The 177,913-nt window shown below is 65.5% G+C and carries 164 protein-coding genes, 1 tRNA gene and 2 riboswitches; of the genes, 88 read left to right on the top strand and 77 right to left on the bottom strand.

Features of this window, described 5'->3' with window-relative positions; genetic code table 11:
* Positions 1-20: 20 nt before the first annotated feature.
* The 7 genes from AB9K35_RS08625 to glpD all read left to right on the top strand — a co-directional run bounded on the left by AB9K35_RS08625 (position 21) and on the right by glpD (position 6,851).
* On the top strand, positions 21-314 hold the full coding sequence (locus tag AB9K35_RS08625; protein ID WP_369925565.1) for a bacterioferritin-associated ferredoxin: 294 nt from the start codon (positions 21-23) through the stop codon (positions 312-314).
* On the top strand, positions 262-750 hold the full coding sequence (gene bfr / locus AB9K35_RS08630; RefSeq protein ID WP_222455765.1) for a bacterioferritin: 489 nt from the start codon (positions 262-264) through the stop codon (positions 748-750). Before AB9K35_RS08625 ends, bfr begins: the two co-directional genes overlap by 53 nt.
* A 19-nt stretch (positions 751-769) precedes the next feature.
* Entirely contained in the window at positions 770-2,269 is a 1,500-nt protein-coding gene (locus AB9K35_RS08635; RefSeq protein ID WP_369925349.1) for a di-heme oxidoredictase family protein, read from the top strand.
* Positions 2,269-3,276, top strand: a complete 1,008-nt coding sequence (locus AB9K35_RS08640) for an imelysin family protein (protein WP_369925351.1) — start codon at positions 2,269-2,271, stop codon at positions 3,274-3,276. The genes AB9K35_RS08635 and AB9K35_RS08640 overlap by 1 nt, the downstream gene beginning before the upstream one ends.
* Positions 3,276-4,355 (top strand): DUF1513 domain-containing protein, encoded by a 1,080-nt coding sequence (locus AB9K35_RS08645; RefSeq protein WP_369925353.1) that lies wholly within the window; start codon positions 3,276-3,278, stop codon positions 4,353-4,355. The genes AB9K35_RS08640 and AB9K35_RS08645 overlap by 1 nt, the downstream gene beginning before the upstream one ends.
* Positions 4,356-4,495: 140 nt before the next feature.
* Positions 4,496-5,281 (top strand): DeoR/GlpR family DNA-binding transcription regulator, encoded by a 786-nt coding sequence (locus AB9K35_RS08650; RefSeq protein ID WP_222455761.1) that lies wholly within the window; start codon positions 4,496-4,498, stop codon positions 5,279-5,281.
* Positions 5,274-6,851, top strand: a complete 1,578-nt coding sequence (gene glpD / locus AB9K35_RS08655; protein ID WP_369925355.1) for a glycerol-3-phosphate dehydrogenase — start codon at positions 5,274-5,276, stop codon at positions 6,849-6,851. The genes AB9K35_RS08650 and glpD overlap by 8 nt, the downstream gene beginning before the upstream one ends.
* Before the next feature lie 91 nt (positions 6,852-6,942).
* Here glpD and cobO read toward each other — a convergent pair whose 3' ends face one another.
* Positions 6,943-7,578 (bottom strand): cob(I)yrinic acid a,c-diamide adenosyltransferase, encoded by a 636-nt coding sequence (cobO, locus tag AB9K35_RS08660; protein WP_222455759.1) that lies wholly within the window; start codon positions 7,576-7,578, stop codon positions 6,943-6,945.
* A gap of 50 nt (positions 7,579-7,628) precedes the next feature.
* A riboswitch (cobalamin riboswitch) is annotated at positions 7,629-7,836 on the top strand.
* A gap of 95 nt (positions 7,837-7,931) precedes the next feature.
* Here cobO and AB9K35_RS08665 point away from each other — a divergent pair.
* The 7 genes from AB9K35_RS08665 to cobJ all read left to right on the top strand — a co-directional run bounded on the left by AB9K35_RS08665 (position 7,932) and on the right by cobJ (position 16,056).
* Positions 7,932-8,339 carry a DUF1636 family protein gene (locus AB9K35_RS08665; RefSeq protein WP_369925358.1) on the top strand — a complete coding sequence of 136 codons (408 nt, stop codon included), beginning with the start codon at positions 7,932-7,934 and terminating at the stop codon, positions 8,337-8,339.
* Positions 8,340-8,342: 3 nt separating this feature from the next.
* Entirely contained in the window at positions 8,343-9,377 is a 1,035-nt protein-coding gene (gene cobW / locus AB9K35_RS08670; RefSeq protein ID WP_222455757.1) for a cobalamin biosynthesis protein CobW, read from the top strand.
* Positions 9,378-9,538: 161 nt separating this feature from the next.
* Complete coding sequence (cobN, locus tag AB9K35_RS08675; protein ID WP_369925360.1) at positions 9,539-12,784, top strand: cobaltochelatase subunit CobN; 3,246 nt, start codon at positions 9,539-9,541, stop codon at positions 12,782-12,784.
* Positions 12,781-13,944: a precorrin-3B synthase gene (cobG, locus tag AB9K35_RS08680; RefSeq protein WP_369925362.1), complete on the top strand. Its 1,164-nt coding sequence runs from the start codon at positions 12,781-12,783 to the stop codon at positions 13,942-13,944. Before cobN ends, cobG begins: the two co-directional genes overlap by 4 nt.
* 1 nt (position 13,945) lies before the next feature.
* The gene (locus tag AB9K35_RS08685; RefSeq protein WP_369925364.1) at positions 13,946-14,575 is read left to right on the top strand and encodes a precorrin-8X methylmutase; all 630 of its coding nucleotides are present in this window, start codon (positions 13,946-13,948) and stop codon (positions 14,573-14,575) included.
* Positions 14,576-14,578: 3 nt separating this feature from the next.
* Positions 14,579-15,295, top strand: coding sequence for a precorrin-2 C(20)-methyltransferase (locus tag AB9K35_RS08690; RefSeq protein ID WP_369925366.1), 717 nt, complete (start codon positions 14,579-14,581; stop codon positions 15,293-15,295).
* Positions 15,292-16,056, top strand: coding sequence for a precorrin-3B C(17)-methyltransferase (gene cobJ / locus AB9K35_RS08695; RefSeq protein ID WP_369925368.1), 765 nt, complete (start codon positions 15,292-15,294; stop codon positions 16,054-16,056). The genes AB9K35_RS08690 and cobJ overlap by 4 nt, the downstream gene beginning before the upstream one ends.
* Here cobJ and AB9K35_RS08700 read toward each other — a convergent pair.
* Positions 16,038-16,781: a cobalt-precorrin-6A reductase gene (locus AB9K35_RS08700; RefSeq protein WP_369925370.1), complete on the bottom strand. Its 744-nt coding sequence runs from the start codon at positions 16,779-16,781 to the stop codon at positions 16,038-16,040. The genes cobJ and AB9K35_RS08700 overlap by 19 nt on opposite strands.
* Here AB9K35_RS08700 and cbiE point away from each other — a divergent pair.
* The 10 genes from cbiE to cobF all read left to right on the top strand — a co-directional run bounded on the left by cbiE (position 16,780) and on the right by cobF (position 24,233).
* The gene (gene cbiE / locus AB9K35_RS08705; RefSeq protein ID WP_369925373.1) at positions 16,780-17,967 is read left to right on the top strand and encodes a precorrin-6y C5,15-methyltransferase (decarboxylating) subunit CbiE; all 1,188 of its coding nucleotides are present in this window, start codon (positions 16,780-16,782) and stop codon (positions 17,965-17,967) included. The two genes, AB9K35_RS08700 and cbiE, sit on opposite strands and share 2 nt — an antisense overlap.
* The gene (locus AB9K35_RS08710) at positions 17,964-18,341 is read left to right on the top strand and encodes a cobalamin biosynthesis protein (RefSeq protein ID WP_369925375.1); all 378 of its coding nucleotides are present in this window, start codon (positions 17,964-17,966) and stop codon (positions 18,339-18,341) included. The genes cbiE and AB9K35_RS08710 overlap by 4 nt, the downstream gene beginning before the upstream one ends.
* Positions 18,338-19,132 carry a precorrin-4 C(11)-methyltransferase gene (cobM, locus tag AB9K35_RS08715; RefSeq protein WP_369925377.1) on the top strand — a complete coding sequence of 265 codons (795 nt, stop codon included), beginning with the start codon at positions 18,338-18,340 and terminating at the stop codon, positions 19,130-19,132. Before AB9K35_RS08710 ends, cobM begins: the two co-directional genes overlap by 4 nt.
* Positions 19,133-19,246: 114 nt before the next feature.
* The gene (locus tag AB9K35_RS08720) at positions 19,247-20,557 is read left to right on the top strand and encodes a cobyrinate a,c-diamide synthase (RefSeq protein WP_369925379.1); all 1,311 of its coding nucleotides are present in this window, start codon (positions 19,247-19,249) and stop codon (positions 20,555-20,557) included.
* Positions 20,554-21,288: a uroporphyrinogen-III C-methyltransferase gene (cobA, locus tag AB9K35_RS08725; RefSeq protein WP_369925381.1), complete on the top strand. Its 735-nt coding sequence runs from the start codon at positions 20,554-20,556 to the stop codon at positions 21,286-21,288. The genes AB9K35_RS08720 and cobA overlap by 4 nt, the downstream gene beginning before the upstream one ends.
* On the top strand, positions 21,285-21,611 hold the full coding sequence (locus AB9K35_RS08730; protein ID WP_369925382.1) for a DUF1636 family protein: 327 nt from the start codon (positions 21,285-21,287) through the stop codon (positions 21,609-21,611). The genes cobA and AB9K35_RS08730 overlap by 4 nt, the downstream gene beginning before the upstream one ends.
* Positions 21,612-21,705: 94 nt before the next feature.
* A riboswitch (cobalamin riboswitch) is annotated at positions 21,706-21,924 on the top strand.
* A 33-nt stretch (positions 21,925-21,957) separates the two neighbouring features.
* Entirely contained in the window at positions 21,958-22,128 is a 171-nt protein-coding gene (locus AB9K35_RS08735; protein ID WP_222455744.1) for a CbtB domain-containing protein, read from the top strand.
* Between the two features lie 4 nt (positions 22,129-22,132).
* Positions 22,133-22,831: a CbtA family protein gene (locus AB9K35_RS08740; RefSeq protein ID WP_369925385.1), complete on the top strand. Its 699-nt coding sequence runs from the start codon at positions 22,133-22,135 to the stop codon at positions 22,829-22,831.
* 67 nt (positions 22,832-22,898) lie between these two features.
* Complete coding sequence (locus tag AB9K35_RS08745; protein WP_369925386.1) at positions 22,899-23,402, top strand: hypothetical protein; 504 nt, start codon at positions 22,899-22,901, stop codon at positions 23,400-23,402.
* 72 nt (positions 23,403-23,474) lie between these two features.
* Positions 23,475-24,233, top strand: coding sequence for a precorrin-6A synthase (deacetylating) (cobF, locus tag AB9K35_RS08750; protein ID WP_369925567.1), 759 nt, complete (start codon positions 23,475-23,477; stop codon positions 24,231-24,233).
* Positions 24,234-24,317: 84 nt separating this feature from the next.
* Here the strand turns inward: cobF and AB9K35_RS08755 are convergent, their stop codons facing one another.
* The 4 genes from AB9K35_RS08755 to AB9K35_RS08770 form a co-directional block, all read right to left on the bottom strand.
* The gene (locus AB9K35_RS08755; protein WP_369925388.1) at positions 24,318-24,974 is read right to left on the bottom strand and encodes an acyl-homoserine-lactone synthase; all 657 of its coding nucleotides are present in this window, start codon (positions 24,972-24,974) and stop codon (positions 24,318-24,320) included.
* 177 nt (positions 24,975-25,151) lie between these two features.
* Complete coding sequence (locus AB9K35_RS08760) at positions 25,152-26,900, bottom strand: ATP-binding protein (RefSeq protein ID WP_369925390.1); 1,749 nt, start codon at positions 26,898-26,900, stop codon at positions 25,152-25,154.
* Positions 26,901-27,221: 321 nt separating this feature from the next.
* Positions 27,222-28,673, bottom strand: coding sequence for a sensor histidine kinase (locus AB9K35_RS08765; protein ID WP_369925392.1), 1,452 nt, complete (start codon positions 28,671-28,673; stop codon positions 27,222-27,224).
* Positions 28,670-29,407: a response regulator transcription factor gene (locus AB9K35_RS08770; protein WP_222455737.1), complete on the bottom strand. Its 738-nt coding sequence runs from the start codon at positions 29,405-29,407 to the stop codon at positions 28,670-28,672. The genes AB9K35_RS08765 and AB9K35_RS08770 overlap by 4 nt, the downstream gene beginning before the upstream one ends.
* Before the next feature lie 242 nt (positions 29,408-29,649).
* On the opposite strand from AB9K35_RS08770, the gene AB9K35_RS08775 reads away from it, so the two are divergent.
* Genes AB9K35_RS08775 through AB9K35_RS08795 form a run of 5 tightly spaced genes read left to right on the top strand, consistent with a single transcriptional unit; the run spans position 29,650 to position 34,747 of the window.
* A complete protein-coding gene (locus tag AB9K35_RS08775; RefSeq protein WP_369925394.1) occupies positions 29,650-30,894 on the top strand; it encodes an ABC transporter substrate-binding protein in 1,245 nt (414 codons plus the stop codon).
* Positions 30,895-30,951: 57 nt separating this feature from the next.
* Positions 30,952-31,824 carry a carbohydrate ABC transporter permease gene (locus tag AB9K35_RS08780; RefSeq protein WP_222455735.1) on the top strand — a complete coding sequence of 291 codons (873 nt, stop codon included), beginning with the start codon at positions 30,952-30,954 and terminating at the stop codon, positions 31,822-31,824.
* Entirely contained in the window at positions 31,817-32,710 is an 894-nt protein-coding gene (locus tag AB9K35_RS08785) for a carbohydrate ABC transporter permease (RefSeq protein ID WP_222455734.1), read from the top strand. The genes AB9K35_RS08780 and AB9K35_RS08785 overlap by 8 nt, the downstream gene beginning before the upstream one ends.
* 5 nt (positions 32,711-32,715) lie before the next feature.
* Positions 32,716-33,813 (top strand): ABC transporter ATP-binding protein, encoded by a 1,098-nt coding sequence (locus AB9K35_RS08790; protein ID WP_222455733.1) that lies wholly within the window; start codon positions 32,716-32,718, stop codon positions 33,811-33,813.
* 13 nt (positions 33,814-33,826) lie between these two features.
* Complete coding sequence (locus AB9K35_RS08795; protein ID WP_369925397.1) at positions 33,827-34,747, top strand: glucokinase; 921 nt, start codon at positions 33,827-33,829, stop codon at positions 34,745-34,747.
* A gap of 114 nt (positions 34,748-34,861) precedes the next feature.
* On the opposite strand, the gene AB9K35_RS08800 is transcribed toward AB9K35_RS08795, so the two are convergent.
* The 6 genes from AB9K35_RS08800 to AB9K35_RS08825 form a co-directional block, all read right to left on the bottom strand.
* Positions 34,862-35,506, bottom strand: a complete 645-nt coding sequence (locus AB9K35_RS08800) for a DUF3726 domain-containing protein (RefSeq protein ID WP_369925399.1) — start codon at positions 35,504-35,506, stop codon at positions 34,862-34,864.
* Positions 35,503-37,206, bottom strand: a complete 1,704-nt coding sequence (locus AB9K35_RS08805) for a hypothetical protein (RefSeq protein ID WP_369925401.1) — start codon at positions 37,204-37,206, stop codon at positions 35,503-35,505. Before AB9K35_RS08805 ends, AB9K35_RS08800 begins: the two co-directional genes overlap by 4 nt.
* Before the next feature lie 71 nt (positions 37,207-37,277).
* Positions 37,278-38,837: a BCCT family transporter gene (locus tag AB9K35_RS08810; protein ID WP_369925403.1), complete on the bottom strand. Its 1,560-nt coding sequence runs from the start codon at positions 38,835-38,837 to the stop codon at positions 37,278-37,280.
* 48 nt (positions 38,838-38,885) lie between these two features.
* Positions 38,886-39,893 (bottom strand): membrane dipeptidase, encoded by a 1,008-nt coding sequence (locus AB9K35_RS08815; RefSeq protein WP_369925404.1) that lies wholly within the window; start codon positions 39,891-39,893, stop codon positions 38,886-38,888.
* Positions 39,890-41,359, bottom strand: coding sequence for an aldehyde dehydrogenase family protein (locus AB9K35_RS08820; RefSeq protein WP_222455727.1), 1,470 nt, complete (start codon positions 41,357-41,359; stop codon positions 39,890-39,892). Before AB9K35_RS08820 ends, AB9K35_RS08815 begins: the two co-directional genes overlap by 4 nt.
* A gap of 112 nt (positions 41,360-41,471) precedes the next feature.
* On the bottom strand, positions 41,472-42,356 hold the full coding sequence (locus AB9K35_RS08825; protein WP_369925406.1) for a LysR family transcriptional regulator: 885 nt from the start codon (positions 42,354-42,356) through the stop codon (positions 41,472-41,474).
* A gap of 100 nt (positions 42,357-42,456) precedes the next feature.
* Between AB9K35_RS08825 and AB9K35_RS08830 the strand changes: the two genes are divergently transcribed.
* Positions 42,457-42,813: a RidA family protein gene (locus AB9K35_RS08830; protein ID WP_369925407.1), complete on the top strand. Its 357-nt coding sequence runs from the start codon at positions 42,457-42,459 to the stop codon at positions 42,811-42,813.
* 339 nt (positions 42,814-43,152) lie between these two features.
* Here AB9K35_RS08830 and AB9K35_RS08835 read toward each other — a convergent pair.
* Positions 43,153-43,242, bottom strand: a tRNA-Ser gene (locus AB9K35_RS08835).
* 300 nt (positions 43,243-43,542) lie between these two features.
* Between AB9K35_RS08835 and AB9K35_RS08840 the strand changes: the two genes are divergently transcribed.
* From AB9K35_RS08840 to AB9K35_RS08875, 8 genes are all read left to right on the top strand, one after another.
* Complete coding sequence (locus AB9K35_RS08840) at positions 43,543-44,448, top strand: SPOR domain-containing protein (protein WP_369925409.1); 906 nt, start codon at positions 43,543-43,545, stop codon at positions 44,446-44,448.
* Positions 44,449-44,455: 7 nt separating this feature from the next.
* Positions 44,456-45,646: a D-alanyl-D-alanine carboxypeptidase family protein gene (locus tag AB9K35_RS08845; RefSeq protein ID WP_369925568.1), complete on the top strand. Its 1,191-nt coding sequence runs from the start codon at positions 44,456-44,458 to the stop codon at positions 45,644-45,646.
* A complete protein-coding gene (gene tmk / locus AB9K35_RS08850; protein WP_369925411.1) occupies positions 45,643-46,281 on the top strand; it encodes a dTMP kinase in 639 nt (212 codons plus the stop codon). Before AB9K35_RS08845 ends, tmk begins: the two co-directional genes overlap by 4 nt.
* Positions 46,278-47,396: a DNA polymerase III subunit delta' gene (locus AB9K35_RS08855; RefSeq protein WP_369925413.1), complete on the top strand. Its 1,119-nt coding sequence runs from the start codon at positions 46,278-46,280 to the stop codon at positions 47,394-47,396. The genes tmk and AB9K35_RS08855 overlap by 4 nt, the downstream gene beginning before the upstream one ends.
* A gap of 41 nt (positions 47,397-47,437) precedes the next feature.
* Complete coding sequence (locus tag AB9K35_RS08860) at positions 47,438-48,247, top strand: TatD family hydrolase (RefSeq protein WP_222455125.1); 810 nt, start codon at positions 47,438-47,440, stop codon at positions 48,245-48,247.
* Positions 48,247-49,044 carry an MBL fold metallo-hydrolase gene (locus tag AB9K35_RS08865; protein WP_369925415.1) on the top strand — a complete coding sequence of 266 codons (798 nt, stop codon included), beginning with the start codon at positions 48,247-48,249 and terminating at the stop codon, positions 49,042-49,044. The genes AB9K35_RS08860 and AB9K35_RS08865 overlap by 1 nt, the downstream gene beginning before the upstream one ends.
* Before the next feature lie 85 nt (positions 49,045-49,129).
* Positions 49,130-50,062, top strand: a complete 933-nt coding sequence (locus AB9K35_RS08870) for an AEC family transporter (RefSeq protein WP_369925417.1) — start codon at positions 49,130-49,132, stop codon at positions 50,060-50,062.
* An 88-nt stretch (positions 50,063-50,150) separates the two neighbouring features.
* Positions 50,151-51,098: a hypothetical protein gene (locus AB9K35_RS08875; RefSeq protein WP_369925419.1), complete on the top strand. Its 948-nt coding sequence runs from the start codon at positions 50,151-50,153 to the stop codon at positions 51,096-51,098.
* On the opposite strand, the gene AB9K35_RS08880 is transcribed toward AB9K35_RS08875, so the two are convergent.
* The 6 genes from AB9K35_RS08880 to AB9K35_RS08905 form a co-directional block, all read right to left on the bottom strand.
* Positions 51,082-51,963, bottom strand: a complete 882-nt coding sequence (locus tag AB9K35_RS08880) for a hypothetical protein (protein ID WP_369925421.1) — start codon at positions 51,961-51,963, stop codon at positions 51,082-51,084. The genes AB9K35_RS08875 and AB9K35_RS08880 overlap by 17 nt on opposite strands.
* Positions 51,964-52,056: 93 nt before the next feature.
* Entirely contained in the window at positions 52,057-53,430 is a 1,374-nt protein-coding gene (locus tag AB9K35_RS08885; protein ID WP_369925423.1) for a hypothetical protein, read from the bottom strand.
* A 115-nt stretch (positions 53,431-53,545) separates the two neighbouring features.
* On the bottom strand, positions 53,546-55,117 hold the full coding sequence (locus AB9K35_RS08890) for a class I SAM-dependent methyltransferase (protein ID WP_369925425.1): 1,572 nt from the start codon (positions 55,115-55,117) through the stop codon (positions 53,546-53,548).
* Positions 55,118-55,225: 108 nt separating this feature from the next.
* A complete protein-coding gene (locus AB9K35_RS08895; protein ID WP_369925427.1) occupies positions 55,226-57,517 on the bottom strand; it encodes a glycosyltransferase family 2 protein in 2,292 nt (763 codons plus the stop codon).
* 170 nt (positions 57,518-57,687) lie between these two features.
* Positions 57,688-58,401, bottom strand: coding sequence for a serine protease (locus AB9K35_RS08900; RefSeq protein WP_369925429.1), 714 nt, complete (start codon positions 58,399-58,401; stop codon positions 57,688-57,690).
* A gap of 538 nt (positions 58,402-58,939) precedes the next feature.
* On the bottom strand, positions 58,940-59,404 hold the full coding sequence (locus AB9K35_RS08905) for a hypothetical protein (protein ID WP_222455116.1): 465 nt from the start codon (positions 59,402-59,404) through the stop codon (positions 58,940-58,942).
* A gap of 397 nt (positions 59,405-59,801) precedes the next feature.
* On the opposite strand from AB9K35_RS08905, the gene AB9K35_RS08910 reads away from it, so the two are divergent.
* Positions 59,802-60,392, top strand: a complete 591-nt coding sequence (locus tag AB9K35_RS08910) for a thymidine kinase (RefSeq protein ID WP_369925432.1) — start codon at positions 59,802-59,804, stop codon at positions 60,390-60,392.
* 35 nt (positions 60,393-60,427) lie between these two features.
* Here the strand turns inward: AB9K35_RS08910 and AB9K35_RS08915 are convergent, their stop codons facing one another.
* From AB9K35_RS08915 to AB9K35_RS08935, 5 genes are all read right to left on the bottom strand, one after another.
* Positions 60,428-61,381, bottom strand: coding sequence for a 2-hydroxyacid dehydrogenase (locus AB9K35_RS08915; protein WP_369925434.1), 954 nt, complete (start codon positions 61,379-61,381; stop codon positions 60,428-60,430).
* Between the two features lies 1 nt (position 61,382).
* Complete coding sequence (locus AB9K35_RS08920) at positions 61,383-61,721, bottom strand: tRNA-binding protein (protein ID WP_222455113.1); 339 nt, start codon at positions 61,719-61,721, stop codon at positions 61,383-61,385.
* Complete coding sequence (gene proC, locus AB9K35_RS08925) at positions 61,714-62,529, bottom strand: pyrroline-5-carboxylate reductase (RefSeq protein ID WP_369925436.1); 816 nt, start codon at positions 62,527-62,529, stop codon at positions 61,714-61,716. Before proC ends, AB9K35_RS08920 begins: the two co-directional genes overlap by 8 nt.
* Positions 62,530-62,569: 40 nt before the next feature.
* Positions 62,570-63,070, bottom strand: a complete 501-nt coding sequence (locus AB9K35_RS08930; protein WP_222455111.1) for a YbjN domain-containing protein — start codon at positions 63,068-63,070, stop codon at positions 62,570-62,572.
* A gap of 409 nt (positions 63,071-63,479) precedes the next feature.
* Positions 63,480-63,728: an accessory factor UbiK family protein gene (locus AB9K35_RS08935; RefSeq protein WP_222455110.1), complete on the bottom strand. Its 249-nt coding sequence runs from the start codon at positions 63,726-63,728 to the stop codon at positions 63,480-63,482.
* 96 nt (positions 63,729-63,824) lie between these two features.
* Here AB9K35_RS08935 and lgt point away from each other — a divergent pair, with 96 nt between their 5' ends.
* The 5 genes from lgt (at position 63,825) to AB9K35_RS08960 (ending at position 67,988) form a co-directional block, all read left to right on the top strand.
* Positions 63,825-64,724, top strand: coding sequence for a prolipoprotein diacylglyceryl transferase (gene lgt, locus AB9K35_RS08940; RefSeq protein ID WP_369925439.1), 900 nt, complete (start codon positions 63,825-63,827; stop codon positions 64,722-64,724).
* A complete protein-coding gene (locus tag AB9K35_RS08945; RefSeq protein WP_369925440.1) occupies positions 64,721-65,788 on the top strand; it encodes a class I SAM-dependent methyltransferase in 1,068 nt (355 codons plus the stop codon). The genes lgt and AB9K35_RS08945 overlap by 4 nt, the downstream gene beginning before the upstream one ends.
* Positions 65,785-66,540, top strand: a complete 756-nt coding sequence (pgeF, locus tag AB9K35_RS08950; RefSeq protein WP_369925442.1) for a peptidoglycan editing factor PgeF — start codon at positions 65,785-65,787, stop codon at positions 66,538-66,540. Before AB9K35_RS08945 ends, pgeF begins: the two co-directional genes overlap by 4 nt.
* 290 nt (positions 66,541-66,830) lie before the next feature.
* Entirely contained in the window at positions 66,831-66,959 is a 129-nt protein-coding gene (locus tag AB9K35_RS08955; RefSeq protein WP_369925444.1) for a hypothetical protein, read from the top strand.
* 261 nt (positions 66,960-67,220) lie between these two features.
* On the top strand, positions 67,221-67,988 hold the full coding sequence (locus tag AB9K35_RS08960; RefSeq protein WP_222455106.1) for a Hint domain-containing protein: 768 nt from the start codon (positions 67,221-67,223) through the stop codon (positions 67,986-67,988).
* A 59-nt stretch (positions 67,989-68,047) separates the two neighbouring features.
* Here AB9K35_RS08960 and AB9K35_RS08965 read toward each other — a convergent pair whose 3' ends face one another.
* Complete coding sequence (locus AB9K35_RS08965) at positions 68,048-68,548, bottom strand: Lrp/AsnC family transcriptional regulator (protein WP_222455105.1); 501 nt, start codon at positions 68,546-68,548, stop codon at positions 68,048-68,050.
* A gap of 245 nt (positions 68,549-68,793) precedes the next feature.
* On the opposite strand from AB9K35_RS08965, the gene trxB reads away from it, so the two are divergent.
* The 5 genes from trxB (at position 68,794) to AB9K35_RS08990 (ending at position 76,008) form a co-directional block, all read left to right on the top strand.
* Complete coding sequence (gene trxB / locus AB9K35_RS08970; protein WP_222455104.1) at positions 68,794-69,738, top strand: thioredoxin-disulfide reductase; 945 nt, start codon at positions 68,794-68,796, stop codon at positions 69,736-69,738.
* Positions 69,739-69,934: 196 nt separating this feature from the next.
* Positions 69,935-70,993, top strand: a complete 1,059-nt coding sequence (locus AB9K35_RS08975; RefSeq protein WP_369925447.1) for a Hint domain-containing protein — start codon at positions 69,935-69,937, stop codon at positions 70,991-70,993.
* Positions 70,994-71,085: 92 nt separating this feature from the next.
* Positions 71,086-72,762, top strand: coding sequence for an adenylate/guanylate cyclase domain-containing protein (locus AB9K35_RS08980; RefSeq protein WP_369925448.1), 1,677 nt, complete (start codon positions 71,086-71,088; stop codon positions 72,760-72,762).
* Positions 72,763-72,991: 229 nt separating this feature from the next.
* Entirely contained in the window at positions 72,992-75,067 is a 2,076-nt protein-coding gene (locus tag AB9K35_RS08985; protein ID WP_222455101.1) for a bifunctional sulfate adenylyltransferase/adenylylsulfate kinase, read from the top strand.
* A 119-nt stretch (positions 75,068-75,186) separates the two neighbouring features.
* Positions 75,187-76,008, top strand: a complete 822-nt coding sequence (locus AB9K35_RS08990) for a hypothetical protein (protein ID WP_369925450.1) — start codon at positions 75,187-75,189, stop codon at positions 76,006-76,008.
* Positions 76,009-76,033: 25 nt separating this feature from the next.
* On the opposite strand, the gene AB9K35_RS08995 is transcribed toward AB9K35_RS08990, so the two are convergent.
* The 4 genes from AB9K35_RS08995 to AB9K35_RS09010 form a co-directional block, all read right to left on the bottom strand.
* Entirely contained in the window at positions 76,034-76,450 is a 417-nt protein-coding gene (locus AB9K35_RS08995; RefSeq protein WP_369925452.1) for a VOC family protein, read from the bottom strand.
* The gene (locus AB9K35_RS09000; RefSeq protein WP_369925454.1) at positions 76,447-77,346 is read right to left on the bottom strand and encodes a PhzF family phenazine biosynthesis protein; all 900 of its coding nucleotides are present in this window, start codon (positions 77,344-77,346) and stop codon (positions 76,447-76,449) included. Before AB9K35_RS09000 ends, AB9K35_RS08995 begins: the two co-directional genes overlap by 4 nt.
* A gap of 115 nt (positions 77,347-77,461) precedes the next feature.
* Positions 77,462-77,686: a DUF1150 family protein gene (locus AB9K35_RS09005; protein ID WP_222455097.1), complete on the bottom strand. Its 225-nt coding sequence runs from the start codon at positions 77,684-77,686 to the stop codon at positions 77,462-77,464.
* Positions 77,687-77,690: 4 nt separating this feature from the next.
* Positions 77,691-78,104 carry an Hsp20 family protein gene (locus AB9K35_RS09010; protein WP_222455096.1) on the bottom strand — a complete coding sequence of 138 codons (414 nt, stop codon included), beginning with the start codon at positions 78,102-78,104 and terminating at the stop codon, positions 77,691-77,693.
* A gap of 182 nt (positions 78,105-78,286) precedes the next feature.
* On the opposite strand from AB9K35_RS09010, the gene AB9K35_RS09015 reads away from it, so the two are divergent.
* The 4 genes from AB9K35_RS09015 to AB9K35_RS09030 all read left to right on the top strand — a co-directional run bounded on the left by AB9K35_RS09015 (position 78,287) and on the right by AB9K35_RS09030 (position 82,008).
* A complete protein-coding gene (locus tag AB9K35_RS09015; protein WP_222455095.1) occupies positions 78,287-78,511 on the top strand; it encodes a DUF465 domain-containing protein in 225 nt (74 codons plus the stop codon).
* 424 nt (positions 78,512-78,935) lie between these two features.
* Positions 78,936-80,219 (top strand): uracil-xanthine permease family protein, encoded by a 1,284-nt coding sequence (locus tag AB9K35_RS09020; protein ID WP_222455094.1) that lies wholly within the window; start codon positions 78,936-78,938, stop codon positions 80,217-80,219.
* Between the two features lie 231 nt (positions 80,220-80,450).
* Complete coding sequence (gene purE / locus AB9K35_RS09025) at positions 80,451-80,939, top strand: 5-(carboxyamino)imidazole ribonucleotide mutase (RefSeq protein ID WP_369925457.1); 489 nt, start codon at positions 80,451-80,453, stop codon at positions 80,937-80,939.
* Entirely contained in the window at positions 80,932-82,008 is a 1,077-nt protein-coding gene (locus AB9K35_RS09030) for a 5-(carboxyamino)imidazole ribonucleotide synthase (protein WP_369925459.1), read from the top strand. The genes purE and AB9K35_RS09030 overlap by 8 nt, the downstream gene beginning before the upstream one ends.
* 144 nt (positions 82,009-82,152) lie before the next feature.
* On the opposite strand, the gene AB9K35_RS09035 is transcribed toward AB9K35_RS09030, so the two are convergent.
* The 7 genes from AB9K35_RS09035 to AB9K35_RS09065 form a co-directional block, all read right to left on the bottom strand.
* A complete protein-coding gene (locus AB9K35_RS09035; RefSeq protein WP_369925461.1) occupies positions 82,153-83,304 on the bottom strand; it encodes an alpha-D-ribose 1-methylphosphonate 5-triphosphate diphosphatase in 1,152 nt (383 codons plus the stop codon).
* Positions 83,301-84,080 carry an esterase/lipase family protein gene (locus AB9K35_RS09040; protein ID WP_369925463.1) on the bottom strand — a complete coding sequence of 260 codons (780 nt, stop codon included), beginning with the start codon at positions 84,078-84,080 and terminating at the stop codon, positions 83,301-83,303. Before AB9K35_RS09040 ends, AB9K35_RS09035 begins: the two co-directional genes overlap by 4 nt.
* A gap of 44 nt (positions 84,081-84,124) precedes the next feature.
* Positions 84,125-84,997: a DMT family transporter gene (locus AB9K35_RS09045; protein ID WP_369925465.1), complete on the bottom strand. Its 873-nt coding sequence runs from the start codon at positions 84,995-84,997 to the stop codon at positions 84,125-84,127.
* 217 nt (positions 84,998-85,214) lie between these two features.
* Entirely contained in the window at positions 85,215-86,864 is a 1,650-nt protein-coding gene (gene groL / locus AB9K35_RS09050; protein ID WP_222455087.1) for a chaperonin GroEL, read from the bottom strand.
* Positions 86,865-86,928: 64 nt separating this feature from the next.
* On the bottom strand, positions 86,929-87,216 hold the full coding sequence (groES, locus tag AB9K35_RS09055) for a co-chaperone GroES (RefSeq protein WP_222455086.1): 288 nt from the start codon (positions 87,214-87,216) through the stop codon (positions 86,929-86,931).
* A 185-nt stretch (positions 87,217-87,401) separates the two neighbouring features.
* Positions 87,402-88,088 carry a DUF2161 family putative PD-(D/E)XK-type phosphodiesterase gene (locus tag AB9K35_RS09060; RefSeq protein ID WP_222455085.1) on the bottom strand — a complete coding sequence of 229 codons (687 nt, stop codon included), beginning with the start codon at positions 88,086-88,088 and terminating at the stop codon, positions 87,402-87,404.
* A gap of 104 nt (positions 88,089-88,192) precedes the next feature.
* Positions 88,193-89,233 (bottom strand): glycosyltransferase family 2 protein, encoded by a 1,041-nt coding sequence (locus tag AB9K35_RS09065; protein WP_369925468.1) that lies wholly within the window; start codon positions 89,231-89,233, stop codon positions 88,193-88,195.
* Between the two features lie 187 nt (positions 89,234-89,420).
* Here AB9K35_RS09065 and AB9K35_RS09070 point away from each other — a divergent pair, with 187 nt between their 5' ends.
* On the top strand, positions 89,421-90,341 hold the full coding sequence (locus tag AB9K35_RS09070; protein WP_222455083.1) for a manganese-dependent inorganic pyrophosphatase: 921 nt from the start codon (positions 89,421-89,423) through the stop codon (positions 90,339-90,341).
* 82 nt (positions 90,342-90,423) lie between these two features.
* On the opposite strand, the gene AB9K35_RS09075 is transcribed toward AB9K35_RS09070, so the two are convergent.
* Positions 90,424-90,822 (bottom strand): VOC family protein, encoded by a 399-nt coding sequence (locus AB9K35_RS09075; RefSeq protein ID WP_369925470.1) that lies wholly within the window; start codon positions 90,820-90,822, stop codon positions 90,424-90,426.
* Between the two features lie 150 nt (positions 90,823-90,972).
* On the opposite strand from AB9K35_RS09075, the gene AB9K35_RS09080 reads away from it, so the two are divergent.
* The 5 genes from AB9K35_RS09080 to AB9K35_RS09100 all read left to right on the top strand — a co-directional run bounded on the left by AB9K35_RS09080 (position 90,973) and on the right by AB9K35_RS09100 (position 95,471).
* The gene (locus tag AB9K35_RS09080) at positions 90,973-91,848 is read left to right on the top strand and encodes a TIGR01459 family HAD-type hydrolase (RefSeq protein WP_222455081.1); all 876 of its coding nucleotides are present in this window, start codon (positions 90,973-90,975) and stop codon (positions 91,846-91,848) included.
* Between the two features lie 184 nt (positions 91,849-92,032).
* Positions 92,033-92,476, top strand: coding sequence for a MaoC family dehydratase (locus AB9K35_RS09085; RefSeq protein ID WP_222455080.1), 444 nt, complete (start codon positions 92,033-92,035; stop codon positions 92,474-92,476).
* A gap of 515 nt (positions 92,477-92,991) precedes the next feature.
* Positions 92,992-93,924, top strand: a complete 933-nt coding sequence (locus AB9K35_RS09090) for a bifunctional riboflavin kinase/FAD synthetase (protein WP_222455078.1) — start codon at positions 92,992-92,994, stop codon at positions 93,922-93,924.
* The gene (locus AB9K35_RS09095) at positions 93,921-94,400 is read left to right on the top strand and encodes a YcgN family cysteine cluster protein (RefSeq protein ID WP_222455077.1); all 480 of its coding nucleotides are present in this window, start codon (positions 93,921-93,923) and stop codon (positions 94,398-94,400) included. The genes AB9K35_RS09090 and AB9K35_RS09095 overlap by 4 nt, the downstream gene beginning before the upstream one ends.
* Before the next feature lie 36 nt (positions 94,401-94,436).
* Positions 94,437-95,471: a low specificity L-threonine aldolase gene (locus tag AB9K35_RS09100; protein ID WP_369925472.1), complete on the top strand. Its 1,035-nt coding sequence runs from the start codon at positions 94,437-94,439 to the stop codon at positions 95,469-95,471.
* A 71-nt stretch (positions 95,472-95,542) separates the two neighbouring features.
* Here the strand turns inward: AB9K35_RS09100 and AB9K35_RS09105 are convergent, their stop codons facing one another.
* Entirely contained in the window at positions 95,543-96,496 is a 954-nt protein-coding gene (locus AB9K35_RS09105; RefSeq protein ID WP_369925474.1) for an alpha/beta fold hydrolase, read from the bottom strand.
* Positions 96,493-97,095 (bottom strand): 2-hydroxychromene-2-carboxylate isomerase, encoded by a 603-nt coding sequence (locus tag AB9K35_RS09110; RefSeq protein ID WP_369925476.1) that lies wholly within the window; start codon positions 97,093-97,095, stop codon positions 96,493-96,495. Before AB9K35_RS09110 ends, AB9K35_RS09105 begins: the two co-directional genes overlap by 4 nt.
* Positions 97,096-97,202: 107 nt before the next feature.
* On the opposite strand from AB9K35_RS09110, the gene AB9K35_RS09115 reads away from it, so the two are divergent.
* Positions 97,203-98,225, top strand: a complete 1,023-nt coding sequence (locus tag AB9K35_RS09115; RefSeq protein WP_369925477.1) for a ribose-phosphate pyrophosphokinase — start codon at positions 97,203-97,205, stop codon at positions 98,223-98,225.
* A 68-nt stretch (positions 98,226-98,293) separates the two neighbouring features.
* On the opposite strand, the gene AB9K35_RS09120 is transcribed toward AB9K35_RS09115, so the two are convergent.
* Positions 98,294-99,490, bottom strand: coding sequence for an MFS transporter (locus AB9K35_RS09120; RefSeq protein ID WP_369925479.1), 1,197 nt, complete (start codon positions 99,488-99,490; stop codon positions 98,294-98,296).
* A 69-nt stretch (positions 99,491-99,559) separates the two neighbouring features.
* Here AB9K35_RS09120 and AB9K35_RS09125 point away from each other — a divergent pair, with 69 nt between their 5' ends.
* Positions 99,560-99,961: a helix-turn-helix domain-containing protein gene (locus tag AB9K35_RS09125; RefSeq protein ID WP_369925481.1), complete on the top strand. Its 402-nt coding sequence runs from the start codon at positions 99,560-99,562 to the stop codon at positions 99,959-99,961.
* Here the strand turns inward: AB9K35_RS09125 and AB9K35_RS09130 are convergent.
* The 3 genes from AB9K35_RS09130 to AB9K35_RS09140 all read right to left on the bottom strand — a co-directional run bounded on the left by AB9K35_RS09130 (position 99,958) and on the right by AB9K35_RS09140 (position 103,371).
* The gene (locus AB9K35_RS09130; protein WP_369925483.1) at positions 99,958-100,308 is read right to left on the bottom strand and encodes an H-type lectin domain-containing protein; all 351 of its coding nucleotides are present in this window, start codon (positions 100,306-100,308) and stop codon (positions 99,958-99,960) included. The genes AB9K35_RS09125 and AB9K35_RS09130 overlap by 4 nt on opposite strands.
* Before the next feature lie 141 nt (positions 100,309-100,449).
* Entirely contained in the window at positions 100,450-101,673 is a 1,224-nt protein-coding gene (locus tag AB9K35_RS09135; RefSeq protein ID WP_222455070.1) for a PAS domain-containing protein, read from the bottom strand.
* Positions 101,674-101,781: 108 nt separating this feature from the next.
* On the bottom strand, positions 101,782-103,371 hold the full coding sequence (locus AB9K35_RS09140) for a methyltransferase regulatory domain-containing protein (protein WP_369925485.1): 1,590 nt from the start codon (positions 103,369-103,371) through the stop codon (positions 101,782-101,784).
* 248 nt (positions 103,372-103,619) lie between these two features.
* Between AB9K35_RS09140 and AB9K35_RS09145 the strand changes: the two genes are divergently transcribed.
* Entirely contained in the window at positions 103,620-104,141 is a 522-nt protein-coding gene (locus AB9K35_RS09145) for a hypothetical protein (RefSeq protein WP_369925487.1), read from the top strand.
* Positions 104,142-104,627: 486 nt separating this feature from the next.
* The gene (locus AB9K35_RS09150; protein ID WP_369925489.1) at positions 104,628-105,053 is read left to right on the top strand and encodes a tetratricopeptide repeat protein; all 426 of its coding nucleotides are present in this window, start codon (positions 104,628-104,630) and stop codon (positions 105,051-105,053) included.
* Between the two features lie 220 nt (positions 105,054-105,273).
* Here the strand turns inward: AB9K35_RS09150 and AB9K35_RS09155 are convergent, their stop codons facing one another.
* The 6 genes from AB9K35_RS09155 to AB9K35_RS09180 all read right to left on the bottom strand — a co-directional run bounded on the left by AB9K35_RS09155 (position 105,274) and on the right by AB9K35_RS09180 (position 111,331).
* Positions 105,274-105,687 (bottom strand): F0F1 ATP synthase subunit epsilon, encoded by a 414-nt coding sequence (locus AB9K35_RS09155; RefSeq protein ID WP_222455067.1) that lies wholly within the window; start codon positions 105,685-105,687, stop codon positions 105,274-105,276.
* A 59-nt stretch (positions 105,688-105,746) separates the two neighbouring features.
* Positions 105,747-107,171, bottom strand: coding sequence for a F0F1 ATP synthase subunit beta (gene atpD, locus AB9K35_RS09160; RefSeq protein WP_222455066.1), 1,425 nt, complete (start codon positions 107,169-107,171; stop codon positions 105,747-105,749).
* A 21-nt stretch (positions 107,172-107,192) separates the two neighbouring features.
* Positions 107,193-108,068 (bottom strand): F0F1 ATP synthase subunit gamma, encoded by an 876-nt coding sequence (locus tag AB9K35_RS09165; RefSeq protein ID WP_222455065.1) that lies wholly within the window; start codon positions 108,066-108,068, stop codon positions 107,193-107,195.
* 15 nt (positions 108,069-108,083) lie between these two features.
* Positions 108,084-109,622: a F0F1 ATP synthase subunit alpha gene (atpA, locus tag AB9K35_RS09170; protein WP_222455064.1), complete on the bottom strand. Its 1,539-nt coding sequence runs from the start codon at positions 109,620-109,622 to the stop codon at positions 108,084-108,086.
* Positions 109,623-110,183, bottom strand: a complete 561-nt coding sequence (locus tag AB9K35_RS09175; protein ID WP_222455063.1) for a F0F1 ATP synthase subunit delta — start codon at positions 110,181-110,183, stop codon at positions 109,623-109,625. It abuts the gene before it with no gap.
* Between the two features lie 401 nt (positions 110,184-110,584).
* Complete coding sequence (locus AB9K35_RS09180; protein ID WP_369925493.1) at positions 110,585-111,331, bottom strand: class I SAM-dependent methyltransferase; 747 nt, start codon at positions 111,329-111,331, stop codon at positions 110,585-110,587.
* 55 nt (positions 111,332-111,386) lie between these two features.
* On the opposite strand from AB9K35_RS09180, the gene gloB reads away from it, so the two are divergent.
* The 3 genes from gloB (at position 111,387) to AB9K35_RS09195 (ending at position 115,636) form a co-directional block, all read left to right on the top strand.
* Positions 111,387-112,160: a hydroxyacylglutathione hydrolase gene (gloB, locus tag AB9K35_RS09185; RefSeq protein ID WP_369925495.1), complete on the top strand. Its 774-nt coding sequence runs from the start codon at positions 111,387-111,389 to the stop codon at positions 112,158-112,160.
* 177 nt (positions 112,161-112,337) lie between these two features.
* The gene (gene clpA / locus AB9K35_RS09190; protein ID WP_222455060.1) at positions 112,338-114,662 is read left to right on the top strand and encodes an ATP-dependent Clp protease ATP-binding subunit ClpA; all 2,325 of its coding nucleotides are present in this window, start codon (positions 112,338-112,340) and stop codon (positions 114,660-114,662) included.
* Entirely contained in the window at positions 114,662-115,636 is a 975-nt protein-coding gene (locus AB9K35_RS09195; RefSeq protein ID WP_369925497.1) for a M23 family metallopeptidase, read from the top strand. The genes clpA and AB9K35_RS09195 overlap by 1 nt, the downstream gene beginning before the upstream one ends.
* A gap of 416 nt (positions 115,637-116,052) precedes the next feature.
* Here AB9K35_RS09195 and AB9K35_RS09200 read toward each other — a convergent pair whose 3' ends face one another.
* The 3 genes from AB9K35_RS09200 to AB9K35_RS09210 all read right to left on the bottom strand — a co-directional run bounded on the left by AB9K35_RS09200 (position 116,053) and on the right by AB9K35_RS09210 (position 119,695).
* Positions 116,053-117,894, bottom strand: a complete 1,842-nt coding sequence (locus AB9K35_RS09200) for a peptidoglycan -binding protein (protein ID WP_369925499.1) — start codon at positions 117,892-117,894, stop codon at positions 116,053-116,055.
* A 3-nt stretch (positions 117,895-117,897) separates the two neighbouring features.
* Positions 117,898-119,088, bottom strand: coding sequence for a hypothetical protein (locus AB9K35_RS09205; RefSeq protein WP_222455057.1), 1,191 nt, complete (start codon positions 119,086-119,088; stop codon positions 117,898-117,900).
* Between the two features lie 76 nt (positions 119,089-119,164).
* Positions 119,165-119,695, bottom strand: a complete 531-nt coding sequence (locus AB9K35_RS09210) for a gamma-glutamylcyclotransferase (protein WP_222455056.1) — start codon at positions 119,693-119,695, stop codon at positions 119,165-119,167.
* Positions 119,696-119,762: 67 nt separating this feature from the next.
* Between AB9K35_RS09210 and AB9K35_RS09215 the strand changes: the two genes are divergently transcribed.
* Positions 119,763-120,761: a DUF2125 domain-containing protein gene (locus AB9K35_RS09215; protein WP_369925501.1), complete on the top strand. Its 999-nt coding sequence runs from the start codon at positions 119,763-119,765 to the stop codon at positions 120,759-120,761.
* A gap of 283 nt (positions 120,762-121,044) precedes the next feature.
* Here the strand turns inward: AB9K35_RS09215 and AB9K35_RS09220 are convergent, their stop codons facing one another.
* From AB9K35_RS09220 to AB9K35_RS09235, 4 genes are all read right to left on the bottom strand, one after another.
* Positions 121,045-121,758 (bottom strand): extensin family protein, encoded by a 714-nt coding sequence (locus AB9K35_RS09220; protein WP_369925503.1) that lies wholly within the window; start codon positions 121,756-121,758, stop codon positions 121,045-121,047.
* A complete protein-coding gene (locus AB9K35_RS09225; protein ID WP_222455053.1) occupies positions 121,755-122,675 on the bottom strand; it encodes a prephenate/arogenate dehydrogenase family protein in 921 nt (306 codons plus the stop codon). Before AB9K35_RS09225 ends, AB9K35_RS09220 begins: the two co-directional genes overlap by 4 nt.
* On the bottom strand, positions 122,672-123,757 hold the full coding sequence (hisC, locus tag AB9K35_RS09230; protein WP_369925505.1) for a histidinol-phosphate transaminase: 1,086 nt from the start codon (positions 123,755-123,757) through the stop codon (positions 122,672-122,674). The genes AB9K35_RS09225 and hisC overlap by 4 nt, the downstream gene beginning before the upstream one ends.
* 96 nt (positions 123,758-123,853) lie before the next feature.
* Complete coding sequence (locus AB9K35_RS09235; RefSeq protein WP_369925507.1) at positions 123,854-125,278, bottom strand: aminotransferase class V-fold PLP-dependent enzyme; 1,425 nt, start codon at positions 125,276-125,278, stop codon at positions 123,854-123,856.
* A gap of 105 nt (positions 125,279-125,383) precedes the next feature.
* On the opposite strand from AB9K35_RS09235, the gene AB9K35_RS09240 reads away from it, so the two are divergent.
* Positions 125,384-125,845, top strand: a complete 462-nt coding sequence (locus AB9K35_RS09240; RefSeq protein ID WP_222455050.1) for an Lrp/AsnC family transcriptional regulator — start codon at positions 125,384-125,386, stop codon at positions 125,843-125,845.
* 101 nt (positions 125,846-125,946) lie between these two features.
* Here AB9K35_RS09240 and AB9K35_RS09245 read toward each other — a convergent pair whose 3' ends face one another.
* The 3 genes from AB9K35_RS09245 to AB9K35_RS09255 form a co-directional block, all read right to left on the bottom strand.
* Positions 125,947-126,519 (bottom strand): PA14 domain-containing protein, encoded by a 573-nt coding sequence (locus AB9K35_RS09245; RefSeq protein WP_222455049.1) that lies wholly within the window; start codon positions 126,517-126,519, stop codon positions 125,947-125,949.
* Positions 126,520-126,676: 157 nt separating this feature from the next.
* On the bottom strand, positions 126,677-127,297 hold the full coding sequence (rpsD, locus tag AB9K35_RS09250; protein WP_369925509.1) for a 30S ribosomal protein S4: 621 nt from the start codon (positions 127,295-127,297) through the stop codon (positions 126,677-126,679).
* 341 nt (positions 127,298-127,638) lie between these two features.
* A complete protein-coding gene (locus AB9K35_RS09255; RefSeq protein WP_369925511.1) occupies positions 127,639-128,556 on the bottom strand; it encodes a LysR substrate-binding domain-containing protein in 918 nt (305 codons plus the stop codon).
* Positions 128,557-128,712: 156 nt separating this feature from the next.
* Between AB9K35_RS09255 and katG the strand changes: the two genes are divergently transcribed.
* Complete coding sequence (katG, locus tag AB9K35_RS09260) at positions 128,713-130,932, top strand: catalase/peroxidase HPI (RefSeq protein WP_369925513.1); 2,220 nt, start codon at positions 128,713-128,715, stop codon at positions 130,930-130,932.
* Positions 130,933-131,059: 127 nt separating this feature from the next.
* On the opposite strand, the gene pgi is transcribed toward katG, so the two are convergent.
* The 8 genes from pgi to AB9K35_RS09300 all read right to left on the bottom strand — a co-directional run bounded on the left by pgi (position 131,060) and on the right by AB9K35_RS09300 (position 140,745).
* Positions 131,060-132,685, bottom strand: a complete 1,626-nt coding sequence (pgi, locus tag AB9K35_RS09265) for a glucose-6-phosphate isomerase (protein WP_369925515.1) — start codon at positions 132,683-132,685, stop codon at positions 131,060-131,062.
* Entirely contained in the window at positions 132,682-133,335 is a 654-nt protein-coding gene (gene eda, locus AB9K35_RS09270; RefSeq protein ID WP_369925516.1) for a bifunctional 4-hydroxy-2-oxoglutarate aldolase/2-dehydro-3-deoxy-phosphogluconate aldolase, read from the bottom strand. Before eda ends, pgi begins: the two co-directional genes overlap by 4 nt.
* A gap of 3 nt (positions 133,336-133,338) precedes the next feature.
* Entirely contained in the window at positions 133,339-135,150 is a 1,812-nt protein-coding gene (gene edd, locus AB9K35_RS09275) for a phosphogluconate dehydratase (protein WP_369925518.1), read from the bottom strand.
* Positions 135,151-135,188: 38 nt separating this feature from the next.
* Positions 135,189-136,649 carry a glucose-6-phosphate dehydrogenase gene (gene zwf, locus AB9K35_RS09280; protein WP_369925520.1) on the bottom strand — a complete coding sequence of 487 codons (1,461 nt, stop codon included), beginning with the start codon at positions 136,647-136,649 and terminating at the stop codon, positions 135,189-135,191.
* A gap of 287 nt (positions 136,650-136,936) precedes the next feature.
* Positions 136,937-138,070 carry an N-acetylglucosamine-6-phosphate deacetylase gene (gene nagA / locus AB9K35_RS09285; protein ID WP_369925522.1) on the bottom strand — a complete coding sequence of 378 codons (1,134 nt, stop codon included), beginning with the start codon at positions 138,068-138,070 and terminating at the stop codon, positions 136,937-136,939.
* Complete coding sequence (locus tag AB9K35_RS09290) at positions 138,067-139,095, bottom strand: SIS domain-containing protein (RefSeq protein ID WP_369925524.1); 1,029 nt, start codon at positions 139,093-139,095, stop codon at positions 138,067-138,069. Before AB9K35_RS09290 ends, nagA begins: the two co-directional genes overlap by 4 nt.
* A 31-nt stretch (positions 139,096-139,126) precedes the next feature.
* A complete protein-coding gene (locus AB9K35_RS09295) occupies positions 139,127-139,882 on the bottom strand; it encodes a GntR family transcriptional regulator (protein WP_369925525.1) in 756 nt (251 codons plus the stop codon).
* Positions 139,879-140,745 (bottom strand): BadF/BadG/BcrA/BcrD ATPase family protein, encoded by an 867-nt coding sequence (locus tag AB9K35_RS09300; protein WP_369925526.1) that lies wholly within the window; start codon positions 140,743-140,745, stop codon positions 139,879-139,881. The genes AB9K35_RS09295 and AB9K35_RS09300 overlap by 4 nt, the downstream gene beginning before the upstream one ends.
* A gap of 179 nt (positions 140,746-140,924) precedes the next feature.
* Here AB9K35_RS09300 and AB9K35_RS09305 point away from each other — a divergent pair, with 179 nt between their 5' ends.
* The 6 genes from AB9K35_RS09305 to AB9K35_RS09330 all read left to right on the top strand — a co-directional run bounded on the left by AB9K35_RS09305 (position 140,925) and on the right by AB9K35_RS09330 (position 147,132).
* The gene (locus AB9K35_RS09305; protein WP_369925528.1) at positions 140,925-141,824 is read left to right on the top strand and encodes an N-acetylmuramic acid 6-phosphate etherase; all 900 of its coding nucleotides are present in this window, start codon (positions 140,925-140,927) and stop codon (positions 141,822-141,824) included.
* A gap of 29 nt (positions 141,825-141,853) precedes the next feature.
* On the top strand, positions 141,854-143,110 hold the full coding sequence (locus tag AB9K35_RS09310) for an ABC transporter substrate-binding protein (protein ID WP_369925530.1): 1,257 nt from the start codon (positions 141,854-141,856) through the stop codon (positions 143,108-143,110).
* Positions 143,111-143,294: 184 nt separating this feature from the next.
* On the top strand, positions 143,295-144,257 hold the full coding sequence (locus AB9K35_RS09315) for a carbohydrate ABC transporter permease (RefSeq protein ID WP_369925570.1): 963 nt from the start codon (positions 143,295-143,297) through the stop codon (positions 144,255-144,257).
* Positions 144,258-144,269: 12 nt separating this feature from the next.
* Complete coding sequence (locus AB9K35_RS09320) at positions 144,270-145,109, top strand: carbohydrate ABC transporter permease (protein WP_369925531.1); 840 nt, start codon at positions 144,270-144,272, stop codon at positions 145,107-145,109.
* Positions 145,106-146,140 (top strand): Gfo/Idh/MocA family protein, encoded by a 1,035-nt coding sequence (locus AB9K35_RS09325; protein ID WP_369925532.1) that lies wholly within the window; start codon positions 145,106-145,108, stop codon positions 146,138-146,140. The genes AB9K35_RS09320 and AB9K35_RS09325 overlap by 4 nt, the downstream gene beginning before the upstream one ends.
* Entirely contained in the window at positions 146,137-147,132 is a 996-nt protein-coding gene (locus tag AB9K35_RS09330; protein ID WP_222455033.1) for an ABC transporter ATP-binding protein, read from the top strand. Before AB9K35_RS09325 ends, AB9K35_RS09330 begins: the two co-directional genes overlap by 4 nt.
* Before the next feature lie 104 nt (positions 147,133-147,236).
* Here AB9K35_RS09330 and AB9K35_RS09335 read toward each other — a convergent pair whose 3' ends face one another.
* The 3 genes from AB9K35_RS09335 to AB9K35_RS09345 form a co-directional block, all read right to left on the bottom strand.
* Positions 147,237-148,610, bottom strand: coding sequence for an aspartate aminotransferase family protein (locus AB9K35_RS09335; RefSeq protein WP_369925533.1), 1,374 nt, complete (start codon positions 148,608-148,610; stop codon positions 147,237-147,239).
* Positions 148,611-148,673: 63 nt separating this feature from the next.
* Entirely contained in the window at positions 148,674-150,149 is a 1,476-nt protein-coding gene (locus AB9K35_RS09340; RefSeq protein WP_369925534.1) for an NAD-dependent succinate-semialdehyde dehydrogenase, read from the bottom strand.
* An 81-nt stretch (positions 150,150-150,230) separates the two neighbouring features.
* Entirely contained in the window at positions 150,231-150,710 is a 480-nt protein-coding gene (locus tag AB9K35_RS09345; RefSeq protein ID WP_369925536.1) for an Lrp/AsnC family transcriptional regulator, read from the bottom strand.
* 259 nt (positions 150,711-150,969) lie between these two features.
* On the opposite strand from AB9K35_RS09345, the gene AB9K35_RS09350 reads away from it, so the two are divergent.
* The 3 genes from AB9K35_RS09350 to AB9K35_RS09360 all read left to right on the top strand — a co-directional run bounded on the left by AB9K35_RS09350 (position 150,970) and on the right by AB9K35_RS09360 (position 154,105).
* Positions 150,970-152,154, top strand: a complete 1,185-nt coding sequence (locus tag AB9K35_RS09350; protein WP_369925538.1) for a M24 family metallopeptidase — start codon at positions 150,970-150,972, stop codon at positions 152,152-152,154.
* A gap of 5 nt (positions 152,155-152,159) precedes the next feature.
* Positions 152,160-153,317, top strand: a complete 1,158-nt coding sequence (gene argE / locus AB9K35_RS09355) for an acetylornithine deacetylase (RefSeq protein WP_369925540.1) — start codon at positions 152,160-152,162, stop codon at positions 153,315-153,317.
* Between the two features lie 74 nt (positions 153,318-153,391).
* Positions 153,392-154,105, top strand: coding sequence for a GntR family transcriptional regulator (locus tag AB9K35_RS09360; RefSeq protein WP_369925542.1), 714 nt, complete (start codon positions 153,392-153,394; stop codon positions 154,103-154,105).
* A 24-nt stretch (positions 154,106-154,129) separates the two neighbouring features.
* Here AB9K35_RS09360 and pcaQ read toward each other — a convergent pair whose 3' ends face one another.
* Complete coding sequence (pcaQ, locus tag AB9K35_RS09365; RefSeq protein WP_369925544.1) at positions 154,130-155,053, bottom strand: pca operon transcription factor PcaQ; 924 nt, start codon at positions 155,051-155,053, stop codon at positions 154,130-154,132.
* An 87-nt stretch (positions 155,054-155,140) separates the two neighbouring features.
* Here pcaQ and pcaC point away from each other — a divergent pair, with 87 nt between their 5' ends.
* From pcaC to AB9K35_RS09385, 4 genes are read left to right on the top strand one after another with little or no spacing between them, the layout of a single operon-like run.
* Positions 155,141-155,530 (top strand): 4-carboxymuconolactone decarboxylase, encoded by a 390-nt coding sequence (gene pcaC, locus AB9K35_RS09370; protein ID WP_369925546.1) that lies wholly within the window; start codon positions 155,141-155,143, stop codon positions 155,528-155,530.
* 11 nt (positions 155,531-155,541) lie between these two features.
* Positions 155,542-156,270 (top strand): protocatechuate 3,4-dioxygenase subunit beta, encoded by a 729-nt coding sequence (gene pcaH / locus AB9K35_RS09375; RefSeq protein ID WP_222455024.1) that lies wholly within the window; start codon positions 155,542-155,544, stop codon positions 156,268-156,270.
* A complete protein-coding gene (gene pcaG, locus AB9K35_RS09380) occupies positions 156,270-156,890 on the top strand; it encodes a protocatechuate 3,4-dioxygenase subunit alpha (RefSeq protein ID WP_369925548.1) in 621 nt (206 codons plus the stop codon). Before pcaH ends, pcaG begins: the two co-directional genes overlap by 1 nt.
* A 16-nt stretch (positions 156,891-156,906) precedes the next feature.
* Positions 156,907-157,737, top strand: coding sequence for a 3-keto-5-aminohexanoate cleavage protein (locus tag AB9K35_RS09385; protein ID WP_369925550.1), 831 nt, complete (start codon positions 156,907-156,909; stop codon positions 157,735-157,737).
* A 49-nt stretch (positions 157,738-157,786) separates the two neighbouring features.
* Here the strand turns inward: AB9K35_RS09385 and cueR are convergent, their stop codons facing one another.
* On the bottom strand, positions 157,787-158,176 hold the full coding sequence (gene cueR / locus AB9K35_RS09390) for a Cu(I)-responsive transcriptional regulator (RefSeq protein ID WP_222455021.1): 390 nt from the start codon (positions 158,174-158,176) through the stop codon (positions 157,787-157,789).
* Positions 158,173-160,680 carry a heavy metal translocating P-type ATPase gene (locus AB9K35_RS09395; protein ID WP_369925552.1) on the bottom strand — a complete coding sequence of 836 codons (2,508 nt, stop codon included), beginning with the start codon at positions 160,678-160,680 and terminating at the stop codon, positions 158,173-158,175. Before AB9K35_RS09395 ends, cueR begins: the two co-directional genes overlap by 4 nt.
* A 357-nt stretch (positions 160,681-161,037) precedes the next feature.
* On the opposite strand from AB9K35_RS09395, the gene AB9K35_RS09400 reads away from it, so the two are divergent.
* Complete coding sequence (locus AB9K35_RS09400; protein ID WP_222455148.1) at positions 161,038-162,150, top strand: S-(hydroxymethyl)glutathione dehydrogenase/class III alcohol dehydrogenase; 1,113 nt, start codon at positions 161,038-161,040, stop codon at positions 162,148-162,150.
* A gap of 115 nt (positions 162,151-162,265) precedes the next feature.
* Here AB9K35_RS09400 and AB9K35_RS09405 read toward each other — a convergent pair whose 3' ends face one another.
* Genes AB9K35_RS09405 through AB9K35_RS09415 form a run of 3 tightly spaced genes read right to left on the bottom strand, consistent with a single transcriptional unit; the run spans position 162,266 to position 167,057 of the window.
* Entirely contained in the window at positions 162,266-163,780 is a 1,515-nt protein-coding gene (locus tag AB9K35_RS09405) for a SpoVR family protein (RefSeq protein WP_222455019.1), read from the bottom strand.
* Positions 163,767-165,104, bottom strand: coding sequence for a YeaH/YhbH family protein (locus tag AB9K35_RS09410; RefSeq protein ID WP_369925554.1), 1,338 nt, complete (start codon positions 165,102-165,104; stop codon positions 163,767-163,769). The genes AB9K35_RS09405 and AB9K35_RS09410 overlap by 14 nt, the downstream gene beginning before the upstream one ends.
* Positions 165,105-165,122: 18 nt before the next feature.
* Positions 165,123-167,057 carry a PrkA family serine protein kinase gene (locus AB9K35_RS09415; RefSeq protein ID WP_222455017.1) on the bottom strand — a complete coding sequence of 645 codons (1,935 nt, stop codon included), beginning with the start codon at positions 167,055-167,057 and terminating at the stop codon, positions 165,123-165,125.
* A gap of 688 nt (positions 167,058-167,745) precedes the next feature.
* On the opposite strand from AB9K35_RS09415, the gene AB9K35_RS09420 reads away from it, so the two are divergent.
* The 4 genes from AB9K35_RS09420 to AB9K35_RS09435 all read left to right on the top strand — a co-directional run bounded on the left by AB9K35_RS09420 (position 167,746) and on the right by AB9K35_RS09435 (position 175,239).
* Positions 167,746-170,292, top strand: coding sequence for an Ig-like domain-containing protein (locus tag AB9K35_RS09420; RefSeq protein ID WP_369925556.1), 2,547 nt, complete (start codon positions 167,746-167,748; stop codon positions 170,290-170,292).
* A gap of 98 nt (positions 170,293-170,390) precedes the next feature.
* Complete coding sequence (locus AB9K35_RS09425; RefSeq protein ID WP_369925557.1) at positions 170,391-171,680, top strand: TolC family protein; 1,290 nt, start codon at positions 170,391-170,393, stop codon at positions 171,678-171,680.
* Positions 171,677-174,064, top strand: coding sequence for an ATP-binding cassette domain-containing protein (locus tag AB9K35_RS09430; RefSeq protein WP_369925559.1), 2,388 nt, complete (start codon positions 171,677-171,679; stop codon positions 174,062-174,064). Before AB9K35_RS09425 ends, AB9K35_RS09430 begins: the two co-directional genes overlap by 4 nt.
* Positions 174,061-175,239: an HlyD family type I secretion periplasmic adaptor subunit gene (locus tag AB9K35_RS09435; protein WP_369925561.1), complete on the top strand. Its 1,179-nt coding sequence runs from the start codon at positions 174,061-174,063 to the stop codon at positions 175,237-175,239. The genes AB9K35_RS09430 and AB9K35_RS09435 overlap by 4 nt, the downstream gene beginning before the upstream one ends.
* A 15-nt stretch (positions 175,240-175,254) precedes the next feature.
* Here the strand turns inward: AB9K35_RS09435 and AB9K35_RS09440 are convergent, their stop codons facing one another.
* Positions 175,255-175,968 carry a trypsin-like serine protease gene (locus AB9K35_RS09440; RefSeq protein ID WP_222455012.1) on the bottom strand — a complete coding sequence of 238 codons (714 nt, stop codon included), beginning with the start codon at positions 175,966-175,968 and terminating at the stop codon, positions 175,255-175,257.
* A 574-nt stretch (positions 175,969-176,542) separates the two neighbouring features.
* Here AB9K35_RS09440 and AB9K35_RS09445 point away from each other — a divergent pair.
* Positions 176,543-177,913: sensor histidine kinase (locus AB9K35_RS09445; RefSeq protein ID WP_369925563.1), on the top strand; the 1,371-nt coding region annotated here is incomplete at its 3' end.

A 177,913-nucleotide genomic window follows, 5' to 3' on the forward strand; every position in this document is an offset into this window, starting at 1 on the left:
CCGGAACAAAGGTGAGCAGCATGATCATTTGCCACTGCACCCATATCAGCGATCACGACATTCGCGCTGCGATCAACTGGATGCGCAAGGCCGATCCCCAGACCATTATCACCCCTGGGAAGATCTATCACGCATTGGGAAAAACCGCCGATTGCGGTGGGTGCATGCCGCTTTTCCTCGACACCATGCGTTCCAGCAGTAAGCTGGAAGTACCTGCGCAGTTAGCGAATTTGCGCGAGGCAACACATCGGGAGAAAGATCATGCAGGGCGACCCCAAGGTCATCGATTATCTCAACAAGGCGCTGCGCCATGAGCTGACCGCCGTCAGCCAGTACTGGCTGCATTACCGGATGCAGGACGACTGGGGCCTGGGCAGCATGGCCAAGAAGAGCCGCGAAGAATCCATCGAGGAAATGGAACACGCGGACAAGCTGATCGAGCGGATCCTGTTTCTGGGCGGGCACCCCAACCTGCAAAAACTGGACCCGCTGCGGATCGGCCAGACCCCCAAGGAAACCCTGGAATGCGACCTTGCCGCGGAGATCGAGGCACGCGCGCTCTACAAGGAAGCCCGCGAGGCCTGCCACGACGCGGGCGACTATGTAACCATGAAACTGTTCGAGGAATTGATGGCCGACGAGGAAGGCCATATCGACTTCCTCGAAACGCAGCTTGAGCTGCACGACCGGATCGGTGCGGAAAACTATGCCCAGCTCAACGCAACCAAGATGGAAGAAGTCGAAGACTAACCTCGCACTGGCCGCTGCAATGGCAGCGGCCAGCCCCCTCGCGGCGCTTGATCTGGCCAGCCAGTTCCAGGAGGAGCCGCACCTTACCCCCCTGCCCCGCACACAGGCCGAACGCGCCCGCATCGACGCGGTCCTGTTGCCACCGACGGATTTCACCCAGCCCGAACAGTTCGAGGATCTCCCCGCCGGGGCCGCAACCGTCCGCGCCCGGCGCGATGACGAGGCCTTCTCCCAGCATTCCGCCAATCTCAGCTTCGAGCAGGAACTGGAATTCAAATTGGGCAACGGGTTGTTCAAGAAGATCTGGGTGTTTTCCCCCGCCTCCACGCTGGCCTCCGACGGCCTGGGACCGCTGTACAATGCACGCGCCTGCCAGCGCTGCCACGTGAAGGATGGCCGCGGCCATGTGCCGGAAAGCCCGGACTATGCCTCAAGCACGATGTTCCTGCGGGTCTCGGTCCCCGGCCCAGTGCCCCCACAGATGCAGGCGGTGCATGACTATATCGGCACCGCCCCGGACCCCGTTTACGGCCACCAGTTACAGGATTTCTCTGCGCCCGGGGTGCCGCCCGAGTACCGTCTCAAGGTGGAATACGAGCAATTCGAGGTCTCCTTGAACGGCGGCGAGACCGCCCGGCTGCGGCGCCCGACCTACACGGCCAGCAATCTGGGCTACGGCCCTCTGGCCGAGGGCGCCATGCTGTCGCCCAGGGTGGCGCCGCCGATGATCGGCCTCGGGCTGCTGGAAGCGATCCCCGCTGCCGACATCTTCGCCCATGCGGATGAGGAAGACGCCGATGGGGATGGCATCTCCGGGCGCGCCAATCTGGTCTGGTCGACCGAATTCGATCGCATCATGCTGGGCCGCTTTGGACTGAAGGCCGGGATGGCCACGGTGCACGAACAATCCGCCGCGGCATTCTCTGGCGATATCGGCATCTCGACACCGCTGTTTCCGGCCCATGCCGGCGACTGCACCGCGCAGCAGACCGCTTGCCACGCCGCGCCACATGGGGGTGATGATTCCCGTGAAACCGAGATCGACCAGGCCAACATGGATCTGGTCACCTTCTACAGCCGGAACCTCGGTGTGCCCGCCCGCCGCAACAGCGACGATCCGCATGTGCTGCGCGGCAAGAAAGTGTTCTATGATGTCGGCTGCACCAGTTGCCACGTGCCGAAATTCGTCACCCACCGGTTGGCGAACCGGGAGGAGCACAGCTTCCAGCTGATCTGGCCCTATTCCGACCTTTTGCTGCACGACATGGGCGAGGGTCTGGCCGACAACCGCCCCGAGGGGCGCGCGACGGGGCGCGAGTGGCGCACGGCGCCCCTTTGGGGCATCGGCCTGACCCAACAAGTCTCGCCCCGGGCCACATTCCTGCACGACGGTCGCGCCCGCACCCTGCTGGAGGCCATCCTGTGGCATGGCGGCGAGGCCGAGGCCGCTCGCGACAAGGTGGTCGCCTTGCCGCCTGCCGACCGTGCCGCGCTTATTTCATTTCTGGAGAGTCTTTAATGCGTTCCATTGCATTTGCCCTGACCCTGCTGGCCGCGCCAGCAGCAGCGTCGGAGCTGACCACGCACATCACGGACCAGCACATCCTTCCCGCCTTTCAGGCCCTGGCCCAATCCTCCTCCGCGCTGGCGCAGACCGCGCAAAAGGAGTGCGACGCGCAGTCACCAGACCTGCGCGCGGCATTTGGTGAGGCTTTTGATAGCTGGATTGCAGCCAGCCACTACCGCTTCGGCCCAACCGAAACCGACAATCGTGCGTTCGCTCTGGCGTTCTGGCCGGACAGCCGCGGCAAGACCCCCAAGGCCCTGGCCAAACTGATCCACAAAGAGGACGCAACCGTCAGCGACCCGGATAGCTTCGCCAGCTACACCATCGCCGCACGCGGCTTCTATGCGCTGGAATACCTGCTCTACGACCCGGAAGTTTCCACCGCTGGCCAGCCTGCCTACCGCTGCACCTTGACGCGGGCGATCAGCCACGACATCGCCGCCACCGCAGCAGCAATTCTGACCGACTGGCAGCAAACCTACGCAGCCGAGATGCGCAGCCCCGGCAACCGCTATCAAAGCGACGAGGAAATTGCCCAGGAATTGTTCAAGGCGTTGAACACCGGTCTTCAGGTGATGGATGATCTGCGTCTCGGCCGCCCGCTGGGCACTTTCGACCGCCCCCGCCCCCTGCGGGCCGAGGCCCGGCGCTCCGGCCGCAGCCTGCGTCACCTCTTGGTATCCCTGAACGCGCTGGAACCCCTGGCGCTGGCCCTCGCCGAGGCCGACAACGCGACAGACCCGTCGCTGAAGGCTGAACTCACGCAGAGTTTTGCCAAGATCCGCGATCGCGCCGAGGCAGTGGAGGATCCGACATTTGCCAGCGTCGCCGATCCCGCAGGGCGCATCCGGATCGAAGCTTTGCGCCAGGATGTGCAGGATCTGCGGGCACTGGTGGCGACCCGGCTGGGTCCCGTGCTGGGTGTTGCCGCGGGCTTCAACGCGCTGGACGGCGACTGATGCCGTCGCGTCGTGGGTTCCTCGCCGGACTTCTGGCAACCGGGCTGGCGCCGCAGGCAAGCTGGGCCAGCGTCGGCAACCCGGCATTCCTGTCGGCCGGGCGTGATACGCAGGGCCGTTTTTTCCTGGCTGGCATGACGGCCAGTGGCGAAATCCTGTTCCGCCATCTGCTCCCCGGTCGCGGCCATGCCGCCGCCGCCCACCCGACCCGCCCCGAGGCCGTGGCCTTTGCCCGGCGCCCCGGGCGATTTGCCGATGTCATCGACTGCCGCAGCGGCACAGCCATCGCGCGGCTGGAGCCGCCCGCGGGCTTTCACTTTTATGGCCACGGCACGTTTTCCCCGGATGGCCGCCTCCTGTTCACGAGCGAAAACGAGTATGATGCCGCCCGTGGCATGGTCGGTGTTTGGGATGCGGCCTCCGGCTACAGACGACTGAAGGCCTTCGCCTCTGGCGGCATCGGCCCACATGACATCACGCTGCGCCGCGATGCTCCGGGGCTGGTGGTGGCGAACGGCGGGATCGAGACCCACCCCGATAGCGGCCGCGCCAAGCTGAACCTGCCCGATATGCGCCCCAATCTCAGCTATCTGAACTTTGACGGCGCGCTGCTGGAGCAGCTCGAACTCCCACCCGAGCTGCACCTGAACTCGATCCGGCATTTGGCAACGCGCCGGGACGGTACAGTGGCCTTTGCCATGCAGTGGCAGGGAGACCGGGGTGAGTTGGTGCCGACAGCCGGGCTGCATCGCCCCGGCGCACCGGTCAAGCTGCTGGCCGACGGTGATCCACGGGTCATGAACCTCAACGGATACGGCGGATCGATCGCCTTTTCGGCGGACGGAGCGCAGGTCGCGGTCACCTCGCCCCGCGGAGGGGTGGTGCAGCTGATGTCGAGCGACAGCGGGGCGATTCTGCGGGAAGAACGCATGGCGGACGTCTGCGGCATCGCTCGATTGGGGACCGCGTTTGCTGCCAGCACCGGCAACGGCCAATTTCTTCACATAACCGAACACGGCAGTGAGCCGCTGCAACGCACCGATCTGGCCTGGGACAACCATCTGATCGCGCTCGGCTGACATTTCTCCTATTGCAGCAAGCAAAGGCGCGTCCCGATCGGGCGCGCCTTTTCGTTTCAATTGAGCAGTCCTGCAAAACGAAATCGGCACGTGACTCTTCAGGCGCGATACGCTAAGGAATCACCCCGAAAGGAAAGCAAATGGATGCCTCCAGTCGTCAAAACGAAATCATCGCGCTGCTGAACCAGCAAGATCGCGTCGAGGTCGAGGATCTGGCGCAGCGCTTTGGAGTGTCCTTGCAGACCGTCCGCGCGGACTTGCGAGATCTTTCGGCGCGCGGCGCGCTGTCACGGGTGCATGGTGGTGCCGTGCGCATCAGCTCCGCTGCCAGCCAGGACTACGCCGACCGCCGCCGCCTGAACGCAGGCGGCAAACAGGCGATGGCGACCTTGGCTGCAGAGTTGATCCCGGACAACTGCTCGATCAGCCTCAACATCGGCACGTCTACCGAGCAGGTCGCCCGCGCCCTCTCGGGTCACCGCGGACTAACCATTCTTTCCAACAACATAAACATTATCAATATGATGATGGGCGGTCAGGCCAAGGATCTGATCCTGGCTGGCGGCACGGTACGACAAAGCGACGGCGCCATCGTCGGCGAAGACGCGGTAGCGTTCATCGCCCGCTACAAGGTGGATTTCGCCGTCATAGGCGCCTCGGCCCTGGATGCCGACGGCGCGGTGATGGACCACGACCCGCGCGAGGTGTCCGTGGCCCGTGCCATCCTCAAAAACGCCCGTCAGCGGGTTCTGGTCTGCGACGGCAGCAAGTTCGAGCGCTCCGCACCGGTGCGGATCTGCGACCTGTCAGACCTCGACGTGGTAATCACCGACCGCCCCGTACCCGCGGAATTTGCCGAGGCCGCGCAGGCCGCAGGCACCCGTATCCTGACCGCCGGACAAAACGAAAGCAGCGAAAATGACTGACACCCCTGTTACAGACCTGTTCATCATCGGCGGCGGCATCAATGGCTGCGGCATTGCCCGCGATGCCGCCGGGCGCGGATTGTCGGTGACGCTGGCAGAGATGAAGGATCTCGGCTGGGCCACCTCCTCCGCCTCGACCAAGCTGTTCCACGGGGGGCTGCGCTACCTGGAGTATTTCGAGTTCCGCCTGGTGCGCGAGGCGCTGATCGAGCGCGAGGTGCTGTTGAAGGCAATGCCGCACATCTCCTGGCCGATGCGCTTTGTGCTGCCGTTTCACAAGGACATGCGGTTTGACAGCGAAACACCGACCTCGAAACTGCTGACGACCTTCATGCCCTGGATGAAAGGCCGCCGCCCGGCCTGGCTGATCCGGCTCGGGCTGTTCCTGTACGACTCCTTGGGCAAACGCGGCATCCTGCCCGGCACCGCCAAGCTGGACCTGACCCGGGACGAGGCGGGCAAGGTGCTGAAGGACAAGTTCAAGACCGCCTTCGAGTACTCCGACTGCTGGGTCGAGGACGCCCGGCTGGTGGTGCTGAACGCCCGCGACGCGCAGGCGCGCGGTGCGCAGATCCTGACCCGCACCGAAGTGCTGTCGGCAGAACGCCATTCCGAACACTGGGTGATCCGCACCCGCGATCACGCCAGCGGCAAGGAGCAGGAGCACCGCGCCAAGATGCTGGTCAACGCTGGCGGGCCGTGGGTTGCGGATGTGCTGCATCAGAAACTGGGCCAGAACAGCCGCGAAAACGTCCGCCTGGTGCGCGGCAGCCACATCGTCGTGCCGAAACTGTTCGATCACGGGCGTTGCTATTTCTTCCAAGGCACCGACGGGCGGATCATCTTCGCCATTCCTTACGAGCAGGATTTCACCCTGATCGGCACCACCGACGCCGACCACCCGGATCCCGATACCGCCCCTGAATGCACCCCCGAAGAGCAGCAGTATCTTGCTGATTTCGCATCTGAATACTTTGAGAAGCCGGTGACGCGGGACGACATTGTCTGGACCTACTCCGGGGTGCGCCCGCTGTATGATAACGGCGCCAGCTCCGCCACCGCGGCGACCCGCGAATATGTGCTGACGCTGGATCAGGCACAGGCGCCGCTGCTGAACGTCTTTGGCGGCAAGATCACCACCTACCGCAAGCTGGCAGAGGCGGCGCTGGCCAAGATCGGCGAGGCATTTCCGCAGCTCCCCGATGATTGGACCGCGGGCGTGGCGCTGCCCGGCGGCGATTTTGCAGTGACGGATGTCGAGAAGCTGACTGCGAAATTGGCGGCGGACTACCCCTTCCTGACGCCCTACTGGGCGGGCCGGATGATCCGCGCCTATGGCACCGAGGCTTGGGAAGTGCTGGGCGATGCCAAGACCGCCGGAGATCTGGGCGAGGACTTCGGCGCAACGATCACCGCGCGGGAGCTCGACTGGGCGATTGCCCGCGAATGGGTGCGCGCAGGCGACGATTTCCTGTGGCGGCGCACCAAGCTGGGCCTGAGGCTGGATGAAACCCAGCGCGCGGCGGTGGATACCTATATCCAAGGCAAGGCAGCTCAGCTCGCCGCATAAAAGTGTTTTGCCCGGCGGCACCGCAGGACTGCGCCTGCCTGCCCCTCCGGCAGGCGCAGTCGCGCCCACCAAGGCAGGCTACGCGCTCAGCTTAAAACTCAACGCCCTTCTGCGCCTTCACCCCGGCGCGGAACGGGTGCTTGATCTGGCCCATCTCGGTCACCAGATCGGCGATCTCGATCAGCTCTTCCTTGGCGTTGCGCCCCGTCAGCACCACATGGGTCATCGGCGGCTTCTTCTCCACCAGGAACTCCAGCACCTCTTCCAGGTCCAGATATTCATAGCGCAGTGCGATGTTGATCTCGTCCAGCAGCACCATGGTGTTGCGCTCGTCCAGGATCATCTCCTTGGCCTTCTCCCAGCCCTTTTGCGCGGCGGCAATGTCGCGGGCCTTGTCCTGGGTCTCCCAAGTGAAGCCCTCGCCCATCGCATAGAACTGGCAGAGATCGCTGAAGTTCTCCTCGATCAGCGTGCGCTCGCCGGTCTGCCAGGCGCCCTTGATGAACTGCACCACGGCACAGGGCATCTTGTGGGCGATGCAGCGCATGATCATGCCAAAGCCGGACGAGGACTTGCCCTTGCCCGGCCCGGTGTGGACAATGATCAGCCCCTTCTCGCCGTCCTTGGTTTTCATCATCCGGTCGCGCGCGGCCTTTTTCTTGGCCATCTTGGACGCGTGACGGGCGGCTTCTTCTTCTGAAATGCCGGTTTCAGACTTTTCGCTCATGGGGGCTCTCCAGCTGTTTGGCGCAAGTCTTGACAAAGAAGGGCGCGATAGCGCAAGGGGGTTTCGCTGGTTCCTGCAATTGCAGGCGAAGAGGGAATGTGACAGCGGCCACTGACGGCCCAAGCACAGCCGCCCCCGCGACCGTGACCGGATGAGGCCGCCATGCCACTGGGACAGCCCGGGAAGGCAGGATGGCCGACAGGGCGAACGCCCTGGCATCCGCAAGCCGGGAGACCTGCCAGCGTGTGAGAGATCAACGGGCGGGCGGGGTGTTCCGCGACCGGGTGAGAGGCAGGCAGACCGCCGCCCCTTTTCGGCCATCCCGCATGCCTGCAACGACAGGAGACGTGCCTTTGGCTGACGAACAGGCGCCCACCGCCGCCCCGAAAGACCCGGTCACCCTGACCGTGTGCCTGACCTGCCGCACCGAGGGCGCCGACCCGGAGGCCACCCGTCCCGGCGCCATCCTGCACGCTGCCCTGAAAGAAGCGGGCATGCCCGAGGGCGTCACCCTGCGCGGTGTGAAATGCCTGTCGGCCTGCTCGCGCGGCTGCTCTGTGGCGCTGACCGGCGGCGAGGCGCGCTGGAGCTACATCTACGGCGACATGGACCCGGACCAGCACGTGCCCGAAATCCTTGCAGGCGCCGCCGCCTATGCCGCCACCGCCGACGGGCTGGTGCCCTGGCGCGAGCGCCCCACCGTCTTCCGCAAACAATCCGTCGCCCGCATCCCGCCGGCCGCCTTTCCTTCTGAGGAGTAATTCATGAGCGATCTCAACAAGATCCCCGTCACCGTCATCACCGGCTTTCTGGGTGCGGGCAAGACCACGCTGATCCGCCACCTGATGCAGAACCCGCAGGGCAAGCGTCTTGCCGTGGTGGTGAATGAATTCGGCACCGCCGGTGTGGACGGCGATATCCTGAAATCCTGCGCCGACGACAACTGCCCGGCGGAAAACATCATGGAGCTCGCCAACGGCTGCATCTGCTGCACCGTGGCGGATGACTTCATCCCCACCATCGAACAGCTGATGGCACTGCCGGAAAAACCCGATCACATCGTGATCGAAACCTCCGGTCTGGCGCTGCCCAAGCCGCTCTTGAAGGCCTTCGACTGGCCCGCGATCCGCTCCCGCATCACCGTTGACGGGGTGATCGCGCTGGCCGATGCCGAGGCCGTCGCCAAAGGCCAGTTCGCGCCGGATCTGGACGCCGTGCAGGCCCAGCGCGAGGCGGATGACAGCCTCGACCACGAAACCCCGCTGTCCGAGGTGTTCGAGGACCAGATCTCCTGCGCCGACATTGTGCTTTTGTCCAAGGCCGATCTGGCCGGCGACGCAGGCGTCGAAAAGGCCCGCGCGGTGATCGAGGCCGAGGCGCCGCGCAAGCTGCCGATCCTGCCGATGAGCGAAGGCGTGATCGATCCGCGCATCATCCTGGGTCTCGGTGCGGCGGCCGAGGACGATCTCGATGCCCGCCCGAGCCACCACGACGGCCACCACGACCATGAGCATGACGATTTTGAAAGCATCGTGGTCGAAATGGGCGAAGTCTCCGACCCGGAAGCGCTGCAGAATGCCATCGTGAAACTCGCCCGCGAACGGAACATCCTGCGCGTCAAAGGCTATGTCGCGGTCGAGGGAAAGCCGATGCGGATGTTGGTTCAGGCCGTGGGTGAGCGTTTGCGCGCCCAGTACGACCAACCCTGGGGGGCGCAGCCGCGCAAGACCGCCCTGGTGGTCATTGCCGAGCATGACAACATCGACGAACAGGCGATCCGCGCCGAGCTGGGGGCCTGATAGCAATGGAAGCGAAGTGCCAGATTTCGAGCGTCTCGGCCCGGCGGCACGCCGGGCAGCGCCCGTCCGGCCCCCCACGGGGCGGGCGCTTCGCTTCCCGCCCCGCCGGGCCGGGCGCTGCCCTCAGCGCTTTGAAGCACCACTCGGGAAAGGCCTGACCCATGCACGTCGTCTTCCGCGAAAGCCACGGCCTTGACGAGACCGACACGCCGCAGGATCTCGGCCAGACGCCTGCGGACCTTGTGGTGCTGTCCTTCTCCGACAGCGACCTCGGGGCTTTTGCGGCGGGGTGGCACCGTGCGGACGGCAAGCTGCCGACTTTGCGCCTTGCCAACCTGGTGGCGCTGAAGCACCCGCTGTCGGTCGACGTCTACGCGGAACAGACGCTGGAGGGCGCCAAGGGCATCCTCGTCCGGCTGATCGGCGGCGAAAGCTATTGGTCCTACGGCCTCGCCACGCTGCAGGATCTCGCCCGCCGCAAGGGGATTGCGCTGGCCGTACTGCCCGCCGACGGGCGCGAGGACGCGCGGCTGGATGCCCTGTCCACCCTGCCCGTTTCCACCCTGCGACGGCTGCAAGCCCTGTGTGATACGGGCGGCGCAGTGGCGGCGCAGGCCGCACTCGCCCAGCTGTCGCTGGCGGCAGGGCTGTATGCCGGGCCGGTTCTGGGCCTCAAATCCATGCCGGACCACGGGTTTTATGACCCGGACAAGGGCGTGCTGGCGGACCTTCCGCCGCAGGACAAGCCGCTGGTTCTGGTGAGCTTCTACCGCTCCTACCTCACTGCTGCCGACACCGCCCCGGTGGATGCGCTGATCGCGGAACTGCGCGCCCGCGGCTATGCGGCATTCGGCGCCTTTGCCGCCAGTCTCAAGGCGCCGACGGCAGCCGATTGGCTGCGTGAAAAGCTGCCCGCGCTGACCCCCGCCGCGATCATCAATGCGACGGCTTTCTCGGCCCAAGGCACCGACGGCAGCGCCTCGCCGCTGTCGACAACCGGCTGCCCGGTGTTCCAGGTCGCCCTCTCCACCGCGCGCAAGAAGGACTGGCGCGAGGCCGACCGCGGTCTCTCCCCTGCCGACCTTGCCATGCACGTGGTCCTGCCCGAGGTGGACGGCCGCATCTTTACAGGCGTGGTCAGTTTCAAATCGCCGGGCAAGAAAGACCCGGAGCTGCAATATTCCCGCTTCGCCCACCGCGCCGATGCCGACCGCATCAAATCCGCCGTCGACCGCGTCGAAGGCTGGCTGCGGCTGGCAAAGCTGCCGAACGCCGACAAGCGTCTTGCGCTGATCCTCTCCACCTACCCCGGCCGCGACCACAACCTGGCCCATGCCGTCGGCCTCGACGCGCTGGCCTCCTGCGACGAAATCCTGCACGAGCTCTCCGCCCAAGGCTACGCCGTCGAAGCCCTCGAAAACACTGGCCTGCGGCTGATGGAGGAGACGCTGAGCGTCCCCCTTGCTGACTACAAAGCTGCGCTCGCCACCCTGCCGCAAGACCTGCAGGACACGCTGGCCGAGGCCTGGGGCCGCCCGGAAGAAGATCCCGATTGCCGCGATGACGCCTTTCACTTCAAGGCCCTGCGCGCAGGCAACGCCCTCGTCGCGCTTCAACCCGAGCGGGGCGAGGTGAAAACCCGCGTCGACGATTACCACGACCTGGACCGCACCCCGCGCCACGCCTATGTGGCCTTTTACCTGTGGCTGCGCGGCCAGACGGACGCACTCATCCACATCGGGGCGCATGGCACGCTGGAATGGTTGCCCGGCAAGGCGGTGGCGCTCTCCGGCCTCTGTTGGCCCGAGGTGCTGACCGGGCCGCTACCGGTGATCTACCCCTTCATCGTGAACGACCCGGGCGAGGCCGCGCAGGCCAAGCGCCGCATCGGCGCTGTCACCATCGGGCACCTGCCACCGCCGCTTGCCCAAACGAATCTTCCCGAGGGCATGGCCCGGTTGGAAAGCCTGCTGGATGAATACTCTACCGCCGACGGGCTGGACCCGGCCCGCCGCGACCGGCTGATCGACGACATTCGCGCCGAGGCGCAAGGCACCGGCGTCGAGGCCGATCTGGGCCTGACACCCGACACCTCCCCGGCGGAAGCAATCACCCGCATCGACGCCTTTGTCTGCGACATCAAGGAAAGCCAGTACGGCGAAGGCCTGCATATCTTCGGCACCGGCCAGTGCGGGGCTGAGGAACGCGCCGGGCTGATGGCCGCACTGGACGGCAAGATCGTCACCCCCGGCCCCTCCGGCTCGCCCTTTCGCGGCCGCGAGGATGTGATCCCGACTGGGCGCAACCTCTTTACCACCGACCCGCGGGCGGTGCCGTCGCGGGCGGCGCATGCGCAAGGGGTCAAGCTGGCGGAAGAGCTGCTGCGCCGCCACCTTCAGGACCACGGCGACTGGCCCAAGGGGCTGGTGATCGACCTCTGGGGCTCGGCCACCATGCGCACCGCGGGAGAGGAATTTGCCATGGCCCTGCATCTTGCAGGGCTCGCGCCCAAATGGGATGAAGGCTCCGAGCGGGTGTCGGGCTTCGAGGTTTTGCCGCTGTCGATGCTGAACCGGCCGCGCATCGACGTGACCCTGCGCGTCTCCGGCCTGTTCCGCGATGTCTTTCCGGGCCTTGCGCAGATGTTCGAAACCGCCGCCGCCGCATTGGCCGCGCGCGAGGAAACTGCGGCCGACAACCCCTATCTGACCGAGACACCGCGCGTCTTCGGCCCCAAGCCCGGCCAATACGGCCTGTCGATGACCCCGCATCTGGACGACTACACCGATGAAGCGCGACAGGCCGCGGGTGAGGCCTGGCTCAACGCCTCCTCGCACGCCATCGACGCCAAGGGCGCAATCACCGATGCCCGCGACGCCTTGGAAACCCGCCTGCAAAGCGCCGACAGTTTCGTACATCTGCAGGACCTGCCGGAGACGGACCTGCTCGTCGCGTCTGACTACGCCGCGCATGAGGCAGGATTTGCCGCCGCCATGGCCCGCATCGGCCAGGCCGCGCCCGCGCTCTATCACCTCGACGCGACCCGACCCGACAAGCCGCAGGCGCGTTCCTTGGGCGAGGAAATCGCACGTGTCACCCGCGCCCGCGCCGCCAATCCGGACTGGGCCACCTCGATGATGTCACACGGCTTCCGCGGCGCCGCCGAGATCGCGGCAACGCTCGACCATATGGCGGCCTTCGCGCATCTTGCGCAGGTGGTGCAGCCGCATCTTTTCGACCTCTATTTCGAGGCCACCCTGGGGCGCGAGGACCTGGTCGACTTCATGCAGCGCGAAAACCCGGCCGCCCTCCAGGCCATGCGGGACCGTTTCCGGGCGCTGCACGATGCCGGTCTCTGGACCACCCGGCGCAACTCCATCATGGCAGCCCTGGAGGGCGCGGCATGAGCGGGTCCGCCGCCCCCAAGGTCTATGGTTGGTGCCCCGGCGCCCTTCGGCCGATGATGTCCGGCGACGGGCTGGTGGTGCGTATCCGCGCGCCGCTGGGCAGGCTGTCCACAACGCAGGCGGAGGGCGTAGCAGAACTTGCGCAGACCTTCGGCAATGGTCTTCTGGACATCTCCGCCCGCGCGAACCTGCAGCTGCGTGGCATCCGCGAAGACAGTTTTGAGGACCTGATTGCAGGCCTGCGCCCCCTTGGCCTTGTTGACATCGATGCCGCAGCCGAAGCCCGCCGCAATATCCTGCTTGCCCCGTTCTGGCAGGAAGACGACGATACCCACGCCATCGCCTCGGCCCTCAGCGCCGCGCTGACGGCGGCAACCGGGCTGACCCTGCCCGGCAAATTCGGCTTTGCCATCGACTGCGGCGCGGCCCCGGTGCTGCAGGACTGCGCCGCCGACATCCGCATCGAGCGCGGCCCTGCCGGGCTGATCCTGCGCGCGGATGGGGCCACGACTGGCAAGGCCGTCACACGTGAATCGGCCGCTGCCGAGGCTCTCGCGCTGGCACGCTGGTTCCTCGATCAGGGCGGCGCGCCGGAGGGTCGCGGCAGGATGCACCGCCTCATCGCGCGCCGCGGGCCGCCGCCTTCGCATGGCGCGTTGGCGCTCCAGCGCCCGTTTGCCGCCACACCGGGCCACACGCCCGCGGGGACGCTTGCTGCTTTGGAGTTCGGGCAGATGCCCGCCGCGACGCTCGCCGAACTGGCCACGCACGGCGAGATCCGCGTCACGCCCTGGCGGATGCTGTTGATCGAAGGCGCGCGCGACCTGCCGCCCCTGCCCGGCCTGATCCTGGACGCCACGGATCCGCGCCTGCAGGTGACCGCCTGCACCGGAGCGCCCGGTTGCCTGCAGGCGCTCTCCGCAACCCGCGATCTGGCGCGTGATCTTGCGCCACAACTCCCCGAAGGCACGCGCCTGCATGTCTCCGGCTGCGCCAAAGGCTGCGCTTGCCCTGGCCCCTCGCCTGTTACCCTTACAGCAACCGGCGCGGACGAATTCTCTCTGATCCGCAATGGCACCGCCGCGGATCAGCCGCTAATAACCAACCTGAGCGCCGACCGCTTGCGCGCCGCTCCCGAACTTCTGACAGAGGGCAGCTGACATGCTCCACACCTATGAAACCGACGGCGCCAAGATCTACGCCGAAAGCTTTGCCACCATTCGCCGCGAGGCCAATCTGGCCCGGTTCACCAAGGACGAGGAAGTCGTCGTCGTGCGCATGATCCACGCGGCGGGGATGGTCGGGCTGGTAGAGCACGTGCGCTTTTCCGACGGCATGGCCGAGACCGCCCGCGCAGCACTTGCCAAGGGTGCGCCGATCCTCTGCGATGCCTATATGGTCAGCGAAGGCATCACCCGCCCGCGCCTGCCTGCGGACAACGAGGTAATCTGCACCCTGCGCGATCCCAAGGTACCGGAGCTGGCCAAGGAAATGTCCAACACCCGCTCGGCCGCGGCGCTGGAGCTGTGGCGCCCGAAACTGGAAGGCGCCGTGGTGGCCATCGGAAACGCCCCGACGGCGCTGTTCCACCTGCTAAACATGCTGAAAGATCCCGCCTGCCCGCGCCCCGCCGCCATCATCGGCTGTCCGGTGGGCTTTGTCGGCGCTATGGAATCGAAAGAGGCGCTGATGGAAGACCTGCCGGTCCCCTCGATGATCGTGAAAGGCCGTCTTGGCGGCTCTGCCATCACCGTTGCTGCCGTCAACGCCTTGGCGAGCTGGAAAGAGTAAGCGATGGGCAAGGTTATCTGCACAGGGCTTGGCCCCGGAGACCCCGACCTGATGAGCGTGCGCGCGCACCGGCTGATCGGCTCGGCGCGCCACGTTGCCTATTTCCGCAAGGCGGGGCGTCAGGGGCAGGCCCGTGCAATCGTCGAAGGGCTGCTTGCCGAGGGCGCAACGGAACACGCGATGGAATACCCGGTTACGACCGAGATCCATTTTTCCGACCCCGAATACAACCGGGTGCTGGCGGAGTTCTATGACCGCTGGGCCGACACGCTGGCCGAAATCGCGCAGGACGAAGACGTGGTGGTGCTCTGCGAGGGCGATCCGTTTCTCTACGGCTCCTACATGCACCTCTACACCCGCCTGCAGGGCCGCACCGAGCAGGAGATCGTGCCCGGCATCACCGGCATGTCCGGCTGCTGGACCGCCTCCGGCCAGCCGATCACCTGGGGGGATGACGTGCTGACGGTGGCGATGGCCACGCTCAGCGAGGACGAACTGACCAAGCGCGCGTCGGAGACCGATGCGCTGGTGGTCATGAAGATCGGTCGCAACCTTCCCAAACTGCGCCGCGCACTGGAACGCGCGGGCCGTGCCGAGGACGCCTGGCTGGTCGAGCGTGGCACCATGCCGGGCCAGACCGTGCAGAAACTCTCCGAGGTCACCGGCGAGGTGCCCTATTTCTCTATCGTGCTGGTTCATGGACAGGGGCGGCGGCCATGACTGTTTCGCAAGATGGCTGGGTGGTGATCGCGGGGCTTGGGCCCGGCAACGAGGCGCTGGTGACGCAGGAAGTGCGCGACGCCATCGCGGAGGCGACCGATATCGTCGGCTACATTCCCTACGTCAAACGTATCGAGCCGCGTGCAGGCCTGACCCTGCACGCCAGCGACAACCGGGTTGAAGTGGACCGCGCCACCCACGCGCTGGAAATGGCCGCCGAGGGCAAGCGGGTCGTCGTTGTTTCCTCCGGTGATCCGGGGGTGTTTGCCATGGCCTCCGCCGTGTTCGAGGCGCTGGAGAGCAACGCCGAACGCCACCCGAACTGGCTGGAGCTGGACATCAGGGTGCTGCCGGGCATCACCGCGATGCTGGCCGCCGCTGCTGCCATCGGCGCACCTCTGGGACATGACTTTGCCGCCATCAACCTCAGCGACAACCTGAAGCCCTGGAGCCTGATCGAAAAGCGCTTGCAGCTGGTCGGCGAGGCCGGTCTGGCGATGGCGTTTTACAACCCGCGCTCCAAGTCACGGCCGCATCAGTTTGCCCGCGCGCTGGAAATCCTGCGCGAGGCCTGCGGTGAGGACACCCTCATCACCTTCGCCCGCGACGTGACCAAACCCGGGCAGGAGCTGCTGACGGTACCGCTGAAGGAGGCCACGCCGGAAATGGCAGACATGCGCACCGTGGTGATCGTCGGCAATCGTGACACCCGCCGGGTGGGCAAGTATGTCTACACCCCACGCTACGCGGCTGAGGGATGAGCGAGCCACTCCATAACTTCTGCCACGCTGCCCTTGATGGGGCGGTCAGGCACCTGCGGCCTGCCGATCATGATGACCGGCAGCCCCAGCCTGCGCGCGGCGGCAAGCTTGGCTGCGGCCCCCGCGCCGCCCGCGTTCTTGGCAACCACATGGGTGATGCCATGGCGCTGCATCAGTGCAGTGTCCCCCGCAACATCAAACGGTCCGCGCGCAATCTCGACCGCAGTGTGCGGCAACGGCAACGGGGCCTCCGGCGCATCCACGAGCCGCAGCAGGTAGTGATGCTGGGGCTTGGCGGCAAACAGGGGAAGGTTCTGCTTTCCGATCGCCAGGAACACCCGCGCAGCGGCCTCCGGCAGCACGTTGACGGCCTCGGCGATGGTGCCCACATGCACCCATTGATCGCCGTCCCCCTCCTGCCAGGTCGGGCGTTCGAAGGCACAGAGCGGCACATCCGCTGCGTCGCAGGCATAAACCGCATTGATGCTCATCTGGGCCGCGAACGGATGGGTCGCGTCCACCACATGCGTGATGCCTTCGGCCCTCAGGAATTCCGCGAGCCCCTCCGCGCCGCCAAAGCCGCCCACGCGGGTCGGCAGGGGCTGGTTGACAGGCCGCGCCGTGCGGCCCGCGTAGGAAAACACCGCATCCATCCCTGCCTCGGCCAGGGTTTTGGCCAACGCCGACGCTTCGGTGGTGCCGCCGAGAAGAAGGATGCGTGTCATGTCTGATCCATGGCTTACGATTATCGGTCTGGGCGAAAATGGACTGGAAGGCTTGGGCGATGCAAGCCGGAAGGCGCTGGCGCAGGCCGAGGTCGTATTCGGCGGCCCGCGGCATCTGGATCTGGCAGGCGCAGGCGCCAAGGGCCAGCCCTGGCCCGTGCCGTTCTCCATAGACCCGGTGCTGGAGATGCGCGGCCGCAAGGTGGCCGTTCTGGCGTCTGGTGATCCGTTCTGGCACGGCGCAGGCGGTTCGCTCGCGCGGCACCTGGAGGGTGGCGAGTGGGTGTCGCACCCGGTTCCCTCCACCTTTGCCCTGGCCGCGAACCATCTTGCGTGGAAATTGGAAGAGACGCTGTGCCTCGGCCTGCACGCGGCCCCTCACGCGCGGTTGCGCCCCCTCTTGGGGCGCGGCACGCGCGTGATCTGCACCATGCGGGACGGGGCTGCCCCGGCGGAACTGGCGGAATGGCTGACCGCTGAAGGCTTTGGCGCTTCCAAGCTGACCGTGATGGAGGCCTTGGGCGGGCCGCGCCAGCGGGTGCGGTCGGCCACTGCGGAAGGTTTTGAGCTTCAGGACATTCAGGCGCCTGTTGCGGTGGCGATCGAAGCCGCCGGGAGCAATGGCCTGCCGCAGGCTGCCGGTCTGGCGGACGACCTCTTTGCCAGTGACGGACAAATCACCAAACGTCCCATCCGGGCGCTGACCCTGTCGGCCCTCGCCCCGCGAGCGGGGGAGCTGCTGTGGGATATCGGCGGCGGCTCCGGCTCGGTCTCGGTTGAGTGGTGCCTCGCGGCTTCAGGCGCGCGGGCGATCACCTTCGAGCCGCGCGAGAGCCGACTGGACAACATCCGGGCGAACGCCGCTGCCTTTGGGCTGGACCACCGGATGACCCCGGTTCTGGGCAAGGCACCGCAGGTGCTGGAAGGCCAGCCGCTGCCCGATTGCGTATTTATCGGCGGCGGCGGATCGCAGGCGCTGCTGGACCATCTGTGGGAGATCCTGCCCAAGGGCACCCGGCTGGTCGCCAATGGCGTCACTCTGGAAACTGAAACCCTCTTGATGCAGGCCCACGCCCAGCGCGGCGGCCATCTGCTGAAGGCAGAGATCGCCGAGGCCGGCCCCCTGGGGTCGATGCGCGGCTGGCAGCGGGCCCGGCCCGTCATCCAGTGGAGTGTTACGCGATGAAGGTGGCAGGCATCGGATTTCGTAGCGCTGCCACGGCAGCCGATTTGCAAGCAGCGCTGGCGCTGGCAGGCGAAGATGTGGATGCGCTGGCTTCCATTGCTGAGAAAGCCGCGGCCCCGGCCATGCAGGACCTTGCGCGCAGCACCGGCTTGCCGGTGATTGCGCTAAAAGATCAGGATATTGTCGGCGAGCAGACCCTCACCTGCTCGCCCCGGATCAAGGCGCGGTTCGGCACCGGGTCGCTGGCGGAAGCCGCGGCGCTTGCGGGCGCGCGCCACGGGGTGCCGGGTGCGCGTGCGCGCCTGATCGCCCCCAGAGTTGTCACCGCGGATGGCCTTGCCACCGCGGCCATAGCAGAAAGACTTGAGCCATGACCGTTCACTTCATTGGCGCCGGACCGGGCGCTGCCGACCTTCTGACCCTGCGCGGACGCGACATCATCGCCGCCTGCCCGGTGTGCCTCTATGCAGGCTCGCTGGTGCCGGAGGAAATCCTGAGCCACTGCCCGGCGGACGCGAAAATCGTGAACACCGCGTCAATGGACCTGGATGCCATCGTGGCCGAGATCAAGGCCGCGCATGAGGCGGGACAGGACGTGGCGCGGCTACATTCCGGCGATCTGTCGGTGTGGTCGGCGATGGGCGAACAGATCCGTCGCCTGAAAGCCGAAGGCATTCCCGTCAGCGTCACTCCCGGCGTGCCGTCCTTTGCCGCTGCCGCGGCCGCGCTGGGAACCGAGCTGACCCTGCCCGGCCTCAGCCAGTCGGTGGTGCTGACCCGCACCCCGGGCCGCGCGTCCTCGATGCCCCAAGGTGAGACGCTGGAAAATTTTGCACGCACCGGCACCACGCTGGCGATTCACCTGTCGATCGGCAATCTCGACCATGTGGTCGAGAGCCTGACGCCGCATTACGGAGGCGATTGCCCGGTGGCCGTGGTCTACCGCGCCAGCTGGCCGGACCAGCAGATCATCCGCGCCACTCTGGCGACCCTGAAAGAATCGCTGGACGAGAAGATCTCCCGCACCGCGCTGATCCTCGTCGGGCCGGTGCTGAAGGGCGAGGGTTTCGACGAAAGCTGCCTGTATTCCACCGACTACGACCGCCGCTACCGGCCGCAGAGCGCCGACAGCCCGTGGTCGAGCTGGAGCCATGGGGATGATTGAGAAGTACACTAGGGCCGCGCCTGCCCGAGGGGGGTGCGAACGCACCCGCCTGGGGGGCGGGCGGGTGCGGCCCGAGCCGCAAGCGGCCCGGGCGGAATATGAGGAGAACGCGCAATGACCCCTCCCGGACTAATGATCTCGGCACCCTCTTCGGGCACCGGCAAGACCACCGTGATGCTGGGCCTGCTGCGGGCGCTGGCCGAGGACGGCCTAACCGTGCAGCCCTACAAGAGCGGGCCGGATTATATCGACCCCGCCTTTCATCTGGCAGCCGCCAAGCGCCCCAGCTTCAACCTGGACACCTGGGCGATGGACGGCGGGCTGCTGGATGCGGTGGCGGGCCAGTCGGCAGGCGCGGAAATCTGCATCGGCGAAGGCTCCATGGGGCTTTACGACGGCGTTGCAACCCGCGGCCAGTCGGGCTTTGGCTCCTCTGCCGAGACCGCCAAGCGCATGGGCTGGCCGGTGGTGCTGGTCGTCGATGTAGGCGGTCAGGCGCAGTCGGCCGCGGCTACCGCGCTGGGGTTCAAGAACTACGACCCTGAGCTGCCCTTTGCCGGCGTTATCCTGAACCGCGTCGCCAGCCCGCGGCATGAGCGGCTGACCCGGCTGGGGATGGAAAAGGCAGGCATCAAGGTGCTGGGCTCCCTGCCCCGCCGCGGTGACCTGACCCTGCCGGAGCGGCATCTCGGCCTCATCCAGGCAGTCGAACACCCCGATCTGGAAGCCGCCATCGCAGGCTACGCCGCCTTCCTGCGCGAGCATGTGGATCTGGAAGCGATCAAATCCGCGGCGCTGTCCGGTCAGGCCCCGGCACCCGCCAGCCTGCCCACACCGCCCGCGCAGCGCATTGCGCTGGCGCGCGATGCGGCGTTTTCCTTCACCTACCCGCACCTGCTGGAAGGCTGGCGTGCCGCTGGCGCCGAGATTCTGCCCTTCTCGCCCTTGGCGGATGAGCCCCCGGCCCTGGACGCTGACCTGGTCTGGCTGCCCGGAGGCTATCCCGAACTGCATGGCGGGGCGCTGGCCGCGGCAGAGACCTTCCGCGCGGGCGTTCGGAAACACGCGCAGACCAAGCCGGTGCACGGCGAATGCGGCGGCTACATGGCGCTCGGCGAGGCGCTGATCGACAAGCAGGGCAACCGCCACCAGATGCTGGGCCTGCTGGGGCTGGTGACGTCTTATGAGAAGCGCAAATTCCACCTCGGCTACCGCCGCGCGGTGCTGCAGGCGGAGATACCCGGCTTTGCTGCCGGCACCGCCTTGCGCGGTCACGAATTCCACTATTCCACCATTCTGGAAGAACCCGACGCGCCGCTGGCCAATGTCATGGACGCCGACGGAAACCCGGTGCCCGAGACCGGATCGGTCAAGTGCAATGTGACCGGCACCTTCTTCCACCTGATCACCGGAGAACGCGCATGAGCGGCTTTGTCAGCTTTGTCTCCTCCGGGCCCGGCGATCCGGAGCTGTTGACCGTGAAAGCCGTCAAACGGCTGGAGACGGCGGATGCGATCCTGTTCGATGATCTGTCCTCTGGCCCGATCCTGAGCCATGCCCGTGCCGATGCCGACCTGGTGGGCGTGGGCAAACGCGCCGGGCGACCTTCGCCCAAGCAGGACCATGTCAGCCAGCTGCTGGTCGATTATGCCTCCTCCGGGCTGCGGGTGGTGCGACTGAAATCCGGCGACTCGGGCGTCTTCGGCCGTCTCGAGGAAGAAATCACCGCCCTGCGCGAAGCCGGAATCGGGTTTGAGATCGTGCCAGGCGTCACCGCGGCCTCGGCGGCGGCGGCGGCGGCCAATATCCCGCTCACCCGTCGGCTGACCGCGCGGCGGCTGCAGTTCATCACCGGCCATGACGTGACCGGCGGGCTGCCGGACGATCTGAACATGGCGGCGCTGGCCGACCCGCAGGCCACCACCGTGGTCTATATGGGCAAGCGTACCTTCGTCGCGCTGGCGGAAAAGCTGATGGAGGCCGGGCTGCCTGCGGAGACCCACGCGCTGGTGGCGCAGGGCGTCTCCACCCCGGAGCAGAAGCTGTTCTGCCACACAGTCGGTGAACTGCCGCAGGTGCTGCGCGCCATGGAAACCACCGCCCCGGTGCTGATCCTCTACGGGCCGCTGGCAGATCAGGACCTGCCCGGCGCATGAGCGTGCCGACCCTCACCCTGTGCCGCACCTGCCGCGATGCGGACCCTGCCCTGCCCGGGCAGGTCGCCGCGGCACTGGAGCGCGCAGGGATCGCGGCCCATCTGACGCAGGTGGACTGCATGTCCGGCTGCCAGCGGCCGCAAACACTGGCGGTGCGCCAATCCGGCAAGACCGCCTATCTGTTCGGTGAAATTTCCGCTGGCGATCTGCCGGACGTGCTGACCTTTCTGCGCCTGTACGCCCGCAGCGCTGACGGCAATTTCGCCGATGCCCGCCCGCTGGGCAAGCTGCGCTTCAAGGCGATTGCCCGCATCCCGGGCTGACCTCGCACCGCCAATCTGCCCCCGCGGCCCGCAGATATGCCGCAGACAACCGGTCAAGGGGCGGTTTCTTCCTTGACCGGAATCGCCCCCGCGAGGCATTACCATTGAATACGGTGTCCAAAGGTGCCCAAGCACCAGGACTGAAACGGGAATGAGGACGGTGGACCAAATCGCGGCACCGCAGCCTCAACCGCCCCCGCGACTGTGAGCGGCGAGCGGCTCTCCGGCATCCACTGGCGCGCAAGACGCCGGGAAGGAGGAGAGCAGCAGCGACCCGCGAGTCAGGAGACCGGCCGTGTGCGAATGAAAACTTACGCCGTCGGGTGTGACGGCAAGGAGACCATCAATGACGACCAAGACGCTCAACGCTTCTGCCGCAGGCACTTCCGTAATCCCGGCCCTGTTTGCCGTGGTTCTCGGGCTGGGGATCCTCACGCTGACCGGCCATGTGCAGGCATCCGCGCTGCATGACGCGGCGCACGATGTACGCCACGCAACCGGCTTCCCCTGCCACTAAGGCCATGTTCAGTCGTATTTTGACCAGCGGCCTGTTCGCTGGCGCTGCAGCAGGGCTGATCACCGCCCTGCTGCAGCTTTATTTCGTGCAGCCTGTTCTGCTCCACGCCGAACTCTACGAGGGCGGTGAACTGGTGCATTTCGGCGCCGAGGCCGTGTCGGCCCATCCCGACCTGCCCGGCCTGTTCGCCGATCCGGTGCGCGACGGGCTGAGCGTCATCTTCACCATGCTCACCTACACCGGCTATGCGCTGGTCATGGTTGCATTGATGTCGGTTGCCGAGCGTCAGGGCCATGCGATCAACGCGCGCAGCGGTTTGCTCTGGGGTGTGGCAGGCTTCGTGACCTTCCACTTCGCGCCCGGCCTGTCGCTGGCCCCCGAGGTGCCCGGCGTCGCGGCCGCGGATGTCGGCCTGCGCCAGATCTGGTGGACCGCCACCGTAGCCACCGCGGGCGTGGCCATGTGGCTGATCGCCTTTGGCGGCAACATGGTCAGCTACCTGATCGCCGCGTTACTGCTGCTGGCGCCGCATGTTATCGGCGCCCCCGAACCCGAGAGTTTCTCGGGACCGGTGCCGACCGAGATCGGCGCGCTGTTTGCCGCCCGTGCCTTCGGGGTCGGAATGGCGGCCTGGGTGCTGCTGGGGGCCTTTGCCGGCCACTTCTGGCAGACCGAAGGCAAGCGCTCGCTCGCAGCGGCCTGACCCGGCTGCCCTCTTGCGCCCCGCCGGAGAAGTCCGGCGGGGACAGTTCTTGTCCGAGGAAGACTTGATGTCCCGTTCTCTCGCTCTCTTTGCCATCGGACTGCTGTTCGGAGGCGGCATCGGCTTTGTCACCGCGGCTGGCAATGGCATCACTTTTGACGGCCACGACCACGGCGACCCGGCACATCACGGCGGTGGCCACGCGGGCGCGATGGCCCATGACCACGCGACGGCGGTCGATCTGCCGTCGGGCCCGGATGCACCCCGAATTGCCATACGTCTGCACAAGGATCCCATGTCCGGCTGGAACCTGCAGGTGCTGCCGCAGAACTTCCGCTTTGCCCCGCAGAATGCTTCGGCGGAGAATGTTCCCGGTGAAGGCCACGCCCATGTCTACGTGAATGGTGAAAAACTTGCGCGGCTCTATGCAGAGTGGATTCACCTCCCGTCGCTGCCTGCCGGGGCAGTCGTCAAGGTCTCGCTGAACACCAACAACCACAGCGCGCTGACGGTGGAGGGACAGCCCGTCGAGGCCACGACAACCGTGCCGTCCGACGCTGAGGGCACCTGACCGTCACCCCGCGCTTGCAAGACCAGCGGCACGGCTCCATAGGGGGCGTGTCCACGCATGAAAGGCCCCGCCATGATCGAACTCAGCCTGATCGGTATCGGCACCGGAAACCCGCAGCACATGACCCTGCAGGCAATCGACGCGCTGAACGCGCAGGACCTGATCCTGATCCCCAACAAAGGGGGCGGCAAGGATGATCTGGCCGGGCTGCGGCGCGAAATCTGCCACCAGGCAATCAAGGGCAACGGCCCACGGATCGTCGAGTTCTCCCTGCCGGTGCGGGACGAAACCATCCGCGACTACCGCAAACGGGTCGACGATTGGCACGATGCCATTGCCGAGATCTGGTGGCAGAACATCAGCACGCATCTGCCCGACGGCGGCAAGGCGGGTTTCCTCGTCTGGGGCGATCCTTCGCTCTATGACAGCACCATGCGCATTGCCGACCGGCTGCAACAGCGCGCTGACCTCAAGCTGACGGTGATCCCGGGCATTACCTCGATCCAGGCCCTGACCGCGGCCCATGCGATCCCTCTCAACGAGATCGGTGCCCCTTTCACCATCACCACGGGGCGCCAGCTGCGCGAAAAGGGCTGGCCGGACAGCGCCGATACGCTGGTGATCATGCTGGACGGCCAATGTTCCTTCCAATCCATCGCGCCGCAGGGGGTAGAGATCTACTGGACTGCCTATGCGGGAATGGAAAACCAGATTTCCCTGTCCGGACCCCTGAGTGAAATGCGCGATGAAATCATCCGCACCCGCGCGACGGCCCGGGCCGAGCACGGCTGGATCATGGACATCTACCTGCTGCGCCGCCGCATGGTCTGAAGACCTGCAAGAGCGGGCCACGGCGGCGATCGCGCCTCAGCCAAGGCTCCCCTCGCGCGCTACGCGTGTGAGCCTTCCACGGTACTAGCCGCCACTAGATTGCTGAAGCGGCAGATGCGCAGCCTCCCGTTCCGGCAGCCCCGGCGCCTGCTCGTTCAGTTTCTCCACATCCACCGTGATCCGATACGCCTGACAGGTTTCCCCCGCCACCTCGAACCGCGGCCCGGCGGGGGTCATCACCAGCCCTGCCCGGCGCGTCAGCAAGGCCGCCGACACCGAGGTCAGGCACAGGAAGCTGTCGATGTTACGCTCCTGCGATAGCCGGGCAAAATTCACTCCCAGCGCCTGCCTGACACGCATCCGGTCGCGACTGCTCAGCTTATCATCCACGAACACCCTGCTGACCTCCCAAATGTTCGGATCCTGCGGGGCGGGATGGTCAAGCACGGTTGTGGGCAATCCCGGAAGCAAGCCCCGCTGCGCATCCCGGAGCATGTAGCTCGCGTTCACGCATTGCGCCGTAGTCGGCGTGACCCGGAAACCGCCACGGATGATGCCGCCGTCATGAATGGCGCAATAGATGCTTTCCGGCGTGTCGTACTGGTCAAATTCCAGCCCGCGGGTGTTCGGCAAATCCCAGCCGCGCGCTTCTATGAAATGATGATATCTTGCGCGCAAAAGCGACGTCAGCAGACCGCCGCTTTTGCCCAGATTGTCGAAGGTGATTTCAGTCGACTGCATGGGCTCTGGCCACTCATAGCGCCTATTTGGATAAAAGAATCGAGGTATTTGTCTAAATTTTTAAAAATCATTGTTGAGAAAGGTAAATTTTGGATTAACGCCAGCGCCCAAATTGCGACGGATGTGCCGCGCCGCGGCGCGCGACACGGCGAAGCCCAATCCCCCTAGAGTGGCCGATCAGGCCGCCTGGGTGTCCCGCCCCGTGGCAACCTTGCGGATTTCCGACAGCAGCACGGATTTCTTGACCGGCTTGGCAATGTATCCCGCAGCCCCCAGCGCCAGGTATTGCGCGCGGTCTTCGGGCGCGGCATTGGCCGTGAGCATGATCACGGGAGTGGCGCCGATCCGTCCGCCCCGCCGCGCCATCTCGGTCAGGGTTTCACGTCCATTCATCACCGGCATCTTCATGTCGAGCAGCACAAGATCCACCTGCCTGCTCTCCAGACAGCTCAGCGCCTCGGCACCATTGGTGGCTTCGATGATCTCGAAATCCCCCTTCTTCAGAAAGGCGCTGACCACCATTCTGTTGGAGCGGGTGTCATCCACCAAGAGGATCGACTTTACACCAAGGTCCAAGGCACTTTCGTCCTGATCCGGCGTTTCTGACTGGCTCTGGTCAATGGCAATCTCGGAGGCTTCCAGCACCCGGACCCGGCAGGTGAAGGTAAAGCAGCTGCCTTCAGCCGGGCAGGACTGAACCGTGATATCGCCGCCCATCATCTGTGCCAGCCGACGCGCGATCGCCAGGCCGAGACCGGTGCCGGGCACGCTCGGGGCGTTCTTGTCCTCGACCCGGTAGAAGTCGGTGAAGAGGTGCGAGAGCTGCTCCGCCGTCATGCCACGGCCAGTGTCGGACACCTCGATCTTGAGCGTCGACTGCCCACCGTCCTGCTCGCTACTCACAGCGACAGACACATGGCCCGCTTCGGTGTATTTGATTGCGTTGGACAGAAGATTGCCAACCACCTGACGCAACCGCAGCGCATCAAACTCGGCATAAGCCGGCAGCCCCGGCCCAATGCTGACATCCAGGCGAAGCCCCTTTTCGTCGGCGGAGGTGCGAAACATTTCCACCACGCTCATGATTTCAAGCCGTGGCGCGGCGGCGGCGAGGCTCAACTCGAAATGCCCGGCCTCAACCTTGGCGTGGTCCAGCACATCATCGAGGATGCTGGTCAGCGCCTGCGCCGATTTGCGCAGCAGTGCCGTGCGCTCCCGGCGGGTCTCAGGGTCGACGTCCTCTTCTTCGATCAGCTCAGCCATCCCGCAAATCGCATTCAGGGGGGTGCGAATCTCATGGCTCATGGCCGCCAGGAAGCGGCTCTTTGCGCGGCTCCCGGCCTTCGCATCCCGCAAAGCCCTGCGCAATCGCCCGGTGAGCCGATTGAGCGCCCACATGCTATGCGCCACATAGGCTGCCCCAAGGATCAGGATCACCGCGGCGATCAGGTTTTCCATCGGGCTGGCGAAGGCATTGAGAAAGCTGAAGATCATATAGCCCACCGCGCAAATGATGGGCACGGCCGTCAGAACGCCAAAAAACATCCAGGCCGATCGGGCGACGACACAATGGTTGAGCGCGATGATCAGCAGCATCACCCCGATCAACTTGGGAAACGGCTCGGGCTGTATGAACAACAGCAAGGGGATGGCATTGAACACCCACACCCCGATGAACGCAGAGGAGCACAGCAGCAGGATCCCGCCCCAGGTCACCCGATGCTCCAACCATCGGTAGACCATCAGGCCGATGGCTTCGACCAGCACATAGGCAAGATACACCATCCCGACCATCTGCACCGGCAGGTAATGGAGCGACAGAACCGAGACCAGCGAGATCGACGCAAACCGGGACGGAAGATCCGCGCGCACCAGCTCATTCTGGGCAGCCACCGAACTTTCGAGGTTTGATCGTAGAGTCAGCATGCGCGTCCTCACTGCGTTGCTGGCCGCGCCGCTTCATACCAAGACAACGGGCGCCAAAGAAAAAACACTCTCCACCCGTTCAAAAGGGCGGCCTTTCTTTTTTCATTTGGGATTGAGGCCAAAACAAGGCCCGCAAACAGCTGCCGACGCTCCGACGCCCGTAAAAAAAGGCGCAATCTTAAACAATTGTTATCGAAGTTAAGGTCTGCGACAGCCAGGTCTATCGACAGGACGCTCCGGATTGCGCTACAAACAGGGCGGTGTCCGTGCCCGCCGCGTCACGGGTGCGAGCCGCTGGCGACGACGCGAAACGCGCGCCCTTCAATTCCGCTCGATGCTCAGCCGCGCGCGGATGCCGGTCGCCCCGGCCTCAAAGTTCAGGGTCCCGCCGTGCATGCTGGCAATGCTGGCGACGATCGTCAGGCCAAGGCCAAACCCCTGAACCGCGTCCGTGTTCGTGCCACGCCGATAGGGCGCAACCAGTTTTTCAAGGTCTTCGGGCCGATAATCCGCACCCTCGTCCTCGACAATGAGCGTGGCCGTATCGGCATCGGCCTCCAGTTCAACCGTGGCCCGACGGCCATATTTCAGCGCGTTGTCGATCAGGTTGGAGAGCGCCCGCTGAAGCGCCACAGGCCGCGCCGTTACGACGACACGGCGTTCCTCAGGCAGCGTCCCTTGCCCCCGCCGCAGCATGAAGACCGAACGCCCGCCCTGCACCTTCTGGGCACCAGACGGGCGGAACGTCACCGGCTGGCCCGTATCGCTGTAATCGGCAACAAGTGCTTCGACGAGCGAGGTCAACGAGATCTGGCGCGGCTCCTCTGAGTCCAGCTCTGTGCGGGTATAGGTCAGCACGCTATCGATGATCCCGGTCATCTGGTCGATATCACGCTCCAACCGCTGCCGCAGATCGGGGTCGTCGATCAGGGCCGCCCGCAGCCGCAGACGGGTCGCCGGGGTGCCCAGATCGTGGCTAACGCCGGACAACACCATCGCGCGCTTCTCAAGTTGCTCGCGCCCGGTTTCCAGATAGTTGTTCACCGCCGCCACGATCGCACGCAGCTCACGCGGTCCCGAGGTTTCGTAACTGTCCGGCCCCCCAAGCCGACGTCGACTGCGCAACAGCGCGGCAAAGCGGTCGAAATGGCTGGTCATGTCTAGGAACACGGTAACCATCACACCTAGGCTGACAACGGCCAGAAGAACCGCAATCAGGCGATAGTCACTCGGCGCCGCGGCACAGCCCCAGACGGCGGTGCCATCAATGCGTTGCCACGGCTGAGTGTCCACGGAGGCAAACATGACCGGATCACTGCAATGGCTTGCCATGATACGCGTCAAGGCACCAAGGGTGTCCGCCGCACCGGTGTCGTCCCGGAACGAAATCTTTGCCAGCGGATAGCGCAGCTCCGCCGCGACGACCGCCAGCGACAGCGTGTGGGCAGGCTGTTGCGCCGATGCCGCCTGCTGGATGGTGACATTTGTGACCAGCGCAGGTCGCGGCGTGCCACTGATCCGGCTGAAGGCAGCTTCCGCCGCCAACGCCTGATCGGCCGGTGAGAGCGGCGTGATCTCCACCCCCGCGGGCGGGTTGCCCCCCGCGGTCAGCGTCGCAAACAGCGCCTTGCCAGTGTAGTAAGAGCGGGTCAGATGCCGCTCCCAGGCAGCGGCGGACTGCATCCACAGCACCGCGCTGGCCAGACCGCAGACAAAGGCCGTCAGAGCGAGGGCAATTCCGAAGAACCGCAGCGAATGCAACGCTTGCTTCATGTCTCCTCGGCGATAACATCGGCAGCAAAAACGTAGCCGACGCCGCGCTCCGTGCGCAGCAGCTGCGGTGATTTCGGCTGTTTCTCGATCTTTGAACGCAGCCGTCCCACCAGCACATCGATGGCCCTGCCACTGGCGCCCATGGCGCTGTCGGACTCCGCCGTAACATCCAGCGCCGTGGCGATCTCCTCGCGCGTCAGGGGGATGCGTGGATTGGCCAGCAACACCTGCAACAGCGCCGTTTCACGGCGCGACAACGCCACCTGAAATCCTTCCGGCGAGCGCACCTCGTCATGCTTGGCGTCATAGGTCCACCCCGCAAAACGGAATGTCTTGTTCTGGCGCCGATGGGCCAGCGACGACGACCGATGCGCGCGCGCCAGAACGGCCTTGATGCGGGCCAGCAGCAGCTGCGGGTTGAACGGTTTCGCGATGTAGTCGTCAGCGCCAACCTGGTAGCCTGACATGCGTTGGTGGTCGGCCGACAAGGCAGAGATCATGATGATCGGCACATCCTGTTCGGCGCGCAGGCGAGCGCAGATCTCCAGCCCGTTTTCATCCCCCAGCATCACGTCAAGAAGGATGAGATCAATGCGCCCGGTTGCCAGATGCCTGCGCACATCGGCCTCTGACGCGGCCGGCAGTGCGATCGACCCGTTCTGTTGCAGAAACTGGGTCAGCATCTGCCGCGTGTCCTGATCGTCATCGACCACAAGAAGCCGAGGAATCGTCATTGAATGTATCCCCTCCCTAGTCCCGGAACACGAGGTCCGGGACTGGAACTTATGTAACAGACGGCAACAGAATCAACGCCCTCGTAACAGCCTGTAACAGAACGCGGCATTTTCTCCATGCGCCCAGCAGATTCCGGCGTTGCACGGATTGCATGGCTGGGGCCGCATGCCTCAAGACAGGAGCACTTGATCGACCGGGGCCAAAGATACCCCACCGGATCAACCATTGGGAGGAGACAACTATGAAAACCAAAGTACTCAGCGCCGTGTCCGCTGTGGCCATTCTGTCCGCAACCTTTGCCAGCGCAGAGCCCAGCGCCGAAGTGCTGCACTACTGGACTTCGGGCGGTGAGGCCAAGTCCGTGGCGGTGCTGCAAAAGGAATTCGCCGACAACGGCGGCACCTGGACGGATATGCCGGTGGCCGGCGGTGGCGGTGACGCCGCGATGACCGCGCTGCGCGCCCGCGTGCTGTCCGGCAATGCGCCGACCGCCGTTCAGCTGAAAGGCCCGGCCATCCAGGAATGGTACGAAGAAGGTGTCCTGGCGGATATCTCGGACGTGGCCGAAGCTGAAAATTGGGCCAATGTTCTGCCTGCCTCCATTGCCGACCACATGAAATGCGAAGGCAATTGGTGCGCGGCCCCGGTCAACGTTCACCGGGTCGACTGGATCTGGGCCAACGCCGATGTTCTGAAAGCCAACGACATCGAAATGCCCACCACCTGGGACGAATTCAACGCCGCTGCCGAAAAATTGCAGGCCGCTGGGGTAATCCCGCTGGCGCACGGTGGGCAGGCCTGGCAGGACGCGACCGTGTTCGAGGCGGTGGCACTTGGCATCCTGGGGCCCGATGGGTTCCGCAAGGCGTTCGTCGAACTGGATGAAGCCACGTTGACCTCGGATGAAATGAAGGCGGTGTTCGACCAGATGCGCAAGATGCGTGGCTATGTCGACGAAAACTTCCCCGGTCGTGACTGGAACCTGGCCACGGCAATGGTGATGAACGGCGAAGCGGCCTTCCAGATCATGGGCGACTGGGCCAAGGGTGAGTTCCTGGCCGCAGGCAAGGCACCGGGCGAAGATTTCCTCTGCGCCTCGACGCCGGGCGACGGCTTTCTCTACAATGTGGACAGCTTCGCGATGTTCGACGTCGATGGCGACGACAAGAAGGCCGGTCAGCAGCTTCTGGCCAAGCTGATCGTCGGCAAGAACTTCCAGAAGGTGTTCAACCTGAACAAGGGCTCGATCCCGGCCCGTACCGACGTTGCCCTGGACGAGTTCGACCAGTGCGCCGACCTGTCGGCCAAGGATATGCAAGCCAGCTCGGACAGCGGCGCGCTGCTGCCCTCCTATGCCCATGGCATGGCCCTGCGCGGCGCACAGGCCGGCGCGATCACCGATGTGGTGACCTCCCACTTCAACTCCGACATGTCGTCGGAGGATGCGGTCCAGCAACTGCTGACAGCAGTTCAGAACAGCATGTAACCTGAAGACGTCCTGACCTGCCCTTCCGGGGCAGGTCATCCCTATGGAGGAAATCCCATGTCCAAGTGGCTCGAAGAGCACTTGCCAAAAGTCGTGCTCGCTCCCTCGTTCATCGCCGTTCTGGTCTTTGTTTACGGGTTCATCATCTGGACAGCCTGGGTATCGTTGACACGATCGAAACTGCTGCCGAAATACGACATCGAAGGCTTCATCCAGTACGACCGCCTGTTTGCCGCGCCTCGTTGGGACGTGGCGATGAACAACCTCTTCATCTTCGGCACGCTGTTCATTGCCATTTCGATGGTGCTGGGCCTGATGCTGGCTATCCTGCTGGACCAGAACATCCGCACCGAAGGCGCGATCCGCACGATCTACCTGTATCCGATGGCCCTGTCGATGATCGTCACCGGCACGGCCTGGAAATGGATCCTCAATCCCGGCCTTGGCCTGGAGGCGACGGTACAGGGCTGGGGGTTCGAGACCTTCACCTTCAACTGGCTCGTCGACCCCGACAAGGCGATCTACACCATTGTCCTCGCCGCCATCTGGCAAAGCTCGGGCTTCGTGATGGCGCTGTTCCTCGCCGGGCTGCGGTCGGTCGACACGGAAATCATCCGCGCCGCCCAGGTCGACGGCATCCCCACCTGGCGCGTCTATACCGCGATCATCATCCCCTCGATGGCGCCGATCTTCCTGTCCGCCTTCATCGTGCTGGCGCATCTCGCAATCAAGAGCTTCGACCTTGTGATCGCGCTGACCGGCGGCGGCCCCGGCTTCGCCACCGACCTGCCCGCCACCTACATGTACGCGATGGCCTTCTCGCGCGGCGACATCGGCCAGGCGGCCAGCTCGGCGATGATCATGATGGGCGTCGTGTTCACCATCGTCGTCCCGTACCTCTACTCCGAACTGAGGGCCAAAAATGACTGATTTCGCAATCGACACCCCCCGCAGCCAAAGCCGCACCCTTCGCATTGGCCTGCGCTGGCTTCTCTATGTCATCCTCGGCCTCTTCGCGCTCTACTACCTGCTGCCGCTGTTCGTGATGATCACGACCTCGCTCAAAAGCCTCGAGGAAATCCGCACCGGCGACCTGATGGCGCTGCCGCGCGAAGTGACCTTTGACGCCTGGCGCACCGCCTGGTCGAAGGCCTGCACCGGCATCCAGTGCAACGGGGTCAAACCCTACTTCTGGAATTCGGTGCTGATCGCGGTGCCTGCCGTTCTGATCTCGACTCTGCTGGGCGCGATGAACGGCTATGTGGTGGCCCACTGGAAATTCAAAGGTGCCAATATCTTCTTTGCGCTGATGCTGTTCGGCTGCTTCATCCCGTTCCAGGTCGTGCTGCTGCCAATGGCCCGCGTGCTGGGGTTCATGGGCATTGCCGGCACCATTCCGGGGCTGATCTTCGTGCACGTGATCTACGGTCTGGGCTTCACCACGCTGTTCTTCCGCAACTACTACGTGACGATCCCGGCCGAGCTGAGCAAGGCCGCCAAGGTCGACGGAGCCGGGTTCTTCCGCATCTTCTGGTCGATCTTCCTGCCGCTGTCGCTGCCGATCATCGTGGTCTCCGTCATCTGGCAGTTCACCCAGATCTGGAACGATTTCCTGTTTGGCGTCTCGTTCAGCCAGTCTGGCACCCAGCCAATCACAGTCGCGCTCAACAACATCGTCAACTCCACCACCGGCGTGAAGGAATACAACGTCGACATGGCCGCCGCCATCATCGCCGCGCTGCCAACGCTTCTCGTCTACGTCGTTGCTGGCAAATACTTCATCCGCGGTCTGACCGCCGGCTCCGTGAAAGGATAAAACCCATGGCACCGATCCTGGATATCAAGAACCTCTACAAGAACTACGGCTCTGTCGAGATCCTCAAGGACATCAACGTCTCGATCGAACAGGGCGACTTCCTGGTCCTTGTCGGACCGTCGGGATGCGGCAAGTCCACGCTGCTGAACTGTATTGCGGGGCTGGAGCCGATCTCGGGCGGCGAGCTGCACATCGCCGGGCGCAACATGACCGATGTCAGCCCCAAGGACCGCGACATCGCAATGGTGTTCCAATCCTATGCGCTCTACCCGACGATGACCGTCGCCAAGAACATCACCTTTGGCATGAAGGTGCGCGGTGTCGATGCGGCGACCCAGCAGGAGAAGCTGCAGAAGGTTGCCCGGCAGCTGCAGATCGAACCGCTGCTGAACCGCCGCCCCGGCCAACTGTCCGGCGGGCAGCGGCAGCGGGTGGCGATGGGGCGCGCGCTGGTGCGCGATCCCAAACTGTTCCTGTTCGACGAGCCGCTCAGCAACCTCGACGCGAAACTCCGGGTCGAGATGCGCACCGAGATCAAGGAGCTGCACCAGCGGCTCGGCGCCTCGATGGTTTATGTCACCCATGACCAGATCGAAGCGATGACCCTGGCCACCAAGATCGTGGTGATGAAAGGCGGCGTGATCCAGCAGATCGGCACCCCGGCCGAGATCTACAACCGTCCCGCCAACCTGTTCGTGGCCGACTTCATGGGCAACCCGGCGATGAACCTGATCCCGGCCAAGGTCAAGTCCGACAGCGAGGCCTCGCGCATCGAGATCGCCCGCCGCGATGGGGCACCGATCGTGCTGACCGATAGGCAGAACCGCAACCTGCCGGAAGACGTCATCATCGGCGTGCGCCCCGAGGATATCGCCGAGCCGGGCCATCGCAACGGGTCGGTGACACAAGAAGCCGAGTGCATGGTCGATATCGTCGAACCGGCAGGCGCCGACACCTATGTGGTGATGCAGATGGGGGGTAAACATGTCACCGCCCGTTTGCACGCCGAGACCTCGGCCGAACCCGGCAAGGCGCAAAGACTGGCGTTTGACCTGGGCAAGGTCTCGTATTTTGCACCGGAAACCGGCCAGCGGTTGAACTGACAGAATGCGGTTAGTGGCAGATATCGGCGGAACAAACAGCCGCCTCGCTATCGCGGATGCGGGCCAATTGCGGCCCGGATCCACCCGAAGCTTCCGAAACGAGGATTTCGCGTCGTTTGACGCCGTGGTGGATGCCTATCTCACGGCGGACGATGGCCCGGCACCGGAGGAGTTCGTCGTTGCCGTGGCAGGTCCGGTTGACGGCGACACTGCCCGGCTGACCAACCGGAATTGGGAGATATCAGCCCCCCGCCTGGCCGCCCGGCTGGGCGAGGGCCGGGGCAAGATCATCAATGACCTTGTCGCGCTCGGATACTCGGTGCCGCAGCTGCGGCCCGAGGATATGCTCACCGTTGCCAATGGCACCCCGGAAAACGCCAGCCCCCGCCAATCCCTCGTTGTGGGGATCGGCACCGGCTTCAACGTCAGCCCGGTCGTAGAGCAGGGTGACACCCTCCTGTGCCTGCGGGCAGAGTTCGGACACACGGCCCTGCCTGCATCCATTGCCAAGGCGATGGATGCGAGACAAGCGGGACTGTCGGAATCCTTTCCGACGGTCGAACATTGTTTTTCGGGCCGTGGGTTTTCCGAAGTCTGCCGACAGGTCACAGGCCGCACCGCATCCGCCCCGGAAGCGTTCATGCGCCTGTGCGACGAGGGAGACCCCGCGATCTCCGACGCGGTAGGCTTCTATGCCGAGTTGATGGGCCGGCTAAACCGAGAGTTGATGCTGACCTATCTGCCGACAAATGGCGTCTATTTTGCCGGCAGCGTCGCCCGTTCGATCCTGACGCGGGCCTTTTGCACCCGGTTCCGGGATATCACCGCACGGGCCTACCCGGTCGCGACCCATGCGACCACACCGGCCTTTGTCATCACGGCCGACACGGCGGCCTTGCACGGTTGCGCCCAGGTGCCGCTCGGCCGGGATTAGCAAGAGCGCGGAAGGCGGGATTTCAACCGCTTACGGCTGCCCGCCTGTCAATCCTGCTCGTGCTTCACGGTGTCGGCCAAAGCGTGGCTCTCGGCCATCGCAGCAGCCCCGTCGTCAGTCGTTGTCCTGTCCGGCGCCCGCCCCTGCCCGACTTTCTTCGGTCGCTGGTGCGTAGGTACGCTGCGCAAAGCTCTCGAGAACTTCCATGGTGTCGCACGTGACGTGGCGACCCGCGCCGGTCCAGACCTGTCCGAGCGCCTGCGCGCCAGCCAAGGACAACGCGACAGAACTCACCCTAGCCACGCCCAGCGCCGCCTCCTCGCCACGAACTTTCGGAGCGCCGCCGTCAAGACCGAAGCACATGCCACGCCACTCCAAGATCACGGTCGAGCCAACGGTGCGCGCAGCCTCGGAGGCGAATGGAAGCAGCAGCAATGGCACGGCGACCTCGCCCAGCCGCAACGCCGCCTCCGTCTCCAGGTCCTCGGCGCGATCGCAGATCAAAGTTCCGGCCACGATCGGGCAAAGCGGACCACTGCGGGCGTGCCAGATCCCCTCCGATTGCTGCGGCGCGAGATCGCAATAGGGTTTGCCGTCATTCTGGCAGAGCAACTCGGCCAGCAGCTGCGGTCCGGGAAACCCGTTGGCGCTGAGCCAGCGCACCGCCTTGCCGGTCTCTTCGGCCAGCCCCCAGCTCATGCCGCCGCCCCGCGCCGCCTTGCGGGCGAGCGCCTCGATTTCATTCAGCGAGCAGATCACGCGGGTACCTCCGAAAGGGCAGGATACGTCCACCCGGCGAACTCCATCTCGGCCAGCTCGTGCGGGAAAGGCGCATTGCGGAACATGTTGATACGCACCCACCGGTCGGAGCGCGGATCGAAATGGCAGGCGCCGAAGAACGACAGCTTCGCCCGCAAAAGGTCGATGGGCAGCACGTCGGCGGCGACGGTGTTGTCGCGGATCTCGGCATAGGGATGGCGGGCCGCGATCTGCACCCGCCGCAGGATATGGCGGTGCTCCGGGTGGCGCAGCAGGAAGTCCGCGACACGGGTTGCGTCGGCTTCGCTCTTCAGCGCCTCGTACAGCAGCGTCGCGTCGCGGCCCGGGGCCAAGGGTTGTTCATAGGCCGCAACCGGCTCGGAATACCGGTCGCCCAGACGCGGCTCGAGTTTCTCCGCCGAGATGTACCAGGTGCGCGCCTGCGCTTCGGGGCTCTGCCAGTCGATCCCCAGCGCCCAAGCGTAGTCCTCCTCGAGAATGCTGCGCAAGCGTGCCACGGTCATACCGCCTTCGATGCGAAAACCGGCGTTCTCATCCGCACTCATCTGCATTGGCAGATCGTCGATCAGCGCACCATAGGGTTCCATCATCAGCGACACGAGGAGCTCCTGCCCTTCAATGCTCAGCGCGGTCTCGGCCCACTGGTACAGGCGATCCCACGGATATGCCTCCACCAGCGCGCCTCCTTCGACATGGCCGTTCAGCCGGGCCAGATCGGTCTTCAGCTCGGCGATCCTGCCGCTTTGGATCGGGTGTTCGGACTGCCACTCGTCAATGGTGCGGCGTCCCCGGCGCAGCAAGGTGCGGAAGGCCTCGATCTCGTCGGAGGTGGCAGCCGCCACCCCGCGGACCCGCGCCAGCCCGGTTTCCCGCGCCGCGATCCAGTTGTTGAGCAGGATCGGGTGGTTGAGCAGAAACGGCGCCATGCCAAGCCCGGTGGAGTTGCCGATGCCGAAACGGCGGCGCAGCTTTGGCTCCAGCGTGACCGCACGCCCGCCACCTTTGACGGCGGCGAGATGTTCCACGAGGTCCAGCACGAACCCCCGGATCAGAAATACGGTCAGCATCTCGGCCTGAAACGGGGCCGCGAACTCGGGACGGTCGCAGATGCTTTCCCGGTCTGCCGCGCCGAGCTTGCCCGAGCCGTAAACCGCGGTGGTGCGCATCAAGTAGCCGACGGCATCAACCAGCGCGGTGTCGGGCTGTTCGCCGCGGCTCAGGCAGTCCACCACATGGTCAAACATCCGCACCGATCTGTTGGCCCGCGACACGGTCAGTTCGCTGGAGGTGACACGCCCGGCTTCCTGCAGGGGTACATTGCGCGACAGCCGCTCGATATCCGCCGCGGTGGGCAGCCCGTCGAACAGGGTGAACGTCGTATCCCACGCGGTGGCGATGACCCGGTCCGAGCGCAGCTCGGGAGCGAGATCATGGGCAAAGGCCACGAGGCTGTAGCTGCGCTCGGGTCCATGCATGGTGTAGACCGCATACCCCACGCCCTTGGCGTCGATCTCAAAGGCGCGCCGCTCGAAGCGCCAGTTCTCGGATTTCAAACGCCGCAGCAGCACCCGCATGAAGGACAGCCGCGACTGGTGGAACGACCCCATCCGTGCCAGGCGCATCACCGTCTCCGGGCGGCGCAGCGCGACGCGATCTGGGCTCAGCTGGTCAAGTTTCATCACACGCCTCCTCTTTGCATGTTACCACGTATCGGTGCGGGCGACCCGTCCTGGGTCGCCCGGCGACCGGATCAGCCGCGTTCGCGACCCTTGGCAAGGGTGATCCTGACCGCGTCCCACAGCGAGGGCAGCAGCACCAGCGACACCGGCACGGCGGTCACCACGATGAAGCTCTGCAGCTTGCCAACGCCGCCCGAGCCGAGCGAGATCAGGATGATGGCCATCAAGCCCATGCCGATGCCCCAGAACACCCGCACCGGCAGCGAGGAGCGGTCCTGGTCGGACATGGCAACCGAGATCACGTAGGTCATCGAGTCGCCCGTGGTGGCCACGAAGATCGTCGTCAGCACCAGGAACAGCAGCGAGACGACAAACCCCATCGGCAGCTGCTGGGTGATCGCCAGCAATGCGGCGGGCAGGTTGAAGCCCTCGAAGGCCGTCGAGACGGAGCCGGTTTCGGCCAGCTCGAAGGCGATGCCAGAGCCACCGATGATGGTGAACCAGAAGGTGGTGATCACCGGCGCCACCAGCGACAGCATGATCACGATGGAGCGGATCGAGCGACCGCGCGAGATCCGGGCGATGAACATCGCCATCAGCGGCCCGTAGCCCATGAACCAGCCCCAGAAGAACACCGTCCACCAGCCCAGCCAGCCCGGCTCGCCGAACAGCCCGGCATCGCCGCGGTAGAGCGCCATGCCGAAGAAGCTGCCGATATAGTCGGCAAAGCCGGCAAAGTAGCTTTTGAAGATGAAGGCGGTCGGCCCGAAGACCAGCATGAACAGCAGCAGCCCGCCTGCAAGGATCACGTTGATCTTGCTCAGAAGCTGGATGCCGCGGGTCAGGCCGGAGACTGCCGACAGGGTGTAGAGCACGACCAGCCCGGCGATCACGGTCGCCTGTGTCGCAAAGCTGTCGGTGATGCCGAACAGCGCGTTCAGCCCGTAGCTGACCTGAAGACCAAGGAAGCCGATCGGGCCGACGGTCCCCGCGACCACCGCGATGATGCAGGAGGCGTCGGCGGCAAGCCCGATCGGGCCGCGGATCGCCCGGTCACCGAACAGCGGGTAGAGCAGCGTGCGCGGTGCCAGCGGCAGCCCCTTTTCATAGTGGTAATGCATCAGCATCACGGTCGAGAGCGCGCCGAGGATTGCCCAGGCCAGAAAACCCCAATGCATGAAGCTCTGCGCCAGTGCCGGGGCCACGGTCTCGGCCGTGCCTGCCTCGGTGCCGAAGAACGGCGGCGGGGACAGGAAATGCGCCATCGGCTCGCCCGCGGCCCAGAACACGCCGCCGCCGGCCAGCAGCGTGCACATGATCATCGAGCCCCACTGGAACACCGAGAATTCGGGCCGCGCGAGACCGCCCATGAGCGCCCGCCCGCCGGGCAGCACGATCAGGATAAGACCGATCAGGAAAGTCGCCAGCAGCAGCTGCTGCCAGTAGAGGCCGAAATACTTGGCCGAGAAGGCAAAGCTCGCGTCCACGATCGACGACAGAAGCGCGAGGTCGAAAAGCGCGATCAGGCAGAAGATGGCGATAAAGCCGCCGGTGATCGCGAAAAGCGGCCTGTTGATATGGCCGGAGCCGGGCGTTGCCGCCGCAGCCGGGGTCTGGGTTTGGTCCGTCATTCCATCCTCCCTGAAGGAATTTCGCAGGTCTGTTGTGTTCGGGTGGCGCTACTCGGCCACCGCCCTCAGCCCCGCCTCCCCAGCGGCGCCGAAGCTTTCGTCAAAGAAGCGCAGCCAGTTCTCGCCCATGATCGCGGCCACCTCCGCCGCGTCGAAGCCCACGGCCCGCAGCCCCGCCTCGATGTTGGAGAAGTGCCGGTTGTCCTCGAACCAGCTTGGCATGTCGGGGAAACCGGGCGCGGCGGCCGAGCCCTCGCCGTAATCGACCCGCTTGGTCCAGCGGCCCATGCGCATCCAGTCGACCACGCTGTCGGGGTGGTCCTGGCACAGGTCGGAGCCGATCCCGAGGCTCTGGGTGCCCGCCACTTCCGCGGTGCGCGCGATCATCTCGCAAAAGCTTTCCAGCGTGCAGGCCGACTTGTCCTTGAGGTGATGCGGATACAGCGAGAATCCGAGCATGCCGCCGGTCTCTGCCAACGCCCGGATGACGGTGTCGCTCTTGTTGCGCAGCGCCGGGGCCCAGGAGGTCGGATTGGCGTGGGTGATGGCGATGGGGCGCGCCGAAAGTTCGACAGCCTCCAGCGTCGAACGCTCGGCGGAATGGCTCATGTCGACCACCAGCCCGACGCGGTTCATCTCCTCGATCACCTCGCGCCCCATCCGGGTGAGTCCCGGATCCTCGGCCTCGTAGCAGCCGGTCGCCAGCAGCGACTGGTTGTTGTAGCTCAGCTGCATGAAGCGCGCGCCGAGCGTGTGGACGATCTCGACCAGGCCGATGTCGTCCTCGATCGGGCTGGGGTTCTGGAAGCCGAAGAAGATCGCGGTGCGCCCCTCGGCCTTGGCGCGGCGCACGTCGTCGCCGGTGCGGCCCTGAAAGATCAGCTCGGGGAATTCCTCGAAGCGGCGGTTCCAGGCCTCGATATTGAGCACGGTTTCCCGGAAGTTTTCATGATAGGCGATGGTGACGTGGACCGCGTCCACGCCGCCTTCGCGCATCTGGCGGAAGATCTTTTCCGACCAGTTGGCATATTGCAGGCAATCGATCCGGTGGCTCACTTCAGATCCTCCGGCGTTCCGGCCGCGATATAGGCGGTCTTGACCGTGGTGTAGAATTCGGCCGCATAGGCGCCCTGCTCACGCGGTCCGTAAGAGGAATTCCCCCGCCCGCCAAAGGGAACGTGATAGTCGGTTCCGGCGGTCGGCAGATTGACCATGACGCAGCCGGTGCGGGCGTTGCGGCGGAAATGGGTGGCCCGCGCAATCGACCGGGTGACGATGCCCGAGGTCAGCCCGAACTCGGTGTCGTTCACCACCTCCAGCGCCTCGGCGTAGGAGCCGACCTTGATGACGCAGGCAATCGGGGCGAACATTTCCTCGCGGTTGATCCGCATGTCATTGGTGGTGCCGGTGAAGACGGCGGGCGACATGTAGTAGCCCTCGGTCGCAAGCTTGAGGCGTTCACCACCGCAGGCCAGCGTTGCGCCTTCGGATTTGCCCAGCTCGATATAGTCGAGGTTGGCCGCCAGCTGCGCCTCGCTCACCACCGGGCCGATCTGCGTGCCCTCCTCCAGCGCGTGGCCGACCTTCAGCGCCTTCGCGCCCGCGATCAGCTTTTCGACGAATTCGTCGTGCACGGCCTCGTGCACCACCAGCCGCGACGAGGCGGTGCATTTCTGCCCCGAACCGCCAAAAGCGCCGCCAAGCGCGAGGCTGACCGCGAGGTCGAGATCAGCGTCATCCATCACCGCCAGCGCGTTTTTCGAGCCCATCTCCATCTGGATCTTGGTAAAGTTCCCAACCGCCGCGCGGGCGATGCCGCGTCCGACCGGCACCGAGCCGGTGAAGGAAATCGCGTCCAGTTCGGGGCTTTCGACCAGTTTCTGACCGATCTCGCTGCCCGCGCCCATGACCAGGTTGAACAGCCCTTCGGGAATGTCCTGGCGGGCGATGATCTCGGTCAGCGCCACGGCCGAGGCCGGGGTGACATTGGCGGGCTTCCAGATCACCGCGTTGCCAAAGGCCAGCGCCGGGGCGATTTTCCAGCTGGCGGTCGCGGTGGGGAAGTTCCACGGGCTGATCACGGCGACAACGCCCACCGGCTCGCGCCGCACGTCGATTTCAACACCCGCGCGCACGCTGTCGGCGGTATCGCCGATCTGGCGCAGGCACTCGGCGGCGTAATAGGTAAAGAACTGCCCGGCGCGGTAGACCTCGCCCTTGCCTTCGGCCAGCGGCTTGCCCTCTTCGCGCGACAGCAGCTCGCCGAGCTCGGCGGCGCGCTCCATCATCTCGGTGCCGATGGCCATCAGGACGTCGTGGCGCCGCTCCGGCCCATAGCCCGCCCAGATCGCCTGCGCCCGCTTCGCCGCCGCCAGGGCGTCGTCGAGCTGGGTGGCGCTGGCCTGCGCATAGCGGCCCACCAGGTCGGACAGGTCCGACGGGTTGCGGTTCTCGATCTCGCCGATCCCGGCAACCCAGGCCCCTGCGATGTAGTTGCGGTTGAGGTCAGTCTTCGCGTTCATGCTGTGTCTCCTGTCTGGACCGGGCGCCCCGGACGTGATCGCCGCCAGTAGGCCAAGATCAGGAGATTCAGTCAAATTCGATTAGATTGAACTTTCTTCAGGAAATCTGAATTTATATATCCCCCCGCAAATCTGATGTCTCGGCTTCCAGAACGCGCAGGAAGGCCCGCGCCGATGGCGGCAGCAGACGGCGCGGCTGCGACACGAGGTAAAGATCCCGCCGCGCCTCGCTTTCGGCGAGCGGAAGGAAAGCAAGACCAGCGTCCTCCTGCGGCACGGCCCGGCGGGGCAGCAGCGTCAGACCAACCCCGCCGCGCACCAATGCCAACAGCGAGGCCGTGTTGGGCACCGACATCAGCGCAGCGTCCCGGATCGCGGCAAAGCCCGGATCCTCGATCAGCCGACACAGCCCGTTGGCAATGAAATCGCGCCCTGCGAGATCACCCCACCCCACAGGTTCCCCCCGCGACGCAAGCGAATCGTCGCGCGCGCAAACAACCCCGAAGGCGTCCGAGAACAGCAACTTGCGTTCGAACCCCGAGGCCACCGTAATGGTGGCGATGCCGATATCGGCCCGCTCGGCCTCCAGTTCGCGCTGCACCGAGCCACTGTCCATGTCGCGCATGTCGATGCGCACCTTCGGATGGTCCCGACGAAAGTGGCGGATCACCGCGGGCAGAATGGCCGTTGCGACAGACGGCGTCACCGCCAGCCTCACCTGGCCTTCTTCCGCACGCGACAGCCCCTCGATCGCAGCGACCGTGCGGCCGAAATGTTCGATCTCACGCCGGGCCTCGCTGTAGATCATCTCGCCCAGCGGCGTGAGACGCGACTTTCGCGCCGTCTCGAACAGCGGCGCGCCGATATGCTCCTCGAATTGCTTGAGCATCATCGAGACCGCCGACGGGGTGCGGCCCAACTCACTGGCGGCCTCGTTCAGGCTGCCCTGCTGCACCACGGCGCAGAAACAGCGCAGCATTTCTATCTTGATGGCCAATTTCAGATCCCCTGAAGTAGAATTAAGGTAATGAACTTTGCCTGAATCATGGGGAGCTGTCTACAAGACCAGCGGACAGCAGAAACAAGGAGCGCCCCGCATGACTGGCACTTTAAGGAAAATCGGCGGCTCGTCCCGCTTTTCGGCAATCGCGATCCACAACGGCCAGGTGCACCTCGCCGGGCAGGTGTCGCAGCTCAAGGACGGCGACATCGAAGTCCAGTCGCGCGACGTCTTCGCCAAGGTCGATGCGCTGCTCGCCGAGGCCGGTACCAGCCGCCAGAACCTGATCTCGGTACAGATCTGGCTCGCCGACATGGACGATTACGCAGGCATGAACGCCGTCTGGGACGAATGGGTCGCCGACACGACACCGCCGACCCGCGTGTGCGTCGAGGCCCGCATGGCGCAGCCGCACTACCGCATCGAGGTTCTGGCCATCGCCGCGGAAGGCTGACGCCCCTCTGGCGGCGGGCGGTGATACAGCTAGAAGCGGCTGCCCGCAGCGATAAAATTCCGAATGCCGACCACCACAGGCCCGGCATTCGGTGCACTGGGTTCAACCCACGACGTATCATTCGCCGCCCACGCCGCGAATGTGGGTTTTCGCGAATACGCGGTCTTCGTAGCGCGCCGACAGGAACCGTCACCGTTGAAGCAATCAGGATCTGGGAATTTCGTCTCTCAGAGACCGCCTTCAGCCACTCTCCCCCCTGCGAAAGCTCAGCCAATACCCTGTAAAAAGAACAGGAAACCGACAGCCAAGGTTCGGGATCAAATCTTCGCGGGGGGCAAGTGGCGGGGAGACAGGGATTCGAACCCTGGGAACGCTCTCACGTTCAACGGTTTTCAAGACCGCCGCATTCGACCACTCTGCCACCTCCCCGGTCCGGTTGCGGTTTAGGCTGCAAAACCGCACGAAGCAAGCGTAAATTGGACCGCCCCTTCGCCACCGCCGCCCTGCGGGCCCTGCACCCCGGCCAATGCCCCCTTGGCCCGTCAAGCCCGCGTTGCGCAGGGCTCCATTCGGGCGGAAACATGCCGGCCTCCGAGCTTTCCCGCATGCGGTGATGCGGTAGGGTTTTCATGGCCGGACACGCAGGCTATCATGCCGCCAAATCAACAAGAAGACCGGACATTCCGGCAGGGGCGCGCTGGCGCTGCGGGCACAGGCAAGGAAGAGAGCATGCAAAACACCATGTCCAATGCAAGGACCGCGCCGCGGATTGCTGCGGTGGCCATTGGCCTGCTGGTTCTGACCGGCTGCGAAGACGGTCCCAAACTGGGCTTTTTGCAAAAGAAACCGGACGGCGCCGCCGCCGTGACCCCGTCCAGCAGCACCCGGCTGGTGGAACGCGACGTCGAAGCGCCCGAAGCCTTTCAGGTCACCGAAGCCGGTCTCTGGGACGGCCGGCCGTCGATCGGAGGGGTCTGGGTGGCACACCCCGACACCAAGGAACCCGAACGCGTGATCATCCGCAACAACGCCAACGGCCAGTTCGTGATCGGCGCGTTGTTCAGGCGGGAGCGCGAGATCCCCGGCCCGCGCCTGCAGGTCTCCTCCGACGCGGCGGCAGCCCTCGGCATGCTGGCCGGAGCTCCGGTCGAGCTGAACGTCACCGCCCTGCGCCGCGAGGAAGTCAGCCCCGGCGACGCGGAGACCGATGCCGACACCGCCACGGACGATACCGATGCCGAGACTGCGAATGCGGCGCAGGCCCTGGCCGCTAGCGCGAGCTCGGACATTGCACAAACGTCGCTGGACCCGATTGCAGGGGCTGCTGAGGCGATCGACGCGGCCGCCCCGGTCGCCAGCGCCGCGCCTGCCGCGCCGCGCCCTGCCCCGCAGCCGTCCGCGCTGGACAAGCCCTACATCCAGATCGGGATCTTCAGCGTCGAAGCCAACGCCAATCGTACCGCGGACATGATGCGCAACGCAGGCATGGTGCCGTCGGTGCGGGAACATTCCACCAATGGCAAAGCCTTCTGGCGGGTTCTGGTCGGTCCGGCCAAAACCAAGGCAGAACGCACCCAGCTGTTGAAAAGCGTAAAGGAAACCGGATTTGCGGATGCCTATGCTGTCTCGAACTAACCTGAACATGGCCCGGACCGGGCGCGGACTGCTGGCGGCCCTGCGGCTTGGACTGGCAACCGGCCTTGCGGTCAGCTTCTCTGCGCTTTCGGCTGCGGCCTTTGATACCAAGGCACGCGCGGCCTATGTGCTGGACGCGGGCACCGATACGGTCTTGCTGGAAAAGAATGCCGATGTGCCACTGCCGCCGGCCTCGATGTCCAAGCTGATGACACTCTACGTCGCCTTCGAGGCGCTGCGCGACGGGCGGTTGTCGCTGGACGAAACCCTGCCGGTCAGCGAACACGCCATGAGCTATGGCGGCTCCACCATGTTCCTCGACACCACCGACCGGGTGCGGGTCGAGGATCTGTTGCGCGGCATCATCGTGCTGTCAGGCAATGACGCCTGCGCGGTGATCGCCGAGGCGCTGAGCCCCGATGGCACCGAGGCCGGTTTTGCCCGCTACATGACCAAACGCGGTCAGGACCTCGGCATGACGGCCTCCACCTTCGCCAATTCCAACGGCTGGCCCGCCGCGGGCCACCGCATGTCGGTGCATGACCTGGCGATCCTGGCCGAACGGCTGATCGAGGACTTCCCGGAATACTACCCGCTGTTTGCCGAAACCTCCTTCGAGTTCGACGGCCGCGCGCCCTCCAACACCCGCAACCGCAACCCGCTGCTGCGGCTCGGCATCGGTGCCGACGGGCTCAAGACCGGCCACACCGAGGAGGCCGGCTATGGCCTCGTCGGCTCGGCCAAACAGGGGGACCGCCGGGTGATTTTCGTCATCACCGGGATGGAGAGCGAACGCGCCCGCGCAGAGGAGGCCGAAGCCCTCGTTAACTGGTCGTTTCGCCAATTCACCAAGAAAACCGTCGCCAAACAGGGCGATCCAATCGCCGAGGCCGAGGTCTGGCGCGGCGCTACAGGATCGGTAGGGCTGGTACCCGCAAACGATCTCGAGATCCTGCTGCCCTCGCTGACAGCGGACACCATCGAAGGCGAAGTGGTCTACAGCGGCCCGATCGAAGCGCCCGTGAAGCAGGGGCAGCGGCTTGCCGAGCTGGTGCTGCAACCCGAGGAGCTGCCGGAGGTGCACCTGCCGCTGGTTGCGGCCAATGACGTCCCGCGCGGCGGCTTCGTGGTGCAGGTCCGCACCGCGGCGCAGGTCTTGATCAAGCGCTTCCTGAACGGCCCCGAGGGGGCGCTGTGACACCCGCCAGAGGCGCGTGTGGCCTGTTCATCACCTTTGAGGGCATCGACGGCTCCGGCAAGTCGACCCAGTGCCGCCTGTTGGCCGACGCGTTGCGCGATGCGGGCCGCGAGGTGGTGCTGACCCGCGAACCCGGCGGCTCGCCGGGGGCCGAGCAAATCCGCCGTCTGGTGCTGGAGGGCGACCCCGACCGCTGGTCGGCAGAGACCGAGCTGCTGCTGTTCATGGCGGCACGGCGCGATCACCTCGAGCGGACAATCGAACCCGCGCTGGCTGCGGGCAAGGTGGTGATCTGCGACCGCTTCGCGGACAGCACCAGGATGTATCAGGGGCTGTCGCGCGGCGATCTGCGCGCCGCGGTGGACCAGATGCACAAGTTGATGATCGGCCGCGAGCCGGACCTCACGCTGCTGATCGACATGGACCCCTCCGTCGGCCTCGCCCGTGCCAAGGGGCGTCAGGGCAAGGAAGAACGCTTCGAGGATTTCGGCGTCGAGCTGCAGGAGAAGATGCGGGCGGGTTTCCTGGCGCTGGCGCAGGAGTTCAGCAACCGTTTCCGGATCATCGACGGCGCCCGTCCGGTCGATGCGGTAGCCGCCGAGGTGCGCAAACATGTCGACGAGGTTCTGGCATGAGCGATGAAGACGCGCTGCCACGCGCCGACCAGGCCGAAGGCGCACCGCACCCACGCGAAACCCTGCGGCTGATCGGACAGCAGTCGGCCGAGCAGGATTTCCTCACCGCCTATACCTCCGATCGCCTGCACCACGGCTGGCTGCTCACCGGGCCGCAGGGCGTCGGCAAGGCGACCCTCGCCTGGCGCATCGCGCGCTTCCTGCTGGCCACGCCACCCGCCGAAGACGGGCTGTTCGGCGCGCCGCCCCCACCGCAAAGCCTCGATATTGATCCCGACCACCCGGTCGCCCATCGCATTCAGGCTCTGGCAGAGCCGGGCCTTGCGTCGATCACCCGCTCCTACGACGACAAGGGCAAACTGCGCAGCCAGATCGTGGTGGACGACATCCGCAAGCTGAACCGCTTCTTCGGCCTGTCCGCCACCGACGGCGGACGGCGCGTGGTGATCGTCGACGCCGCCGACGACATGAACGTAAGCGCCGCCAACGCGCTGCTGAAAATGCTCGAGGAGCCGCCCGCCCGCACCACGCTGCTGCTGATCTCGCATCAGCCCTCCCGGCTGTTGCCGACCATCCGCTCCCGCTGCCGCACGCTGCGGCTCGGGCCGCTGTCAGCCAGTGACATGCAGGACGCGCTCGCCCAGTCCGAGGTGGCGCTGCCGGAGAACATGGACCATCTCGCGGCCCTGGCCGGTGGTTCTGTCGGCGCGGCACTGAGGCTGATCAATCTGGGCGGGCTCAAGATCTATGCCGAGCTGGTGCAGATCCTTGCCTCCCTGCCCCGGCTCGACCGCCAGCGCGCCATGGCCCTGGCCGAGGCCGCCGCCCAGCGCGGTGCCGCGGAACGGTTCGAGCTGCTGTTGTCGCTGACCGAAATGGCGCTGGCGCGGCTGGCGCGCACCGGCGCCACCGGCACGCCGCCCGCCCCCGAAGCCGCCCCGCAGGAAGCCGAGATGCTGGCCCGGCTGGCTCCCGATCCGCGCAAGGGCCGCGCCTGGGCGGATCTGGCGGCCGAGGTCACCGCCCGCGCCCGCCACGGCCAGGCGGTGAACCTTGACCCCGCCGCGCTAGTCCTAGATACGGTTTTCAAGATGCAGGAAACCGCGTCGCGCTGAGCGCAGCTGCCCGGCGCGGTCCAAGTTGCGCCAGAGGATTCATGACCGAGACCACCCCCCAGATTACCGACAGCCACTGCCACCTGGACTTCCCCGACTTCGAAGGACGGCTGGACGAGGTGCTGGCCAGCGCTGCCGCGGCCGGTGTGACCCGGATGGTCACGATCTGCACCAAGCTGAAGAACGAACCCACCGTGCGCGCCATCGCCGAGGCCCATGATCCTGTGTTCTATGCCGCGGGCACCCACCCGATGAGCGCCGCCGAAGAACCGCTGGTCACGGTGGAGGAGCTGGTGGCGCTGGCAAAGCACCCGAAATTCGTCGGCATCGGCGAAACCGGGCTGGACTACCATTATACCGCCGACAGCGCCGAGGTGCAGCAACAGTCGCTGCGCACCCATATCGCCGCAGCCCGCGAAACCGGCCTGCCGCTGATCATCCACGCCCGCGCCGCCGATGACGACATGGCCCGTATCCTGACCGAGGAAATGGCCAACGGCGCCTACTCCTGCGTGATGCACTGCTTCTCCTCTTCGGCGGAGCTGGCCCGCGCAGCCCTCGACCTGGGCTTCTACCTGTCGATGTCCGGCATCGCCGCCTTCCCCAAGAGCCAGGAACTGCGCGACATCTTTGCCGCCGCCCCGGTCGAGCGCATCCTGGTGGAAACCGACGCCCCCTACCTGGCCCCGCCGCCGCACCGCGGCAAGCGCAACGAACCGGCCTATACCGCCTTCACCGCCAAGGTCGGCGCCGAGGTCTTTGGCATGGACTATGCGGATTTCGCGGCCCAGACCCAGGCCAACTTCGACCGGTTGTTCTGGAAGGCCGCCCGCTACGAGGCCGCAGCCTGATGGCGGAAATGCGCTTCACCATCCTCGGCTCCGGCTCATCCGGCGGGGTGCCACGCATCGGCGGCCACTGGGGCGATTGCGACCCGGAGAACCCGAAGAACCGCCGCAGCCGCTGCTCGCTGCTGGTGGAGCGCGACGGCCCCGACGGGACCACCTCGGTGCTGATCGACACGTCGCCGGACATGCGCAACCAGCTTCTGGACGCCGGTGTCAGCCGCCTTGACGCGGTGGTCTACACCCATTCCCATGCCGATCACATGAACGGCATCGACGACCTGCGCATGGTCTATTTCAACATGCGCCAGCGCATCCCCGTCTATGCCGACGGCCCCACCCAGAACGACCTGCTGAGCCGCTTTGGCTACGTCTTCGTCCAGCCGGATGGTTCGCCCTACCCGCCGATCCTGGAACTGAAATCCATTGACGGCCCCTTCCAGATCGACGGCCCCGGTGGCGCGATTTCGCTGCGCCCCTTCGAGGTCGAGCACGGCTCCATTGACGCGCTCGGATTCCGCATCGGCGACCTGGCCTATCTTCCGGATGTCTCCGCGATCCCCGATGCCGCGCTGCCCGCGCTGGAAGGGCTGGACGTCTGGATCCTCGACGGTCTGCGCCGCAGTCCGCACCCGACGCATTTCTGCTACGCCGACGCGCTGTCCTGGTTCGAGCGGATGGCCCCGAAGCGCGGCATCATCACCAACATGCATAACGACATGGATTACGCCACGGTCGAAGCCGAAACACCGGACCACATCACCCCGGCCTATGACGGCATGGTGATCCGGCTCCCGCTCTGAAGGGAGACGGATTGGCGGGGGGCTGCCCCCGCGAACATTTTAGCCAAGCCATTGCAGCAAAACATTTCTGCGGAGTACCCTGCCCGTGTTTCAAACCCTGATTGATGTCATCCTGCCGGTTTTTCTGGTCATCGGCGCGGGCTACGTTTCAACACGCAAGGGCTTCTTCACGCAGGGACATATCGACGGCCTGGCCAAGTTCACCCAGAGCTTTGCGATCCCCTGCCTGCTGTTTCGCGCCATCGCCACACTGGATCTGTCCGCAAGCTTTGATCCCCGTCTGCTCGCCAGTTTCTACACCGGTGCCTTCACCTGTTTCATGATCGGCCTCTTCGGCGCCCGCATCCTGTTCAAACGCGACTGGGAAGACTGCGCCGTGATCGGTTTCTGCTGCCTGTTCTCCAACTCGGTTCTGCTGGGGCTGCCGATCACCGAACGCGCCTTCGGAGCCGACAACCTGACCGGCAACTACGCGATCATCGCCTTTCATTCGCCCTTCTGCTACGGCGTCGGCATCACCGTGATGGAGATCCTGCGCAACCGCGGCGCGGGCGGGGTCAAGACCGTTTCCGCGGTGCTCAATGCCATGTTCCGCAACGTGCTGATCCTCGGGATCGCACTGGGGTTCCTGGTGAATTTCTCGGGCTACGCCATTCCGGTGGTGGTGGATGAGGCCCTGTCCCTGGTGATCCGCGCCGCCCTGCCCGGCGCGCTGTTCGCCTTGGGCGGCGTGCTGGTCCAATACCGCCCCGAGGGCGATCTGCGCGCTATCCTTTTTGTCTGCCTCACCTCTCTGATGATCCACCCGGCGATTGTCTGGGCCATGGGGTCTGCGCTGGCGCTGCCGCAGGATCTGTTCCGCTCGGGGGTGCTGAATGCCTCCATGGCCACCGGGTTCAACGGCTATATCTTTGCCAGCATGTACGGACGCGCCAAACGGGTGGCGGCCTCCTCAGTCCTGATCGCAACCGGGGTCAGCATCTTCACCATCTGGTTCTGGTTGTTGCTGCTGACATGACCCGAGCGCGCGCCCTCGGCGCGGGCGGGGACCGCTGTCTCGCTCGCCTCTGCGCTCCGCCCGCCGGGCCCATGCCTGGCTGCGCCGGATGATGGGCCTGCTGCAGCTTGCGGCCCGCCACGGTCGCGCCGCCCTGGTCATGGGGCTGCTCACGGGGCTGCTGCTGCCGGACCTGGCGGCCAGGTTGCAGCCCTGGCTGCCACACATGGTGGCGGCGCTCCTGTTCCTCAACGCCTACAGGATCGGCTACAGCCGGGCCGTCGGCGGCCTGCGGGACGGTCTTGATACCCTCTGCGCCGTGGCGCTGCTGCAACTGGCGCTGCCCTTGCTGGCCCTGGCAGGGGCTGCGCTGCTAGGCCTTGCGGAAACCCCGGCCGCCCTGGCGCTGGTGCTGATGCTCAGCGCGCCGTCGGTGACCGGCAGCCCGAACATCACCGCCCTGCTGGGCCACCCACCCGAGACCGCCTTTCGCCTGCTGATCCTCGGCACCGCCCTGATGCCGCTGACGGTGATCCCGATCATTCTGCTGATGCCGGGTCTCGGCGAGCTTGACCACCTCGCGGACGTGCTGCGCGCGGCGGGGCGGCTGGTGGCGACGATTGGCCTGGTGGTCCTTGCCGGTTTCCTGCTGCGGCGCCTCACGCTGCCGAACCTGCGGCCAGATCAGGCCACCGCGATCGACGGGCTGACGATGATTGCACTGGCCGTGATCGTGATCGCACTGATGTCGGCCCTGGGCCCGGCCCTGGAGCAGCAACCCTGGCTGGTGCTGCAATGGATGGGATTTGCACTGGCGGCCAACCTCGGCCTGCAAATGCTGACCTATGCGGTGGTGCGCCGCCGCGCGGGCAGTGGCGCGGTGGCCGTCTCCGTCGTGGCCGGCAACCGGAACTTCGCCCTGTTCCTGATCGCCCTGCCCGCAGCCACCACCGAGCCTTTGCTGATCTTTCTAGGCTGCTACCAGGTGCCGATGTACCTGACCGCCATCCTGATGCGCCGGTTCTACAGCCGCGCCGCCGTCAGCTCAGAAAGGTGACGCCGGGCATTCGCCGGATCAGGTCGGCATCGGCCTGGTAGGTCTCGCTCATATGGTCCACCAGCGTCTGCGACCATCCGGGCAGATCGATTTCTTCCTCGACCGCGTCCTCGCTGTAGTAGTAGGTCAGGAACAACTCCCGCACCCGCTCGCGCTGCGCCTCGCTGAGGCCGGGGCGGCTGGCCAGATAGGCTTCCAGCCGCTCGTACCCCGCCTCCGAAATGATGCCTCGGGTGATGTCCAGCTCCCCGGAGAAGCGGAAGCTGTCGCCCAGCCCGGTCACATGGCCCAGGATGTTCGGCCAGATCACCGGCGTTTCCTCGTTGCACCAGACGGTGATCGGGCACTCCGGGTTGCGCATCCGGATATCGGCAACCACCTCCGACCAGCGCAGGTTCAAGAAGTCCGCCTTGCCCGCGAACTCCTGCCAGGTACGGCTCGATTGCGAGCGAAACACCGGCCCGATCAGGGTGGCGGGATTGCGCAGCCCCAGGAAGAAGGCGCAGGGGTTGTCGGGGAACAAGCCCCGCAGCGCCGCCGCATTGCGCCCCGCATTGCGAAACAGCCGCCCCCCGCTCAGCATCCAGGCCGGCACCCCCAGGAAGCTGGAGCTGGTCAGGATCAGCCGGTCAACGTCATTGTCCTTGACCAGATGCGCCAGCAGCGCATCCCGCTCCTGGTCGGTGACAAACTCCTGGTCCTGCTTGCGCAGCATGTCGGTGACCGCCTTCATATAGGTCCCGGGTCGCCGGATCATCACCCCCTGCTCCAGCAGCCGCGCCGCATCCTTGCGCAACGACCAGGTCAGCTGGCCATTGTCGGTGTTCGGCGCTCCGATGTGAAAGGCGATGGTGATGTCGCGCATAGTGCCGTTTACCTCAGTCCCTGTCTGGCCGGGCGGGTGGCGGCCGATCTTCCGCGGCGGCCCGGCCTTTTGCATCGCATAAGCCTTGGATGATCACAACCGCTGGCGCAGGCGGCGGAAATACCGATCGTCCCGTTGACGCAGCACGTAATCGCAGACCTTGCGCGCCAGCTGCGGATGGCCGCGCTCCAGCGCCAGATTGGCCAGTTCCCGCTGATAGCGGGCAAAGCCGTGCCGCCGCCGCAGCAACTGGCGGAAGCGCTGCGGCGTCAGTGTGCCATTGATCGCCCCCGTGGCGATGTCCTGCAGGATCCCCATCTGCTGCAGCGAGGACCCCAGCCGGTGCCCCAGCAGGGGGCAACGCCAGAACGTGACATTGCTCCCGGTAAAGCGCGCCGCATGGGCGGCGTCGGGGGCCACATAGGGGTCATACATGACATGCACCTCGCCCGCCGCCTGGCTGGCCAGCGCCGCATCGCCGAAAGGCCCCGAGAAATCCCGCTCCCACACCTTCTTGTAGCGCATCTCCCAGGGCACCAGCCGCTTGTCCAGGGTCGACTGCGGGCTGATCGCAAACACCGTCGATCCGGGCGCCGCCGCGGCATAGGCCGCCGCCGCATAGCCACCCATGGAGGCGCCATAGAACACCACCCGCTCGAAGCGGTCGAAAAAGCCGCTGTCCCGCAGCGCCTCGAACTTGGCGGTGACCTCCGCGTGGCGAAACCAGGTCCAGCCATTGGCCATCACCCCCAGCATCGACCAGCCCTGCGCCTCGATGAAGCTGAAGCCCCAGGGCCGCCGGTCATCGCGCTTGGTCATCGCGATATCGAGATTGTCGAAGGTCACGACCAGCGTGCGCCCGCGCGGCATGAACAGGAACGAGTGCTCCTCCAGCTCGTCAAAGAATCCCTCGCCCCCTGCCAGCCTCCGCGCCAGCGCCGACCATTCGCCGGAGGGCGGCTGCAGCTCCTGCGGCTCGGCCGACAGCACCGCCAGCCCGGTCCGCTCGGCCTCCGGCGCCAGCAGCGTGTTGCAGCTGCCATAGGCCTTGAGAAACGGATAGCTGCCCGAGCCCTTGCGGATCTCGATCACCAACCGGCTGAGCGGATGCAGCGCCTGGTCAAGCAGCGGTTTGATGTTCTGGATCTTGTGGCGCACCCCGAAGCTGTTCAAGGCGAGGATCACGTCATAGGGGTGCGAAGGCACCGTGCTGCCCTGCACATGGATCGCGTCCTCGTCCACGCCCGCGGCAACCAGCCGGTCCCGCCACGCCTGCAGATCCTCGGGTTGCGGCGACACCGGCCGCCCCTTGCGGTCCAGGCTCACATACTCGACCCGACAGCCATAGCGACGATGCAGCAGCGCGGACAGTTCTGCCGCCTGACCGTTGATATCGGCAACGCGGCGCACCTCGTCGACGTCCAGCTCCGGCAGCACCGATCTGAAATCCAAATGCTCCGCGATCATTGCGGCCTCATATCCTTTCTGCCTGCCCGGCAGGGGCAAGCCACTTTCACTACGCGCTCGGCACAGCGAGGGTTGCGCGCGACCTTAACCGCAAAAGGTTAACAGCCTGCCCCGATCAGCTGTCGGTGGCGCCGACCCGTGTCAGCACCGTGGAGTATTTGCCGTGTTTCTCCAGCACCTCCACCGCGCCAAAAGCCTTCATCGCGCCGATGCCTCCCGACCCCTTGCGGATATCCAGCACGATCCCGCCACCGGCGTTGACCTGATTGGCGAACATCGCCTCGTAGGTGCTGACCGGATAGTGAAATCCGCACGACGCGAGGCTGACGACCAGGTCGACAGGCGCCAGCCCGGCAGTGTCCTGCTTCTTGGGGTTGATGGTGGTGATCTTGTCAGTCGGCACGCCGTTCTTCTCCAGGAAGGCGCGTGCGGTCGCCAGGCTGGTATAGCCGGCGCCCTCGCCCTGAAAGCCGAAGTGACGGCCATTGCCCTCCTCGATATCGATCAGCACCAGCTCGCAATCATAGCGCCGGTGCAGCAGCAGGCTGGCAAAGGCATAGCCGCAACCGATGTCGGCGGCGCGCCTGGGGGCGATGTCATCGGTGGCCTTCAGGAAGAAACCGCATTCCCGCTCGGCGATGCGAATGGACTCCGCCAGAATATGGTCGCGCTGCGAGCGCGCCTCCTCAAGCAGCAGCTGCTCGTCCCCGGCCATCCAGTCCCGGATGGTCTGGCCTGAGGTGGCCAGTTCGGAGCGCTGCAACAGGATATTGGCCACGTCCTGATCGCTGAACATCGAGAAATCCAGCGTCGCCGGATCGATTGCGGGCATGGGCACCTCTTTCGCTTCAGGGCTGGCTTGCAGCAGGTGACGGGTCGTCTCGGCAGTGATGCCGTGTTTCTTCAGGAGGTCATCCACGTAACAGCCCGGCGCCGGGACACCGCCGTATTTGGCGGTAATGTTGCGAAACCGGCGGCCCCAGAAATGGATCGAGAGGGTATCGTCCCGGATGAAGCCGCGGGCCTTGTTGGCACGATTGGGGTTCAACACCACCCCCGCCAGCTTGAACGGCACCGGGTAGATCACATGTCCGGGGCGCGACTGCGCCACCTCGCCGGTGTCCTGCAAGAACCACGTCAGCGCGTCCGGCCCCCAGACACCCCAGGGCAACAGCGACACATGCACCCCCTGCCCGGCATCCTTCAGCGCCTGCAACTCGGCTTGCTTCTCGGCGCTGTACCAGGGCGGGACCGGGTATTCATCGCTGGTGAACTGCAACATCGCCTTCAGCGTCTTCGACGTCTTCGGCAGCCGCAGAACACCGTTGTTCACCATCGGCTTGTCGTCGGAGATCCAGCCGTGGAAGTGCTTGCCCCTGATGTCCCAGGGCTGGCAGCAATAGGCGTCGGTGTCGGCCCAGATATAATCGGTCTGCCGCAGCAGGTGCAGCCGGAAGACATCGGCGTGATAGGCCGGGCTGCCGGTGCGGGCATGGCGGATGATGCGATCGGCGGGCAGGATCTCGTTGGCATCGGCGATCTCGACCCCGTCCGGCACACCCTGAACGCTGTCATAGGTGTAAAGGATCACCGGGTGGCCGTTGTCGACAAAGGACTTCAGGCACAACTGCTCCAGCCAGCTCAGCTCCGGCCCGACCCAGAGCGACGCGATGGTGGGAAGTCCCATGTTTTCTGCCCTTTAAACAATCCACGAATACGCCCCTAGACGTGCTGAAACTTTATGGCGAATTTTAGACCCCGGCAGAAAAACCTGTCAAATCGGCGCGCCCGGCCCCTAGTGGGTGGTCTCGCCGCGCTTCACGGTGAACCAGAAATCGCTGCCCGGTGCCTTCTCGGCGATCTCCTCCGGGATCACGCCCGGCCCGCTGAGGAACACGTTCGCGCCGAAATGCGCATGCAGCCGTGACAGTTTCTGCAACCGCTCACTAGTCAGCTCCTGAAACAGCGTCAGCATGTCGTCACGCTGCTTCAGCTCGGCGATCTTCTCGCGGTGCCTGGCGCAGGAGTACGCATGCGTGGCGGCAATCTCGGGGTCGGCCATCAGCCGGGCCAGCTCCGCCTCCAGCGCCGGGATCATCCGCTGGATCGAGCGTTCCTCCTCGGCGTTGTTGTTCATGCGGAACCAGTAGGACAGCCCCTGGTCGCGGTCGACATGGTTGACCCGGCCGCGATCCCGCTTGACCAGGAAGCTTTCGGCACTGCGCACGGCATAGTGGTTCAGCTGCACCAGATCATAGCCGTAGGTCGACAGCGAGGAGCGCCAGCCGTTGCGGTACATCTCCCGCGGCATCGGCTTGCCAGAGCCGTTGACCCAGCGGATGTCCTGCCACAGCTGCGGCTTCAGCCCCTTGGGGCGGTGCACGCCCAGCTTCTTGAAGATGCCATTGTTGCGAAACAGCGTCTTGAACCCCCAGGCCTGATGCGGCTTGCGGGTCACTTCATGGGCGCAGCGGGTGAACTCGCGCAGGATCAGATCGCCGGTAAAGTCACGCACATCATTGTTGCCGAACAGCCGCCAGGTCATCGAGATCATGTTGGCGTCGCCCACCGCCGCGAACAGATCCTCAAGGCGCCCCGCGCCGCATTTGATATTGATGAACTCGTCCACATCCATGCAGACCACCCAGTCGGCATCGCGGATGACAGGCTCTTCCTCGGCGGCCTGCAAGGCAGCGTGCTGCGGTTTCAGATCGGTGCTGCGGAACGGGTTTTCGCGGTGCTGCACCAGCCCCTTGTCCTGCAACAGCTGCAGCATCGTATCGGTGCCGTCGGTGCAATCGTTGGTGTAGATCAGGAAGTCGTCCACCCCGATCACCCGGTGATAGGCCAGCCATTCCAGAATGAACGGGCCTTCGTTCTTCATGGTGGTGACGATGACAGTGCGCCCGCGGCCGCCTGCCGGTCGCTGCAAACGCTCCTCGGGGATGCGCACGGGCTTGGCGCCGAAATGGTCGTGTGCCAGTTCCAGCAGCTGCGGTGTTTCCACCAGGCTGGTCTTGGGCACGATCTCCGAGATGCTCTCGGTCGGGTGGCGCAGGGCCATGCAGCGGTAGAACAGCGCCACGTCCTGCGCGGCAGGCGCAACGCCGACCACCCGCACCAGGCGCCAGATACAGTCGCGCGGCACCTTGCCCGGCGCAAGGCACCAGCGCGGCCGCAAGGCATCCGAGTCGAACTGGGTGCAGATGTGGTCGCCAAACCCCGCGGCACTGTCCAGCCGCAGCCGCCACGGGTAGGCCTGCACCCCGCCCAGTTGCACACAGCCCGAGGCCGATTGCACGGCCCGGTCAAAGATATTCGGACCCTCGTCCGGTGCCAGCAGGTCGAAGAGGTCGATATTCGCCACCGCCCGGGCCTGCTCCAGAAAGCGGGCACGCAGGATCTCGTAGATCAGAAACTCCCCCAGCGGCGCCCGCCACGGGTCGGCGGGCGGGATCTCCATGCGATCCTTGCCCGGCGCACCGGGCACGTTGAACGGATGTGCCTCGGCGGGCAGGTCAGGCTTGCCCAGCGGCAGCCTGCAGCGCACCACGATCACCCGCTCCAGCCCGGCGATGTCCTCGACCAGCGCCCGCAGCGCGGTGGCGAAGTCGCGGCTGGCCGACGGCTCGGCGCGATCAAGGATCACCGCTGCCTGCATGCCATGCCGCGCAGCGTGATACGTCAGCCAGTCCGCCGCGATTTCCGGCGTCTCGCCATTGCGCACCGCCACCAGCACGTTCATCCCGGCCAGCAGGTCCGTCTCGGCAGGCTGCAAGGGCACGCTCCAGGCGCCGTCATCGACCCGCACCGTCACCGGCTGGTCGCAGTCATCGACCGCGGCCTCGAACACCGGCGCGCCGCCAAAATTGTGCTGGGTGACCGCCGCTTCCCGCGCGCCCTGCCCGACCTCCAGCCCCAGCCCTTCGGCGCTGTCCGCCGAGCTGAAGAACACCCGCGCCACGGCCGCGTCACGGCCGCCGGTTTGTACCACCGCATCCAGCACCCGTGCCCGACCAAGGGTCAGCGCGCTCAGATCGCGTTCAAGAATCCTGCCTTCGCGGGCGGTGGGGGCCGGTCTGGTCATTCTGCAGCTGTCCCTCTGGGCGGGTTGGCCGGACCGCGGGTGCGGTGGGCAGCCCGTTCATAACGCGCTCCGCTCCGGGTCGGAACCGCGAAGCCATCGCGGCCGACCCAGAGCCCGACCGCGATTGATAAAATGGCAACATCCCCTGCCCCGCCCGACGGCGGGGCGCGTCAGCCCGCCGCCTGCATCAGCGAATGCAGCGAGTGGTTGAGACCGGTGGCAATCGACACCCGCTTGCCCCCCATCCGCGCCTTGGCGGAAATCACCGAGACCAGCCGCGGCGGCCGCCCCGGCAGCAGTTGCAGCACCGGCGACCCTGACGCCCCGAAATCCACCCGGCAGGATGTCACCATCATGCTCTGCCGGGAGGACAGCACCCGGCAGGCATTCTGTCGGCTGGGGGTCGTCGCCTGATGATAGGTGTAGGACAGCACATCCACCGTGTCACCGCGCGAGGGCGCCGCTGCCAGCGACAGGGGCTGGATCCTCTGCGGGCTGATCGGCCGGTCAAGGCGGAGCACCGCCAGGTCCACGCCGCTCTGTGCCTCGCCGCCGCTGCGGTGATCGTAACCGGGGTGCAGCACCGCCTTTACCACCTGCCGCGCGGCCTTTGACTGGCGGCCCACCAGCCCCGCCTCGAACTTGATACGCCGCGGATTCACAGCCCGCCCGTTAGTGGGGCTGTACAGGCAATGCGCCGCGGTCAACACAAGGTCGGGCGCAATCAGACTGCCTGTGCACATGCTGCGACCAGAGATATTCAGCCGGCCGACGGCCTCCCACCCGGGGACGGATTGCACCGGGGCCGGACGGCCCTCGGCCTGGGCCGCGCTACTGGCGGCCAACATGGCGACAGCAGCCGCCATTCCCATAAAACGTCTCATCACCCACTCCATTTTCCATGCTCTCATCGTGGGTGACGGCTTGGGCCGGAATGCGGCCTGCTGCGGTGCCGCGCTGGCAGAAACATGGGCAGAATGAGGCAGGGTTAACAAAGTCTTAAACCGCCACCCGCCGCGCAGGCCGAGAGCGCCAAAGCCCCTTGTTTTCTTAATGAACCAGTAAGATTTTATGAAAAACCATTGAAAAGGCGCGGAAAATGCCAGCGTTTTCGTTAGGAGATCGATTGCGGTTTTTCCCAGTTTTCCCGGTGTTTTCAGCGCTCACCGGTAACTTCGCGGCGCAAATGCGGCAGAATCGGGTCGATGTGCCCCTCGGCGAATTCCCCCTGAAGTTGCGGCCCGTGCCCAATTGTTTAACGCCCCGAAGCAGGCTGTTACCCGGCGTCAGACCCACGGACGGACCCGGTGTGCCGACACCGCCGGCGCAGACGCAAAAAGCCCCGGCACGATGGCCAGGGCGAAACACAGCTCAAATTGTCCGATCGCAGCGCCGCGCGACGGCTACGCGCGGCCTGGGGCCTCAGGCGCTCTCTTCTTCGAGATGCAGTTTCATGTCCAGCAGCACCTGCTGCAACAGCACCGTCTCGCGCAACAGACGCTTGGCCTCGTTCACGGTGATGATGCCATCTTCGATCGCGGCCTGGTATTCGCTCATCAATTGGGCAAAGCGCTGGCTCAGCGCGATCACATCCGCATTCACCCCGCCGCTGCGACCAGTCTCCTGGGCGGAACCATTGCCGTTGTAGGACAGGGTGATGTTCTTGAGGTCAGCCAGCGCCGAGGTCACATGCGGGTAGGACGCCGCCCCTTCCAGCCTGGCGACCGCATCCACCGGCATGAAGCGATCGGCGTGTTCCGCATTGTCCGAGTAATACCGCCCCAAGGTCGCCTTCGACTTGCCGGTAATCTGGCAGGCGGCTTCGATGCCGACATCCTTCACCAGCGCCTCGGTGTGCTTTTTCAAATACGTCCCAATCTCAGCCATAAAAATCCTACCTGGCACGGTCGCTGCTCCCGATAGGGGAACTCAGCGGTTAATTTCCCATTTCTGAGTTGTAGAGGAATTGCGATACCTTATCCATCCCTCAGGTTTTTGAGGGATTTAGCGAGTGACATCGTGCAACAGCTTTCTGTTGTTCAGTGTGAGGCAGGATGGGTGAGTGACATTCTGCGCCAAGGGCAATTGGTCTGCCCGGAACCAGTGCCTTCCGGGGCGATTGATGCGGCATCACAGGGGAATTTGTTCCACCCCGCCGCGTCAGCCCCGGCGGGCCTTCTCCGCCCCGCCTCCATGGTCCCATCCCACCCCGCGCGGGTCGCCGATTCCCGCAAAGCGGCAAGTTTGGGTTTTCCCCATCCGCCAGCGCAGCTAAACCCTCCTCATGGCCAAGCTCTATTTCCACTACTCCACCATGAACGCGGGCAAATCGACGGTGCTGCTGCAGGCATCGCACAACTACCGCGAAAACCACATGGAAACCTACCTGCTGACCGCGCGCCTCGACGATCGTGCCGGCACCGGTCGAATCGCCTCGCGCATCGGCATCGGCCAGGACGCCGATACCTTCGCCGAGGGCGATGACCTGTTCCAGCGCATCAAGCAGCGCCTGGATCGGGGACCGGTGGCCGCGGTGTTCGTGGACGAGGCGCAGTTCCTGTCCCCTGACCAGGTCTGGCAACTGGCCTGCGTGGTCGACGATCTGCGGGTTCCGGTGCTGGCCTATGGCCTGCGGGTGGATTTCCAGGGCAAGCTGTTTCCCGGCTCAGCCACGCTGCTGGCGCTGGCCGACGAGATGCGCGAGGTACGCACCATCTGCCATTGCGGCAAGAAGGCAACCATGGTGGTGCGCCAGGACGATCAAGGGCGTGTCGTCACCGACGGCAACCAGGTCCAGATCGGCGGCAACGAAACCTACGTCTCGCTCTGCCGCCGCCATTGGCGCGAGGCCGTGGGGCAAGCCGCCGAGAGCTGACCCCAGCCCCGGCGGCACCTCGTGTCCGACGGGCGTCAGACCCGGTTCGGCGGCACGGTACCGGCCTTAAAGGCCGCCACATTGTCGAGCGCCATATGCCCCATGTTGCTGCGCACCTCCTCGGTGGCGGTGCCCAGGTGCGGCAGCAGGGTGACATTGTCCAGCTCCCGCAACGCCTGCGGCACCGCAGGCTCGAACTCGTAGACATCCAGACCCGCGCCGCCGATCCGACGCGCCTGCAGCGCGGCGATCAGCGCCGCCTCGTCCACCACCTCGCCACGGGCGATGTTGATCAGATGCGCGTGGGGACGCATCGCCGCCAGCACCTCGGCGTCGATCAGATGCCGGGTCTCGGCGCCGCCGGGCACCGCGATCACCACAACATCCACCGCTTTCGCCAGGGCGATCAGGCTGTCCGCGCGCTGCGCCGGAAAGTCCAGATCCTTGTCCGAGCGCGCCATATAGGACACCTGCATGCCAAACCCGAAATGGCAGCGCCGGGCGATGGCCTGACCGATGCGGCCCATGCCGACGATGCCCACGTGCTTGCCCGTCACATGCAGCCCCAGCAGCTGGGTCGGATGCCAGCCCTGCCAGTCGCCACTGCGCACCAGCCGCTCCCCTTCCGAGGCCCGGCGGGCCGACATCAGCATCAGCGTCAGCGCCACATCGGCGGTGGCATCGGTCACGGCACCGGGGGTGTTGGTCACCTCGACGCCCGCCGCGCGCGCGGCCTCGGCGTCGATATGGTTGTAGCCAACACCGAAATTGGCCAGCAACTTGCAACGCGGCTGTTCCGCCCTGGCAAAGATCTCGGCCGAGAACAGGTCACCCAGCGTCGGCACCACCGCGTCGAACTCTGCCAACGCGCGCAGCATTTCCGCCTCGCTCATCACCTCGGTGTTGCCGCGGATTTCCACCTCGGGGAACTCCTCGCGCGCGCGCGCCTCGACGGCGGCGGTCATCGGTCGTGCGATCAACAGTTTCATCTCAATGCATCCTTCCGCCCAGCGGCACCTTTCCATCGGGGCCGATCAGATGGATCTCGCCCTCGGCATCCGGCAGCCCGAGGACCAGCACCTCGGACATGAACCGGCCGATCTGCCGCGGCGGAAAATTCACCACGGCCAGCACCTGCTTGCCCGGCAGGGTTTCCGGCGTGTAATGCGCGGTGATCTGGGCCGAGCTCTTCTTGACTCCGATCTCGTCGCCGAAATCGATCCACAGCTTGATCGCGGGCTTGCGCGCCTCCGGGTAGGGTTCCGCGCGCACGATCTCGCCCACGCGGACATCGACCTTCATGAAGTCGTCAAAGGAAATCTCAGCCACGCGCCAGCTCCCGCGAGCGATCCGCAGCCGCAGCAACCGCACGCTTCAGCAGCGCCGGGAAGCCTTCGCTCTCGTCCATCAGCACCTCAAGCGCCGCCTGGGTGGTGCCATTGGGGCTGGTCACGTTGACGCGCAACTGGCCCGGATCTTCCTCGGCCGCCTCCGCCAGCGCGCCGGCACCTGCAACGGTGGCCTTGGCCAGCTTCATCGCCATCTCGGCAGGCAGGCCCTGCGCCTCGCCCGCGGCGGCCAGGGTTTCGATCAGGTGGAACACATAGGCGGGACCGGAGCCGCTGACGCCGGTCACCGCGTCCATCTGCGCCTCGCTGTCCAGCTGCACGGTCTGCCCGACCGCCTGTAGCAGACCTTCGGCGCGCTCAAGGTCCTTCGGGCTCGCATAGCTGTTGCCGATCAGCGCGGTGATGCCACGACCGATCGCCGCCGGCGTGTTGGGCATTGCCCGCACGATCGGCGTCTCGGCGCCAAGGATGTTCTGGAAGGTCTCGATCGAGGTGCCCGCCGCCACCGAGATGAACAGCGTCTGGCCGTTGCCGTAGCTCTGCAAGGTCGGCAGGGCCTCGCCCATCATCTGCGGCTTCACCGCGATCAGCACGATACCGGGCGCCGCCGGCATCTTGGCATTCACGTTGACGCCGGTGGCCTTCAGCCAATCCGATGGGCGGGGATCGATCACCCAGACCGAGGTGGCCGGCAATCCGTTCTCCAGCCAGCCCGCTAGCATCGCCGAGCCCATTTTCCCGCAGCCCAGAAGCACCAGCCCGCGCGCGGCGATCTCCGTCATGTCCATAACAGCCCCTCCCCTTGATTTGTCAGGTCCGGGGCTAGGTTTACGCGCGGCCGTAGGCCTCTGCAATGGCGACCTGCAGGGCATCCGCGGGCTTGCGCTTCCCCCAGACCGCCAGCTGGATCGCCGGGTAGTAGCGCTCCGCATTGGCCACCGCGGCCTTCAGCATCGCGTCGATCTGCTGCGGGCTCGGCAATTGGCCGCCCGCCAGCATCAGCCCATAGCGGAACAGCATCAGCTTGTGATCGGCCCAATAGGTGAAATTGCCTTCCCAGCACTGGTCGTTCATGCAGTTGATCAGCTCATAGAGCCGCGGCAGCTCCGCCTCCGGCGGCTCCATCTCGAAACTGCAGACCAGCCGCAGGCACTCCTCGTAGCCCGACCAGGCCAGGGTCAGCGAATAGGTCCGCCACTGCCCCTCCACCGACATGGCAATCTGGTCATCGCCAACCCGGTCGAAATCCCAGTCGTGGTGCGAAGCCAGATGTTCGACGATGTCGATGGGATGGACGTCCTCTTCCAGCTGAAGCTCGGATAGTGCCATGTTTCCACCTCTCTAGATCCCTGACCCTGACGGGCGTGGCAGCGCCCCGCGGCCAGTTTTTATGTTGAGGCTCGGGGAGGCATCCCCGCTCCCTACTAGATATGGTGGTGCGGAATTGGGGTTCTGGCAACCCTTTATTTAGGGGATAACTGCAATAACTTGTGGACGAACTATCCACAGCCCCCTAGATGCCGGCTGGAATTGCCGGTGACGACAGAGGGCTCAAGAGCCGCGCACCGTCGGTCGGCACCCATATCTTGCACCATGGAACCGCCCCTGTCAGTTACGGAAAACCCCGCCACAGGCCCGGGGCCGTGACGGGGTCATTCTCTGCCGATCAGGACCTGCGCCGCACCAGCGGCGCGGCCGCGCCGCCCGGGGGCATCAAGGGGCCGGGACGGGTGAAGGCTCAGCCCTTGTTCGCGGTTTCCAGCGCGTCCAGCCGCGCCTTCAGCGCCTCGTTCTCCTCGCGCGCCTTCTGGGCCATGGCGCGCACGGCGTCGAATTCCTCGCGGGTGACGAAATCGCGGTCGGCCAGCCAGCGGTCCAGCATACCTTTCAATGCGGTCTCCGCCTCGTCCTTGGCGCCCTGGGCCACGCCCATTGCATTGGTCATCAGCTGGGAAATGTCATCCAGGATCTTGTTGCGGCTCTGCATCGTCTTCTCCGTGACAGGGTTGCACCTTATATGGGCAAGCATTGGCGCGGCTGCAAGCCGTTGACTTCCCTTACCACACAAAGGCATTCATCCCGCATGCAGGCCATGATCCCCTTCCCCGACCTCTCGCCCGAGATCTTCTCGATCTCCATCGGCTCCTTCGAGTTTGCCCTGCGCTGGTACGCGCTGGCCTATATCGTCGGGATCGTCATCGCCTGGCGGCTGGCCGTCGCGGCGCTGCGCCGTCCGGCCCTGTGGCCCGCGCAGCAGCCGCCGATGAAGCCCGAGCAGGTCGAGGACCTGCTGACCTGGATCATCCTCGGCGTCATCCTCGGCGGGCGGCTTGGCTCGGTGCTGTTCTACAACCCCGGCTATTACATGCAGAACCCGGTCGAGATCCTGCAGATCTGGAAGGGCGGCATGGCCTTTCACGGCGGGCTGATCGGCGTGGTGCTGGCGGCCTGGATCTATGCCGCGCGCCACAACATCCCCCGCCTGCAGATGGCCGATCTGGTGGCCCATGTGGTGGCCCCCGGCCTGCTGCTGGGGCGGCTGGCGAATTTCGTCAACGCCGAGCTCTGGGGCCGTCCCACCGAGCTGCCCTGGGGCGTCGCCTTCCCCGGCCAGATGGCGCAGGACTGCGGCCAGGCCCTGGGCGAGATCTGCGCCCGCCACCCCTCGCAACTCTATGAGGCCGCGCTGGAGGGGCTGCTGCTGGGCGCGCTGCTGCTCTACCTCGTGTGGCGCCGCAACGCCCTGCACGCGCCGGGCCGCGTCCTTGGCGTGTTTCTCGCAGGCTACGGGCTGGCCCGTTTCGCGGTGGAATTCGTGCGCCAGCCCGATGCCCAGTTCGTCACCCCCGGCAACCCGCTGGGACTGGCCTGGCACATTGATGGCGTCGGCCTCACCCAGGGGCAGGCGCTGTCGCTGCCGATGATTGCGCTTGGCCTCTTCTTCCTGATCCGCGCACGCCAGCCGCAGCAGAGCCCCGCATGAGCCTGACAGACCACCTCACCACCCGCATCCGGGCAGAGGGGCCGATCTCGGTCGCGGACTACATGTCCGACTGCCTGCTGCATCCGCGGTTCGGCTATTACACCACCCGCGACCCGCTGGGGGCGGCGGGGGATTTCACCACCGCGCCGGAAATCAGCCAGATGTTCGGCGAGCTCCTGGGCCTGGCGCTGGCGCAAAGCTGGCTGGACCAGGGCGCGCCCGCGCCCTTCACCCTGGCCGAGCTGGGACCGGGCCGCGGCACCCTGATGGCGGATCTCTTGCGCGCCACCCGCGGTGTGCCCGGCTTTCACGCAGCCATGCAGCCGCACCTGGTCGAGGCCTCCCCCGCCCTGCGCAAGGTGCAGGCAGAGACGCTGGCGGGCTTTGCGCCCCGGTGGCACGACCATGTCGAGACCCTGCCGGACCAGCCGCTGTTCCTGGTGGCCAATGAATTCTTCGATGCGCTGCCGATCCGCCAGTTCATCCGCAGCGGCGCGGGCTGGAGCGAACGGCGCATTGGCCTCAGCAACGGCACGCTGTCCTTCGGCCTTGCCCCCGCGACGCCGCAGCCTGCCCTGGCGCACCGGCTGGAAGACACCCGGGACGGCGACCTGGTGGAGATCTGCGAACCCGCCGCCCCGATTGCCGAGTCCCTCGCGACCCGAATCGCGACCCACGGCGGCGCGGCGCTGATCGTCGACTACGGCGACTGGCGCGCGCTCGGCGATACGTTGCAGGCGCTGCGCGCCCATGCTCCCGCCGACGTACTGACCACCCCGGGCGAGGCGGACCTGACCGCCCATGTGGATTTCGAAGCACTGGCATTGGCAGCAAAAACCGCAGGTTGCGCCCACAGCCGCCTCACCCCGCAGGGGGTGTTCCTCGAACGGCTCGGCATCACCGACCGCGCCCGCGCGCTGGCGGCGCCGCTGCAGGGCGCGGCGCTCGACAACCTGGTCGCCGCACATCGGCGGTTGACGCACCCGGCGGAAATGGGAAACCTGTTCAAAATTCTCGGCCTCTATCCGCCGCAGGCCGCCCCGCCGCCAGGATTGAACCCATGACGCTGGAAATTCTCACATCCGACCTGCTAGGCCCGACCCGCCACGGGTTCTTCACCCGTCGTGGCGGCGCCTCCTCCGGGGTGTTTCAGGGTTTGAACTGCGGTCTCGGCTCCTCTGACCAGCGCGAGGCGGTGCAGATCAACCGCGCCCGGGTCGCCGCCGCGATGGAGGTGCCGCCGGAAAACCTCTGCGCCGTGAACCAGGTCCACAGCGCCGACGTGCATGTGGTGACCGAGGCGTCAGACACCCGCCCGCGCGCCGATGCGATGGTCACCAACGTCCCCGGTCTTGCGCTGTCGATCCTGACCGCCGACTGCCAGCCAGTGCTGTTTGCCGACCCGGAAGCAGGCGTCATCGGCGCCGCCCACGCGGGCTGGCGCGGCACCCTCGACGGGGTGCTGGAGGCAACGCTGGACGCGATGGAAACCCTCGGTGCCCAGCGCGAGAAGACCGCCGCCGTGATCGGCCCCAGCATCTCGCAGCGCGCTTACGAGGTCGGCCCGGAATTCTTCGACGACTTCATGATGCAGGATGCGCGCTTTGCCCGCTTCTTCGCCAATGGCCGCGAGGGTCGCTACCAGTTCGATCTGCCGGGCCTTGGCCTGTACAAGCTGCGCGAGGCCGGCGTCGGCGCGGCCGAGTGGACCCGTCACTGCACCTACGCCGATCCGGCGCGGTTCTATTCCTTCCGCCGCGCCACCCACGCCAAGGAAGCCGACTACGGACGCCTGATCGCCTGCATCCGCCTGTGACGCGCATTTCCTAACGCCCGTTAACCATTGCAATTGTGGCAGAAGCCGCGCGCTTGCGCCGCAATTGCCGCGCCCGCGCCAGGCCGCGCCGTGGCGGAGCGCCGTTTTTCGCCAGCGACACAAACACTTGCAGCCCCGCGTCCCGTCGGCAGCACAAAGCGTCGCAAGCCCGGCAGCGCCGCTGAAAATGCCCCCGCCCGGTCATAATCACGGCGCAAAGATTACTCATAAAGAGATCAGAACACATGCAACCGCAGCCCTGTCGCTGCCGGGCCAAGGACAGAGCCGACATGAAGATGAACAGACGTTTCATTGCAGCGATCCTGCGCGCTGCCAAGGTCGAGGCCGCGACACCCCTGCCCTGGACCACCGCCGCGGTGGTACGGGCGCGACGGGCGGCCAGGCTGAAGACGGGTTAACGCCGGGGACGGGTGCCCCGGTGGCGACGCCTGTCGGTGCTTCTGGCACCCGCAGGGCCTGCCGCCACCGGGGCATCTGACCGGCGCTGAAACCCGAACGCGCTGTCGCGCGTATGGAAAGACACGTGGAAAGACACGGCGCCAGACCGTTCCCAGATCGGTCTGGTGGCACAAAGATTTGACAGAGTTGTTTTTACCCGTTCCGCGCATTCGGTGGGGGCCGATGCCGCGGATCAACCGCCAAGGAGAGTCCTGCGCGCCATGACCATTCCGCATTCCTTGCAAAAAGCCGCTGCCAACGCCACCGAGGCCACTGCCTTCCTGCAGGATCCGACCGCGCTGCGCGCCGCCGGCAAACCGCAGCTGCGTCGCTTCGAGGTCGCCTGCCTGCTGCCCGACGGTGGCATTGCCGAAACCCGCCACATCGCCCCGGCGATGCCGCTGTTCGAAGAGGCCTTTACCGCCTTTTCCCGCGGCTCGCAGGTGGAAACCACCGACGGGCCGATCGCGGTCGAGGACCTGCTGCCCGGCGACCGGCTGCTGACCCGCGACGGCGAGGCGCAGACGCTGCTGTGGATCGGGCACACCAGCCTGGTGCCCGGCCGTCCCGGCAGCCGGAAACGCAGCCACCCGCTGACCAGCTTCATGGCCGACAGCATGGGCTTGCAGCGCCCCAATTGCAGTCTGGTCGTCGGCCCCTCGGCGCGACTGCTGCGCGGCACCGCCGATGGCGGCACGCTGCTGACCCGCGCCACCGAATTCTGCGACGGCATGACGATCTTTGAAACCGCGCCACCGACGCCGGTCGACATGTACCATCTCTGCCTGGCGCGCCACGCAGTGATCACCGTGGGCGGGCTGGAGTTCGAGACCTACCACCCCGGCCCGGATGCGCTGAAACTGGCGAGCCACCCGATCAAGACACTGTTCCTGAACATGTTTGCCCATGCCGACAGCATCCGCGACTTCGGCCCTCTCGCCCATCGCCGCGCCGATCAGGGCAACCGCAGCGGCAGCCCGATCCTGTAACGCCCGCGCCCGACGTCACGCCCGGCCTTCGCGCCGGGCGGTCACGCGCCGCGCATCGCTCAGGCTTCGCGCGCCAGCCGCTCTTCCAGCACCTCGAAGGGCACCCCCGGCTCATCCTTGGCCCCCCGGATCACCAGCGATGTCTTGACGCTGGCCACATTCGGGGTGGTCAACAGCTCGCCGGTCAGGAAGCTCTGGAAGGTGGACAGGTCGGGCGAGACGCATTTCAGGATGAAATCCACCTCGCCGTTCAGCATGTGGCACTCGCGCACCAGCGGCCAGCCCCGGCATTTCTCCTCGAAGGCGCTCAGCTCCGCCTCGGCCTGGCTCTCGAGGCCAACCATGGCAAAGACCTGCACCTCGAACCCCAGCTCACGCGCGTTCACATCCGCGTGGTAGCCGTGGATCAGCCCGGCCTCCTCCAGCGCGCGCACCCGGCGCAGACAGGGCGGCGCGGAAATGCCGACACGCTTGGCCAGCTCCACGTTGGTCATTCGCCCATCTGCCTGAAGCTCCGACAGAATCTTGCGATCAATCGGATCAAGACGGGTTGTGACCATGGCTGAGGCTCCTATCAGGTTTTTCGTTTCTTATAGCACCGCCGCAGGGCTGCGCAATAATATTTCATTTGCGCGCAATAATCTTTGCCTTGCGAAGGTGCAAGCGGCAATCCCCCGCAGCGCGCCGTTTTTCCATCCCGCCACGGGACCGGCAGCAGAGGGGGGTTTAAGCCTGCGGAGGCGGGCGCTATATGCTTTTTCTGACGGCGGCAAGCCCGCCATGCTGCATTACGTGGGGAACACACATGAGCGAGACGCGCCACACCAAGGTCCTGATCATCGGCTCCGGGCCTGCGGGCTATACTGCGGGGGTCTATGCCGCCCGCGCCATGCTGGAACCGATCCTGGTTCAGGGGATCGAGCCCGGCGGCCAGCTGACCACCACCACCGAGGTCGAGAACTGGCCCGGCGACACCGAGGTGCAGGGTCCCGACCTGATGGTGCGGATGCAGGAACACGCCAAGGCAATGGGCACCGAGATCATCGGCGACATCATCACCTCGCTCGACACTTCTTCGCGCCCCTTCGTCGCCAAGGGCGACAGCGGCACCACCTACACCGCCGATGCTGTGATCCTCGCCACGGGCGCACGCGCCAAGTGGCTGGGGCTGCCGTCGGAAGAGAAGTTCAAGGGCTTCGGCGTCTCCGCCTGTGCCACCTGTGACGGTTTCTTCTACCGCGGCCAGGAGATCGTGGTGATCGGCGGCGGCAACACCGCCGTGGAAGAGGCGCTGTTCCTCACCAACTTCGCCTCCAAGGTGACCCTGATCCACCGTCGCGACGAGCTGCGCGCCGAGAAGATCCTGCAGGACCGCCTGCTGAAGAACCCCAAGATCGAGACCCTGTGGTTCCACACCCTCGAAGAGGTCGTCGGCACCGACAACCCGCTGGGGGTTGAGGGCGTGGTGGTCAAGAATGTGCAGACCGGCGAGCTGAAAGAGATCCCCTGCAAGGGCGTCTTTGTCGCCATCGGCCACGCGCCCGCGACCGAGCTGGTGAAGGACGTGCTGGAACTGCACAACGGCGGCTACGTCAAGGTGAAGCCCGGCACCACCGAGACCTCGATCCCCGGCATCTTTGCCGCGGGCGACCTGACCGACCACAAATACCGCCAGGCGGTGACCTCGGCCGGCATGGGCTGCATGGCCGCGCTGGACGCCGAACGCTTCCTCGCCGAACAGGAAGACTGACAGACCGGCTCCCCCCTGCCCTATTGCGGCCAAGGGGGGAGCCTGGATGCCCGGCCCGGCGCCGGTCGTTAAAATCCGAGGCACTTGTCGGGCATATTTCCGCCCGCCCCCCTCTGCCCGCCCCCTTGATTTAACCCCACCTTAGCAGCAGCTGCGGCACAAAGCTGGTCACCGATCACGTCTTGCCGGGGGCCCTATGGCCATTCGCACGCTCCGCGCCTATCCGGTCAGCGCCCTGACCGTCGACGCCAGCTCATCCCGGCTGGCGGCGCAAAGCCCCGTGCGCGGCAACGCGGACGTCCCCGATGGTACTGTTTTCGAATTCGACGCCAGCCAGCCCGCGCAGCAGATCCGCCTGTTCGACAGCGCCGGGCGCGCCAGCAGTTTCGAGGACGGGCTGACCGGCGGCCATCAGGTGATCGAGGGCGGCACGCTGGTGCCCGCTGGCAGCCGGGTGTCGGCACAGTCGCTGCTGCATCTGCAACAGGTGACCACCGAGGGCGCAGCCGCTGGCCCGGTCGTCACCGTCAGTCTCTACAGCCGTGACGGTGCCGGTGCCGACGCCCCTTGGGGCTTTGCGACCTCGGCGCCGCTATTGCACGGGGGCCGCTATGACAAGCTGACCGGCAGCAATTACGCCAACGGCGAACGGCCACGCTTCGTCCCCTGTTTCGTGACCGGCACCCGTATCGCCACGCACTCCGGCCTGCGCCCGGTCGAGCGGCTGCGGCCCGGCGACCTGGTGCTGACCCGCGACAACGGCTATCAGCCGCTCCTGTGGGTGGGGCTGCGGCAGGTCGGCGCCGACTGGATGCGCCAGTGCCCGCACCTGCAACCGGTGCGCATCGCCGCCGGTGCCTTTGGCCCCGGCTGCCCCGCACGGGACCTCTGGGTCTCGCCCCAGCACCGGCTGCTGCAAGATGGCGCCACGTGCCAGCTGCTGTTCGGCGAACCGGAGGCGCTGGCCGCCGCCAGCCACCTGTTGGCGCAGGACGGCATCGAGCGTCAGCCGGTGGCGGCAACCACCTATGTGCACCTGCTGTTTGCCCAGCACCAGCTGGTGCTGTCCGAAGGCCTGTGGAGCGAGAGCTTCCGGCCGGGCGCGCGGCTGCTGGCCGACGGTGGCGCCGCCACCCGACGGGAAATCCTCGAGCTATTCCCCGACCTCGCCCACAGCGCAGACCACGGCTACCCGCCCGCGCGCCTGTTGCTGAAGCCGCAGGAAAGCCAGCTTTTGCACGGGTCCTCCGGCTGACCCGCCATGCCAGCGCCGCATCCGCTCTGCCTTGACCACACCCGCCCCGCCCGGCACCCTGTGCGGTAACGACGGCGCGAAGGGGAACCGGCTTGGCAAGCGCACTCTGGCAGGGCAACTGGATCAGCCGCACCCGCATCGCTACCGGGTTGGTGCTGTTCACCTATGCCTTCTTTCACTTCATCAACATCGGCCTTGGGTTGCTGTCGCCGGTCTGGATGGCGCAGTTCCAGGACATCCGCCAACTGATCACCCACAGCCTGCTGGGCAGCGTGATCCTCTACGCCTCGCTGATCCTGCACGCGGGCCTGGCACTGTGGAGCCTCGCCCGGCGGCGCAATCTGCGGATGCCCCGCGGCACCGCGGTGCAGACCATCCTCGGGCTGCTGATCCCCCTCCAGCTGCTCAGCCATATTGTCTACACCCGCTATTCCCACGAGATCCACGACACCATCGACGCGATGCCCTATGTTATCGTGCTGATGTGGAACTCGCCCGAGGTCTGGCAGCAGACGGCACTGCTGCTGGCGGTCTGGATCCACGGCTGCATCGGCCTGCACTACTGGCTGCGCCTGACCCGCTGGTGGCGCCCCATGATCCCCTGGATGGCCGGACTGGCGGTGTTCATCCCCGGCTTTGCGCTGGCCGGGCTGCTGACCGAGGGACGCCGGATCTATGACCTCTTTGTCGAGGGCAGCCAGCGCGCCGAGCTGATGGCGGCGTTCAACTGGCCCAGCCGCGACGCCTTTGCGCAGCTGCTGCGCACCGAGACGCTCTGGCTCACCACCTTCTGGCTGCTGCTTGCCCTGACCGCCACCAGCTACCTGCTGCGCAAGATGATGCGGCGGCGGCAGGCGGTGCGGATCCGCTATGCCGACGGCCCCGAGATCCGCGCCGAACGCGGCTTGACCCTGCTGGAGATGTCGCGTGCCAACGGCATTGCCCATACCGCGCTATGCGGCGGCAAGGGCCGCTGCACCACCTGCCGGGTGGTCATCGACGACGGTGCCGAAGACCTGCCGCCCCCCGAGCCCACCGAGGCCCGCAGCCTCGCGCGGGTGAACGCCCCGGCCAACATGCGGCTGGCCTGCCAGATCCGCCCCGCGGCACCGCTCACGGTCAGCCGCGTGTTCCGCCCCGACGGCCGCCCCGGCCGCGCCCACGCCAGCCAGGGCAGCGAACAGCAGCTGGCCATCCTGTTCCTCGACATGCGCGGCTTCACCGCCCGCACCGAAGGCCAGCTGCCCTATGACGTGGTCTTCCTGCTGAACCGGTTCTTCGACGCCATCGTGCCCGCCATCACCGAGGCCGGTGGCACCGTCGACAAGTATCTCGGCGACGGCCTGCTGGCGGTGTTCAAGGCCCCCGGTGCCCAACCCTCGGCCGAGGCGGCGCTGGAGGCCGCCACCGCCATCGGCCTCGCCCTGCAACAGTTCAATGCGCAGCTCGCCGACGAGGGAGAGCCCGAAGTGCGCATCGGCATCGGTCTGCACCTGGGCGAGGTGGTGCTGGGCGAGATCGGCAGCGTCGGCCATGCGCCGAAAACCATCATCGGTGACAGCGTCAACACCGCCAGCCGTCTCGAAGCCCAGACCAAGCCACTGGCGGTGGAACTTCTGATCTCGGCGCAGCTGCTGAAGGCGGCCGGGTATACGCCCGAGCGCTTCGATCTGCGCCAGGTCGATCTGCGCGGCGTCAGTGATTCGCTTGCCGCCCTGCCGGTGCAGCAGGCCGCCGCCCTGCCCCGGATTCTGGCCGCCGCCCGATAAATTCGCGAAACTCTTTATCCAAAAACACGGCCCGCCCGGGCCGCCCACCCCACGCCCGTTCCGGCGAACCGTCGGAGCGTGGAACAATTTCCCAAAAAATCCGAAGCGCTGCGTTGCAGCGATGCAACGCGGCAGGAAATCGCCCAATGCGGGCAATTTCGACTTTGCAACAGCGGCATTCCATGCAAAGCGTTCAGCCGTGAACACACTTTGACAGAGCTGCCCACCCGTGCCGACCCTTGCCCCCCCACCGTCTCCGGAAGAGGAAGACCTGCTCTTTCGGCTGCTGCGCCAGCTGGACGCGGCGCCGGACGCCTCGCAGCGGGCCACCGCCGCCGCGCTGGGGATTTCGCTTGGTCGGCTCAACACGCAGCTGCGCGCCGCCGCCGAGGCCGGGCTGATCACCATCAGCAACCGCCCCGGCCCGGACAAGCGGCAGCGGTTTGCCTACACGCTGACCACCCGGGGCGCGACTGAAAAACTGCGGCTCACAGATCGTTTCCTCTCCCGCAAGCTCGCCGAATACAACGCGCTGCACGCGGAACTTACCGGCACCGCCAGCGGCCTGCCACCCATCAAGCACAGGACCCATCCAATGCAAAGCAACCTGGCTCCCATCCCTGAGCTCTATGTCTCCTACGAAAGCGCGCAGAAGCTGAAAGTCGAAGCGGCCGATCTGGTCAGCTGGGACCTGACCCCGCGCCAGATCTGCGACCTGGAACTGCTGATGAACGGCGGCTTCAACCCGCTGAAGGGCTTCCTGACCGAGGAAGACTATGACGGCGTGGTCGAAAACATGCGCCTGGCCGACGGCACCCTGTGGCCGATCCCGATCACCCTGGACGTGTCCGAAGACTTCGCCTCCAAGCTGGAAGCGGGCCAGGACATCGCCCTGCGCGACCAGGAAGGCGTGATCCTCGCAACCATGACCGTCACCGACAACTGGGTGCCGAACAAATCCCGCGAGGCTGAGAAGGTCTTTGGCGCCGATGACGACGCGCACCCGGCGGTGAACTACCTGCACAACACCGCAGGCAAGGTCTACCTGGGTGGCCCGGTGACCGGTATCCAGCAGCCGATCCACTATGACTTCCGCGGCCGCCGCGACACCCCGAACGAGCTGCGCGCGCATTTCCGCAAGCTGGGCTGGCGCAAGGTCGTGGCCTTCCAGACCCGCAACCCGCTGCACCGCGCCCACCAGGAGCTGACCTTCCGCGCCGCGCGCGAAGCCGAGGCCAACCTGCTGATCCACCCGGTTGTCGGCATGACCAAGCCGGGCGACGTCGACCACTTCACCCGTGTGCGCTGCTACGAAGCGGTGCTGGACAAATACCCGGCCGCCACCACCACCATGTCGCTGCTGAACCTGGCGATGCGCATGGCCGGCCCGCGCGAGGCGGTCTGGCACGGCCTGATCCGCGCCAACCACGGCTGCACCCACTTCATCGTCGGTCGCGACCACGCCGGCCCGGGCAAGAACTCCCAGGGCGAAGACTTCTACGGCCCCTATGACGCGCAGGAGCTGTTCCGCGCCCATGAAGAAGAAATCGGCCTCAAGATGGTCGACTTCAAGCACATGGTCTACGTGCAGGAACGAGCCCAGTACGAACCCGCCGACGAGATCGAGGACCGCGACAACGTCACCATCCTCAACATCTCCGGCACCGAACTGCGCCGCCGCCTGGCCGAAGGTCTGGAAATCCCGGAATGGTTCTCCTTCCCCGAGGTGGTGAAGGAACTGCGCCGCACCAAGCCGCCGCGCTCCAAGCAGGGCTTCACCGTGTTCTTCACCGGCTTCTCCGGCTCGGGCAAATCCACCATCGCCAACGCGCTGATGGTCAAGCTGATGGAAATGGGCGGCCGCCCGGTGACGCTGCTGGACGGCGACATCGTGCGCAAGAACCTGTCGAGCGAGCTGGGCTTCTCGAAAGAGCACCGTGACCTCAACATCCGCCGCATCGGTTACGTGGCCTCCGAGATCACCAAGAACGGCGGTATCGCCATCTGTGCGCCGATCGCGCCCTATGCCGCCACCCGCCGTGCCGTGCGCGAGGAGATCGAACAGTTCGGCGCCTTCGTCGAAGTGCATGTCGCCACCTCGATCGAGGAATGCGAACGCCGCGACCGCAAGGGCCTCTACAAGCTGGCCCGCGAAGGCAAGATCAAGGAGTTCACCGGCATCTCCGACCCCTACGACGTGCCGGAGAACCCGGAACTGCGCGTCGAGACCGAAGGCACCGACGTGGACAACTGCGCCCACCAGGTTCTGCTGAAGCTGGAAAGCATGGGCCTGATCTCGGGCTGAGCCTGACGGTACGACCCTGACACCACACCGCCCCGCCCCTTTGGGCGGGGCGGATTGCGACATGCCCCGACTTTCCTGTAAGGCTGCGCCGGACTGGCGGGCTATCGGGGAGACCAGGCGTGAAACTGGCGACGCTATGGATATCGGGACGGATCCACAACCTGGGCGCACTTTGCCTGTCGTCCTGGCTCGACCACGGTTTTGACGTCGACCTGTACCATCTCGGCCCGGTGGAAAACGTTCCCGCCGGCGTCCGGTTACGCCCGGCCGCGGAGGTCCTGCCCGCGGATCTGATCCCCCGCCTCAAACCGCTGCGCTACACCGAACGCGCCAACATCCAGAGCACCCTGTCCTATTCGGACCTGTTCCGGATGAAACTGATGGAGCTTGGCCGCGGCCTGTGGCTGGACTGCGACGTGCTGCTGTTCCGCCCGTTTGACATCGACCCAGGCAAACCGTTTTTCGCCTGGGAAGACCGGCACCGCATCGGCGCATCGGTGTTCTACCTGCCAGAAGATTGCGAGATGATCCGCGACTACAACCGGGTCTATGACCACCCCGACCTGATGCCGCACTGGCTGGGTTTTCGCAGGCGGGTGCTGAAGCCCGCGCTGTGGCGCCTGCAGGGCAAACCCTTCTCGCCGCGCGACCTGGGGATCACCATCTACGGCAACGACGCCTTCTCTCGCCTGATCAAGAAGCACAAGCTGACGCAATACGCCCTTGGCACCAAACCCTTTTATTGCTGGAACGGCAAGCAGACCACTCGCTTCTTCGACCCCACCGACAAGTGGCGCCTCGAGGACGACCCGGACATCACCGGGCTGCACGTGCACTGCAAGACGCGGCCCAACCATCGCCCCACCCCGGACAGCCTGTTCGGGCGCATGCTGAAGCGCCATGCCGACCGACTTCCCGCGGACATGACCTGGCAGAGCTGACGCTCCTTGCAGGTCGTCCGGCGGCTCACCCGTCGCGGCCGGGCTCTTCCGGGTTGCTGGAAAACAGCGCGATCTTGTTGCCCTGCGGGTCGCGCAGGTAGCCGACGTAGAAATCCGCGCTGTAGGCGTCACGGAACCCCGGCGCGCCATCACAGGTGCCGCCCGCCGCCAGCGCCGCCGCATGCAAGCTGCGCACCGCCTTTTGGCTGCCGGCTTCGAAGGCCACCATACAGCCGTTGCCCGCCGTCGCCGCGGCGCCGTCAAACGGTGGCTTCACGTAGAAATCGGGCGACACGGGTCGCTGTCCCGGTGCCACTGGCAGGCAGAAGCTCAGCCCCTCGGGCCCTTCCGTCAGACTGTAACCAAGCGCCGGCAGGAAGGCGGAGTAGAACCGCTTCGCCCGCGCCAGATCATCGGCGCCAACCGTGACATAGGCAATCATCGCCCCTGCGGCCCCGGGTCGGACGGCAGATCCACCGTGCCGCGCATCAGCACGAAGCCCTCTCCGGCCACCCGCACCCCTTCGATTGCATCCGGCGTGCCAACCCGCGCCACCCGGGCCTGGCCGGGACGGCCCAGCCCGTGCCCCTGCTCGGCGGTGAACGCGGCCTTGTCGATCAGCCCGTGTCGCCACAGGTAGGACGCCATCGCGCCGGTGGCCGAGCCAGTGAAGGGATCCTCCGGCGGGCTCGGCGGTGCCATCAGCAGGCGCGAGAAGGTGTCTCCCGCCGGTGTCGCACCCTCCAGCGTCACCAGGAACGGCTCCATCATGTCGATACCATCCGCGCCCAGCGCGCGGCCCAGCTCGGCCAGCGCCCCGAGGTCCAGCAGGGCCGCCTCCAGCGCCGCGCGATCGCGCAGCACCGTGATGCAGAACGGCAACCCGGTGGAGACCTTCTGCGGGCGTCCCACGATGGCCTCCACCGGCAGCGACACTGCCGCCGCCACCAGCGCGGGATCGGCAAAGGGGCCGAACTCGGGCGCTACCTGGGTCATCTCGATCAGGTCGCCGTCCAGCGTGACCGGCACCAGCCCGGCCCCAGTTTCCAGGGTGATCCGGTCGCCCTCGAACAGCCCACGATCGCGCAGCGCCGCCACCGTGGCGATGGTGGGATGGCCGGCAAAGGGAATTTCGCGGCTGGCGAGGAAATACCGCACCCGGACATCGGCGACCTGCGACGGGCCGGTAAACGTGCATTCCACCAGCGAGGTCTCGCGCACGTAGGCGGTGCAGACCGCCTCCGGCAGCTCCGCCCCGCCATGCACCACGGCGCAGCCATTGCCGCCAAAGGCCCGCGCCGAAAACGCATCCACCCAGTCGAAATCATACAGCGCCATTGCAAGCTCCCCCACGGCGGACATCAAAAAAGGCGGGCCTGCGCCCGCCTTTGGCATCATCTGTATCGCCCGCGGTCTGTCAACGGCCGAGGCCGCCGCGCCGCACGGGACGCTGTCAGTGGACCGCGACAGGTGTCAGGTCGTTCTGCCGCGCCAGCACATAGGCCATGCGCCGGTCGGTCACCAACGCCAGCTGGCCACCCTGCGAGTCATGGACCGCGTAGAGCCGCTGGCGTCCGGCCACGCTCTGCTGCACATCCTTGGGCAGATCCGTCACCGGCACTGCCTTGACGTAAACGGTCCGGCCGGAGCCCTGGCTGAAATCAAACGGTGTGTTCATTGCCTTACCCCTTTCTGATGTTGATCGTCTGAACCACGGTTTCGGGCCGTGCGCGGGTCAGATCCACATGCAGCAGCCCATTTTCCATCACCGCCTCACCGACTTCGACGCCATCGGCCAGCACGAACATGCGCTGGAACTGACGCGCTGCGATGCCGCGGTGCAAAAACACCCGCCCGTCGCTGTCGTCGCTTTGGCGGCCGCGGATCACCAGCTGGCGGTCCTCGACGGTAATAGCCAGATCCTCCTCCGCGAAACCGGCCACGGCCAGCGTGATGCGGTAGGAATGATCAGAGGTCTGTTCGATGTTGTAAGGGGGATAGCCTTCGTTGCCCGACTTCGCGGAGCGTTCCAGAAGGCGTTCCAGTTGCTCAAACCCCAGCATATGCGGGTAGGAGGCCAAGGTAAGTTTCGACACGTTCGTTCGTCCTTTATGCCAAAGCGACGGTAGGGTGCGGCCCCGATCCCGGCAGCCGCCTCAGAAAGGAATATGGGAAGTTCCATCTGGATTCACAAGACCATGTACGCATAGGTCTGGCGGAAAAGCGGTTAACGCCGTATGGTTTCCCAACTTCCTTCATCAGCTTACCTGAGTCGCCAATGAATGCACCCACAGATGTGTCGATGAAAACCGACGAGGTCCTGAAGGTTGAGCTGGAGGTTTTCCGCAGACAGCACCGGGATCTGGACGAGGCGATCACCGCGCTGGAAGAGCGCGGCACCAGCGACCAGCTGACGATCCGCCGCCTGAAGAAACAGAAGCTCATCCTCAAGGACAAGATCTCGCTGATCGAAGACCGGCTGACCCCGGACATCATCGCCTGACCGCTGCGCGGCGCCGCCATCCACCCGCTTTCGGCCCGCGCGATACCGGATGCACCCTGCAGCCCCTGCCCCGACTTGTGCAGTTTGACCCGCAAGGCCTGCGGGACCGGCCGCTGAGCGCCACCGCCCGAACCTTCCCGAGCCCCTCCCGCCCCCGCTGACAGGCAGCCAGCTGCCCGCCAGGGCGTTGGGCGTGGCAGCGCGCCTGCGGCGCGCTGCGCCAGCCTGCGCGTCACCCGCCGGAGCAGCCCGCAAACCACCACCTTCCGAAAAACCGAGGATGGTCAAACCGCGCGTTTCTTTCTAGAACCTCGAAAATTTTTGCTCACCCCGCTGCCCGGCAAGCTGCCGGGGGCGGCTCCTGAGACAAACCGCAACCACACGCAACGAACAACAAAGACAAGAACGGACGAGGAACTTGCCCATGACCGCCACGCGCGACCACGACCCGGTGCCCGACGTGCAGGACACCGACTACAAATTCTCCCCCAGACAGGCGCTGGCCGGCGCCCAGATGCTGTTCGTCGCCTTCGGCGCGCTGGTACTGGTGCCGCTGCTGACCGGGTTGAACCCCAGCGTGGCGCTGTTCACCGCGGGCCTTGGCACGCTGATCTTCCAGATCGTCACCCGCGGCCAGGTGCCGGTGTTCCTGGCCTCTTCCTTCGCCTTCATCGCGCCGATCATCTACGGCGTGCAGACCTGGGGCATTGCCGCCACCACCGGCGGCCTGGCCGCCGCGGGTCTTCTGTATGTGGCGCTCAGCTTTGCCATCCGCGCCTTCGGCAGCGGCTTCCTGCACCGGCTGCTGCCGCCGGTGGTGGTCGGCCCGGTCATCATGGTGATCGGCCTGTCGCTGGCGCCGGTGGCGGTCAACATGGCCACTGGCCTTGCCGGCGACACCCAGGTGATGCCGCGCAACACCGCGCTCGCCCTGGCCGCCATCTCGCTCGGCACCACCATGCTGACCGCGATCCTCGGCCGCGGCATCATGCGCATCGTGCCGATCCTTGCGGGCGTTGCCGCGGGCTACATCGCGGCGCTGGTGCTGGGCGCCGTGACCGGCACCAGCCTGATCGACACCTCCGCGCTGGACGCCGCGCCCTGGTTCGCGATCCCCGAGTTCGTCATGCCCGAGTTCAACCTCGCCGCCATCCTGTTCATCCTGCCGGTCGCCATCGCGCCCGCGATCGAGCATTTCGGCGACATCCTGGCGATCTCCAACGTGACCAAGCGTGACTACATGGAAAAGCCGGGCATCCAGAACACCATGCTGGGCGACGGGCTGGCCACCACCGCCGCCGGCCTGCTGGGCGGCCCGCCCAACACCACCTATTCCGAGGTCACCGGCGCCGTCACCCTGACCCGCGCCTTCAACCCGGCGATCATGACCTGGGCGGCGCTGATCGCGATCGCGCTGGCCTTCGTGGGCAAGCTGTCGGGGGCGCTGGCGACGATCCCGATGCCGGTGATGGGCGGCATCATGATCCTGCTGTTCGGCATGGTCACCGTGGTCGGCCTGTCGGTGCTGGCCAAGCTGGGCGACGCGCTGTCCGAGGCGCGCAACATGGTGATCATCTCCACCGTGCTGATCATCGGCCTCGGCGGGCTGACACTGGAATTCGGCGAAGGCTTCACCCTCGCAGGCATCGGCCTGTCTGGCGTCGCGGGCCTGCTGCTGAACCTGATCCTGCCCAAACAGCGGGACTGAGCCGCCAAGCGTCCCCGGCGCCGCGCGCCCCGCGCGGCGCCACGCCCAACCGCGGGGGCGGGGCAGCTTGCCTGCACCCCCACGCGGGCGGGAGCCTCCGCCCCCTGCGGCATAGCGGCCAAAGCCCGCAAAAGCGGGAAGATCCGGCGCTTTTCCAGCCGCTGCCGGATTGCGCAAAATCCAACTTTCCCTATAGTGCGCGCTCCACAAGCCGCGACAGGAGCCAAGCCGATGGCCGACATCAAAGTAGGCATCATCATGGGCAGCCAATCCGACTGGCCCACCATGAAGGAAGCCGCGAATATCCTCGATGAACTGGGCGTTGCCTATGAGGCAAAGATCGTCTCCGCCCACCGCACCCCGGACCGGCTGTGGAGCTACGGCAAGTCCGCAGCGGAGCGCGGGCTGCAGGTGATCATCGCAGGTGCCGGTGGTGCTGCCCACCTGCCTGGCATGGTCGCCTCGAAAACCCGGGTGCCGGTGGTCGGCGTGCCGGTGCAGACACGCGCCCTCTCCGGCGTCGACTCGCTCTGTTCCATCGTGCAGATGCCCAAGGGCTTCCCGGTGGCCACCATGGCGATCGGCGCGGCCGGCGCCGCCAACGCGGGCCTGATGGCCGCGGGCATCCTCGCCCTGCAGGACCCGGAGCTGGCGCAGCGTCTGGACAACTGGCGCGCGGCGCTCTCGGCCTCGATCCCGGAGGAGCCCGTCGATGACTGACATGCTCTCTCCCGGCGCCACCATCGGCATCCTCGGCGGCGGCCAGCTGGGCCGCATGCTCTCGGTCGCGGCCTCCCGCCTCGGCTTCAAGACCCATATCTTCGAGCCCGGCGCCAACCCGCCCGCAAGCCATGTCGCCGACCGGGTGACCACCGCAGGCTACGAGGACGCCGAGGCGCTCAAGGCCTTCGCCGCCTCGGTCGACGTCATCACCTATGAGTTCGAAAACATCCCGACCTCGGCGCTGGACCTGCTGGAATCGCAAAAGCCGATCCGCCCCGGCCGCGAGGCGCTGCGGATCAGCCAGGACCGGCTGACGGAAAAGACCTTCCTGCAGGATCTCGGCCTGCAGACGGCGCCCTTTGCCGACATCACCGATCAGGCCAGCCTCGATGCGGCCCTCGCCGAAATCGGCGCGCCCTCGATCCTGAAGACCCGCCGCTTCGGCTATGACGGCAAGGGCCAGGCCCGCATCAAGGCACCGGAAGACGCCGCCGACGCACTCGCCGCCATGGCCGGCGCACCCTCGATCCTCGAAGGCTTCGTCAATTTCAGCCACGAGGTCTCGGTGATCGCCGCCCGCGGCGTGAGCGGCGAGATCGCCTGTTTCGACCCGGGCGAGAACGTCCACCGCGACGGCATCCTGCACACCACCACCGTGCCCGCGCGCCTCAGCAAGGCGCAGCGCATGGATGCGGTGCTGATGGCGGGCAAGATCCTGAACGCGCTGGATTATGTCGGCGTTCTGGGGGTCGAGCTGTTCGTCACCCCGCAGGGTCTGATCGTCAACGAGATCGCACCGCGGGTGCACAACTCCGGCCACTGGACCCAGAACGGCTGCACCACCGACCAGTTCGAGCAGCACATCCGGGCCGTCGCCGGCTGGCCGCTGGGTGATGGCCAGCGCCATTCCGACGTGGTGATGGAAAACCTGATCGGCGATGACATCGACCGCATCCCGGAGCTGGCCCGCGAAGCCAACTGCGCGCTGCACCTCTACGGCAAGGCCGAGGCCAAGCCGGGGCGTAAGATGGCGCATGTGAACCGCGTGGTGAAGCCACAGGAGTAAGCCGGGACCCTGCCCCGGCCCGTGGGTTTCTCCCCACATCAGGACGGCGCACGCCCGCGCAGAGAAACGCATGTGAAAGCGGCCCCGCCGCTTTCACGCGCCGCAAAGAGGGCCATCCGGCCTGATGCGCGGCGCCGCCCCCCCTCAGCAGCCCATGAAACGGCCTGCCACCTCTCCTGACATATAGCTGACCCGCCCACCGGCAATCGTCGCAGCCACCCGCTGGGTCTGCTTGTCCAGCACCACGATATCGGCGCGCTTGCCCGCCTCCAGCGTGCCGCGGTCGTCAAGGCCCAGCAGCCGGGCCGGACCTTCCGAGACCAGCCGCCAGGCCGCGCCCAGATCCATCAGGCCCGTACGCTCCAGCATCAGGGCGGCGCGGCGCGGGCTGGGATAGTGGTAGTCCGAGGCCAGCGCGTCGCACAGCCCCATCGCGATCAGCTCCACCGCCGAGGCATTGCCCTTGTGCGAGCCGCCACGCACCACGTTGGGCGAGCCGAGAATGATGTGATCACCGCCGGCCCGCGCCGCCTCTGCCGCTTCCATGGTTTCGGGAAACTCCGAGATCCGCACGCCGCGCGCGCGCCACAGGCTGCGGTCCTCGGCATGGTGGTCGTCGTGGCTGCCCAGCCGCACCCCCATCTCCGACAACGCGGCGCAGAGGGTGTCCATGGCAGCCGGGATCTCGGCCCGCCGCGCGTGCATGTCCTTCAGCATCTGCCAGTGGACCTCCGGGTTGCGACCCGCCTTCAGCGCCTGGCCGGTGAGGCGCGGTGGCTTCTTGCCTGCCGCCAGCCGCTCGTGCGGCAGGTGGTCGTTGAACACCACATAGGGCACCTGCCAGTCCGCGATGCGGGCGGGCAGCGCGGCGTAGTCATCCAGCATGTGGATCTCCAGCCGCAGCTGCGGCATCAGATCGGTGACAAGCTCGCCGCGCACCGCCTTGATGCCCTCGAACACCTGTGCGGCGAACTCCGGCCCGCGCAGGCCACCCTCCCAGGAGTAGAACTGCGCCAGCACCGCGGTGGTGATGCCATTGGCGGCCAGTTCCGCCTCGGCCGCCACCACGCCTTCCGCCATCTGCTTCATGGCGCCGCGACGCGGGGCCAGGTGGCGTTCGAACCCGTCGCCATGGGCATCGATGATGCCCGGCAGCACCAGGTAGCCCGAAAGGTCCACCGCCCGTCCGGCGGTTTCCTCCACCACCACGCCACCGGCGATGGCGATTTCGCCGCCGCGCTGCAGCCCCTGGGGGCGCAAAACATCGCCGCCCTGCATGGTCAGTTCCAGGCTCATCCCTCGCCCTCTTCTTCGCAGCCGCCATTCAACTGGCAGGCCTCCGTGATAATTTCCTGCACCGCGTCCAGCCAGCCCAGATCAGGGTCAAAGCGGCCGGTCTCGATGAAATGCAGCGCCTGCGCCATCACCTGCGGATTGTTCATCATGTAGGTGTGGGTGACCGGCAGCGTCAGATGCGCGCGCATGCCTGCGACCCTAGTGCTCTCGACCGAGACCTTGCCGTCGTCCGGGCCGGGAATGAGGTTCGAGAACAAGGGGTTCAGCGACTCACTACCGGCGATGACCCCCAGCTCGAACGTCACCGGCGGCAGCTTTCTGGGCAGGCTGTCCGCGCCGGTGCCCAGCTGCAGCCCGGCGGGGCCGTTCAGCAGGCCGAAGACCTCCCAGCCGCCCAACTCATCCACCAGCTCGCTGCCCTGGTTGGGCGGCCCCATCATCACCACCCGGCCGAGGTTTTGCGGATGGCCCTCCTGCAGCCAGTAGCGCAGCAGGATGCCGCCCATGGAATGGCTGACCACATGCGTGGTCTGACGGCCGCAGGCGGCAAAGGCCGGGGGCAGCGTCGCTTCCGCCAGGTCCTCTATCGGCGCATCGGTCGAGTCATAGCCGGGGCGCACCACCTCATAACCGCGCGAGCGCAGCACCTCCTCCATCACCGCAAAAGACGTCTCGGAGCGCGCCAGCCCGTGCAGCAGGATCACGCAGTCGGCGGCGGCAGGCAGCGGCAGCAGCGCCGCGGCGGCAAGGCACAGGGGTTTCAGCACAAATGTCATCCGTTGCAGATAGGCGCATTCCTCGAGCGGGAAAAGCCCCTGCCTCACTCTGCCGCGGCAGGGCGCGCCCTCGGCCCCCGCAGCACCACCAGGGCGATGCCGCCCAGCACGGCGATGGTGCCGAAGACCAGCCGCAAGCCGATCGCCTCCCCCAGCAGCGCCGCACCGGCGAGGATGGCGATCACCGGCACGCTCAGCTGCACGGTGGCGGCCACCGCGGGCGCCAGTTGCGGCAGCACCCGGTACCACAGTGCATATCCCATGCCGGAGGTCACCGCGCCGGACAGCACCGCCAGGAGGATGCCATGGGCGCTGACAACCGTGCCGCCGCCCGCCAGCAGCAGCACCGGCAGCATCATCAGGCTGGACCAGGCGAAATTCACCGCCGTCGCCGCCAGCGGCTGCTGCGCGCCGCGCCCCAACAGGCTGTAGATCCCCCAGCCCAGCCCGCTGGCCGCCATCAGCAGCGAGGCCGTCAGCGGCACGCCCGCGCCCTCCTCGGGCCAGACCACATAGGCGAGACCGCCAAAGGCCAGCACCGCGCCCGCGGCCTGCAAGCCAGTGACCGGATTGCCACGCAGCGCGCCCCAGAGGAACATCGACACCTGCACCACCCCGAACAGCACCAGCGCCCCGAGCCCGGCATCAAGATGCTGATAGGCAAGGGTAAACCCCGCCATATAGAGCGTCAGCGCCGCCCCGCCCCACAGCGATGCGGGGCGCAGGATCCGCTCCCGGCTCCAAGGCTGCAACCCGCGCGCGGCACACAGGACCGCCAGCATCAGCGCGCCCGACACCAGCCGCCACAGGCCAAAGCCGGTGGCATCCATATGCCCGCCCGCGATGGCAGCACGGCCGAGGATGGAATTGGCGGCAAAGGCCAGCATGGTGAGACAGACGAGAAGAAACAGGCGCATGCAGCAGGGCTACCCCGGCGGCAAACCGAGGGCCAGTGAAATTTCCGTGGCGCGGGCGGCATCGAGGCCCGGCCGCTTCATCTTTCCAGAAATACTCGCGCCGCAGGCAAACCCGCAAGGCGGGCTTTCTGCCCCCTTAAAGCTGTCTGCCCCTTTAAAACGGAAAGGGGCTGCCCTTGCAGGCAGCCCCAAAGTCATCCGGTTGGATGGCTGATGCTTACATCATGCCGCCCATGCCGCCCATGCCGCCCATGTCGGGCATGCCGCCGGCTGCCGCGCCTTCTTTGGCGGGCTTGTCGGCAACCATGGCTTCGGTGGTGATCAGCAGGCCAGCAACCGATGCCGCGTCTTCCAGAGCGGTACGGGTCACTTTCGCCGGGTCGATCACGCCGAAGGAGAACATGTCGCCATATTCACCGGTCTGTGCGTTGTAACCGAAGGAAGTGTCGGAAGATTCGCGGATCTTGCCGGCAACCACGGCACCGTCAACACCGGCGTTCTCGGCGATCTGGCGCAGCGGCGCTTCGATGGCCTTGCGAACGATGTTGATACCTGCGTTCTGATCGGCGTTGGCGCCTTCCAGACCTTCCAGAGCCTTGCCGGCCTGAACCAGGGCAACACCACCACCCACGATGACGCCTTCCTGAACGGCTGCGCGGGTCGCGTTCAGCGCATCGTCCACACGGTCCTTGCGCTCTTTCACTTCCACTTCGGTCATGCCGCCGACGCGGATCACGGCAACACCGCCTGCCAGTTTGGCAACGCGCTCTTGCAGCTTCTCACGGTCGTAGTCGGAGGTGGTCTCTTCGATCTGGGTACGGATCTGGGCAACGCGTGCTTCGATCTCGGCCTTCTCGCCAGCACCGTCGACGATGGTGGTTTCGTCTTTGGTGATTTCGACTTTCTTGGCGGTGCCCAGCATGTCCATGGTGACATTCTCGAGCTTCATGCCCAGATCTTCGGAGATGACCTGGCCGCCGGTCAGGATCGCGATGTCCTGCAGCATGGCCTTGCGGCGGTCGCCGAAGCCCGGTGCCTTGACGGCTGCGATTTTCAGGCCGCCGCGCAGCTTGTTGACAACCAGGGTTGCCAGCGCTTCGCCTTCGACGTCCTCAGCGATGATCAGCAGCGGCTTCTGCGACTGGATCACCTGCTCCAGCAGCGGAACCATCGGCTGCAGGGAGGACAGTTTCTTCTCGTGCAGCAGGATCATGCAGTCTTCGAGTTCTGCAACCATCTTGTCTGCGTTGGTGACGAAGTAGGGCGACAGGTAGCCGCGGTCGAACTGCATGCCCTCGACCACGTCGGTCTCGGTTTCCATGCCTTTGTTCTCTTCGACGGTGATGACGCCTTCGTTGCCGACTTTCTGCATCGCGTCGGCGATCTGGCGGCCGATTTCAGCTTCGCCGTTGGCGGAGATGGTGCCAACCTGCGCAACTTCGTCGGAGTCTTTCACTTCGCGGGCCATTTCCTTCAGGCTCTCGACGACCTTGGAGGTGGCGAGGTCGATGCCGCGCTTCAGATCCATCGGGTTCAGGCCGGCAGCAACCTGTTTCAGGCCTTCCTTGACGATGGCCTGGGCCAGAACGGTTGCGGTGGTGGTACCGTCACCGGCTTCGTCGTTGGTGCGGGAAGCAACTTCCTTCACCATCTGGGCGCCCATGTTCTCGAACTTGTCTTCCAGTTCGATTTCCTTCGCCACGGACACGCCGTCCTTGGTGATGCGCGGTGCGCCGAAGGATTTGTCCAGAACCACGTTGCGGCCTTTGGGGCCCAGGGTCACCTTCACGGCATCAGCCAGAATGTTGACGCCTTTGAGCATGCGGTTGCGGGCATCGGTGTCGAATTTGACGTCCTTAGCAGCCATTGTTCACTCTCCTAGAGAATTTCTGTGTGTTTCAGCGAGATCGGGATCAGAGAAGCCGGAGGGCTTACTCGATGATGCCCATGATGTCGCTTTCCTTCATCATCAGCAGCTCTTCGCCGTCGACGGTGACTTCGGTGCCGGACCACTTGCCGAACAGGATTTTGTCACCCGGCTTGACGGCCATGGCGATCAGCTCGCCGCTGTCTTTACGCGCGCCCTCACCGGTTGCGACGACCTGGCCTTCGCTCGGCTTTTCCTTGGCGGAATCAGGGATGATCAGGCCGCCTGCGGTTTTTTCTTCGCTCTCGGTGCGACGCACCAGGACGCGGTCATGAAGCGGTTTCAATGCCATCTTTGCAGCTCCTTAAAGGCTCAAAGGTTGTTATCTTGTGCACCTCGATGCGCCCGCTGGTCGGGGCTTCGACCGAGGTCGTTATCACTCACCCGGGGTGAGTGCTAACGAAGGGGAAGCTAGGAATGCACCCTGCGCTTGTCAACATGGAATCAGCAGAAAAATTGCATCCGCCGAAGACCGGATCAGCGGCACTCCGGGGCGGTGTCTTCCCAGCTGCCGGACCAGTCCGCCAGCCCTTTCCGCCCCGCCTCGGTCAGCTCGTATATGCCGGTTGAGACCCGTGCGAACCAACCATAATGGTTGCTGGCCATCAACCGGGTGGCGCGGGCGACGCCGGTGGCGCGGGCCACCTCTGCGCCCTTGCAGGCGCCCACCGTTGCCAGATGCGCGGCACAGGCCAGCGCATCCTGGCGATAGGCTGTGACGATGCCGTGCCGGGTGGCGCCGCCCGCGTTCGGGTCGCCCCGCAGCGTCTGGAATTCACGCAGCAGCCGTTGCTGTTTCTTCCTGGACTTGCGCGGGCTGTAGGGACCGGGGTCGCAATGCACCTCGGCCCGGCCGTCGGGCAGAACGGTGATGAGGCCCAGCCCCAACCGCCGGCACAGCGCCAGATTATCCCTGAGCATGCGCCGCGCCTGCCGCCCCGAGGGCCGTGGCACCGCGATATAGACGTGATCGCTGACCGCCAGCCTGGCCACCGCCTGGTGAAACAGCGACAGCGAGAACCGCAGCTTCAGCTCGACGATCACCGGCGGCTCGTCGCCGCGGCAGGCCATTACGTCCACCGCGCCGACCTCGCCCTTGACGACGTAGCCCTGCGCCTCGAGCAGCGCCTTCACCGGCGCATAAAGCTGATCCTCGCGTTCCATGCGCCATGACTGGCAGGATGCCGCGCGATTGGCAATGCAACGCCCCTAGGTTCACCGAATTCGCCAAAGGACGGCGGGAAGGCAAGCGGTGGCGGCAGCGCTGGCTACCAGAAGCCCGCGCCGCTGCCGCGCGCCATGCGCCACTGCGCCAAGAGCCAGACCACGAGGTCGAACCCCTGCCCCGCGATCAGCTTCGCCAGCCGTCCGGGGCGCAAGGTGCCGGGGGCCCGCAGCATCGCCGCGCTGCGCTTGACCAGAAAATGCACCGGCACCCAGCCCCAGGGCGCGCGCGGCAGCGCCGCCGCCAGCATGTTCTGCAACCAGCCCTCCTGCGCCGCCGCCTGCTGCAGCGCGGCCGAGCGCTGATTCCGCGGCAACCGCCGCAGGTGGTCGAACAGCGCCAGATTGACCGCGCCGCCGATCACGATGCGGGTCTGATGGCGGATCAGCGCAGCCAGGGTCCGCTCGCTTTCATAGATGTGCCAGACAGCCGGGCTGGCATCGATGCGGGACAGATCCTCCGGCGCGGTGAAATTGCGGGTCAGCAGCATGGCGCGCAGAAAGCCGTCCTCCACAGGCAGGCCCGCGGGCATATGCACCGCACGTACCTCCGCGGCGCGGGCGGCATAGCACTGGCCGCAGATGTGGCTGCGCACCTCCTCGCGGCTGCTGCCGCCGGAGACGATCAGCTTTTCGACCAGCGACAGGCGGCGCTCGGCCAGCGCCAGGTCCTTGACCGGAAAGGAACTGCTGGCGGCCAGCTGCGGGTTGGCCTGCATGAAATCGGCCAGCTGCTGCAAGGTGGAGGCATCGGCAAAGCGGATGTCCGCGTCGCAATAGATCAGCAGATCCGCCTCGGCGCGCGAAAACTCGTGGGTGAAGCGGTTCCAGGTGCGGCTCTTGCCCGGCTCGGGGAGTTCCAGCACCTCGGCCCGGTCCGTCAGCGCGCTGGCCGCAAGGGCGGCGCGGGCCTGTGCGACCGTGTCGTCGCTGCAGCCGTTGGCCAGCACGAAAAGCCGCAGATCCGCGCCCGCCTGCAGCAGCGACTGCCCGGCCAGATCCGCCAGCATGGCGGCGATGCCTGCGCCCTCGTTATGGGCAAAGATGCCGATGTCGATTTTCAGCGCCCCGGATGTCTGTCCCATGGCTGCCCCTGCGCCTGCCCTGCCCGTTTGCTGCGACCCTAGGCCTTGGCCCGGGGCGAGACAAGCGGCGGCAAATCGGCGCTGCGGCGCGGCACCTGGGAGTTATGGGATGACACGGGCGCGCAGCCTTTCTATAAGGCGCGCAAATCTCCCCTATTTCATGTCAGATGAGTGAACAGGACAGCCCATGACCATTCAAGTTTTCGGCCACAAATCCCCCGACACCGATTCCACCGGCTCCCCCATTGTCTGGGCCTGGTACCTGAACGAGGTGAAAGGCGTGGCCGCCGAGCCCAAGCTCTTGGGCGAGCCGAACACCGAAGCGGCTTTCATGCTGCAGCGCTGGGGTCTCGAGAAGCCCGCGATCATCGAAGACGTGGCCGATGACGCCGCCGTCGTGATCGTCGACACCAACAACCCGGCCGAGCTGCCCGCCAACATCAACGGCGCCGACGTGCAGGCGATCATCGACCACCACAAGCTGGTCGGCGGCCTGGAAACCAAGGGCCCGATCGACATCACCATCCGCCCGCTGGCCTGCACCGCCACCATCATGGTTGACCTGATGGGCGACGACGCCGCCAAGATGCCCGAGGCGATCAAGGGTGCCGCCCTGACCTGCATCCTGTCCGACACGCTGGAATTCCGTTCGCCCACCACCACCGCACATGACAAGGACGTGGCCGAGAAACTGGCCGCCGACCTGGGCATCAACATCGCCGACTACGCGGCAGAGATGTTCGCGGCAAAGTCCGATGTGTCGTCCTTCTCCGACGCCGAACTGCTGCGCATGGACTCCAAGGAATACGAAGTCGACGGCACCAAGTTCCGCGTCTCCGTGCTGGAAACCACCGCGCCGGCCGTTGTGCTGGACCGCAAAGCCTCGCTGATGGAGACCATGACCACCGTGGCAGCCGAGGACGGCGTCGACCAGGTGCTGCTGTTCGTCGTCGACATCCTGAACGAGGAAGCCACCCTCCTGGTGCCGAACGACCTGGTGAAGACCGTCGCCAAGAAATCCTTTGACGCGGATGCGGACGGCGACACCGTGGTGCTGCCGGGCGTCATGTCGCGCAAGAAGCAGATCATTCCGAACCTGAAGGTCTGATCGCGACCCGCAGATCGCTGATTCACAAAAGGCGCCCCTCGGGGCGCCTTTTTCGTTTTGCGGCGGCTGCGGTTTGCGGCTGTCAGCGATAGCGCCCGCCGGCCTGCAGCACCTCAATCTGGTAGCCGTCCGGATCGGCGATGAAGTAGAACTTCGCAAGGATGTTTTCGCCATCGGGTTTGAATTCGACGATGTCGCGCGGTTCGTAACCGGCCGCCTTGGCCGCGGCATGGGAGGCTTCGAGATCCTCGACCGCGAAAGCCAGGTGGCCATAGCCGTTGCCCAGCTCGTAGGGCGTGTCCTGCCCCTTGTTCACGGTCAGCTCCAGCTCGAAGGGGCTTTCATCGGTCGCGAGGTAGATCAGGCTGAAGCCCTCGAAGTCGAAACGGTCGCGCACCTCCATGCCGAATACCGCCTTGTAAAAGGCCAGCGAGCGGGCTTCGTCCAGCACGCGGACCATCGAGTGAATCGGTTTTGCCATCTTGTCGTCTCTCCGGTTGCCCCGGCGGGGCGGTGGTCTCTCCCTGTCTCCGGTTTAGCGGCAATGCGGGGGCTGCGAAAGCGGTTGCCCCATGGCATTGTCGGCGCGGCTCGGGCATAAGCGGGGGAAACCTGCCTCAGGAGATCGCCCATGACCCAGATCATCAATTCCCTCGCCGAAGTCTCCAGCCGCTACAAGGCGCTGTTCGTGGACCTTTGGGGCTGCGTGCACAATGGCATCACCGCCTTTCCCGAAGCGGTCGCGGCGCTGCAGGCCTACCGGGCGCAGGGCGGCCTGGTGGTGCTGGTCACCAACTCTCCCAAGCCGCGGGCCGGGGTTGCCGCGCAGCTGGGAGAATTCGGCGTGCCCGACGATGCCTATGACACCATCGCCACCTCCGGCGACAGCGCGCGGGCCGCGATGTTCACGGGGGCTGTCGGCAACAAGGTGTATTTCATGGGCGAGTGGGAACGCGATGCCGGCTTCTTCGAGCCGCTGAACGTGATCCACGATCCGGTCGAGATCTCCATCGTGCCGCTGAAAGAGGCCGAAGGAATCGTCTGCTGTGGCCCCTTCGACACCCAGGCTGACCCGGACGTGAACCGTCCGGATTTCCTCTATGCCAAGCAGATGGGACTGAAGCTGCTGTGCGCCAACCCCGACATCGTGGTGGACCGCGGCGAAACCCGCGAGTGGTGCGCCGGCGCGCTGGCGCGGCTTTATACCGAGATGGGCGGCGAGAGCCTCTATTTCGGCAAACCGCATCCGCCGATCTATGACCTCGCCCGCCGCCGCCTGGCGGAGCTGGACGTCGACATTGCCGACGCCGACATCCTGGCGATCGGCGACGGGCCGCATACCGACATCGCCGGCGCCATGGGCGAGGGCATCGATTCCCTGTTCATCACCGGCGGCCTGGCCGCGCGCGAGACCAAAACCGCGCAGCAGCCGGATGCGGATGCGCTGGCGGACTACCTGTCGCAGGAGCAATCCGCCCCCACCTATGCAATTGGTTTCCTGCGCTAAAATCCCCCTTCCAATAGTGGATCGCCGACCCCCGCCCCGAAAGGGCGGGGTTTTTCGTGCTGAAGCCCCTTGATTTTCTGCAGTTGCAAAGTAATAAAGTTGCGCAAGCGGGCAATCTGGCGCGCAAATATTTCAGAACGCCCACGGCCACAGCCGGACCGGGGCACCACGGACGGAGGACCGGATGTTGGACAACCTGCCCCGCGGCACCATCTGCATCGAGGACATCGAGATGGGCATGGTGCGCTACCTGCGCAAAACCATCACCGATGAGGATATCGAGAAATTCGCCCAGGTCTCCACCGACCGCAATCCGGTGCATCTGGATGACGCCTATGCCCAGGACACGATTTTCGAGGGCCGCATCGCCCATGGCATGCTGACCGCCGGGCTGATCTCGGCGGTGATCGGAGAGCAGCTGCCCGGCCATGGCACCATCTACATGAGCCAGTCGCTGCGGTTCCTCGCACCGGTGCGCCCCGGCGACATGGTGCTGGCGGAGGTCGAGGTCACCGACATCGTGATCGACAAGCGCCGGGTCAAGCTGGACTGCCGCTGCATCGTCGACGGCAAGAAGGTGCTGGAGGGCGAGGCAATGGTGCTGGCGCCGTCGCGCAAGTTCGACTGAACCGGGCACGGCCCGCGCTCTGTCGTCCGCGACTGGCGCTTTAGCGGCGCTTTGCTGCAGGTTCAGCCGCCGGGGCCGTTTGGCCTTGGCGGTTTGTTTTTCTGGTCTCTTTTGTATCTGCCGTGGAGCACGTGCCCGCAAAGGGTGGCGGCGCCGCCGGACGGAGGATGGGCGCTCCCCCACGGGGGAGGCTCGGACAGGATATCCTGAACGACCCCCTTTTCATCGGGGCCGGTCTCCTGATGATGCGCGGGCGGCCACACAGTTCGCCCAGCGCCGGGTGTCATGGCCACAGGGCCATGGCGAATGATCGATCGCCTCGCAGTCTGGCACAGCTGCCTGAGGATTGCGTGAAGGCAGCGTACGCCGGATGCGCAACGCCTTGCGCCTTGGGGCGGCACCCGCCCGGAACAGGGCGCGCGGTGGCGCCGGGCCAGCGCCGGCCCGCCCGGCGTCGCGCCCTCCCCTGCCACTGGCCGCTTGAACCGGCGGGCGGCTGCGGATAGGCATGCGCCATGCGTATCGTCAGAGATTATCAGTTCGTCGAAGACCAGGACCGGGGCGCCACCGTCGCCATTGGCAATTTCGACGGCGTGCACCTGGGCCATCAGTCGGTGATCGAGCTGGCCCGCAAGGCCGCCCCCGATGCGCCGCTCGGCGTGATGACCTTTGAGCCCCACCCGCGCGAATATTTCGCGCCCGACAGCCCGCCGTTCCGGCTGATGCGCGCCGATGCGCGGGCGCACCGGCTGGAGAAGCTGGGCGTGGCGCGGCTCTATGAGCTGAACTTCAACACCGCCCTGTCCAGCCTGACGCCCGAGGAATTCGCCCGCGACGTGATCGCCAAGGGGCTGGGGCTGCGGCACGTGGTGGTCGGGGCCGACTTCTGCTTTGGCAAGGCGCGCGCGGGCAATGCCGAGGATCTGAAACGCTTCGGCGCGCAATATGGCTTTGGCGTCACCATCGCGCCGCTGATGGAATATTCCGAACATGCGGTGTCCTCCACCGCGATCCGCAACGCGCTGACCGAAGGCCGCCCGGCCGACGCCAAGGAGATGCTGGGCCATTGGCACCGCATCGAAGGCGTGGTGATCGGCGGCGAGCAGCGCGGCCGCGAACTGGGCTTTCCCACCGCCAACATGTCGATCGACGGGCTGCACCAGCCGCGCTTTGGCGTCTATGCGGTGCTGGTCGATGTGCTGGACGGGCCGCACAAGGGTAGCTACCACGGCGCGGCCTCGATCGGGGTGCGGCCGATGTTCGGCGGCGTGGTGCCCAATATCGAGACCTACCTGTTTGATTTCTCGGGCGACCTTTATGGCGCGACGCTGTCGGTGGGGCTGGTGGAGTTCCTGCGGCCCGAGCTGAAATTCGACGGGCTGGACGCGCTGATCGCGCAGATGGATGCCGATTGCGCCCGCGCCCGCGACATTCTGGCCGCGTTATGAAACGGGGCAAGGACGTGATCGACCGCGCGGGTCTGGCGGCGCGGTTCTGGGAAAAGAAGCCGCTGAGCGAGCTGAACCAGAAGGAATGGGAAGCGCTGTGCGACGGCTGCGGCAAATGCTGCCTCAACAAGCTGGAGGACGAGGAGACCGGTGAAGTGGCGCTGACCCGGGTCGCCTGCCGCCTGCTGGACGATGCCACCTGCCGCTGCTCGCAGTATCCGATCCGCCATCAGTTCGTGCCGGAATGCATCGTGCTGAAGCCCGACAACCTCGACACCCACGCCTACTGGATGCCCGAGACCTGCGCCTACCGGCTGCTGTGGCAGGGCAAGCCGCTGCCCGAGTGGCATCCCTTGCTGACCGGCACGCCGGAGAGCGTGCACGCGGCCGGTGTCTCGGTGCGCGGCTGGACGGTATCGGAGTTCGAAACACCCGAGGATGAGTGGGAAGACCACATCATCGAGGAACCCACCTGAGTTCTTGTTTTCCAGATTTCCCAAGGAGCTACTGCCATGCATTTCGCCTCTGACAATTCCGGCCCGGTGCCGCAGCAGATCCTGGATGCGCTGGCCGCGGCCAACCAGGGCTATGCCATGGGCTATGGCGCTGATCCGCAGATGGAACAGGTCACCGCCCGCATCCGCGAGATCTTCGAGGCCCCCGAGGCGGCGGTCTATCTGGTGGCCACCGGCACCGCCGCCAATGTGCTGGCGCTGTCGGCGCTGTGCCAGCCGTGGCAGACGATGTTCTGCACCCGGCAGGCGCATATCAACGTGGATGAATGCAACGGGCCGGAGTTCTTCAGCGGCGGTGCCAAGCTGACCACGGTCTGCGATGCCGACAAGATGACCGCGCAGGATCTGCGCCGCGCGCTGGAGGGCGAGGAAAACCGCGGCGTGCACGGCCCCAAGCGCGGGCCGGTGTCGCTGTCGCAGGTGACAGAGTTCGGCACGGTCTACTCGGTCGCGGAGCTGAACGAGCTGGGCGCGGTGGCGCGGGACTATGGCCTGCCGGTGCATATGGACGGCGCGCGCTTTGCCAATGCACTGGTGGCCTTGGGCTGCACGCCCGCCGAGATGACCTGGAAGGCAGGGGTTGAGGCGCTGTCCTTTGGCGGCACCAAGAACGGCTGCCTCGGCGTCGAGGCGGTGGTGCTGTTCGACCCCGCCCGCGCCGAGGAGTTCGAGTACCGCCGCAAGCGCGGCGCGCATCTGTTCTCCAAGCACCGCTACCTGTCGGCGCAGATGCTGGCCTACCTGAGCGATGATCTGTGGCTTGAGAACGCCCGCGCCGCCAATGCCAAGGCCGCGCGGCTGGCCAAGGGTCTGGCCGCGGCCGGGGCCGAATTCAGCCACAAGGTGCAGGCCAACATGATCTTTGCCGCGCTGCCCCGCGCCACCCACCGGCGCCTGTTCGACGCCGGTGCCGCCTATCACCTGTGGGACGGCGGCATGGATGGCGCGGAGGACGAGTTGGTGACCGCGCGGTTCGTCTGCGACTGGTCGGTGCCGGACGCGCAGATCGACGCGTTGCTGGCGCTGCTGTAGGTCAAACACCGGAAGGCGCAACCGCCCCCGCTGCAGGCGAACACGCCGCCTGAACCTGACCACCCTGCATCTCAGTCTTGGCGGCTGTCCTCCTCGGCCCTGTTCTCGGCCGTGGTCCCGCCTGCCGTCCCGCCCGCGCCCTCTGCGGCCGCGGTTGCCTCGGGCGTCTGTGCCACAGGCGCGCGCGCGGCCTCCGGTCGACCGTTCCAGAACCGGCGCAACAGGGCCGCGGTCTGCTGCGGATGCGTCACCGGCAGCATGTGCCCGGCGCCCGGCATCGCCACGCAGAGCGCCTGCGGCAGGCGTCGGCTGAGCCCGCGGGCAATCACCGCCATTACCGCCGGGCTCTTGCTGCCGTAGATCAGCTGAACCGGCATCGTCACCGGGTCCAGCGCGCCCGGCGCAAGGGTGCCGTTCTCGTCGTCGTAGAGGGTCGCGTGGCTGGCCGGGATCACCGGCATTGCCCGCATCATCGCCGCCCGCGAGCTCTCGGGCAGGTCCGGCCACTTCGGGTGGCCCGGCCCCCACAGGCGGTTGAACAGCCGCGTTGCGCGCTCCAGATCACCGGCTGCATAGGCCTGGTCGAACGGCAGGCTCTCGGCCTCGATGGCGGCCAGCAGGCCCGGATCGTCGCTGCGCGCCACCGCGAACAGCACCGGCTCGATCAGGGTCAGGCTGCGCACCAGGTCGGGCCGCGCCATCGCCATGCGCAACGCCACCGTGGCCCCGAAGGAATGGCCGATCACGTCCACCGGGGTGTCTTGCCCACCGTCACGTGCGGCCATGTCCTGCAGCAGCGCCAGACCAGCCTCGGTGTTCAGCAGCTGGTAGTTGCCCTGCCCGTCCCAGTCCGGGCTGCGCCCGTGGTTGAGCATGTCAAAGCCGGTCAGCGTGACCTCGCGCTCCATCGCCGCCGCCAGACCGCGCCAGGCGCCGGAATGGGCGAGCGAACAATGCACCGCCAGCAGCGACCGCGGCCCCTCCCCGAAGCTGCGCGCGAAGATCCCCTGCGGCAGCTCCGTCACGCCTGACCCCCGGCCAGATGCGCGTCCAGATCTGCCAGCCGGTCCTGGCCCCAGAAACGGGCCCCGTCCGCCGTCACCCAGAAGGGCGCGCCGAAGACACCCGCGGTGACGGCATCCTCGAGGTTCTGCGCATAGGTTTCCGCGCCGGCCAGGAGCCCGCTGTCCGCCAGCGCGGGGTCAAAGCCGGCGCCATCGAGACAACCGCGGATCACTGCGTCATCGGCGATGTCCTTCTCCTCGGCCCAGCAGGCGCTGAGGATCGAGGTCACCAGCTGCGCCAGATCGCCGCCCCCGGCCGCCTGCGCGGCGATGATCGCATAGGAAGACGGTGCGGCATTGGTAGGCCAATGGGCCGGTTTCAGATTGATCGGCATCCCCAGCGCCGCCGCCTGACGCTGCATTTCGATCAGCCGGTATTCCTGCCGCGCCGGATGGCGCTGCGCGGGCGGGGTGCCGCCGGTGCGGGGAAACAGCGCGATGATGTCCAGGGGCTTGAGGTTGAGCGTCACCCTGTGGCGCGCGGCGATCTCCCACGGGCGCCTGCCGGCCAGATAGGTAAAGGGCGACAGGGTTGAGAAGTAGAAATCCACGGCTGCCATTGGTTGTTTCTCCCGCTAATAACTTTGCGCGACGGTAAGTGCATGATAAGCGGGGTTCAATATCACGAATCTGACACATTGCCATTGCTGCCTGGGGATCACAGCCAATGCCGACCTTGAACGAACCCAAGCTGATTGCTGGGAACGCCAATCTTCCTCTTGCCCAAGCCATCACCCGCCGGATGAGCATGCACCGTGGCGTTGACCAGGGTCTGGTCGATGCGCGCGTGGAGCGCTTCAATGACGGCGAGATCTTCGTCGAAGTCTATGAAAACGTCCGCGGCGAGGACATGTTCATCATTCAGCCGACCTCGAACCCGGCGAATGACAACCTGATGGAACTGCTGATCATCTCCGATGCGCTGCGCCGCTCCTCGGCCCAGCGGATCACCGCCGTGATCCCCTACTTCGGCTACGCCCGCCAGGACCGCCGCACCAAGGCACGCACCCCGATCTCGGCCAAGCTGGTGGCCAACATGCTGACCGGTGCGGGTATCGAGCGGGTGCTGACCATGGACCTGCACGCGGCGCAGATCCAGGGTTTCTTCGACATCCCGGTGGACAACCTCTATGCCAGCCCGATCTTCGCGCTGGACGTGAAGGCGCAGTTCAAGGACCAGATGGAAGACCTGATGGTGGTTTCGCCGGACGTGGGCGGCGTGGCCCGCGCACGCGAGCTGGCCAAGCGCATCAACGCGCCGCTGTCGATCGTCGACAAGCGCCGCGAGAAGCCCGGTGAAGTGGCCGAGATGACCGTGATCGGCGATGTGACTGACAAGATCTGCCTGATCGTCGACGACATGTGCGACACCGCCGGCACGCTGTGCAAGGCGGCGCAGGTGCTGCTCGACAACGGCGCCAAGGAAGTGCACGCCTATATCACCCACGGCGTGATGAGCGGCCCGGCGGTGGAGCGCGTGACCAACTCGGTGATGAAATCGCTGGTGCTGACCGACTCGATCCAGCCGACCGAAGCCGTGGCTGCCGCGCCCAACATCCGCATCCTGCCGACCGCGCCGCTGTTCACCCAGGCGATCCTGAACATCTGGCACGGCACCTCGGTGTCGTCGCTGTTCGAGGACAAGACGCTGGTGCCGATCTACGAGAGCCTCTACAGCAACGGCGGCTAAGACAGTCCGCCTTGCCTAAGCGTGTAAAGCCCCGCAGCCTGCGGGGCTTTTTCTTTGCCCGCCGCGCATCAGGCGGCAGCGCGACGGCGGTGTTGGCGCAGCGCTGCCACCCCGGCCCCCACCGACAGCAGCGCAACGCCGCCCGCCACCCCGGCAAAGGTGCCGCCATAGCCCCACTGGCTGATCGCAGGCGTACTGACCAGCGGCGACAGGAACTGGCCGCTGAACACCGAGGCGGTGAGGATCGCCCCCGCCGTGCCGCGGCGGCTGGCGGGGGCGAGCTCCAGCGCGATGGCGACAAAGCCGGGCGAGACGGTGGCATAGCCGACGCCCACCGCCATTGCCCCGGCCAGCGACAGCGCCGCACTGCCCTGCTGCGCCAGACACCAGAAGCCCACCGCCAGCGCGGCATAGCCGAGGGCAAAGATCAGCGCCTGCGGCAGCGCCGCCCTCAGCCGGGCGTAGAACAGCGCCGCTATGCCACCACAGAGCGACAGCAGCCCCAGCCCGGCACCCGTCATCGCCGCACTGTCGAAGCCCTGCGCCTGAAAGAAGAACGGCAACTGTGTCGGCATCAGGAAAAACAGGCCATTGGTCAGCATCTGCAGAGCCGATACCGCCAGCACCAGCGCCAGCCAGGCCGGGTGCGCCGCGTCTGCTTGGGGTCTGTCCCCCTCGGCACGGTTGCGCGCGGGCTCCGGCGCGTGGTGCCAGACGGTGTAAAGGCAGACCAGGGCCAGAGCGTAGATCAGGAACGGCAGGCGGGGCGAGACCGTGGCAGCCAGGCCCGCCAGGCCGATGAACAGCAGCCCGCCGAAATTGCGCGCCGAGATTTGCAGGCCGGTCAGCGCCTGTCGGCGCGGGCCGGTGAAATAGTCACCAATCAGTGCCGTTTGCGCCGTCATGATCAGCGCGACCGCAATCCCGAGGCCAAAGCGGCTGACCAGAACCATCCGCAACTCCGGCAGATAGGCCCCCGCGGTACCGAAGAGCACGAACAGCCAGACCCCGGCCAGAAGCACCCGCCGACGCCCTGCACGATCCGTCAGCCATCCCGCCAGCGGTGCCACCAGCACCACCGCCAGCGAGGGCGCGGTGACCAGAAGCCGCACCAGGACCGCCGCCCCGGGCTGCGCTGCAAACTCCTGTTCCAAGCCGGTCAACGCCGGGCTGATGGTGGCATTGGCCATCACCGTAAGGCTGGCCGCCATCAACAGCGCCATCGCGCGTGGCTCGCGCCAGAGCGCGCCATTACTCGTCTTCATCCGGGTGTCCCCTTGTCCATTTCAATCAGGACTGGCACCCTGCCACTTGAAGTCAGCTTGAGGTCAATGATGAAACTTCTGGATATCGGCGAGGTCAGCGAACGGTCCGGCGTGGCCCCTTCGGCGCTGCGGTACTACGAGGACCTCGGGCTGATAACCTCTTGCGGGCGCAACGGGCTCAGGCGGCAGTTCGGGCCGGAAGTGCTGCTGCAACTGTCTTTGATCACGCTGGGAAAGGCGGCCGGCTTCGCGTTGAAGGACATCGCGGGCATGTTCGGAGAGGGCGGCCGCCCCGAATTGCCACGCGATCAACTGCATGCCCGCGCCGACGCCCTGGAGGCACAGATCCACGAGCTGACGACCCTGCGCGATGCGCTGCGCCACGTGGCCGACTGCCCCGCACCCAGCCATCTGGACTGTCCCAAGTTTCAGAAGTTGCTGCGTGCAGGCAGCCTTACGGCAGAGGTCTAGTCAACGTCCCAGTCGTCGGCGTAAGGCAGCTCGCCGATGGCCATCCAGGCCGCGCGCAACCTGGCGGCGCGGCTGTCGGACCAGGTGCGAAAGACAATCTCAAAGCCGTTGCGGGTGATGTTCTCGGCCACCAGTTCCGCGCGGATCGCGGCCCTGGTGTCCATGTCCCAGAGGGATGGCGACACCTGCACGGCGGGCGGACGGGCAAAACCTTCGCTGAAGTCCACCTTGCAGCGCCGCTCGCGCAGGCCGGTGCCGGTCCACATCTCGCCGCCGTCTTCGAAGTCGGAAAATACCACCGTATCTCCCTGAAGAATCCCCGTGCGGGGATTTCGTAGTCTTATCATTCCGCGTTCCAGCCCCCTACTCGCCCGGTATTTTAGCCCGCCACCGGGCGAAGATCAGCAACAATTCGCGCAAACCGGGCCCGCGCCCTGAAACTGGCCGAATTGCCACATGCGGTCTCGGGGTGTGCGGCGCGGCGGCGTTCAGCTGTCCTCGGCACTGAGCGCGGTGCTGAGCCGGGTGATTTCCTCGAGCCGGGCGGAGATCCGGTCCTGGAACAGGCCCAATTCGTCGATGATCGAATTCAGCGACTCGCCCACGTTGCCGAGCCGCGCGCATTCGATCTTGCACAGCACCCGCGTGGTGGTCAGCGCCATGAAATGCCGGTGCAACGTCATGCAGGCCTTTTGAATGCGGGCGGCCTCGAAGCGCACATCCCGCAGGCTGCTGCCCGCCTTTTCGACCTGCACGCCCTTCAGCTGCTTCAGGATGCCCTGCTCATGCGTGATGTTGATGGTGGCCGCGGCGTCCGGGTTTTCCTGCTCCAGCTGGTGGCCGCATTCGGTCAGGATACGCGCCAGCCCCTCGACAAAGATGGCCGCGGTCACGGTGCCCTTGATCGCGCGGAAATTGCTGTCCTTGCCCCAGACATGCGCCTCGAACCAGCTGGACATCTCGCGCGACATGGCGCTGTAGTTCTGCGACAACACGGTGACCGGCCCGCCCGCCGGCTCGATACGCGAGGCGATGACCCGCAGGTTGTGCGGGATGGTGCGCATCGATTCAAAGTCCTGCACCAGCGCCTCGGTTTCCTGCACCAGCCGTTCGGCGGTGGCGAACATGGCGCGCCGTTCGACGATTCGCTCGTCTGCCGGGCGATGCAGCCCCGCGTCCCGCGCCACCAACTCCTCTGCCAGCGCGTGGCCTGCAAAATCGCTGTAGGTGGCATAGCCCATCTCCCGCAGCCGCGCGAGCAGCCGGTCGACGCTCTGCTTGGGGTCCAGCCCCTCGTTCAGCTCGGCCTGGCGCAGGCGCGCGTATTCCTGCTGCATCGTCTTCAACAACGGGCTGGACGGTTTGATCCGGGCTGACAGGTAGCCCCCCTCACAGGGGGTGATGACCGCGAACACCCAGTAGTAGCTGCCGTCGCTGGCCTTGTTCTTGACATAAGCCCCGACGGTATCGCCGTTGCGGATGGTGTCCCACATCAGCTGGAACACCGCCCGCGGCATGTCGGGGTGACGGACCAGCTTGTGCGGAGCGCCCAGCATCTCCTGGAGCGGGAATTTGGACACCCGGCTGAACACCGTGTTGCCCGCCAGAATCACCCCGCGGCTATCCGTACGAGAGAAAAACACTTCATCCAGGGCAAAGGCGGCCTCACGGCCTCTGGCCTGCGGGGCCAGCGTGCGATCTTCAAAGGACACGTGTTGGTTCCTGTCAGTGAAATACGTCTGCCAAATCTGTCTAGCGACGACAGATTTTCAAATTGCTAATGGCAGGCCCGGATACCGCGGGCCTGCCCCGGACCGGCGTCAGGCGACGGCGCTGGCGCGCTGTGCGGCAGGTGCCTGCTGTGGTGCGGGCGCGACGCCCAGGCTGCGCAACACCGGCAGCCGGCGGGCCGCGAAATTGCCGGCGCGGGCTTTCAGCAGTGCGATGTTTTCCTCGTCGCTTTCCAGCACCCGGCCCTCGTGCTGCAACCTCTGGCCTTGCGGCGCGAGGATGCGCCACGCCAGCGCCGCCCAGTCGGCCGGCGCCTGCGCGCCTTCGTCCAGCGCCAGCAGGAACAGCTGTTCCAGCCGATCCAGCGCCACCCCGCCGCCGGTGACCGGCGAGGCGAGGAAGCCCAGGGTGTCGCTGTCCTCGGCCCGTTTGCACACCGCCTGGTTGAACTTGCGGCAGCTGTCGCGGCGGCGCTCAAGGTCTTCGAGCGGCAGACAGGGCACCAGGCAGCCACAGCCAATGAGCACCATCAGCATGCGCCGGATGCTGGCCCAGTCCATGCTGCCGAACACCCCCTGATCCAGAAGCGCGCGCACCGTGGCGGGCGCCTGTGACAGGGCGGTCAGGACCGGGGCATATTGCTCCGGCGCAAGGTCGATCTCGGCGCCGCGGTGCTGGAAGGTCAACCGGCCGCCGGAATAGGGGCGCACCAACGCCAGAGGGGTTTCGAACCAGCCGCCGATTTCGCCGCGCGGGGTATGGGCGAGCTTGCCCTTCACGAAAACATCGGTGCGGAAATGCTCGTTCAGCAGCATGTCGCGCAGCCCCTCGCGGCGGCAGGGATCGCTCTCTGCCTCAAGGAGCGCCTGCTGCTCGGGGGTGAAGCGGACATCATCCAGGTTGTCGAGCGGGCTGGTGGAGCCAAGGAAATCCAGCTTGGCCTGCCCCATCTCGTCCTTCAGGTCCTCGAAATAGAAGGGCGTCCAGTCGGCGTTGAAGTATTCATGCGCGAGGTAGTTTTTCGGCATCTTCTGCATGTGGGCCAGCCGTTTGCCCGCGAGCGGGTTGCGGGCAAAGACACCGGCACCGGCCTCCTGCAGTTTGCGCGCCCAGCCGATGGCCTCCTGGATGCGGGTCGGCAGCGGGCCGCTGCCCTGGTCGACACGGCTGCGCAGCAGCTGGCGCAGCGGCATGGCCGCGGCCCAGCCCGGCATCGCATTGTAGCTGACATAGACCAGCCCGCCCGGCTTCAGCCTGTCGGCAATGAAGCGCAGGATGTGATCGCGGTTCTCTGCCGAGACCCAGCTGAACACCCCGTGCAGCGCGATGATGTCAAAGCTGGCCGGAAGGCCGGCGGCCTGATGAAAATCGGCGAAGCAGCGTTCGTGGAACTGGACGTTGTCCAGCGCCGCCTGCTGGGCCAGTTCGCGCGCACCGGCGATATGCGCCGGGCTGAAATCCATGGCGTGGAACTCGATATGCGGGTTCGCGGCGGCCAGCAGGTTGGCCGAGAACCCCTGCCCGCAGCCGAGTTCACAATAGCTGAGCCGCGGCTGGCCAAGCCCGTGCCGATGCCCCTGCGCGGTGGCGCAGAAGGCGAGGGTCGCCGGGGTCAGCTGGCTGTGGAAGTCGTGAGTGTAGTCGATGTCGGCGACATAGCCGGAGGTCCAGTCGGTCACGGAGAATCCTGCAGATTGGGTAAATGTCATGCAGGGCAATTTTCAGAAAATTGATGAGGAACGGGTTAAGGGAATGTGGCGCTACGGTGGCATCACGGGAGTGGGAGGGGGGCAGCTGTAGCGCGGCAGACGCCGCGCCATGGAGCCATTGGATGGCTGCTGAGAACCCATTCTTGCACAATGCCGCACCTTGAACCAATGTCCGGTTCATTTATGGCTTTTAGGTTCTAGGGATATGAGGAGACGGGATGCTGAAAAAAGTTTTAGGTTTGTTGGTGTCAGCAGGGGAAAAGCGCACTGGCGTCAACTTAGATTATGCTCATCAGATTGCAAAAACTGATTTCGGTTTGATGGTACGCTATGGAAAGATATTTTCCTTTCTGGATCCAAACAAAAACGTGTCGGCCGAAGCGTATCATACGGCGCGTCTTCGGGGGGCAATCGCAGCGGATTGCGGCACCTGCGTCGAAGCAGAAATCAACCTGGCCAGGAAAGCGGGCGTTTCGCGGGATGCTATAACTGCGATCCTGCAGTCAACCTACTCAGCACTGTCAGACGAGTTACAAGCGGTTGCTCGCCTCTCAGATGCCGTTGTGGGCCAACGTCAAGACGATGCTGAAGCCCGGGCCAAGGTCCTAGACGCTTATGGCGAAGCTGGGTTGATAGAAATCAGTTTCGCGATGAATGGAGCTGCGCTGTTGCCCGGTATCAAGAGGGCAATGGGGTACGCAACGATTTGCGACCTTCAAACGCTTCGGAAAATTGGCTGAATCCGATAGCCAGCGAGGGACGCTGACCTTGGCGCACGTGCAGCGAAAGCTCACTTTGTCCCCCGCCGCTGACATTCGAAGGTGGTCGGCGGCTGCACCTGCAGCGAAGGTCAGCTCTTCTTATTGCGCCTGCGGCATGGGTCGCCCGCAAAGCCGCGAGATCTGTCGACTTTGCAGAGGTCACTTCCTGCGCTTCGCTGACTTCTGCACTGATTGCAGCATCGCCCTGGTCAGCTGAGCGGACCCGAAGGTCCGCTCTAGGGAAACCCCTCGCGCCTGCCGCAGAGCCTGCGCTGCGCCCTGCTGGAAGGTCGTCTTTGGGCCGTCCTGGTGTCGTCTGGCAGCAGCGTCCTGGTGGAGTTTTGCTGAAGCCCTGCCGCCTCATCACCGTAAGTCGGCAGAGAGCCCATTTTCACGAATGCTGCACTTTGCACGAAATGCCGCTTCATTACCTTTCCTTATTTTGAGCGTTTGATACCAAGCAGCATGGAAACGTCTACCGACACGCAAAAATCAAAACTCAAGACTTGGGCCACTACAATCTTTGTATGTGCCTTTCTTTTCGTGTGGCTGAGCGGAATGACCGCAGGGATGATGGCAGGAGCGTGCCGGAAGGATCACTATGAGGGAGCCCAAAAGCTTCGGTTCTGCAATATTTCACTCGCCGCTGGTGCTTGGATGAAGTTCTCAACTCTCGAACGAGCAAAGGGGAGCCGCATCGAACTGGAAAGAGGGATCGCGCTTTCTCAGTTAGGGAAGGTAGAGCAAGCGGTTGAAGCATTTGAGGAGGCTTTGCGTAACGCACGAGCAAAGCCGGGTCCGTGGGAACAGCAACTCCACCGACGCATGGTTCACATGGAGGACAGCAACATGCTTGCACTGTGGGTGTCAGTGGTCGAAGCCGCCAACTAGGTGACTTGAGGAGTTTGGTTGATTTCCAAAGCCGACATTGGTGCATCCGCCGCGAATTCACCTTTTTCCGCTTTGCTGACAATTACCGGACCCCGGGTGCAACACTGGTTTCAGCGTCAGCCCAATAGGTACCCTGCGCCAAGAAACCCCTTTCAAACGCCAACAAAAAACCGGCCCCCTTTCGGGAGCCGGTTTCAAGATCGTCCAATCCGCGGGAGGATCAGATCGCCATATGGGTGCCCAGGGCTTCCATGTCGGCGAGCAGCTTGGCTGCGTCCTCGACCAGGCCGTGGGGCTGGTCTTCTTCTTTCGCGGTTTTGTACATCTCGCGGGCTTCTTCGATCAGCGCATCGAGCTGCTCGCGGGTCAGTTCGTTCATCGGGATCGCACGTTCGGCCAGAACCGACAGGCTGTCGCCCGCGATTTCGGCGAAACCGCCGGTCACCAGATACTCCGAGTTGCCTTCCGGGCTTTCGACCTTCAGCACGCCGGGGCGCAGGGTGGTGATGGTCGGCGCATGCTGAGGCATCGCCGTCATGTCACCCTCGGCTCCGGGGATCAGAACCGCGCTTGCCTGCTGCGAAGCCAGGCTCCGCTCGGGGCTCACGAGGTCGAATTGCATCGTTTGTGCCATTTGGGCCTCCTTTCAGGGTTCCCCCGCCCCCGGCAAAGGGCGCGGGGGAAAATCCATTCTTAGGCGGCTTCCGCAGCCATCTTCTCGGCTTTGGCGATCACTTCGTCGATGCCGCCAACCATGTAGAAGGCGCCTTCGGGCAGGTGGTCGTATTCGCCGGCCACAACCGCCTTGAACGAGGCGATGGTGTCTTCCAGGGAAACCTGGACACCGTCGGAACCGGTGAAGACCTTTGCCACGTCGAACGGCTGGGACAGGAAACGCTGGATCTTACGCGCACGCGCAACGGTCAGCTTGTCCTCTTCCGACAGTTCGTCCATGCCGAGGATCGCGATGATGTCCTGCAGCGACTTGTAGCGCTGAAGGATCTGCTGAACGTCGGTCGCCACTTTGTAGTGCTCTTCGCCAACGATCTGCGGGTCCATCAGGCGCGAGGAGGAGTCGAGCGGGTCCACGGCGGGGTAGATGCCGAGTTCCGAGATCGCGCGGTTGAGAACGGTGGTTGCGTCCAGGTGGGCAAAGGTGGTTGCCGGTGCCGGGTCGGTAAGGTCGTCCGCGGGAACGTAGACGGCCTGGATCGAGGTGATCGAGCCGTTCTTGGTGGAGGTAATACGCTCCTGCATCGCACCCATGTCGGTTGCCAGGGTCGGCTGGTAGCCCACCGCCGAAGGAATACGGCCGAGCAGAGCCGAAACCTCGGAACCCGCCTGGGTGAAGCGGAAGATGTTGTCCACGAAGAACAGAACGTCGGTACCGGACTGGTCGCGGAACTGCTCGGCCAGGGTCAGGCCGGTCAGCGCAACACGGGCACGGGCTCCCGGAGGCTCGTTCATCTGACCGTAGACCAGGGCCACCTGGGATTCTTCCAGGTTGTCCGGCTTGATCACGTTGGATTCGATCATTTCCCAGTACAGGTCGTTACCTTCACGGGTCCGCTCACCAACACCGGCGAACACGGAGTAGCCCGAGTGCACCTTGGCGATGTTGTTGATCAGTTCCATGATGAGAACGGTCTTGCCCACGCCGGCGCCGCCGAACAGGCCGATCTTGCCGCCCTTGGCGTAGGGCGCCAGCAGGTCGATCACCTTGATGCCGGTCACCAGGATCTCGGATTCGGTGGACTGGTCGTTGAATTCCGGTGCGGGCTGGTGGATCGCACGGGTTTCCGCGGCGTTGACCGGCCCCTTTTCGTCAACCGGCTCGCCGACGACGTTCAGGATGCGGCCCAGGGTGGCGTTGCCCACCGGGATCGAGATCGGCGCGCCGGTGTCGGTCACTTCCTGACCGCGGACCAGACCTTCGGTCGCGTCCATCGCGATGGTGCGGACGGTGTTTTCGCCGAGGTGCTGCGCCACTTCGAGGACGAGGGTCTTGCCGTCGTTCTCGGTGTGCAGCGCGTTCAGAATTGCGGGCAGGTGGTCGTCGAACTGGACGTCCACAACGGCGCCGATGATCTGAGTCACCTTGCCTTTTGCTTGTGCCATTTGTTGGTCTCCGGTTGTCTCTTAGAGCGCCTCAGCGCCCGAAATGATTTCAATCAGCTCATTGGTGATCACGGCTTGGCGCGACCGGTTGAACTCGATGGTCAGCTTGTCGATCATCTCGCCCGCGTTGCGGGTCGCGTTGTCCATCGCGCTCATCCGGGCACCCTGTTCGGATGCACCGTTTTCCAGCAGGGCCGAGAAGATCTGGGTCGCCACGCCGCGGGGCAGCAGGTCGGCAAGGATCTGCTCTTCGCTGGGTTCGTAGTCATACAGCGCGCTCGCGCCGTCCCCTTCCGCCGCCTCGAAGGAGGCCGGAATGATCTGCTGTGCGGTCGGGATCTGGGTCACGACGTTGACGAACTCCGCGTAGAAGATCGTGGCAACATCGAATTCACCTGCGTCAAAGCGGGTGAGGATCCCCTTGGCGATCTCCTGCGCGTTGGCGTAACCAACCCGCTTGACCTCGCTCAAGTCCACATGGCCGATGAAGTCATCGCCAAAGTCGCGCTTCAGGGCGTCACGGCCCTTCTTGCCGACGGTCAGGATCTTGACCGTCTTGCCCGCGGCCTTCAGCTCGTGCGCCTTCTGGCGCGCGAGCTTGGCAATGTTCGAGTTGAAGCCGCCGCACAGGCCGCGCTCTGCGGTCATCACGACCAGCAGCTGCACCTGATCCGAGCCCGTGCCGCGAAGCAGCTTGGGCGCGGTGTCGCTGCCACCGACCGAGGCCGCCAGCCCCGCCATCACGGCATTGAAGCGCTTGGCGTAGGGGCGGGATTCCTCGGCAGCCTCCTGGGCGCGGCGAAGTTTCGCCGCGGCCACCATCTGCATGGCTTTGGTGATCTTGCGGGTCGATTTGACCGACGCGATCCTGTTTTTAAGGTCCTTGAGATTCGGCATAGCCTCATCCTCCCCTTAAGCGAAGCTAGCGGCGAACTCGTCCAGCGCAGCCTTGATCTTGTCAGCCAGCTCACCTTTCACCTTGCGGTCGTTGTTGGTGATGTCGGCGAGCAGGTCGGCGTGTTTGCCGCGCAGGTGGCTCAGCAGGCCAGCCTCGTAGCGACCCACGTCCTTGACGTCGACCTTGTCGAGGTAACCGTTGGTGCCGGCGAAGATGACGCAGACGATTTCCGCGTTGGTCAGCGGCGAGTACTGCGGCTGCTTCATCAGCTCGGTCAGACGCGCACCACGGTTCAGCAGCTGCTGGGTGGCGGCATCCAGGTCGGAGCCGAACTGGGCAAAGGCCGCCATCTCGCGGTACTGGGCCAGCGACAGTTTCACCGGACCGGCAACCGAGGACATCGCCTTGGTCTGGGCCGAGGAGCCAACGCGCGACACCGACAGACCGGTGTTCACGGCGGGGCGGATGCCCTGGTAGAACAGTTCGGTTTCCAGGAAGATCTGACCGTCGGTGATCGAGATCACGTTGGTCGGAATAAACGCGGACACGTCGCCGCCCTGGGTTTCGATGATCGGCAGCGCGGTCAGCGAGCCACCACCAAAGTCCTCGTTCAGCTTTGCCGAACGCTCCAGCAGGCGGGAGTGCAGGTAGAAAACGTCACCCGGATAGGCTTCACGGCCCGGCGGACGGCGCAGCAGCAGCGACATCTGGCGGTAGGCCACGGCCTGCTTGGACAGGTCATCATAGATGATCAGCGCGTGACGGCCGTTGTCGCGGAAGAATTCCGCCATCGCGGTCGCGGCGTAGGGAGCCAGGAACTGCAGCGGTGCCGGGTCGGACGCGGTTGCGGCCACGACGATGGAGTATTCCATCGCGCCGGTCTCTTCCAGCTTCTTCACCAGCTGGGCAACGGTCGAACGCTTCTGGCCCACAGCAACGTAGACGCAGTACAGCTTCTTGGACTCGTCGTCGCCAGCGGCGTCGTTGTAGGATTTCTGGTTCAGTATGGTGTCGAGCGCGATCGCGGTCTTACCGGTCTGACGGTCGCCGATGATCAGCTCACGCTGGCCACGGCCAACGGGGATCATCGCATCAACGGATTTCAGGCCGGTTGCCATCGGCTCGTGCACCGACTTACGCGGGATGATGCCCGGCGCCTTCACGTCGGCGATGCCGCGGGTGACGTCGGTGATCGGACCCTTGCCGTCCAGCGGGTTGCCCAGACCGTCGACAACGCGGCCCAGCAGGCCGTTGCCCACCGGCACGTCCACGATGGAGTTGGTGCGCTTGACGGTGTCACCTTCTTTAATGTCGCGGTCGGAGCCGAAGATCACGATACCGACGTTGTCGGCTTCGAGGTTCAGCGCCATCCCCATGACGCCGCCCGGGAATTCGACCATTTCGCCGGCCTGGACGTTGTCGAGGCCGTAAACGCGCGCGATACCGTCCCCAACGGACAGCACGCGGCCGATTTCTGCCACTTCTGCTTCTTGACCATAATTCTTGATCTGGTCTTTAAGGATCGCAGAAATCTCTGCTGCTTGGATACCCATTTATCCGACCTCTTTCATTGCATTCTGTAGGGAGTTGAGCTTGGAGCGGATCGAGCTGTCGATCATCTTCGAGCCCACTTTAACGACAAGACCGCCGATGATGGAGGCATCGACGGTGGCATTGATAGTGACTTTCTTGCCCACGCGCTCGGCCAGAGTCTTGGCCAGCTTTTCGCTCTGGGTCTTGGTCAGCGCCTTGGCGGAGGTCACTTCGGCAGTGACTTCACCACGGGCTTCGGCCAGGCGGGCGCGCAGCGCGTCGATCAGCGCGGGCAGCACGTGCAGACGGCGTTTGTCCGCCATCAGCGCCAGGGTATTGCGCAGGACGGGGTCCAGCCCCATCTTGTCCGCGACCGCGGTGATTGCGGCGCCCTGCTCCTCGCGCGAGACGAGCGGCGAGCGGATCAGGCCATTGAGGTCGTCGCTGTCAGCCAGCGCGGCTGCCAGATCATTGATGCTGGATTCAAGGCTGTCGAGCGCCTTGTTCTCTTCCGCGATGTCGAACACCGCAGTGGCATAGCGCGCAGCAATGCCTGCAGAAATCGAAGCTGGTTCGGACACGTCCACCCTTCCGATATGTTTTTGGCCCCGGTTGGCATACCTGGCAACAGGCGGCGTCCGGGGGCGTGAGTCAGCCCGCCCTAGGCAGCGGGGCGTTGAAATCAGCGTGGGTCTAGCAGAGCGGATGCGACCTATCAACTGTCTATAACGGTATTGAAAGAATGCGAGTTCCCCGTCATTTCAAACACTTGCGACGAGTGCGGCCCTTTGACCGCAATATAATCCACAAAAACTGCACCAGAAGCGCGCAAATTGGCGATTCCGAAAGCCCGAATCCACGGCAAAATTGTTACACCAGCACCGCGTTTGCAGCCGCATCTGAGCGCCGCAGCCGCGGGGCGTCAATTCGGAAAAACCAAATCGGCCGCAAAACGCCTGCCCGCGGACGCCCGGGCGGGGGCTCAGGCCGGTTCGGTCAGCGGGTTTGACAGCCCCTCCAGCACCCGGATGGGGTTGGGGGTGCGCGGACGGATCATGTGGCCCTTCTGCGGATGCGTCTGCTTGCTGACTTCCACCATGAACACGCCCCCCGCCAGCATCGCGGGCAGCCGATCCCCCATGCGCTCGAACATGGCGCCGGTTTTCAGCCAGAACCGCTTGTGACTGGGCAGCCGGTACAGCGCGGCCGTGTGGCGCTCGATGGTGAATTCATGCTCGCGCAGCTGACCTTCCAGCTGACGCAGCGTGTAGGGGCGTCCAAAGCCAAAGGGGGTCAGGTCCGACCGGGCCCACAGACCGGCCCGGTTGGGCACGATGAAGATGGCCCTGCCGCCCGGCCCCAGAACCCGGCTGCATTCCTCGAGCAGCCGGGCGGGCCGCTCGGAGGTTTCCAGCCCGTGCAGCAGCACCAGCCGATCGATCCGCCCGGTCTCCACCGGCCAGCTGGTTTCCTCGCACAGGACCGAGACATTGGGCTGGCCCGCGGGCCATTGCATGACCCCCTGCGGCCCCGGCATCAGCGCCATCACCCGTCGGGCCTCGGACAGGTAGGGCCGCAGAAGCGGGGCCGCGAATCCGAAGCCCGCCACCGTCAACCCCGCGGCCTCGGGCCAGAGCTGGGTCAAGCGGCCACGGATCGAGGCCTGCGCGGCCCGGCCCAGCGTGCTGCGGTAGTAGAAGTTCCTCAGATCCTGGACATCAAGATGCATTGCGGGCGCCTGTTGCTTCGGCCAATCTGGACTCAGTTTAGCAATGTAAAGGCGAATGACCATGCCTCTTGAGATCATCACCCTGCCCTGCCTGTCGGATAACTATGCTTATTTGATCCATAATCCGGCTTCGGGCGAGACCGCACTGGTGGATGCACCCGAGGCAGGCGCGATCAAGGCCGCCCTTTCGGAGCGTGGCTGGGGGCTGGACTGGATCCTGCTGACCCACCACCACTGGGACCACGTGGACGGCGTGGCCGACCTGCGCGACGCCTATGGCGCCAGGGTGATCGGCGCCGCGGCTGACGCCCACCGGCTGCCGCCACTGGACCAGGCGGTTGCCGACGGCGAGCGCTTCTCGCTGCTGGGGGAGGAGGTTCTGGTGATGGATGTCTCCGGTCACACGGTCGGCCACATCGCCTTTTACCTGCCCGGTGCCGAGGCGGTGTTCACCGCCGACAGCCTGATGGCGCTGGGATGCGGGCGGCTGTTCGAAGGCACGCCCCAGCAGATGTGGGCCAGCCTGTCGCGGCTGGCGGGTCTGCCCCCGCAGACCATGGTTTATTCGGGCCATGAATACACCCAGTCCAACGGCGCCTTTGCCGCCACCATCGATGCGGACAACCCCGCCTTGCAAGAGCGCCTGCGCGATATCGCCTCGACCCGCGCCGCAGGCCGCCCCACGGTGCCTGCCTCGCTGCAGCTTGAGCTTGACACCAATCCCTTCCTGCGCCCGCACGACCCGGCGATCCGCGCCGCGTTGCGCATGGAAGATGCTGAAGACGTTGAGGTTTTTGCCGAGGTCCGCAAACGCAAGGACAATTTCTGATCCCCCGCGGCGGTATCCGGCTGCAACAGGACCAAAATAAATGTGACCGCAAAATGAAGAAAAGACCTTGAAGCCGGCGCGCTATCAACCAAACTCTAACCTTATAAGCACATGGTTGAACTGAGGAGTTGGTTAATACCTCTCCACCGGCCAACCCAAGATCAGAGGAGCACGCCCGTGCCTTCATTCTCGAGCACCCTGGAACAGGCCATTCACGCAGCGCTGGCGCTGGCGAATGAACGCCGTCATGAATTCGCAACCCTGGAACATCTGCTTCTGGCCCTGATCGACGAGCCCGACGCCGCCCGCGTGATGCGCGCCTGCAGTGTCGACCTCGGCGAATTGCGATCCGCGCTGGTGGAATTCGTGGATGAAGATCTGGCCAATCTGGTCACCGATGTGGACGGCTCCGAGGCGGTGCCCACCGCCGCCTTCCAACGGGTGATCCAGCGCGCGGCCATCCACGTCCAAAGCTCCGGCCGGACCGAAGTGACGGGGGCCAATGTGCTGGTCGCCATCTTCGCCGAACGCGAAAGCGACGCCGCCTACTTCCTGCAGGACCAGGAGATGACCCGTTACGACGCGGTGAACTTCATCGCCCACGGGGTGGCCAAGGATCCCGCCTACGGTGAATCGCGCCCGGTGACCGGCGCCACCGAGCAGGAAGAAGAAGGCCTGGCGACCACGCCCGAAGGGGAAAAGAAGGAATCCGCGCTGGCGAAATACTGTGTCGACCTGAACGCGAAATCCCGCGAAGGCGATATCGACCCGCTGATCGGTCGCGACCACGAGGTGGAGCGCTGCATCCAGGTGCTGTGCCGCCGGCGCAAGAACAACCCGCTGCTGGTGGGCGACCCCGGCGTCGGCAAGACCGCCATCGCCGAGGGGCTGGCGCGCAAGATCGTCAACGGCGAAGTGCCGGAAGTGCTGTCTGAAACGACCATCTACTCGCTCGACATGGGCGCGCTGCTGGCCGGTACCCGCTACCGCGGCGATTTCGAGGAGCGCCTGAAGGCCGTTGTCACCGAGCTGGAAGACCACCCGGATGCGGTGCTGTTCATCGACGAGATCCACACCGTGATCGGTGCGGGCGCGACCTCGGGCGGCGCGATGGACGCCTCCAACCTGCTGAAGCCTGCCCTGCAGGGCGGCAAGCTGCGCACCATGGGCTCCACCACCTACAAGGAGTTCCGCCAGCATTTCGAGAAGGACCGCGCGCTGTCCCGCCGGTTCCAGAAGATCGACGTGAACGAGCCGACGGTGGAAGACTCCATCGAGATCCTGAAAGGGCTGAAGCCCTATTTCGAGGAGCACCACGGCATCAAGTTCACCTCGGACGCGATCAAGACCGCGGTGGAGCTGTCGGCGCGCTACATCAACGACCGCAAGCTGCCGGACAAGGCCATCGACGTGATCGACGAAGCCGGCGCCGCGCAGCATCTGGTGATCGAGAGCAAGCGCCGCAAGACCATCGGCGTGAAAGAGATCGAGGCGGTGGTCGCCAAGATCGCCCGCATTCCGCCCAAGAATGTCTCGAAAGACGATGCCGAGGTGCTGAAGGATCTGGAGAAGTCGCTGAAACGCGTGGTCTTCGGCCAGGATGATGCGATCACCGCCCTGTCCAGCGCCATCAAGCTGGCCCGTGCCGGCCTGCGCGAACCGGAAAAGCCCATCGGCAACTACCTGTTTGCGGGCCCCACCGGTGTCGGCAAGACCGAGGTCGCGAAACAGCTGGCGGATCAGCTGGGTGTGGAACTCCTGCGGTTTGATATGTCCGAGTACATGGAGAAACACGCGGTCTCCCGCCTGATCGGCGCGCCTCCGGGCTATGTCGGCTTTGACCAGGGTGGCCTGCTGACCGACGGCGTCGACCAGCATCCGCACTGCGTGCTGCTGCTGGATGAGATCGAGAAGGCGCATCCGGACGTCTACAACATCCTGTTGCAGGTGATGGACAACGGCCAGCTGACCGACCACAACGGCCGCACGGTCAACTTCCGCAACGTGATCCTGATCATGACCTCCAACGCCGGTGCGTCGGACATGGCAAAGGCGGCGATCGGTTTCGGCCGCGACCGCCGCGAGGGCGAGGACACCGCCGCCATCGAGCGCACCTTCACGCCGGAGTTCCGCAACCGTCTGGACGCGGTGATCTCCTTCGCGCCGCTGGGCAAGGAGGTGATCCTGCAGGTGGTCGAGAAGTTCGTCCTCCAGCTGGAGGCCCAGCTGATGGACCGCAACGTCTCGATCGAGCTGACCCGCAAGGCCGCCGAATGGCTGGCCGACAAGGGCTACGACGACCGCATGGGCGCGCGCCCCCTGGGCCGTGTCATTCAGGAACACATCAAGAAGCCGCTGGCCGAGGAGTTGCTGTTCGGCAAGCTGACCAAGGGCGGCGTGGTGCAGGTCGGCATCAAGGACGGCAAGCTGGAGCTGCGCCTCGAAGGCCCGGGCAAGCCGCGTATCTCTGGTGACAAGCCGCCGCTGCTGACCGCTGAATAATGCGCCTTGCGGCATTGATCGCAACAGTCTCGCTCGCCGCGCCCGTCGCGGCGAGCGATTTTCGTTTGCAGTTCCCCTTGGACTGCACCCTGGGCGAAGACTGCCATATCCAGCAGTTCGTCGACCATGATCCGGGACCGGGCGCCACGGATTTCACCTGCGGAACGCTCAGCTACGAGGGGCACAAGGGCACCGATTTTGCCCTGCCCTACCTGACGGACATGGAAGCGGGCGTTGCGGTGCGCGCCGCCGCCGACGGTGTGGTGCGCGGCACCCGCGATGCAATGCCGGACGCCTATGCCACCGACGCCAATGCCGCGGCAATCAAGGGCCGTGAATGCGGCAACGGGGTGGTCCTGCGCCATGCGGGCGGGTGGGAGACCCAGTATTGCCACATGAAACGCGGCTCGATCCGGGTGGAAACCGGCGCGCAGGTGCGCGCTGGCGATGTGCTGGGCGAAGTGGGGCTGTCCGGCAAGAGCCAGTTCCCGCATCTGCACCTATCGGTGCGCCGGGACGGTGCGGTGGTGGACCCGTTTGCGCCCCACTCCGCGGATCGCTGCGGTGCCCCGGCGAAGGACACACTTTGGGCAGGTCCCCCGCCGCCCTATCAGCCCGGCGGGCTGCTTGGCGCGGGCTTCAGCACGGCGGTGCCCGCCTATGACACAATCAAGCAAGGCCACGCCGACGAGACACCGCTGGATGCCCAAGCGCCCGCACTGGTGTTCTGGGCCTATGCCTATGGCGGCCGCGCAGGCGACCAACTGGAGCTGACGGTGACCGGCCCCGACGGCGCGCTGGTGTCCGACAGTACCGTCCTGGACCGCAACCAGGCCCAGTTCTTCCGCGCCGCCGGACGGCGGTTACGGCGGGATCGCTGGCCAGACGGCACCTATACCGGCACTGCGCGCCTGCTGCGTGATGGGCAGCTGGTCCACAGTTACAGCCACAGCATGACGATCCCGGCCCGCTGATCCGCCCTCGCCCTGCGCCATGCCCTCGCCCCAGCCACGACCGCTGCCGCCGGGGCGCAAGCCCCGGCGGCAGCCCGGCCCAACAGGCAAACCGCCCCTCCGGGGCGGCTGCGCCTGGCGGGAGCCCTTCGCCCCCACCGTCCCCTGCTGGCAAGCTGCCGGATTTGATTTCATCGCTCCCAGCAATAGATCTAGAGAGGCCCTGCTGCCCGGTGGGGCCGCAACCCGTGTGTAACTAGTGATCTGTCTCCGCAGGGAGCAGTCTGTCTCCAATGGTGAAGCGGGTTGCACCCGGGCACGCGCCGCATACCGGGCGCGGCATCGCCTGGGCGCGCAACCTCCCGGTTGCCCCCTCAATACCGGATGCCGACCTCCAATGCCGTTGCATCGGCATGCCCCTGGCGGTCGAGGGCGGCTTACTTCTCGGTGAATTTCAACTCGATCCGGCGGTTCTGCGCGCGGGCCTCCGGCGTGTCGGCGGTATTGACCGGCTGGTACTCCCCAAACCCGTTGGCCGCGAGCCGCGAGGGCGGCACTCCCAACGCTTCGACCATGTAGCGCACCACCGACAGCGCCCGCCCTTGGCTCAGCTCCCAGTTATCGGAGAATTTCGGATGGGCGCCCAGCGGCGTGTCATCGGTGTGCCCGTCAACGCGGATGATCCAGTTGATTTCAGGCGGGATCGCGGACACCACGCTCTGCAGGATCGACACAACCTTGGCGATCTCGACCTTGCCTTCCGGCGACAGCGTGGCGCTGCCGGGCGCAAACAGCACCTCGGAGGCAAAGACAAAGCGGTCGCCCTGGATCTGCACCCCTTCCTGGTTGCCCAGAAGGTCGCGCAGACGACCAAAGAACTCCGAGCGGTAGCGCTCCAGATCCTGCGCCCTGTCGGCAAGGGCTGCCGCCTCGGCCTCCAGCCGTTTGCGCTCTGCCTCTTCCAACAGCCGCCGCTTGCGCTCCTCGGAGGCGGCGCGGGCTAGGGCTGCGTTCAGGTCCTGGCCCAGGTTCTGCAACTGCACCTGCTGCGCAGCGTCGCGGGCCTCGTAATCATCCAGCAAGGCCTGCAGGCTGCCCAGCTGTTCGCGCAGCGCCGCAACCTGCTGATTGAGCAGCGCAGTCTCGCGACGGGCGTCCTCGGACACCGCCTTTTGCTGTGCCAGGGTTTCCCGCGCCTGCGCCAGAAGCGCCGCGCGCTCCTCGGCGCGGCTCAACTCTTCGGCGGCGCGCGCTTCGGCCGACTCCTGCGCCGCCACCGCATTCAGCAGGCGCTGACGCAGCACGTCCAGCTCATCCGCGCTGGCCTCGGCCACCGACAGCGCCGCCTTGGCTTCGGCCAGTTCGGCTGCCAGCTCTGCGGTTTCCTTGTCGGCGGCGGCGCGGGCGGCCTCAAGCTCGGCCAGTTGCGCATCGAGCTGCTTCTTCGCCGCCTCGGAGGCTGCCAGCAGCGTCAGCGTGTCCTCGGCCTCCTGCCGCTGCGCCTCCAGCGCCAGGGTCATGGCGGTCAGCTCGGCATCGGCATCCTGCAGTTTCTCGCGCAGGGCTTCGGCGGCGGCAGCTTCCAGCAGGCGGGCGGAGTCGGCGGCGTCAAGCTGCTCCTGCAAGCTGCTGATCTGCTGGGATTGCTGGGTCCCCTCCTCTTCGAGGGACGCGATCAGCGCCTCCATCGCCTCCCGCTCGGCAGCAGCGCGTCGTGCCGCCTCGGCCTCGGCATCAAGTTCGTCGCGGGCCTGAGCCAGCGCGAGGTTGAGAGCCTCCTGTTCGCTCAGCAGCTCATCGCGGGCGGCTTCCAGACTGTCGCGTTCGGCACTGAGATCCGCGATCCGCGCCTGCGCCGCGTCGCGGCTGGCGATCAGCGCGGCCACCTGCGCCTCGAAGCTGGTGATGCGGGTTTCGGCCTCGGCCAGCGCATCCGCCTGGCGGTCACGCTCGGCAGTCAGTGCCGCGATCCGCCCCTCTGCCTCTTCCAGATCCGACTGCGCGGTGTTCAGGGTCGAGGTCAGCGCCCCCATCCGCGCCTGCAGGCGGCGATTTTCGCGCTCTTCCAGCCCCAGCGCGGCAGCCAGCGCGCTCACCTCTGCCGACAGTTCATCCAACTGGCTTTCCTGGCCGGTGATCGTCTCGCGCAGCACGAATTGCACAACCATGAAAATGGTCAGCACGAACATCAGCACCAGCAACAGCCCGGTCATCGCGTCGACGAAGCCGGGCCAGATCGAGGCCTGGAACCGTTGCCCTGTGCGCCGCGAGAGGGCCATGGATCAGTCCCCCGCGCTGCGGTCGGACACGCCACCGCGCGACAGGCCACGCGGGCGGGCAAAGGCCTTGATCATCAGGTCGATGTCCTTGCGCAGCTCCGCCAGGCTTTCCTGCCGCCCGGCCGAGATTTCCTCGAGAATGCGCAGCATCTGCACGTCGATCGAGCGCAGACGCATGCGGCTTTCGGCGTCAATGCCGCCCTGTTCGCCCTGGGCGCGCAGGATTTCGGTCAGGGCCTCCTGCCCCACGGCGACGCGGTCCAGTGCCGCGGTGATGGTGCCGGTCTGCTCCTGGCGGCGGTTCATCTCCTGGATGGTCTCCACCAGTTCGCCCAGCTTCCGGTCCACCGCCGCGCGCCCTTCGGAGGTCTCGGCAAACATCGCCTGCAGCGCGTCCATCTGTTCGGCCATCGTGTCCAGCACCTGCGACACCACATTGCTGTCGCCCGCCCCCTCCTCGCCCGAGGCAAAGCTCACACGGGTGATCGAGGACAGCCATTCCTCCAGCTCGCGGTAAAAGCGGTTCTGCCCGTGGCCCGCGAACAGCTCCAGCAGCCCCACGATCAGCGAACCGGCAAGACCCAGAAGCGAGGAGGCAAAAGCCACGCCCATGCCGCCCAGCTGCGCCTCCAGCCCGGTCATCAGGCGATTGAAGACCGACAGGCCTTCTTCGCCCTCCTGCGGGGCGAGGCTGCGAATGGTGTCCACAACGGCGGGAACGGTGGTGGCGAGGCCGTAGAAAGTGCCGAGAAGGCCAAGGAAAATCAGAAGGTTGACGATGTATCGGGTGATCTCTCGATCTTCGTCGATGCGGCTGGCGACCGAGTCGAGGATGGAGCGCGTCGAGGTCGAGCCCAGCTGCATCCGCGCCGAGCGCGAGCCGAGGAGCGACGCCAGCGGCGCCAGCATCGAGGGCGGGCGACGGTGTTCCTGACTGTCGCCGGCGGCAAAGCGCTCGATCCAGCGCACCGAGCCGATAAGCTGCACCACCTGCCAGAAACAGGCCAGCACCCCGATCACGAAGACAAAGACGATAAAGCCGTTGAGCCAGGGGTTCGCCTCGAACACCGGCAGCACCCGTGGCAGGGCGACGAAAGCGCCGAATCCCGAGAGCCCCAGCGCGATCAGCATCATGATGATCTGCCGCACCGGCTGTGAAAATTGCGGCCGCGTCTTGCGGTCTGGCTGCGCCATAGTCCTAGGTCCTGACCGATTGCCTGCTCTTGCTTCGCTTGCAGCCTATAAGCAAAGAGCTTGCAGCGCCAAGGCTTTATGCGGTGATTTCCCGCACCCGTCGGGCCAGCCAGTCGAGATCGACGTCATGCAGGCCGATTTCGGAGAGGTGATCGGCGGTGTTGTAGAGATACTCGGTGTTCGGCCCCCGCCCGCCGACCGCATGGGCGATGATCTGGGCCTGTTCCTCCAGCCCCATGCCGCCGCAATACTGCACGTGATCGGGGTCGATCACATAGGTCACCGCGGTGACCTTGCGCCCGTCCGTCAGCTCAACCTCGAGGTTGCGCTCCACGTAGGCCGAGGAAATCAGCTCCCGCTCGCGCAGGTAATCAAGCGTCTGCGCCTCATGTCCGGCTTCCACGGCCATCGCCAGCCCCTTGCAATGAGCGCCCTTCACCTCGTCCAGGGCCAGCACCAGCCCCGGTCGCTCCTCCGTGCCGCGATGGTGGACCGAGCTCATGCAGAAGGATCGCGCATAGCCGTGCAGCACCGCCACCTCGCGACGCGCCACCGGGAACCCCGGGTTCCACAGGAGAGATCCGTAACCGAATACCCACATTGTCATGCTGTCTGGCCCTTTCTGCTCTCCCCCTATAAACAGCAATCCCACCCCGGACAAAAGAGGCTATCCCATGCGCCTGGTGAAACTGCTGCTGACCGGTTTGCTGCTTTGGAGCCTGTATTGGGCCGTTGCTGGCTGGGGTCTGCGTGCGGGGGTGGCCGCCTGGTTCGAGGACCGGCGCGCGCAGGGCTGGCAGGCAGATGTCGCAGCGCTGAACACCGAGGGCTACCCGTGGCGCCACCGCACCCGGCTGGCTCAGCCCGCGCTGGCCGATCCGGGCACCGGCCTTGCCTGGCGGGCCGACTGGCTGGAGCTGGACAGCCCGGCGCTCTGGCCCGGCGCGATGACGCTGCGCTTTCCGGCAACGCAGCAACGTCTGTCCTATCTGGACCAGACGGCGGTGATCGCCGCGCAGGAGCTGCAGGCGGACCTGCGGCTGGCGCCTGGCACCGCCCTCACCATCGAAGCGCTGGAGCTGACCGCCGGGCGCTGGCAGGTCACGATGGGCGAAGACATCGCGCTGGCCGCCCGGACCCTGGACATCGGCATGGTGCAAACCGACACCCCCGAGACCTATCAGCTGCGGGCAAGGGCCGATGGCCTGGTACCGGGAGAGCATTGGCGGCGGCGCCTGGCCGCCGGGCCCGACCTGCCGGAGGCGCTGGAGACGCTGACGCTGGAGATGACGGTGGCGTTCGACCGCGCCTGGGACCGCAGCGCCCTGGAGGAGAGACGCCCGCAGCCGCGCCGCATCGAGTTGCAGTTCGCCGACGCCCACTGGGGCGCATTGCGACTGAAGGCCAACGGCGCAGTGACCGTGGACGCGCAGGGTCGGCCTGACGGGCGCGTCGCCCTGCGGGCGGAAAACTGGCGTGACATCCTGTCGATGGCCGAGCGCAGCGGTGTGCTTGCGCCCGCGTTGCGCCGCACGGCGGAGCGCGTGCTGAGTCTGCTGGCGCAGTCCGGTGGCAACCCGGAGCATCTGGACCTGACGCTGGGCTTTGAGAACGGCCAGGTGATGCTGGGGCCCTTGCCGATCGGCCCCGCGCCGCGCCTGATCCTGCGCTGAAGCGCCCGCGCGCGCCAGCCCGTCAAGGGCCGCGCAGCGGCGGCGCGACGCGCCGTTTACCCTTTACAGGCTTCTACCTGCATACTGGACATGGCGCGTCAGGGCAGACCTGCCCCTGAGGTGCCTCTCAGCATGTTCTTCTGATGGTTTACACGCAGCGCATCCGGCTGAAATGCCCGCGCAGCGCAACAGGCCGGACGGCGCGCGCAGCGCGCGGGGCCCAAGGCTGCAATATGCCCGCAAGGGCATCTTCAGGCGCGGGAGCCGCCCCTTCCGGCGCTGCCTAGCGGCAATAGGCGCCGTTGCGGTGGCGGGCAACGTCCAGGTGGAAGTGGTCGCGGTGATAGCGGTCGGCCTCTGGCCCCAGCACGGTGCTGAAGGGCCCGCAGGCGGCGCGCCAGATCTTCTTCAGCTTGCGCCGGGTCTTGCGCTTTTGCCAGCCATGCAAAACGGTGATGGTTTCGCCGCTTTCGAGCGTGAAGCCGGAAATGTCGATCGCCCGACCACGCCCGTGTTCCGAGATCTTGGCGCCGGGGCGGTTGTTGCGGGTGCGGCAGGCGTAATGCGCGGCGACCCGCAGGCCAACCACCTTGTTGCGGCGGCCAAAGGCGGTCTCCACCTCGCGGTTGATCCAGGTCTTCAGCGCGCGCGCCGTTCTGCAGGTCATCAAGGAGGCCTGGCTGAGACGCACGCCGGAAATCTCGCGCACCTGCACCGCATCCTTGGCGCCGCAGCCGGGCAGCTTGCCCGCCACATCGCCAAAGTCATCGCCCTTGATCTCGGGATCGCCGCAGACCGAGCCTTCGCGGCGCTTCTTGCGGCCGAACAGAACCTCCGTGGCCTGCGGAGGCGCGAGCGATTGCGGCACGGGGGTCACCCCGCGCGGGACGCTGAGCGCGGCCAGCTGCGTTGCAGGCGCGGTGGGCTCCTGCTGCGGCCCTGCGATGGTGGCGGGCGCCAGCAGCAGCGCTGCCAGGAGGACGCCCGCGCGGATCACTTCTTCAGGCTCCGGCCAAAGTCCGGCGCATCGGTGTCCTGCCCGGCCTCGATGATGCCGCGGCGGATCGCACGGGTGCGGGTGAAGTAATCGTGCAGATGCTCGCCGTCGCCGGTGCGGATGGCCCGCTGCAGCGCGAACAGCTCCTCGGTGAAGCGGCCGAGGATCTCCAGCGTCGCATCCTTGTTGGTCAGGAACACGTCGCGCCACATGGTCGGATCCGAGGCCGCAATCCGGGTAAAGTCGCGGAACCCCGCGGCGGAGTACTTGATCACCTCGCTGTCGGTGACGCGGCGCAGGTCGTCAGCGACGCCCACCATCGTGTAGGCGATCAGGTGCGGCGTATGCGAGGTGACGGCGAGCACCAGGTCGTGGTGATCTGCGTCCATCTCATCGACATTGGCGCCCATCCCCTCCCACAGCGCCCGCAGGCGGGCGGTGGCCTCGGGATCGGTGCCCTCGACCGGCACCAGCAGCGACCAGCGGTTGTCGAACAGCTCGGCAAAGCCGGATTCAGGCCCGGAATGCTCGGTCCCGGCCAGCGGGTGGGCGGGCACGAAATGCACGCCTTCGGGGATATGCGGCTGCACCGCGTCGATCACGTGGCGCTTGACCGAGCCCACGTCCGAAACAGTGGCACCGGGTTTCAGCACCGGGGCGATCTCTTCCATCACCGGGCCCATGGCGCCGACAGGCACGCAGAGCACCACCAGGTCGGCATCCGCAACCGCCTCGCGCGCGGTGTCGCAGACCCGGTCGCACAAGCCGATGCGGCGGGCGGTGTCGCGGGTCTCGCTGCTGCGGGCATAACCTGTGACCTCGCCCGCGAGCCCCGCACGTTTCATCGCCCAGAACATCGAGGAGGCAATCAGCCCCAGCCCGATCAGCGCGACGCGCTCGTAAACCTGCGTGCTCATGCCCGGCCCTCTTTGAAGGTTTTCACCGCTGCGGCCAGACGGCGGCAGGCGTCTTCGTCGCCGATGGTGATGCGCAGCGCGTTGGGCAGCTTGTAGCCCGCCACCCGGCGCACGATCAGCCCCTGCGACTGCAGATAGTCGTCACAGGCCTCGGCTTCGGCCTGGCTGCCGAAACGCGCCAGAATGAAATTGGTGCAGGAGACATCCGACGGCACCCCCAGTTCGGCCAGCGCATCCGCCAGCCAGCCGCGCCACTTGGCGTTCTCGGCGCGGCAGTGGTCGAGGTAGTCAGTGTCGCGGACCGCGGCTTCGGCCCCCGCCAGCGCGGTGCTGGAGACATTGAAGGGGCCACGCAGGCGGTTCAACACATCGATGATTTCCTGCGGGCCGTAACCCCAGCCGATGCGCGCGCCGCCCAAGCCGTAAATCTTGGAGAAGGTGCGGGTCATCACCACGTTGTTGCGCTCGGCGATCAGCGAGGCACCGCCGTCAAAGCCTTCGACGTATTCGGCATAGGCGCCGTCCAGCACCAGCAGCGCGCCCGCGGGGATGCCATCGGCCAGCCGGGCGACCTCGCGCGCGCTGATCATGGTGCCGGTCGGGTTGTTGGGATTGGCGATGAAGACCAGCCGGGTGCGGTCGGTACACCCCGCCAGCAGCGCGTCGACATCGGTGACGCGCTCGCGCTCGGGCACCTCGACCGGGGTCGCGCCCGCCGCCAAAGCGCTGATGCGGTACATGGCGAACCCGTGTTCGGTGAACAGCACCTCGTCACCCGGTCCGGCATAGGCCTGGCACAGGAAGGCAATGATCTCGTCGCTGCCAGCGCCGCAGATGATCTGCTCCGGCGCCAATCCGTGAACCTCTCCGATGGCCCGGCGCAGCGAGGCGTGGTCGGAGCTGGGGTAGCGATGCATGTTGGCCGCAGCCTCCTGCATCGCGGCGACCGCGCGGGGGCTGGGCCCGAACGGGTTCTCGTTCGAGGAGAGTTTCACAACGTTGCTCACCCCAGTCACATGGGCGGCTCCGCCCTGATACAGAGCGATGTCCATGATGCCGGGCTGCGGGGTGATTTGGGTCATAATACGGGCTCCGTTAATTCCTGCCCGTCATAGCGGCCCAAGGCGGGCTGGGGAAGCACCAAGATGCCGCCCCCAGCCGACCTGCTGCCACTTGGATCAGGCGACAAGCGCCTGGAAGCGTGCCGTTTCGGGATCGGCACCATAGCGCGGCGCCAGCGCGCCGACGCGTTCGGTCAGCGCGTTGACACTGTCGATGATGTAGCGGGCGGTCTCATCCCGCATCAGGTAGGAGAAGTTCAACCGCACCCAACCGGGCTTCTTCATTTCCTCTCCGGCCTGCAGATCCCGGAACAGGGACGCCGACTCGGCCGCGCCGATGCCCAACAGCCGGTGGGCGTAAGGCCCGGCACAGGCGCAACCGCCCCGGGCCTGAATGCCATAGACGTCGCTGAGCATGCGGGTGAACAGCTGCTGATGCACCGGCGCGCCCGACGCGTCGGTGACCAGGAAAGAAAAGATCGGCAACCGGTGCGCGGCGCGGTGGCCGAGGACGCGCAGCCGCGGATTGTCGGCCCAGCCGTCCCAGGCCATCTGCGCAAAGCGGGCCTCGCGCGCTTCGATCCGCTGCTGCCCGACAGCTTCCTTCACCAGAAAGGCGAGGGCTGCGCGGATGTCGCCGATCACATTGGGGGTGCCCGCCTCCTCGCGCGCCGCCAGGTCGCGGCTGTATTCATGCTGCCAGGGCGACACAAAGCTGACGGTGCCGCCACCGGGCCAGGAGGGGCAACGACGGCGCACCTCGGCACCGTTGACGATCAGCACGCCGGAAGAGCCGGGGCCACCGGGGAACTTGTGCGGCGAGACCACCACCGCATCCTTGCGCGCCGCGCCCTGCCCGCCCATGTCAATCGGCAGATAGGGACCGCCGCCGGCGTAGTCCCAGACCGCCAGCGCGCCATGGGCGTGCAGCAGTCGGCTGACGGGATCCGGGTCGGTCAGAATGCCGGTCACGTTGGAGGCGGCGGAAAAGCTGCCGATTTTCAGATCGCTGTCCGCATGGGCCGCCAGTTCCTGCGCAAGTGCCTCCAGGTCGACGCCGCCCCCTGCGGCCTCGGGGATTTCCACCACCTTGGCCTTGCTTTCGCGCCACGGCAGGATGTTCGAGTGATGTTCATACGGGCCGATGAAAACCACCGGCTGCGCGGCCTCGTTGACGCCGAACAGGCTGACCAGACGGTTCAGCCCCGCCGTCGCGCCGGAACCGGTGAAGATCACGCTGTCCTGCTGCATCGCGCCGCACAGGCGGGCGATCTCGGCGCGCGCCTCGCGGCGCAGGCGGGTCATGTAGGAGCCACAGTAGGAGGCTTCGGTATGGGAGTTGGCGTAGAACGGCAGAACCGCTTGCGCGACGAACTCCTCGACCTGACGCAGGGGGCGTCCGGAGGCAACGTAGTCCGCATAGACCAGCGGCACCTCGCCATCGAGACCGGGAATCATCACCCCTTCGCCGATCAACCCCTGCTCCAGGCTGCCATCTTGCGCGGCGATTTTGATGGATTGTTTGAATGCTGCCAGTGTCATGTCGGCCCCTCATGTAGTCGCAGCGGCATTCTGAACGGCATTTAGCGCGGATTCTTTATCAACTAATGACTATTTTGGCCAAATTTTGTGTCGTATGATCGCAGAATGAGCAAAGTAATCGATCAGATAGACAGGCGCATCCTGCGCGCGCTGCAAATGGATGGCAGCCTGTCGCAACGCGAGTTGGCAGAGCAGGTTGGCCTGTCGCAGAACGCCTGCTGGCGGCGCCTGAAGGCGCTGAATGACAGCGGGGTATTGCAGGGGTCCACCGCGCGGATAGACCGGGCGGCGCTTGATCTGGATCTTGTCGTCTTCGTGATGCTGCGGACCCGGCATCATTCCGCAGACTGGCTGCAAAAGTTTCGCCGCCACGTGCTGACCATTCCCGAGGTCGTGGACTTCCACCGCATTGGCGGGGACTACGACTATCAGCTGAAGGTGGTCACCCAGGACATGGCTAGCTATGACCGCGTCTACCAGCGGCTGATCGCGGGGGTGGAGCTGGACAGCGTGACCTCGTATTTCGCGATGGAAGCTATCGCCGAGGCCCGGCCGCTGCCCCTGTAGCCGCGCCCAAAGGCCCCGCCTTCCCGCGGCCCGATATCAGAGGGACCCGGCAGCTGCCGCGGGTGGACACGGCTGGCCGACGGGACCGGCCAAGCCCGACCTCAGTGGCCGAAGGCGCTGTTCTTCATCCACATCGGGCGCTTGCCTTTGGGGCCCATGCGCATGTGCAGACAGGCGGTGCCAAGGCGCTGAAAATACAGGATATCTACAGGGTACCATCCCGCCTGGGGCACTTCGACCTCGGTCTGGACGGTGCTGTCGCAGGCCTGTCGGCCATCGAACTTTCCGACCTCCTGCCCGCCGATGCGGGCCAGCAGCCCGTCATTGGTCAGGAAATCGATGGTGTGCACCCCGGGTTGATCCAGCCGCACGTAGCCGGTGATGCGCGCCGCCACATGCATGGCACGTTTGGAGGTGAGCGTCGGCTCGCCCTCTGCGGTGTCGCGATTGTCGAGCCCGGCAATCGGGCGTCCCGGCTCACCGTGGGATTTCAAGGCCCATTCCGCCTGCGCAAGCGATTTGACGTCCTGCGGATAGGCATAGGTCACCGCCAGCCCCGGCTTGACCGAAGATGGCTGAGGATTGGCTGGCGTCAGCTTCAGAGGTGCCGCCAAGGCCGCCGCGGCGGAGAAGGCAATTACGGCGGCTGAGACCGCCCCTGCAATGAATTTCATCATACACTCCCGGTCTTTTCTGACTCGAGGGTAGAGCGATCCACGACCAACAGCCACAGGAAAATTGCAATGCGCCACTTTGCGACCGTTTTGCGCCACGAAAAAGGGCTGCCCCGCAGGACAGCCCTTCCAGTCGCATGCCCAAGGGGCAGGTGACTTAGTTCTTGGCGTAGAATTCGACGACCAGGTTCGGTTCCATCACGACCGGGTACGGCACGTCGCTCAGACCCGGGGTGCGCACGAAGGTCGCGGTCATCTTGGAGTGGTCGACTTCCAGGTAGTCCGGAACGTCACGCTCTGCCAGGCCCACGGCTTCCAGCACGATGGCCAGCTGCTTGGACTTGTCACGAACGGCGATCACGTCGCCCTCTTTCACGCGGTAGGAGGGGATGTTCACGCGCTTGCCGTTCACGGTCACGTGGCCGTGGTTCACGAACTGGCGAGCCGCAAAGACGGTGGGAACGAATTTGGCGCGGTAGACGACCGCGTCCAGGCGGCGCTCCAGCAGACCGATCAGGTTTTCACCGGTGTCGCCCTTCACACGCTCGGCTTCGCCGTAGATGCGGCGGAACTGCTTTTCGGTCAGGTCGCCGTAGTAGCCCTTGAGCTTCTGCTTGGCGCGCAGCTGGATACCGAAGTCGGACAGTTTGCCCTTGCGGCGCTGACCGTGCTGGCCGGGGCCGTACTCACGGCGGTTGACCGGGGACTTGGCGCGGCCCCAGATGTTTTCGCCCATGCGGCGGTCAATTTTGTACTTGGCAGACGTGCGTTTGGTCACGGCTGATCTCCTTCTTGAGTGGCGCTGCAGCCACTTTCCAAAACCGGTTCCCACCTGGACGGTTGTAATCGCTTGTGCGACCGCACCGTCCGTGTTCGCCTGTCCCAGAAGCCTCTGCAACAATCGAAGGGCGTTGTCCTCTTGCTCCGCATCCAGGATCCGGGCATGACAGGCATCCCCTTGCGGGGGCCACCAACACCAATGAAGCCGCGCTTATATAGAGGGCGGTGGCAGAGTCAACATCGGCGGCACGGGTTTTGGTGAAAAGATGCATCGCCCGCGAAAAACAGGGGGCGTGCCCTCCCCTCTTCATCCGAAAGGCACAGCCCCGCCCGCCAGCGTCACCCCTGCACCGGTGTCGCGCCCAGCCGGGTGCGCGCGGTTTCCCGCACCAGCTCGGCCACCTGGGTCAGCTGCCGGGCCAGCGGATTGCTGCGGCGCCAGATCATGCCGATCGTGCGCGCGGGCTGCGGGTCCGCAAAATGCGCAACCGAAACGGCCGCCGAGCGGGTTTCGACCGGGATTGCCATTTCCGGGATCAGCGTCACCCCGATGCCGGCGCCGACCATCTGCACCAGCGTTGACAGCGAGCTGCCATCGAGCAGCTCACGCGGGGCGGCAGATTGCATGTTGCAAAAGGACAGCGCCTGATCGCGAAAACAGTGCCCCTCCTCCAGCAACAACAGGCGCATTTCGCGCAGACCTTCCGGGCCGGGCACCGGCAAATCCGCGTCTTCGCCGGGGCGCACCAGCACGAAACGCTCGCTGAACAGCGCCACCTCTTCAAACGCCGGTTCCGAGACCGGCAAGGCCACGATGGCGGTGTCCAGCCGCCCCTCCCCCAGCTCCTTGAGCAGTTTCGGGGTCACGGTTTCCCGCACCCGGATGTCGGCCTCGGGGTGGTCGCGGGCGAGCGTCGCCACGATGGCTGGCAGAAGATAGGGGGCGATGGTCGGAATCACCCCGATCCGCAGGCGCCCTGCCAGCCCCTCACGGGAGGCGCGCGCCAGTTCTCCCAGCTCATCCACCGCGCGCAGGATGCCGCGCACCCGCTGCACCAGGTCCTCGCCCAGGCTGGTCAGCCGCACCTGGCGGGCCCCCCGCTCGACCAGCTGCACCCCCAGCACCTCCTCCAGCTCCTTGATCTGGACCGAAAGGGCGGGCTGGGACACGGCGCAGGCATCCGCGGCACGACCGAAATGGCGGTGGCGGGCCAGGGCCTCAAAATAACGCATCTGGCGCAAGGTCACATTAATCATAAGGCAAACCTATCACTGCGATGAATAAATGCAACTTAATCCAATCAACGCCGTCTGCTAGGGTTTTCTCAACATCAGGACAGGCGAGACGCGCCAAGGTTCAAGATGTTGCGTCACGTAGCACAACCCACTTTGCAGCCACGATCGGAGAGAAAGATGGACGGCAATACCCCCGCAGGAAAATGCCCGGTAATGCATGGATCGGCGCATAACACCGCCCGCGGCGGCGGCACCAGGAACCAGGACTGGTGGCCAAATCAGCTGGATCTGCGGATCTTGCATCAGCATTCGGCCAAGTCGAACCCGATGGGCGCGGACTTCAACTACCGTGAAGAGTTCAAGAAGCTCGACCTGGACGCGGTCAAGAAGGACCTGTTCGCGCTGATGACGGACAGCCAGGACTGGTGGCCCGCGGACTACGGCCACTACGGCGGCCTGTTCATCCGCATGGCCTGGCACAGTGCGGGCACCTACCGCAGCGCCGATGGCCGCGGTGGCGGCAGCACCGGCAGCCAGCGCTTTGCGCCGCTGAACAGCTGGCCGGACAATGGCAACCTCGACAAGGCGCGCCGTTTGCTGTGGCCGATCAAGAAGAAATACGGCAACCGGATCTCCTGGGCGGACCTGATGATCCTGGCCGGCAACTGCGCCATTGAATCGATGGGCGGTCCGGTGCTCGGCTTTGGCGGTGGCCGGGAAGACATCTGGGAACCCGAGGAAGACATCTACTGGGGCTCCGAGACCGAATGGCTGGCCACCAGCGACAAGCCCAACAGCCGCTATTCCGGCGAGCGGGAACTCGAACATCCGCTGGCCGCCGTGCAGATGGGCCTGATCTACGTCAACCCGGAAGGTCCGGACGGCAACCCCGATCCGATCGCCTCGGGCTTTGACGTGCGCGACACCTTTGCGCGCATGGGCATGAACGACGAGGAAACCGTGGCCCTGGTGGCCGGCGGGCACACCTTCGGCAAGGCCCACGGCGCGGGCAACCCCGAGCTGGTCGGCGTCGAGCCAGAGATGGCGGACGTCGAGGAAATGGGCCTCGGGTGGATCAACACCCATGGCACCGGCAATGCAGGTGACACCACCACCAGCGGCATCGAGGGCGCGTGGAAACCCAATCCGACCAAATGGGACATGGGCTATTTCGACGTGCTGTTCGGCTACGAGTGGAAGCTGGTCAAAAGCCCTGCCGGCGCGCACCAGTGGGAGGCGCAGAACGTGAAGCCGGAGCATATGGTCGTGGACGCCCATGACCCCAGCAAGATGCATCCGCCGATGATGACCACCGCCGACATGTCGCTGCGGATGGACCCGATCTACGAGAAGATCTCGCGCGATTACCACGCCAACCCGGACAAGTTCGCCGACGCCTTTGCCCGTGCCTGGTTCAAGCTGTGCCACCGCGACATGGGGCCCAAGTCGCGTTACCTCGGCAGCGAGGTGCCGGACGAGGACCTGATCTGGCAAGACCCGCTGCCCGCGGTGGATCACGAACTGATCAATGCCTCGGACGTGGCGGCGCTGAAGAAACAGGTTCTGGAGTCCGAACTGACAGTGCCGGAACTGGTGTCGGTGGCCTGGGCTTCGGCCTCGACCTACCGTGGATCAGACCACCGCGGGGGTGCCAACGGCGCGCGCATCCGTCTTGCGCCGCAAAAGGACTGGGAGGTGAACCAGCCCGAGCAGCTGGCCCGTGTGCTGGGCGTGCTGGAACAGATCCAGAGCGACTTCAACGCCGCCGCTCCGGAGGGCAAGAAGGTCTCGCTTGCCGATCTGATCGTGCTGGCAGGCAGCGCCGCGGTGGAGGAAGCCGCCCGGGCGGCAGGTTTCCCCATCGAGGTGCCCTTCACGCCCGGTCGCACCGACGCCACCCAGGAGCAGACCGACGTTGAGGGCTTTGCCGTGCTGGAACCGGAAGCTGACGGGTTCCGCAACTTCCAGAAAGGCACCTACAGCATCCCCGCAGAGAAGCTGCTGGTCGACCGCGCGCAGCTGCTGGGCCTTGGCGCGCCGGAGATGACAGCGCTGCTGGGCGGCCTTCGGGTTCTGGGGGCCAACCATGGCAACAGCCCGCACGGGGTGTTAACCGACCGCGTCGGGGTTCTCAGCAACGACTTCTTCCACGGCATCGTCGACATGGGCACCAAGTGGAAACCCACCGGCGACGGGCTGTACGAAGGCGTGGATCGCGCCAGCGGGACGCCGAAGTGGACCGCCACCCGCGCCGACCTGGTGTTCGGTTCCAACTCGCAACTGCGGGCGCTGGCCGAGGTCTATGCGCAGGACGATGGCGCCGGGAAGTTCGTCCATGACTTCGTAGCCGCCTGGGTCAAGGTGATGGAAGCCGACCGCTTCGACCTCGCCGCCTGACCTGCCCCGGCCCTGCCAACGTGCAGGACGCGCATAAAGAACGGGGGCGCATTGGTTCAGCCAATGCGCCCCCTTTGATTTGTTCGACCGTCATCCGGCCCGCCGCCCCCCTAGGGGCCGCGCTGCCTTATGCGCTTGATCCGGAGAGTTTCGCCAGCAGCCCCCTGGTGGAGCCATCCTTGCGCTCCGCCGAGGCTCCCTGGACCATGGGCAGCAGTGAGTTGGCCAGTTCCTTGCCCAGCTCCACCCCCCACTGATCGAAGGAGTTGATGCCCCAGATCACGCCCTCGACAAACACCCGGTGTTCGTACAGCGCGATGATCTGGCCCAGCACGAAGGGCGTCAGCTTGGGGTAGGCCAGCGTGACCGAGGGCCGGTTACCCGGGAAGCTGCGGTGACAGGCCAGTGTCTCGGCCTCGATATCTCCGTCCGGCAGCCCGGATTTGGCGACTAGGTCGCGCGCCTCCTCCAGAGACCGGCCGCACATCAGCGCCTCGGACTGCGCCAGGCAGTTTGCCTTCAACAGGTCGTGGTGGTGCTGCAAGTCCGGCTCATGCGCCTCGGCTGCGATCAGGAACTCGGCCGGTACGATCCGGGTTCCCTGGTGCAGCAGCTGGTAGAAGGCGTGCTGACCGTTGGTGCCCGGCTCACCCCAGACGATGGGACAGGTCGCACGCTCCACGGTGTCACCGTTCACCCTGGTCCGCTTGCCGTTGCTTTCCATCTCCAGCTGCTGGAGATACGCAGGCAGCCGTTCCAGCCGCTGGTCATACGGCAACACCGCCCGAGAGTCATAGCCACAGATGTTGTTGTGCCAGATCCCGACCAGCCCCATCATCAAGGGCAGGTTCCGTTCGGCCTCGGCGCTGCGGAAATGGTCGTCCATCGCCGCGCCACCCGCCAGGAAATCGCGGAAGTTCGCCGCCCCGATGGCCAGCATGATCGGCAGCCCCACCGGCCCCCACAGCGAATAGCGCCCGCCAACCCAATCGGCGAAGCCGAACACCCGGTCGGCAGTGATGCCCAGCTCGGCCGCCCGGTCCGGCGCCGAGGACACGGCCGCCAGATGACCGGCTGCCTCCTTGCCGACAGCGGCTTCCAGCCAGCGGATCGCGGCGGCGGCATTGGTCATCGTTTCCACCGTCGTGAAGGTCTTGGAAGCGATGATGACAAGCGTCGTTTCCGGGTTCAACGCCGCCAGCGTGTCGCGCACATGGGCGCCGTCGATGTTGGAGACGAAGTGGCAGGCAGGCCCGTCGTGGTAGGGCGCGAGCGCACGTACCGCCATCAGCGGGCCAAGATCGGAGCCGCCAATGCCGATGTTGACCACATCGGTGAACTTGCGCCCCGCCGGGGTGGCAAGCGCCCCCGAGCGCACGGCTTCGGCAAACTCTTCCAGCCGCTGCAGCATCTCTGCCACACCGGGGCGCACATCCTCGCCGCCGACCAGCAGCGGATCGGCGGTCTGTGCGCGCAGGGCAGTGTGCAGAACCGCGCGGCCCTCGGTGCTATTGACGATGCCACCACTGAACATCCGGTCGCGCTTGCCGGGAACGTCTGCCGCCTCGGCCAGCTCCAGAAGCGCGGCGCGGGTCTCGGCATCGATGTTGGTCTTGGAATAATCCAGAAGCAGCCCGTCCACCTCCGCCGAGAAGCTGTCAAAGCGGGCGGGATCCGCATCAAACAGCGACAGGATCCGGCGATCCCAGGTATCGGCGTGCAGTTTCTCGAGCGTATCCCAGGCGCTGGTCATTTGCGGCCACCTAGCTGGCTGGCCTCTGCGGCCAGTTGTTTGATCGCACCCCAGTCACCCCCCTGCACCAGATCGTTGGGGGCAACCCAGCTCCCACCGGCGCAGACCACGTTGGACAGGCTGAGGTAGCTGTCTGCATTGGCAGGGCTGACGCCACCGGTCGGACAGAAGGAGATCTGCGGCAGCGGCGCCCCGATGGCCTTCAGCGCAGGCGCGCCGCCCGATGCCTCGGCCGGGAAGAATTTCAACATGTCATAGCCGCGCGCCAGCAGCCGCATCGCCTCGCTGGCGGTCGCGGCACCGGGCAGGATCGGCAGGCCGATCTGCTCACAGGCATCCAGCAGCGCGTCGGTGGCACCGGGCGAGACGCCGAACTGCGCACCCGCGTCCTTGGCGGCCTCGGCATCGGCGGGGGTCACCAGCGTACCCGCCCCGACCACGCCGCCGGGCACCTGCGCCATCTCGCGGATCACATCCAGCGCGGCGGCGGTGCGCAGCGTCACTTCCAGTCCAGGCAGGCCACCGGCGACCAGGGCTTCGGCCAAGGGACGGGCGTGGCCAGCATCCTCCACCACCAGCACCGGCATGATCGGAGCCATGGCACAAATTTCGCGCGTCCGCTGGCTGGCTTGCTGTGCGGTTATGGGCATTGCTTAAACTCCAAATACACTTGCGCCTTCATCGGCCGAAGCGACCGAGCGGCGGAAAAGGGAAAACAGCTCTCGTCCGGTGCCATGCTGGCTGGACGACAGATCGGCCGTAGCGTTGTCGCGCTCCAGCACATTCTCATCGAGGATTTCAAGGGTCCCTTTCACGGCGTCCACGCGCAGCATGTCACCGTCGCGGATTTTCGCAATCGGACCGCCGTCCAGCGCCTCTGGCACCACGTGGATCGCGGCAGGCACCTTCCCCGAAGCACCCGACATGCGCCCGTCGGTGACCAGGGCCACCTTCTGACCGCGCCCCTGCATGATGCCCAGAAAGGGCGTCAGGCTGTGCAGTTCCGGCATGCCGTTGGCCTTGGGCCCCTGAAAGCGAACCACGACGATCACATCCCCTTCTGCGAGCTCGCCCGCCTTGAAGGCGGCCTTGGCGTCGTCCTGGTCGTGGAACACCCGTGCGGGCGCTTCAACCACGTGATGTTCGGGCGCGACCGCGGAAACCTTCATCACCGCGGTGCCGAGGTTCCCGGTCAGCCGCCTCAGCCCGCCGGTTTTCTGGAACGGGTCCGAGGCCGGCCGCAGCACCTTGTCGTTGAGGGTCTTGCGCGGGCCGGGACGATACGTCAGCCCTTCGTCACTCAGGAAAGGTTCCTGCACGTAATGCTCCAGCCCCTCCCCCGCGACGGTGCGGGTATCGGGATGCAGGAAGCCGGACTTCAGCAATTCACCGATCATGTAGCCAAGCCCGCCCGCGGCATGGAAATGGTTCACGTCGGCCAGCCCGTTCGGGTAGACCCGCGCCAGCAGCGGCACCACGTCCGACAGCTCCGCGAAATCCTGCCAGTCAAGAATGATACCGCCCGCCCGCGCCATGGCGATCAGATGGATCAGCAGGTTGGTGGAGCCGCCGGTGGCCATCAGCCCGACGATGCCATTTGCATAGGCCTTCTCGTCCAGCACCTCGCAGACCGGGGTGTAATTGTTGCCAAGCGCGCTGAGCGACAGGGCACGCTTTGCGCCCTCCACCGTCAGCGCCTCACGCAGGGGCGTACCGGGATTGACGAAGGAGGAGCCGGGCAGATGCAGCCCCATGAACTCCATCAGCATCTGGTTGGTGTTGGCGGTGCCGTAGAAGGTGCAGGTGCCGGGGCCGTGATAGGCGGCCATCTCGGCCTTCAGCAGCTCTGCACGGCTGACCTCACCGGCGGCGAATTTCTGACGGATCTTGGCCTTGTCATCATTGGCAAGGCCGCTGGTCATCGGGCCTGCGGGCAGGAACACGGCAGGCACATGGCCAAACGCCTGTGCGCCGATCACCAGGCCCGGCACGATCTTGTCACAGACGCCGAGGTAGACAGCTGCATCGAACACATTGTGGCTGAGCGCAACCCCGGTGGCCATGGCGATGGTGTCGCGGGAAAACAGGCTCAGCTCCATGCCCGCCTCGCCCTGGGTAACACCATCGCACATCGCAGGCACGCCGCCCGCCACCTGCGCCGTACCACCCGCGGCGCGGATCGCGTCACGGATCAGTGCCGGATAGGTTTCAAACGGCTGGTGCGCCGAAAGCATGTCGTTATAGGCGGTGACGATGCCAAGATGGCCGGTGGTGGCCTCCGCCAGGGCAGGCTGGTCGGGACCGGCGGCAGCATAGGCATGCGCCTGACCCGAGCACGACAGATGCGCCCGCGCAGGCCCTTTGCGCCCCTGCGCGCGCATCCGCTCCAGATAGGTGCTGCGGGTCTCTTCGCTGCGCCGGATGATACGTTCCGTGACCGCGGCCAAGGTGGAGTTCAAGCTCATGTCAGATGCCTTTCCGGTGTCTGTCCTGCTGCGGGTGTTCAGCTGCCGATGCCGCGCCAGCGGCGGCCGTCGCGGTGGATCAGCAACAGCGAGTCATCGGGACCGGCGCTGCCGCTGTCATAGGGTTGCGGCGCCTCTCCGCCCTCTTCCCAGCCGGCGATGATGGGGTCGGCCCAGGCCCAGGCGGCCTCGACCTCGTCGCCGCGCATGAACAGGGTCTGGTTGCCACGGATCACGTCCATGATCAGACGTTCATAGGCGTCCTGCGGGCGGCCCGATTCCGGCAGCTCCTCGGCAAAGGTCATGTCGAGGTTGGCGCCGGTCAGGCGCATACCGCCCGGGCCGGGATCCTTGATGGTGGTGCGCAGGGTGATGCCCTCGTCCGGCTGCAGGCGGATCACCAGCACGTTGCCATGCACCGGGCCGGAGCCTTCGAAGATATTGTGCGGCGGGTCGCGGAAGAACACCGCGATCTCGCTCACACGTTCGCGCAGGCGCTTGCCGGTGCGCAGGTAGAAGGGCGTACCGGCCCAGCGCCAGTTGGCGACCTCGGCCTTGAGCGCGATATAGCTTTCGGTGCGGCTGGCGGGGTTGCCCGCATGGTCGCGGTACCCGTCCCCGGCACCGCCATCACTGCGGCCACGGTACTGGCCACGGGCTATGCTGGTCTGCGGCACCGGGCGCAGCGCCTCGATCACCTTGACCTTTTCGTCGCGCACCGCGTTGGGGGTGAACCGCGCCGGCGGCTCCATCGCGGTGAGGCACAAGAGCTGCATCAGGTGGTTCTGCACCATGTCCCGCATGGCGCCGGATTTGTCGTAGTATTCGCCCCGCCCCTCGACGCCGATGCTTTCGGCCACGGTGATCTGCACGTGATCGATATGGGAGGAGTTCCATAGCGGCTCGAACAATGAGTTGGCAAAGCGCAGCGCCATCAGGTTCTGCACGGTTTCCTTGCCCAGATAGTGGTCGATCCGGTAGATTTGCTTTTCCTGGAAATGAGCGCGCAAGGCGGCGTTCAGCTCCTGCGCCGAGGCCAGATCATGGCCAAAGGGCTTCTCCAGAACGATCCGGCTCTCCGGCGTGGCGATGCCGGTCTCGCTGAGGCGGCGGGCGATGTCGGGAAACAGCGACGGGCCCACCGACAGGTAGAAGGCCCGCACCGCGTCCTCGCGCAGCTTTTCGTTGATCTGGTCCCAGCCGCCGGTGCCGCGCGCATCAACCGCAACATAGTCCAACAGCTGGGTGAACTCGGCGATCTCCTCGGCGGTTGTCTCGACATCCTGGCCGAAGTCGCGAATGGCCTCGGCGGTCTGGCTGCGGAACTCCTCGCCGCTCAGCTCGGTGCGGGAGGTGCCGATGATACGGCAGTCATTGCCGAACTGACCGATCTGAAAGCGGTGAAACAGGGCCGGCAGGATCTTGCGACGCGCAAGATCGCCGGTCGCACCGAACAGCACCAGATCAAAAGGAGCGACGGGAATGACGCGCGAAACCATTGATTCAACCTCTGTCAGCCCTGGCCGGCGGCCCGGTTCACGCATACCATCAGCCCGGCGTCGCCACCGCTGAGTTTGACATGCCGCCGCCGGGAAGCCAATGCAAGCGGGCAGGTGTTTCTGTTATCGATAACGGTAACGATAACGATACGTCAAGTCAAGGCAGTTCCGCCGCGCGGCTGACCGGGGCATCTTGCCGCAACCCGGCGCAATTGCAAGCGCCCGAGGCATTGCCACACCAGATGCGGCAAGCGCGCGCCGGGACCAGAGCACATGTCGCCGACAACTCAATCCAATACGGCGACGGAGGACAAATCACCGGCAATACGGATAAGATCCGCCGCATCACCAATCCGCAGCCGCCCCACCCCGGTCAGGCCGACGACCCCCGCAGGCACGCTGGTGGCTGCCGCCAATGCCTGCTCAAGCGGCACATCCGCCTTGCCGGTCAGCACCCGCAGTGCCGTGGTCAGATCCAGATCCGCCCCCGCCAGGGTGCCGTCCGCGAGCGTCAGCCGCCCATCCCGGCGCGAGATCATGCGCCCGGTCAGCTCGAACTCTGTCTGATCCGTACCCGCGGGCGACATCGAGTCGCTGACCAGGAAAATACGCCCCGGCCCGCGTTTGGCAGCCCAGGCGGCGCGGATCACCTGCGGGTGCACGTGAATGCCGTCGGCAATCAGCCCCGCATTCAACCCCGGCGCCGCCAGCGCCGCGCCGACAAGGCCCGGCTCGCGGTTGCCCAGCTGGCTCATGGCGTTGAACAGATGGGTGACGCAGCTGGCACCGGCCTCGGCGTAGGTCATGCAGGTGTCAAAATCCGCGTCCGTGTGCCCAAGCGAGACCACCACCCCCGCCGCCGTCAACTCGCGCACCTGCGCAGTCGTCACGCTTTCCGGCGCAAGGGTCATCTTCAGTGCGGGCAAATCCTGCGCGGCCGCGACCAGAAGGGCGATACCCGTCGCCTCCATCGGCCGCACCAGTGCCGCCTCATGCGCGCCCTTGCGAGCCACCGACAGATGCGGACCTTCCAGGTGCAGCCCGGCAATGCCCGGCACCCCGGCCGCAATCGCCGCCTTCGTTGCGGCAATCGCCGCGCGTGTCTTGTCCGGCGTATCGGTAATCAGCGTCGGCAGGATCGAGGTCGCCCCCAGCGAGCGGTGCGCTGCCGCCATGCAGGCGAGCCCATCGACCGTCGGCTCGGCGTTGAACAGGACCCCGCCGCCGCCGTTGACCTGCAGGTCGACATAGCCCGGCGACAGGATATCGCCGTTCAGATCGACGATATCGCCGCCCCGCTCTTCGGCCTCCGGCCCCAGGGCGGTGACCCGGCCCGCCTCGGTGCGCAGCGCTGCGCCCTCGTGGAGGCGGACACCGTCAAAGATCCGCCCGCCACGATAGAGGGTTGCCCGCGCGCTCATACCGTTTCCGTCACTTTCTTGAGGTGACGCGGCGCATCCGGGTTGATGCCCCGCTGCGCGGCCACCTGCTCGACCATGGCATAGAAGGAGACGATCGCCGCGATCGGATCCGCCAGCCAGTGGCCGGTACGTACATGCGGCAGGATCTGCGCCTGTTTGACCTGATCGGTGACGGCAAAGACCTGAGCGCCCTTGGCCGCCAGCGCATCCGCAACCTCGGCCAGCAGCGGTTCTGCCGCATCGGCAGCGGCAAAGGCGATGACGGGAAAGCCGCTGTCGACGATCGAGACCGGCCCGTGCAGAACCTCGGCCGAGGAATAGCTCTCGGCGTGGATCTGGCAGGTTTCCTTGAACTTCAGAGCCGCCTCGTTGGAGATCGCAAGGCTTGGGCCGCGCCCCAGGGTGAACAGGGAGCTGCCGGTGATCGCCGCCGCGGCCGCGCCCCAGTCGCAGCGGGTGGCGGCCTCCAGATGCTCCGGCAGTTTGTGCAGCGCCGCCAGCAGATCCTTGTCGCCCTTCAGCTCGGCAATCAGCCACAAACCGGCAATCAGCGAGGTCACGAAGGTCTTGGTTGCCGCCACGCTGCGCTCCGGCCCGGCGTGGAGCTGCAGCGTCGCCTCGGCCACGCCAGCCAGCCGCGACCTGGGATCATTGGTGATCGCCACGGTGCTGGCGCCGGAGGCGCGCGCGCTTTCGGTCATCCGCACGATGTCCGGGCTTTGCCCGGACTGAGAGATCGCTAGGCACAGCGCCCCGGCGGCCTGCAGCTCCGCGCCGTACACCGAGGCCACCGAAGGGCCGACCGACGCCATCGGCAGGCCCAGTGTAAGCTCGCTGGCGTATTTCAGATAGGTGCAAGCATGATCGGAGGAGCCGCGCGCCACCGACATCATGAACCGCATCCCGCCCGCACGGGCCATCGCGGCAGCGGCGGCAACCGCCTCGCCCCCGCCGGTCAGCAAGCGCTCCGCGGCAACCGGGATCTCTTCGATTTCCTGACGCATCAGGGTGTTGGTGGACGTCATCTTGGCAGCCCTCTCAAGTCGGGTTTCGGGGTCACGGGGTCAAGCGCAGCTCGGCCACGAAGTCATAGGCGTCGCCGCGGTAAAGCGAGCGGGTGAATTCGGCCACACGGCCGCTGTCGAGATACGAAATCCGCTGGATGCGCAGCCCGGCGTCGCCCTCGGCCACGCCCAGCAGTTCGGCATCTGCCGGGCCAAGGTTGACGGCCGAGATTTTCTGGGTCGCGCGAACCGGCCGCAGCCCGTCCTTCTCCAGCAGTTCGTAAAGCGAATCGCGAACCGCCAAGGGGTTCGGAAGGATATCCAGCGGCAGCGCCGCGCGCTCCACCGCCATCGGACGCCCGCCCGCTTCGCACAGACGGCAGATCCGCGCCACCTGGGCATCACTCGCCAGCCCGAGCGTCGCCACCTCTTCCGGCGAGGGCAGGAACACGCCCCGCTCGAGCCATTTGGAGCTGACCTCCATACCGCGCTGGCGCATGTCCTCGCTGAAGGACGTGAGATGCGACAGGGATTGCTCGACCCGCGGCGCGGCATCGCGCACAAAAGATCCTGAGCCTTGCCGTTGCACGATGCTGCCACGCCTGACCAGCTCCTGAATCGCCTTGCGCACGGTGACCCGTGACAGGCCGGTGATCTCGGCCATTTCCCGTTCCGGCGGCAGCGAGGAATTGGGCGGCAGAACCCCGGATTCGATCCCCTCCTCCAGCCGCTGACGCAGCCGGACGTAACGCGGGCCATCGGCCTCATTCAACCAGTCGTCGGGTGCCAGAAAAGCTGCCGCGTTCATGACTGCACCTCCGCTGCAAAAGACTGCGCAAGGGTGATGGCGCCCTCCAGCGGCGCCCCCTGCGGCGCGACCAGAGCCGCGCGCGCAACCTCCGGCAGATAGGGTTCATACTGCGGCCCGATACCCCCCGTGAGGCAGAGCGGCAGCTCCGGCGTCCATCCCATGCGTTCCAGCACCTGCAACAACTGCATCGCCGCCTCCCGCATCAGCGCAACACCGACCGCATCCCCCACTTCCGCCGCCGCCGTGACCTTGCGCGCGACCTGGCCGACCTCGTAAGGGCGCGCCTGACCGGCGAAGGCCACGATACCGGCCGGACCATCAAACTCGCGCAGCAGCGCCTCGGTCAGATCCGTCGAATCGGTCAAGCCATCCACGACATCCAGCGCCGCGGACAACGCCTTGCGGCCCACCCATTGCGCCGAGGCTTCATCCCCCAGCACCGCGCCCCAGCCGCCGGCAAAGCGCTGTGCGCCCTGCCGCTGCAGCGCCAGAAAGGAGCCGGTACCACAATGGGCGATGGCACCATCCCCACCGGCGTGGGCGCCGACCAACGCGGAACGCCGATCATCCTCGACCCGCAGCAACTCAAGCGGCAGCGCCTCCGCGACCCGCTCCGCCATCTGGGGACCGGTCACACCGGCCAACCCCAGGTAGGCAGGCTGGCGGCACAGCGTCCGAAGCGGTTGCTGCAGCTGGCCAGCCAGCTGCTCCAGCCCGGCGACGATTCGCGCCACCGCACCCTCGAAATCACTGGCGACATTGGCGGGCCCAACCCCGACCACATGCCGCTGGCCGCCCGCGCAACAGACGATCCGACAGTTGGTGCCGCCGCCATCCACGGCCAAAATGGGAGTGTTCATACCAGTCATCATGAAAATACCTATATGATACCTCTTGCAAAAAAGAAAGGCGAAAACAGACCAATCTCGGCACCACACCGATCAATCCGCTGAAATATCGGCAGAATTGGCCTTTCAAAAATTAACCATGGACAAGTGGTATTGTATAGGTATGCTATCAGCCAACAAGGAGGACCCCCGTGCTGCCACGTACCACCGAACAGCTGCATCCGCAGGCAGAAGGGCTGGACACCCAGCCGCTCACCACCATTGCCCGGGCGCTCGCAGACAGCCAGCGGCAGGCGGCCGACAGCCCGCTTGCCGCCCTGACCGAAATCAGCAACGGCGCTCGCGCCATGGCCCGCAGCCTGGGCGGCACCGGCAATCTGTACTATGTGGCAGCGGGGTCCTCCGGACTGATGGCGGCGGCGGATGCGATGGAGCTCGGCGGCACCTTTGGCATCGACGAGGCGCGCATTCACATCCTGATGGCGGGCGGCCTGCCGCAGAGCGCGCGCATGCCCTGCGCCACTGAAGACGACACCGAAAGCCTGACCGAAGGCCTGGCCCTGCTGACCCCCGATGACACGGTGATCGTGGTCTCGGCCAGCGGCACCACTCCCTTCACCCTCGAGGCGGCGCGCATCGCACGCAAGGCCGGTGCCGCGGTGGTGGGCATCGCCAACAACCCCGGCTGCCCGCTGCTGGAGCTGAGCGACCACCCCATCCTGCTGGAAACCGCGCCGGAGCTGGTCTCCGGCTCGACCCGGATGGGAGCTGGCACGGCGCAGAAGATCGCGCTGAACATGCTGTCCACCCTGATGGCCGTCGAGCTGGGCCATGTGCACGACGGCATGATGGTCAATTTTCGCGCCGAGAACGCCAAGCTGCGCACCCGCGCCGAGGCGGTGACGATGCGCATCACCGGCGCAACACAGGCGCAGGCCCGCACCGCGCTGGAGATGTCGCGAGGGGCTGTCAAACCCGCCATCCTGCTGTGTGCAGGCGCAACCGATATGACACAGGCCACCGAAATGTTGTCGGCAAGCAGCGACAGACTGCGCCCGGCACTTGAGCAGCTGAAGAAACCAACTGCCTGAACTCAAGAAGAAAAACTGGGAGAAAATACATGAACCGCAAGATCCTGATCGCCATGCTAGCCACCACCGCGCTAAGCGCCCCGGCCGCCTTTGCCGAAGATGCGACGCTGACCATCGAGAGCTGGCGCAACGACGACCTGACCCTGTGGCAGGACAAGATCATCCCCGCTTTTGAAGCCAAGCACCCCGGCATCAAGATCAAGTTCACGCCCTCGGCTCCGGCGGAGTACAATGCCGTGCTGAACTCCAAGCTGGACGCAGGGTCGGCCGGCGATCTGATCACCTGCCGCCCCTTCGACGCCTCGCTGGCGCTGTATGAAGCCGGTCACCTGACCGACCTCAGCGACATGGAGGCGATGGGCAACTTCCCGGATGTCGCCAAATCCGCTTGGCAGACCGATGATGGCTCGGCCACATTCTGCATGCCGATGGCCAGCGTGATCCACGGCTTCATCTACAACAAGGAGATCTTCGACGAGCTGGGCATCGAAGAGCCCAAAACCGAAGCGGAGTTCTTTGCCGCGCTCGACAAGATCAAGGAAGACGGCAGCTATATCCCCCTGGCGATGGGCACCAACGACCAGTGGGAAGCCGCCACCATGGGGTACAACAACATCGGTCCGAACTACTGGAAGGGCGAAGAAGGCCGGCTCGCGCTTATCGCGGGCGAGCAGAAGCTGACCGACGAGCAGTGGACCGCCCCCTTTGCAACGCTGGCAAAATGGGCCGACTACCTGGGTGACGGTTACGAGGCACAGACCTATCCCGACAGCCAGAACCTGTTCACGCTGGGCCGCGCCGCGATCTACCCGGCAGGCAGCTGGGAAATCTCCGGCTTCAACGCGCAGGCGGATTTCGAAATGGGCGTGTTCAACCCGCCGGTGCAGAACGCGGGCGACACCTGCTATATCTCGGATCACACCGACATCGGCATCGGCATGAATGCCGCCACCGACAACCCGGAGGCCGCCAAGACCTTCCTGACCTGGGTCGCCAGCCCCGAGTTCGCCGAGATCTTTGCCAATGCCCTGCCCGGCTTCTTCCCGCTGTCCAGCGCCCCGGTCGAGCTGGAGGATCCGCTGGCGCAGGAGTTCCTGAGCTGGCGCGACGAATGCGAGAGCACCATCCGCTCCACCTACCAGATCCTGTCGCGCGGCACGCCGAACCTGGAAAACGAGACCTGGGGCGCATCGGTCGCTGCCATCAAGGGCACCGAAACACCCGAGGCTCTGGGCCAGAAGCTGCAGGACGGGCTGGCCAGCTGGTACGAGCCGCAGCAGAACTAAGCTGACCGCGGGGCGCAGCCTGCGTTGCGCCCCGCACCCCCGATCGTCCAGATCAGTTGTCCGCGCGCCCCGCCGGACCGACCTGCCGACCGCCCCGTCGGCGCACCCCTGACACATGGAGGAATTGCCCATGTCCCGCCCCTCGCAAAGCGGCACCCCGCAGACCGTGGCACAAGCCGGCACAATGGCCGCCGCGGTGCCACAGGCCGCCGCCGCCGCCGCTCCTGCCACGAAGAAGCGCCGCCGCCCGCGCCTGCACGTCATCGTGTTCCTGGCGCCCGCAGTGCTGATCTATACCGCGGTGATGATCTTTCCGCTGTTCAACACGCTGCGGCTGGCGCTTTATACGCGCATCGATCAGGAGCGGGTCTGGGCCGGGCTGGCCAATTTCCAGACGCTGTTCTTTGACCCGATCTGGTCAGAGCAGTTCTGGAACGCGCTCGGCAACAATTTCTGGTTCTTCCTCGTCCATATGCTGGTGCAGAACCCCATCGGCATCGCTCTGGCCGCACTGCTGAGCCACCCGCGGCTGCGCTTTGCCGCGCTCTACCGCTCGGCCATCTTCATCCCGACCATCCTCAGCTTCGTGATCGTCGGCTTTGCCTGGAAACGGATCCTGTCGCCGATCTGGGGCATCGCACCGTCGATGCTGGATGCGGTCGGGCTGAAATCGCTGTTCGCGCCCTGGCTCGGCAAAGAAGAATACGCGCTGACCACGCTGGCGCTGATTTCCGTGTGGCAGTTCGTCGGCATCCCGATGATGCTGATCTACGCCGCACTTCTGTCGATCCCCGAGGAAGTCCTGGAAGCGGGTGAAATCGACGGCATCACCGGCTTTGCTGCCTTCTGGAAGATCAAGCTGCCGCTGATCCTGCCCTCGATCGGGATCATCTCGATCCTGACATTTGTCGGCAACTTCAATGCCTTCGACCTGATCTACGCGTCGCAGGGCGCGCTGGCGGGGCCGGATTTCTCGACCGATATCCTGGGCACCTTCATGTATCGCACCTTCTTTGGCTTCCAGCTGCAGCTCGGCGATCCGCACATGGGTTCCGCCATTGCCAGCGCCATGTTCGCGATCATCCTGGTGGGTGTCTGCATCTACCTCTTCGGCATCCAGACCCGGATGCGCCGGTACCAGCTGTAAGGAGCAGATGACATGAACAAGGCTCGCTCCAACCCGCTCAACACCTTCGCCATGCACGGCGCGCTGATCCTCTACACGCTGATTGCGCTGTTCCCGGTGTTCGTGATCCTGATCAACAGCTTCAAGACCCGAAAAGCGATCTTTCGCGAACCTCTGGCCCTGCCGGACGCGGACAGCTTCAGCCTGATCGGCTATCAGACAGTGATGAAACAGGGGGATTTCTTCCTCTACTTCCAGAACTCGATGATCGTCACCGTGGCCTCGCTGACGCTGGTGCTGCTGTTCGGCGCCATGGCCGCCTATGCGCTGAGTGAATACAAGTTCCGCGGCAGCACCTTGCTGGGGCTGTATCTGGCGCTGGGGATCATGATCCCGATCCGCATCGGCACCGTGGCCATTCTGGAAATGATGGTGGCCTCCGGCCTCGTGAACACCCTCTGGGCACTGATCTTGGTCTACACGGCGCAAGGGCTGCCGCTGGCGGTGTTCATCCTCAGCGAGTTCATGAAACAGGTGAGTGATGACCTGAAGAACGCAGGCCGCATTGATGGGCTCAGCGAATACACCATCTTCTTCCGGCTGGTGCTGCCGCTGGTGCGCCCGGCGATGGCGACGGTGGCGGTGTTCAACATGATCCCGATCTGGAACGACCTGTGGTTCCCGCTGATCCTGGCCCCTGCCGAGGAGACCAAGACCCTGACCCTCGGCAGCCAGGTGTTCATCGGCCAGTTCGTCACCAACTGGAACGCGGTGCTGTCGGCGCTGAGCCTGGCGATCCTGCCGGTGCTGGTGCTCTACGTGATCTTCTCACGCCAGCTGATCCGCGGCATTACCTCGGGGGCGGTCAAATGATCCGGGTACTGATAGCAGGCCTGGGCAACATGGGGCTGCCCCATGCGCTGGCCCACCACACCCACCCAGAGGCTGAGATCGTCGGGTTGGTGAACCGCTCCGGCGAGGTGAGCCAGGCAGATCTGCAAGGCTACCCTGTGTTCACCGACTTCCATCAGGCGCTGGCCGAGGTGAAGCCGGATCTGGTGGTGATCGCCACCTATTCCGACAGCCACGCCGACTATGCCTGTGCGGCGATGCAAGCCGGGGCGCATGTATTTGTGGAAAAGCCGCTGGCGACCAACGTGGCGGATGCCCGCCGCGTGGTTGCCACCGCGCAAAAGACCAACCGCAAGCTGATGGTCGGCTATATCCTGCGCCACCACCCCAGCTGGCAGCGCCTGATCGCCGAGGCCCGTGATCTGGGCGGGCCTTATGTGTTCCGCATGAACCTGAACCAGCAATCGAGCGGGCCTGAGTGGGAGACCCACAAGGCGCTGATGCAGACCACCAGCCCGATTGTTGATTGCGGTGTGCACTACGTTGATGTGATGTGCCAGATCACCGATGCCCAACCCGTGCGCGTGCATGGCATGGGACTGCGCCTGTCGGATGAGATCGCCGAGGACATGTACAACTACGGCCAGTTCCAGGTGATCTTTGCCGATGGCTCCACCGGTTGGTACGAGGCCGGCTGGGGGCCGATGATGTCGGAAACCGCGTTTTTCGTGAAGGACATCATCACGCCGAACGGCTCGGTTTCCATCACCGAGACCGACAAGGCCGGATCGTCTGACGTGGACGGCCACACCCGTGTCGGCAGCATCCTGCTGCACCGCGCCGAGGGCGACCGCTACATCGACCTGCCAGATGAGCCCGGCCACCAGGCGCTGTGCGACGCAGAGCAGCACGCCATGTTGCGTGCCATCACCGAAGACCACGACCTGACCCGGCACATGAATGACGCCGTCCAGTCCCTTGCCATTTGCCTGGCTGCGGATCACAGCATCCGCACCGGCCAGCCTGTTACACTTGAGGAGGCCGCCCAATGACCGCCCTGTCCCTGAAAAACGTCAACAAGTCCTTTGGCCCGGTGCATGTTCTGAAGGACATCAACCTTGAGGTCGAGGACGGCGAATTCGTGGTCTTCGTCGGCCCCTCGGGCTGCGGCAAGTCCACCCTGTTGCGGGTAATCGCGGGGCTGGAGGATGCGACCTCGGGCGAGATCCATATCGCTGGCGAGCAGGTCAACCTGACGCCGCCCTCCAAGCGTGGCATCGCCATGGTATTCCAGAGCTACGCGCTCTACCCGCATCTGAACGTGCGCGGCAACATGACCCTCGCGCTGAAACAGGAACGCCAGCCCAAGGCGGTGATCGAGGAGCGCGTTGCCGAGGCCAGCCGGATGCTGGGGCTGGAACCCTATCTGGACCGCTACCCGTCCGAGCTGTCTGGTGGTCAGCGCCAGCGGGTTGCCATCGGCCGCGCCATCGTTCGCCAGCCCAAGCTGTTCCTGTTCGACGAGCCGCTGTCGAACCTGGACGCCGCGCTGCGGATGAACACGCGGATCGAGATCGCCAACCTGCACCGCCAGCTGTCGGCCTCGATGATCTATGTGACCCACGACCAGACCGAGGCGATGACGCTGGCCGACAAGATCGTGGTGCTGCGCGACGGCCGGGTCGAGCAGATCGGCAGCCCGATGGAGTTGTATAACGACCCGGCAAACCGCTTTGTCGCGGGTTTCCTCGGCGCGCCGTCGATGAACTTCCTGCCTGCCGAGGCGCTGAATCCCGGCGATCCACGCGAAATGGGCATCCGCCCCGAGGACATCCGGCTGGAAGGCGGCGGCCCGATTGCAGGCCGAGTGTCGCACGTGGAACAGCTGGGAGGCGACACCAACGTGATCCTCGAGACCCCCAGCGCACCGCTGACCATCCGCCTGTTCGGCCAGCACGACATCCGCGCAGGCCAAGATGCCCGCTTCGGCTTTGACCCCAGCCGCGCCTATTACTTCGACGAAGGCGGCCAGCGCCTGCGCTGACCCACAGCGCAACGCCCATCAGTCATCACAGAACAATGAGCGGCGGCGGATCCCCCATCCGCCGCCGCAATCATCGCGCAGGCATCTCTGGCCCGGCCGTCCGGTCAGCCCAGTACCGCCTTGACCGCCCGCAGGGTGCCATCGACCACCTGGTCGGCCTCGGCCCGCGTCAGGCAGAACGGCGGCGCAAAGCCCAGGATGTCGCCCTGCGGCATCGCCCGCGCGATGATCTTGTCCTGCTCCAACAGCTTGGCCGCGATCTGCGGGCCGATCTTGTCCGCCGCGTCGAAGAAGGTGCGGCTGTCGCGATCCTTCACGAACTCCACTGCGCAGAGCATCCCCTCGCCGCGGATATCGCCCACGTGCGGGTGGCTGCCCAGCGCCTCGGCCATGGTGGCGTTGAGATAGGCACCAGTCTCGCCCGCGTTGGTGATCAGGTTCAGCTCATCCAGCAGCTTGAGGTTCGCAACCCCCGCCGCGGCCCCGATGGGATGCGCCGAATAGGTCCAGCCGTGGCCGATGGGGCCGTTTTCATCGGTGCCCTGCTCCAGCACCTTCCAAACCTTGTCGCTGACGATCGAGCCGGACAGCGGCGCATAGGCCGATGTCAGCCCCTTGGCGATGGTGATGATGTCAGCCTCGATCCCGTAGTGGTCCGAGCCGAACATCGATCCAAGCCGCCCGAAGCCGGTCACCACCTCATCCGCCACCAGCAGGATGTCGTGTTTCTTCAGAACCGCCTGGATGGCCGCCCAGTAGCCCGCGGGCGGCGGCACGATGCCGCCGGTGCCCAGCACCGGCTCGCCGATGAAGGCCGCGATGGTGTCCGCGCCTTCGCGTTCGATCAGCGCCTCCAGCTCAGCCGCGCAATGGGCCACGAACTGCTCCTCGGTCTGGTTCAGATCGGCGCGGCGGTAGTAATAGGGCGCCTCGGTGTGGATCACCTGCTCCACCGGCAGGTCGAACTTCTTGTGGAACAGCTCCAGCCCCGTCAGCGAGCCAGTGACCAGCCCCGAGCCATGATAGCCGCGCCAGCGCGAGATGATCTTCTTTTTCTGCGGGCGACCCAGGATGTTGTTGTAATACCAGATCAGCTTGACGTTGGTTTCATTGGCGTCCGAGCCGCCGAGGCCGAAATAGACCTTCGACATGTTCGAGGGCGCGCGGTCGAGGATCATCTTGGCCAGGGTGATCGACGCCTCGGTGCCGTGCCCGACGTAGGAATGGTAATAGGCCAGCTCCCGCGCCTGCGCGGCGATGGCTTCGGCGATTTCCTGGCGGCCATAGCCCACGTTGACGCAATAGAGCCCGGCAAAGGCGTCCAGCAGCCGGTTGCCGTCGCGGTCCTCGATATGGGCGCCTTGCGCGGTCTGGATCACGCGGGCCGGACTTTCACCGCGGGCGTGCTGCGCCAGATGCGTCGAAGGGTGGAAAAAGTTGTCGCGGTCCCATTGGTCCAGCTGGTCATTCTTCAGCATGTCTTGTCCTTCCTGTAATTCCCGTCCCGCCCGTCCGGCGGATCATTCTGCGTGGTGCGCGCCTTACGCCCAGTCGCGGCAGACGTATTTGACCTCGGTGAATGCCTCCATGCCCAGCCGCGCGCCCTCGCGGCCCAGACCGGACTGCTTGGTGCCGCCAAAGGGGATCGGCGCGCCGGTCACCTTGGTGCGGTTCACCGCAACCATGCCGTATTGCAGCGCCCGGCTCAGCCGGTAGATGCGGCGCGGATCATGGCTGTGGACATAGGCCACCAGCCCGTATTCGCTGTCGTTCGCCCGCGCCACCACCTCTTCTTCGGTGTCGAATGGCAGGATCGGCGCGACGGGGCCAAAGGTCTCCTGGTGCAGGATATCCGCATCCGACGGCACATCCGTGAGCACCGTGGGGCGGTAGAACAGCGGCCCCAGCGGATGGCGTTCTCCGCCGCTTGCCAGTTTTGCCCCCTTGGCCAGCGCATCGGCCACATGGGCCTCCTGCTTGGCCACCGCCTGTTCGTTCATCAGCGGACCGATGTCGGGATCCTCCATGCCGGTGCCCACGGTCAGCGCCCGTGCGGCGGCGGTGAAGCGGGTGCAGAACTCGTCATAGATCGCCCGCTCGACATAGATCCGGTTGGCGCCCAGACAATCCTGGCCCGAGGTGGCGAATTTCGCCTTGATCGTTTCCGCCACCGCATTGTCCAGATCCGCGCCCTTGAACACCAGCACCGGCGCGTGGCCGCCCAGCTCCATCACCAGCCGCTTCACCGTGCCGGCGCATTGGCGGTACAACAGCTTGCCCACCTCGGTCGAGCCGGTGAAGGACAAGGCGCGCACCCGCGCATCTGCGGTCCAGGGCTCCACCACCGTGGGCGCATTGCCGGTCACCACGTTGAACACGCCGGGGGGAAAGCCCGCGCGCTCGGCCAGCTCGGCCAGCGCGAGGGCGCTGAACGGGGTCTCGGCCGAAGGATGCGCCACCACGGTGCAGCCTGCCGCCAGCGCCGCCGCCGCCTTGCGCGTCAGCATCGCCGAGGGGAAGTTCCACGGCGTGATCAGCGCCGCCACGCCCACCGGCTCGCGCCACAGCTCCATCTCGGCATCGGGCAGATGGCTGGTGACCCCCTCGATATTGGGGCGTTTGGCTTCCTCGGCGTAGTATTCAACGAAGTCGGCGCCATATTCGATCTCGCCGCGCGCCTCTGAAATCGGCTTGCCCTGCTCCAGCACCATGATGCGGGCCAGGTCCTCCTTGTGGGCCAGCTGCAGATCATGCCAGCGGCGCAGCACCGCGGCGCGTTCCTGCGGCAGGCGGGTGGACCAGTCGGCAAACGCCGCCTGCGCCGCATCCACCGCGGCAGAGGATTCCTCTGCGCTGAGGGCGGCGACATCGCCCAGAAAGGCACCGCTGGCCGGGTCGCTCACCGGGAAGGTCTCGCCGGACTGCGCCACGCACCATTTGCCGTTCACATAGGAAAACGAGCGCACCAGCGCCTTGTCCTGGATGTCCGCACGCGCGGATAGGGCTGTATCAGACATGCTTTGCCTCCTGTTGTCACAGAAGACTCTGACAGCTTGCGGCGGAGGTTCCGGCCAAAGATCGCCCCTGAAGCAGAGGATTCACCTGCCGGAGAGCAGGATTTCCAGCGGAGGCATCGCCGCGCCCTTCACCGGCTTGGTGACGATATAGGTAAAATAGCGCGACAGACCGATACGGGCATCGAGCATCTCGTCGATCAGCCGCTGATAGGCGTCGATGTCACGGGTGACGATCTGCAGGATATAGTCAAACCCGCCGCCCAGCGCCCAGCAGGCGACCACCTCGTCATAGCGCTGCATCGCGCTTTCAAAGGCGCGAAAGCTGGCGGCGGTGTGGTCGGCGATCTCTGCCGCGACAAAGACGGTGACATGCGGCGCCAGCTTCTTGAGATTGATGCGCGCGCCGTAGCCTTCGATGAAACCGGCCTTTTCCAGCCGGTTCAGCCGCTCCCAGCAGGGCGTGGGCGACAGGCCGATCCGCTCGGCCAGGGCCGCTTTGGTGATCCGCCCGTCCTGCGACAGCACCGACAAGATCCGTATGTCCCGTTCATCCAATTGCATGGGCGCAGACTTCCCCCGATTGGCGCCGCCGTCAACCACCCGCGGCGCACTGCCTGCCGTGCAGGCAGACGCGCATCGCCGCGCCCACATTTCAGGCTAGTTGTATACAAGACATTCGCATGACGGAACGATCGCCTGCAAAATACGACCCAAACGGGTCGCAAACTGACGATACGGTCGCTCCGGCGCGACTATCCTCCATGTGACACATCCCGCGACTCGCGCCTGTGCACAACCACCCTTCACTTGCGAGGTCCCAATGCCCATTGAACACGCGCCCTTCAGCCAGGAAGAGTACAACCGCCGCCTGTCCATCACCCGTGCTGCCATGGTGACGGCGGGCATTGACGTGCTGTTTGTCACCGACCCGTCGAACCAGGCCTGGCTGACCGGCTATGACGGCTGGTCGTTCTACGTGCATCAGGGCGTGCTGCTGGGGCTGGAGGGCGATCCCATCTGGTGGGGGCGCGAGATGGACGCCAACGGCGCGCGCCGCACCGTCTGGATGGAGGACGAGCAGGTGCTGGGCTACGACGACAGCTACGTGCAGTCCACCAGCCGTCACCCGATGCAGGATCTGGCGCAGCGGCTGTGCGAGATGGGCCACGGCAAGGCGCGCATCGGCGTCGAGATGGAGAACTACTACTACTCCGCCAAGGCCCACGCGGTGCTGACCGCCACCCTGCCGAACGCCTCCTTTGCCGATGCCACCGCGCTGGTGAACTGGCAGCGCGGCGTCAAATCGGCCGAGGAGATGGAGTTCATCCGCAAGGCCGCGCGCATCTCGGAAAAGATCGTGCGGCTGGCCCTGGAGCGCGCCGAGCCCGGCCTGCGCAAGAATGAGCTGGTGGCGGAGATTTCCCGCGCCGCCCTGATGGGCGTGGGCGACGACTGGGGCGACTACCCGGCGATCGTGCCGCTGGCCCCCTCCGGGCTGGACGCGACCGCGCCGCATCTCACCTGGAACGGCGACCGGATGAAACAGGGAGAGATCACCTTTTTCGAACTCTCCGGCTGCTACCGGCGCTATCACGCGCCGCTGTGCCGCTCGGTGTTTCTGGGCAAGCCGCCGCAATACATGCTCGACGCCTCCAAGGCGCTGACCGCCGGGCTGGAGGCGGGGCTGGAAGCCGCCCGCCCCGGCAACCGCGCCAGCGACATCGCCAAGGCGCTGAACCGCGAATTGTTCAAGGCCGGGATCGATCGCGACGGCCGCTGCGGCTACCCCGTCGGCCTCAGCTACCCGCCGGACTGGGGCGAGCGCACGGTGTCGCTGCGCTCCACCGATGACACGGTATTGCAGCCGGGGATGACCTTCCACTTCATGCCGGGGCTGTGGCTGGACAACTGGGGGCTGGAGACCACCGAAACCATCGTGATCAGCCCCGACGGCCCCGCCGAGGCGCTGTGCAACGTCGAGCGCCAGCTGTTTGTGAAGGACTGATCCCGATGAGCGTACTGGACGACACGCGACAGCTGCTGCGCGATCTGATCAGCTATCCCACGGTATCGGCTGACAGCAACCTTGGCCTGATCAAATACCTGGCCGACCATCTGCACGGCTGCGGCGCGCGGGTCGATATCTGGCATGATGAAACCGGCACCAAGGCAAACCTGTTCGCCACCCTCGGGCCGGAGCGCGATGGCGGCATCGTGCTGTCCGGTCACTCGGACGTGGTGCCGGTCACCGACCAGGACTGGTCAAGCGACCCCTTCACCATGACCGAACGGGACGGCAAATGGTACGGCCGCGGCGCCTGCGACATGAAAGGCTTCATCGCTGCGGCCGCCGCCATGGCGCCGCGCTATGCCCGCATGGAGCTGCAGCGCCCGGTGCATTTCGCCTTTACCTATGACGAGGAAATCGGCTGCTTCGGCGCCCGCGCACTGGCCGCAGCGCTGCAGAAGCGCGACCTGCGCCCGGCGGTGGCGATCATCGGCGAGCCGACGATGGTGCAGATCATCGAAGGCCACAAGGGCTGCCACGAGTACACCACCCGCTTTACCGGGCTGGAGGGTCACGGCAGCCGCCCCGACCTTGGCGTGAACGCGGTGGAATACGCGGTGCGCTATGTCGCCAAGCTGCTGGAACTGAAGGCAGAACTACAGGCCCGCGCCCCGGCAGACAGCCGCTTTACCCCGCCCTGGACCACCATCAACACCGGTGCGCTGGTGGGCGGCGTTGCCCATAACGTGATCCCCGGCAAGGCCCGCGTGGACTGGGAGATGCGCCCGGTGCAGCCCCGCGACGCGGATTACGTCAGCACCGTTCTGCACCAGCTATGCCAGGACGAGCTGATCCCGCAGATGCGCCGGACCCACCCGGAGGCGGACATCCACACCGAGGTGATCGGCGAGATCGACGGGTTGCAGCCGATGGACGACAACGAGGCCCGCGACATCGTGATGGAGCTGACCGGCTGCCGCCACGCCGATGTGGTCTCCTTCGGGACCGAGGCGGGGATCTTCCAGACCCTCGGCATGAGCGTGGTGGTCTGCGGTCCCGGCGCCATCGAGCAGGCGCACAAGCCGGATGAATTCGTCAGCATCGACCAGATGTCACAGTGCCTCGGCATGCTGGAGCGGCTGTCGGCGAAACTGGTATGACAGCCGGAAGCCAAGATTTTGCACTTTGGACGGCGCGGGGATACCCTGCGCCTTTCACCAAAAGGCCCTGACCCGTGACCACCCCGATACCAGACATGTCCGACGCCTCCGCCCGTGACCGTTTCGAGCGGCTTCACCACGAAATCCGCAACCGGATCTGCCTGCTGGACTATGCCCCGGGCAGCCGGCTGTCGGAAACGGCGCTGGCCGAGGAGTTCGGCGTCTCGCGCACACCGTTGCGACGGGTATTGGTGCGCTTGGAATGCGAGGGGCTGCTACGCTCCGTTCAAGGGGTCGGCACGATCGTAACGGACGCCGACATCAACGAGCTGGAACAGACCTATCGGCTGCGCATGGAACTGGCGGGGCTGGCCGGACGGCTGTCCCCCACCCGCCCAAGCGCCGAGCTGGTGGCGGAATTTCGCGATTTGGCCGAGCGCGCCCGATCCCTGACCGACGCGCCGGAACCACGCAGTTTTGCCGAGCTGAACATGGCGTTCTTCCAGGCGCTTTTGAAGATCACTGACAACCTCGCCCTGCGCGAGGTCAGCGAGCGGCTGTATTTCCAGACCACGCGTATCTGGCTGCAATCCGTCTTTGCGTCGATCATCGATCTGAACGAGGAAATCCGCATCTTCGGCGGCGAGGTAGAGGAAATCCTGGCCGCGGTCGAACTTGGGGACATGGAGGCCGTGGCCCTGATCCAACGCGCCCACATCTCGATGAGCTTTACCCGGATGCGAAGCGCCGCACGGGCGCTCGGCGTTCACGAAAGCCGCGCGGGCTGACAGCCGCCGCAGGCAAAGCCGTGATTACAGCCCCTGTTCGACACACGCCTCACGCAGCAGGCGGCAGAACCGCTGCGCCGCTGCCGAAAGTTGATGCTCGCTGCGGCTGCACAGCCCCACCGGCCCGAGAGTGCTGCCGGTGTCCAGCGGCAGCGCAACCATGTTGCCCGCCGCCAGGTCAGGCCGCACCACGCCGTGGCTGATGACCCAAATCGCCCGATGCGCCAGCACAAACCGCCGCCCAAAGGTCGATGACACCGTTTCAATCGGAAACCGCGGCATCGGCTGGCCCAACTCCAGGAACAATCGCTCCACGAACGGGCGAATGATGGACCCCTCCGAGGGCAGCAGCACCGGATAATCCTCCATCGCGGAGGCGGGCAATTGCTCCAGCCCCGCCAACGGGTGATCCTGCGCCACAACCACCGCCACCCGCTCGCGGTACAGCGGGTCGAAGGTGACACCGGCCATGTGCCGCGGCGCGGGCATCCGCCCCACCACAACGTCCAGCTCTCCCTTGCGCAGCAGGTCGATCAGATACTGATTGTCGCCCGATGTCACCTGAAAGCGCCCCGGCGCGCCCTCTTGGCGCAGCCGCGCCAAGGTATCGGGCACCAGGTCCGCCGCCACCGTCGGCAAGGCGCCGATGGCGACGCGCGGCCCATCTGTCTCCCCCATGCCGCGCAGCAGCGCGACCCCGTCCCGCGCCAAAGCCAGGCTGCGCGCAGCATGATCGCAGAACAGCTCGCCATAGCCGCTCAGCCGGATACCCCGGCCGTGCTTTTCCACCAGCGGTTTTTCGCAGACCTCCTCGAGCTCTCGCAGGATGCGGGTCACCGCAGGCTGGCTCATGCCCAGGGCCTGCGCCGCCTGTGTCACGCTCATCTTGCGGGCCACTTCGACAAAAACCTCAAGGTGGCGGAGCTTCAGTGCAGAAGGTATTCTCATAATAAATTCGATATCAATTAAAGGATCACTCAGCATTATACAGAACGCGTTCGTTATGCAATATTTCTCCCAAGCAAGGAGACCACCATGACGCAAGATCGTTATAGCCGGGGCATGCAGGTCCGCCGCGAGGTCCTGGGCCACACACACGTGGACGCGGCCACCGCTGCTGCCACGCCGCTCGACCGCCCCTTTCAGGAGATGATCACCGAGACGGCCTGGGGCACGGTCTGGGCCTCCGACCGCATTTCCCGGCGCGAGCGCTCGATGCTGACACTGGCGCTGCTGGCGGCCACCGGCAACTTCGAGGAGATTCCGATGCACATCCGCGCCACCGCCCGCACCGGCGCCAGCCAGGACGATGTCATCGAAGCCTTCCAGCACGTCGCGATCTATGCTGGGGTACCGCGGGCCAATCACGCGTTGAAACTGGCCAAGCAGACCTATGCCGAAATGGCCGCCGAAGCCGAGCAATGAGGAAGCCACAGATGTCCGATCAGGGAGAGTTCTACCAGCGCGACAGGGACTGGCATCCGCCCGCCCTCGCCCCCGCCTACAAGACCTCGGTCACGCGGTCGCCACGGCTGCCGTTGATCAGTCTCGAAAACACCGCAAGCGAGATCACCGGCCCGACCTTTGGCCACGGGGACATCGACGCAGGCGACAACGACCTTTTGACCAACTTCGCCAAGCCCGGCGAAAGCCCGATCGGCGAGCGCATCATCCTGCATGGCCGGGTGCTGGACGAGAACGCCCGCCCCGTGCCGGGCACGCTGGTAGAGATCTGGCAGGCGAATGCCTCTGGCCGCTACCGCCACAAGAAGGACGGCTACCTCGGCGCGCTGGACCCAAACTTCGGCGGCTGCGGCCGGGTACTGACCGACGACGAAGGGCGCTACAGCTTCCGCACCGTGAAACCCGGCGCATACCCCTGGCGCAACCGGGTGAACGACTGGCGGCCCGCACATATCCATGTCTCGGTCTTTGGCACGGCCTTTGCCCAGCGGCTGATCACCCAGCTCTATTTCGAGGGCGACCCGCTGATCCCGCGCTGCCCGATTGTCCAGTCGATTGCCGACCCGCAGGCGGTGGAGATGCTGATTGCGAGGCTCGACATGAACGCCACCATCCCGCTGGACACCATCGCCTACCGCTTCGACATCGTGCTGCGCGGGCGGCGCTCGACCATGTTCGAAAACCGGCCGGAGGGAAACTGATGATGCGCCCGTTTGAGTGCCTGAAGGAAACCCCGTCGCAGACCGCCGGGCCGTATGTCCACATCGGCCTCGCGCCGGGGGCGGCCGGGTTTGACATCTATGAGCGGGAACTGGGCTGGGACATCGCAGGCCCCAACGCCGGCGGCGAACGCATCCACGTCGAAGGCGTGGTCACCGACGGCACCGGCGCGCCGGTAAAGGACGTGCTGCTGGAAGCCTGGCAGGCCAATGCAAACGGCATCTATGCCCATCCCGAACATCCCGGCGAGGTCGAGGACGGCTTTCGGGGCTGGGGCCGTGTCATCACCGATTTCGAGACCGGCACATGGGGGTTTGACACCGTGAAGCCCGGCCCGGTTCCGGGGCGCAACGGCCGCCTGATGGCACCGCATATCAACCTGTGGATCGTTGCCCGCGGCATCAACGTCGGCCTAAACACGCGGCTCTACTTCGAGGACGAGGCCGAGGCCAATGCCGCCGACCCGGTGCTGAACCTGATCGAATGGGAACACCGTCGCCAGACCCTGATCGCCCGCCGCAGCGAGCGCGGCGGCGCCGTGACCTACCGTTTCGACATCTGCCTGCAGGGCGATGGCGAAACGGTATTCTTTGACATCTAGACAAGAGGATAGACCGATGGGAAAGCCTTGCATCATCTGCGTGGCCATCACCGGATCAGTTCCGACCAAGGCCAACAACCCGGCGGTGCCGGTCACCATCGCGGAGCAGATCGAAAGCACCCATGAGGCGTTTGAAGCCGGTGCCACGATTGCGCACTGCCACGTGCGCAACGACGATCAGACGCCCAGCTCGGACCCCGAGAAATTCGCGCGGCTGATGGAAGGCCTGCACAAGCACTGCCCCGGCATGATCGTGCAGCTGTCCACCGGCGGCCGCTCCGGCGCCGGGCGCGAGCGCGGCGGCATGCTGAGCCTGCGCCCCGACATGGCCTCGCTGTCGGTGGGGTCAAACAACTTCCCGACGCGGGTCTATGAGAACTCACCCGATCTGGTCGACTGGCTGGCGGGTGAGATGCGCACCTACGAGGTGAAGCCCGAGATCGAGGCCTTCGATCTGTCGCATATCCACCAGGCGGTGAAGTTGAACCGCGATGGGCGCATTCCCGGCGCCCTCTACGTGCAGTTCGTGATGGGCGTGAAGAACGCCATGCCGGTGGACCGCGACGTGTTCGACTACTACGTGAAAACCATGCAGCGGCTGGCCCCCGAGGCCGAATGGTGCGGTGCCGGTGTAGGGGCCGGACAGATCCAGGTCAATGAGTGGTCCATCGCCGCAGGCGGCCACACCCGCACCGGGCTGGAGGACAACATGCGGCTGGACCGTGACACGCTGGCGCCGTCCAATGCAGCGCTGGTGAAACGCGCGGTGGATCTTTGCGAGAAATACGAGCGCCCCGTGGCGACCTGGCAGCAGGCGCGTGAGATCCTGGGCCTGCGCATGCCCTGATCCCTGCCCCGGCCCACCGAAGGGCCGGGGGAATTGTTTCACGCGGAACCTACTCGGCGCCGGACAGATCCTTGAGGATCGGACAGTCCGGCCGATTGTCTCCGGCACAGCTGGTGACCAGTTCTCGCAGGGTGTCGCGCATCGCCTGCAAATCCGCGATCTTGGCCTCGATCTTGGACAGATGCTCCAGCGCCAGCTGCTTCACATCGGCGCTGGCGCGGCTGTCGTCCTCATAGAGGGCCAGCAGCGTGCGGCAGTCCTCGATGGTAAAGCCCAGCGCCCGCGCCCGCCCCAGAAAGGCCAGCTTGTGCAGGTCCTTCTCCTCGAAACAGCGGTAGCCGTTGGCGCTGCGGTGCGGCCGGATCAGCCCGATATCCTCGTAATAGCGGATCGTCTTGGCCGGCAGGCCAGAGCGGCTGGATACGTCCCCGATGTTCATGCACGCGCCTCCTGCTGTGTCTCGCGGCCGGCGGATCCGCCGACCTCCTCCACATCTATAGCAGGTTTCAGGCGGCGCAAGCGCAAGGCGTTCGACAGTACGAAAACGCTGGACAGCGCCATCGCGCCCGCCGCCAGCGCAGGCGACAGCATCACCCCGCCGAACGGGTACAGCACGCCTGCCGCCACCGGCACCAGCAGCACGTTGTAGCCAAAGGCCCAGCCGAGGTTCTGGCGGATGTTGCGCATGGTGGCTCGGCTGACCGTCAGCGCGTTCACCACGCCGCGCAGATCGCCCGAGACCAGCACCACATCCGCAGCCTCGATCGCGACATCGGTACCGGTGCCGATGGCGATGCCCGCATCCGCCGCCGCCAGCGCCGGCGCATCGTTGATGCCGTCGCCGGTGAAGGCCAGCGCGCCATGGTCACGGCGCAAAGCCTCGATGGTCGCGACCTTGTCCGCAGGCAGACATTCGGCCCGCACGATGTCGATGCCCAGCCGAGCCGCGATCGCACGCGCCGTGGGTTCGGCGTCGCCGGTGATCATCGCCACTTTCAGCCCCTGCGCATGCAGCGCCCCGATCGCCGCGGGCGTGCCCGCCTTGATCGGGTCGGAGACCGCGATCACCGCCGCCGCGCGACCGTCGATGGCCGCGAACAACGGTGTCTCGCCGCGTTCTGCCAGCCGCTGCCCCTCTGCCGCCAGCGGGCCCAGCTCGATGCCTTCGCGCGACATCAGCCGGGCAGCGCCGACCAGAACATCGCGGCCCTCGACACGCGCCTGCAGGCCATAGCCCGGGATCGCCTCAAAGGCATCTACCGTCGGCAGATCGCTGCCTGCCTCGGCCACGATGGCCTGGGCGATGGGGTGTTCGGAACCGGTCTCTGCCGCGCCCGCCAGCCGCAGCACCTGCGCCCGATCAAAGCCTTCGGCGCAGATCAGCTCGGTCAGCGCCGGGCGGCCTTCGGTCAGGGTGCCGGTCTTGTCCAGCGCCACCACCTTGACCTCCTGCAGCCGCTGCAGCGCGTCGCCTTTGCGGAACAGCACCCCCATCTGCGCGGCCCGGCCGATGCCCACCATGATCGAGGTCGGCGTCGCCAGCCCCATCGCACAGGGACAGGCGATGATCAGCACCGAGACCCCAGCCACCAGCGCCAGCGGCAGGGAGGGGGCCGGGCCGAACAACGCCCAGGCCAACACCGTGACCGCTGCCACCGCAATCACCGCCGGCACGAACCACAAGGTGATCCGGTCGACCAGCGCCTGCACCGGCAGCTTGGCGCCCTGCGCCTGCTCCACCATGCGGATGATCTGCGCCAGCACGGTGTCCTGGCCGACGCGGGTCGCGCGGTACTCCAGCAGGCTGTTGCCGTTGACCGTGCCCGCCGTCACCTCGTCGCCCGCGCCCTTGGCTACCGGCACCGGCTCACCCGAGATCATGCTCTCATCCACGTAGGAGCTGCCGGAGACGACTTCACCGTCCACCGCGATGCGCTCCCCCGGACGGGTGCGGATCACGTCGCCGGTGGTGATTTCCGCAACCGGGACATCCACCGCCCCGCCGTCGCGCAGCACCAGCGCCGTCTTCGGCTGCAGCCCCGCCAGCTTGCGGATCGCCGCCCCGGTGCGGCCCTTGGCGCGGGCCTCCAGGTAACGGCCGGTCAGGATCAGCACCACGATCACCGCCGCGGCCTCGAAGTAGACGTTGGCCGTGCCTTCGGGCAGCAGACCCGGTGCGAAGGTGGAGACCACCGAGAACCCATAGGCCGCCGCCGCGCCCAGCGCCACAAGGGCGTTCATGTCAGGTGCGCCGCGCAACAGTGCAGGCACGCCCTTGGCGTAGAACTGCCGCCCCGGGCCCGCCAGCACGATGGACGTGAGAACAAACTGCATCAGGTAGCTGTTCTGCATGCCGATGTTGGCGGCGACCCAATGGTGCAGCGCGGGCACCATGTGGCCGCCCATTTCCACCAGAAAGACCGGCAGCGTCAGCAGGCCCGCAAGCAGAACCTGCCGCGACAGCCGCGCGGTTTCCTCGCGGCGGCGCTGGTCCGCCTGCGCGGCCTCATCCGCCGCTTCCTCGGCCAGGCGCGCGGGATAGCCGACCCCGTCGGCGGCGCGCATCAGCTCGGCCATCTGCGTCACGCCGGACAGGTACGTCACCTGCGCGCTTTCCGTCGCCAGGTTGACGCTGGCCGAAACCACCCCCGGCACCGCCTGCAGCGCGCGTTCGACCCGCCCCACGCAGGACGCGCAGGTCATGCCCTCGATCCGCAGCGTGACCTCGCTCTGCGCTGCCGGATAACCGGCCGTGGCCAGCGCATCGGTCAGCGCCGCCAGCGGCACATCCGGCGCCGCCTCGACGTGCGCGGATGCATTGGCCAGGTTCACCGAAGCGGCGCTGACACCCTCCACCCCGGCCAGGGCGCGTTCCGCCCGGCCGACGCAGCCCGCACAGCTGAGCCCGGTAACCTGAAGTGAATATGTGCTGAGTTCTGTCATGGCAAACCTGCTGGTCTAGATGCTGTGACAGGAGATATGAGGCTTCCAGTGAGAGGAAGGTCAAGAGCCCTGCTGCAGATTCCTTCCCAAAACTGGAAACTTTCTTCTAACCGCTTGCAAACCAAGGCGATTGGCCAGTCGGCGCCGCGAAATGGCGCGGACGAAGGGCCAGCCGTCGCATTCGGCGCAAAGCGCAGGCCTGCTGCGCTGCTAGAGTGCCGGGGAATGCTTGCGCGGGGTCGGCCGCAAATGTAACGCTGGGTCATCCGGCCGCTGTGTCCCCGCCGCTGGCAAAATTCCCGGCCCGCCCCGCGGGCGGTCGGCCCACCGTATGACAGACGAAGGATAGCCATCATGATCCGCACCCGTGCCGCCGTTGCGGTTGCCCCCGGCAAACCGCTTGAAATCATGGACGTGAACCTCGAAGGCCCGAAGGCGGGCGAGGTTCTGGTCGAGATCAAGGCCACCGGCCTGTGCCACACCGATGAATTCACCCGCTCCGGCGACGACCCCGAGGGGATCTTCCCGGCGATCCTGGGCCACGAGGGCGCGGGCGTGGTGGTCGAGGTCGGCGAAGGCGTTACCTCGCTGAAGCCCGGTGACCACGTGATCCCGCTTTACACGCCCGAGTGCCGCGAGTGCGAATACTGCCTCAACCCCAAGACCAACCTCTGCCAGGCGATCCGCTCGACGCAAGGCCAGGGCCTGCTGCCGGACGGCACCACCCGCTTCTCGATGCTCGACGGCACCCCGATCCACCACTACATGGGCTGCTCGACCTTCGCCAACCACACCGTGGTGCCGGAGATCGCGCTGGCGAAGATCCGCGAAGACGCGCCGTTCGACAAGGTCTGCTACATCGGCTGCGGCGTCACCACCGGCATTGGTGCTGTGATCAACACCGCCAAGGTGGAAATCGGCAGCCGCGCCATCGTCTTTGGCCTTGGCGGCATCGGCCTCAACGTGATTCAGGGCCTGCGGCTGGCGGGCGCCGACCAGATCGTCGGTGTCGACCTGAACCCGGGCAAGGTGGAAATGGCCGAGAAATTCGGCATGACCGATTTCGTCAACCCGGCCGAGGTCGAGGGCGATCTGGTGGCGCATCTGGTCGAGCTGACCAAGGGCGGCGCCGATTACACCTTTGACGCCACCGGCAACGTGAACGTGATGCGCACCGCGCTGGAATCCGCGCACAAGGGCTGGGGCGAGAGCATCATCATCGGCGTGGCACCTGCCGGAGCCGAGATTTCGACCCGCCCCTTCCAGCTGGTCACCGGCCGGGTCTGGAAAGGCACCGCCTTCGGCGGCGCATCGGGCCGCACCGACGTGCCCAAGATCGTCGACTGGTACATGGACGGCAAGATCGAGATCGACCCGATGATCACCCACAAGCTGACGCTGGACCAGATCAACGAGGGCTTCGAGCTGATGCACGAAGGCAAATCGATCCGCGCGGTCGTGGAATTCTGAACCGCGCCAGAAAATTGAAACGGGAAAACGCAGGCCGGGCGGCCTGCGTTTTTCTTTTCTGTCCTGTCCGAACGGGCCACACTCCCGGGCGGTTGCCGCCCCCAGCCCTGCGACCTCACCCCTCCCTGGTCGCCTCGACGGCGTCCAGGCTGACGTCATACCCCCAAAGGCGGCGCAGGTGTTTCAGCACCTCTTCCTGATCGTCTTCGTCCAGGTGGATACCGTCGCGCACGGTGTGGGTCAGCTTCAGCTCTCGGTCGCCACGCAGGTCGGCATCCGTGACCTGGATGTCCGGCTCCAGAAAGGCCAGATCATATTGCTTGGCCAGATCGCGGCGGATCGCCTTGTACCCGGCCCTGTTGTGGATCTGGCTGACCACCAGGTTGGGCAGGTCAGCATCGTTCGTCAGCGTAAACAGCTTGAATTTGCGGATCAGATGCGGCGACAGGAACTGCTGGATGAAGCTTTCATCGCGGTAGTTCGCCCAGGCATCGCGCAGAACGCCGCGCCAGTCGGGATTGCCGGCAAAATCGGGGAACCACTCGCGGTCCTCGTCCGTGGGCTCCTCGCAAATGCGGCGGATGTCCTGCATCATCGCAAAGCCGAGCGCATAAGGGTTGATGCCGGAATAGCGCGGATCGTCGTATTCCGGCTGCATCACCACGTTGGTGTGGCTGTGCAGCATCTCCATGTAGGCGCCTTCGGTGATCTGGCCCTGCTCGTACAGCTTGTTGATGATGTAATAATGCACGAAGGTCGCGCAGCCCTCGTTCATCACCTTTGTCTGTTTTTGCGGATACAGATACTGCGCCAGCATGCGCACGATACGCAGGATCTCGCATTGCCAGGGCTCCAGCACCGGGCTGTGCTTTTCCAGGAAATACAGCAGGTTTTCCTGGGGCAAATTCATCAGCTTGCGCCGCGCCGCGTAGGAGCTGTCCTCGACCGCCTCCAGCGTGTTGCGCCCCATGGTGCTGTCGGTCCAGATGTCGAGCACGCTCTGGCCACTCTCATAGCCCTCGCGCACCTTCTGCATCGCGGCCAGTTCCTCGCTGGTGGGCTTGGGCGGGCGACCGTAGCGGAACACCCCCTGCGACTGCAGCGCATGGGCGGCGTCCAGCACCTCCTCCACGGCCGACAGGCCATAGCGCTCCTCGCAGGCGGCGATGTAGTTCTTGGCAAAGGCCAGATAGTCGTGAATGCCCGCCGCGTCTGTCCACTGCTGGAACAGGTAGTTGTTCTTGAAGAAATGGTTATGCCCAAAGGCTGCATGCGCCATCACCAGCGTCTGCATCGCCATGGTGTTTTCTTCCATGTTGTAGCTGATGCAGGGATTGGAATTGATGACGATCTCATAGGCCAGCCCCTGCCGCCCGGTGCGGTAGAGCGCCTCGTCGCGGGCGAAATGCTTGCCGAAGGACCAGTGCTGGTACATCAGCGGCAGGCCGACGCAGGAATAGGCGTCCAGCATCTGCTCGGCCGAGATGATCTCGATCTGGTTGGGATAGACATCCAGCCCAAGGTCGCCCAGCGCGATCTCCTCGATCGCGTCGCGCGCCTTTTCCATCAGCTCAAAGGTCCATTCCGGTCCGTCGAACAACGGCTTGCGCGCCTTTTCAGCTGCCTGCATTCTGCGCCCCTTTCACCTTGGGGAGGAAGAACTCCCGGAAAATCGGATAGATGTGGCCCGGCTGCGACACCCGCTGCATCTCGAAATGATGCGCCTGCGCCTTCACCTCGCGGTAGTTCTGCCACAGGTCTTCGCCTGCTTCAGGGTTATTCAGCAGCATCTCCGCCGCCTCGTCGACGATCTCCAGATACGCGTAGAACTGGCTGACCGGCAGCAAATCCTTCAGCAGCAGGTTCTTGCAGCGCACCGAGTCATTGCCAAAGTTTTCGCCGTCCGACGCCTGCGCGCCGTAGATGTTCCACTCGTCCGGCGGATAGCGTTCCTCGATGATTTCCTTCATCTTCTCCAGCGCGGTCGACACGATGGTGCCGCCGGTTTCGCGGGCGTAAAAGAAGGTTTCCTCATCCACCTCCTGCGCGTGGTGGGTGTGGCGCACAAAGACCAGCTCGGTGTGCTCGTAGCAGCGCTCCAGGAACAGGTGCAGCAACAGGAAGAAGCGTTTCGCCAGGTCCTTTTCGCGTTCCTGCATCGAGCCCGAGACATCCATCAGGCAGAACACCACCGCACGGGAGTTGCGGATCTTTTCCGGCACGAAGGTGTCATACCGCAGGTCCAGCGGGTCGATATAGCCCACCACCTTGCGCTTGCGGATGATGCCCTCCAGCTTCTTGCGCAGCGTCTCCAGGAATTCTTCCTGCGGCGGGGTGCGCTCCTCCAGCGCCTCCAGCTCGGCGATCTGGTCTTCCAGTTCGCGCTGGGACTTGCTGGTGGGACGCTGCAACGCGATGCGGCGGCCCAGCGAGTTGCGCATGGTGCGCACGAGGTTGAGGTTGTTGGGCGTGCCCGCGGTGGTCAGCCCGGCGCGGCGGGTGCCGATGGTTTCGGTCTCCACCGTGGCCTTTTCAACCAGGTCCGGCAGCTCCAGCCCCTCGAACAGGATCTCCAGGTATTCCTCCTGCGTCAGGGTAAAGGAAAACTCGTCCTCGCCGTCGCCGTCCTCGGAGGCCTTGCGACCGCCCTCCCCGGCGCCGCCCTGCGGCCGCTTGATGGTGTCGCCGACAACAAAATCCTTGTTGCCGGGCAGAACATGGCGGCGCAGCCCGCCCTTGGAGGAGTGAAAGAACCGCGGCTCCTTCAGCCCCCGGGTGGGGATGGTGACCTTCTCGCCTTCATCCGGGACGCCGCTGCCGTTCTGGATCGACTTGCCCCGAACCGACTGGTCAACGCGCTCCTTGATATTCTCGCGGGCCCGCCGCAGGAACCGCTGGCGGTTCCCGAGGCTCTTGCCCTTTGGATTGGCGCGCCTGTCGATGAAATGATGCATGTTGCACAGCGCTCCTCTTTAGCCCGCCTTGTTGACCCGCATGTACCATTCGACCAGACGCCGGACCTGGCGGTCGGTGTAGCCGTGGCCGCGCATCCGCTCGACGAACTCCTGGTGCTTGCTTTCGGTCTTGCTGTCCTTCTTCGAGCCGAAGGAGATCACCGGCAGCAATTCCTCCACCTGCGAGAACATGTGCTTTTCGATCACGTCGCGCAGCTTCTCGTAGGAGTTCCAGGCCGGGTTCGACCCGGTGTTGGCGCGGTGGCGCAGGGCGAACTTTACCACCTCGTTGCGGAAGTCCTTGGGATTGGCGATGCCCACGGGCTTTTCGATCTTCGACAGCTCCGCATCCAGCACCTCGCGGTTGTAAAGCTGGCCGGTGTCGGGATCCTTGTAGTCCTGCTCCTCGATCCAGGCATCGGCATAGGCGATGTAGCGGTCAAAGACGTTCTGGCCGTATTCGGTATAGCTTTCGAGGTACGCCTTCTGGATCTCGTTGCCGATGAATTCCTCATAGCGCGGCGCAAGTTCCGTCTTGATGAACTCCAGGTACTTCTGCTCCGTTTCCTGCGGGAACTGCTCGCGCTTGATCATCTGTTCCAGCACATACATCAGGTGCACCGGGTCCGCCGCCACTTCGTTGGTGTCGAAGTTGAAGGTGGTCGACAGGACCTTGAAGGCAAAGCGGGTCGAGATGCCGTTCATGCCCTCGTCCACCCCGGCGCGATCCTGGTATTCCTGCACCGTCTTGGCCTTGGGGTCGGTGTCCTTCAGGCTTTCGCCGTCATAGACCCGCATCTTGGAATAGAGGTTCGAGTTCTCATGCGGCTTCAGTCGCGTCAGCACCGAGAAGCGGCTGAGGATCTTCAGCGTCTCCGGTGCGCAGGGCGCATCGCGCAGCTCGCTGTTCTCGATCAGTTTCTGGTAGATCGAGGTTTCGTCCGACACCCGCAGGCAATAAGGCACCTTGACGATCGACACCCGGTCGATGAAGGCCTCGTTGTTCTTGTTGTTCTTGAAGCTCTGCCATTCGCTCTCGTTCGAGTGGGCGAGGATCAGACCGTTGAACGGGATCGCACCAAAGCTCTCGGTGCCCATGTAGTTGCCTTCCTGGGTCGCCGTCAGCAGCGGGTGCAGCATCTTGATCGGCGCCTTGAACATCTCGACGAATTCCAAGATGCCCTGGGTCGCCCGGTTCAACCCGCCCGAGAAGCTGTAGGCGTCCGGATTGTCCTGGCTGAAATGCTCCAGCTGGCGAATGTCGACCTTGCCAACCAGGGTCGAGATGTCCTGGTTGTTCTCGTCGCCCGGCTCCACCTTGGCGACACAGATCCGGCGCAGCCGCGAAGGATACATCCTGACGACGGAGAACTTGTTGATATCGCCGTCGAATTCATCCAGTCGCTGCACCGCCCAGGGCGACATCAGCCCCGGCAGCCGGTGCTGTGCGATGCCGTATTCTTCCGCCAGGACCTTGCCCATGCGCAGAGGGTCGAAGAGGCCCAGCGGGCTTTCGAAGATCGGCGAAATCTGATCGCCTGCCTTCAGCACATAGATCGGCTGGTCCTCGACCAGGCGCTTCAGCCGCTCCGCCAGCGAGGACTTGCCGCCGCCGACCGGCCCCAGGAGATAGAGGATCTGCTTGCGCTCTTCCAATCCCTGCGCCGCGTGGCGGAAGTAGCCGACGATCCGCTCGATCGTGTCTTCCATACCGTAGAAATCGTGGAAGGCGCTGTAGCGCTTGATCGTCCGGTTCTGAAAGATCGGTCCAAGCCGCGCGTCCTTGGAGGTGTCGATCAACTCCTCCTGGCCAATTGCCTTCAGCATCCTCTCGGCAACGTTCGCGTAGAGGCTGGGATCGTCGCGGCAGGCGTTCAGATACTCCTGCAGCGGCATTTCCTGCTCGCGCGTTTCGCCGTACTGCTCTGCAAAAAGTTCGGCAATGTCTTTCATCGTGGATCAAGCCTCCTGGTTAGCTGGCGCCGGTCCTCCTGGCGTTCTGGTTCGCGCACGGACAGAGAGTGCCCAGCACGTGGGCATGGGTGTCCGCGTCAGTGTTAGAATTCTGATTTCTGCTCAGCGCCGCTGCTGGCTCTTTACGTCCGGCTAGCCGCTCTTGGCGGCGGCTTGGGCCCGGCATGCCAGGGCTCTCGGCGTCATGTTACTTACATTCGAGCTTACACCAATTACGAACTTCATACTATCTGAAAGTGGTGTACTTTTAATTAATTGCCAGAAACTTTTGCGGGAAATTTTCCTCACATTGCAGCGATCAGCCTGCCCCCGCGACCACGCTGCAACGCGGCATCAAAGGCTCGCAAACGCCTCCCCCACAGGGCGTACCACGATTGGCTGGGCCCGAGCGCGGCCTGATTCCGACGCGCCGTCATCTCGCGGCATCCAAGCGCAAAGGATCGCAAAAAGCGCAATAAACCTTAGAGAATCTGCGGCAGTCAGGACACGGTTGCGCCCCAAACGCCCCCTTTCACGGCATTGCAACACTGGACAGCATGGCCAAACTCGTCACATTATGGCCCCTAAATGGCCGCATCAGACGGTCGATGGGCAATACACAGGCAACGCAACCACGCGGCGCGGACGGGCTTTCCCCGGCGGCGTAGCGAACAGATGAGCGGTAAACATGAGCACTGTCGCATATATCACCCGCAACATGGCGGGCACTACGCAGCATGGGAATTCTTCCGAAGGCAACCCCGCGCGCATTCAGGCCGCAGGCGCCAAGGACATCTCGCTGAACCTCAACCCGGCGGACGTCGAAAGCTATGCCCGCCACGGCAGCAACCTGCACATCACCCTGGCCAACGGTCAGGAGCTGGTGCTGGAGGATTTCTACGCCTTCGGTCAGACCGGTTCCAAGAATCTGTTCCTCAGCGAGGAAGGCCAGTTCATCGAAGTGGTGCTGGAAGACAAATCCGGCGGAATGCTGTTTGCCACCTATGAGCCGCTGGATCTGACCGGCAAGTGGAGCGCATATGACGAAATGGTGTTCCTGGACGTCGATCGCATCGAGCCGGTCGTGGCCCCCTTGGCAGCGCCGCTGTTCGGTGGCCTCGGCGCGGCTGGCGCGGCGGCAGCCGGTGTGGCCGGCGCGGCTGTTCTCGCCGGTGGCGGTGGCGGCGGCGGTGGTGGCGGCGGCAATGGCGACGGTCCGCCGAGCGGCATCTACCCGACCGTCGACGACCCTGACGCAACGCACCCGGTTTCCAGCTCCACCACCGACCCTGTCGTGATCACCGGCACCGGCGCGCCCGGCTCGGACGTGACCGTCACCGTCGGCACCACCGAAGTGACCACCACCGTCGAGGACGATGGCACCTGGGGTGTCTCGATTCCGGTGGATGAGCTGCCTGTCGATGGAAACTACGATGTCGACGTGCATGTGGTCGACCCGGACGGCTATGAATTCGATCTCGACGGCCCCGCCGTGGTGATCGACACCGTGGTCGATGTGGACATCGACGCGGGCCAGGCCGGTGGCGACGACATGATCAACGCGGCCGAGGCCACGGATGGCGTCACGCTGACCGGCACCGCCGAGGCCGGCGCCACCGTCGAAGTCACCTTTCAGGGGGTGACCCGTACGGTGACCGCCACCGACGCCGGCACCTGGAGCGCCGACTTCGCCGCAACCGAAATCGCCGCCGGCGAATATGACGCGGAGGTCTCCGTCACCGCGACCGACAGCTTCGGCAACAGCGAAACCACCACCGGGACCATCCGTGTCGACACCACCACCGCCGTGTCCATCGATGGTGGCAAGGCCGGTGGCGACGACATTCTCAACAGCGCCGAAGCCGCCTCCGGGCTGGTCCTGACCGGCACCGGCGAGGCCGGATCCGCGGTCAGCGTCACCGTGGAGGGCGTCACCCGCACCACCACCGTCGACGGCAATGGCAATTGGAGCGCCACCTTCGAAGCGGGCTCGCTGCCCGCAGGCGAGTATGACACCACGGTCACCGTGACCTCCACCGATGCGGCCGGCAACAGCGCGACCACGACCGCGGGCCTGCGCGTCGATACCCTCGTCGATCCCCTCACCCTGGCCTCCGACAACATCGAGGGCGACAACGTCGTCAACCAGGCCGAGCGCAGCGATGGCGTGACCCTGACCGGCACCGTGGAGCCCGGCTCCACCGTCACCGTGCAGCTGGGGGGCGCCACCACCACGGCCACCGTGGATGCCAGCGGCAACTGGAGCGCCACTTTTGCGGCAAGCGACATCCCCGAAGGCAGCTATGACGCCGCCGTCGTGGTCACCGCAACCGATGCGGCGGGCAACAGCGAGACGATCACCGACACGCTGACGATCGACACCGAGGTTACCCCCCTCACCGCCGCGCCGGAGCAAACCACCGACGACGTGCTGAACCTGGCCGAACATGCCGCGGGGCTGACCCTGACCGGCACCGTGGAGCCCGGCTCCACCGTCGAGGTCACCATTCAGGGCGTCACCCATGCGGCGACCGTGGATGCCAGCGGCAACTGGAGCGCCACTTTCGCCTCCGGCGAACTGGCGCAGGGCACCTATGACACCTCGGCGACGATCGTCGCCACGGATGCGGCGGGCAACACCCAGACCCTGACCGAGAGCTTCAGCGTCGACACCGACTATTCCGCGCCCGACATCGGCAAGGTGATCAGCGCAGGCACATCCACCAGCGCCTTCTTCAGCGACGATTTCGCCGCGGGCGACACGGTGCATGAACTGACCAGCACCGGAAACGTCTCGACCATCAGCGGCACCCAGACCGACCTTACCGACGGCCGGGTACTGTTCGAGTTCGATGCAGATGTACCGGACGGCTCGCAACTGGTGCTGAACCGCGTGGACGACGCCGGCAACAGCTCCGGCACGCTGGTCGTGCTGGACGATGGTGCAGGCGTAGACGTGCTGAGCCAGTCGGGCCTGTCGCAGTTCAACATCGACGAGCTGAACCTCGATCACTCCGACAACGCCAGCCTGACCTTGACAGAAGCCGACATCAACGCCCTCTCGGGCAATTCGGACACTCTTGTCGTGCACGGGTCCGACAACGACACCCTCACCATCAGCGGAGCCACCAAGACCGGCACCCAGACCATCAACGAGGAGACCTACAACGTCTATACCCTCGGCGATGGTGGCACGACGGTGATCGTGGACGAAGACATCAATACCGTGATCTGAGCCTTTGGCCCGGCGCCCGCCAGCGGATGCCGGGCCGCACCGCCAGACAGCAACAAAAACCGCCGGGCCAAACGCGGATCAAACAGGCAAGGGGCAGGATGCAACCGGGACGCTTTCTATGCGCCATCGCAGTCACGTGCAGCCTGTCGGCCTGTGCGCAAACCGGCCTGTTCGCCACCAAGGACAGCCCGGACACCGCGCCCCGCAGCAACTTCGCCCAGACCGGCACGGCGCAGTCGGAGGTGATCCAGACATTGCTGGAGCGACGTTCGCTGTTGTCGTCTGACAGCGCTTTTGGCGAGGTCGCCGAAGCCGCGCTCGCCGCCTCGGCCCGCGCCGCCGAGGCCGAGCTGATCAGCGCCAAACTGCGCGCCGAAGCCGCCTCCAAGAACTGGCTTCCCACCCTTGGCCCCTCCGTCAGCCTGACCGACCTGGGTGACGTGGTCGCGGGGTTGCTGATCGAACAGGTTCTGTTCGACAACGGTCGACGCAAGGCAGAACGGGAATTCGCCGCCGCCGATGTTGAAGTCGCCGCCGTGAACCTGTCGCAGGACATGAATGGCCGGGTGGAAACGGCCGTCGGCCTCTACGTCGCCGCCTTGCGTGGTGACGAAAAGGCCGCCTATGGCGAACGCGCCCTGCGCCGCATGCAGGAGTTCCGCCGCATCGTGCAGGGCCGCGTCGATGGCGGGGTTTCGGACCATTCCGACCTGAACGTCGTCGACAGCAAGATCAGTGGCATCCACACCACGACGGCCACCGCCCGCGATGATGCCGCCACCGCCCGCGCGGAATTGCAGGCGATGACCGGGCAAGAGTTCAAGCGCGCGGCGACGCATCTGGACATCGCGACACCGCCATCGCAGGCGCAGTTCCTGTCGGTGCTGAAAGCCAGCGCCGAAGCGAACCGCACGATTGCCGAGGCCAAGGCCGGGCGCGCCGGACTGCTGCCGCAGATCTCCGCTGCGGGCAATGCCACCACCGATGGCTCCGGCGCCGGGCTGACGCTGGACATGGCGCAACCGCTGGGGCTGGGCACACCGGCAGCCATGCAGGCGCTCGAAGCCTCCAAGGAAGCTGCCAAGCGCCAGGTGAGCGAGGCCGAGGAGGCGGCGCGGCGGACCTATAGCCGCCAGATGCAGCAGATCGCCTCTCTGCAGCGGCAGGAAGCCGAGACCGCCGCGCTGGTGCGCCGCAGCCGCGAAACCTATGAGCTGTTCCAGAAGCAGTTCGAAGCCGGTCAACGCCCGGTCATGGAAGTCATCCAAGTGTACGAGGAACTGGTCCGCCGCGAACAGGCCTATATCGACGCGAAATACGAGGCGGTGCTGATCCAGCTGCAACTGGCCCGGGATCTGGGCCTGCTGGCCGATGGGGACAAGATTTGACCGACAAACCGCAGAAACCGGCCCCTTCGGCACCAGCCACCGGTAAAAAACCGGTGCTGCGTGCCGTCCCCTCCTCCGGAGCGACAGCGCCCTCGGGCCAGTCTCGCCCCGCCACCATACCGCCTGCCCCGCCGCCCGGCGCGGCCTTCGCGCCCGCACGGGCGCCGTTCGATGCCACCGCATCGGCCCAGGCAACCGCCGAGGCGAGATCCGCCGCGAGCCCGGCCGCCAAGCCAAACACCCAGGACGCCCAGCCCGAGGTCGGCACCCTGCTCGAGGGGGCCGCGGCCCGCATCCAGCACCGCGCCAGCCTGATCGCCACCCTCGCCGCGCTCAAGGGCAGTGAAGTTCCGGTCAGCGACATTGCCGCGCTGTTGTGGCGTGAAACGCCCGGCGACTTGTCCCTGCACACCCTGGCAAAGGCCGTGCAATCCACTGGATTGCAGCCGAAAATCCTCGAAAAACAGGCCCTGACCCCGGCCCTGTGGCCTGCGCTGGCAGTGATGTCCGGCGGCCAATGCGTGCTGGTGCTCAGCCAGGCCGAGGATGTGCTGACGATCTATGACACCTCCTGCGCCGACAACCGCACCGAGGTGGCCTTGGGCGAATTTGCCCCCTATTTCACCGGCACCGTGCTCTCGGCCCGCCCGTCTCTCAGCCAGATGGCCGCGCGCCATACGCCGCAGATCGACCCCGGCCACTGGTTCTGGAGCGAATTTCCCAAGTACCGTCGCCAGGTGGGCGAGATCATGCTGGGCTCGCTGGTGGCGAATATCCTCGCAGTGTCGGTCGCGCTATTCAGCCTGCAGGTTTACGACCGCGTGGTGCCGCATCAGTCGCAGGCGACCCTCTGGGTTCTGGCCATCGGCGCCTTTCTGGCGATTGCGCTGGAAGCGATGCTGAAGCTGGCGCGCGCCCGGCTGACCGACGCGGCCGGACGGCAAATCGAGCTCTCGGTGCAGCACAACCTGATGCGCCGCCTGATCGGCATGCGCTCCGACAAGAAACCGCTGCCGCCCTCGGGCCTGTTTGCCGCGATGCGGGATTTCGGCTCGGTGCGGGAGTTCTTCACCTCCTCCACTATCTCGACGCTGGCGGACATCCCCTTCATCGCGGTGTTCCTGATCCTCGTCGCCTCGATCGCGGGGCCGGTGGTCTGGGTCATCGTCATCGGCGGCATCCTGATGCTGCTGCCTGCCTATTTCATGCAGAAGAAGATGATCGCCTACACCCGCCAGACACAGGGCGCCAATGCCAAGGCGGGCCGCCTGCTGCATGAAGTGGTGACCGAGCTGGACACGGTGAAGACCCAGCGCGGCGAAGAGCGGGTGCTGCGTCTTTGGGACGAGCTGAACACGCTGTCCTCCCATTCCGCGACCGAGCAACGCAAACTCTCCAGCGCCCTTACCTACTGGTCGCAAGGCGTGCAGCAGGCGACCTATATCACGGCCGTGGTGCTGGGCACGCTCCTGGTCTTTGCGGGCGAGTTCACCGTCGGCACCATCATCGCCACCGGCATCCTGACCAGCCGCACCCTCGCCCCGCTGACCCAGTTCGCCGCGACCCTGGCCCGCTGGAGCAACGTCAAGGCGGCACTCGAGGGTCTGGACGCCATCGCCAACGCGCCGCAGGAAAAGGACAAGGAACGCACCTACCTGCGCCGCCAGAAGATCCAGGGACGCTTCGAGCTGCGCGAAATCCTGTTCCGCTACGAGGATGACGCCGCCCCCACCGTGGATGTGCAGGCCGCCGTCATCACGCCGGGTCAACGGGTTGCGGTGCTGGGCGTCAACGGCTCCGGCAAGTCGACGCTGCTGAAGCTGCTGTCGGGTCTCTATGCGCCCGACCGCGGCCGCATCCTGCTGGACGGCACCGACATGGCGCAGATCGATCCGCGCGACCTGCGGGCGGGAATCGGCTACCTCAGCCAGGACGTGCGCCTGTTCGCAGGCTCCCTGCGCGACAACCTGAACCTGAACCAGCTGGAGCGCGACAACGACCGCCTGATGGAGGCGCTGGAGTTCGCAGGCCTCGGCGCCCATGTGCGCAGCCACCACAAGGGGCTGGACCTGGAGATCAGCGACGGCGGCCATGGCCTGTCGATCGGCCAGCGCCAGTCGATCGGCTGGGCCCGGCTGTGGCTGCAGAACCCTTCGGTGGTGCTGCTGGATGAACCCACCGCGGCGCTGGACCAGACGCTGGAACGCACCCTTGTCAGCCGCCTTGAGAGCTGGCTGGAGGGCCGCACCGCGATCATCGCCACCCATCGCATGCCGATCCTGGCGCTGACCAATCGCACCCTGATACTGCAATCGGGCCGGATGGTGGTCGACGGGCCACGCGACCAGGTGCTGGCACATCTCGCCGCCGGAGAGGGCAAATGACCATGGATCTCAACGATCCCTACGGCACCGCAGACACCCCGCGCAGTGCCAGCCGCATCATCTATCTGGCGGTGGCCGTGGTCGCGGTTTTCCTGGTCTGGGCCGCCTTTGCCTCGATCGACGAGATCGTGCGCGGCGAAGGCCAGGTGGTGTCCTCCTCGCGCGCGCAGATCGTGCAGAACCTCGAAGGCGGCATCCTCGCCGAGCTGCACGTACGCCAGGGCGACGTGGTCAGCGCCGGCCAGGTGCTGGCCAAACTGCAGGATACGAAATTCCGCACCGCTGCCGATGAGCTGCAGAACCAGCTCGACGCGCTGGAGATCAAGCGCCACCGTCTCGAAGCACAGATGAAGGGCGCTTTCGAGTTCACCGTGCCGGACATGCTGGCGCAGCGCTCGCCCGACATTCTCGCCTCGGAGCGCAGCCTACTGACCGCGCGGCAGACCGACTTCACCAGCCGTCGGGAAAGCGCGCGCCAGATCATGGATCAGCTCGACGCCGAGCTGGCCAACATGGAAAAGCTCTACAAGCAGAAGATCGTGGCGCTGATCGAGGTCAACAAGGCCCGCAAGGCCGCCACCGATGCGCGGGCAAAATACAATGAAATCGGCACCCAGGCGGAACTGGAACAGGCCGAGGAATACTCGAAAACCCTGCGGGAGATTACCACCCTGCGCCAGGAGCAGCGACTGGCGGTGGACCAGCTGAACCGTACCGTCATCACCTCGCCCATGGCCGGTATCGTCAACAGCCTGGCCGTGACCACCATCGGCGGCGTGATCCGCCCCGGCGAGGAAATCCTGGAGATCATTCCGCTGGGTGAGGAGCTGTTCGTCGAGGCCCGCGTGCGGCCCGAGGACATCGCCAGCGTGCAGCCGGGACAGCCCGCCACCATCAAGCTGTCCGCCTATGACTACACCATCTACGGGGCCCTGAAGGGTAAGGTGGACTTCGTTTCGGCCGACACCTTCGAGGACGAGCGCAACCCACGTGCCGAACCCTATTATCGGGTGACCGTGCGGGTCGACAAGGCCAGCTTCACCGAACGCCAGCAGGCGATTGAAATCCGCCCCGGCATGCGCGCCACCGCCGAGCTGCAAACCGGTTCAAAGACCGTTCTGCAATATCTGTTGAAACCGCTGTACAAATCCCGCGAGGCGCTGCGCGAACCCTGACGGGGGACGCCGGGCTCAGCCCGCCCGGCGCATCAGATCCCGCAGCGTGGTGTCAAAGGCGGTGCCGATCGAAACCTTGCGCCGCCCCATCTCGGCCTTGGCGGAGATGACCGAAACCAGTCTCGGTGGCTGCCCCGGCCGCATCGCCAGCACCGGCGACCCCGAGGCCCCGAATTCGACCAGGCAGGACATCACCAGGGTGCGGCTCTGCCGGGCCAGAACATTGCAATAGTTCTGCAGATTCTGTCGTGTCGCCTGCCGGGCAGTGTAGGACAGGACCCCCAGCACATCCCCCCGCTCGGCTCCGGCCGAGACGGTCAGCGGCTGGATCCGGCGGCTGCTGATCGGGCGTTCCAGCTTCAGCACCGCAAGGTCGCTTCCGATCTGATGCGCGCCGTCGGGACGATACCGGTATTGCGGGTGTTTCACGGCTTTCACGACCCGGCGCAGCGCGATCGCCTCGCGCCCGGCCAGCCCGGCCTCGAAACGGATCGAGGTGGGATCCACCGCCGCGCCGCTCTGCGGATCATACAGGCAATGGGCCGCCGTCAGCACCAGATCGGGAGCAACCAGCGCCCCGGTGCACATGCTGCGGTTGGCAATATTCAGCCGCCCCACCGCTTCCCAGCCGTCAACCATTCGAAAATCGGGCTGCGCGTTCTGTGCCAAAACGCCGACTGGCAGCACCAGCGTCAGGCACGCAGCAATAGCAGCAAATAAAAGCTTCATGTTCCACTCCAGCTTCCCACCCCGGCATCGTCATTCACGCACAAGGCCGAAATGAGACAGAAACCTGCGACCCAGTGGCAAAAACACGCCGCCAATGCGGCAGCGTTAACAATCCCCTAACGCTGCTTTCATTGATGCTTAACCATGGCAAAAAATATCGTCGATTTACCAGAAAAACCGGAAAAAACTTTTCCACTTTTGGCAAATCCCTAAAAAGACGCCAGAAAATCAGCGCCCGTGTGGGGCAGATGTCGGCGATTCTCGCCCAAAACCGGCCTACGATTCGTCGGTCTTGCCTGCGGCGCCCTCTTTCCAGAGGCTTTCGGGCTGCGAAAGTCTTAACGGAAGGTCCGCCCCGGAATCCATCGCCGCGGGATCACACTGGTTAACACCGCCCCGGTTCGCCGCACCGCGTTCGCCGCGGTGGCAACCGGGAAATGGACTCAATTCTAGCGATCCACAGCCGATTAACGTCTCGCTCACCTAACTGTGACTTCATCTGTGGAAATTTGCGTTCTCTGCTCTGACGGACCCGTCTTCCGTGGAGCGCCCATCCGCTGGAGTTTAGGTATCCATGTTCAAATCTCTCAAACTCGCGCACAAGCTGCCACTGCTCATCGTCTGCATCGCGCTGACCCTGACCGTCGTCTTGATCGCGGTAAGCACCACCTATTTCCGACGCAGCGTGGTCGCAGATGCAGAAAACTTCATGATGTCCTTGGTGCGCGACCGGGAGCTGGCACTGCACTCCTATCTCAAGGGGATCGAGGCCGGGACGCTGACCATCGCGTCGGTGCCCTCCACGGCCAAGGCGATCAAGGATCTGACCGTCACCTGGTCAACACGCGCGGGTGCGGACAAGGCCGCGGTCGGCAACCTGGCGATGTTCGCCTCGGCAGCTTCGCCCTATGACGTCCACTTCAACCGCAACCTTCCCCCGTTCCAGCGTATCATCGAACGGATGGGGTTCTACAACGTGGCCCTGATCAGCCCTGATGGCGATGTCGTCTTCTCGGCAACACAGGAAGACGATTACACCAGCAACCTGGTCTCCGGACCCTACCAAGGCTCCGGCCTGGGAGAGGTCTTCAAAAAGACCGTCGCGGGCGACGCCAAGCAGGTCTACTACTCTGATATCGCCGCCTATGCGCCCAGCGGCAACGCGCCCGCGGCCTTTGCGGCCACTCAGATCATAGATGAATCCGGCCGCTTCATCGGTGTGTTCGCCGTCCAGATCACCGTCGCGGAAATCACCCGCATCATCTCGAATGCCGGCGGCGAGCGGCAGACCCTCGACACCTACCTGATCGGCACCGACCTCAAGGCCCGCACCCGGTCGCGGCTCGAGGGGGGGCATGCGGTTCTGGATGCCCTGCCCCAGCAGCCACATTTCGACACCGCACCGGCAGCGGCGGAAGCAACCGCCCGCTTCCATCCCGCGGTTCAGAAACCCGACGGCCGCACCGTCGCCGCGGTCACCGCTCCCGTCGTCTTCAACGACATCAACTGGACCATTGTCGCGGAAATGGACCACAGCGAGCTGCTGGCACCGGCCGTTCAGCAGCGCCAGATCATGCTGCTGGTATCGCTGTCCTGTGCGCTTCTGGTGTCCCTCCTGGGCTGGCTCTTCGCGCGCTCGATCACCAAGCCGATCAACCGCATCTGCGACAACATGGAAGCGGTCGCCGGTGGCAATCTCGACACTGAGGTCGAGGCCGCGCAGCGCCGCGACGAGATCGGCAAGATCGGCAAGACGCTCCTGTCGATGCAGGACGACCTGAAACTGGCCCGCGCCGCCGAGGAGGAGCGCGCCGAGATGCAGCGCCAGCAGCAGCAGGTGGTCGACAACCTCAGCAACGGCCTGATGTGCCTGGCGGAGGGCGACTTCTCGCAGCCCATCGACACCCCCTTCCCGCCGGAATACGAACAGCTGCGGCAGAATTTC

This window comes from Leisingera sp. XS_AS12 (genome assembly GCF_041224635.1).
Taxonomy (GTDB): Bacteria; Pseudomonadota; Alphaproteobacteria; order Rhodobacterales; family Rhodobacteraceae; genus Leisingera.

Excerpts from the sequence above, each read along its gene's own strand:
- AB9K35_RS09225 (WP_222455053.1), bottom strand. The coding sequence starts at position 122,675 with ATGAGCACGCAGGTTTACGAGCGCGTCGCGCTGATCGGGCTGGGGCTG.
- AB9K35_RS08785 (WP_222455734.1), top strand. The coding sequence starts at position 31,817 with ATGACTGATTTCGCAATCGACACCCCCCGCAGCCAAAGCCGCACCCTT.
- AB9K35_RS09095 (WP_222455077.1), top strand. The coding sequence starts at position 93,921 with ATGAAACGGGGCAAGGACGTGATCGACCGCGCGGGTCTGGCGGCGCGG.
- AB9K35_RS09150 (WP_369925489.1), top strand. The coding sequence starts at position 104,628 with ATGGAAACGTCTACCGACACGCAAAAATCAAAACTCAAGACTTGGGCC.
- pcaH (WP_222455024.1), top strand. The coding sequence starts at position 155,542 with ATGTCCGATCAGGGAGAGTTCTACCAGCGCGACAGGGACTGGCATCCG.
- AB9K35_RS08935 (WP_222455110.1), bottom strand. The coding sequence starts at position 63,728 with ATGCAGAGCCGCAACAAGATCCTGGATGACATTTCCCAGCTGATGACC.
- AB9K35_RS09200 (WP_369925499.1), bottom strand. The coding sequence starts at position 117,894 with ATGGCCCTCTCGCGGCGCACAGGGCAACGGTTCCAGGCCTCGATCTGG.
- AB9K35_RS08745 (WP_369925386.1), top strand. The coding sequence starts at position 22,899 with ATGTCCCGTTCTCTCGCTCTCTTTGCCATCGGACTGCTGTTCGGAGGC.
- AB9K35_RS09310 (WP_369925530.1), top strand. The coding sequence starts at position 141,854 with ATGAACCGCAAGATCCTGATCGCCATGCTAGCCACCACCGCGCTAAGC.
- cobO (WP_222455759.1), bottom strand. The coding sequence starts at position 7,578 with ATGAGCGAAAAGTCTGAAACCGGCATTTCAGAAGAAGAAGCCGCCCGT.
- AB9K35_RS08770 (WP_222455737.1), bottom strand. The coding sequence starts at position 29,407 with ATGACGATTCCTCGGCTTCTTGTGGTCGATGACGATCAGGACACGCGG.
- AB9K35_RS08650 (WP_222455761.1), top strand. The coding sequence starts at position 4,496 with ATGGATGCCTCCAGTCGTCAAAACGAAATCATCGCGCTGCTGAACCAG.
- AB9K35_RS09350 (WP_369925538.1), top strand. The coding sequence starts at position 150,970 with ATGCCCATTGAACACGCGCCCTTCAGCCAGGAAGAGTACAACCGCCGC.
- katG (WP_369925513.1), top strand. The coding sequence starts at position 128,713 with ATGGACGGCAATACCCCCGCAGGAAAATGCCCGGTAATGCATGGATCG.
- gloB (WP_369925495.1), top strand. The coding sequence starts at position 111,387 with ATGACCATGCCTCTTGAGATCATCACCCTGCCCTGCCTGTCGGATAAC.
- eda (WP_369925516.1), bottom strand. The coding sequence starts at position 133,335 with ATGCCCATAACCGCACAGCAAGCCAGCCAGCGGACGCGCGAAATTTGT.
- AB9K35_RS09240 (WP_222455050.1), top strand. The coding sequence starts at position 125,384 with ATGAGCAAAGTAATCGATCAGATAGACAGGCGCATCCTGCGCGCGCTG.
- AB9K35_RS09100 (WP_369925472.1), top strand. The coding sequence starts at position 94,437 with ATGCATTTCGCCTCTGACAATTCCGGCCCGGTGCCGCAGCAGATCCTG.
- atpD (WP_222455066.1), bottom strand. The coding sequence starts at position 107,171 with ATGGCACAAGCAAAAGGCAAGGTGACTCAGATCATCGGCGCCGTTGTG.
- glpD (WP_369925355.1), top strand. The coding sequence starts at position 5,274 with ATGACTGACACCCCTGTTACAGACCTGTTCATCATCGGCGGCGGCATC.
- atpA (WP_222455064.1), bottom strand. The coding sequence starts at position 109,622 with ATGGGTATCCAAGCAGCAGAGATTTCTGCGATCCTTAAAGACCAGATC.
- AB9K35_RS08625 (WP_369925565.1), top strand. The coding sequence starts at position 21 with ATGATCATTTGCCACTGCACCCATATCAGCGATCACGACATTCGCGCT.
- AB9K35_RS09125 (WP_369925481.1), top strand. The coding sequence starts at position 99,560 with ATGAAACTTCTGGATATCGGCGAGGTCAGCGAACGGTCCGGCGTGGCC.
- AB9K35_RS09040 (WP_369925463.1), bottom strand. The coding sequence starts at position 84,080 with ATGACATTTGTGCTGAAACCCCTGTGCCTTGCCGCCGCGGCGCTGCTG.
- AB9K35_RS08720 (WP_369925379.1), top strand. The coding sequence starts at position 19,247 with ATGACCCCTCCCGGACTAATGATCTCGGCACCCTCTTCGGGCACCGGC.
- cobJ (WP_369925368.1), top strand. The coding sequence starts at position 15,292 with ATGACTGTTTCGCAAGATGGCTGGGTGGTGATCGCGGGGCTTGGGCCC.
- AB9K35_RS09180 (WP_369925493.1), bottom strand. The coding sequence starts at position 111,331 with ATGCATCTTGATGTCCAGGATCTGAGGAACTTCTACTACCGCAGCACG.
- AB9K35_RS09420 (WP_369925556.1), top strand. The coding sequence starts at position 167,746 with ATGAGCACTGTCGCATATATCACCCGCAACATGGCGGGCACTACGCAG.
- AB9K35_RS09320 (WP_369925531.1), top strand. The coding sequence starts at position 144,270 with ATGAACAAGGCTCGCTCCAACCCGCTCAACACCTTCGCCATGCACGGC.
- AB9K35_RS08900 (WP_369925429.1), bottom strand. The coding sequence starts at position 58,401 with ATGAGACGTTTTATGGGAATGGCGGCTGCTGTCGCCATGTTGGCCGCC.
- AB9K35_RS09415 (WP_222455017.1), bottom strand. The coding sequence starts at position 167,057 with ATGAAAGACATTGCCGAACTTTTTGCAGAGCAGTACGGCGAAACGCGC.
- AB9K35_RS08700 (WP_369925370.1), bottom strand. The coding sequence starts at position 16,781 with ATGACACGCATCCTTCTTCTCGGCGGCACCACCGAAGCGTCGGCGTTG.
- AB9K35_RS09245 (WP_222455049.1), bottom strand. The coding sequence starts at position 126,519 with ATGAAATTCATTGCAGGGGCGGTCTCAGCCGCCGTAATTGCCTTCTCC.
- bfr (WP_222455765.1), top strand. The coding sequence starts at position 262 with ATGCAGGGCGACCCCAAGGTCATCGATTATCTCAACAAGGCGCTGCGC.
- AB9K35_RS08865 (WP_369925415.1), top strand. The coding sequence starts at position 48,247 with ATGGCGGAAATGCGCTTCACCATCCTCGGCTCCGGCTCATCCGGCGGG.
- AB9K35_RS09155 (WP_222455067.1), bottom strand. The coding sequence starts at position 105,687 with ATGGCACAAACGATGCAATTCGACCTCGTGAGCCCCGAGCGGAGCCTG.
- AB9K35_RS08895 (WP_369925427.1), bottom strand. The coding sequence starts at position 57,517 with ATGACCAGACCGGCCCCCACCGCCCGCGAAGGCAGGATTCTTGAACGC.
- AB9K35_RS09015 (WP_222455095.1), top strand. The coding sequence starts at position 78,287 with ATGAATGCACCCACAGATGTGTCGATGAAAACCGACGAGGTCCTGAAG.
- AB9K35_RS09080 (WP_222455081.1), top strand. The coding sequence starts at position 90,973 with ATGACCCAGATCATCAATTCCCTCGCCGAAGTCTCCAGCCGCTACAAG.
- AB9K35_RS09165 (WP_222455065.1), bottom strand. The coding sequence starts at position 108,068 with ATGCCGAATCTCAAGGACCTTAAAAACAGGATCGCGTCGGTCAAATCG.
- AB9K35_RS09020 (WP_222455094.1), top strand. The coding sequence starts at position 78,936 with ATGACCGCCACGCGCGACCACGACCCGGTGCCCGACGTGCAGGACACC.
- AB9K35_RS09440 (WP_222455012.1), bottom strand. The coding sequence starts at position 175,968 with ATGAAGCTTTTATTTGCTGCTATTGCTGCGTGCCTGACGCTGGTGCTG.
- AB9K35_RS08955 (WP_369925444.1), top strand. The coding sequence starts at position 66,831 with ATGAAGATGAACAGACGTTTCATTGCAGCGATCCTGCGCGCTGCCAAG.
- AB9K35_RS08740 (WP_369925385.1), top strand. The coding sequence starts at position 22,133 with ATGTTCAGTCGTATTTTGACCAGCGGCCTGTTCGCTGGCGCTGCAGCA.
- AB9K35_RS08880 (WP_369925421.1), bottom strand. The coding sequence starts at position 51,963 with ATGCGCGACATCACCATCGCCTTTCACATCGGAGCGCCGAACACCGAC.
- AB9K35_RS09085 (WP_222455080.1), top strand. The coding sequence starts at position 92,033 with ATGTTGGACAACCTGCCCCGCGGCACCATCTGCATCGAGGACATCGAG.
- AB9K35_RS08710 (WP_369925375.1), top strand. The coding sequence starts at position 17,964 with ATGAAGGTGGCAGGCATCGGATTTCGTAGCGCTGCCACGGCAGCCGAT.
- trxB (WP_222455104.1), top strand. The coding sequence starts at position 68,794 with ATGAGCGAGACGCGCCACACCAAGGTCCTGATCATCGGCTCCGGGCCT.
- AB9K35_RS09210 (WP_222455056.1), bottom strand. The coding sequence starts at position 119,695 with ATGACAATGTGGGTATTCGGTTACGGATCTCTCCTGTGGAACCCGGGG.
- AB9K35_RS08730 (WP_369925382.1), top strand. The coding sequence starts at position 21,285 with ATGAGCGTGCCGACCCTCACCCTGTGCCGCACCTGCCGCGATGCGGAC.
- proC (WP_369925436.1), bottom strand. The coding sequence starts at position 62,529 with ATGGACATGACGGAGATCGCCGCGCGCGGGCTGGTGCTTCTGGGCTGC.
- AB9K35_RS09290 (WP_369925524.1), bottom strand. The coding sequence starts at position 139,095 with ATGACGTCCACCAACACCCTGATGCGTCAGGAAATCGAAGAGATCCCG.
- AB9K35_RS08975 (WP_369925447.1), top strand. The coding sequence starts at position 69,935 with ATGGCCATTCGCACGCTCCGCGCCTATCCGGTCAGCGCCCTGACCGTC.
- AB9K35_RS09215 (WP_369925501.1), top strand. The coding sequence starts at position 119,763 with ATGCGCCTGGTGAAACTGCTGCTGACCGGTTTGCTGCTTTGGAGCCTG.
- AB9K35_RS09330 (WP_222455033.1), top strand. The coding sequence starts at position 146,137 with ATGACCGCCCTGTCCCTGAAAAACGTCAACAAGTCCTTTGGCCCGGTG.
- AB9K35_RS08945 (WP_369925440.1), top strand. The coding sequence starts at position 64,721 with ATGAGCCTGACAGACCACCTCACCACCCGCATCCGGGCAGAGGGGCCG.
- AB9K35_RS09435 (WP_369925561.1), top strand. The coding sequence starts at position 174,061 with ATGACCATGGATCTCAACGATCCCTACGGCACCGCAGACACCCCGCGC.
- AB9K35_RS08645 (WP_369925353.1), top strand. The coding sequence starts at position 3,276 with ATGCCGTCGCGTCGTGGGTTCCTCGCCGGACTTCTGGCAACCGGGCTG.
- AB9K35_RS08765 (WP_369925392.1), bottom strand. The coding sequence starts at position 28,673 with ATGAAGCAAGCGTTGCATTCGCTGCGGTTCTTCGGAATTGCCCTCGCT.
- nagA (WP_369925522.1), bottom strand. The coding sequence starts at position 138,070 with ATGAGCGCGCGGGCAACCCTCTATCGTGGCGGGCGGATCTTTGACGGT.
- cobA (WP_369925381.1), top strand. The coding sequence starts at position 20,554 with ATGAGCGGCTTTGTCAGCTTTGTCTCCTCCGGGCCCGGCGATCCGGAG.
- AB9K35_RS09205 (WP_222455057.1), bottom strand. The coding sequence starts at position 119,088 with ATGGCGCAGCCAGACCGCAAGACGCGGCCGCAATTTTCACAGCCGGTG.
- AB9K35_RS09340 (WP_369925534.1), bottom strand. The coding sequence starts at position 150,149 with ATGTCTGATACAGCCCTATCCGCGCGTGCGGACATCCAGGACAAGGCG.
- AB9K35_RS09145 (WP_369925487.1), top strand. The coding sequence starts at position 103,620 with ATGCTGAAAAAAGTTTTAGGTTTGTTGGTGTCAGCAGGGGAAAAGCGC.
- AB9K35_RS09030 (WP_369925459.1), top strand. The coding sequence starts at position 80,932 with ATGACTGACATGCTCTCTCCCGGCGCCACCATCGGCATCCTCGGCGGC.
- AB9K35_RS09065 (WP_369925468.1), bottom strand. The coding sequence starts at position 89,233 with ATGGGACAGACATCCGGGGCGCTGAAAATCGACATCGGCATCTTTGCC.
- hisC (WP_369925505.1), bottom strand. The coding sequence starts at position 123,757 with ATGACCCAAATCACCCCGCAGCCCGGCATCATGGACATCGCTCTGTAT.
- pcaC (WP_369925546.1), top strand. The coding sequence starts at position 155,141 with ATGACGCAAGATCGTTATAGCCGGGGCATGCAGGTCCGCCGCGAGGTC.
- AB9K35_RS08885 (WP_369925423.1), bottom strand. The coding sequence starts at position 53,430 with ATGATCGCGGAGCATTTGGATTTCAGATCGGTGCTGCCGGAGCTGGAC.
- pcaG (WP_369925548.1), top strand. The coding sequence starts at position 156,270 with ATGATGCGCCCGTTTGAGTGCCTGAAGGAAACCCCGTCGCAGACCGCC.
- AB9K35_RS09255 (WP_369925511.1), bottom strand. The coding sequence starts at position 128,556 with ATGATTAATGTGACCTTGCGCCAGATGCGTTATTTTGAGGCCCTGGCC.
- AB9K35_RS08775 (WP_369925394.1), top strand. The coding sequence starts at position 29,650 with ATGAAAACCAAAGTACTCAGCGCCGTGTCCGCTGTGGCCATTCTGTCC.
- AB9K35_RS08830 (WP_369925407.1), top strand. The coding sequence starts at position 42,457 with ATGACTGGCACTTTAAGGAAAATCGGCGGCTCGTCCCGCTTTTCGGCA.
- AB9K35_RS08780 (WP_222455735.1), top strand. The coding sequence starts at position 30,952 with ATGTCCAAGTGGCTCGAAGAGCACTTGCCAAAAGTCGTGCTCGCTCCC.
- AB9K35_RS09035 (WP_369925461.1), bottom strand. The coding sequence starts at position 83,304 with ATGAGCCTGGAACTGACCATGCAGGGCGGCGATGTTTTGCGCCCCCAG.
- AB9K35_RS09395 (WP_369925552.1), bottom strand. The coding sequence starts at position 160,680 with ATGACAGAACTCAGCACATATTCACTTCAGGTTACCGGGCTCAGCTGT.
- cbiE (WP_369925373.1), top strand. The coding sequence starts at position 16,780 with ATGTCTGATCCATGGCTTACGATTATCGGTCTGGGCGAAAATGGACTG.
- AB9K35_RS08735 (WP_222455744.1), top strand. The coding sequence starts at position 21,958 with ATGACGACCAAGACGCTCAACGCTTCTGCCGCAGGCACTTCCGTAATC.
- AB9K35_RS08905 (WP_222455116.1), bottom strand. The coding sequence starts at position 59,404 with ATGGCTGAGATTGGGACGTATTTGAAAAAGCACACCGAGGCGCTGGTG.
- cobF (WP_369925567.1), top strand. The coding sequence starts at position 23,475 with ATGATCGAACTCAGCCTGATCGGTATCGGCACCGGAAACCCGCAGCAC.
- AB9K35_RS08690 (WP_369925366.1), top strand. The coding sequence starts at position 14,579 with ATGGGCAAGGTTATCTGCACAGGGCTTGGCCCCGGAGACCCCGACCTG.
- cueR (WP_222455021.1), bottom strand. The coding sequence starts at position 158,176 with ATGAACATCGGGGACGTATCCAGCCGCTCTGGCCTGCCGGCCAAGACG.
- AB9K35_RS08995 (WP_369925452.1), bottom strand. The coding sequence starts at position 76,450 with ATGATTGCCTATGTCACGGTTGGCGCCGATGATCTGGCGCGGGCGAAG.
- AB9K35_RS09075 (WP_369925470.1), bottom strand. The coding sequence starts at position 90,822 with ATGGCAAAACCGATTCACTCGATGGTCCGCGTGCTGGACGAAGCCCGC.
- AB9K35_RS09235 (WP_369925507.1), bottom strand. The coding sequence starts at position 125,278 with ATGACACTGGCAGCATTCAAACAATCCATCAAAATCGCCGCGCAAGAT.
- AB9K35_RS08910 (WP_369925432.1), top strand. The coding sequence starts at position 59,802 with ATGGCCAAGCTCTATTTCCACTACTCCACCATGAACGCGGGCAAATCG.
- AB9K35_RS08960 (WP_222455106.1), top strand. The coding sequence starts at position 67,221 with ATGACCATTCCGCATTCCTTGCAAAAAGCCGCTGCCAACGCCACCGAG.
- AB9K35_RS08760 (WP_369925390.1), bottom strand. The coding sequence starts at position 26,900 with ATGCTGACTCTACGATCAAACCTCGAAAGTTCGGTGGCTGCCCAGAAT.
- AB9K35_RS09425 (WP_369925557.1), top strand. The coding sequence starts at position 170,391 with ATGCAACCGGGACGCTTTCTATGCGCCATCGCAGTCACGTGCAGCCTG.
- AB9K35_RS08965 (WP_222455105.1), bottom strand. The coding sequence starts at position 68,548 with ATGGTCACAACCCGTCTTGATCCGATTGATCGCAAGATTCTGTCGGAG.
- AB9K35_RS08845 (WP_369925568.1), top strand. The coding sequence starts at position 44,456 with ATGGCCCGGACCGGGCGCGGACTGCTGGCGGCCCTGCGGCTTGGACTG.
- cobN (WP_369925360.1), top strand. The coding sequence starts at position 9,539 with ATGCACGTCGTCTTCCGCGAAAGCCACGGCCTTGACGAGACCGACACG.
- AB9K35_RS08635 (WP_369925349.1), top strand. The coding sequence starts at position 770 with ATGGCAGCGGCCAGCCCCCTCGCGGCGCTTGATCTGGCCAGCCAGTTC.
- AB9K35_RS09130 (WP_369925483.1), bottom strand. The coding sequence starts at position 100,308 with ATGATAAGACTACGAAATCCCCGCACGGGGATTCTTCAGGGAGATACG.
- edd (WP_369925518.1), bottom strand. The coding sequence starts at position 135,150 with ATGAGCTTGAACTCCACCTTGGCCGCGGTCACGGAACGTATCATCCGG.
- AB9K35_RS09060 (WP_222455085.1), bottom strand. The coding sequence starts at position 88,088 with ATGGAACGCGAGGATCAGCTTTATGCGCCGGTGAAGGCGCTGCTCGAG.
- AB9K35_RS09315 (WP_369925570.1), top strand. The coding sequence starts at position 143,295 with ATGGCCGCCGCGGTGCCACAGGCCGCCGCCGCCGCCGCTCCTGCCACG.
- AB9K35_RS08820 (WP_222455727.1), bottom strand. The coding sequence starts at position 41,359 with ATGAACGCGAAGACTGACCTCAACCGCAACTACATCGCAGGGGCCTGG.
- AB9K35_RS08860 (WP_222455125.1), top strand. The coding sequence starts at position 47,438 with ATGACCGAGACCACCCCCCAGATTACCGACAGCCACTGCCACCTGGAC.
- AB9K35_RS08755 (WP_369925388.1), bottom strand. The coding sequence starts at position 24,974 with ATGCAGTCGACTGAAATCACCTTCGACAATCTGGGCAAAAGCGGCGGT.
- AB9K35_RS08855 (WP_369925413.1), top strand. The coding sequence starts at position 46,278 with ATGAGCGATGAAGACGCGCTGCCACGCGCCGACCAGGCCGAAGGCGCA.
- AB9K35_RS09045 (WP_369925465.1), bottom strand. The coding sequence starts at position 84,997 with ATGCGCCTGTTTCTTCTCGTCTGTCTCACCATGCTGGCCTTTGCCGCC.
- AB9K35_RS08840 (WP_369925409.1), top strand. The coding sequence starts at position 43,543 with ATGCAAAACACCATGTCCAATGCAAGGACCGCGCCGCGGATTGCTGCG.
- pcaQ (WP_369925544.1), bottom strand. The coding sequence starts at position 155,053 with ATGAGAATACCTTCTGCACTGAAGCTCCGCCACCTTGAGGTTTTTGTC.
- AB9K35_RS08875 (WP_369925419.1), top strand. The coding sequence starts at position 50,151 with ATGATGGGCCTGCTGCAGCTTGCGGCCCGCCACGGTCGCGCCGCCCTG.
- groES (WP_222455086.1), bottom strand. The coding sequence starts at position 87,216 with ATGGCATTGAAACCGCTTCATGACCGCGTCCTGGTGCGTCGCACCGAG.
- pgeF (WP_369925442.1), top strand. The coding sequence starts at position 65,785 with ATGACGCTGGAAATTCTCACATCCGACCTGCTAGGCCCGACCCGCCAC.
- AB9K35_RS09120 (WP_369925479.1), bottom strand. The coding sequence starts at position 99,490 with ATGAAGACGAGTAATGGCGCGCTCTGGCGCGAGCCACGCGCGATGGCG.
- AB9K35_RS08640 (WP_369925351.1), top strand. The coding sequence starts at position 2,269 with ATGCGTTCCATTGCATTTGCCCTGACCCTGCTGGCCGCGCCAGCAGCA.
- AB9K35_RS09405 (WP_222455019.1), bottom strand. The coding sequence starts at position 163,780 with ATGCAGGCAGCTGAAAAGGCGCGCAAGCCGTTGTTCGACGGACCGGAA.
- AB9K35_RS09090 (WP_222455078.1), top strand. The coding sequence starts at position 92,992 with ATGCGTATCGTCAGAGATTATCAGTTCGTCGAAGACCAGGACCGGGGC.
- AB9K35_RS09070 (WP_222455083.1), top strand. The coding sequence starts at position 89,421 with ATGACCATTCAAGTTTTCGGCCACAAATCCCCCGACACCGATTCCACC.
- AB9K35_RS09115 (WP_369925477.1), top strand. The coding sequence starts at position 97,203 with ATGCCGACCTTGAACGAACCCAAGCTGATTGCTGGGAACGCCAATCTT.
- cobM (WP_369925377.1), top strand. The coding sequence starts at position 18,338 with ATGACCGTTCACTTCATTGGCGCCGGACCGGGCGCTGCCGACCTTCTG.
- AB9K35_RS09295 (WP_369925525.1), bottom strand. The coding sequence starts at position 139,882 with ATGAACGCGGCAGCTTTTCTGGCACCCGACGACTGGTTGAATGAGGCC.
- AB9K35_RS09005 (WP_222455097.1), bottom strand. The coding sequence starts at position 77,686 with ATGAACACACCGTTTGATTTCAGCCAGGGCTCCGGCCGGACCGTTTAC.
- pgi (WP_369925515.1), bottom strand. The coding sequence starts at position 132,685 with ATGACCAGCGCCTGGGATACGCTCGAGAAACTGCACGCCGATACCTGG.
- AB9K35_RS09195 (WP_369925497.1), top strand. The coding sequence starts at position 114,662 with ATGCGCCTTGCGGCATTGATCGCAACAGTCTCGCTCGCCGCGCCCGTC.
- AB9K35_RS09000 (WP_369925454.1), bottom strand. The coding sequence starts at position 77,346 with ATGGCGCTGTATGATTTCGACTGGGTGGATGCGTTTTCGGCGCGGGCC.
- AB9K35_RS08915 (WP_369925434.1), bottom strand. The coding sequence starts at position 61,381 with ATGAAACTGTTGATCGCACGACCGATGACCGCCGCCGTCGAGGCGCGC.
- AB9K35_RS08930 (WP_222455111.1), bottom strand. The coding sequence starts at position 63,070 with ATGGCACTATCCGAGCTTCAGCTGGAAGAGGACGTCCATCCCATCGAC.
- zwf (WP_369925520.1), bottom strand. The coding sequence starts at position 136,649 with ATGGTTTCGCGCGTCATTCCCGTCGCTCCTTTTGATCTGGTGCTGTTC.
- purE (WP_369925457.1), top strand. The coding sequence starts at position 80,451 with ATGGCCGACATCAAAGTAGGCATCATCATGGGCAGCCAATCCGACTGG.
- AB9K35_RS09345 (WP_369925536.1), bottom strand. The coding sequence starts at position 150,710 with ATGCAATTGGATGAACGGGACATACGGATCTTGTCGGTGCTGTCGCAG.
- AB9K35_RS09300 (WP_369925526.1), bottom strand. The coding sequence starts at position 140,745 with ATGAACACTCCCATTTTGGCCGTGGATGGCGGCGGCACCAACTGTCGG.
- AB9K35_RS08685 (WP_369925364.1), top strand. The coding sequence starts at position 13,946 with ATGCTCCACACCTATGAAACCGACGGCGCCAAGATCTACGCCGAAAGC.
- AB9K35_RS08805 (WP_369925401.1), bottom strand. The coding sequence starts at position 37,206 with ATGAAACTTGACCAGCTGAGCCCAGATCGCGTCGCGCTGCGCCGCCCG.
- AB9K35_RS08790 (WP_222455733.1), top strand. The coding sequence starts at position 32,716 with ATGGCACCGATCCTGGATATCAAGAACCTCTACAAGAACTACGGCTCT.
- AB9K35_RS08890 (WP_369925425.1), bottom strand. The coding sequence starts at position 55,117 with ATGGGACTTCCCACCATCGCGTCGCTCTGGGTCGGGCCGGAGCTGAGC.
- AB9K35_RS09335 (WP_369925533.1), bottom strand. The coding sequence starts at position 148,610 with ATGCTGAAGAATGACCAGCTGGACCAATGGGACCGCGACAACTTTTTC.
- cobW (WP_222455757.1), top strand. The coding sequence starts at position 8,343 with ATGAGCGATCTCAACAAGATCCCCGTCACCGTCATCACCGGCTTTCTG.
- AB9K35_RS09110 (WP_369925476.1), bottom strand. The coding sequence starts at position 97,095 with ATGGCAGCCGTGGATTTCTACTTCTCAACCCTGTCGCCCTTTACCTAT.
- AB9K35_RS09325 (WP_369925532.1), top strand. The coding sequence starts at position 145,106 with ATGATCCGGGTACTGATAGCAGGCCTGGGCAACATGGGGCTGCCCCAT.
- AB9K35_RS08810 (WP_369925403.1), bottom strand. The coding sequence starts at position 38,837 with ATGACGGACCAAACCCAGACCCCGGCTGCGGCGGCAACGCCCGGCTCC.
- AB9K35_RS09385 (WP_369925550.1), top strand. The coding sequence starts at position 156,907 with ATGGGAAAGCCTTGCATCATCTGCGTGGCCATCACCGGATCAGTTCCG.
- lgt (WP_369925439.1), top strand. The coding sequence starts at position 63,825 with ATGCAGGCCATGATCCCCTTCCCCGACCTCTCGCCCGAGATCTTCTCG.
- cobG (WP_369925362.1), top strand. The coding sequence starts at position 12,781 with ATGAGCGGGTCCGCCGCCCCCAAGGTCTATGGTTGGTGCCCCGGCGCC.
- argE (WP_369925540.1), top strand. The coding sequence starts at position 152,160 with ATGAGCGTACTGGACGACACGCGACAGCTGCTGCGCGATCTGATCAGC.
- groL (WP_222455087.1), bottom strand. The coding sequence starts at position 86,864 with ATGGCTGCTAAGGACGTCAAATTCGACACCGATGCCCGCAACCGCATG.
- AB9K35_RS09410 (WP_369925554.1), bottom strand. The coding sequence starts at position 165,104 with ATGCATCATTTCATCGACAGGCGCGCCAATCCAAAGGGCAAGAGCCTC.